The sequence below is a fragment of the Prosthecobacter dejongeii genome, from assembly GCF_014203045.1.
GTDB classification, from domain to species: Bacteria; Verrucomicrobiota; Verrucomicrobiia; order Verrucomicrobiales; family Verrucomicrobiaceae; genus Prosthecobacter; species Prosthecobacter dejongeii.
This window is the reverse complement of sequence record NZ_JACHIF010000001.1, coordinates 1,036,061-1,266,746: the sequence shown is the minus strand read 5'-3', so window position 1 is coordinate 1,266,746 and position 230,686 is coordinate 1,036,061. Positions and strand designations below refer to the sequence as shown.

The window sequence follows — 230,686 nt, the reverse complement described above, 5'->3', positions numbered from 1 at the left end:
ATCCGTAAAACCCGCACCCCTTACTCAATGGGGTTTCGTTTGGCGCATAATTTGCAAGTTCAGTGGGTAGACTTGTTGGGGCGTTGTGTATGCGCTTACTTTTTCATGGCGTACAAGATGGGTGAGTTGGATATATAATTTCGTTCCCTTATTTGATGATCCAGCTTTTTAGCGAACCTCACAGGCTTCTCAGTTTGCTCGTCGCCAAGAAACGCTTTGATCTTCTTCTCGAGGCTTTTGGCCTTTGTGCTACGCCTATGCGCGAGCTCTTCCAACACCAACTGCAAGCCCTCATAGTCTCTGTCTCGCTTCAAGCTTTCAGCAAATTGAGCGATGTTGTTTTGCCTGATCAAGGGACGATTATTCATAAAGTGGTTTCTGGGCAGACGTCGTTGTTCTTCTTCGTTGGTAATTCTCGCGGTCGGCGGCCTTCCGACAAGAATTGCAGCGATTCAGTTTCCGGTAGAATTGCGATTTCGACTTCACCTGAAGACACTTGATGCAATGGCGGTGTCCTTCGGGGACGATCATCGGGGGTTTGCCAATACCTACAGGCTGCGCCAAAAGAACCTGGTCAGCGCTGTCACTTCCTCCCATCACAGAAGGCCTGAACTTGAAACTGATGATCTCATGATGCCGCACATGGATTTCTGAAAACAGCTCATTAAGGATGGCCTTCTGCTGATAGCGGTTACCAATCGTGGAAAAGCGAAGGGCCGCCTTCACGACCAACCGGGCCTGTAGCAATAACGAGGCGTGGTCGGGGCTTGGTTTGGGTTTCAGCGTTTGCTCAAAAGCATCACGCTCCCTCCGGATGGCCTCACGTTTGCTGCGGAGCTCATCCACCGAGAGCACCCCTTGGGCAAAGGCGTCCACGAGGCGTGCATCCCGGCGCTTAAGCTCTTCAATTTGCGTTGATGGCGCGACCGCGCTTGAGAATGGCGTGATCAGCTCACGGGTTTTCCGGGCGCTCGCCTCCAGGATCTGGACCAACCGCTCAGGCGTCGCGAGGACTTCTCCGACGAGCTTGATAAGGGCTGCTTCCGTTTCATCCTCACGAAGGTTGGGCTGTCGGCAGCCTCCCAAGTCCTTCTTATGCAGGTAGTGGTTGGCCTTGCAGACAATGTAGGTCGCCCGTGTGCGGCTTCGGCTTGTCAGAAACATTGGCTGGCCGCAACAGCCACACGCGAGTACTCCGGTCGCCAGATGGACCATAGGAGACGAGCGATTCGCCTCAATGAAGTTGAACTTGGTGAGGGCGATTTCACGCTGCACCTCCTCAAAGGCTTCTTCGGAAATGATGCCGTCCAACACCTTGTTGCGAATCACATCTTCAGGAGCACGTGCAACTTTGACCCGGTAAAGTTTGCCTGTCACACTGGTGCGCTTTGGCCCACGTTTCTGATCAATGACGCGCCAGCCCGTGTAGAGGCGGTTCTTCAGGAGAAACTTGACCCCAGCGTTGCTCAGCCCTATGCGCCGCCCAAGTTCCGAATAGTTCCGGGTCCCCTGCTGGAACAGATCAAAGAGAAGCTTCACCTTCGCGATTTCAGGTGTGTAGGTCCAGGTGTCCGTGGATCTGTCATAGCCAATCCCGAGCGGTAAGGTGTATGCATTGGTCGGGCATTTACCCTGACGTCTTTTTGCCTCCTTGGCCCCCTGCAGACGCTCACGGATAAGAGACAATTCAAAACCTGCAATGGCCCCCCGGATCGAGGACTGAAGCAGACCGCTCGAGGTCCGCAGATCGTAATCGGAATCCCCCGTGTAGATCTTCGCATCCATGTCCTGGAAGACCTGCAAAATAGCAAATCCTTGCGGCTGATCGGGCCTAAAGAGCCGGTCGAGATCTGAGCATACGATGCCACGGATTGTGCCCTCTGAAATCATCGCCAGCACCCGGCGCATTTCCGGGTGATGCACGGCCACAGTTCCCGAAACACGCAGCTCGATTGTGAGGGCTCGGTAGAGTCCTTTGACCTCGATGGTCCTTTGGTTGACGGCCCTTTGACGGTCAAGACCTGCACGGGTGTCCGCAGCCTGCTCTTCGGTGCTGACCCGTAGAATTTCAGCGACCGGGATGCCGGTCGAAGAGCAGTCAGACGGAACTGGAAAAGCGAGCGCCATGCGTCAAAAAAAACCAAGCGTTCAGGCCGCACAATTACGCGGTGTATCGGCTGCTCTGAGAGCCATAAGTTCGTGTGCGGTATGCATCACGGTTTCGGCCGCACCTTGTTTGGCGGCGGAAAGAAGACGTTCCAAAATCGCTTCCTCACGCTCAACTGAGAGCAGGAGTTCGCGAACAAGAGCGGTGGAGATTGGAGGATTGTCCCTGGTCATGGGACAATCCTCCAGCTTTCTCAGAAGAACTGAATTCCGATGTCTAGTACATCGACTAGCCTTATATCGGACCGCCTCAATCAATCCGTATCATCCATTAAATTTACACCGCAGGACTTGGAACACACCGTTCCATACCAACAAGTTCCTTCCGAAGCAGCTTTGCAAAAGTGATCCCCGCATCGCACCACAGCTTGCTGGATTTGTTCTTACCGAAAAGTGATTCTGCTGCCTCGGGTTCAAAGAGTCTGTCAGCAATAACCACGCAGCCCTCCTCCTTCACACACCCCTCACCCCACACAAACCCTTCTTTAGGATTCAGAGGCCAGAGGAGGGCCGGAACGAATTTCTCCAAATAACGTCTGCATCTCGCTGTCTCGCCCCCAACCCCCATCTCGATAAATTGGGTGAGTGCATGGCGAATTTCCACATCGGAAGCGCGCCTGACTTTTTTGCAGATGATTGAGATCAGACGATCTTTGGAAGATCGTTCTGCACGCTCCAAAAGTCGGTCAAGCGCCACGATATATTTCTGCCCAGGCTTACCGCGTGATTCATAGGTTTCTTTTGCCTCCACAAAAATGCCTTTCTCCTGAGCTAACAGAACAAGCGCCAAGCCGGAGACCATTCCCATGGCTTTCAAAAGGCCAATTCCATAAGGCTTCGAGGTAATGTCCCTGATGGCCGGGGAAACTTCCCAGATTACTGAAGCCACCTTAGGTTTCTGATCGAAGGCTCCAAGCAGCTTTGTGATAAATTCGAGATTCTTGTCAATGAGTTGCGACTGTGCCGAAAAGCGCTCCTCCATGCGGTTGATGGCATTTGCAAAGACCGATTTTGGCACCGATGAATCTGAGTGATCATCTACCAGTTTATTGGGGTTCTTCACCAACGCTGCAGCTTTGTCTGAATTGAACGGAACAGAAAACGTATCGTCCGCCAGCAGATGTCGTTGGATCCGATATGTCGGGCTCAGACCTTCTGCGACTAACTTGTAAAGCGAAGTCACGGTCACAAATGGCAGACTTAATGGGGCAGGTTTCGTGTGTGGTGTTTGAGCCATGTCAATCTAATAATTGAAATATTTTGCTTGTCAAATCGCCACCCTTACGCACCCGTCTTAGATAATATTAATTGGGTTATATCTTTATTTTTCGAACCTTCACCAAGCGGCCATTTGGCTGCCCAATTTGGCGTTTGAGATACAACATCACGGATCATTTGGTGATTTCGAATGTATTGCATCTTGTTAGACTCAGCCCTTAAAGGCCTGCTGGAATGGTGACCATGATGCGTCCGATATTGAGGTGCTCCTCAAAATGAACATCGGACATGAGGCTTGTGAATGAAGCGACATCGATACTGACCTCGTGACAGAACCAACACGAGATAACAAACAGTATAACACATTGCATAACTACCTCGCATCATGACAACGAACGTAAACATTAATAACCATGAATCGGTGCCTGAAACCCAGGCTTCGTCAGAACCTGCAGCGCCAACTGCTCCGCCGTTCACTCCCAACGATACTGAAGGCATCATCGGGACACCCAGTCAGATCAAGCACCTACGGGCCCAAATAAGCACCAAAAGTGCATACATCTCATCGGTGGTTCAGACTCATGCGGGCCAGATTATCGAAGCTGCTGGTGGTGTGAAGTTGCTGGCAGCAGTGTCGGTGTTCGAACTCCTCAAGAAGCTCGGGCATCCGCTGCCGTCTAGCAATGCCATTGCTCTCGGAGACGTCCTTGGACATAAAGGCCTTAAACTTCCAAGGATTTTCTGTCTGGGGAAGCGTCGCTACGCGCTCCATCTTACGGACAGCTCTGATGCAGAGAAAATCAAGTTCCAGAATTGGCTGGATAACCTCAACAACGACGAGCTCAAAACGCTGCTTTTTGGCTGAAATCATTAACCAGGCAGGCGGTCGTCGCTGGCCGCCTGCCTCACTTCGAGATTACTTATGTCCGATTATAAACCCAAATCCCCACGAATTGAGCAATACCTGGCGAACGCCGAGAGGCTTCTCAATTCTTCCCAAAGGCTCCATGCGGAGACCCTAATTCAGCGGTCTCCGGTACCGATTCCTGAGGATCCCGCCGAGCAGTTTGCCCTGACGGTTGAGAATCTTTTCCATGCCGATGAGATTGTGGAATTAAAAGCTGCTCGTCCGAAGTTTGGAGCCTCTAAAACTGTTCCCAGTGGACCGGATCTTCGCCGTCGTGCCGAGGATTGGATTCAGATTGCCCAGTCTGGGTCTCTGGAAGCCATCCTTGGCGAGCACCAGGGTGCTTTCATGCGGATCAACCCCGTCAAAGGCACCGGGCCAGGCAGCGGCGCGCAAGGTGTGACCAAGGACAGCGACATTGCCAGGTTTGACCATCTTCTCATTGAGCATGATGCGTTTCCTCTGGCCGTCCAGGTCAGTTTGCTGGCTGCGCTTGCGCTTCCCATCTGTGTCATCGTGGCATCAGGCGGTAATAGCATCCACGGCTGGGTGAAACTCTCTGCCAGCAACGCTGAAGAGTACACGCACAAGGCCCAAGAGATCCATAAAACCCTGCGGCTGTATTTCGGATTCGACCCCTCAACGGGCAATCCGTCGAGATTGAGCCGCGTGCCTGGCATTTGGCGTCGCGAGGCAGGCCAGCCAGCGCAACGCCAACGGCTCCTTTACCTCAATCCCACCCCTGACTTCAACCCGATCGCTGAACACTGAACCATTCTATGGAACCTCCATCTCTTATCGTGAGTCTTCAAAAACAATTGGAAACTGCAGGTCTTGCTCCGCCCCAGGACCTCAAAGCCTACGCTGAAAAAAACACTGCCAACGTCCAGATCTTCTACTCCTCGGGTGATAACAAATTTCACTTTCCACAGAGCGAAGGAAATTTTGGCGCTGTTCCTTGGCAGGGATTTGAGGCCGCCCTGCGGGCAGTGGGCGTTGAGATCCCAAAGAAGGATGCACACGCCGCGATTGAGGCACTGCGAGCCTCTATCATTACCAAAAATGGTGTGGATCAGGTGATGCCTCTGGCAGGGCACCCCATCGGTCTAACCAAGTTCAAGGATGGCACTCGTTTCCTCGTTACAAAGGATTTCAAGATGGTCCTTCCAGAAAAAGGCGATCCCGCACCGCTTCTGTCCTATCTCTGGGATTTCTTGGGCAGGCGTCCCGAGCAGTACGATTATGTCTTATCGTGGCTGAAAATTGCTGTCTCAGACGGGCTGCGTTGTTTGAAAGTGGGCGTTGAAAAAGCCCGCTTACGGCCGTCTCAGTTGCTGGCAATTGTCGGACCTCCTGGGGCGGGCAAAACCCTCTTTGTGACGCTGTTTTCAGAGCTGTTTGGTGGGACCATCCAAAATCCCTTCCCTGCCATGTCCGGGGCTGCGGATTTTCAGGGCGAACTCGCTCATTCCGTCTTCCTGGTGATGGACGACAGCGCCGAATCGGTTCGTGCCGATGCTCGTCACAAACTTGCCAAGCACATCAAAGAATTCCTGGTGGTTCCCAATCGGCGTTTCCATCCGAAATACAGGCAAGCATTCTCGGCTCCGACCTTTCAGCGCGTTCTGATGCTCGGTAATCGAGACTCGCTGGCGGTTTTCCCAGCTCCTGAGCCTGATTTCCTGGACAAATACGCGCTGCTCTGTGCTTACAGTTCCCAGGAAGTATCAGCGATCCGCAACGACGAAGAGCGAGACGCCTGGATGAACCGATATAAGCTGGCCTTGCCAGCTTTCGTCTACTATCTGCTCCACGAATTCCAGATTCCCGAGGCGATCACCGACGGTCGGTATGGGGTGAAGGCTTTCCAGGATCCGGACCTCCTGGAAGAACTTTCAAATTCCGACACGAACCGAGAACTGCTGCGCTGCCTGCGTGAACATTATGTGGAGGAGGACCAGCCTCTCGTTGCGGGCAAAATGTCGGTGTTGGGAGGCGAAGAGGATCCTCAGAAGGAGAGGTGGTGCTGGGAAGGATATTCCAAGGACTTTGAGGTGCTTGTTCAGTCCCTGCCAGCCGACCAGGGTTGGCGGCGAGAATTCCGCAATCGCCACTCGGCTGGCCTTTTGATCAAAGCCCTCGCCGATAACTATCCAGACATTGTGGAGCGTGGTACCAAAGTTAACGGTAATCGTCGTTGGCGGATCTACTTTGAGCCAAAAACGAAGAAGGGAGGGCCTTCAAAAGCAGAGGCTCTGAAAAACTATGCCGCCAAAAAGCAAACGGCTTCACAGCACGTTTTTCAGGGGATATTCCAGGAGATCGAAGAGGATTAAACGACATCCGTGGCGGCCGTGTTCTTCTTGCGGGACACGGCCGCTTTTTCTGTTTTGCGCTATCCCCCCACACACACAACCCCTCCGGGGGGAGGTTCGAGAGAGAGAAAGGTGGGGGACATGGGGGAGGTAGAAAGGCACCTTTTTAAGGAGAGTGTTAGAACGAGAAAAAGTGACGAAAGAGAGTGTGGAAAAAGAGTGAGTGAAACTGCCCCAACTCCCCCCAAAGAAAGGGGGGCAGCAAACGGGCCAGCGCCAGGATGTCACCGTGAAAAGACAGCACGCTCACCATACCCTTTCGCGTGTAAAGCAGCCAGCCGCCGCGAAGACACTGCGAGGCCTACCAAACTATGACAGTGCTGAAACCCTTGGCCGGGTCGTCTGCTCCTGCGTGGACCCGCTCCACCTAAAGGTCCCACAGCCGGCGGCCCCCGACGGGCCGTTTCGTGGGCAAGGGTGTCTCACCACTCCACCCGCTGCTTGCGCACGACTTCAAAAAGCGTGAGAGAGCTGCGATGACAGCTCCACAACTTCTCAGACGGCTTGATGCCATCGAAGGTTTTCTGGAACTAGGGGACGCCAAGGAGGCTCTGAGGCTTCTGCTCGAAATCCCAGAATGGGTGAGATTAAAAGACTGCCAGCTGCTTCAAACTCACCTTAAGGTGCTCTTGACTCAGAAAGACTGGGCCGCCGCTTCTAAACTTGCCCGCTGTTTGGTGGGTGCCTTTCCCAGCAATGCTGAAGCATGGTACGGCCTGGCTGTGGCCTACCTAAACGCTGGGGCCGTCGAGACCGCCAAGGAGGCCCTACGCAAAGCTTGTGAGCTGAACAGCGACCTAAAACTGCGTGCGCTGAGCGATCACAACCTGACCGCCCTCTGGTAATTGGGGAGCGTCTGCCGTCACAGAACTGCCGCCCTTGTCAATAGACCTGACAAGAGCCCTTTTGCTGTGTGATGACTGCGCGCAGACCGAAAATGCAATGAGCGTGAAATCATCACCCATTTCCATTCCTGCCGGACCGGCGCTCTTCCATGTCGTCCCACGACTAGCGCCGGTCAAAGGCATGAAGCCTTCTACCTGAAGCTTGCATGAGAGGCTCCGTGACAGAACTTTACTGCCGAAACCTGTCATCTCACGTCATGTTAATCCGGCCTAACCATTCTCCGCAGGCTGCAAAAGCGGCCTTCAAAGTGCCAGCAGCCGACTGGGAGGACGTCGCCAGCCGACCTGCGCCCCTAGTGCTGACACCGAAAAGACGTTTATGTTTCCAAGATTACGATTTGGCCGCCTAATAAAGCACGAGAGGGTAGCGGCCTCTAAACTGCTCTACATGACCCTTCGTTTGCAAGCTGGTAGCCGTTCAAACAGAGCCCACAGGAGCCTGTAGCAAAATGCCAAATGAAAATGCCAATCACGCAGAGTATTAGCACGACGACCGCAGCCATAAAACTTAAAGGAAGTTTATCCCGGAAAAGTTTGAAGTGCAATTCACCATCGATCCAGTCGATTTGATGCTGCCAAAAGAATTTGTAATGTGCATACCAGTCGCTGAACAGCATCTGATTACTGAGGCAGGTAGAGTTGTATTCATTCTGGAGCTCTTCAAGTCTTGAGGAGAAAGAGGACACATCCGGCGAATCGGACGCCTTGACTTCATAATATAGCGCCTTCAGGGAATTGAAAAGTCCGGTTAATTTACTCCCTACTTTGGAATATTCATCCTTCCTGCTATCCCAAGTGCTGACCCTCCAGCCGATCACACCAAGAATAATACAAGTCGCCGAAAAATATTTCTTCGCTGTGAAGTCCAAAAGGAGGAAGTAAAGACCAACAGCAAAGGTTAAAAAGCTGATGAATCCTGGAACTTTGGCTGCAAGATCAAATGTAGCTAAATGTAGCTTCGCGCCATACCCGACATTGTAACCAGCTTGGGCTATTTGTTTCTGTAGGTCTGGTTTAGTCATTGGTGGTTTCGATTGGAACGTGGATTCTGTCCTTTGCTACTACCACATCGTCCTTGATGGCAAAGCACTCGACAATGTGGTCTCCTCTAAAATTCGTCGTCTCAGTCTTTCGCATGCGTCCGCCATCTGGCCAGATCTGGCCGCGAACGCAGTCCCGGCGCTTTGCTACATCTCCTCGGTTTAAAACTTTCCATTTGATGGTGTAAGGTTCTGGAACGGTGATCCTATCCACCCAAAATTCTAGGCTCTTATTGGCAAATAATGGGGTTTTATCCGCAAGCATATTACGCAGAAGGCTAGTGCGGAATCCTGACTGCTTGACTTCGCAATCGAGCTTGAGGGTGTAGCGAATATCCACTGGATATTTGTCTTCAATAAATTCTTCTGTATTTCGCCAATTGGAGGCAGATTTCGGAATGGCTTCCTCCACAGCTTCCGTCGGAAGCGGGAATGGCCGACCAAATACTTTGCGCCATTTCTCGTTCGCGTTCTTTTGCTTTTCCGCCTCGATGGCTTCAACAGAAAGTGCGTATGCTTTTCTGGCCTTGCGTTGAAATTTCTTCTTAACTCGAACCCATTGTCGGCTGCCCGGCGCAGCATAGCGGTCCTGTTCAGGAAGCTTCCACAGGTAGAGAAAGAAGTCACGGCTGAGACAGTCGTAATACATAAAGCTCTTCGTGTCGTACTCGGAAGTTTGTGACAAGAAATTGTAGGCGAGCGTGTCCACTAAAAGACCACCCATTTCAAGCCCATGCTTGTTCCGCCAAGCACGCGCCATCTTGCACAGTCTCTTCAGATTTGAGTTCTTGGCAGTATCCTTTGCGGAGATCTCCTCCATCTCCTCTCTTGGCTTCGTAATTTTCCAGCTCCCGTCATCCTTACTGTCTGGATATTTGTAGCTACCATCGGCCTGCTCGAACACTGGCTGAACTTCCACGTGGAAATTGGTGTAGGTAACCGTGACCACAAGCCGGTCCACTTTGACGGTTGTTGAAGGATAGCGAGCTTTTATAGCGTCTCTAGCGTGCTGGAGCAGTCTCAGCTGTCCTCCATCTTCGTAGGTTGCCCATTTTCCTTGCGGCATGATATAGAGCATGTCGAGGTCCGACAGTCCGTTGATGCCTGTCTTGCGACCGAAAGAACCGACCTGGAGGGTGTTCGCGGTTTTAGATTCAGTGTCTCGAAATCTTTTATTCAGTGCCGCAGTCAGTTCACCGTATCGCAGGCTGATTGTTCCTGCATTTTGAATTACCAGGTTGTCCAGGAACTCACTGAATGTGTCCGATACAAGCATCTTTGGCTGATTGGGTGGGGGTGCGCTGCATGACAAAGGTCTCCGGGTAGGAGCACAATTCACGCCCAGTGCCATCGTAGGTGAGTTCCCGATAATGGCAAGCGGTTGAAGTCAAAGGTATTCGTGCAAATGCGCCCCCTGTGGTTCGGCGATGCTTTCGAACCACCAATCCTGAAAGTTTCAAGTTTATAGCGGAAAGCTCGTAACTACTCAATTTGTTGAAGTGAGCTTGTGTTTGTGGAGATGGGTAGTCTTGCGCGAACCATCAAGCGCTAGGCTCTCCTGTATTCTGTTGGACAGAAGGGAGCCTAGTTGGCATTGTTAGATGATGAATCGCTGTGCTCTCCTAATACTTGTCTTCGGCAGCCTCTTTTGGCCAGTGGGCCAAGCTGCTGAAGTCATGAGCGAACTCCTGTTAAAGGACGGTTCACGCCTCAAGGGACGGGTCGTTTCCACAACCGACACCGAGGCCACTGTGATGAGCGACTTCGGCGTTCTGCGGATCGCCCTGGATAAACTGACGCCGGAGTCACGTGCAAGCCTCCTTGCGCAGTATAAACCCGACCCGGAAAGTATGCTGCGCCGCATCAAAGAACTCGAAGCCCAGGTGGCCCAGCTCCAGCAAGAAAACGCCAACCTGCGGCGGCAGGCCGTCGCTAATACGCCCTCTCCAGTCCCGTCTCGCACGCAATCGTTGACGCCGCAGCTTCCTGCCAGTGAATCCGGGATGGCTTACACGATCAGCTCAACCGGCAAACGTCACAACTCAGGTTGCCGTTACTTTAGAGGTGGACGCGCCTGTGGTCCCAACGAAGGCATCGGCTGCAAAATATGTGGCGGCTGATTCTGCTAACCTTCCTCTGTGCCTCCGCGCAATCCACAGAAGTGGTGCGGGTCGCGACGTGGAACCTTGAGTGGTTTCCGGGCCGCAAACCCGCTGCCACCCAGGCTGAGCGTGACGAGCATTTCAAAGAGGTGTCCATGGTGCTGCCACAGCTGCGGGCCGACGTCATCGTGTTGCAAGAGGTTCGCAATGAAGCTGCGGCTGAACAGCTGGCCAAGGAGCTGCCCGGCTTCAAAGTCCACGTTACCAGCCGCTTCCAGGATGGGTTCAGTGGGACACCCGGTGAACAGCAAATCACCATTCTCTCAAAGTTCCCTGCGGATGCAGCTTGGGCGGAGGCCTGGAAACGAGGTTGGGCCAACGCCCCCCGAGGGTATGTCTATGCACGGCTTCAGGTCTCTGGAAAGCCTCTCAACGTCTATGGGCTGCACCTGAAGAGCAACCTTGGCGACCCCGTCAAAAACACGGCCAAACGGGAGGACGCTGCCGAGCAGCTGTTAGCGCACGTTAAAACTCAAGTTAAGCCAGGAGAGGCGGCTTTAGTCTGCGGTGACTTCAACACTTCTTATGACCAGGTAAGCTTGGTGGGAGACAGCACGCTTCGGAAGTTTGAGCAAGCAGGGTTCTTTTGGACGTTTGAGGGGATGCCTCACAAGGATCGTATCACGATTGCAGGCGAGGGCCGGTATCCAGATGCCTGCTTTGATCACATCTTCACGCGAGACCTCGGGCGGCCCGTGGCCCAGGTCTTAAACATGGCGGGAAGTGATCACAGGCCAGTTGTCGTCGATATCATTGTGGAATAGTGCCCGCCCGCTCTATCGCACATGATGTTAGGCGGATTACGCCTAGCATAGCTTGCCGCCACGGTGCTGGAGGTGCCTGAGAACTGGCACCCAAACCAGTGCGCTATAACAGCCCTACCGGTGGTTTGTCAGGGGGAATTGACGAGAATTTTCCGGCATGTTTTTTTCATGAATGGCCTTTAAAGATGCTCTGCCCGAGCCCCCGCAACACGACTCCCCCGTCTCTCCTGAGATCCTACGAACCAACCAATCCGTGCGGATAATATCGGGTCTCACCGTGACCCTCGTCACGCTGCTCGCGTTGGCCTCCTTCACGTTGTCCTTTGAAGCGCTTTGGCACTTCGCCGCTGAATCAGGGGCCCTGGCCCGTGAGAGGGCTTGGCTGTTCCCGGTCGTCGTTGATGGCTCGATCATCGTTTTTTCGATCTCCACACTGCGCTGTTCCATCGTCGGTTATGATACCCGGTGGTCGATGTCTCTGGTGGTGATTTCCACCGCCGCGTCGGTAATCTTTAACATGGCCCATGCTCCAGGTGGTTTTATGCCAGCACTTGTCGGAGCGACACCGCCTGTGTTGCTCTTCCTGTCGTTTGAAAGCCTGCTAAGGCAGATCAGCGGCAGCTTGGGTGGAAAACATTTTTCGTTGAGCGAGCTCCTTCCCCTTCACAAAGGCAAGGCAGTCCCCAAGCCCGTCCGCCCCCAAGCCACTCCTAAAAAGCCGGAAGGTTCCCCTGAGGACACACGCCGGGAAAAGGCTCGTCAACTGCTCGCCCTTGGAACCCCAAAACGCCAGATCGCACGCGAAGTCGGGCTTGGTATCGCGACGATCCGCCGCCTGGCCGCCAACGCTCCTTCACTCGCATGAACGAACTCTCCGACAACGAAGCCCTCATGATGGAATCCCTTGCACGTGGAATTGCTGTCCGTGCGATGAAGGATCACGGCGCAGTTCCGCCAACGGTGCTTATCGGCAATGAAAACACCGTCATTGAGTATGCTTCCGAAGCGCTCGCTGATGCTGCTGCGAAAGATAGGCTCGCTCAAATCGCTCGGCTTCTGGCCACCGCCAATGATGCTACAGTTGTCACGACCATACTTGAGTCCTGGGCACGAATCGCAAAAGTACCCGGAGGGCCGATGACGGAACGAATCGAAGCCGTCATGATCATGACGGAACACCGTCTAGGCTCCCGCGCTTTGCTGCTGAAAATCGAGCGCACGGAGCACGGCAAGTTCAGACGACTCACACCTGTCAGCGTGCCTGGCCTGGACTCGGTCCAGGGGAGATTCACCGGCCTAATTCCTCCTCGTTCGCCCTCTCCTGAAGAGATCAAACAGGCTCGGACCGTGCTGGGGCTCCTCGGCCTTTCCCCTGACGGCAAAACCATCCGTCACGACCTCAACTAAGCTCAACTTCCCATGACCCAACCCAATGCCATCAAGTACGTCGCCTATTACCGAGTTTCGACCCAAAAGCAGGGCGAGAGCGGCCTCGGTTTAGAGGCACAACGTTTGGCTGTTTCCAGGTACCTGCAGGGTCACCCCGGCGAAGTGCTCGCTGAGTTTACGGAGACCGAGTCTGGCAAACAGGCCCGCAACCGCCCTGCCCTTCTTAAAGCGCTGGAGTTATGCCGGAAACACCGGGCGACGATGATGATCGCAAAACTCGACAGGCTCGCGAGGAGCGTCCATTTCATTTCAGGTCTGATGGAGTCAGGCGTCCACTTTGTTGCGTCGGACATGCCCACCAAGGACCGCTTTATGCTGCACGTTCAGGCAGCATTCGCTGAGGAGGAAGCACGGAGGATTTCACAACGGACACGGGAAGCTCTTGCGGCAGCGAAGACCAGAGGAGTAGTGATAGGGGAAACAGGCCGAGTGTTGGCGAAGCGTTACCGGCAGGAAGCCATTGAGAAAGCAGAGCGATACCGCCCAGTCATCTGCGTGGCCATCAACGAAGGGATTCGCACCACTAAACAACTGAGGGACTACCTCAACGAGAAGAAGGTCGTCGGGCCGGGTGAGGGAAGATGGCATCTGCCCAACACGCACCGAACACTGATGAGGCTGGGAGGGGTGAAAGGGATGTTAAAGGCCTCCGAAGTGCCCCGCGCGGACCGAAAGGCCAAGTCCGTTTCCTCTTTAAAAAAAGAAGTGAACTCAGTCCGCCTGATTTATTATATCCCCAAGACGAACGTCAAGCCCCCCGGCGAGCTTGAGAAGGACCCATAACGTTGGCCTCCCAGTGTCGGCTTCAAGGTGAGTGATCGTGGTCCGATCAATGCCCACATTTGCGGCCAGCTGGTTAGCCGACAGCCCCTGCCTGATGCGCTCCTCGCGCAGAAGTAGCACAACGCGGCGCTCTATGGGGTCTAACTGACTGGGGTGTGGCACCCAAGCAAATTACCGTTGCACAAAAACAATCACTGGGATTATAATCCCAGAGGCTTCACTGGTGGGGCATCTAGCAATATTGCGCAAGAATTAAACCTAATATAAAGTGTTCATCCTGAACGGATTACATCAAATATGAACCTCACTCTCCAATGTCCCTCCTGCCACAAAGATCTTGAAGTCGATTCAGGCTGGGCCGGTCAGCAGCTAGATTGTCCCCTCTGCACTAATGCCTTCATGGTGCCGTCCCTCCCACCTCCCGTAGCCAAGGTTTCTCAGCCGCCTCCGAACCTTGCTCCTCCCGCATCTGAGCCCATAAAAGTCCAGCTATGGAATCCAAATTCAGCAGCGGCTTGGTGCCTGCTGCTAGGTCCCGCTTTCGGTCCTCTGTTTCATTACCTCAACTGGAAAACTCTCGGGGATGAACAGCGATCAAGGGCTTCCCTGCGCTGGTTCATCGCAGCTCTCTTTTTGATGGTTGGGTCGATGGTTTGGGGAACTTTTGCCCCCGACTCCTCAGGGTGGGGCTTCTTTCTGGTGCTTCTCTTTCTGGTGCTCTGGATCCTCATTTCCGCCAGAGGACAGGTTGCCGTTGTGAAAGAACACTACGGTAACGACTACCAGCACAAAAGCTGGGTTCTTCCTGTGATTTTGGGGATTGCTGCCCAGTTGGTGCTGGCTGGGGTTACGGCTAACGCAGCGGAAGGTGTGCGCCAGGAGATGATTTCCATGGCTACCGTTCAAATCGCCAACGAGATCCTTTCAAGGTCTTCCGTCGATCCCAAGATTCAATGCATCAAAGTGAAGCTCGATACCATGCTTGGTGACGGCAAATATCAGGGGACCGCCTTCTACAACACAGGAGGCACCACGGGGATCCTTGCGCAATTCCAAGGCGATGTGTATTCCGCCCACATAGAACCAGCAGAGCTCATGGCACTGCAATTGAGGCAGGCCGCAAACGACGGCCTGATGGAGGCCGTCAATGAGAGCATGAAAAGATGACCTTCACACAACGCTTCGTGACGTCGTTCGTCAGGCTTGATTGACAGGGCGCGCCCGCGCTGTTTGCAGCCCTGAAACTTCGCCGAATTTCCAGTGGTTGGGCCCCCATAACACTCTTTACCAGCAAAGGCGTCGGGAGATCTCCCGACGCCTTCGTCATATAGTAGAGCGGTGTTCGTCGGCTCCCGAACACAGGAGTCAGAAGCCATTTTCGGTGCCATGTAAATCAGACCAGGCCGAACAAACTCTGGCCTTGTGAAGCACGGCTAGGTCCCAAATGGGCTTGGTGTGGGTGCAATTCATACCCGCGTCGGTGCTCCTGGCTTGAGGCACCTCGGGAAGAGGACCATCGGAACCCAGGCACTGTCCACTTCGAGCACCAAGATTCAGCCGTTACTGGGCGAACGTCCGTTCGTATAATAAAAAACGACGATCCTACAATGGGTTCCTGGTCACGGAACAACTACCCCAACTTCCTGCAATCTGTTCCGCGCTCGTTCGACTACTTCATCAGGCATAATATCACGCCAAGGTCCGGTAAGGATGATGTATTCGACAGTCAGTTTCGGCAGTTGAAGCCCTATGAGCTTATGGAAACCACTGGTGCCACCCGTGCACATTACCAAATTGCATGCAGCATCGTATCCGCCAAGATCACCCACTTGTTTGCGCATGTAGTTTGGTTTGTACGATCCATCTGACTCGGTAGAAACGTCAAAGAAAAGTTGTGTTAGACGCTTGTGCAAAGCAACGCACAACCTATCTGTTTCTTCTTGGGGCGAGGGTGTATCTGGCATGCTATTGAGGACGTCCTTTTGCGCTCATGATCAAGCACATCTAGCAGTATTTTGCGCCCCTCCCCCCCCCTAGCTTTCGAGCTTGTTGACGGCTCGTTTCCTGGCACAGAGAGCGGCCTCAATGAGGGCCTTCTTGTGCTTTGCGTCGTGGCCCGGAGGATAGCGCCCGCCTTTTGTTGTGTAGCCACAGTGGCAAAGGTTCTTTGCAGTGCCTTTGTTCGTTGTCATCCGACACTAAGAGCACGAGCAAACGCGGCGCACAATTCTTGGCATTCCCATCGGGGATCGTGTCTATTTGTTTGGAATGTGCTTATGCTGAAATAACGAAGACCGAGGCAGGCCGAACAAAGCCGATGCAAGGGCCACTTCCACTGGGCTTCAGGCCAAATTCGCCATCGTCTTTCCCGCCCCCTCGTGCGCGGGCTTTAACGTTTCCAAAAAGCATTTGGTCAAGCTTTGGGGGTCATGTGTGCGGGCAAATAATCAGAGCTGCTACAAGGCTGACATCATACAGCAGGACCATAACACTGAACGGAGGGCATGTATGACTGCCAGCCCATGGCTCTCGAATCGGATCCTCCGATTTTGGGGGGGGAGCCCAAACAATGAGTTTCCAGCAACTGCCTATTACATTTTTTACCACCGCTTTGTGATTTGATGAGCATTCTGCATCTGACTTACAACGAGGGAAGAACACCCTGCACGCCCTGGTTGCCGATAAGCTCAAGGAGGAGGTCAAAAGCGGAGCGCTCTCACCAACAAGCGGCACCTGCGGCTGCCACGGATCACATTAGTATCAGAGGGCATTCGGCTTGAACACCTGTGCCGATACGATGGAAAACTCCGCGATGGGTCGGATCCTCAAGACCTCGAAGTAGCCCTCGTGGGAGCCAGTGTCGGCATACCTGAAGTAATGCAGGTGAACGACCTTTAGGAACGCGTAGTGCAAACGGTGCCATTAGAGAGCGACGCTCTGACAGATCGGTCTTTTGTGCAGGTGTAGGCGGACTGGCAATAACCATATTGGCATGATGTCCATTGCAATTCTCTACCGCAGGCTCGTCGCAAATATCCCCCGTAACTAATCCGGTGATCACATATCCTTCATGAAGTGCGCAGGAAGTTCTCCGGTCATTTGTACCCTTAGCATTGCCTCCACGTATTGGGTCATTGCTCGTCGGCAGGTTATCTTGAGGATTCCCTGTGCGCCGGTGCCGTAGTCCAGCCGGAGCGCAGCTTGTTGGGCCTCACTGAGCCTGTCGTTGATACGATAGCGGAGTTCTTCCTCCGTATTCCAGTCTTCATCACCTGGCAGCAATTCGTTTGGATTCAAATCTTCTGGCCACTTTGAGTCACTTATCCGACCTAATACGAAGTCGCGGTAATCACCGCCTTCTAGGGACCACGCCCTGACATGCCAGCGGAGACCGTCATGCCCAAACGCGTGTGGAGCAAGCCAGCGCCAGTCGCTACGCCCACTGTTCACACTGTGATACTTCACACATAACTTTTTCCCCTGAGCAACTGCGAGGAACACCCTACGCTCAACTTGAGGACAAACCTCCCGCCTTGGGGCTCTAACAATCGAAACGTGTGGACCATCCAACGTGTTTCCCCCTGTAATCACACCCACTCCACCCTGCTGGAGAAAAGTGCCCATGCCGTCTGTTAAACGGGGAGTGTGCAGCACACAGGCCATTCCCTGAGTTGCTTCATAGCGTTTACGGCTGGTCTGATATACGATCGCCCCGGGGTTGAGCTCCACATATTTTTGCAGATCGCTCGAAGCTTGTGCGGCCGAAATTCCAAACAGGGCAACCAAGTCTGGACGCCCTATCCACCCTCGCCACCAGAGGGCACGTTCCACAGCTCGCAGCCGCTCTTGGGCCGCCCAATTCTCCAATCGAGTTTCATTTCCCATCGTTTTTTACGATTCGTTCGTTATTTTGTACTTGCCAACGGATGAAAAGCCCACAAATTCCTTTGTGTCGTCTTTTTTTACATACACTCAATCTACGATACGTTCTGTCAGCTTGCAACGCCTAAACCGAATGGTGTTCCTCCCGAGTGAATAAACCGCCCTCAACGAATACAAAATGGCTCCCTACTACGTAAACGTTAACGCTCAACCGAATGGTGATCACGAAGTTCATAAAGAAGATTGCCCATTTTTGCCGCTGCCCGGCAACCAAATTTATCTTGGGCTTTTCGCTTCCTGTGTCCCAGCAGTGTCCCAAGCACGCATGTATTATCACCAAGTCAATGGCTGCTACTTCTGCGCCAGGCTCTGTCACACCTCGTAACGAGACAGTCGTGTAAATACGGCGGCGATGTTGCTCATCTGAAAGCATTAGATCAGACCTGATCTAAGAAGTGCAGGGAGAAAGCCGCGACACCTTCAAACTGCAATGATTTCCTGGGCAAAACTCCAATTTTACAGATTTCGAATGGGCCGCAAGGATCCCAGACTCTGTCGAGTGATCCGACAACATTTTAGTCGGCACCGGTCTCTCATGAAAATTGCTTTACAACGAGAAGCAGAACGTGAACTCCGCTTGCGACTTCGGAAGAAACGTTCGAAAAAGAACGACCTTCCGCCATACCTCACGGATAATAACTGGGAACATGAATTGAACTACAAACTTTGGATCACCAAAGGAGCTCGTTTTGCGGCAGCGCGCCGGTGTGAAGAACTTGACTCCTGTGGCCTTTGGGCGACGACAATCCTTTCTTCATACCTTATAATCGTTGGGTTAATTCCCTACATTCCGCATCCGGTATTCAAGGAGATCTCACCGGAACTGCTTGGCTTTGGGACGACCGCGCTTTCCATCATTCTGATGGCAGTGACGCTCTTGATCTCGAGCCGCCAATACCCGCTGCAAGCCAAGGCATTCCACGAATGCTCTCTAAAGATAGCAATTCTTTACGACCGGCTGCGACAGGCCAAGGAGATTGAAAATAAGGAGCAAAAGCGGGCACGAATCGCCGAAGTGACACATGATTATGAGGAACTTCTGCCAAACTACTCAAATCACGAAGCGATAGATCAGGATATGTTTAAGATCCAAAAATCTGCCTACTTCAAACTCAAATGGTGGTGGATTGCATGGTGCCGAATCAGCTACTACGGTCGGACTAGGGCTATGTTAGATCTCATTATCGCAGCGGGTGTTATTGTTACAGGTTTTTTGCTTACAAGTAGAGACTGACAATCTTTTATCATCTGGAATATAACCCAATTTCTAATGAAAAAAATCGGAGCCGATATCATTTATTCACCGACTGACTTGATCCGTTATCTAGAGTCGCCATTCTCTTCATGGATGGATCGGTGTTATCTGGAGGATCGAGCATCTTTCATTCCGGACAAGGAAACAGAGGATCAGAAACTGATCTTTGAAACCGGATATAAGCATGAAAATAGGGTCCTCAGTAGGTTTAAGGATTCCACGCCAGGTCTTATCGAGATCCCAACGGACGAGTTTGAAAAAGCAAAAGCTCAAACTTCCTTGGCCCTAATTGCTAAACCTCCGATTATCTTTCAGGCTGCACTCGATTTAGATCAGTTTGCTGGCTACGCAGACTTTCTCATTCTCGATTCGACGGGGAAGTTCCAGGTCTGGGATACTAAGCTGGCGCACTCTCCCAAACCCTACTATATAGTTCAGCTTTGCTGCTATTCCGAGATGCTTGCCGCTGCGACGGGAGATGATGTTCCAAACAGCTTCGGCGTGATTTTGGGAAACGACAACCGCGTTGAGTTTCGCGTTAAAGATTTCATCGATTACTACCGCCGGATCAAAAGCAGCTTCCTGAAAATGCAGGAAAACTTTGTGGCCAATATATCCCAACGACCTGAACCGCTTCCTCGCGCAGATCATGGACGATGGACCTCTCACGCGGAAAGCTTCTTCACGGAGCGAGATCATCTCGTGAGAGTGGCTGGCATCAGTGTAGGCCAGATTAAAAAGTTGAGCATGGAGGGAATACGGACACTCACTGATCTAGCAGGGGCCGGTGGGCGAACGGTGCGGAAACTCGCGGACGAATCGCTGAAAAAGTTAGTAGCGCAGGCTCGTCTCCAGAAGCAGACACTCGACGACAGAAAAATAAATCCGGCAGCGAAACCAAGGTTTGAGATTCTAGCTAGCAGGGGTAAAAATGGTGAACCTGTAGGCTTGGCAAAATTGCCTCCCCCTCATTTCGCAGATGTATACTTCGACATGGAGGGTTTCCCTTTGGTGGCAGGTGGACTGGAATATCTCTTCGGAGCATCCACCAAGGTTTCGCAGGGAACCGATTTGGAGTTTCATGATTGGTGGGCTCATGATCGCGCCGAAGAAAAGCAGGCGTTCGAGCAGTTCGTAGACTGGGTTTATGCCAGGTGGCTTCAAAACCCAGAGATGCACATTTATCACTATGCAGCATATGAAGTCAGCGCGATTCGCCGCCTCAGCACCAGGCACGATTCTCGCCAGGATGAAGTGGACAATTTGCTCCGCAATAATGTCTTCGTTGATCTGTACCAGACCGTAAGCCAAGGCATCCGTATCGGAGAAGACAGCTATTCCATCAAAAAGGTGGAAAGCCTCTATCGAGAAAAACGATCAACGGGAGTTACGACCGCTGTGGATTCAATCGTCCAATATGCTCGTTGGATTGAGAGCGGCGAGGGACGCAAGTGGGAGCAAAGTGCTATCCTCGCTGGAATTCGGGATTACAACGAGGACGACTGCCGGTCCACAGCGGGACTGGCCCAGTGGCTACATCAGGCGATCAGCGATTACGGCATCTCAAACACAATGCCTTTCCCAACCGTTGAGGCCATCGCTCCTCAGCCGCTCACACCTGAAATCTTGGCAAAACTCGAAACGATACGACAATTGAGATCGCTAGGAGGCTTGGTTGCCCTAACACTCGCCGATCTTGTTGACTTTCACAGACGCGAGCAAAAGCCAATCTGGTGGCGAATGTTTGATCGTGCCGAAGCCGCACCGGAAGAATTGCGTGACGACCCAGGTTGTATTCAAGGAGTCAGCGCTTTCGGAGATGCAGTGCCAGACAAAAAGTCCCTCATTCAGGATTATCGTTTTGATGCGTCCCAAGAGTGCAAACTTGCCGCAGGTGACAATTCGACTGTGATGTTTTCGCACAACCTTGATGCGAAACCCAACTTGATGGAATTGAACCTAGTTAGCGGAGTGCTTCGCCTCAAACTTGGAACTGGCAGCATAAACTCGAAATTCGATGGGGCTTTTCCAAATTCAGGGTCGCTCCTTCAAAATGAGTTTGTTTCTCAGGAAGCCATAGCAAATGCGATTGAAGAGGTTGCCTGTAATCATCTCACTGGTGCGCTTCCCCTTTCCGCTGCATCTTTATTGGCGGGAAGGCCTGCGGGTCTCCCTCTCAAGCGGATTGACGAAGACCTCTTGGCATGCGCGATTAGAATCACAACGTCGATGCAAGGTGAATGCCTCGTAATCCAAGGGCCTCCGGGTACTGGGAAGACTTATACGGCATCTCGGGTCATAGCCGCTCTCGTATCAGCGGGGAAGAAGGTGGGCATCGCCTCAAATAGCCATAAGGCAGTGATCAATTTGCTAAAGGCATGCGGGGAAGCGCTGACAGCAACTGGCCAGGAATTGAGAGGCATTAAGGTTGGGGATAGTAACGAAGATGCTGTATTCAGAGCCAATCCTCGTCTGGTTCATGTTAAGATCTCAAAAGACGCGAGAGCATCGTATTCGGGTGGCATTGTCGCGGGAACCGCTTGGCTCTTCACCCGTCCAGAATGGGAAGAAGCTCTTGACGTACTTTTCATTGATGAAGCTGGGCAGGTATCATTAGCAAACGCAGTCGCGATGTCACGATGCGCGAAGAACTTGGTTCTTCTGGGTGATCAGATGCAACTTGAGCAACCGATTCAAGGCACTCATCCCGGAGACGCCGGTCTGTCATCGCTTCAATATGCTCTAAAGGACACATCATTGAGCCTGCCGGATGCACCAGTTTTTCACGCGGTGGTACCTGGCAACATTGGCTTGTTCCTGGGAGAATCGCGTCGCATGCATCCAGAAGTTTGCTCTTTCATATCAGAGACCATTTACGAGGGACGGCTGCAGTCCCATGTCGATTGTGCGACTCAAAACATATCCGTGTCCGGCAACGAGGAAGCCTTGGTCGGTCAGGGGGTTGGAATAGTCTTCAGCGGAGTGGAACATGATGGCAACATCCAGCAGAGCGACGAGGAGGTTCATCGATCCAAGGCAATCTTTGAAGAGCTAATCGGACGCCCACACACAACGAAAAATGGAGAAACAAGGCCTCTCGTCCTTTCGGATTTCCTCTTTATTGCGCCGTACAACGCGCAGGTTAGATCTCTCCAAGCTGCCTTGCCTCCATTGGCAAGGATCGGTAGCGTGGACAAGTTTCAGGGCCAAGAGGCTCCAGTTTGCATTTTGTGTCTATGCTCCAGCTTTGGCGAATACGGGTCTCGTGGGCTGGGTTTTATTCTGGACCGGAATCGCATTAACGTCGCGATCTCACGTGCGCAGTGTCTCGCAGTCGTGGTCGCCGATCCCCGAATCGCAATGACATCTGCAGGTTCAATTGAGGAAATGCGGCTGTTAAACCTATTCTGCAAATTAACATCAGGATCATGAAGATGCACTGGTGGGTAATCACCGCCCGAAAACGCTCGAAAAAGTAGAAGTATCCTTCTCCAAGTGAAACAAACGTCTCCTAAACTTTGAAGCGGTTTAGATATGGATTACATAACATTTTACAACGAATCAGGCTCGCCAGTAGCTTGGGTTTCCGACGACAACCAGTCCATTTACCTGTTTAACGGCAAGCCAGTTGCTTGGATCTGTGAAGACTCGGTCTATTCGTATTCGGGGCGCTATCTCGGCTGGCTTCAAAACGGATGGGTTTGGGATCGATCTGGACGCCCTGCATTCTTTACACAAGATGCATCAGGCGGCCCGTCTCGTCCCTCCCGCGCGTCCCGCCCCTCCCGAGCACCTCGGCAATCTCGACCCTCAAGAGCCAGCCGCGAATCACGCCCATCTCGCCCGTCTCGTTCTAGTTCGTGGTCTTCTTTGAGTGGTGAATCGTTCTTTGATCTTTAGGGAATTGGGATCCCCTAGCCGCCGATGGGCATGGAATCGGCGACGCTCACTATCAGTGTCATTCGAACCCGCACGGGCAGGGATTCAGATGACACTGACACCGGGAATCCACAGGAAGAACGCCTCTTTCCCGCCAGGACTCAAGGTAAGAGCCCAGTGCGGTAGTGTCGCCCGCCAGGATCGGTAAGGGGCACGGGGCGACCCGTGTCCCTACAGCGACCGCTAAAGTACGAACTGATTCATATCAAACTCGATGTCGTCAATCTGCAACACCACTCGCTCGTTAGCAGATACCTGCAATCCCACTCGGAGCTTTGGGTTTCGATCTCTGAGACCAACCAACACATCCTGGCCTGCTTCGCCTCCGATATCGGCGGCCAGCCAATCAGAATATTTCTGGACTACCTTCCGGGAGACTTCGCCAATGGACCCATATTGGTAATCTGTCGGAAAGATAATTAATGGATTGATCAGTTGACTCTCCTGTCCGAGAGCGGGACTAAGATCAAAGCAGTGCTTCGCATCAATCCGGACTGCCAATCCTTCAAAATCACTGGAACCCACCAGCTTTCCGAGCATAGCCGCCAACGCATCTTGGAGATCTCCTGATCCCGACACATGAATCGGAGTATCGTAGACGTTTGACACCTCGGCATCGATTGGCCAATCAACGGGACCACACTCATAAACTAGCTGGGTATTGGTTCTCAAGTTCGTCAAGCCGAGATCTTCGGGAATACTATGGTTTCGCTTCAAAAACAACCGAGGGCGAAGCCTCCTAACAGCTCCGTTTTTGCCAAGAAGTCTGGCCGGATAACCCTCCTTCTGATCAGGGAGCATCTCCACAGAGAACTGAGGTGGCATAGTGGTTTCCTTGTTGAAAATTACTTTCTTGATCACAGGGTTGGAGATGTTCTCGACCGGCTGACCGGCATTTCGCAGCCGTAGTTCGAAACGGTCTACCAGCTCTGCGGGTTGTCGATCAAGCAGCTCAATCCGATCACTGGCGAACCATGATCTGAGAAAGTCAGTGATCTTCGTTGCCGCTTTGCACCAGTGATCCTGTGAATCACGGTCGATTGCGATTTCGCTGTAACTCTTTGCCAATGCCTCCCCGACAATAAGAGCTTGGATGAGGTTTTCATACGGGTCGTCCGGCTGATGCAAAGCAGACTTGTCACTGATCCACTCGCGAGGTGAGTTTCTGTAGTGGACATCAAGGAATACCGTGTCATTACCAAAATTGTCAGCCGGATCAGCGGCAAAGGAATCGTCAGCCGGATCAGCGGCAAAGGATATCTTCCATCCCCACCGCTGGCATTTGTCAAACTCAGCAGGCTTGAGGGAAGGGAAAACTTCTTTCATCGTCGCCACTTCTTTTAGCACGGGTTCTTTAGGATACCTCCTCAAAATGGCTGGCACCGAAGAGGCAGGCGTCCATTCGAGCGTCCTGATGCCCGAACGTCCGTTCGCGGGTACAAGTTCGAGCCAACGCCCCTGCCGGAACTCTCCATCGTCCACGGATTGATTCTCTAGTAACTGCAGGTGGGAAATCACTCCTACCACTTTTGTGAGTTCCCAGTTGACCCATTTATCCTCTTGACCAACAGGCAGGTCATACGAAAACGTCATTCTGCTCGTTGTTCCCGAACTCCAATCGTCCTGAACACTGAAGACGAAATCCGAAAGACGAGGAGCCGTAGCCGCCGTGGAGCGCCCTCTATACTTGATTTCGGAATCCCGAGCCTGTCCGTAGAATCGCGCAATTCCAGACTCATTCTGCGCTTGATTGCCGCCCTTCTTCGAGATGGGAAGGCTCAAGAATGTATCGATGCGATAAAATCCGCGAAGATCATTTTTAAATGCGTCACTGGCCATCCTGTCCAACCCCGGTTTGTTCGGGATGGCGCTCTGCTCGAACATGGAAACAACCAAATTCTCAGCCAAAGCGTTTGCCAGGCCGTCTTTGGCAGCCAATAAATCCGACCACTCGCTCCTCTGTGCCGGATTCGTAATGTTCTGCGGGGTGAGCAGCGACTCGACGAAGCCAAAGAATGCTCGACCACAATGGTCAAAATCGATTCCAGAAAACTGCTTCTTCTCCGTTCTTTTCCACGGAAAACCCTGCCACCCCTCTCCCGTCGTTCCGGTAGCTCCCATACGGAAATCAGGCACAGCCACACCATCCGTTCCTAATCGATTGCTGAGTGGGCGTGCGGTAGCAAAATCCATACTGTTTGCAGCCCCATTACCGATCACCTCCGCACTTGGACAAATGGAATCGGGAACGAACCAGATTTCGTGCTCGTTAAACCGATTTCGAGCCATCGCGGTCTGATGTCCGGCGAGGACGAATTCGCTTGCGATTTTCTCAAACTCGTTCTGTTCTACTGCGAGCTTGCAATTTCCAGCTGCAGGAGCTTTCACAAATGGAATCGCAGCTGTTGACCTTCTTATCTGCGATAGTGTCTTCACTTTCAGATCCTGTTCTTCAAATGGCAGATGGTTGTCCGTGGGAAGATACTTTGTTCTCTCGACCCTCAGAACCGGCGCAAATCGGGAGACGCGCTCTTGACTGTGCGTCAACCTGAATCCAAGACACAGGTTCCCAGGATTATCGTTGCTCAATATTAAGGATAGCCACGAAATCAATTGATTGCGCAAATCTAAGCCGATTGGAGCAAGTTCAAATTCACCCGCCTCTTCGTTTTCAAATACAACATTAACATCATCCCGATTCTTCGAGCCCCGAAGTTGATCGAGGACAAGCTGAAGCTTTCTCGCGTGTGCCACTTCCCTCTCAACGTTCCGCGCCTTGAGGGAAGTGAGGATGCCACTTCCAGCTGCTGAAAATGCTTCGTCGAGCAGGAGCCTGTTTAACCTTGCCGTATCACGATCAGATCTCCGATCTGCCAAATTGACGAGTGCCTGAATCTCTCCCCGGCTTGGCAACTCGGTAAAACGATCTTCGTCATAGATGCACGGGCCATCAACGATCTCGTTGAGCATTGCAACGAATACAAACGAATATTCCTCTTCAGAATCCATTTCAGCCGCACGCAACTGTAAATCACGGGAAATCGACTGAAGTCTGCGGCTAATGTAATCTAGAGCCGGACCGCTAGACGACAATTGAGCAACAAACCTCTTCGGCTCGAGAAGGTCTTCAGGATAGTAACGCGGGGAGCTAGGGGGATGATACGAAACTTGAAGATTCACTACTCCCTGTCTGTCACAATACACTCCAAAATCGACTCCGGGCCATTCGGAAGCGGGGATCAGCGGGTCTACATAGAACAGCTCAAATTCAAGCGGTCGGTTTCTTCCATTTCGATCAGAATTTGACTTGGGTTCGATTCGATTACCATGGAGATCCCTCAAATGGGGGGCAACCTTCAGGATATTCTCATCTGGATCGCTAAATCGGCTAAAGACGTCCTGATGCGCGTATCGAACAACTGTGCGATAGAAGTGGGAGTGCCCAACCACGGCTGCGACCTCAGGGACATTTGATTCTGAGGTAGAGGCATCCAATGATGCCAATGCCACTCCTCCCTCTGGATTCTTGTATACCCCGTTTTCGGAAGTCTCGCTACGAATCGGTTTACCCATTGGGAACAAGGGGGCACTGGTATCTCCTTTGTGGAGGATCTCACGCCATGGCTCCTTGGGCGGCGATCCTTCGGCTGATCTTTGTGGATTCGGCAGGTAATGAGTGATCACCCCATTTTTGTCGAAAATCTCAAGATCGACGAGATGGACGCTTTCCGCGAATCCCTGCGCTTCTATTACAGGAGTTGCTTTTTCTGGATCAGGGTCTTGATCTGGCCAGAACATTTCGCGCTTTAGACCAATCGCGACGCAGCCCGGTGGCGCATATGGCTGAACTTCCGCGTGGTGTACGCCGTTGAACTTAATCTTGTCGACGCACACAGGCTTTTGCGAACCTGCAAATTGATCGTCATGAACAATGGAATTGCAGAATGGAAAGAGGTCTCCGAGCCCCTCTCCCTGACCGTAGTCAACTGTGATTGCGATGATCAGGTTCACCTGAGCGGCATCTCGCGGGGGCACGGGAAAGTCGTCGGAGGCAGCCCGAAAAAAGTAGCCACCTGAATTGGTGATACTGGCCATCTGAATCAGGCGAAGCGTATCGTCGGGTTCTGACGATACGTAAGGGTGCCACAAATCATCTCTCTCTTTCAACGTAAAGTTCCTGATCTGTGGCCTCGCCAATCCGGTGAGATTTCGGCGAGCAATCGTCCACTCCTCTATCGGTTGCGGATTGCCGAGGATTTGGCCATCCGCCTGTTGAACCTCAAGCAGCAAATGAAGCTCGTATGGAACCGGAGAACCGTGAAGCCTGCCCCTCTTGACTTTTTTCAGGAATTGATCGAGGAACCAGCGCTCAGCCTGGGGGATGCCTGATAGCTCAAATAAAGGAAGCTGCATGACATCATCCCAAGCCGCTTTGAGAGGACAACGGAGCAGGATGGCAGGGTTCCAAACTTCATTGTCGACGCCAACTAATTCGATTACTTGCGGATCGTCTGTATTTTGGTGAATTGTCTGGAGAGTAACTGACGTTTTGTCTTTGCCGAACCGTTCCGAAACTTCATTGAGTTCACGGAGGGCAGCAGGAACAAGGATCTTAAAAGTACGTCCGTTCAAAGCGAGGTAATCCTCAGGCAGTGCCGGTTTCGGGAAATTGAAGCTGCGCTGATGAGCGATCCACGTTGGAACTGCTGTATCTTTCTTTAGCTTGTAGTAACCCTCTTCATCAAAGGTTTTGGTAACCTCCTTGACTGTTTTCTCAATATCGTTTAGATGGGCACAGAACGCAACTGGATGAGGAACTCCCTTGTGAAAAATCTGAACCGGCTGGTTCAGCTGATCCTTCGTGGCTGCTGCCTGCTGCCCGGTCAACAAGGAGATTGGACGGGACTTTCCAAAAGAGTCCATCCGCCTCGCTCCTCCAGCGACGTGACGATTGAGATCCTTGGCTACTCTGCGGATGGGTGTGTCGTTTGAGGGATTAGTGGGCATGGCTTTTGCTCAGATTAAAGTTGTTATTTTGCGGAGTGATTAAGGTAATCCCATACCTCCCTCCACATCGGAGGAGCGAACGACGACTCAGTTGTCTTAAAGTGTACGCGAAGGGCTCTGTCGACTTCTTCGAGGAAGCTCTCCGTGACAAGACGAAGGAAATCGACAAATGCATTCTTTGCTGGATCACCTCCCTGCCGAATCGAGGCATCGGAAACCCCTCCCTCATGCATGCTCATCATCAATGGATCACGAACTGGCCCTTCCTCAAAATTCCACGAAACTCCCGGCCACACTGGCGTCACCACCATTCCCTGTCCCTTCTTTTCGTCGGGCCAAGTAATGGGATCCGGTTCTACATTGAACGTCGGCTGAAAGTAATCCGCTACCCTTTGATACACGAGATTCCCCGTAGTTGCCCAGAAAGATGCCTCGCGAAGATCGGCCCTACGCTTCCTCACCTTATCGTACCGAACCAAATCATCGTCACTTCGCAAATCAAGTGCCCAAGATATCATGTATCTGGCGAGCTTCGCGAATCCATCCCCCTCCTCGAGCATGAGCTGGCTGACCAAGCACGAATGGTAAGGTTCCTTCCCGGACAAATCCAAATCTTCGGCGCTTGCAACGCACGGGATCATCATGAGATAAATCAAAATCGACTCGGACGTAAATGACGGATTATTCACAAAACCACCCTGTTGGTTCCATGTCCACGCTTCACGACGAGTGGAATCCAGATTAAATGGGTCCGCCTCCAGAAGGTGTCCACGTCGGGCGGGTTCTGCTTCGAGCTTCCCAAAGGGCTCCTCGATCCGCCACGTCTTCTTAAACTCCAGATCATAGATCTTCACCCTAACGCACCCGATTGTCGCCCAGACCTCAATGCGAATGTAAATACCAACCTCCGCAATAAGGATGGTGGGCATGGAGAGGTAAAAGTGCTTTCCAATCTGAGGTCCATCTTTGACCAACCTGCCCAGCACCCTTCGAACCTTAAACCCTACCTCTACATATGCCTTGATTTCAGCCCTCGCCTGAAGAACGAAAAAGTCCAGTTCCGCCCAGATGTGCACCATCAATCCAACTGAACCTTCAACAGCATATAGTGAAAGGTCCTTGGTTCCAGGCTTGAATGCAGCTGCTCCCTGGAGCGATGCATACATGGTCAGCGAAGCCTCCCCTTTTAGAATTCCTAAGTCCAAACTTCGGCCGATTCCTACTCTAAGACCAAGTCCCGCCCTGAGCGCCCGAACTTTGAGGGCTGGATCGTTAGGGTCTGGTGGACCATAGTCCCCATCAATGCTATCCAGTTTTAGCACTTCCGCTGCTGCTGCCGTAGTATAACCAAAGTAAAATCCTCCCGATCCTAAAAAAATCCCAAACTCAAGCTGAAAGCTTCTCCGAAAGTCCCTGTTCCACGGATATCCAAGATCCAGCAACCACCCTCCATCCGTGTATACTTCTGTGCGAATACTGGACAACCGCACGGTAGCTACCCCCATCTGCAACGGCGGAATCAACTCAGCCAGCGATAGTTCGGCGGAAAATACACCGACCTCGTCATTGACGCGCCGGTAAGCAGCCCCAATCTTGAACTCCTTGATGATCTCGAGATCAAGCGCATAGAGACCAGTTTTGTCCGAGAGAGCAAACCATGCCTTAACTGCGTCAAAATCAAATTCTCCTACAACCAACCACCCGTCATCTTTTGCATCCTGATATTTGAAGAGATCGCACGGACTCTTCAGCTCACCGGTACTAGAATCTGATTCCAGTTTAAGTTTTCCCTTCACAGCTTCCACGATCCCTTTGGCTGTATTCTCTGATGGGGGAAGATTGTACCGGTGACCCGCCGCAATGTACTTGATCCAGCCATCTGGATCACTTGGATTCAAGCCCAGTAGCCATGCAACCTTCCTCTCACCACTGGTTGGAACGAAGATCGCTGCACCGATCTTCGCTTTTTTCGGGAATTCTTTTCCGAATGTAACCAACTGCGCATCTTGAAGTGCAATGGCAAAGCCCGCCGTCTTCCCTCCGGACCTGCACGGCTTCAAGGCTGCTTTCTTTGCCTTCAGAGCTACGAATTGCTGTAGGCCTATTTTGAAGTCCTCTCCCGTATAATTAGGAAACTGAATTCCGCAGCAAAAATCCCTGCCACCTTTTTTCCAACCAAGGATGACAGGTAGCTTCAGACCCTCGGGGCTTCCGGAAAGATTTCCAAGGAAACCAAGATCCAGTTCTAAGCGGAAGCCGAAGTGAAAATTGTTCTTCCCCATCCCTCCGATCTTCAGGAAGCCGAGATCGTCCAAGTCGAGTAGTTTATCGACCGCGAAATCAAAGCCTATAGGCTTCAGCGGAAACGCCGCCAAGAAGGAATTCCGAGCGCCTCTCGTGTCAATCTCCGCGCTAGCATTATCGGCCCTGAAACGACAGTCTGTTTTCTTGCTTGTCGGGCTGTCCGGATTATACTCGAACGCGATTCCTGCACGCTTGAGTTCAATGGTCCTCACGTCGATGTAATCAGCGAACTCTTGCTTACTGGTGTCAAATTCGAGTCTTGAGTCACATCCGATAAAAAACTTTATCGGCCCATTCTCCTCGCGAGGGGAAACGCTCAGCTCCCCATTGGTGATTACCAACGACTTGAACCACGAATCTTCGAATTTGATCTCCTTTTCCTGCCCTTTCTTCGTGACAAGCTTGAAGAGATCGGCTCCGTCGCGAGCTTCCCAACTTCCGATCAACTCGACGGCTTTTGTCGCGGCGTCACCGGTGGTTTTATCCCAAAGAAAACGGCTGAAACCGAGGGTCGCGCTTGCAGCAAACCTCTTGATTTCGCTGCCACCAATCAACACTTCGATGTCCTCCACTTTGAAAGTATAGTCGGGTTTGTCCCCAGGTGGATTCTCTGGATCCTCGGGTTCCTCATCGTTAGAGCCTATTTCTGGAGCCTGCTCTTTTGTTCCATCGTATTTGAGCAGGGCAAATGTTGAACCAGGCCGGTTCGGCCCATCCAGCGTTGCGCTCAAATCCTGGTTCTTTACGGCCAAAAAATCGAATCCAAGGTGATGGAATCGAAACTTCTCGATTTTTTTGATACCTGCACCCAGCGCCTTGAATAAATCCGGCATTTTCCCGACGCGGACATCCAACAATACCGCGCCCTGCCAGTCGCGATTATTCCAGACCCGCTCAATCCAGGCTTTGCGTGCCGGATCGCTCGCCCTTGGCGACTCACTGCAAATTCTGGAATTGTTTCCACCTGTCTCTGACTTCAATTCGGCGAGACACTTGATTTCCTTTTGGATCGTCTCGTAGCTGGAACCTCCAACCGGTGCCAAGTGCTCGCGGCATTGCCAACTGTCGATATCCTCAATCAGATCCGCCAATGACCGGCCTCGGGAATATTTGATCAGCAGAATCGGCTCGTGGTCGGAAGGCTCTTTCTCGAGTTGAAATGAAAACTCCCCGATCTTTGTTTCATCCGTTGACGGCCGGAAGACCTTCTTGGCCTTGTCACGCTTTCTAACGACAAAGAACAGGTCCTTCGCTCGAAGCGCGCGTTGTACGTCTTCGTAGATCACGCGATAGGGCTCCTTGTCCTGTTCGGGAACCTCACCGAGATCGAAGAGCCCAATTCGAATGTGGAATTCCTTCCCAAGGTTGGCGGGATCTTGATCCCCTTTTCCAAAGTAGAGAGCGGAAAAATCACCGCGCCCTTTCTGCTGCACTTCGGCGATTAACCCCTGGGGAGTGACGCCAAGCACCTTCTTTTCGCGGACCAACTGCTCCTCCAAGAAACTGCGGTGCCGGATGGGGTCACCGGATCTAACCAGCTCTTTTCGAATCGGCGACAAGTGAGAGTTTTCGTACCTGCTACTTCCTGAGAGCGCTTCCAGCGCCCCGCCTCTGATGCCTGCCCAAGGGAATATTGGAATGTAGGTAGCGTTCTTTGGATTGGCTTCGCCCTTCTGATGCAGCTTACCCAAGGGAACGTGCCCTCTCTGCAATAGATCGCCAAACGAGTCGAACCCATGAGCGGCATCTTTATTTGAGACGAAAAGTGGCGAAGTGGCTGCCTCAGCTGTGAATGCGCCGGGTTCTTCAGCTGGATCAGAAAGGACAGTCATCCAAGAGGTGGTGACCAAGGAATCAGCATCATGTATTCGCCCGTTTCGTTGGCCTGCGTTCAAAAGAGGGTCGACGTTTTGCTGCTCGGGGAGGGGATCCCCTTCGTCCCATAGAACTGCGGCATCGCCAGGCCGAAACATGAGACTATCGCCGATCTTGACCGGAATACTCTCGGTCGGACTACTGCCAACAAGCAACCTAATCGGTTCACCTCTACTCGACTCTCGAAACCCAGAGCTGTCGACGCCCCGAACCGCAAACCGCCCTTCAGGTACAAATCTACCATTGAAGACTGCGCCTGGAATCCAATTCGTGCCCTTCCTTAAAGCGACGGGAAGATCATCCCGAAACCGCAAGAAGGCACGATCGTCGGTGGCTGTCGGACTCACAACCAGATTAGATCCCCTATCCGTCAGCAGGTTCGTAACAATTAGACTGTCCGGCTTGACCTCGATCCTCGTATTCGGAGACGAATTCCAGAATCCTTCATCTCGAGGGTCGATAGCCAGCGTCATTCCTTCGGCGGGCACGGAAGGGGATCTCGCGACGAATGACCCTACAAGTGTTGGCTCGATCGCGAGCTTCTGAAGGGGTGCCTGCCTGACCTTACAGTAGGCAAATTCGACAGGCATTTGATGCACTTCGCTATCTCCGAGCCCGAACTCCAACCCGCCTACAGTAACCTCCTTATGCGGTCCGAAGGAGATCGTAGCCTCGGAAGCCTCGAGAATTTCATTGGAGCGGGCGAACAGAGCCCACTGTCCACCTTGGGAGGGTCCAATTACCAGCATTGGAATTCCCCCATCGTCCTTCCAACCAAGATTCATGTCATCAAGAGTCTGCGGAACCTTACCGCCCCCTTGTTGTCGCAATACCCACTGGCGTACGTTTACTACTTCATCTTTCCCCGAAGGAAAAAGGTAGTCATCATTGTTTTTGGGAGTCGTTGTACGCCAATATGAGAGGCGATCCCAGTATTTACCTTCTGTATTCTTGAGGATGTAGTCCGCAAAACCCTCTCCAGTTTTGATTGTATCGTTGATTGCCGTTGCAAAAAACGCCAGCGCTCGATGCCGGACACCGCCGACGACTGGAGCTTGCACCCATAAGTCGAAAACCTGCTCTGCATCAAGTTCCGCATCCGGTTGTCCACCACCTTGCGCAGTAGCGAAAACAAACACAAACTCTGGACGCTGGATACTAGTGTATCCAAAGTACCCGTTCCTGGTAAAACACCTGTGAAGTTTCATTCTATTCTTTCAATTGAAATTGAATTTGGTCATTCGGCATTGCTAAGACTCGCCTGAGGGCTGTTTTTTCGTAGAAACGATAAACACCGGACTCCGATGAAGTTCTCGTGAGCGCCGCAAATCCTTGGCCCCTGTCTCTTCCGATCTTTCTCCCAAACCAATCCGGATGTCCCTCAATTGCATCCGCCAGTGTCACTCCGAGCGGCATGAATCGCACAGGTTCTTTGTTCACATACAACGGCACCTCTACAGACACCGAGGATTGATTCGCAAATACCAAAGGTCGGTATGGCCAAGTTGGCCATTCGCCCTCGTCCGTTAAGGCCAAAACCGGGGCGTCTCTCGGACCTCGATAACGGTTCTTCGACCCCCAAATGATGAATCGGTGCGCCAAGGTGCTAACAACAGAAGCGCTCTGAAGATGCCTCGCATCGGACGTCTCGGAATTTGGCACACTACTCGATGTATCAGATTTTGTATATTGATATGGCACAAGCAATGTGAGGTGCTGAGCGACGGCGTTACGAGCGTCAGCCAAGGCACCTAGTTGTGCCAAATCGAACTCATTGAATACTGCGACAAAGTGTGCAAGATCATCTTTCTTTTCTCCAAACGGCGCTAACTTCGCCTCCACAGACGGATTCGCAACAGGAATGGGTTTGATTCCCCAACCTTGTGGCGAGCTGTCATCACGCAGCAAATACGCTGGCAGCCCGAGAGTCACTTTGCCCCCACGATTTAGAAGATCCACAACGGTATGACCGGTTACCGTCTGGCGAGTTACCATAGGAACATTATTAGCGTGGTATAGTGCAGTGCCACCCCACTTGATGGTCAAACGCATCCCCGGCTCAAGAGGAATTGCACCCATCGCTGGTCCGTGGTTAGTTTTTCCACCATTGCTAATTGCCCGTTTCTCGTCTGGTGCCCACCAAGTCTGTCCAGCCTGTTTAGGGAAGTGAGAAGCAACTTCGGCCCCGGTCAAGACAGTTATCCACAGTCTCCGAATCTCGTCCTGATATCTGGCTCTTCCGCCTTGAAAACGTTTGTAGGAATTTTGATGCATCCCAGTATGGGCTTGGTTCAGAAGCCAGTCGCTGAAGCGCTCCTGGAGGGTTTGGAACTCGCCCCAATCCAGACTCCCTATTCTCTCCATGGTCTGTTCGTCTAATAAGATTTTCAGATCTTCTTGACCATTTCCCAAACGCTGAAGAACTATCTTCTCTTTGGTTTCCGCCCCTTGAGATCTCTTGCGCCTCAGAGAGAACACCACCTCGTTTGGAATACGATTGTCTGCGGAGAGGAAATCAATTATCGAGAAAGAAACAGGCGCTGCACCGATGCCGCTCGGGGCTGGATAGGAAGGAAAAACATAGGCCATGGCACCGGCATCAGTGCTCTGCGATTGATCCGACCCGTTGTAAACAAGCCAGCCCTCAGGCACAACGTCGTGTCCCGTTCGCAGTGTGGTGCAAGACGGAAGAAGCGCAATCATCGGGATAACCCACAACAAGCCCCTCCTGGCAACGGCAAGGGCTAGCCGGTTAGAAATCCTGCCAAATAGACCACACCCCTCGGATGCTGCACAAAAGAATAGAAGGCCCTGTGACATAAAAACTCAAGTCTCAAAATTATCAGCCTCATTGTTCCAAAAGCCTGAAAAGACGCAAAAAACCATTTAGGTGCCTAAAAGAGTATCGAGTCATAAATTTTCCTTTTTTTGATTTCGGCGTGATCTAAGCCAAAAATAATCTCACACGGCAAGTACGAATTATATCACTGGTCTTTTTTTGCATGCCTTAAGAAAAATCTTCTTTTTTTGCAGGATTTCTAACCTATGACGAAATGACCAAATGGGATAAAGGCAACTGCCTTTTATTCAGCAGTGGTTCGCTATACTAATTTGATCACTCGACAGCCTTGCCGGTTTGAGTTGCGGAGTTGTTATGTTTATAGCGGGAGACTTAATACCAGTGCCCTGGGCTTACACATCCGTAGCACTGACAAGCTGTCGTCCTAATGATTGTCGAAGGGCTTCTGGCCTGCCCCCGAAGTTTGAGCCAGTTTTTATGAGAATCCTAGGTGCGCTGGCAGTTTAGTTTCTTGGTTTGGTTCTCTGTTTGATGTGTTGGCCTTGTCTTCGTTTCGGGGTTCAGCTATGCCTTCTGGCTGACGGAGCGGAGCGCAGGAAGCCTGACGGCATAGCTGCGCGAACTCCGCCGGGGTCTGGTAGCCTAACGAGGAGTGCAACCGCTGATGATTGTATGTCTCTCGCCAAGCTTTGCCCAGCACTTTTGCTTCCAGCAACGAGCCAAAGCTTTCCACGTTGAGCAGCTCATCTCTCATCCGGCTGTTGAAGCTTTCGCTATACGCGTTCTGCCACGGGCTTCCTGGTTTGATGTAGAGCGTCTCAAAGCCTTTCGCTTCGATCCACTCCCTCACCGCCTTAGCCACGAACTCGGGGCCGTTGTCACTGCGGATGTATTTCGGCGCACAACCTCTTGCGGCGACGGCAGCTTCCAGCACTCGCACCACGTCGGCGGCCTCCATTCGGCGCTCCACCTCCAGGGCCACGTTTTCACGCGTAAACTCATCGCAAATGGGTAGCCACTTGAGCCGACGTCCGTCCTCGGTCTGGTCAAAGACGAAGTCATAGCACCATACCTCGTTGATCCGCGTGGCACGCTGGCGCTGGCCGCCTGCCTCTGTGCTGCCCAAGCGGCGCTTCTTATGCTGCTTGCGCGGCACCCGCAGGCCTTCCTGCCTCCACAGCCTCTGCACGCGCTTGAGGTTGGCCTTGCCGCCCTCTCTCCGCAAATGCTTGTGCGCCATGCGGTAGCCTGCTCGCGGATGTTTCGTGGAAAATCGACGCAGTTCTCCTGCCAGGACTGTGTCTTTGCCGCTCTGGCGGCAGACGTAGCGCTGGGTGGATCGCGGCTGCGCAAGGCTCTTGCAGGCCCGGCGCTGGGACACCTGGAACTTGTCTTCCAGATGCACCACGGCCTCTCGTTTGCGCGCCGGACCTACCATTTTCCCTCCGCGATCTCCTTGAGCATGGCGTTATCAAGCGCTTGTTCAGTCACCAGCTTTTTGAGCCTCAGATTTTCCTTTTCCAGCTCCTTGAGCCGCTTGACCGTGCTCTTCTCCGCCCCTCCATGCTGCTCTTTCCAGCGATGGTAAGTCGGCACGCTGACGCCGATCTGGCTGGCGGCTTCCTCTGCGGTTTTGCCTCCGGCAATGAGGCCTGCGGCCTCACGGAGCTTCTTGATGATTTCTTCCGAGGTATGTCTTTTGCGTTTCATGATGTCTGTGGGTGTGCTTACGCACACTTCAGACTCTCATAACTCCTGGGTCAACTTTCGGGGTGCAGGCCATTTCAGGGACACCACCGAATTTCGCCCCAACTCACGATGAAATGGCTAAGACATCCAGTTTTGCGCCACACTGATGGAATCAATGTGGCCTTGTTTCCTGGATTGGCCACCACATGCCAAGTCGGCCGCTTTTCAAATCGCAGCAAATTCAGTTTGATGACATCGCCGCAGCCACAAGGGCATCGCAAAACGGCTTCCCACTCATGGCCTGGCTCTCCCACCACATAGACGAGCCGGTCTTCAATTGTCTTCGGTTCGTCATCCACACGCCGGACCCGAAACAGGTTTGAGTTTTCTGGCTCGGCTTTCGCTGGCCAGAGCCATCTGAAGAGTCGCTGGAGCAGACATTTCATCATTATTCTTCGGTTACGGAGTTGAGAAAAGGGGTCATATCCCCTCGACCGCAATTCTTGGCTAAAGCCGGGCACGGCCCAGTGTCATCCAGCTGGATCCAAAATGAATTCTTCAGATCAAACTGCTGTCGCCGAGCTTCAGCGTTAGGCGTGCTGCGAAAGGGATGAAGACGGGCCAGGAGCTCGTTGATCGCCATCGTGGCGCAGAAGCCGTTCACCGAAACCACAGCTGGACTCTCAACCTTTGCACCCTTGATGTAGCCTTCCTTGAGTTCGCTTTCATACTGTGCAGGCTTCGTGCGGCGCAAAGATTGAACTCTCAACGTCTCTGCCGAATAGCAGCCCCTCGATAAAAGGCTGGAACCACCGGGCAAGAGGTAATTGACGACCCCGCAAACATTCGAGATGCCGCCGTTCCCATCAGCGTCCAGTCTGACGCCAAGATCGAAATACGGGATCGAATAAAAGGTGGCGATGCGATTGAGCCGGTCCCGACCTTCCACCAGGTCCATGCATCCAAACAGTATGTCGCAGTACGCCAACTGCCGTGCTGCGTCCTCAGTGAAAGATGACGTATTCAGGGCAGTGACCATCGTGCCCGTGCCATGAAGCTTAATCACATCGGTCAATGCATCGACCTTGGACCGTTTCCCCAAGGCGTCTGCCTCACGGCTGTTGATGATCCGGTTGAGGTTCTTTCGCTCGATGATGTCCGGGTCCATGAGGACAAGCTCGCCAACCCCCAAACGTGCTAATTGTTCGATGACCCAACTCCCCGTGCCAGAACAGCCCACCACGCCGATTTTAAGCCGCCTGAGAAGCTGGGTTGTTCCCTCACCGAATGTCTGAAGGGTGCGCAGCTGAGCATCATCCACCATAAGATCCTCGCCGACCGTGAAAATTCGGATGTCATCTCCAGCGACGGCAATTTTGGTGATGGGCACGAAGCTACCATCCTGCTCCGCGAATCTGCCAAACATGGTTCCATCGGGCAGCATGACAGCGCTGGCGTGTGGCAGGCCATCCTCTGTCCAGTTGTGGAGCGAAGAGAAGAGCGCCGCGTCTGATCTGTCATCCTGTGCGGAGAACTCGTCATATCCTTCGGGGTGGCTATGAACCTTCAGGACCGCCATGTTCTTTTCGGCAGCCCGCTGGTAAAACGCACGCCCAACTTCAGTTGGCCATGTCACGCTTACAGGCGTTCGTTCCCGGCAAAGGTCATGGGCGACGAGAAGAATCTTGTTGGCGCAAAGAGTGTGGCCTCCAGCGTTTTGCAAGCGTCCACAAAGAACCAGCGCCACAGCTTCTTTGCCATCACCAGGGAACAGATGATTTTTTAACTGTTGGTGCTGTTCACCTGTGAGCCTGAGAGTGTTCCGAGGGATCACGCAATTTTCACCTTTCTAGCTTCCCGATCCAGCCAGGACAGGCTGAGCAGGTAGTGGGTAAAAACGTTGTAAACTCCCAGCTTCCATGGATAGGCGGATGTGTAGTGACGGGACCAACGTTGCCACGCGATGCCTTCGATTTGCATGCTTGCTTCAGTGCATGGGATCGCCCCGCCGTCCAGCCTGCGAACAGCTGGAGAAAAGTAGGCCATGTCCAAAGCTGCTGATGGGTAACCGGAGGGAACCTGGATCGCAACTGAGGTCGGCACCTGCAGTAAGCCCTCAGGAAGGGGAATGTCGCGAATCAAGACCCATTTCCCGTTGGCGTCATTGATGGTTTCCCAAGCCAATTCTGATCCTTCCAACAACTCGACATCCTCCTCCGGCAATGCGAACTGACGGCGGAAATTTGGCCGCCCTTCAGACTGCTCGTTAGGCAATGTGGTGAAGCGTTCGACACCACATGCGGTAAGATCCACGACCTTTTCCAAGCCGACTGGCTCAAACCGCTTTCCAATCTTTTGATTCAGCATCGTGAGATCTGGATTTAAACCGGCGAGCACGAGAATGTCGCGGCCCGTGACTTTGGGAGCATCGACAACAATGCGTTTTTCGTCGACGCGAATGATATAGCGTCTCGCGGGAGGAGGGCACTCCTGGCCGCAATGTTTTTCGATTTCGACGCAGCTCACGAAGACGGGGCCATCGGTGAACAGTACAGTCTCATTTGAACCAATGGCAATATCTGTCGGGGACTCCATATCACGAAGAAGCTCGACCTTTGGCAGCAGGGCAAACAGCCTTCTGAGAGAATCCTCAGTCTGTTTTGCCTGGGTGGTGATCTCAAAAGCATCATCGATAAAAAAGGCCAGTTTAGGCGGATCCTGCGGAGCTTCTGTGCAAGCTGGCGCATCGCAACGCGGCACAATGCGAAACACGTTGCCTTGAGCTAGGTCGACCTCGACGCCGTCCTCCAAGACAACATCAGAAGGAGACTGATAATCCCGCACAATGAGGAAGTCTGAAGCGACACCTGCTTGCTCCTTAATGGTGAGTGCGCTCACAATGCGACGGGGCAAAGGAACAACCCGGTCCTGAACAAGCGCGTTCCAACGCGCCAATGGTTTCTTGAGTGGTGATGTCATATGTATGAATGGGGTGGGGTTTTGATTTGAGTATTTATCCGCGAGGAGGGCATTCATCTGGCCCGTAAGTGTTCCGTTCGCGGATCTGACCATTCCGGCCATGGATCAGCATTTCGCTCCCTTGATTGATCGCGATTTGGCGAGCTGCCTGAATGGCTTGAGCCTGGGTTTCGTGGCGGGAAGTGAGGCGCTCGTTTCCGGCACCCCTGACCGCCCAGCCGTCCTTTGATGGCACTACGTGTTGGTTCTTTGGCATATGATTTTGGGTTACTGTCAGGGCCAGTGTAGGGGAGCAGAGAATTTTATTCAACAAAATTTTAACCCTTAGGGTTAAAATTATGGATGTTGCGAACGACTCATTATTTTTTACTTGTCAGGTTATGAATCTGAAACGTATTCTCAGTAGGCGTCATGCAAATTCAGGTTGGTGACGCTGACTTGGCCCGCTGCTTGGCTTCCAAAGACCTCCTTCTCCACGCCTACGGGGCAGAGAAGGGGGTGGTCTTGATGCGACGACTTTCCGAGCTGCGCGCACTTAAGTGCCTTGGGGATCTTCGATTCCTATCTCACGTCCGAACCCGCGAAAGTGGTAAGGCGGGGGCAAAACAGGTTGCCGTGAGCGTTCACGATGGACTCAGTTTGGTGATTCAAACAGTCCAAGATGAGATTGAAAATAATAAGCCCGACTGGGCTACCGTTACCGAAATTACAATTCTGAAGATAACTTCAAGCAAGTCCGCGCCACGACTCACTAAAACATGAGCTTCTCTTTTCAACCGGATTACGCCACCTCCCCTGGTGACACCTTGGCCGACACGCTGGCAGGGCTTGGAATGTCTCAGACAGATTTGGCACGCCGAATGGGCCGTCCAATCAAGACAATCAACGAGATCATACAGGGTAAAGCAGCAATCACTGCTGATACGGCGCTCGAACTCGAACGAGTTTTGGAAGTACCCGCATCGTTTTGGTGCAGTCTAGAAGCAAACTATCGAGAAAGATTGGCGCGAGCTCGTTCGATTGAAAAGCTGGCAGTGGATGAAGCATGGTTGCGCGAACTGCCTATCAAAGCAATGCAAGAGCGAGGCTGGCTTGTGCGGACGAAGGAGAAACCAGCCTTAATGGAGGCTCTCCTTCGATTCTTCGGTGTAGCAGGGAAAGACGAATGGAAAGCTATCTGGGAAGAACCTTTGGTGGCCTATCGCAAATCGTCAGCCTTTACTGCTAGTTCGGCCGCATTGGCTACATGGATTAGGAGAGGGGAGATCGAAGGGCGAAAGCAGGATTGCGCACCATATGATGCAGCAAAGTGGAAACAGGCTCTTCAGGATCTACGATTAGTCAGTCTGAAACGACCTAGTGAATGGATTCCGGCAATTCAATCTGCATGCAATGAATGCGGAGTGGCTTACGTGTTCATTGCCGAACTTTCTGGATGTCATGTAAGCGGTGCGACACGCTGGATTCGAGACGATTGCGCACTCATCCTCCAATCAGGTCGTCATAAAGATGATGGTCACTTCTGGTTTACTTTCTTTCATGAAGCAAGGCATGTGCTCCAGGGACGTCAAAAGAAGATATGGACTATCGACACAGGAGACTCGGAGCGAAGTACCGATCCTTTGGAAGTAGATGCTGATGGATTCGCTGCCGAACATTTAGTTCCTACACGTCGAGTCACGCAAGTGAGACGAGAGAATGGCGGAAAAATGCCAGTTGAAGCGGTAATCAAACTCGCTGCCGAACTCCGAATTGCCCCGGGTATTATTGCCGGTCACTTACACCACGAAAAAATTTGGTTGCCTATGGTTGGACATCAATTGAAGAAGCGATTCACGGTTAATCCAATTTTGAATACGATCGAGTGATGATCTTGCTCAATCTCCTGATAGACGTCAAAAGTATCATTTCATTTGAAATACCTTAGAAGGGGTTCCAATGAGTGTCAGAGAACCCTTCAATACTTCGTCCGCCAGGAAGGCTTGAAGGGCTGAGATAATACCTCTAACGCCTTGAAAATAAAGGCGTTAGCGTTGGTAAAACGAATCCAAATCCCACCCATCCCCCCGAGAACTCCCCCCTTTCAGGGGAAGATGCGTCATGTTGGGGCGCGGTGAAGCAGATGCAAGTTGGAGCACTTCGTGTGGAATGAAGCGCTCTGCCACGACGAGCCATAGCACGAATTATTGATTTAGAAGCCTTTGAGGTCAATCCGGTGACCCAAAGTTTGCCGTTATATATTGGTTTTGGATACTCCACGTTTAAAAGCATGAGCAAGCCAGATGGATCGAGAAGGTTGGAAAACGCCTCTGCCTATACACAACGATTGGCGTTGTTATGCGGCGGTCAGCAATGAAGGCACTTGATTCACCGCATTCTCCCTTAGGCGTCTCTGAAGATCGTCTTGCTCCCGGCAGTGGTAGTGGTGTCGTGGATGTGTCTTTCTCGCCTCTCAGAATGTCATTTGTGCCGGCGTGAACGAGACGGTATCAGCGGAGGCTACAAGAGTGCCAGAATCAGGTTTACAGCGACTTTCCGATGACGTTATGATGGTAATCTTCACTACTGCACATCGAAAGGCAGATTGAAATAGGCTTCAATCCCAGCTCGTGTTGTTCAATGAACAACGAATTCCTCGTAGCTCAATAGGCAAAGGAGGTGCTTGGCGCGGGAACATGCGACATAAAGATGCTTTGCCGAGAATTGGCTTTCATTAGGCGTTGGTTCGACTTTGGGAATGTCGTGAACAATAACAGCATCGGCTTCCATGCCCTTGAATCTGCGCAGAGTCGTATGCAGGACGGCCTTGCCTGCTCTCCATTCTTCGAGGTCGTCTGTGACACGCCAGCGACCGATTGAAGCGCTATGCCGCAGCGAGCTTCTTGAGAGTGGCTGGGCGCTTAGGATGGCGATCTGCTTGCACGAGAGGCCGCTACTTCCAGACAGCCATTCATCAAGACATGCCGCCACCTGTGCTTTCTGCGCTTGCTCGTTTGAAGCGATCCTGATGGTCGGCGGTCTGCCTTCGGGCTGTCCAGGTTTCACGGTTATCGCATGCCCTATAGCTTTTGCGCAGAAATCGGAGATTTGCTTGGTGTTTCGGCAGTTGGTTGGCAGATGATACGGCGTCCCGAGTTGGGGAAGGCGCTGGGGTGTTTGGTGCTGGAGCTGCTGTGCTGGGTCGTAAAATACATAAAGCGGGCCGTCGGAAAGGTCTCGATTGAGCCACTCCACACTGTCCCACCACGATTCATGGAAATCCTGACCTTCATCGACAACAACGGCATCGAACCTGTCGCTGTCCAAGCGCTCAATGGCATTCTCAAACAGCCTTGCTGCTGAAGTGCTCCAGAAAGCTTCGTCCTGACCGCCGGCCGGAAAAGCGACTTTTGCCCTCCCACACCATTCGAGAGCCATGCGATGATAGTTGATGGCGGTTATGCGGTCCTTCTGCTCGGCGACTTGCTCGGCCAACCAATCTGCAAGCATTCGATTGTAGCAGAGAAGTAGCACACGCTTCCCCTTGTCAGCAAACTGCCGGGCCTTTGCGAGTGCTAGCTGCGTCTTGCCGGAACCCGCAACTCCTTGGACGGCTGCCCGGCGGTGCTGATTGAGGAAATTGAGCAGCAACAACTGATCCTCCGTGAAACGAAACAGGATGCGCTCCTGCTGCTCGATCTCCCTCCACAATGCGGGTGTGAGCTTGAACTCGCAGGTCAGCGTCTTCATCAAGCCATCGAGCACGGAGGTGAGCAGTGGCGTGTGGTCTTTTCGGCGATCAAAAGCGCGGTAGAGAGCTTCTATTCGTGTGCCGAGTTTGCTCAGGTCACTGGCGGCGAAGAGATTGGCATTCACGGCTCCAGGTGGCGCAGTGCCGGTCCATTCACAGTCAGGAAACACAGCGCAGTAGCCCCGCACGAATGGCAGTTCGTTTTTGAAGTAGCGCTCTTTGGCGGTGGCTTCGAGGGCGTGCATGTTCTTGGCTGCCTGCACGAAGGGGTCTTTCATTTCATGGCGCGCTCCATGTCGCTCCCAGCGCATCGTTCGCTGGTCGTAATAGACGTGTCCGCCCTTCACCTCCACGACCATGATGCCGAAGCGTGGATGCAGGATGACAAAGTCTGCCTCACCTTCGTGGAGATTCACTTTGCCACTGCGCTCGTTCCTTTCGGGCCGTAGCCAGGGGTAGCTGTGAAAGACGACGACTTCAGGCGGTAGTTGCGCACAAAGGGCCTCGGCTACACTGCGCTCGGAGTCATGCTCGATTGTGGAGGTGTCGTGATGAGGGACGAGGCGTGCCATGTGGGTCAGGCGTTTGGGTGGATGATGGCAAGTGGGATGAGCGAGTCGTATTCTGCCTGCCTCAAATGCAACACAGGAGAATCACCTTCCGTCTTGCCGAGGCGCACTCTCCAGGTTCCATCATTAAGCACACTGGCAAGCCAGCGTCCGGCGGCGATTCCACCGTTTAGCCCTTCATTTCGAAGAATGACTCGTGCTCCAGGCGATGGCTTGGCAGTGCAGACTTCACACTGCGCCATGTCGGTGACACCAGCGATGTCATTGAGTCGATAGGTGAGTTCAAACTGATGTGGTGGGTCTTCTGTGAGGAGGCGATCCAGTGTCCACGCATCTTCTGGAATGGGATCATCCACCACCGCGACTGGTTCTACATCGCCAGCAGCATTTCGGGCTTGGAGGAGAAAGGCTAGCGCTTCCACGGGTACCATGTCATCCGTGGCATCGGAGGTGAGGACGCGGCGCATGGCTTCGCGTTGGCGCACGCTGTCTGGAAAAGTCGGTTCCACGGTGAGCAGGGCGATGGTTTGGTCGATCCATTCGCGGGCACGCTCGGGGTAGCTCGGGTGGGAGAGTTGTGCCAAATGACCAGCGCCGCCCGCCAGTGTGTCGTAGAGCACGACGGAGGCGTAGCCTCCTGCCTGCGGATCGAGAGATGGCTCGATGGCTCGGATTTCTCGGGCGTCCTGCTCCAGAACAATCGCTGCGGCGAGACGCAAGGCTTGCCCGAGGGTGCGGATCAGCTCTTCACTCAATGGTTGACCACAGCGGGAGAAATCCAGCTTCAACAGATGCGTCGTCTGCCGTGCGGCGAGATGCTGACGACGCCACACGGGCGCTTCGTCATCTTCCCAGCAGCGCCTTTCCTCCCAGCGGGCTGTGGATTGCAGTGCGTGGTGTCTTTCAAAGTGACTTGGCAGATTCACCCGGCCTTGGCCTGTGGAGTGCAGTTCACTGTCCGCATAACCGCACTTCTGACAGATGGCGAAACCTTTGCCAAACTCACCTCCATTCAGCAGCAACAACTCTCCACCGTGGCAGTAGGTGACGGTGCAGCCCGGAATGCCGCCAAAGCCCGGCTGCGGTGTATCACAGCGCGCTGCATCCTCAAAGGCGATTGTATACACCTCGACGGAACCGACTTTCTCAAAGTCGCTGCCATGACGCGGCTGCTCAGAAGTGGAGGTGCAGAAGCCGGTTTTTGGGAAGATCATCTCGCCAGAACTGGGAGGCGATTGTGGATTCACGTTGGTCGGCTGGCGCGGTGCCTCATTGCTGCAACTGTAGTGAAAGTAGCCGTTCTGAGTGCGAATGAAGCGCCCACGGAGTCCCCAGGATTCATTAGCCAACATCGCGCCCGTCCAATGCTTCAGCAGGCCGCGAGATGTGACGATCTTTCCACCTGCGAGCAGTTGCGAGCCTGGCACATACTCCCGCATCGCCATCATGCTGTCTCGTTGCAGGCGGAACTGGTCTTCTTCGCGGAGCTGATAGCGGCCCGTGTGTGGATCACGCTCCGAGACTTGGACATGAAGTTTGCACTGGCCGATGGGGAAGCCGTAGCGTGGCAGCACGCGGGCGTCTGCCAGTGATTCGATCACCGTCATCTGGTGAAGCGTCCTTAGCTGGTAGTAGATCGCATTCGCCTGGGCACGATTCGCCGCAGCAGAGCTGTAAACGGGGGGGATGGCTGGCACCTCATCCCATGCAGCCAGCAGCGAGCGGACATCTTCGCGCCATTTTTCATAGGCGGCGGCAAATTCACTGCGGAACTCCTGGATGACCACAGGCCATGAAGTCATGGTGTCTTGAATCAAAGCCTCTAGCTCAGGGCAGCCGCGCCACAGATGTGCCAGAGCCTGCTGCATTTGGACGGGCGCAGAAGTGGCGATTTGGTCGAGGTAGCTCAAAAAAGCATCAGCAAGGTTGGTGGCATCCCTTGGCGGCAAAACAGGCTTATCATCGCTGTTCCACTTATCCGGCAACGGTTCGCCTGTGAAACGCCCCATCTTGCCATACGCATCCATGGCTCCAGTATGTTCTCCATGCAGGTATTGGCTGCGGAAGAACTCACCCAGCAGCCAGGAGTGGGCATGACGGCGGACGATGGCCGCGCGATCTAGAAAGACCGTGGGCCGGCGCAGATCACGATTCAGATACCGCCGGAAGTCGAGAAACACCTCCCGCTCATAGGGTGATGGACGTGCAAAGCCCAGCACAGCACTGGAGCCATCTGCGCGGCGTCCTGCGCGGCCTGCACGCTGGAGATAGTTTGCCTTTCCAGGCGGCAGATTCCCCAGCAAGACGGCGCTGAGGCCGCCGATGTCGATCCCCAGCTCCAGCGTGGTCGTGCTGCTGAGGATGTTGCGCATCCCATCACGGAAGAGGTCTTGGAGCCTCGCGTTTTCCTGCGGGGAGAGCTGGGCGCTGTGCTCCTCTGCCCACAGGCCAAGACGGAAGCCCTCCCACTCCCGTAACTCACGCCTGCGCCGGCCGAGGCGCGCATCTTGATCCAAATCATCCGCGCTGATCCCACTAAGCGAGGTGCGGGCAGCTCCAGGGTAAAGCCCTGCGATGCTGCGAGGCCATACCTGACCGGTCATCTGGCAGCGGTAGAGCCGCGAAGGCACCCTCAAGCCCAGCAGCGGGAACCGCATGCGCATGGATGGCACCACATGATCGCCTCCATTGGTCTCAGAACTCGGTTTGACCTCCAGCCAGTTGAATGAGCCATTACGTGCATGATCTAGCAGTTGATCAAAGACGTGCTCCATGACTTCACCCGCACGTTGAACCGCTACTTCCCGTGACATCCCACAGGCTACGAGGTAATCCCTTGTGAAGGCATTTCTGCGCGAAGTCTGCTGACCCTCGAAATGCACGCCGATGAACGAAAGCATCTCTCTTTTGAAGCTATCCCGAGCAGAGAAGTATTTCCCAAGCAGCGCACTTCCATATTTGTAATCATCATCGTCCCTGTCTCGGCCAAGGGTGACGCACCCCTGATTACGCAGCGCATCCAGAACAGAGGCCAGATAGCCTGCCCAGGTCTGGCGCAGTGCCTCCGCCACCCCCATCGACACCATGCCGCAAATCTGTGGCGGTGGCGTAAGTGCCTCGATGCCTGGATAGACCACCTCAACCAGCCCCAGCGTCTCCAGACCCGGCTGCGGCCAAGTGGGGCGTCGCGCCAACTCTCTGCCCAACAGGCTTACCAGCGAGGCTTGCACCTGCTCAGCGTTCCGCTGCCATCGCTGCTGGCGATTGTCATCCTTAGATTCGTGCCCCTCTGCTGAGTCCAAGTCCATGATCTCAGCGATAAGCGGCGACTCACCCAACCGATCCGCCCATTGCCGCACGCTGCCACCAGATTCAGCCTCTCGAAGCTTTTCCTGCGCCTTAGCGCGGTCCGCCAATAGGTCTTGCCGTATTACTGCGCTTTTAGCCATGGCAAGGTCTGCTTCGATACTCGCGATCTTTTGCTGATAATAAGAAACATCTCCATCGCTAGCGGCTTGGGTGAGATTACCCAGCACATGAATCACGGCTGCACGAAAAAGCTGCAGCTCATGCTGGCGGGTGAGCCTCGGCCCGAGGCGAGCGGCCTCCGCTCGGCTATCTGAGAAGACCAGCAAGCGCCGCCCACGAGCAGGTTTCCATGCCTTGTTCGCATGAGGGAACTCAGGCATCGCGGCGAGAGCAGTTTCAGCGATCAGACTCAGCTGGAGTCTCGCACGGGCGGCGAACCAGCCTATGCTGTTTTTGTCGAGAGGAACACCGCTCACCGGGCAAAGGGGAAGACCTCTCACTGGGCAGTTGGGCAGCTCCCACAGTGGCACTCCAGCCCCATTCCCGGAATAGCGGCCTGTCTGCGGATTAAAATGACGGGGTTGAACGCCCTCGATTTCGGTCAGTGAAAAAAGTTTCACACGCAGAGCTTGCTGCTGATTGGGGTTCTCCGGGTCGAAGAGTTCTTCCCCATCTTCATTCCGCCCGTGCAGCACGATGGAGGAGGGCACCGGAAGCATCATGCCATTCACCTGACGTGCTGCCACCCCCCACCAGCCAGAAATCTGGCAGCGAATCAGTGTCAGCGGATGATCTTCAAAGGCTCCGCAGGCTGCTGGATCAGCCCCCGCACTGAAGACCTGACCAATGCCGTTCAGCGGATGATACGCAGCCGCATTCACATCACGGCGAAATGACAGCATCATACCTTCCGGGCCGCGCATGAGGTAATGCAGCCGATTCGGCACTAGCGGCCACTCTCCAGGCTCGCTGCGAGCACAGGCGCTCATTTGCAGCAGGATTCGAGTGGCTTGTTGGCTCGCCGCACTGTTCTGGCCGAACATTTGAGCCGCCAACTCCGGCAAAAGAAGACGTGGCATCGTTTCGTCCGCCCACAGTAGGGTTTGCAGCCTCGCTACCGCAGGCGAGAAGCGCAGAACATCCGCCAGCATTGGTGCCGCGAGCCTATCGGCGCGGTTCATGGCTTTACTAACTCGCGGTTCTGGTGCCAGCAGAGAAAGCACATCCCTCCACCGCAGCCATTCCTCATCATCGGTCGCAATAAACTCGCTATCGCCATTAGGCGTAACTCGCACGGTGCCGCTTTCCGGCGGCGGATTTGCAGCAAGCTGCTCAGCGAGGCTCAGCGGCAGAGGAACTCCAATATCAGCCACCTCCAACGCAGACCGGACACGGCGGCCTTCGATCAATCGCACCAAGGATTCATCTTTGCTGAACAAGTGCGCTGCAAATGGCCTCAGCGCTGCCGCACCACCGCCGATGGTAGCACTGGTTGCGATGTGTAGCACCTCCTCCGGGGTGCGCCCGCAGCGCATCTGCACTCGCCGCAGCAGCAGCGTGATCTCCGCCGCCAGATTACCCGTGTAAATGTGCGCCTCGTCCAGCACTAGAACCCGCAAATTTCGCCCGAAGAACACGGCATCCTGTGGCCGACACAGCATGTATTCCAGCATCGAGTAGTTTGTGACGAGGATTTGCGGCTGCGGCCCGGAGCCGTCTTCGATCTTCTTTCCTTCTCTATCTTCAAAGCCACGCGCTTGCTGCCGGGTGCGGAAGCGTGCTCGCGTAGCTTCAGGTGTGCCTCTTTCATCCGCACGGCGCTTGTTCTCCGGCGTCTCGCTGGTGAAGTGGAAAAAGCTCACGCGATCCTGACCCTCCAGCCATTTATCCAGTCGTCCTACTTGGTCATTCACCAGCGCATTCATCGGGTAGAGTATTATGGCGCTCACCCCCTGGCAGTAAGTCGGAGCTTGAGTCCAAAGCCGCTCCAGCATCGGCAAAAGAAAACTCTCCGTCTTGCCCGCACCCGTGCCAGCCGTTACCACGAGGGCTGGCTGCCCATCTGGCACATCCCGGCTCTCTAGTGCAGCCTCCAGACTCCGCAACTGATGGGTATAAGGTGCCCGGTTCAACGGAAACTCACTCACGCGGTCCAGTTGTCTCGCAAGAGTCTTCGCTAGCAGACCTCCATCTGCCACTTGTCCCAGCGTCTCATCTGCTTGCTCAGATGGGAACGCCCCTTCCACCCAAAGATCGCTTCCCAGTCCACCACGCTCCGGCGGGCCGGACCAGACGGTCTCCAAAACGCCTCGAAGCACCGAATCAGAGACGAAATGATCGTCCAGCGCAAAAGCATTGACACGGGAGATGAGACGGTCACGGAGGTCGAGAGTATTGAGCTGGCTCATAAATGAAATCGTTGCCTGATCTGCTCCAGCCACACGCCAAAAGCAAACTTTCGGAACTCTTCAGAACCGGACAAACGGCAGTAGGACAGGGGTAGAGTTTTGTTCTCGTATTCCAGTGATTGCAGACTGGGAATGCTCCTGCGCAGCCACTCGCTGTCTCGGTTCCCATGCCGCAGAGCAAGCTCTATCGCTGTCTCTTCACGACAGGGAAACCATGCTCGCATCTTTGCAAAAACATCTTTACCCGCTGCTTTCAGGTTGGAGACGAACGGACTCTGGAGAGCGGCAGAGAGTGTCTTGGCAGCCAGAAGTGGTGAAATATCGGCTAGCGCCAAAAGGCAAAAGCCAAGCCGGTCGTCTGGTTTCTGGTTTGACGAAGACGCAGCCAAATCATCGACAAAACACTGAACCTGCTCAGGACGAATGCTTGGCTGCAAATCCGTCATCAAGGCGTGAACCACCCGTTTCCATTCATCATCAAGCTTTGGCACTGGAGTCTGCCCCATGCCCGGTGCGGTGAGAAAACCTTCCGAAGCCAGCCAAACAGGCAAAACCTTCATCCAATGCTTGTGCAGCCAAGCGACCACATTTGATCTATGATTTTCATTTCCCACACTTTGTAGGAGAGGAGCCTTCCATACTCTCAAAAGCGCCGCCATCTCCACCGGTTCGGCGGGCGGAGAGAGAAGCAAGGCATCAGACCACCTCGTCGAGCTGAACCAGTTCCCTAGCCGAGTGCCTTCATAGAGCAACGCCACCCCGAGAAGTGATCCACCCGGAGGAAATGGAAACTCCCAGCCAGAAGCCGAAACTGTTAGCTGCTCACGATTCACCCGCACGATGCCACCCCGTTTGTCTGGTAGAGCGATCCAGACTAGCAACACATGCCGTTCAGTCAGATCAAACTCGCTAAGTTGAGTAACCGTCACTTTATTCGTTTCGCCATCCACACGAACCTGCCTGATCACGCCGCCATCAATCACACGCGATCCCACATCCATCGTGTGCTCAACTCCATTGTAGGGATCTTCACTGATCCACGCAGGTGCCCCATAGCCTCCGAGCCTCGGCAAAATCATCGCCCGAGAGCGCACACTGCCACGAACAACATCCCCTTCCATGAACGAACAACGCCGCTCTTCCATCGAAAGAACATTGCCGAGATCATCACGCCTTTCAGGCAGCAGGAAGCTCCACATCGAGCGGCTGGCATCGCTAATGAGCAGAGTTTTGTCGCCTCGCTGAATGACTGGCTTACCTTCTGTGCTCCACCGCACGCAGCCCTGCATCGGCGGCGGCAACTTGACTGGGATGGTAGCTGTTCGGCACGTCGAATGTCGCACATTCACCCGCAAAGTCAGAGTCCGAGCGATGTCCCCTTCCACAAGTGAAAGTTCCGTCGGCGGTGATAGATAATTCATCATTTTTCCATCAGCGCGAGTCCAACGCAGTCCTGCAAAACTCCAACTCCTGTCCACGACATCAATCCTGAGCGGAACCTTCCAAGGCCAGGCATGACTCGTTGATCCTGCAAAGTCCAATATCTGCATCCAGCGTGCTCTCACTGTATCTAAATTTAGCTGCTCGGGCTGCTTCCCAAATCCCGCACTCGTCCACAGCGCTACGTCATCCATCGTCGCCTCGATCAGTCCCGCCCAACCCTTTTCATAGCGGTGCAGCCGATAGCCGGCTCCGATGACTGTACTCGACGAAGGCGCTGGCGTCAGCTTCAAGTCACGAGCGGCGATGAGGTCAAACGCCTGCCCCGTCCGCAACTGGGATTCGGTGACCATCCATCCATCACTCGGTCTGAACAAAGAAACCTCAGCATCAGCATCCCAAAGTACGATGGACGCTTGTCGAACCAAGCTTTCATCCACGGAAACAAGACGCAAATCCAAACGTGAACGCAATGCCGCGCCCTCACCTAGAATGAGCGCCCCCTGCGTGTCGGGAGCAAAGCCTCCCGCATCCTGTTTCAGCAACCTCGCCTGCACTTTACCCTGCACTCGCACTTCCAAGTCACTATTTGTCTCAATCTCGTTCAAGTGGCACAACTCCACACTGAACGAAGGCAAACCCGAACCATCCCATTTCAACGTCGGCGATGTGTAAAACTGGCTAATACTCTCCTCCTCGTCATTCGCCAACGGGATAAGATCCGCCGCCAGCGCTGCTTTCAGCAAATCCTCCGTCCACTCCGGCAGCACCCAGCAGCATGACTTCAGGTGCTCCTTCATCCCTGCCTTCGATACATTCCCCAACCGATACTGCCGCAGCCGATGCCACATCCGCTGAAACTCCAGTGCCCCAGGATCACGCTCCTCCAGCAAAGTCTGCACGGCAACGGGCGGCCATTGCCCACTAAGCCAGTCCTTGAGTCTCGACTTCGCATCCTCGTGAGTGAACCCAATCTGAAGGTGAATGAGGCGATACCACTTGTGGGCGTCCTCAACATCGAATGCATGACGAAGCTCAAGCCATAACGCTGTTCTTTCCAGCAATTGCCTGTGGCCAAACTGCAAGTTACCACCCGGATTGTACAATCGCCCCCAAGTCTGAGGCTGCCAGCAGACGATTTTACGGTTTGACAGAACCGCCCAAAGTTGCCCCTCATGACCATATCTGCGAGTTACCTCTGCATGGAGGCCCAACAACAGAGTCCCCGTCCGCAACGGTTGCTGATGGACCAAGGTATCAAAGGTATAAACATCGAGCGATTCAGCCCACTGTTTGAGTTCGACGAAAAAGCATGAGGTACATGCTTCTGCCAGCGACCACGGTCGATGAATAGGACGACGCTCGAGTATCTGGTCGTAAAGCATTTCGTGGGGCATCTGAATAAAGGGCGCTTTGCCTCTTAATACGGATGCTTCTTTAATATTTCCATACAGTGGTGACATTTTTTGGAATACTGCTCTGTTTCGGTCGATTGCTTATCATAATTGAGAATTTCTCGCCTAAGTGATTGCATAGATCCTTGGGTCGTTATCATGGCGTTCGATCATAGGGGAATTACAAAATTGCATTTTTCCGCCGTCCTAAAGGCCTTTTTGTCAACTTCTAGGGGAGCCACATGCCTCCCGTCTCCCATTCTTCGTCCACTGCCGTGCCAGATTATGTCAAAGTCCACGGTATTCCTGGGCTTTATCGTCACAGCCGTTCGGGCATGTATTTGGGCCTCAAGAAGGTCGAGGGCAAACGCAAGGAGCATTCTCTAAAAACCACGGATCGCAAGATAGCTGAGCGCCGTCTGAAGGCCTGGATCGACGAGCTTGGCAAGGTGGACACTTACCTGGAGAAGACCACGCTGGAAGAGCTGTTTGCCAAGCTGCTTGCCGTGAGCGCTGACAAGTCAGCCAGCTCCATCGACTTCATTGAAGGCGTCAGGGATGAATTCCTTGGCTGGTGCTCTCACGGCAGCAAATTCCAGGTCCGCAACGTTCGTCCATTCCCTTCTGAATGAATGGCTGGCCATCTTGGGCAAACGTGTAAGCAGCACCAGCTATGCCGGGATGTTCAAGGCCTCAGACTTAAACGAAAGGTTCCGCATTCCGACCGGGCAATTCTAGGACGCTTTCTGCTCATTATCACCGCCGCTTGAACCCACACTGGCAGGGGTTCATGGCGGCGACGAGCATGAAGGCAGCCGGAAAGGTCACCGTTCCCGCAGCGCGGGAGATGGTCACCCTGCCATCTTCCAAAGGCTGCCGCATGACCTCCAAAGTGCTGCGGCGAAACTCAGGCAACTCATCCAGAAACAGCACCCCATTGTGCGAAAGGCTGACTTCGCCCGGCCCAGGATTCGTTCCCCCGCCGAGCAGTCCCGCATCGCTGATGGTGTGGTGAGGAGAGCGAAAAGGCCGGGTGGCGACGAAGGCCTGCTGCTCACTCAAAAGGCCGCCCACACTGTGGATCTTTGTGGTCTCGATGGCCTCCTCCTCCGTCATGCTGGGCATGATGGTGCCCACGCGCTTGGCGATCATGGACTTACCCGTGCCCGGAGGTCCCACCATGAGGATATTATGCCCACCCGCGACGGCTACCTCAATGGCACGCTTCGCGTCGCCCTGGCCCTTCACGTCGGCAAAATCAATGTCGTAGTGCGCGGCGGCGGCGAAGAATTCCGTGGCGCGGCAGGGCTCGGGCGTGAGTTCGATGTCCCCCTTCAGATACTCCACGACCTCGCGCAGGTGGCTGACTCCGATGATGTCAATCCCGGCCACCACGCTGGCCTCGATGGCGGCGCGCTTGGGCACCAGCAATCGTTTGCGGCCCTTGGCCCGGGCCTCCAGAGCCACCGCCAGCAGACCGCGTACGGGGCGCAATTCACCATTCAGCGCCAGTTCACCGATCATGGCCGTTTCCGCGAGCACGGCGATGGGGATTTTAACCCGATGGGCGATGAGCGAAATGGCGATGGGCAGGTCAAACCCAGGCCCTTCTTTTTTCAAATCTGCCGGCGCTAGGTTCACCGTGGTCACGCCATCATTCATGGCAAAACCGCAAGAGGAAATGGCCGCCGTCACCCGCTCCCGACTCTCTTTCACCGAGGCATCCGGCAAACCCACGATGAACATCTTCTGTGTGCCGCCTGTATCGTAAGATTCGATCTCGATCTCGATCGCATTGACGCCAAGAAGCGTGGCTGAGTAGGTGCGGGCAACCATGAAAGGCCACTATTCAAATGCTCACCCAAGCTGCAAGGAAGGATTTGAAAACCCGTGCGTGATTTGCGCAGCCACTCGTTTAGCCCGGCTGCGCATCATCGGCGGGTTATCGGCATCATGGCTGAGATCACACAAAAGAAGGCCTATCCGCAGCGATGGGTCGTGGTTTAAATAAGAACGACGTTGTTCGTATTCCTTTAGAGTCCCACTCCTCTCACCCCTCATGAGACTCCTTTCCCTCCTCCTGCTGGCGGCCCTGCCGCTGCTCTCTCAAGAGCCCACATCGCCCCCAGCGAAAAGCCCCCCACCCCAGCCACGCAAAGCGTGGGAGCCCATCGTTTTGAAGGCGGATGACAAGCCAGCCTTTCCAGCACCTCCCATCGGTTGGGACGTGAAGCGTGCAGACATTCCCCACGGCAAGCTGGAGATGATTGAATACGATTCTAAAACCGTCGGCACACGCCGGAAGATGCAGGTTTACACCCCTCCCAACTACTCAGCGGCGAAAAAATACCCCACGCTCTATCTGCTGCATGGTATTGGCGGAGATGAAACAGAGTGGGCCCGATTCGTCTCACCTGAGGTCCTTCTGGACAATCTCATTGCCGATCAAAAAGCCGTGCCCATGATCATCTTCATGCCGAATGGACGTGCGCAAAAGAACGACCGGCCCACGGGCGATGTCTTCCAGCACGCACCCGCCTTTGCCGTCTTTGAGCGCGATCTTTTGGATGATGTGATCCCGGCCATCGAATCTCGCTACAGCACCTTTCAAGACCGAGAGCACCGGGCCATCGCAGGTCTTTCGATGGGCGGCGGGCAAGCACTGAATTTCGGTCTCGGGAATTTGGAGACCTTTGCATGGGTCGGAGGCTTCTCATCTGCTCCCAACACAAAAAAGTCTGAAGACCTTCTCAGCCCCGCAGCCGCCCAACAACTCAAACTCCTCTGGCTATCCTGCGGCAATCAAGACGGTCTCCTCCACATCAGCCAAGACTTTCATGCATATCTCAAGATCCAAAACATTCCCCACCTCTGGCACGTAACCGACCACGGACACACCCCGCCCGAATGGAAGCAGGCCTTTTACTGGTTCGTCCAACAACTGACTTTTGCTCAGGGCACCGGGCCTAACTAGAGGAGTGAAGCAGAATCTCAATCTGAAGGAATCGTTGCAGGACGGCGGCGGCGTGGAGGTGCAAAGGCTGGCATGGGTAAACTGGCGCCTTTTTTGATCCAGATTTCTTGAATGACTTGGACAAATGGGACCGCTTTTTCCGTTATCCTTGATTCCATTTCATGAAGACTTTTGCCACTTTTCTCCTCGCGGCTGCGAGCTTGACGACCTCTATCCCCCAGACGTCTGCGGCGGAGGCGGTGCCTCCTTTCATTGTGCAGAGTCATCGAGGTGCGGGGGTGTTGGCAGCGGAGAATACCATCGCCGCGTTTGAGCTGGGCTGGGGCTTGGGGACGATCCCGGAGGCGGACATTCGCACGACGAGTGATGGCGTGATCGTGGCGTTTCACGATGCCGACTTTGCCCGCGTGGTGCATGGGGCCGATGAAGCGCTGAAAAAAAAGGGAGTGCAGGATGTGACCTTTGACGAGCTTTCGAAACTGGAAGTGGGGGCGGAGAGTCCGCAGGGTTTCCAAAAGCGCCACGTTTCCAGCATGGCGGATATTTTTGCGATCATGAAGGGGCGGCCTGAAAGACGGCTGTATCTGGACATCAAGCAGGTGAGTCTGCCTGCCCTGGCGACGCTGGCCAAGCAGCATGAAGTGGCCCCGCAGGTGATCCTGGCATCGACCAAACTGGAGGTGATCCACGAATGGAAAACGCTGCTACCAGACTCCCACACGCTGCACTGGATGGGCGGCACAGAGGAGAGTCTGAGAGAGCGAATTGAAAGCCTGAAAAAGACCGGCTTTCCGGACATCACGCAGGTGCAGATCCACGTGCGGGAAAGGAAGGGGACGACGGGCTGGACCGAGATCGAGCCTTCGGAAGCGTTTTTGAAAAGTGTGGGCCCGGAGCTGAAAAAGCGCGGCATCCTTTTCCAGTCCCTGCCCTGGGGGGCCAACTCACCCGGCATCTATGAACGCCTGCTGGAGCTAGGCGTGGAGTCCTTTGCCACAGATCATCCCGACGTGGTGATGCCGCTGATGCGGAAGCATTACGGCCAGTAGGCTGGTACATTTCCCGACAATGGGGGCTCCTCCGTTGCGGTAGTCCAACAGCGCAGCCGGAGAATAAATCGTAGCTTAACAGTAGGCAGAACAACGTGGCCCCAAATACTTTCAGTTGATGCGCCAAGGCTTCATTGGCAACACTGAGATGGAACAACAATCGATTCGAGTATCGCTGTAAAAGCTATATTGTAGCGACACGACTATCAATGTTAATAGCTTACTTCGAAGAAAAAGATTCATTTGCTTTCGAATTCTCCAAGCCAAGCAGGGCGTATATTTAAGCTATCATGCATATCCGGATATGGACCCTCCCAAGGAATTTGACCTGAGTCATCTAAATGCACGGGCTTACCGACGAGGGTGATATTTAACTCATCTTTGAAAAATTGAATAAAATTCCTACTATATATTAATTGGTTTTCAACGGTGCCTCGGTTACCAAATCTTTCATGGGTGAGTGCCACATCAAAGCTTTCGACTTTGGCTAAAGCTGCTCTTCTATAATGGAGTTCCCCAGGCTTAAGGAAACCCTCGTAAACCGCATTACTTTGATAAGGCAATTGTGAATTAAAGCGGCTTAGTTGGAAACTATCGAAAATGCATAAATTATTAAATTTAGGCATAATGGTGTCACTCCAGACAATCCAAGCCTCTTCGTTTGGAAGTAAAGATTTACTGCTTATCGTCGTTGCTTTAACAAGCAACAATCCTTTTAATCCTGATCGCTCAAGTGCTCGTTTTACGCCTCCTCGCACTAACAAAAATCGACCTCCAATAGTGTGAGATATCGTTCCACATTCTCGTCCTATAGGAGTGACAGGAGCCTCTAAATATGGTGCACCAACTTCGTCATGCTCCCTATTGGCAGAGGTTTTCCCAAGAAAATCTGGATGAAAAACTTGGCAATACTCAAATTTAAAGAGTTCATGCGGAGAATATTCTCTACTTTTATAAATAGATACCGGATTACCTGAAACAATTGCCTTATTGCGCAAGTCGACACCTAGTTGTTGTAGTGAATCAATAATCCTTAATACTAAAGGGTTATCTCCAGCTAGTGGTAAAGGCGCAAAGAGATCGCCTCCGATATCGATAATGTCTCCTAATAGGGACTTAAATTTATTATATGCCGCTGGGTCTAGACCTTCCGACTCATCATCAGATCTCTTGCGACGAATGTAAATATGATATTTCTCAGTCATTACTGAATTACTCTGGAAGTTAAAAAGTCTTTACATTGTAATTATAGGCTACCAAGACCCGCTCAAGATCCGATGCTTCTAGCTGGTCTAATCAACTCCTGCTCGTCCCAACCAGCTAAATTAACCATGGTCGTCATCCGTGCATTCTTTAAGCTTTTCAAAAAGGGGATCCGCTTTTGAAGGATCAAAACCAAATATATCTTTGGGAGTTACAAATATAAAGCAACTTTCCCACAAACACACCATCCATTCCTCAGCCATTCCGCTCAAGGATTTTTGTAAATCTAGAATCAAAGATGCGTTAAGGTATCCCTCTGTAAGAAAAGCAATATCTATAAAACGGGAGGTATTGTTGTATGATTGATGAAGTTTAAATGATTCCGCCCCTACGTATTTTTCGAGGATTATTCCAACCAGATCAGTTGCTAATTCGAATTCTTTTTCAAATCCCTCAGTTTTTTCAGCATGATTGAACGACCTGTTATCAAATAGTTCTTCAAATCTTCTTTCTGTGCATACTTGTAATAATCTCATAATTTTTGATTAAAATTAATTACTCCATCAACTCTCCAAGAAGCATTGTTAATTTAAATATTAAGAATCAATTTCTTCAGTTCCTCACGAATCAACCGTATTCTTATTAAAGATGACGGAAAAGTTTGGTTCTCCAGTTTCCATTTGATTTTGAGCCTTGGTCCTGTGGAGCTAATTTAGTGATCTCACTTTGTGTCTGCACTCTTGAATCAATGATGTTCTTATTTTCAGATCATATATTCTATATTACCTAGTTCGATTGGCTTATTTCCCTCCAATAGAAATTGGAGGGACTCTTTCCAAGACCCAGGCTTTAAAGAACCCCAATACAATAGCTTGTAATCAGCGAAGCCTATCAGCCGCCCGCCCTCTGTCAGTAGCAACTCAATATGCATATTGTTGCAATCTCCGACTGGGGCAATTTCTTCCCCTATGTATGCGTAAGTAAGCTGGTGTTGACCGTAATTTCTTCCAACCTTAATGAGCGAAGGGAGGCAAAAGCGTGCCGTCATTAAGTCTGACGTTTGATGATGGAAATACTTCACGGATTTGCCACCATACTCGGCTACAAATTCCTGAAGAAAGTCATTCCAAAAAAATCCATTTTCTAAATATAAAAAATTTTATCGGATTATCCATTAAGTTAAATAACTTGTTTGATTTTGAGATTGCCCAATCAATTTGCTACAGTTTCTGCGATCATTTGTCACTACCGGAAGACCTTTTTAACTTTTCTGACTAAAGATCATGGCCCTGGGCAATGGCATCCCGTCTCTGGTGTGCCGCTTTGCTAGCAGATCACCGAGGGCTTCATGTGGCAGGACATCGGGCTGGCCGACTGGCTCGCTGACCTGGATAACTGCAACGGCCCTGGCGATCGCCAAAGATCCCCCGCACCAAAGGCCAAAGCGGCCCAGGCTCACGCATTCGTGCCCAAGCGACAGCGCGAAACCAAGGCCATCCTGCGCAAAGCCGCGACCAAATCGGCCTAACGTCTTCCGTGATTAAAATCCACTGGGGCCGTCTTGGGATCGGCCCCTTGGTTCGCACCCATGTTCACGTTTTTGCAGGAAGGGTCCACGACGATGGTGACTGGGCGATTCTGAAATACGTTGCCGGTCATCTGGATGTCATGGCCATTCGGTGCAAAGGTGACGGCTTCCTGAGGCGCTGAGTCTCCCAGGGAGAAGACATTGTCCCGCACGATGACTGGGCCGTAAGAGGCACCTTCTTCGTAAAGAGTGAAGTAGAGCTCCGGGAAGCTCACGGGCTTGCCCGTCTGGTAGGCGATGCGGCCCCGGCGCAGGTCGGGCTCGTTTTTCGTGGTGTTGTTCACGAACACATTGCCCTGGAGGATGAAGTTTTTCGGCTGGTTGATCCAGTTCCCACGCCCGCCATTGCGGAAGGTATTGGCCACGATGGTGACATCCGTGCAGGACTTCTCCACGCTCATCACTCGAGAGCCGTTGGTGCCATCAATCAGGTTCCCTGTGATGGTGGCATTCTGGCAAAATTCGGCCAGGAAGAAGGCCCCCATGCGCGAACCGAGAATGTGATTGTTGGTAAAGACAATGTTTCTGCACGCCTGGATGTGCATGGTATCCCCGAGGGCACTGAGCTGGCAGCCAGTGACCCGCACGTCCTGGGTTCCGGTGATGTCAAAAGCCCCCTTCCCTGGCCCGCTACCGGTGGGTGCGTAGGCGGCCAAATACGTCGCAGAGATATTGTGAGCCATGATCAGCTCCCCATCTGCGCCACCCTCAAAACGAATGGGAGGGCCGCCTGGAGTCTCGGCGATTTTGATGAACTCCGGGGTGGACTCGACGATGAAGTATTGCCGCCCCCTAACCAAGTTTGCTGTAAAATGTGCACCCATGAAGGTGAGGGCTTCCTTGGGCTCGGCACTGGCACTGACGGGCCAGGGATCCGCCTGATTGGCCAAATAAACTCGGTCGTCTCCAGGCTGGATAGAAATAACAGGCCGCAGTCTGTCCATGCGAAAATACTTTCGGGCTCGCTCCACTTCCCACGGTTCATAGGCCTCGGGCCAGGTGAGGATCTGCCACAGGTAGCCATAGTCCCACATGAATTTGCCACTGCGCAGCAGCGTGCAGCTTTCCACCGCCACTCGCTGAGCCGGAGTGATGACCGCCCCTTCCTCGCCCTTTTTACTGAGGCCATGCACACCGATCACCGCGCCGGCGAGGCCGTTTGATTTTACGTCGCGGAACAGGATGTCATGCGTGGCACCGCTTTCCGAGGTCGTGATCTCGATGCCTTTGGTATTCACACTGGGTTCCCAGGTGTTGTCCTTTTGCGCAGGGTCAAACACCTGCCCGATGAATTCCCCGCCTAACCAAGTGAGGTGCTGAATGTCCTTCCCGGCAAACATGACCACGCGTGCTTTGTCGCCCAAAACTTTTGGCAGGTGAAAGCGCGCCCCATAAGCGGTGATGGTGAGGTGTGATCTGAGGGCTAACGGCTGCTCACCTGCTAGATGATAGTCTCCTGGCGGGATGGTCACCGCACCGCCCTGCTGCAACAATGCGGCAAGGCGTGCCGTGTCATCCCCCTGCAAAGGAGCTGCCACCGATAAAAGAAAGAGAGCCAGGAAACCGTGAGCGAAGCCTTTCATACCCGGAGTCTAACGAAGCGAAGACCGGTTTGACCACGACAAAGAGTGTGTGAAAGACGACAAATCACGACTCATCTCCAAGGCACGGAAATCGAGCCTCTACACAAAGGCTCAACCCCAATGCTGGGCGATCTTCCGTTTCAGGAAGTCCACGCTGCGGGCTAGCTGATCCATGCCGTCCACGCCATCTTCGATGCTGATCCATCCATCGAAGCCTTGGCTTTTGAGCTCGGTGAAGATGGCATCGTAGTCATTGAGACCCTTGCCGATTTCCCCATGGCGGAGACGCTTGGCGTAGCCCATGGCACCACCTTCTTCCTTGCGCAGATCTTCGATGGTTCCCTCGGCGAGGTAGCGGTCGCTGGCATGCATGGTGACCACACGGTGGGAAACACGCTTCAAAAGCTCGATGGGATCTTCACCCGCCAGATAGGTATTGCTAGGGTCATAGTTCACCCCGAAAAAGGGATGCTCCACGGCGGCCACAAGCTGGCAGAAAACATCCATCTTTTGCGCAAATTCTGGGTATTCCCAGAAGTCGTCCTTGTAATGATTTTCGATGATCAGGGTGATGCCACGTTCCTGAGCATAAGGCAGGCAGGCATGGATGGAATCGGCCGCGAGTTTCACGCCCTCATCCACGCTCAGTTCTGGGCGGCGCTGGCCGCTGAGCACGCGGCAGTAGCTCCCACCGAGGACTTGGGTCATGTCAATCCAGCGCTTCTGTTTGGCGATTTCCTTTTCCCGAAAAGCGGCATCGGGATGCGTGAAGTCGGGGGAGCAACACATCATGGGAATGACCTTGCCCGTATCCTCCACCTCGCGTCGAAAGCGAGGCCAGTTCTTCTCGTCGGACATTTCCAGGAAGCCTGCGTACCACTCCAGACCTTGAATATCGAGCGTGGAGGCCAGGGTGATCCATTCGGAAACGGACATGGTACCTTCTTTGCAGAGCTGCTGCATGAAGGCTTTGGGAAAGGCGGCGAGCTTGGGCATGAGAATAACTGGAGAAGGGATGCCTAACGAATTATTTGCTGGGAATGGTGGAGCTGTCTTTGGGCGGATTTCGGCCGATGAAGGGATGCTGCTCCAGGTCCATGACTTGACCACTGATGGGGCCACTTTCCTCCGCCAACCAGAAGATCGCGGCAGCGGCGATTTCTTCCGGCCAAAGGATGCGCCCAGCAGGGGCATAGACCTTGGGAAGATCCGTGTACCAGTCTTCGCGCAGGCCGTGTTCACGTTTGCGTTTCGCCTCGTTTTCCGTGAGCACCCAGCCGGGATTGATCTGGTTTACCCGCACGCCATTTTCACGCATGAGCGTATCGCCCAGATTGCGAGTGAGGGTCATCAATGCGCCTTTGGAGATGCTGTATGGTAGCAGGTTAGGCTCACCGCTGTAGGCATTGACACTGCCAATGTTGAGGACACTGCCACGCGTCTTCGTCAGCTCAGGCAGAGCGGCCTGCGTGAGGAGAAAGGGAGCGAGGGCATTCACCGACATCATCTTCATGAAGAAGGCGGCATCCGTGGTGTGGATGTTTCCCTGGGAAACCATGGCCGCATTGTTCACCACAGCATCCAACTGGCCAAAGGTGGCCAAGGCGAGATCGACCAAGCGTTGCGGGCAGCCCTCATTCGTGAGGTCCTCCACATGCGCCACAGCTTTGTCCACTCCCAGTTCCGCCACGGTTTCCGCACAGAGATCTGCCTCGAGTCCGTGGATGATCACGCGGGCTCCTTCACTGACACAACGTTTCGCGATGGCTTTGCCAATGCCCGTAGCACTGCCGGTGATGAGGATGACTTTGTTTTCGAGACGCATGATGTGGGTGAAAAGATCTGTATGACTAAATGCTACTCGAATCTGCCTTCTTTCCGCCACGACAAAGACTGTGTGAAATCCGACATGCTCACGGGCACTACGGCGAAGGCGCTGCCAACACCTGCCCATCTGCGAGCAACCGTTCACGCAGCGTTTTGTAATCCACCGCCTGCACGGGTAGGCCACCCTCCAGCGCCAACACCGCCGCCGTGGCAGCCGATTGAGCAGCGGCCATGAAGGTGAACTCGATGCGATACGCGCCATAGGCGACATAGCTAGATGACGGGCAGGTGGGTGAGAGGAGATTGCTGCATTCAGCCACTTTGGGCACCAGGCAGCGATAGGGAATACCGCAGGGAATCCAGTCGGGCTCTTTCGACACATTGAAAACCGCACCTTCATTCCACACGCGCCCCTCCTTCACCATGCAGCGGGCGCTGTGGAAGTCGGGTGGCCACCAGATCATACCCACACTGTCATTCACCGGTGCAGGGTCTGCCTTGCGTAACTGGGCCTCGGTCAAAACAAAATCACTGACCATGCGGCGCCCATTGCGCACGTAAAAGGCCCGCGGCCAGCCGCCATTGTCCGTGAACTCATCCTTGCACAGACCCCACACAGCCCAGGCCTCACGCTGCTTCACAGGCACGGACTCGTCATGTGCCATGAACCAATACAGACCTTGGATGTGATCTCGACTCGTGCGCAACATGGCCTCCCGTTCCACGTAACTGGCGATGGGGTAACGATGATTCCACCCCGTGAAATTCCCCGCCAATGAATGCCAAGTGCCAGGGTCCGTCTTGCCATTAGGCAGGGCGGCATGCGGCGCATCGATCACCCCGCCAGCGGCTAGATAGCGGCGCTGCATTTCATAATGCGTGGGATTATAACCCGACGGCTTTTCGATCTCCCTCCGATTGGCCGGATCTTTGGTTAGGCACAGCCGGAAGCAGTAACCCTGGATGCTTTCATCCGCCGCGCCATGCTCGCCCAGCGGCACATCCTGCACACCGTCAATCACGCCACTCTTCGGATCGCCCGGGATTTTGTAGGGATCAATAGGCTTGTCATGTTGCTTATGCGTGGTGTCCGTGCGGATGCCGTTGTGGGTCTCCCCATACTTGGCATTGCCCTCACGCCCCACGGCGAAGCTGATGCCTGCCAAGGCGAGCAGATCCCCCTCATAAGTCGCATCTAGGAAGACCTTCGCGCGTACTTCAGCACCATTCTCGAAGTGCAGGGCCGTTATCCGAGCCCCGTCTTTGATCACGCCTTTCGTTTCCTTTAAACGATGCCCACGCAGAACGGTAACTCCCGCTTCCTTCACCCAGGCCTCCCACACTGCCTCGGCCACATGCGGCTCGAATCTCCAGAGCTTCGTGTCCTTCCCCTTCGCCGTGAGCATGGCTTCGAACTTGTCCAGCCGTCCATACTGCGCACTGACTCGGCGGTAAAACTCCAAGGCCAATCCACCCACCGCCGGGCTATTCTGAAAGGGCTGGTTGTCAATGTCTGTCCCCCCTAGCCCCTCCACACTCATGCCACCGAGGTGCTGCCCAGCCTCCACCAGCACCACCTGTTTCCCCATCTTCACCGCCTGCACCGCTGCGATCACCCCCGCACTGGTTCCACCGTAAATGCAGAGATCCGTTTCCGTCACCGCTGGAGCGGAGATTGCGATGGATGCCGTAAGGGCAAGAAGCAGAGATTTCATGGATGTACTGCAACAGACACTTGCTCGCTACTTTTGGACAGCTTCACTGCTAATTTCGTAGATTTTACAAAGGTGACCGCATCCGTCGCCTACTCCAAAGCCGCCACGGCCTTCCTGCCCAGATCCCCCACGACATCCGTCAGATAGCTCCAATAGATTTCTTTCTCGATAGTGTCGCGTACAGTCGCGGCAGGGAGGAAGCGACGCATTTCTTTCATGAAGTTCTCGCGCAGCTCTGGCTGCCCTTTCAAGGCTGCAATACGACCCTGGAGCAGGGCCGCGAACTCGGCTTCGTCACGCTGATGATCGCGGATTTTGATCGGGATGAGCTGAGTGGGGACTTCGATGCCTTGCTGGGTGAGCCAGGTGATGTCCCAGAGATCGCGGTTCTTGATGCGGTTCTCGCGGAAAGCGAGCGCGATGATCTTGTCAGCCAAGATTTCCTCACGGCTCTGCGCTTGAAGAATGAGCCCCGAGGTGCCGAGGTCGATGCCGTAGAGATTACGCAGCATCATCGGGCGCGGGTCATGACTGGAGATGGCGCAGATGTCGAGGTGGATGCGCTGCGCTGGCAGATGCTTCTGGCCGGGACGTGTCTCGATGGTGAGCTTCCATGTGGACACCTTGCCGCCGGTTTTGACCGGTTCGCTAACGCTCACAGGCAGTCCGTAGCGGGTTTGCAGCCGCTCGGTCAGCACGCGGGCCAATTCAGCAAGATCGCTCTTCTTGAAACGGCTGCCGCCCGTGAAATCGAGGTCTTCACTCAGCCTGGCGGAGCCGTAACAAGCTCTCAAGCAGGTGCCGCCAATAAACGTGAGACCAGCGAGCAAACCCGCCCCGCTCATCTCGCGAAGGATGTCGTGATGCAGAAGTTCCTTCTCCACCACGGGCCGCAGAGACGTCAGCTCCGCACGTGAGCGGAGGGCTTCGTTCACGAGTTGGTCAAACAAGCTCACGCGCCACCTCCTCGTCCACGAGTTCCATGCAGCGACGTGTGGCCTTCATGTCCCGCAGCGCCTGCCGCACCGAGGCACGCCAGAGATGCCTCTCCGGGTCATAGGTCAGCTCGCTGCTCACATCGTCAGGACGCTGAGCCGTATGCACGAATTCAATGTGCCCATAGTCCCCGCAGTCCACCACATGGCTGCGCCCAGAGGTCATGAGGCTGATCCAGTTCATTGGCACCTGTGAGATCACACCCGCCTCACTCAGTACCGTCTCCAGACTGATGTAATTGAACTCTCCCGCCCTTAGCCGGGCCGCCGCATGAAAAAGCAAATGCCCCGCCGGATAGTCCGGCACTGGATAAAGATAGACGCCCCGGCAGACCCGCTTCAGCAGACCCGCCTTCGTCGCCCGCGACAACAGCACCGCCAACTGCCCACACCCCGGCACCGCCGCCGCCAGATCCGACGGCGCAAACACACAATGCTCCCGATCCGCCAACGTGCGGAGAGCTTGATCAAGTTGACGGAGAGGCTGCACGGCCTTAACTATACAAAAGATTGCATTAAGTGCAATGTTTTGTGGTGTTTCAATAATCAGGCGCTAAAGCTAATTCTGGCGTCGATTACTCACTCCCGCCTTTGCCAACTTCCCCAATTCCTCTTCACTCAGCGCGCGGTCAAAGACAGCCACGCCGCCGATCCAGCCGGTGAAGCCGACGCTGCGGCTGCTGTGGATGACGCGGCCGATGGTGAAGGGGCCGCCGCTTTCGGCGTCCTTGGGCGTGTAGAGATCGTGCGGATACCACCAGGGGTTCAGGCGCAGGGAGACAAGGTCGCGGGCGACTTCTTTTCCACCGCGCAATGTCACCTCGATTTTGGTGAAGCGATGCTCGCGCAATTCGATGCGTTCTTCAGGAGATTCGCGCTGTACTTTCACGCTCAGCGGTTCACCCTCCGGGGGGTTGTAGTATTGGTCTTTGGGGAAGGCTTCGTCCTCCCCCTCCTGCTTGCCGGGTAGCTTGGCGTAATGACTCTGCATGTAGGCATTGTGGGCAAAGGAGATGAGCTTGTCCTTTTTTGGGTTATCGAGCCAGCGGTCTCCAGAGATGCCATTGAGCCAGCCGGTGAGTTCGTCCTTTTCATGGTCGAAGGTCATGGCAAAGCACTGCCACGAGGCATCGAGCACTTCACGAGGTGAATCGGCGGGAACTTCGGGTGAAAGGCCGCCGGAGTTGCTCTTGTGCAGAGCGTATTTGTTCAGGAAGGAACTCGCACCGTTTTCCGAAACGTGGCCACAGGCACTGCCTTGTTTATTCAGGCCTGCAAAGAGGGCGTATTGGCGCTGCCCTCGTTCTACCTTGGCGATGGTGGCCGTGCTTTTTTCCTTCAAGTCGGTGCCTTCATGCCAGATGCCTGCGAGGGCGTGATTGCCACTTTCGCGGATGGCCCAGACGACGACCGTGACGGACTTGCCTGCGCCTTTGATGTCCAGCGGAGTATCGTGCAGCCGCGAACGCGGCACGAAGAGGAAGGGCCGGAAATCCGGATCGGTCTCCTTCACCATCTGAATCGCCTGCCCGAAGGGGCCGCGGCCCAGCAGCGGGAAATCTGCATAGGTGGCCTCACGGCCTGCGCCCCAGTAGTCTTTGATGTAGTTCGCAGCATCCAGCGGGTAGTCCGTGGTGGCCCCGGCGGGGACATGGGCGGTGAAGCGATGAGCTCCGGTAGGCTCTCGCTTCACAAAGTCCCAGAAGGCGACGAGGCCCGGCACTCCCGTGACTTCAGCCACTCGGGAGCTAGCGGCGGGTTCGGCGGCGTGGGTGATGGCAGCCGCGCTCAGAGTGAGGAAAAGGAGGCGAATCATAGGCTGGGGTGATCTTGGCAAAACCCAAGCGGAGCGCCAGCCGATGTTTAGGCCTTTTGCATGCAGGGCTGTTTCAGAACCCTGCATGCCGATCTGCTTACTTGGCGACGCCCTTGATGGCGAAGTCGTCATACTCCACATCCACCGGATTGGTGGTGAGGCTGATGAGGGACTTGGTTTCGTGGCTGATGCCTGCGGACTTAAAGCTGCCGACTTCTTTGCCATCAATCGTCACTTTGAGTTCATCGCCCTGGGTCTGCACCACCAGCGTGTGCCATTCTTCCAGACTCAGTTTCACGGGCAGGCGCTTGGCCTTGGTGACGAGCATCTTCTTTTCATCTTCGGTGAGCTGATTGGCCTTTTTACGGTCATACAGGCCGCCTTCGAGAGTGAAGCCGCCGGTTTTAGCATCGGAGAGATTCACACCTGTGGGGCTGATGGTGGCCTGGCAGATGTGGCCAGCGTGGGAGCCTTTGTAGTTCTTGTCATCGAACCAGACGTTGAAGCTCTTGGCCTTGTCACTGACGAAGCGGAACTTCACGGAAACTTCCAGGTCCTTTTCCCCTTCGATGCGGATGTGATCCACAGCGGAGTGATCTGAGGTGGGTGCGGTGATGCCGACCAACACACCGTCTTTGACGATGCTGGCGCTTTTGTAGTGGCCCCAGGCCTTGCCAAAACCCTCGGCGGCAAAGTCATCGGAGAAGATCACGCGCGGGTAATCGGCCGCTAAAGTGGTGGAGGCAAGGAGGAGGAGAGGCAGGAGTCGCTTCATGGGATGGAGTAGAACGAAGGCTCCTTCTACAAATTGCGCCGAGAACAAGCAACGTGGGTTTTCAGCGATCCAGGAGTCATTGCGTTCAGCCAGCCGAAATCAGGACGTGGGCCACTACCACCTTTAATAGAATCATGCAAAATGCTGATTTTATTTTACTTACAAAACTAATTCCTAAGGTTTGCTTCTCACGGTATCTTCACCACGGTTTCTTTTATCCCCCCATGCACCCTTTGTATGATGCCATAAGGATGATCCACTCTCACGGGCAAGCCCCGTTCCATGAGCGTGTCTTCACGGCCTTAGACACGATCTTTGAGGGGTCACGTTACGCGTTGGAGTTGTTTGGCCGGGAAGGTGAATATGCCCTGGAATCCAATCTGCCTTTTCACGAGTGCCCTCAGAGTGACATTCTGGTGAGGACGGAGGAATTGGTGAAGCAACAAAGTCCCATGTTTGAACGCTTGGCGGCTGGGGAAACGCAGCCCATGCGATTGAGTGACTTCATTACCATGCGCCAACTTCGCCGGCTGGATCTCTACCATGAGATTTTCCAACAGCTCTACATCCGCCACCAGATCGGCATTCCCATTCAGTCTCCCCTTGTTTTAGGCGGTCTCACGATCAATCGAGATCGCCGCGACTATCGTCCCGAAGACCTCGCTTTAGCAGCCGTCTTGGCGCCTCAAATTGCGACGGCTTTTGAGGTGGATCTGCTGTTTCGTAAGCTGGCCAAATCCAGCCAAGAGAAAACTCCCCCAGATCACACACATCTGCGCCGCCTAGGACTGAGCCGCCGGGAGGCGGAAATCATGATCTGGATCATCGAAGCTAAACGCGACCGTGAAATCGCTATCATTTTAGGCATCAGCGTGAGGACCGTGCAGCAGCATGTGCGGGCTATTTTGGAGAAACTGCAGGTGGAAAATCGGCTCGCTGCGGTTCGGCGGGTTTTAAAGATCCCCGGTGCACCAGAGCCGACTGGACCTTTATTGGCAGAGTAAAAATACGTATTTCTACGGATAGTGATCCCTGAGCGCGGTGGCAGTAGATAGGCATGAAATCTGCCAGCCCCGTTTTCGACAACTCCTACCCAGGCGAGTGGTCAGGAAAAACGAATTTAGCGGAAAGCGCGCCACGGCAAAGGGATAGCCACGGCTTGCTACCCCTCGAAGGGACGGTGAATGACCCAGCGTATCGAGAAATCTTGGCCGATTATGAAAAAGAGCTGAAGTCCTGGCCCTGTGGAAGTGTGGACCGTCTGGCCGATTTAGGCGCAGGGGTGAGGCACTTTTCACGATTCGCAGCGAGACAGTTTCCCGGCGCGCAAATCCTGCATGTGGAGCCCCATGCGACCGCGATCCCTCACGATCCGAGTCAAGTCGAGGAACCGGCACCGAACTTGCGCTTTTTACAGGCGGATCTGGAGAGGCTGACGGTGAAGCCAGAGAGCCTTTCCGCGGTTGTGAGTGTGCATGCTCTTTTCCGCCTGAAGATGCCGCAGGTGCTGCTGCGTAAGATGCATTCTTGGTTACAGCCTGGAGGGCGGATTTACCTCTGCGATGTGGGGCGCCCTATCCATGCCGGTGAATGGCGGAACTTCATCTTAAAGTCCAGCCTGCGATCTGAAGGGTGGCGCAAGACGCTGGAACTCATGACTCGAAACCGAGCGATCTATGATGAGCACAAACACATCGCCAAGCTCCAGAAACATGGCCGCTGCTGGATGCACAGCCATGAAACGTTTGTGGAGGCGGTGCGCAGTGCAGGCTTTGAAGTGCTGCGTCACCGGACGATCTACCGAGGTTGCAGTGATCTGGTGGTGGCGATGAAACCGCTGACCACCCCGCTTTCACCCCTGCCCTAAAATGCGGGCCTGCCGTCACACGGGACGCAGGACGCTCTTCACCACTTCACCTTTGTGCATTTTCTCAAAGGCTTCATGCCAGTCCGTCACGGGCCAGACGCCGCCGATGATAGGCTTCACATCAAACTGACCGCTGGCGAGGAGGGCAATGACGCGCTCCCAGATAGGCCAGTTGTGGCTGAAGCTTCCCTGAAGAGTGATGTTTTTCTGCACCAGAGGATCCATGTTGAAACCAAGAGGCTGCGGGCCCCAGCCGACTTTGCTGATCCAGCCTGCGGGGCGAACAATATCAAGGGCGATCTTGAGAGTGACACTGGCCCCGGCGGCATCAATGACGCCATCACAGCCGAGGCCATCGCGCTCCAGCGCCCAGGGTTTGGCATCGCCGATGATCACCTGGCAGCCATAGTGCTTGCGGGCGAGTTCTAGGCGATGGGCATCCTGAGGCAGACCGACGATGGCCACCTCCGCACCGCAAAGACGGGCCATGGCGGCACAGAGAATGCCGATGGTGCCTGGGCCGAGGACGACCACGCGGTCACCCGGCTCGATGCGGGCATTCTTCACCACTGCATTGTAAGCGACGCAGCAGGGCTCCGTGAGACAGGCCTGCTCAAAAGGCAGGTGATCCGGCACATGATGAAGGATGCGGCTGGGCACGCGCACGTATTTGGTCATGGCCCCGTTCACCCCGTAACCAAAACCTTTGCGGGTATTGTCCAGGTTATACAAACCCCGACGGGTCATGGGATTGTCCTTGGAAATGATGGCGGCGGTTTCAGACACCACGCGGTCACCTTCCTTCCAGCCTTCGACATCTTTGCCTACCTGAATGATGTGGCCACCGAACTCGTGGCCGAGCACCACTGGGTAGTTCACCGGCCAGGAGTGGTCTGCCGTCCACTGGTGCAGGTCACTGCCGCAGACGCCCACATTGGCTACCTCCAGCAGCACATCCTCTGCGCCGATCTCGGGCTGCTCGATTTCACGGATTTCGACGGAGCCTTTTTCAGGTGCGTAATTGACGACGGCGGCGGATTTCATGAGTTGGTATCGGCATGATACGACAATGCCGTGGTTCATCACCACGACAAAGTGTGTGTGATTTGCGACAGACCGGACTCAGACGATGCGGCCACGACGGCGGGTGCCGAACAGGGCCATGAGGCCCAGCAGCAGCAGCGTGGCGCGACCAGGCTCTGGCACCACCACGATGACCCCCAGGGTGGCGAAGTGACTGGTATCCCAGAAGAGGCCTGAGCTGGAGATGTCTGGCAGGTCCAGATCCAAGCCCGCATCCAAGTCACCGAAGCGGGTGTTCGGGCCTAGATTGGTCGAACCGTTAAAGGCAGTGGTCCAGTCCAGCAGGTTAAAGATCTGCCCGTTTTGGGGGATGAAGTTTAACGACTGAACTTGGATCTTAGCTCCTGCCGCCTGATCCAGCGTGCCAGTGACGTTCACCTGATCGTGGTTCCCCAGCCCGCCTGCGTTCGCGATGATGTAGTTGTTGTAGCCCGCCGTGCCGTAGGCATTGCCGCCAAAGTTATTGGTGCTGGTGAAGCTAGCGGTGGTGATCTGAAGCTGAAGGGTGGAGCCGCTGGCGAGATTGAGCCCCGTGCCAAAGTTGAGCCTTTCCGCCGCATCATTCACACTCGTCCCTGGGGCAATGATGGACCCGCTGAGGGCGGAAACGGCCCCCGTCACGGTACCACCGCCTTCCAGAATCTGGCCCGCCTTTAACTGGAAGCCACCGCTCACGGCACTGACGTTGAACGTGGCGCTCGCGAGGACGCTGATCCGGGCGGAATTGTCCAGCGCGCCTGTCGCCCCGAGAGTGAGGGTGCCGCCGCCGATGGTGGTGTTACCCGTGTAAGTGTTGACCCCGGTGAGCAACAGGGTTCCAGTGCCGGTTTTCAGCAGGTTATCTGCCCCCGTGCCGTTGTTGGCGATGACCCCGGCGTAACTGAGGGTTTCTGCCGTATTCACCACCTCCAGAATCCCGGTTCCAGAGCCGCCCGCCACGCCCAAGGCAATGCCGCGATTGGCATTGAGCGTGACATTGGCACCCACGGAAAGAGAGCCGCCATTGAGCACGATGTTCCCCGGAGTGGCTGCCGCTGGGGTTGCGCCCAGGGAGTTGTCATTGTTGATGCGCAGGCTGCCATTTTCCACCGTCACAGCCCCCGCTGCGCGCCAGTCCAGCGAGGCGGTGTTATTGCCTGTGAGGGCCAGCGTGCCGATGCCGGTTTTCACCAAGCCACCGCTGCCCGTCACGGTGCCAGAAAGGGTCTGCAAGGTGCTAGGTGCGCTATTCACTGTCACGGTACGCACACTGCTGCCCCAGGAGATCCCGCCAGAGAGCGTCAGGGCTGCGGGCACCGTAGGCCCACGCACCCCCAGGGTAAAATCACCGCTGACTGCCACGGCATTCGCAACCGTGCGCGCCGTGCCATCTGCCGTCAGCGTGGTGCCTTGGCCCAGGGTCAAAGTGCCGGTGCCTAGAGGGCCGCTGGTGACTGTCCCCGTCGTGCTACCCCCGATGACCAAACCGCCAGTCTGGAGATCCACCCCGCCAGAAAAGGTGCTGGCTCCGCTGAGCTGCAAGAAGCCGTTGCCTGTCTTGATCAAGCCCACTCCTGTGCCGGTGATGACACTGGTCATGTTCAGCGCTGCCTGTTCAGGAGAAAGCGTGGCCTCGGCATAAAGAATGGGCGCAACGTCCACAGTGCGGGTGCTGCCGCCGAGACTCAACGTGCCGCCAGAGATGGTCGCCGTGCTGCTTACATTGGAGGAGGTGACCTCAATGTTGCCCCCCAGCGTCAAAGTGCCGCTGCCGACGTTGATAGCAGGGTTGGTATTGCCACCCGTGTTGTTAAAGGTCAGGTTATTCAGCGTGTTGCTGCCTGTGAGCGTCAGAACGGAAGGACCATTCAAGGTCACATCTTGGGCGGCAATGGTACCGTTGATTTGGGTGACAGTGCCTCCATTCACAGTCAGCCCGCCCGCAGGCAGATTCCCCGCCGCACCCGCCGTGCCGATCTGAAGGATCTGGCTGTTCACCACGGTGCCACCCGTGTAGCTATTCAGATTGCTATTGAGCACCACAGGGAATTGGCCAAACACACCGCCCCACACTACCAGCCGAACGGCTTGGTTATTAGTCGGGTTATCAATGATGGCCGAGTTGAGGGTGAAGAGGTTCGCGGCAGCTTTGTTCTGATAAAAAATGAAGAGATCGGTGGTGTCGCCAGGATTGATCCCACCCGCTGTGAGCCTTCCCTGGTTAGGCGTGGCACCGATCTGCGGCAGGAAGGTGACGTCATTTTCCATGCTGGCAGAAAGGCCCCCACTGGTGAGATTCAGCACGTCCGTGGCATTCGCAAAGCTGATCACCGGAGCCGGAGTGGCCGTGGTACCGATGAAGTTGAGTGAGTTGATGTTGAGGCCGTTTGCTGCCACAGCTCCCGAGGCGGCAAGGCGAATGTTTTGCGTCGGTTGGTTGGCGGCAGGCAGAGCGCTGCCATCGTAACCGACGAAGCCCACCGTGTTTAGGGCTCCGACTCCACCCGCCGTGTCATAACCGGCAAACTCCGCCGCATTGGTGTTGAAATAGTTCGTCACGATGGCCCATGGGCCCACGATGTTGTTGGTCGTAGCAAGCCCACCCGTCACCACAATGTTCTCTGCAGAACCTGCGGTGCTGGCCACAAGGCCAAGACGTTCCGAGCTGGTGCCAGAGTAGCTCTGGCCAAAGTTCACCGTCGCAGCGGCATCGGCATCCCGAGTGAAGCCAGAAAGCGTCAGCGTCGCAGATTGTGGCATCAGGTTACCACTGTTGCTACCTGCCGCCGCAGTGATGATGTTGCTGCCCTGGGCAAGGCTCACGAGGCCCACCGTTTCCGATGTCATGGAACCACCACGGCCGTATAGGCTGAGAGTGCCACCGCGCAGAGTGATGTCGATGTCATCGGCCAGTCGGTTGGTATCATCAGTCAGAAAATTGTTTTCAAAACGCAGTGCGCCGTAGCTGAGATCCAGGTTGGAAGACTGCGTGATCTTGCCCCCATCCCGCAGACTGGTGACCCCACCATTCAAGACCGTGGGCCCCGTATGACTGTTTTCATTGGTGAGGTTCAGCGTGTTTCCATTCGAACGGATCAGGGTCACTTCACCCGTGATCTGTCCGGCAAAGGTGGTGCTTGCCGTCTCATTGATCACGAGGGTGGAGGAGGTGTTGGTGGAGGTGATGACGCCGCCCATCATCGGGGTTTCACCTGCCGTGCTTCCTAGGCTACGCAGGGCACCGACCATCTGGGTGGTGCCATTGAGATCCAACGTCCCACCTGTATTCACATTGAGAGGCTGGCCAGCTAGAAGGGTATGATGACCGCCAGCAAGTTTCAGAGTTCCTTGATTCACGGTGGTAGCACCCGTGTAGAGATTGGAAGCCGTGAGACTGAGGGTCCCTGCCCCCGTCTTGGTCAGGCCACCGGTAGTGCCAGTGATGACGGAACCGATCTCCAAATCTCCGAGCCCGTGAACGATCAATTCACGGTTAGAGCTGGTGGAAAGCAGGCCGCCCTGGATGCCCGCATTTCCAGCGAAGGCTAAAAGGCCACCACTTTCAATGTTCAGCGTCTGCATGGGATTCAGTTCCACGCCGCCCGAGCTACGTAGATTCAGCGAGTTGATGGAGTAGGCCCCTAGCCCGAATCGACTCGCTTCCAGTGCCGCGTTGGTCCCGGCCTGCAGATGCCCTAGTTCCTCACCAGCCACGGCATTCAGCGCTAAGATCCCGCGCACGGAATCGTAGGTGGCAAAGGCAGTACCAGAACCGGTGATGGATTGATCCACTAACGCCCAAGGCAAGATGCCGCGATTCGCCGTGCCTGAGGCACCGGTTTGACCCACAAAGGTAGGAACGGTGGAGGCCTTCATCGTTGCTACACCCGCCCCTGGCGTGTTGCCCAAATTGTCACCGCGAAAAAGCACCGTGCCCTGAGTGTTGCGAATGAAGCTGCCGCCACTCACCTGGAAGGTGAGTGACTGGCTAGGATCTGCATCCAAGGTCAACACAGCCGCCGTGTTACCTGCCGATAAGTTGCTGCTGGTGATGGTTTCCAAAGTCGGCGCACTGGCATCGCCAAGGATGGTAAGATTACCCCCGAAGTGGACGCCTCGAGTGCCCATGCGGTTATCCAGATGGCCAGATCGGTTATCCAGCACCAGGGTCGCGCCAGGGCTAATCTGCATGGTTCCACCTGCGGCTACTTTTCCCGCTGTGCCGCTCAGCACCAGAGTGCCGTTGTTGACGAGCGTGGAACCGGTGTAGGTGCTGGTGCCTGTGAGCGTCCAAGTGCCAGTCCCCATCTTGGTGAGTGTGCTGGCTCCCGTAGAGATAGGGCTGGCGAGAGTGCCACTGCCAGCGCCGGTGAGGGTGAGTGAAAAGGTGTTTGAGGTGGTGGTGCCCGAGGCGGTGAGATCCGCATTGGCCGTGATGGCATTGACACTGGTGAGATTCAGCATGCTGTCTGCTTCTACCCCGATCGCAGCCGTGCCATTCAGCACGATGTCGCCCGAGACCGTATTCGCCCCACTGCCTGCGAGACTTAGCAAAGCTCCCGTGCTGTTAAGACCGGAAGAGAACAGATACAATTTTTCCGCTACGGTGATGCCACTCGCCCCGCCATTGAGATGCAGAGCAGACTCCTGGTTATTCACCCAAGTATTGCCCACCGTGCTACCGAGTGCCGCTGAATTGGAGATTTTGAGAACGCCGTCTTGGACGATCACGGTGCCGTCCCAGCCCGTGTTTGCGGCATTGATTTCAAAGGTGCCATTGTCTGACTTCACGAATCCGTTGTTGCCTAGAAACGCGCTGTTCAGAGTGAAGGTCTTACCGGCCACCACCTGGAAGACGTTGTTCGTCGCCGCGTTGTTGCCTAACGTGAAGCTGCGATTGGTCGCGAAGGTTTCTAGCGCACGGAAAGTCGTGGCACCATTAGAGTCTGTCATCAACACTTGGTTGGCGGCGTTGCCCAAAGCCGCATCACTGGAAACGGCCAGGCCGCCACCTGTGATGAGAATGTTCCCCACAAAATCATTGCTGCTGTTGGTGAGCTGAACCATGCCGCTGCCGCGAATGGTGAGCTGCGAGCTTCCTGTCACTTTACCGCTGAGGGTCAGTGCTTGGACAAGATTCGAAGGTTTAGCTGTACCCAAGTTAAGGATGGTGTTCCCCGTAGCCCCTGGGCTTAGCGTCGTGGTGCCAGAGAACTCCAGACCGTAGCCATTGTTGTTGGTCACCGTCAGCACATTGCCGCCGATGCTCAAGTTCCCCATGCGAATGGTTTTGTTGGCCTGGGTGCTGGTTCCCGCCAGCGTATTGACCGCGATAGTGGCATCTGCCCCCACCACGACATTTTGTCCAAAGGTGAAGGTCTCTGGGGTACCGCCATTGTCGGGTAAGGTGCTGTTCGCACGCAGGTCTAAGGTGCCGCCGTTGAGCGCCACATCACCACTGCCCAGCGCCTGGGCACCGAGGATGCGCAGCGTGCCTGCATTCACCGTGGTCTGTCCAGTGTAGGCATTCGTGCCTGCCAGGGCCACTACCCCCGCACCCGATTTGGTAAGTGCGCCCGTGGTGGAAAGGATATTGGACAGGAGGTTCAACTGATCTCCTCCGACATCCGTGCGGATGACCAGCTCCCCACCCCCACCAACTGTGATGCCCACACCGCCATCAATCGTGGCTGCGGACGCCCCGGATTTTAAAATGCCTCCCGCAGAGACCGTCAGCGTGGCCCCAGCCGCCAGGCTAACATTGGAGGCATTGCCGATGCGCAAAGTCTGGATGCTATCCGTCGTCTGGGCGGAAAGGCTTCCCGTCAGGTTCACATGCTTGCCGCTACCCGTTGCCAGGGTGGCCCCTGCGCCCACAGCAGCGGTGTTGCTATCCGTTGCATAATCCAGCGCACGGACAAACCCGCCCACGTCGTAGGCGGCGTAGTTTGCCCCACTGACAAACAGGCCCGCATCCATGAAAGCTCCTGCGGTGGGTGCCGAGGCAAAGGCTACCTTTTGCAGGGTGGTTGTCGCGCCTGTGCCACCGACGGTGAAGTTCACAGTGGCTCCGCTAGAACGGTTAAAGCTGGCGAAGGTGAGCGTACTATCGAAGGCGACGGTGCGCTGAGAAAGGACCGTCGAGTCCCCCACCTCAAGTCGCAGCCCGCCAAGTGTTTCACTGATGGCAGCCGTCGCGCCGATGTTGTCATAACGAAAGGTGCCGTTGCCTGCCATGACCAAATCTGAAGTGTCCGCGATGCGGCCCGTGTTACCATTAAGCTGAAGGACCGAAGGACCGCGCACGGTGGTGTTACCGCTGTAGGTGTTATTCCCGCTGAGGGTCACATTGCCCACACTACTGCCCTGAATGCCGACTTCCAAAGAATTGCCTGCTCCGGTCAGAGCACTGGAGACGGTCAGCGTGGAGCTGCCGCCACCCAGGCGAAAGGTTGTACCATGAGGGGTAAGCGTGCCGGAGTAAGTGGCATTGTTTCCAGAGCCCAAACGCATGTTCGGGAAAGCGGAGAGGTTAAGCGCAGCACTGCTGTTGGTCCAAAGCGCCAAAGTGCCGACGGAAGCTGTGTTCACACGGTCCACAAAGGCTTGATCCATGGCGTAGTTCGCCGCGAGGGTGGCCCCGTAGTTCACCGCAACATTGCGGCCTGTGCCGCCCAGCGCAGCGTTCTTGTTCACGATCAGGAAGCCCGCATTCACCGTGGTGCCACCCGTGTAGGTATTGGTCCCCGTGAGGTAAACACGCCCCTGGCCGGTCTTGGTAAGGCTGTAGCTGTTGCCGCCATCGCTGATGTTACCCCCCAGGGTGAGTTGGTTGCTGTTGGCACTGATGTTGATGTTGTCACTGAAGGTCACCGCGCCATTGCCCAGGCTTAAGCTCTGAGACCCGAAGAAGGAAAAACTACCGTTGATCTCCACGGCGTTGTTGGCGGTTAAGGTCAAGTTTGCAACGCTGGAGTTCAAGTAACCACTGTTAATCACGAACTTGCCGGCGGTCGCCCCGAGAGCGGTGGCATTGCCTAGAGTAAGGGTGCCTTCATTCAGCGTCACGCCACCCGTGAAAGTGTTAGCACCATTCAGAGCCAACGTGCTGTTGCCAGGGCTGTTTTGCACAATGGCCACTTGCCCCAGACCGTCGCTGATGATGCCACTCATCGTTACAGGCCCCGTGCCCACGTTGGTGGCAAAGGGGTTGGTCGTTAGAGCGGGCGAGCTGACCCCTTTATTGGTGATCACTTTCAGCCCCGTCGTCCCTGCCGAGATCGCCCCCGAAATCGTCAGGGTGCGATCCGTTGCGGTATTCATCACATCCAGAGAGCTATTCAGCACCACCGGTGCAGAGATCGTATCCCCAGCGCTGGTACTCACTTGTACCAGGCTGGCATTGGCACCGTTCGGCGTGTTGTCGAATGTCAGTGTGGTCCCGCCCGACGAGCTGATCGTCAACGCACGGCGGTCCGTACTGTTGTTGTCACCCAGACGGATGGCTCCCAGAATGCGGGAGGTATCCAATACGATGATCTGATCTGCTGTGACCAAGTTGGCATTGGCCATGAAAGCTGTGGAGCCCGCACCGTCCGCGATAGAGCCGCTCCATTTGGCGGCTTCGCTCCAGTTCGAAGTCCCACCGGTCGTAAAGATCCACGTCCCATCGGCTGCCCGCAGGCTCCATTGAGGAATTAGAGAAAGTGTGGCTGCCAATAAACAAAGGGCGCGGGAAGAGAAACGAAATCGAGCACTGACCATGGTTGGGAAAAAGCGGGTGATTGGAGATGAAGAACCCTTACGACGAGGCTCAAGGAACGCCTTTGCGATTCAGCAAGGGAGGGCGGACGTGACATCCGCAGCCTGCCTAACCTGAGATCGGCAGCAGAGTTGTGAATGGCGTCCGGAAAGACGAAAATGCCTGGGGGAGGGCAGCGACATTGGGTTGGACCGGGAAAACGTTATTCCAGCCTAAAATCCTTCTGACAGCGATTAAAATCCGCCCGAGGAGGATGCTAAATTGAAGCTTTCCTCATGAAGCTAAAGATTATGCCTCAAATCACTAAACCAATCGCTCATGGATGGCTTTGGCGATGGCACTGCCACGACTGCGTACTTGCAGCTTCTCATAGACACTGCGGATGTATTCATCCGCTGTGTAATAGCCGATGCCGAGCTGCGCGGCGGCTTCCTTGATGGTGTGACCTTGGACGAGCAATTGCAAAATGTCATGCTCACGCGGCGTGAGGCCATAGTCACGCGGGGGCTCGTTGGCCTTGGAAAGCATTTCCAAAACCCGGCGCGCGATGCGTGGATTGATGGGTGAACCGCCGGCCGCAGCGGAACGAATGGCCGTGGCGATGTCTTCAGTGCCCGACGTCTTGAGCAAGTAACCCGCAGCCCCAGCGCAGATGGCGCGGAAGATTTTCTCATCGTCCTCAAAGACGGTGAGGATGACGATGGCTGCCTTTGGCGCAAGCTGACGCAGCCGCGCGATGCCCTCAATACCACTCACGCCAGGTAGCTCCACATCCAACAGCAGGACATCAGGGGCCGGATGCTCGACCAAAGCGGCGAAGGCATCTTCACAGGCCGTGAAACGCTGCGTACAGCTCAGGTCATCCAGACGATTGAGCGCACGCATCAATCGCTCGCCATAGACTTTGTGATCTTCGACAAGCCAGACTTGAAGGATGGGGGGTGTTTCAGCCATGGCGAGGAAAAGTGATGCTAACGGTGGTGCCCTGTCCAGGGCTAGAGGTGATGATGGCAGAGCCACCGTGCTTAGCAGCACGGCGTTGGAGATTGGTCAGGCCCATGCCGCCACGGCTGACATTTTCGGTTTGGAAACCGCAGCCATTGTCACGCACTCTCAACACCAAAGCACCTGGCCCACGCCGCAGGGTGATCTCTGCCTGCGTGGCCTGGGCGTGACGTTGAAGATTGTGCAGGGTCTCTTTAAACATGAGCACCAGATCACGCCGCAGGTCCATGGGCGGAGGGCTCACTTCATCCGCTGAAAAGGTGTGGGAAAGACCACGCAGCATGCGGTCAGCAATCTCACGCAAATGAGCCACCAGATCATCCCCGCCATAACTCCCTGTCTGCGCGAGGCGCACAATGTCCCGCATGGAGTCCATGGTCTGCCGGGCTGTCTCGCGGATCTCTTGAAGATCCTCTTTCATCTCCCCTTCCCTCACAGCCGTCAGGGCATCCTCCGTGATGAGCATGATGCTGCCGAGACTGCTGCCGATCTCGTCATGCAGATCCTGCGAGATGCGTTGACGCAGGTCTTCCAACTCTTTTTTCCTGGCCTGTCGCTGGCGCAAATAAACGCCTAACAAAATGAGTAACATGACTCCGACTAACAAAGCCAAAAGCCCCCATCCTACCGCTTGCAACTCTCGCTTCACAGCGGCTTGCCGAGCCTCCAAAACCTGGAGGCCCTGCATCGCCTCTCGCCGTGCTGAAAGGCCCGCGAGCCAGCCTGGAGTATCCACAATATCCGCCCCACTGGCAAAGCCATCCACCAAGGCGGCCTTGGACCAGCCGCCGGACTCGGTTTGATCCGAGGCCTCCACGCTCTTTCCTAACGCCTGGTTTTGGCCACCGGACCATACCTGCATTTCCGCCAGAGCTAGCACGACGCCACCATTGCTGACATGAGGCTCCAAAACCTTCAGCCGCACCCAGCGGGCTCGTGCTTTCGCCGTAGGAATGACCACCGGATTGTCCCCTGGTGACGCCACATAACCACCTGACTGCGGTGAAGGGAAAACGTGAGCTGCCGACTCCGGCGTTTCGCGAAGCTCGATCTCATAATGCACGGGAAAACCATACCCGTGACTGTGGGCAAACTGGGGCGGTTGCGCAGGAAAAAGCCGCACTTCCTCGATCGGCATGACCTCTCCGAGATCCACTGCGACCCAGGGATTGGAAGTGGCCTTGCGCTCGCTCACGGGCTTGCTGCGAAAGCCCAGCGAGGGGCTAGGGCGAAGGCCCAAAGGTGGTCCCACCACGGAGTGTCCATCCACCACATTGATACGCCCCCAGTCGGGTCGGGTGCCCTGACTGCTGCTGGCAAAAGCGTGTGAAGGGCCCACGGCTTCAATTCTCGCCGCCAGATTTTGCGGACCTTGAAAGAGCATCACCTCACCGAGAGCGAAAAGGTAACGCTGATCTTCGCGAAACAGCCGAGTGGCGGTGATGCGCACCTTTTGTGCCCGATGTCCATGCGCGGGAATGACCACTGGCAGAAGACCTGGATTGGGGAAATCATTCTGGGTATGATCGGCCAGTACACGGCGCTGCGTCTCCTCTCCCACGCCTAAAAGCTCCACCCGAAAACGCAGCGGAAATCCGTAGCCTGAAACCGCCGCCCCAGCAGCCGGGGGCGGGGCCACCAGGACCACCGCATCCAGACTTTCAGGCTGCCCGAGGTTGAGCTCCATCCACTCCACCGTATCCGGTGAGGTCGAGTAATCGCTATGCCAGCCGAGACGCTGCGTGACCTGGGTAGGTGGCGCGGGGGGCAGCGTCAGCAGCTTGGCCTCCAAACTCTGCCGCTCCATTTCGATGCGCCGCCACTCAGGACTCAACCATGACCAGGAGGAACCTGCCTGCACAGAACTGGCCCCCAGCATGAACAGCCAGGCAAGGCCCAGGGTCTGACGGGTGGGGCAAAGCATCCTAAGCACAGAATAGCCAGCGCTGGCAGGCTGCGCCACCTCCTTCTCAACCCCGTTGCCCCCCGAACATTCGGGGGACTTGCAGGAAGCGTGTTCGACCTCCGTTCTTGATTGCCCATGATGCGTCGGCCTAACTCTCTCCTTGTCCTCAGTTCGGCGTTTTTAGCTGCCTTTGCCCCACTGACAAGGGCAGCGGATCTGGAACTGACAGAGACGCTGCAACTCCCCGAATGTCACAGCCTCGGCTGGGTGCGGGCAAATGCGGGCGTGAAGAACCAACAGGCCTGGGATGGCATCCTGGATGAAGTGAAGTGGGGTACACCTTCCGCAGGTCAAGCCATTGAACGGCACTGGGACTGGAAGCTGGATGACGAGCAATGGAGCAAGGTGGTAAAAGAAAAAGGCGAAGGCAAAAAAGAGGACGTGAAGTTTGACCTCTGGCTCCCCGAAGAAGCCGATGTGGTGAAGGGCCTCGTGGTCATTTCCGGTCATGGCAGCGGGGAGACGCTGTTCAAACATGCGGACATGCGCCGGATCGCGCGCGTGCTCAAACTCGGGCTTTTCAAATTCATCGGCAATCCGATGCAGCGCGGCTTCTGGCCACGCCGTCTGCTGGATGAACGACTGCAAGCATTCGCTACCAAGTCCCAACATGAGGAATTGGCGCAGGTTCCTTTGTTTCTCTACGGTCATTCGAATGGCACTGGCTTTTCAGCCATCTATCCCGCCACCGAAGGCACCCGTGTCTGGGCTTGGGTTTCCATGCGGCCCGGCACCACTTATCAGGTCTATCAACCACTGGCGGCTCAGGTCCCGGGCCTCATCATCTTTGGTGAAGACGATCCCTTTCTCGCCCGCCCTTCCAAAGCTGAAAACCTGGCAATCGTGGAAGCCATGCGGCAAAAGCACCACGCTCTCTGGAACTATGCCGTAGAGCCCAAGACGGGCCACGGACCAGGCGAAAAAACCTGGCCGCTGGTCTTTTCTTTTCTCCGTCACAGCTTCGCCACCCGCGTGCCTACTGAGGCTGCGCAGCCACCCGTATCCCTCTCCGCGCTGAAAGCCCAAGATGGCTATCTCGGGCAAAATTGGGATCCTGCCAAAGGCGGTTATCAAACACTGCCCATCGCTCCCACCGCCGATTTCACAGGCGACAAATCCACTGCCTCCTGGCTCCTCAATGCAGACTACGCTGCCGACTGGCAGACCTTCCAACGCGACGGTCAACTGGCTGAGTGAGCCCACCTTTCCCTCCTCTTCATGAAACGATCTCTCAGCTTTTTTTCACTGCTCGCCTTTGCCACATGCGCATTCACAGCAGGCCCAGACCTTTCGCGGCTCTCATCTCAAACCGAGATGGATGAAGTCATCGCTACGACCTCCGATGCAGCTCTAAAACAGGCTTTGCAGGAGCACTCAAAAGCCATTTTAATCGCAGCGGCAGAACATCCTCACGCAGAGGCCATCGCCCGGACCGTGGAGGGAGCGAAGGGCAAGATTGAAAGAATCAATACCACCCCTGAAAGCCTTCAGAAAGCCATGGGAGCACCCTCTCCCATTTTTACGACCTTGAAGCTGGTGGATCTAGCCATCCCCAATGCCGGACCTCATGACCATCGAAAAGAAGATCCTTATGATGCTGCCTTCTTTGCTCATCTAGGCCACCTCAGTGCATTGGAATCTCTCAATATCATCGCCACCAAGTTGGGCGATGACTGGATCACACCCATTGGCCAGCTGACCACTCTCAAGAGCCTGCGCTTCACCAACAACGGCTCGCTGACCGATGCTGGCATGGAACAACTAGCCGGACTGAAAAACCTGGAATCCTTCTCCTTCGTCGGCACCAAGATCACTGGCCGCGCTTATGCCAAGTTTGAAGGTTTTACCAAACTGATCAAAGTCAGCCACCGCGGCAGCAGCATCAACGATGAAGGCCTGAAACAACTCTGCGATCACCTCCCCAACTTGGAAAGCCTGAGCCTCGCCCATGCCAAGTTCACCGATGCCGGCGCGGTGCATCTGAAAAAACTCACCAAGCTCAAAGGCCTGGAGATGGGCACCCCGAATGCCACCCCTGCCAGCCTCAAAAACCTGGAGACATTACCCTTGGAATACTTGCAGTTAGGCGATGGACTCGACCGCCCCGAGGGCATCACGGCCGTGCGCAACATCCCCAGCTTGAGAAGGCTGACGCTAACCCGCTGTGATAAGCTGGATGATGCGGGACTGAAACTGGCCACTCAACTCACGCAGCTTCACCAGTTGGAAATCGGCGGCCTGGATCTACCGGATGATCGCCTGCCGCAGTTGCAGGCCTTCGCCTTTCTCCAAGAACTGAAACTCATCCGCCGTCCGCAAGGTTACCCCGCCGAAACACAGGCAAAAATCAAAGCTCTGTTGCCAAACGTGGACGTGAAATTTCAATGAGGATCCGCGCCTTCCCGAGAAATGGATGGGGGCAAAAGCGGAAGAAATTTAACTCTGGAGGTCTGGTCGTAGCCAGTTAGCGTGCCTGCATGCCCGCCAAGAAAAAACCCTCCGACAAACCCCTGACGGGCGCGGCCTTGATCAAGGAGGTGTGTCGGCGCATCCGCGTGGCGCGCAGCTACTGGGAGGCACATAACAACCGCGCCTGTCGCGGGGAACGAGAGAAGGCCATGGCTCTCTACGAAACCCTCGCCGAGCCTGAAAAAGACAAGATCCCCCAGGAGCTCCGCGTGTGGCTGCGCTACCGAAGTGAGAAATACTTCGGTGAAGGCCGCACGCCTCCTGGTGGCCATTAACGGCCCTTTACCAATTCTTCACAAATCTCCCGGCAATTCGATACAAAGGCTTAACACAAGCCAACGATCATAGGGCATGTGCTCCCGTCATCTTTTGCTGTTAGGCAGTCTCCTCGCGTTTCATCCTGCGCAGGCTCATTCTTGGAAAGCGGATGCGGCTCCCATCTTTGATGAGGCCCTTCGTGCGCATCTCTTGACCGAGTGGGAGCAGAAACAGAAACCATCTCAAGGTGAGATCCAGATCCCGCAAATCGCCAGCACCGCATCCACGCTGCATCTCGCCGCAGCCGCCGCGGCCCAAGCCCAAAATGCCCCCGTTCAGTCACGCCCCTTTCAAGCCTTCTCCAAACTCCAGCTTCGCTGGGATGCAGACTTCTTGCATGTCGGTTCGAATGGCCTGCCAGACCACGGCATGATGGTGGGCATCACTGCCTGGCAGCAGCAGGTGCCCCTGCCACAAGCTTATATGGGCAGCAACGCCTGGAGCATCCCATTGCACCCGGTACCCGCCCAAGAACCTGCCCTGATCAAGGGGCGTTTCTTGCGTGGTGCCATCGCCCTAGCCGCGAATGGCATCCCCATTTTCAATCCTCAAAACAATCGTGGGGAAATATCTCAGGAAATCGGCGAACTGGATCAATGGGGCGGCCACTGCGGCCGTGCCGATGACTATCATTACCACGCCGCCCCATTGCATTTACAGGCCATCGTGGGCAAAGAGCTCCCCATCGCCTATGCACTGGATGGCTACCCGATTTACGGCCTCACGGAGCCCGATGGCTCTCCTGTGGGCAAGCTGGATGTCTGCCAGGGACATGAAACAACCAGCCTAGGGTACCACTACCACGCTTCCACCAAGTATCCGTATGTGATGGGCGGCTTTCATGGCGAGGTGACCGAGGCAGAAGGCCAGGTGGACCCGCAGCCACGCGCCTCTCCCGTACGCCCAGATACACCACCGCTGCGAGGTGCGGAGATCACGGATTTTGAAAGCACTGGGCCCAACAGCTATCGGCTCAGCTACACCGTCGCTGGAGAAAAACGCTCCGTCTCTTACAGCCTCAATGCCGATGGCACCTACCCATTCGAGTATGACAACGGCAGCGATGGCCTGGTGAAGGAAGTGTACACCGCACGTGCAGGCAGTGGCGGCCAAAGAGGAGGAGAACATAGAAACAAAAAGGGCGGCTTGCGAAAAGGCAGCCCCAAGGAAGAGGCCGCACCAAGGCGCGAAGAGCCCTCGACCACGGCTCTGCCAACCCCCTCTTCCCCCATGGACGCCAACGGGGATGGATGGGTATCAGCCCAGGAATATGCCCAGCAGGCTAAGTTGAACTTCTCCCTCGATAAGACTCAAGGCAGTCTTTCTCAGGCCATGGCAGATGCTCGAATAGCGTTCCTGGCCACAGATCTTAATAAGGACGGTCAACTGGATGCCTCTGAGCTACAAACTTCTCAAGAAGTGACACAAGGCGTCAAACCATCGTCATCCTCTTCAGGGGGGTTTGTCCTCACCAGCTCCGCTGTGGAAGAGGGCGGCAGCCTGCCCATGGATTTCACCGGAGATGGCAGCGGTGCCACTTTGCCGCTGAGCTGGAAAGGTGCACCCGTCGGCACCAGTAGTTACGCGCTCATCATGGATCATGAAGCCCCAGGCAATGAAATGAAGGGCTACTGGACGATGTGGGACATCCCCGCCACGGTGACGAGCCTACCCAAAAATGTACAGGGTGTGGGTAAACTAGGAATCGGCTTTCGAGGCAAGGTGGGTTACGAACCTCCCCACTCGAAGGGCCCCGGAGAGAAGACTTATGTGCTGCATGTCTATGCCCTGTCTGCCTCACCACAAATTCGCGAACCTGACTCCCAGGTGAACCGTGAGGTTCTGCTGGCTGCCATTCAGGGTAAAATCCTCGCCACGGCTGATTTGAGGGTGGTTTATGCCCGCCGAGGCAGTGCCATGGAGAGCCCCGCCGTGGAAGATCGCACAGGAGCCCCACCGCCTCCACCCCCTGACCGCCGTGAACGACCTAACCGAAAGGGTGGAAGTAAAAATGCTGATTCAGGGGGACTCATCAAACCCAACCTCACAGATACAATGAAGTTGAATGTTTATGCTGATAATTGGTTCATGCTTTATGTTAATGGACGGCTTGTAGCCGTGGATTCCATTCAATTCACTCCTCACAATGTGGTGAGTGTCAATTTTCTGCCTGAATACCCCATGACTCTGGCTGTGCTTGCCAAAGACAATGCCGATCCCAAAACTGGATTGGAGTATGGCACAAACATAGGTGACGGGGGATTCATTCTCAAGTTCGCCGATGGCACCGTGACGAATGCTAGCTGGAAAGCGCAGAACTTCTTCACGGGCCCTCTCAATCAAGAAACCAAGAACCCCAGAGTGCAACAAGTGGCACTTCCAGACAATTGGTGGGCGGTGGACTTCGATGACAGTCAGTGGGCTAACGCCAAAGAATACAGCGTCGAACAAGTGGACCCAAAGCAGCCCTATTTCGATCATGACTTTGACGGAGCCAAGTTTATCTGGACTCAAAACCTCGCACTAGACAACACCGTCATCTTTCGCACTTGCATAGATAAACCGGGATGGCAACCACGCTGGAATACCCAACCAGATCTCGATGTCACCGGCGCTCCTCAGCGTTAGACGAATCTCCGGCTATGAAATTATTACTCTGTCTTTTTGCAGGTCTCACGCTTGTTAACACAGCCGCCTCACAGACTGCTGTTAAACAGCCTAACATACTATTGATGCTATCGGATGACCAAGACTGGACGGGACTCTCCGTTCAAATGCACCCAAACGTTCCCAACTCTAAAAGTGACTTTTATCGAACACCCAATCTCGAAAATTTCGCTCATCAAGGGATGCGCTTCAGTGCTGCTTACGCACCCGCACCCGTATGCTCCCCGACGCGAATAAGTTTGCAGACAGGTAAGAGTCCTGCACAGCTACGCTGGACTAAAGCAGCACCGCCAGAAAACGGTCATCGTTTGATCGAAGCAGAATCCCGCAAGAATATTCAACTTGGCGAAAAGACGGTGGCAGAGTTATTGCGCTCAGCAGGCTACGCCACGGCCCATTATGGCAAGTGGCATCTGGGTGGGGGTGGACCCGAAGAACATGGATATGATGAAAGCGATGGCGATACCGGGAATGAGGACGCGAATCGTTTTGTGGACCCAAATCCTGTGGACATTTTTGGCATGGGTGACCGCGCAGCCCAGTTTATGAAAAAGCAGGTTGAAGCAGGAAGGCCGTTTTTTATTCAGATGTCTTATCATGCCCTTCATCGGCCTGAGAATGCGCTGCGAGCAACGCGTGAGTTTTACGATCAACAAACACCCGGGCGTATGCACCGAGATGCGGGACGTGCTGCGATCACGACGGATTTGGATACAGGCGTGGGTCGTGTTTTGGAGACGCTGCAAAAGCTCCACCTCACCGAAAAAACCTATGTGATCTACATGTCGGATAACGGCGGGGGCGGAGGCGGGCCACGCCCACTCATGGCGGGTAAAGGGGGCGTTTGGGAGGGGGGTATCCGTGTGCCTCTTATCATCTGCGGTCCCGGTATCAAACCGAATTCTTGGTGCCACCAACGGGTGGTTGGATATGATTTATTACCCACCTTCTGCCGCTGGGCTGGTGTAACCAGCAAACTGCCAGAAAACATCGAAGGCGGAGACATTTCCGCCCTTCTGCATGGATCCAACGAACCGGTCAAACGGCTTCGAGAAGACCTCGTTTTCCATTTCCCCCATTATCAGGGTGACACTCCTCACTCCGCGATCTTAGCGGGCAGTTTCAAACTTCTGCACTTTTATGAAACGGGTGAAAATCGCCTTTTTAATCTTGATGCGGATTTAGGCGAACGTAACGACCTCGCCCAAACGATGCCAGAATTGGCCAACGAGATGGCTACTAAACTCCAGCGTTACCTTTCCGAAGTAAAAGCGGCCTTGCCTACACCGAATACACACTTCGACCCCACCTCCGAACCTCAGTCTAACCAAAAAGTGGGAAAAGGCGGGCGCAAAAAGGGACCGCGAAAACCAACCCTCTAGGAAGGTTTTATCACTCATTCATTTAAAAATCCGTCGATGAAAAAAGCTTTGATCCTCTCGATTTCTTCACTGGTTCTTTTGGGATTAACAGCGGCTGATTTTGGCCCCTCCTCGAAAGAGGACAAGCCCAAAAAAGGCGGTCCTGGCGCTGGGGTGGAACCCGCCACCGTGCCCTCTTATTTATTCAATCTTTGGTTATGCAGACCCAGTGCAGATTCCGTCACTGTTAGTATCCTCTCATGGGAAGCCATGGAAGCCTTCATTACTTATGGCGAGAAGCAGGATTCATTGCTTCAAAAAACGACTCTTTTGAAACTGCCCGCAGGCACGCCAGTCAATGTTCTGTTAAGCGGACTCAAGGCTGATACGCCTTACTTCTATCAGCTTGTTTATCGTCGAGGTGATCAAGATTGGATCAAGGATGTTCCTCGCAGTTTTCACACGCAGCGAGCACCAGCATCGCCATTCACTTTTGCCATTCAGGCGGACTCGCATTTAGACACGAGCACGGATGTCCGTGTGTATCAACAAACCCTTAAAAACATCCTGGCAGACCGCCCGGATTTCATGATTGATCTGGGTGATACCACGATGGTGGACAAGTTCGGCAGCTTCTACACCCGAGCGGAATCGCAATACCGAGCCCAGCGATTTTACATCGGCCAAATGGCTCACAGCATTCCCATTTTGCTAACGCTGGGAAATCACGATGGTGAGCAAGGAACACGGCTTACAGGAAAGCCAAACTCCATGCCTTTGTGGTCTCTAGGCATGAGAAAAAAGTTTTTTCCCAATCCGGAACCCGGCGGGTTTTATAGCGGCAATGCAATGGAGTTTGAAGATGCAGGCCTGCTGCAAAATTATTATGCCTGGGAATGGGGTAGCGCTCTTTTGGTTGTCCTGGATCCATTTTGGTCAACGACGCAGAAGAAAGGTGGGGACAACTGGAGCATGACGTTGGGTGAAGACCAATACCATTGGCTCACCCAAACACTGGAGAGAAGCCAAGCACCTTTTAAGTTTGTGTTCATTCATCATCTCGTCGGTGGTTTGGGTCGAGATGTTCGAGGGGGAGCATCCACGGCCCCATTCATGGAATGGGGTGGCCTGAATGCTGACAGGAGCGAAGGCTTCACCAAAAATCGTCCCGGTTGGCCCTTGCCCATCCATCAGCTTCTGGTGAAAAACAAAGTCCGTATTGTCTTTCATGGTCACGACCATCTCTTCGCTAAAGAAGAATTGGATGGCATCATCTACCAGGAAGTTCCCCAGCCTGGACACCCGAGTGGTGGCACACGCAGTGCGGTGGAATATGGTTATCAGGGAACCATTCTAGGCAGCTCGGGGCATCTTCGCGTCACGGTAGCTCCTGAGTTGGCCAAAGTGGAATACCTGCGCGTCCATGTCCCCGGGGTCAGCAGAGAAAACATCGTGAATGGAAGCCTCGGCTTTGGGTATTCCATTCGACGCTGAGCTATTGACGACGCCACAGAACCTCCCCATAGCTGGGGTCCACATGCCCAAACCCATCATCGCTGTCACCATGGGCGACCCTGCCGGGGTCGGCCCTGAGATCTGCCTGCAACTGCTGGCGAATGAAGCCGTGCGCGAAGTCGCCACCCCGGTCATCTTTGGGGATGCCCGGCTGCTGGCCCGCTGCGCCCGCCAGACGGGATTGCCCGCGCCGAAACGCATCCTGTCCGAGATCGAGTGGGCGGAAAAAGCGACCTCGCTGGAGGAACCTGCGGTGCTGGATCTCTTCGGGTTTGATGCTGCCGATTTCACCCCCGGTACCGTCAGTGCCCGCACGGGAGCCGCCAGTTACCTTTACATTGAGAAGAGCATCCAGGCGGCGCTGGCGGGCCAAGTCGCCGCGGTGGCCACGGCCCCGATCAATAAAGAAGCTCTCCGAGCAGCGGGCATCATGTATCCGGGACACACCGAGATGTTTGCCGAGAAAATGGACGCCGTCCGCTCCTGCATGGCCTTCTTTTCTGAGGTCATGATTTGCAGCCTCGTCACCGTCCACATCGGTTATCAGAACGTGGTTCCCGCGCTGACATCCGCTCGAATTTTGGAGGTGATCGAACTCACCTGCGACGCCGTGCAGCGCCACCTGGGCCGGAAACCGAAGTTGGCCGTCTGTGGGCTGAATCCACACGCCGGGGAGCATGGTCTCTTTGGCCAGCGCGAGGAGGAAAACCTCATCGAGCCCGCCATCGCCGCTGCCCGTGCCAAGGGGATGACCATCGAAGGGCCACTGCCGCCCGACACCGCCTTCATTCCTGCCAAGCGCAAAACGGTGGATGCCTACATCTGCATGTATCATGACCAGGCACTCATCCCCCTGAAAGCGCTGGCGTTTGATTCGGCCGTCAATACCACTCTGGGCCTGCCCGTGCCGCGCACCAGTGTGGATCACGGAACGGCCTGCGACATCGCCTGGCAGAGCAAAGCCAACGGCCAGAGCCTTGTCGAAGCGGTGCGGCTGGCGGCGAAGCTGGCGAGCTGAAGCGTTTTTTACCGCACCACCGTCTGCGCATGCACGGCCTCGCAGATTAGGCGCAGGGAGCTTTCTAAGTTGCCATCCGCCGTTTTAAAAGAGTCCGCATCAATAGTAAGGGGTGCCCCCAGGACCACCAGCGGAGCCCCATACTGCGGACATTGGATGGCCTGCTCCAGGCTCAACCCGCCGACGGCTTGCACGGGAATTTTGACGGCATTCACCACCTCCCGCAGTTGGTCCATGGGGCTAGGCATGCGATGGCCCGCAGCGGCGATGCCGCGACGCTCATCGTAACCGATGTGATGGATGACGTAGTCGCAGCCCAGGTCTTCGAGGAACTTGGCCCCTTCCACCATGTCCGGGCACACCATGTTATCCCCCATGACTTTGCAGCCGAAATCCGCGCCGGCTTTCACCACGCATTTGATCGTCTCCGCATGCGCCCGGGCCATGACCACCACGTGGGTGGCACCCGCCTTGGCCATCATTTCGGCCTCCAGGTAGCCGCCATCCATGGTCTTTAAATCCGCCACGATGGGAGTGTGGGGGAAGGCTTTTCTCAGGGCCCGCACCCCGTGCAGTCCCTCGGCCAAAATCAGGGGTGTGCCGGCCTCCAGCCAGTCCACCCCAGCTCGCATGGCCAAGGCCGCCGTTTCGAGGGCTTCGTCAATGTTGGTCAGGTCGAGGGAAATCTGGACGATGGGTTTCATGCGGTTGGAGGATTGCAGCTTTACACAAACCCTGGCATCATCGTCACGACAAAGATGATGCGAAATGCGACTCTCCTCAAACCGCGCACGCTGCACCAGCGGCCGCAGGGCGTGGTCCGTCGCTGGCAGCAGGAGCGCGACCGCTGGGTGGCTACGCTAGCCCCCACCTCGCTCTTCCATCGCTTGTTTGACCACATCCCCGGCGTCTATTTCTTTGCCAAGAATCGAGAAGGCCACCTCATGTTTGCCAGCGAGGGCCTCCGGCTTCGTTACTCCATGCACGAGGAAGGCGAGATCCTGGGCATGACGGACTTTGACCTCAACCCTGGCAGCATGGCACAGGCTTATGTGGATGACGACGACCAACTCCTCACTGGGAAGGCCACCAGCATCGAGCGCATCGAACTGTGGTGGGACCGCCAGGGCATGCCGGACTGGTTCCTGGTGACCAAACTGCCGGTGCTGGATACTCAGGGCGAGATTCAAGGAGTCATGGGATTGCTACGCCGTCCCGATGAGGCCGAACGGCGGCTGCCCGTTTTCCAAACCGTGGCCCAGGCCGTGGAAATGATCCGCCAGGACTTCAGCAAGCCGCTGCTCATTGAAGACGTGGCCCGTGCCTGCGGCCAGTCCTTGCGGCAACTGCAGCGCCGATTTCAGACCACTTTTGGCCTTTCGCCTCAGGAGTTCCTCCTGAAGACCCGTGTACTCGCCGCTGCACGCCTGCTGGAAACCACGGCCCTTTCCGTTTCCGAAATCGCCTGCCGCTGCGGCTTCACGGATCAAAGTGCCTTCACTCAGCACTTTCGTAAACGCACAGGCCAGACGCCCTCCAGCTATCGCAATCAGAACTAAAAAGAGGCAGCGGTTACCCGCTGCCTCTCTTCAGAAGCCAAAGCTGAAATCGAAATTACTGCACGTTTTCTGGATCTGGATCCACGGTAACATCAGGGAAAACGCCCACGTTTTTCACCACGCCTGCACCCAGCGAAACAGAGCCTTCGACCCTTGAAACAAAACCATCACGTTCGATTGGATCATAATACTGGTAAAAGCCGACCACGGGCCCAAGCTTGCCGGCTGCCGGGACCAAAACCTGACGTTTTTCCGGCCCATAGAAACCCAGCTTTTCGCCTCCCATGGATGCTCCAGTTACTTGAAGCTCGTCTAGAAAGCGGCCTTCCTCTTCACCCACCGTCACCGTTTGGCTGAAGGAAATTCTCACGAAACCCATGCTTTTCAGGCTCACATTGTGAGTCGTGACGTCAGACGTGGGCACTTCCTGTGCATTGTATTTGGCCAGTCGCTTACTATTCAAAGCCAGCGCTATCGCGGTTTCGGCTTCTAACCCCTGAATACTGATGTATTCATCAATTGGAATCGAAGGAAGCGTCTTGTGAGTGAGATAGAATCGAACGGGGCCATTCTCCACGTTAACAATTCGACCCACTGCCGTGACTTCAGGCCCTTCGATCGTCGCCTGAACTTTCGTGACGCTCCAGCCCTTGATGTCGGTGATCACGTTTGCGTCCTTCAAATCCAAGAGGAATTCTTTATTGGAATACTTGGAAGTTAACATCTTGGTCACAACCTCTTCGGCTTGTTCAACCCTTTTTCCATTCTTCACGACTGTCCAATAATTGTAGTCCGTCGGACCAGCTTCAGTCCCCGTGAGCGGTCTGCCGGTATCCTCGTCCTTTTTCACCGTGCCATCCACCGTTGTGGTAAACGTCAGGCTTATCGTGACGGACGAGACCGTACCGGGAATTTCAGGTAGTGGGCCTTGGCCGTTGGCAGAAACTGTGATCGCCAACAAAGCGATCCAAGAGGAGGTGGAGATTAACTTTTTCATAATGACGTGTATGCCAACCAGTGACTCATAAAGGTAGCACAAGTGAGATCAAACAGCATTTTAAACTAGCCGCATTCCATGCCGTATGGATTTAAACATGAGCATACCTATTAAATTCGTATTTTAAATACTGCGCCTGACTGAATCATCTAAATCCGCTTAGTGGAGCAGCTAAATCAGCGTGGCTGTCCCCCTTTGCGGGGACCGGCCTGGGGTTTGGCGGCACCGCTCTTGAGCAGTCCGGTCGCCGAAGGAAGCTCCAAGTATTCGGCGGCCTGCATCATCTCGATGGCTTCTTTGTTGGAGGTGACTTGCCGGGCCGCATCCCGCAACAGAGGCGATGCCGCCGCATCGCCTAACACCACCATGCCGTCCAAAGCGGCTTTACGCACTTCGGCATCTGGGTGGAGCAGGTAGGGTTTGATCTTGGGCAGTTCCACCGGGTCATAGGTGGTGGCCACGTCGTTGATGGCCTCCAGAAGCACTTCACGAGGGGCATCGTCTGGCACGAGCTTCGAAACGGGTGCGGTCACGGGTTCCGGCTTATTCGCCGCTTGATCGGCTGCGGGCAATGCGTTCGCAGGAGGCTTCGCTGGCCCGGTTATTCCTGGCTTCTCAGGACTGCCGCCTGCCTGGAAGGCGACCATCATCAAAACGCCCACTGCAAGCACAGCGGCCAGAAGCCAAACGAGAGAAGATTTCATGTTTGTTGCAATCACTGGAGACACTTTCGACAAAAAACGCCTTCGGTGAACTTCACCGAAGGCGTGCGTTGTTCAAGACTGGATGCCAAGAACTATTCCAGTGGGTCAACTGGATCTGGCGTCGGAGCCGTTTGGATATTTGGATAGACCGTGACATCCGCCTCCACTTTGCCAGCGGAGAAACTGATGCTGCCCTCAACGACAGCGCGTTCACCGTCCTCTTCGATGCGCGGGCCTGCACCCGAAATGCCTGAGGTCTTGCCGGCCGTGTCCACATACACAGCCATCTTATCCAATCCCACCCCGATGGAGGTCTGTTTAACGCCAATGGAAGAGACGCCAGCGAACTCAAATCCATCCAACAAAGCAGTGACTGTTGCGCCGCTATCAAAACCCAAGAAATCGATCTCGTAGTAGATGGTTTCCTTCCAATTGAAGGCATTCGTCAAGGATTGCGTCACGGTCTGCTGTGGAGTGTTGTAATTGGTAAACTTCTCCACGCTCTTGTAGGTGCCGTTCTCAGCATAGTCCCTACCGAAGCTATAATCAATGTGGTTGCTCAGATCCACAATGTCTCCTTCCGCTTTGTGCACGGCGTAGAATTTACTTGGAAACTGCTGAAACCCTTCGCCAAACTCATTTTCGTAACCGGACGCATTGGCGGTGACGATGGACCAGCCGGCGATGTAAGGAGCTCTGTCGCCATATTCGGGTAGAATTCCTCGTTCCACGAGCTCCGTTAAAAGCTCTTTGTTACCGAATTTCGTAACTTTCATCTTAGAGACGTACTCGTAGTTAGCCACCACTGTCTTTGCGGCATCATTCGCAATAGCCCACTGATTTGAATAAGCAGGTGTCGTTCCAGGTGATTTGACTGGGACGCCCTTGCTATCTTTGACCACCGTGCCTGGGATCGTATTGGTCAGGGTGAGGGCGAACGTCACATTCGCTACGGAGCCGGGAACGGCCGCGCGAGTGGATGAAACGGACAGTGCCAGTAAGGCAAAAGGAAGGAGCGCAATTTTCATAGCTAGATGAACGATTTAAGAGCAAGGCAAGAGCGGGTAGAGTTTGTCTAAATGGATGTCAAACCGTAAGCAACGCCTCGGATAAAGATTTCCCTGAAAATCACAGGAGGTTTCTTTATTTGAAGTCAGCGGGGGCAAAAAAGCTCCCGAAGGACCAACCAAGCATTTCAAGCGCAGCCGCAAGCGTGCGTGTCTTTTTCCCTTGCCCCGAGGCATCCGCTGCGAATCGTTCAAGTTCCCTACCATGAGCAAAGCCCCCATCACAGTCGCAGTCACCGGTGCCGCCGGTCAGATCGGTTATTCCCTCCTCTTCCGCATCGCTTCCGGTGCCCTCTTTGGAGCTGACCAGCCGGTGAATCTCCGCCTGATCGAGCGCAATGACGAGAAAGCCCTGAGCGCGCTCAACGGCGTCTGCATGGAACTGGATGACTGCGCTTTCCCCCTGCTCAACAGCATCACCCCCACCTGCGAGCTGGACGTCGGCTTCCAGGGCGTCAACTGGGCCATCCTCGTCGGCTCCGTGCCACGCGGCCCAGGGATGGAGCGCAAGGACCTGCTGAAAATCAATGGTGGCATCTTCACCGGCCAGGGCAAAGCCATCGAGAAAAACGCTGCTGGTGATGTGCGTGTCCTGGTGGTGGGCAACCCGTGCAACACGAACTGCCTCATCGCCATGAACAACGCCAAGGGCGTGCCCGCAGACCGCTGGTTTGCCATGACCCGCCTGGACGAAAACCGTGCCAAGAGCCAGCTCGCCGCTAAGGCCGGTGTGCATCACAGCACTGTTTCTAACCTGGCCATCTGGGGCAACCACAGCGCCACCCAGTATCCTGATTTCTTCAATGCTAAGATCGGGGGCAAAGCAGCCACGGACGTCATCAGCGACCACGACTGGCTGAAGGGTGAATTCATCAGCACGGTGCAGCAGCGCGGGGCCGCCATCATCAAGGCACGTGGCCTTTCCTCCGCCGCTTCCGCTGCCAATGCCGCCTGCGACACCGTTCACAGCCTCACCCGCCCCACACCTGAAGGTGACTGGACCAGCGTGGCCGTCTGCTCCGATGGCAGCTACGGCATCGAAAAAGGCCTCATGTTCTCCTTCCCCATCCGCACGGATGGCAACAAGTGGGAAGTCGTCCAGGGCGTGCCCGTCAATGAATTCAGCCAGGCCAAGATCAAAGCCACGGAAACCGAACTGCGTGAAGAGCGCGATGCGGTGACCGAGCTGGGCCTGATCTAATTCTTCACGATTCTTTTCCAAGATCGGGCATCCCCTGGAGGATGGGTACGTCCATTCCCGGCCCCGGCCCGATCTTGGATGGCAGGTCTCCTCCCCCTTTTATGTCTCGCTTCCTCGCCTTCTTCCTTGCGGCCGTCACCAGTGCCAGTGCACTGGACCTAAAACTGCCGACCGACAATGGAGCCCTCCTAGTCGGGGATGGGGCGGGGTACTTCCAGTTTGTGGATCGGGACTTTGAGGGGGTGAAATCCACCCCCTGGGAAGGCGGTCAATTCGGCTTTGTGCGGGATGCGCGCCGCATCGGCCAGCGGGTGGCCTTTGCCCGTTTTCATGAAGGCATGGACATCAAGCCCACTCAGCGAGATGCCAAGGGCAATCCTCTGGATGACATCCACTCCATCCTCCCAGGCACCGTCAGTTACGTCACCGCCAGTGCAGGCCTCAGCAATTACGGTCGTTACATCGTGGTGCAGCATGATCTGCCAGAAGGCACTTTTTACTCCCTCTACGCCCATCTCGCCTCCGCCAGCGTGGCCGTGGGGGAAAAGGTGACTCACAGCACCGTCCTGGGCCGCATGGGCTACACCGGCAGCGGCATTGATCAGCGCCGAGCTCACCTGCATGTGGAGTTAAACATCCTGCTGAATCCCGCCTTTGAAACCTGGCACGCCACCCACTTTCGCACCCCGAATCATCACGGGCCCTACAATGGCATGAACCTCCTGGGTCTGGATCTCCAGGCTCTTTACCTGGCCCATGCCAAAAATCCTGACCTATCTCTCTCCAGCTTCATCCGCCAGAGTGAGGCCTGGTTTGAGCTCACCGTTCCCGCCACCGCCACGATGGACATCCTCCAGCGTTACCCATGGCTGAAGGACATCCCCACTGGCCCCGTCAGCGCCTGGAAGATCCGCTGCACCCGCTGGGGTCTCCCTGTCAGCGTGCGGGCCGCTGACCAGCCTGTCCAGAAACCCATCGTTTCCTGGGTCAAAGAAGACCCCATCCCTCACTACTACAACACTCGCGGTCTCGTGAGTAACAGCGGCCAGATCACCGCCAGCGGCCTGCAATTTGCGCAGTTGTTGATCGGGCTGTAAAGATTCGGTTTATTGATAAAATGAGGGTTCTTTTGGAATGGCCCCCACCCAAGCAGGCCGCCATCCTAAACGCTCCATGAACCGCTTTGGTGACTTCCCGTATGGTCCGTTCCTTAATGCCTTCAACACGTTGATCGGCCGCATGTTTTTGGTGGTTTTGGCGACCCTCCTCGGTTCCATGCTCGGCACCATGACGGCCTTACGAGCCTGGCAGGGACTTTGGGAAGGGCTTTTCCAAGTGGGAATGCTGAGCGTTGGCTCGCTGTTCTACGGCATCGGTTTCTTCGCCTTTCCGGCGATTCTTCTTTTTGCTCTTGGATTTGTTTTGTGGGAGTGGCGTCTCCTCTATGTCCTGATCCCGACCGTTTTGATGTGGGCAAACATCCACCGCACAGTTCGGTGGACAGAATTTGACAGCCCGCTAGCGCAAAAAATGAAGGCGCTTCAATCGGAGATTTCAAAATCCGTGCAAGACTCAGAACAGCCTGCTGCATCTCCGTAGAAGTGATTGCTGTGACATCATCACCCTCCCCACTTGCACCACCCGCCGCCCCCGGCATGATGTGCAGATGATCAGTATTCTTGAGGCCTCTGAAGGTGCTCTCGGTGGGCCCACGCTCGCGGAGAGGATGTACCTGGCCTTTTCCACGGAGGGAAAGCTGGCCCTCTCCCCCCAGTTTGAATACCGGCCCCAGCAGCAGCGCATGGCCCAACTGGTGGCGGGCGCGCTGGAGAAGAACAAGCCTCTCGTCGTAGAGGCGGCCACAGGCGTCGGAAAATCCCTGGCCTACCTCATTCCCGCCGTCCAATACGCCCTGGAGCAAGGGCGCAAGGCCATCATTTGCACGCACACGATCAACCTTCAGGAGCAGCTCATCCACAAGGACATCCCGATCGTCAAAAAGATCCTCGGCCCCTTCCATGCCGAGCTGCTGAAAGGCCGCAGCAACTACCTCTGCCCCACCCGCCTGAAGAACGCCTACTCCCACAGTGGCGATCTCTTCAGCAGCAGCGAGACGGCGGAGCTGCAGCTCATCGAAGACTTCTTTCGCGACAATCCCTCCGCCACGCTGAGTGAGATGGACTTCACCCCTGGGGCCCGCGTTTGGTCCCTGGTGTGCAGTGAGCCCCATGCCTGCACCCCCCGCCGCTGCCCACCCGGCAGCGGCTGCGTGTACCAGGACGTGCGCCGGCGCATGGCCGAGGCCGATGTGCTGGTGCTGAACCACACGCTCTTTTTCACCCTGCTGGCCTCCGCCGAAGAAGGCCCGCTGGCGGATGATACCAACTTCATCTTCCCGCGTGACTTCGTCATTCTGGACGAAGCCCACACGATCGAAAACATCGCCGCGAAGGCCTTCGGCATCCACGTCAGCGAATCCAACATTCGTTTTGAGCTGGGCCGTCTCTTCAATCCGAAGACCCGCAAAGGCTTCTTCCAATCTCTGGGCGAGCAAGACGGCACTCGCGAGGTATCCCAGTGCCTAGGCATGGTGGAAAGTTTCTTCCGCACGGCGGAAAACGCCTGCAAGTTCAGCGGCCCCTACGCCAAGGAATTTCGCGTGCGCGAGCCGGAGCTGGTGGAGGACACCCTTTCCCTGCCCCTGCAACGCGTGGCGCGCATCGCCCAAAAGGCGGGAGACGCTGCCAAAAGCGAAGGCCAAAAGCTAGAGCTGCTGGACATCGCCAAACGACTCGGAGCCCTGCGCCTAGCCATCAGTTCCTTTCTGGATCAGAGTGAGGAAGGCCATGTCTATTGGGCCGAACGCAGCGGTGGGGACAACAAGATCGTCTCCTTTCACAGCGCCCCGATTGACGTCGCGCCCAAGCTGGAAAGCATCTTCTTCACCGGCACCAAGGCCTGTGTTTTCACCAGCGCCACTCTGGGCGTGGGCGATGATGTGAAGCTGAACTACTTCCGCAAACGCGTGGGGGCCTACAAAGCGCAAGCTGCCACCATCGAGAGCCCGTTCGACTTCAAAAAGCAGATGAAGCTTTACCTGGTGAAGCGCATGCCCGAGCCCGGGCGGCCTGAATACCAGGATGCGATGATCGAACAGATCGAGTACTTCCTGGGCCTGTCTAAAGGCCGCGCCTTTGTGCTCTTCACCAGCTACAGCCAGATGACCGCCCTGGCGGATCGCATCGAGGACTTCTGCCTGGATCATGGCTGGCGTCTGCTCGTTCAAGGGCGCGGCATGCCCCGGCACCAGATGCTGCATGAGTTCAAGAAAGACACGCACAGCATTCTCTTCGGCACAGACAGCTTCTGGACCGGGGTGGATGTCCCGGGCGAGGCCCTGAGCAACGTCATCATCACCCGCCTGCCCTTTGCCGTGCCAGATCACCCCGTCACCGCCTCCCGCCTGGAGTATTTGGAAGAGCAGGGCCTGAACAGCTTCAGCGAGTACAGCGTGCCGGAGGCCATCCTGAAGCTTCGCCAAGGCGTGGGTCGCCTTATTCGCACGCAGCAGGACAAGGGGATGGTCGTCATCCTCGACAACCGTATTCTCACTAAGCCCTACGGCCGCGCCTTCATGGCCAGCCTGCCGGATTGCCCGACAGAGATCGTGGGGTGAGTGCGCATTTTTTGTGCCTCGCAGAAATGTGCTGGAAATCTGGATAAAAGGTCGCTGCCCAACGTTAGCAGGGAATCGACGCCTCCCATGTTCCGCGCCCTTCTTTCCCTCACGCTCCTTTTCACATCATTGGTTAGCGCCACTGAACGGCCTAACCTCATCCTCATCATTGCAGATGATGTGAGCTGGGATGACCTAGGCTGTTATGGCAACAGCGCGGCCCGCACGCCAAACCTCGACAAGCTGGCGGCGCAAGGACGCCGTTTTGATGAAGCGTATCTCACGGCCAGCAGTTGCAGCCCCAGCCGCTCCAGTGTCATCACGGGCCGTTACCCGCACAACAACGGGCGTGCTTCGGAGCTGCATCAGCCCATTGCCGCGCACCTACCGTGGTTCCCACGTTTGCTGAAAGACGCTGGTTATTACACCGCGCTGGTGGGCAAACATCACATGACCTCCGACAAGCCTGCCGAGGGTGAAAAACCGCAGCCACCGCCTTTCGATCTCGTCGAGGCTGGAAATGAGCCCGGCAACAAAGGCGGACATGCCACCTGGGTGAAAACCCTGCAAGAGCGCCCCAAGGACAAACCTATCTTTGGCTGGTTCGCCTCCCTGGATGCCCACCGGGACTGGGATGCGGATAAGGACTGGAAGGAAGATCTTTACGGTCCCAAACATGACCCTGCCAAGGTCGTCGTACCGCCTTTCCTGAATGACGATGCGGAGACGCGGCAAGACTTGGCCTCCTACTACAATGAGATCACCCGGCTGGATTATTTCGTGGGTCAGGTAGTGGCGGAGCTGGAGAAACAAGGTGCGCTGGACAACACCCTGCTGCTCATGATGGCGGACAATGGCCGCGCCTTCCCCCGTGCCAAAACCCGCCTGCATGACTCCGGCATGAAGACGCCCTTCATTGCCCAATGGCCCGCTGGCATCGGCCAACCTGGCACCCCCAGCCAGAGCCTCGTCAGCGCCATAGACGTAGCCCCCACCATGCTCGGCCTAGCCCAGGTCCCCGTCCCACCCAGCATGCAGGGCGTGAGCTTCGCTCCCGTTCTGACCAAGCCTGAAGCCATCGTTCGTCAGCATGCTTTTTCAGAACACAACTGGCATGACTACGCCGCCCATGGCCGCGCGGTGAGATCCGAAGGTTTTCTTCTGATCCGCAACAACCGCCCCCAGGAGCCCTGGCAAGGCCCGGCAGACTCCGTGCGGTCTCCATCCTACCTGCAACTGCGCCAAGCCCGCGACGCTGGCCAGCTCACCCCCGCCCAGGTCGATGTGTTCCTGGCCCCACGTCCCAAGGAAGAACTCTATCGGACCGCAGCCGATCCTAACCAACTTTCCAACCTCGCTGACGACCCCGACTATGCCTCAGTGAAAGCCCGTTTAGCCAATCTTCTGGACCAATGGACCGAACAGACCGGCGACAGCGCCCCTGCCGATGTTTCCAAAGACATGTTCGACCGTGAAACCGGCGAGTCCCTCTACAAACGCCGCGATACCTCCTATCGCGGCACCCCCGCCGGCTGGGACCGCGAAGCCGCCAAAATCAATGTACCTGGACCACGCTGAGCGTTCAGCCAGTCCTCCGACTAAAAACAACACGCTCGATGCAGCCAAAGTAGCAAGAGCTTTAGCTCGCCAAAGCTCCGTATTAAATTCGATTCGTTACTGCACCCGATCCAATCACGAGTGGCACGGATTCAATCGTAGGACGGATGTGTCCGGCGCTGAAGATGCCAAAGCTCTCCCACCCCACCGCCGGATTATCCGTCTTTCTGGGAGGCCCCGCAACACCAGCGAGCATCATCCTCCATTCCAAGACACGGCACTTGGCAAGTGCCGCTCCTTGGGGGATCCCTCTCCAACTCGCCTAACAAACGATGCCGAACCCACTACTTCGACTTCGGATTCCGCAAGTAGTAGAGGTGACCGTCTTCCGCACCACCGACGAAGTCAGGGATGCCGTCGTCATTAAAATCCACCGTCGTAGGGCTCACGTCGTGACCTTCAATGTTGGCATCGGAGAGCAGGCCCATGTCAGCGAAGAACCACTTCCCGTCGGCACCGGAAGTCTGGCGGATGAAGTTGGCATTCGCGGAGTTCAGCAGGATGTCCAGCTTGCCATCGCTGTCCCAGTCCATGATGCAGATCTTACGGCGACCGCTTTTGCCAGCGATGCCTGCATTCAGGCGCAGAGCTTCACCAGCCTTCATCTCCACAGGATTGCGCACTTTCAGATGTGCCAGCGCCTTGTCCACCACACCGGGAGCCTGGGCCGCTTTGTCCGCGCAGAAGACGCGCTTCGGATGCTGGAGGATGAGCTTGCCGTCTTTTTTGGCTCGTTCAAAAAAGGCCAAGTAACCTTCCTGGTCCAGCATGACGAGGTCCATCAGGCCGTCCTTGTTCCAATCCACCGCCACCGGAGTGGTGCGCCACTGCGTCAGCAGGGCTTTGCCTTTGGGCTTGAGCCAGCCGTAGGCGAGATGGGGCTGAGGGCCGTTCCACTCCACATCCACAGGCTGCGCTGCACCCAGCTTCGGTTTGGCACGGGTGCCGATGTTTTTGTACCACACGACTTTGCCCAAAATGGAGTTCAGCACGAGATCCGGCAGGCCATCACCATCCCAGTCCGCCACAGTCTGCGTGGTGTAACCCCACTTTGCCTCGCAAGGGCCTTGAATGGAACCATTCGGGCCAGCCATCGGACGAATCGCTTTGCCTTCAGCCTCTAGGCGCACTGGTGCTGCCCATTTCGGCTTCTCCACACTTTTGCCACTGAGGTTTTCAATGAAGGCGACATAACCAGCGGTGTTACCACAAATGAGATCCATGTCACCATCGCCATCCCAGTCAAAACCGACAGGCGTCACCAGGGCACCAAATTTGATCTGATCCGCCTCCTGCTGGAAATAAACGGGCTCTTTGAAGACCGGGGCTTTTTCCGCCAGTTTGCCTGTGTTTTCTACCAGGGCCACACGACCGTCTTCATCACCCACGATGAGGTCCATGTCGCCATCCTTGTCCCAGTCAAAGGCCGTGGGGGTGATCATCTCCAGGTCCATGGTCAGGTAGTTGCCTGTCTCAGCTTTCAGGCGCTTGCTCAGCGCATACTTCGGCTGGGTGCGGCTGCCGGTGTTTTCAAAATAGGTGAAGCCGTCCAGGAACTCACCACACAGCAGGTCCAAGTCACCATCGCCATCGAAATCGGCAAAGTTCGGCGATGGCCACCCGAAGGTCTCCACAGGACGATCTGTGGCCATGACCTTCTTCGCTTTGTCGTAGGTCGGCTTGTCGTTGCTGCCTGTGTTGCGCAGGAGGTAAACATACCCGCGAATGGGCCCATTCATCCAGCGGCCATTGGCATCGTAGGCATTGTCCCAGCCATACTCCGTCCAGTCCCCCACACCGACGATGAGATCCTGCTGACCATCGCCATCGTAGTCCACGCTGCGCCACATGTTGGCGCGCACTTTGTTCATGTGGATGTTCTTTGCGGGTCCGAGTTTGACCTCCTGCTCAATGCCCGTTTTCAGGAAATCTGGATGCACCATGCCTGGCGTCATGACCACGGGCTTGCCATCCACATAACTGACCTGGACATTCTGCGCGCCTTTGCTGAAACGGACACCAGGCTTAAACACGGGCATCTTGTTTTTGGCCGTGTCACCCGTGGCATTTTCAAAGAAGTAGATGCCGTTGTAAGGCTTGTCCGGGCAGTTCACCACCAAGTCCAGGTCGCCATCGCGATCGAAGTCCATCGGCATCGGCCAGGCCCACAGACCCACGCCCAGATCCACCACGAGGCCGGGGTTGTTATACTTCAGCGGGGTCAGCGTATCATTCGCGGCAGCATGGCCGGAAAATAGCGCCGTGAGCGCAACGAGGCAGAAATGGGAAGGCTTCATGGTCGGTCGGTTGGGGAGACAGGGAGTCCACCCGCAGCATGAGAGAGTTTACCCAAAAGCACAAACTTTTGCCGCTGCGGATTCTTGCTGGGTGATTGACGATGTTTGACTTGGAGAGTTCTGGCGAGCCTCACTTGTGACCAGACGCATGCAGTTCCCGCACACCCGTTTTCAGGCTGCCCAGTTGTCTGACCTCGGCCTCCGTCAGGGCCCGGTTAAAGACCGCCAGGTCATCCATGTGGCCCACGTAGGCGGCCCCCAGCACCAGCCAGACTTGGGCAGGGTCCCAAGCAAAGGTGAGGTCCCAGTTTTCAATGCTGCCCTTCAGCTCGCCATTCATGTAAAGGCGTCCAGCGGGCTTGCGAGTCTTGTCATTGATGTTTTCCACTGTGAAGACCACATGGGTCCAGGCCTCGCGGGAAAACGGTGCGCGTGCCCGCTCCACCTGCACCATGGGGCGTTTATCGAAAGGGATGTCTGCCCACTGAATGTTCGTGGGGTTCCAGATCTCAAACAAGGGTCGGATGGCGTAGCGGAAATAGCGCGGGGTTTCATCCTTCGACCACTCCAGAAAAATGAAGCCCTTTTTACCATCGTCTCCCACAATCTGCACGGGATCGCAATAACCGGGCTCCAGGTCTTTATCCGGATCCAGCCGTAACCACACGGAGACCGTGCTGCTCCAGCTTTGGCCATTGTAACCCAGCACGCCTGCGTCTTTGTATTGAGGCCTTGTCAGTCCCTTTTTAGGGAACCACAGCGAGTTACCAAACTTGCCCTCTCCGGGCGCGATCTTCGCCTCCTCATTCGGCACCGCCGCTACCATTTCCTTACCCTTTTTCACGTAGCTGAGTTTGTCTCCCTTGGAGAAGTCGGCCTGGAGATCCTGATCAAACGACGCATGAAAAGTCAGGGCCGAGCGCAAGGCACTGAGGTCCTGAGCAAAGGTGCTCAATGGCAGCCAAGCACTGGCCAGGCAGAGGAAGAAGGAAGGTCTCATAGTGGTAGCGACGAAAAACTTCCCTCAATACAGCCTCAATAGACCGTTTCTTTAACGGCAGGCCACACAGGTCACTTTGAGATGCTTTTTGGTGACAGCTGAAAGAACTTTCTACATGAGGGACTCAAGAAAGTACTCCCGAGCTTTAGCTCGCCACCACGTTGATTGACCAGAACATACGCGATCTAAGGAGAAGGACTCACATCGAAAAGAAGTGAATCTCTTCCCCAAAAAAACTAGCACGAAGCTGGTCTCAATCCAAAGGCCGCAGCACCTCACCGCCCTCACCCCAGTTTCACATCGCCACACAGAGACACGTGGATGCCCAGTTCACTCATGGCAGCGGCCTTGATGCGGGCAGCACGATGCGCCTGCTTTTCATTGGGGGTGTACACGACCTGGATGTGGTTGGACTTGTGGCGGGCCATCATCTGATCTCGCGAAACGCCTTTCAGCACGGCGTGCATGATGGGCCACTGGGGGGTGGTTTCCTGCCAACGACGTTCGGTTTCCTCGGCAGGAAGTTTGACCACCTCGGCCACACCGATGTCGCAATGCAGCGCGCCATCCATGACGAAGACGCGGCTCCAGACGATGTGGCCCGGTTTGCTGATGCCCTTCATCGTGCCGCCGCCGAGACGGAAGTACATGGCCGGCTGGCGCTCCGTGCTCGCCCCTTTCCAACCGCCGATGAAGTGGGCCGGAGGGGCCGCGCCGCTGATGAGGAGCACCCAGACATAATCTTTGTTATACTTCTGGCCCCAGCGGAGATCGTGCAGGGTGTTTTCAGGGGCAAAGCCGAGCTCGCGCCACAGCCGATAGGTCACCAGACCATCCAGTCCTGCGCATTCGTCCACTTCATTGAAGTGCGGCAAGGCCTCTCCTTCAAAAAGCACACGTTTGCCATCGGCACTGCGCACGGGTGGGCGGTCTGTGTTGTTAAGCATGCCCTCCACGAGGTCGCTGGCTGGCGTGAGATCCTTCAGCCCCTGCTGGTATTGGATGCCGATGGCGTCGCAGCCAAATTCATCCGCCATGCGGACGGCGGCGATGTACATTTTACACTGGAGGAGGATCTGCGCCTCGGTGAGCTCCGTGGCTTCATCTTGGCCTAACTGCATTTGCAATCCCTTCTTCTTCAGCCAGGCATAGGCTTCCACCGCATCCTCATCGCTCACGGTCTGCATGGCTGCATAGAGACTGGACTGGCTGAGTCTTTCTTTAAAGCAGCCGGTGGCGTGAAAAAGATTGTCCGGGATAATGGCATTGTACATGCCCATGCAGCCTTCATCGAAGACGCCGAGAATCGCCTTGTGATTGCGGAAACGACGCCCGAAATCCCGGCCCAGACTTTCATCCTCCTGCGGCAGCTTCAGCAGGGAAAGATCGCGCACATGGGACTGGTCATGCGTCACGGCACCCGTATCGAGCCATTCACGCAGGCCATTTTTAAAATAGGCATCGGTGAAGGTCTCGCTCCAGAGCGTGGAGTAGGTCACGCCGGCCTTGGTCAGCGACGCATTCAGATTCAGCAGGCCCACGAGGCCGGGCCACTGGCCGCTCCAGTTCGCCACGGTCAAGATGGGGCCGCGATGCGTGCTAAGCCCCGCGAGCACGTGATGCGAATATTGCCACACCGCCTCTGCCACGATGATGGGCGCATCTGGGTCCACCGTGCGAAAGACCTCGATCCCCTCACGCTGACTGGCGATGAAGCCGTGCTTTTTCTTGGCATCGTATGGATGAGCACGTTTGACCTCATAACCTTCGGCTTTAAGAGCTTTGGCCAAAGCGTCTTCCATGGCCTTCTGGGCAGGCCAGCAGGTTTGGTTGGCGGAAAGTCGGAGGTCGCCGCTGGCGACGAGCTGGATGGCGCGATGGTTGGGCATGATCTCTTAAGCATCTTCCAAAACAAGCTCCTCAAGCAATGCCTCGGTGCTGCTCATTCTTGCTGGGTGTTTGACGATTCTTGACCCTGGCCACCTCCGATTGTCCTGCACAGCCAAAAGTTGACCAAAAGACGTTCTCGCTGCATTAGTACCCTATGAAACCTACCCAGCGCGACATCGTGGTTTTGATCCACGGGCTCGGGCGTTCGCCTCGCAGTCTGCTGGCGTTGCGTTTCTGGTTATGGCGGGCGGGTTACAGGGTCATCAGCGTGAGCTACCCCTCCCGTCGTGTCACAGTGCAGAAAGCCGTGGATCAATGGTTAAAACCTGTTTTAGCTAAACTGCGACTGACCAAGGGCACGCGCGTTCATTTTGTCACGCACTCTCTGGGCGGTATCCTGTTCCGGGCCTGGGCAGAGAACCGAGACCCGTCCTTCCCTCTCGGCCGCACCGTGATGTTAGGCCCGCCGAATCAAGGCAGCGAGGTGCTTGCGCAACTGGGGGAGTCGCCCTGGTTGCGTCGTTTGTTAGGCCCCGTCATTCATGAGCTGGGGGTGGATGAAACAAGCACTCCGCGCAGGCTTGGGGCCGTGCCGCCCGGCACCGGCATCATCATGGGAAATAAGCCTGTGATTACCCTTTTCCGTGATCTCTTGGGCCCCGAGTCCGATGGCATCGTCACCGTCGCGGGGGGTTGGGTTGCAGGGCAGGCAGATTTCATGGTCACGCAGGCAGACCACACATTCATGATGTGGCGGCCCCGGGTGCTGCGGGCGGTGGAGCGTTTTTTGAAGGAGGGTGCCTTCATCTCCCACACGGAGTGGGCCATGGCTGACAACTTATCGCCCGCATCCTCCTAGACCCCATTGTCGAAGCTTTCTTAATTTCTAAGAGTGACGAAGCGCACTTCTTTGTGTAAAAACCATGCCTGCATGTTTTGTCGCTGGTTTCTCTGTCTCTCCATGCTGGCCCTGGTCAGTTGCGCCTCACGTCCACCTGCCCACAGGGAGCAGGGCTGGGCCTCCTATGTCGCAGACCAATACACCGGACGACCTACCTCTTCAGGTGAGATCTATTATCCACAAGCTTACACCGCTGCCCACACCACCTTGCCCTTTGGCACCGTGGTGACGGTGAAAAACATGCTCAATGGCCGCACGGTGAATGTCACCGTCAATGATCGCTTTCCCTATTATCAGGGACGTGTGATCAATCTCTCCAGCGCCGCTGCCCAGCAGATCGGCATCCCCTACATGCAGATGGGTCAGGTGGAGGTCACGGCTCAAACGGTGGCTCGAGGAAACTACGGCGCCCCAGCCCAGCCACAGTATGGGGGCTATGCCCAGCAGCCCGCTTACTCCCCACGGCCTGCGGCACCTCCATCTTACTCGCCACAGCCTGCCTACGGGGGCTACACCCCGCAGCCCACCACCCCCTCTTACTCAGCTCCCGCTGCCACTTACCAAGTGCAGCAACCCGCAGGCGGTGCCCCTAACGCACCTGGATTTAACGGAACCAGCAGCACCCCTCCTGGTCTGAAGACCTTCTAAATGATACTTCACGGGCTGCCCGAGCTTGTGAAAACTTTCACAAACGGGTTGCCGGGGGGGGAGCCGGGGCGTATTTCTTCCATCGTTAACCTCTTTTTCCAACGCCATGGTCGCCCCTGCTGAAACCGAAGCCTCCTACGATTCCAAAATCGAGGGCAATGTCGTCGTCACCAAGCTGGACTCTGCGGTCAACTGGATGCGCAAGAACTCCCTCTGGCCGATGCCCATGGGCCTCGCCTGCTGTGCCATCGAGATGATGGCCTCCGCTTGCAGCCGTTATGACCTCAGCCGCTTTGGCATGGAGGTCATGCGCTTTTCCCCCCGTCAGGCGGATGTGATGATCGTCGCAGGCACAGTGACTTACAAAATGGCCCTGGCCGTGAAACGCGTGTGGGACCAGATGCCGGAGCCCAAGTGGTGCATCGCCATGGGTGCCTGTGCCTCCAGCGGTGGCATGTATCGCAGTTACGCTGTGCTTCAGGGCATTGATCACCTGATCCCAGTGGACGTGTACATCTCGGGCTGCCCTCCACGCCCGGAAGCTCTCATGGAAGGTCTGATGCGCTTGCAGCGTAAAATCGAAGGCGAGCACTCCATCTCCGAGCAGAAGCAGGAATTGATCAACGAGCTGTCCTAATTTTAGGCCCGTCAAAAATCGTCAAAAGGACAACAAGCCGCACCGAATCGCATCATGAACGCCGCGCAAATGGTCACCGCCCTGAAGGAAAAATTCGGCGATGCCGTCCTCAGCACCACCGAATTTCGGGGCGAGCACACCCTGCAAGTTTCCTTGACCAGTGTGAAATCGCTGCTCAAATACTGCCGTGACGAGCTGAACTTCGATTACCTCGTGGACATCTCCAGCCTGGATCACATGGGCCAGGAACCGCGTTTTGAAATGGTCTATGAAGTGTATGGCTACGGCCATCACCAGCACCTGCGCATCAAGGCCCAGATCCCCGATGAAGAAGAACCCGCCACCGTCAGTGACATCTGGCCCACGGCCGACTGGCATGAGCGTGAAGTCTGGGACATGATGGGCATCAAATTCGCCGGTCATCCCGATCTGCGCCGCATCCTCATGTGGGAAGGTTACCCCTACTTCCCCCTGCGCAAAGACTTCCCCCTCGCCGGCAAACCCAGCGACATGCCCGAAGTCGGCTTCACTGGCATCGCCCCCATGGCAGACGGTCCCTTCGTCACCAGCGCAGGTGCCCCAGACACCGTGGCCCGCGAGCCGCGCGCAAAGCGGGTGGAGTAGTGTTTGGCAGCCCTGGTTATTCTTCGAGAGGATTCCAGACGCGCTTAAAGCCCATCCCTTCAAAGTCCTTCAAGTTCACGGTAGCAAACTCCGTGACTCCTTGAAGAGTGAGCGACAGCGCGATTCTCAAATCAAAAGCTTTTCGTCGCGCAAAATTTTTCATTCTTAGGTGCGGCCAATAAAGGTCATGAAACACCTTACTGTCCGGAGGAAAACCCAAGATTTGCCATCGCGGGTGACAGCGAAAAGCCTCACAAACAGCCACTGCTTCGGGAGCATCTAAAGGCTTGAGAAGCACCACTGGATTTCGTAACAATCCGTAGAGTTCGACTAAAACGAACTCCGAGATAGCCACCTCATCACGATCTTGTAAACCCATCACAAACAAAAACGCCTTCGCATGATCTGGGTGGTCTGGATTGACAGCTGGTAGCAAAATATTCGTGTCGAGAGCAATCATGACTGATCGAGACCTCGCATGGATTCTTCCTCACTGGAAATGTCTCTAAGTTTGTCCAGAGGAACCAGGGCGCGACCCGCAGATACCTTGGGCAGAACCCATTTTTGAGGCTCGGCTATCGGCTGTGGGAACCGAGCTAAAAACAGCTCAATTCCACGTCTAGCAATCTCGGCTAAAGAAAGCTCTTTCTGCTCTGCCAAAGCTTTGGCCCGGCGATAAAGCTCATCGGGAAGCTGGATTTGCGTACGCGTCATGATGTCAATTATACATCCTTTTTGAAAGCCGTCAATTTTACATCAGCAACCTATTTCATAGGGCTATGCATTATTTTCGGATCGACGAAGGGTTCATCTTGGAGATGACGTACTACACGCTCTCTTATCCCATCCATGCGCACACTCGCACTCACCTCACTCCTCGCTGCCTTGGCCTTTTCGGCTCGGGCGGAAATCAAACTACCCGCCATCATTGGCGATAACATGGTCCTGCAGCAAAAGCAGGCCAACCCCATCTGGGGCTGGGATACGCCCGGCACGGATGTGACCGTGACCTTTGCAGGCCAGACCAAGACCGCCAAAGCAGGCGCGGATGGCAAATGGACCGTGAAGCTGGATGCGGTACCTGCCAATGCGCAGCCTGCCACCCTCGGCATCAAAGGCACCAATACCCGCGAGCTGAAAAACGTCCTCGTGGGTGAGGTGTGGATCTGCTCCGGCCAGTCCAACATGCAGTGGAGCGTGAACGCCTCCTGGGATGCAGACCTAGAAATCGCCACGGCGAAATACCCGAACATCCGCCTCATCTCCGTGCCACAAGTGGGCACTCAAGAGCCCCAGCAGGACTTCAAAGGCCAGTGGGTAGAGTGCTCCCCACAGACCGTGGGCCCGTTCAGCGCGGTCGGTTATTTCTATGGTCGCGTCCTGCATCGCATGCTGGATGTGCCCGTGGGCCTGATCAACAACGCCTGGGGTGGCAGCGCTGCCGAAGCCTGGGTACGGCGTGATGAATTGGAGAAAGACGCACGCTTCAAAGGCCTCATGGAAAACACCGTGAAGACGGAAGCCGCCATGAACTCTGAGAAGGCCAAAAAGGATTACGAAGTGGCTCTGGCTAAATGGAAGACCCAGGCCGACGAAGCCAAAAAAGCTGGCCAACCTATTCCTCGCCAGCCCAGTTCCCCTCAAAGCTGGCTCACGGGCAATGCCCGCCCTGGAAACATCTACAACGGCGTGCTGCTGCCCACCATCGGCTATGGCATCAAAGGGGCTATCTGGTACCAGGGCGAGTCCAATGCCGGACGCGCCTATGAATACGGCTCTCTCTTCCCGTTCATGATTGAGCATTGGCGCAAAGAGTGGAAACAGGGTGATTTCCCCTTCTACTGGGTGCAGTTGGCTGACTTCATGCCTGAAGTACCCACCCCTGGCGACAGTGCCTGGGCTGAACTGCGCGAAAGCCAGACCAAGACCCAGAACGCCATCAAAAACGGTGGCCAGGCCGTCATCATTGATCTCGGCGAAGCCAACGACATTCACCCGAAAAACAAACGTGACGTGGCCGAGCGTCTCGCCCGCCACGCTCTGGTGAAGGACTACGGCTTCAAGCTGCCCTACCGCAGCCCCGAATACAAATCCGTGGCCATTGCAGGCAACAAAGCCATCGTCACTCTGGACACCTTCGGCTCCACCTTGCGCACCGTGGACGTGAGCGAGGTCAAAGGTTTTGCCATCTGTGGCGAAGACAAGAAGTGGGTGTGGGCCACCGCCAAAATCGTGGGCGGTGACAAAGTGGAAGTGACCGCCGCGGAAGTAGCCAAGCCAGTGGCCGTCCGTTATGCCTGGGCCAACAACCCCGTGTGCAACCTCCTCAGTGTCGAAGGTCTCCCTGTGACCCCCTTCCGCACGGATGACTTCCCGATGACCACGAAACCGAAGGAATAATAGCAGGCTCTACGAGCTTACTTCTCAAACACCACTTTCCCGCCTAACCAAGTTTTCAAAACGACCGTCTGCGGGAGGTCTTCAAGGGGGCAGGTGAGCGGATCTCGATCCACCAGGATCAGATCTGCCAGCCTGCCCTTTTTGATGGAGCCAGTCTCTGTCTCCAGCTTCAGCAGATAGGCATTGTTGGTCGTGTAAAGGCGCAGTGCCTCTTCCCGTGTGAGGGCATTTTCGAGGTGCACGGGACGGTCCAGTTTGCGAGCTTGGCGCGTGACCGCCGTCCACATGCCCAGCCAAGGATTGTAGGGGTTCACACTGCGAAAGGAGCCGATCTTTTGCATGTGGTCACTGCCACCACCGACGATGACCTTTTGATCAAAACAGGCACGCAAGGGCTGGAAATGTTTCATCCTTTCCTCACCAAAATGGCCCGTCAAAGTGCGGCCATCCATGTGCAACCAGATGGGTTGCAAATCCACACACACGCCCAGCTTCGCCGCTAGAGCGATGGATTCAGGCTGCATGAAATTACAATGCGTGACGCTGCTGCGGCTGCCACGGATGGATCCATCACGGTCCGCGTCTTCATACACGCCCAGCAGCATCGCCACGGCAGCATCCCCGACGGAATGCGCGGTGAATTGCAGGCCCACCCCGGTGATCTTCGCCACCATTTGGCGCAGGCGATCCGTCGGGATCTTTTGCTCTCCGCGGTAAGTCGGATCGCTGATGCCATAGGCCTCACTCACGCCCCAGGGCTGGCTCATCAATGAGCTGCCCGTCAGCATACCGCCATCCAGAAACACCTTCGTGCCAATGATTTGCAGCTCCACATTCGGCTTCGTCAGTGGATGCTGGATGATCTCCTCCATGGACTTCACCATCGCCGGCCAGAGACTCATCGCATTCAGACCCATGGAGACACGCACCCGCACAGGCAGCTCTTTTTGATCCCGCATCTTTTGGTAGAGCGAAAGCAGGCTGGAGCTGGAGTTTCGGTCCGCAATCGTGGTTAGGCCCACCGAGGCATAATCACGGAACAGTTCGAGCGTGCGCCGATGAGTATCCTCAGCGGAGGGAGACTTCTCTTTGCGCGGGGCTTTGATCGTCGGCGCAAAGCCACGCAGCAGGCCCGTGGGTTCGCCTGCGGCATCCTTCTCGACCTTACCGGGGTGGCCCTCCGGCAGCTTGAAGTCACGATCAATCTTACCCAGCTTCAGCGCCAGACTGTTGCACATGGCATCTGGCCCGGTGGAAAAGACCACGGGATTTTCTGGAGCTACTTTGTCCAGTTCAGCCCGCGTCGGGTAACGGCGCTCTTCCAAACGCGTGATGAAAATCTGCCGGAGGCCGATGAGGTCGCCCGGCTGGGAGGCCGCCACACGCGTGCGGATGTAGGTCAGCACCTCGGCGATGGTTTCCATGGTCGGAATCTCGTGGTCAAACTCCGTCATCGCCGCAGCCGGATGCACATGCGAATCCATGAGACCCGGCAGCAAGCTCTTGCCACCCAGATCCAGGAGCTGCGTCGTTTCACCCTTCAGCGCCAGCACCTCGTCATTGCCACCCACCGCGACGATGCGCCCGGCCTCCACAGCCACCGCTTCGGCATAGCGAAAGGCTTCATCCACCGTGATGACACGGCCATGATGCAGAATCAGGTCAGGAGCAGCGTGAAGAGAAACCGTGAGGCACAGGCAGCAGGCAAGGAATCGCATGGGCTACCAACGATGGGCCGTGGAAGATTCGTGCGAACAACTGAACGCTTGCCCAGACAGGACGCCGCACGCTAGGCTTTCGCCTTCTATGAAAAAATGCCTCCTGCTTCCCTTTTTGAGCCTCACGGCTGCCTTCGCTGCTGAACCCGTGCCTGAGTTCAAAGGCAGCATCGAGAGGCTAGACCCTGCCCTGGATAAACTCATCGCCCCAGACGCAAAGATCGAAGTATTGGCCACAGGTTTCAACTGGTCCGAAGGCCCCGTGTGGAAAGACGGCCAGCTCCTCTTTTCCGATGTACCCGAAAACACCGTCTTCGGCTGGAAAGAAGGCGATGCCAGCGCTACCACCGTCCTCAAACCCAGCGGCAGCCTCAGTGGCGATGGCCAGGGCTCCAACGGCCTCGCGGTGGATGCCAAGGGCAGCCTCATCCTCTGTCAGCATGGCGAGCGCAGAATCGCAAGACTGGAGAAAGACGGCAGTTTCACCTCTCTGGCAGACAAGTTTGAGGGCAAACGTTTCAACAGCCCCAATGACCTCGTCATCGCCAAAAGCGGCAGCCTTTTCTTCACCGATCCTCCTTATGGCATGAAGAAAGGCACCCCCCAGGATGCCCCCTATCACGGCATCTACCGCCTGGATACCGATGGCAAAGTCAGCCTCATCATCCAGGACATCCTCTGGCCGAATGGCATCGCCCTCAGCCCCGATGAAAAGACCCTCTACATCGCCGTTTCCGACAAGGATGACACCCGCCTCATGGCCTATGATCTCCAGGCCGATGGCAGTGTGAAAAATGGGCGCCTCTTCTTCCACGCTCATCCCCTGAAGTCCGCTGAGCGGAAAGGCGGTTGCGATGGCATGAAGGTGGATACCCTGGGCAACGTCTGGACCACCGGCCCCGGCGGCGTGCTGATCATCAGCCCTGAAGGCAAACACCTGGGCACCATCCTTACTGGCCAAAACACCGGCAACTGCGCCTGGGGCGGTCCCGAAAAAGACGTCATGTACGTCACCGCAGACATGTTCCTGGTGCGCGTGAAGACGCAGGTCAAAGGCTTGTAGTCGTCTTTCCTCTTGAACCAAACCGGAGCTGGCATCGGGAACTCGATGTGACCAAGCCAACAAGGCCGATTAGTCATTAACGAACGGAGTCCAAAAAACATCCTCCCTCGCCTCGTTTACAGGGAGTGCGCCAGAGGTGAGGGGCCATCGAGTGGTCTAGGATGCGCTAAACACAAAGGTGATCTACCTCGCCCCAGCCCCTTTATTCAGGCTCAAGATGCGAAACGAACGCCCCATGAAGGCCGGGTGCGTCAGGGAATGATACTGCCGCAAAAGTGCCTTGGTGGCAGCATCCATGCGGCCCTCCAGCGCGGCCAGCACGGGCAGGCCCAGCTTGCCCAGGAAGCGACCTTGCAGCTCATAATCTCGAACTGTCATCCCACGCGATTCAGCCACCTCACTCAAGCGGTTGAAATTGACATGCGTGGTCAGATCACACTCGCCCAAGTCTTCCAGCACCCGATCATCCGTCTGATGTTTTTGGTAGCGACGCAGCGTGCCCGTCGTGCGCTCGGGAGCATACAGCTCCTGGTCGTCAAAACCATAATCGGCGATGTAAACCACTCCGTGAAACGGAGCCTCCGCCACTTCCTGCATCCAGGCCAGCGCCGCCAGATTCACCTCGGTGGTGTAGCCTACAGGCAGGTCACATGGCAGCCGAGCACTTTCCACCGCCAGTGTCTCCGATGAAAGTGGCCCCGGCACAAAGGTCAGAGCCGCCCCTTCCGCCTGCACCCAGAGTTCCTGCCATACCTCGCCATCCCACTGGACGAGGTGGACGGGCATGGCATCCGGCAGTTCATTGCTGAGGAATAGGGCCGGGATAGCAGGCAAATCCGCGAGAGATGAGACCCAACGGACCCTTTCGCCAAATGGCACGAGCCGCTGCCGCTGCACCGCTTCATAGCGCGGATTCGGCTCGACAATCCAGTAGGAAAACTCGGTGGTGGACAACACATCCTCGGCCAGTTGCCCATCGTGCGCGGCCTGTTCGATCACGGCAAAATCCGCCGGGTTTCCCAGTTCTGCCTGCACCTGCTGCGCCAAATTCCCCAAAAGGCGACCGTACAGAGGCCCCACGGAGACAGCCGTGTAAAAATCTCCACTGCGGCCAATGCGCCTCGGGCCAGGACCATAGTACCCGTGCTCCGGGTGGTAGAGCGCTGCCTGCATCACTTCGGCAAAGGTCAGCCGCGCCTCGGACGAGGCGGCCAGAGTGTCTTGCAAAATGCTTGTCAGCGGGGTCATTGGGAAACAAGTGGCGGGGTGGCGTCACTGCCATTAGATTACCACCCCTTGCAATCAAGGGCATCTCCTCATGTTCGGCAAAGATTTGGAACCTAAACCCCAGACGAACTGGCGCGGCGAGTCCGGCCTGAAACTCCCTTTCTACCGGCGTGTCTGGTTCAGTGCCCTCATGGCGCTCATCATTCTCGCCAGTGTCGCAGTGCTGGGCATCTATGCCGTCGTCGTGGCCCCTCTCCGTGAAAAGGCAGAGCAGTATGACCTGGAAGAGATCCGCAAGCTGGAAGCTGCCAGCATCATCTATGACCGCAATGGCGAGGAACTCTCCCGCATCTACGTGCTAAACCGCACTCCCGTACCGATCAAGGAAGTGCCCCAAGATTTCATCAATGCACTGACGGCCCAGGAAGACAGCCGCTTCTTCCAGCATGATGGGGTGGACTACATCGGTCTTGTGCGTGCCGTTTACCTCAACTTCAAAGCCGGGGAAGTCACCCAAGGTGCCAGCACCATCACCCAGCAGCTCGCCCGCCAGACCTTTGGCCTGATGGAAAAGAGCTACAAACGCAAGATCATGGAAGCCTTTGTGGCTCAGCGCATTGAGCGCAAGTTCACCAAGAGCGAGATCCTGGAACTGTATCTGAACCGCATCTTCTTCGGCAAAAACTTCTATGGCATCCAGGCTGCTGCCCAGGGCTACTTTGGCAAAGACGCCAAGGACCTCGCCATCGAAGAATGCGCCACCATCGCCGGCCTGATCAAAAGCCCCAATAACATCGAGCCCATCCGCCATCCTGAACGTGCCATCAAAGAGCGCAATTACGTCCTAGAGCGCATGGTCATCGAAGGCAGCCTGCAACGCGACGAGGCCGAACGCCTGAAGCTGAAGCCCATGGTCACCACACCCCAGAGCAGTGATCCCAGGCTAAGCTACGTGTTTGACGAAGTACGGCAGGAAGTCGTCTCTCTGGTCGGTGAAGAGCGCGCCTCCATCGGCGGATTCCAGATCTACACCAGCATTGACAAAGACCTGCAAAAGGCGGCGGAAACCGCCATGAAAAAACGCCTCGCTGAAGTGGAAGCGCGCAACGGTTATGCTCACCAGACTTACACCCAGTTCCGCGGCATCCTGGGCGAGTGGTTCAAGAAAAAAAATCAGGGCACCCTGAGCCAAGACGAGAAACGTCCCATGCCCGAATACCTCCAGGGCGCCGCCATCGTCATGGATAACAGCGATGGTTCCATCCTGGCCATGGTGGGGGGCCGTGACTTCATTGACAGCCAATACAACCGCGCTACCGACGGCGTCCGCCCCGTGGGCACAGCCTTCACCCCTTTTGTTTACGCCGCCGCTTTTTCAAAGCCAGGTTACTTTCCCATGACCCCACTGGCGGATGAGCCCCTGGACAATCGCCGCGTGATGATCGGCGGCCTGACAGGGATTCTGGGTGAGTGGGGCATGGAAGTGGATGATCCCAAATGGTCCCGCAACCCCATCAGCGCTCGCGAGGCCCTGGTCGGTTCCCACAACTCTGCCACCGTCCGCCTGGGCGAACGAGTGGCCCTCGAGGGTGGCCGCATCCGCCAGGACTTCCGCGACTTCACCAAACGCGCCGGCATCAGTACCGAGCTGCGCGAGTTCCCCTCCACCTTCCTCGGGGCCACTGAATCCAAGCTGGATGAAATGTGCCTGGCCTACTCCTGCTTCCCCACCCTGGGCAAGCGCCCGGCCAAGCAGCACCTGATCCAGCGCATCACGGACTTCCGGGGCAAAACGGTCTTCCAGCTCGACGAAAAAACCCTGCAACCCGTTCGTGCCATGGACGAGATCGCCGCTTACCAGACGCATACCTGCCTCTCCGAGGCCCTGCACCGGGGTACGGGTTCGCCCTCCATCGAATATGGACTGGGAGACTTCCCGGCAGGTGGTAAAACAGGAACGCATTATGAGTCGAAGGATCTCTGGTTCCTCGGTTACACCTCCGCCGTCACCTGCGGTGTCTGGGTGGGTTTTGACAAGCAGAAGACTATCTACCCAGGAGCCTTCTCCAACAAGATCGTGCTGCCCATTTGGACAGACATCATCAATGCCTCCACGAAAGGCCGCGCCCCCCAGGACATCAATCCACCCGAGTCTGCTGAGCGCATCGAGATCTGCCGCGTCAGTGGCCTACGGGCGACCGACTTCTGCTATGACAAGGTCAAGGGTCCAGATGGGGTGGAGCGCTCCGTCCGCAGCACTTACTCCGAGTATCTGCGCCCCGGCACCAGCTTTAACACCACCTGCCCCGTCCACACAGGGGAGGGCTTGCCAGCCGACTTGCAGGCCTTTCACCAGGCCATCACCCAGACGGCTGACTCTGCCCTGCTCGCGCAGGCGGGTAAGTTTGCCAACATCGAGGCCGTCCACCTCCAAGACCCCATCATCCTCGGGGCCGATCCTTACAACGCGGAGAAGCCCATCCTGCGGGCCCGTCCAGTCAATGACGATGGCACCCCCATCCTGCGCGCCGTCCCCGTGGGCGTGGATGAGGGAGATGCCGATGAACAGCCCGTCATCAAACTGAAGCCGCCACCGGCCATGAAAATCGAGCTGTGAGGCTGCTGGCAGCAGGGCTGGAGATGAATCTCCAGCCCGGTGCATTTTTGGAGAGAAAAGTGCGTCCTTCTGGCTACCCTAGGCAGGCCAATGGCAGATTCCTTTGTCCACCTTCATCTCCACTCTGAATACTCTCTCCTCGATGGCGCGGTCCGCATAGATGACCTCGTCTCCCGCACGAAAGAGCTGGAGATGCCTGCGGTGGCCGTGACGGACCATGGCAACCTCTACGGGGCCATTGATTTCTACATGGCGGCCAAAAAGGCCAAGGTGAAACCCATCCTGGGCTGCGAGGTCTATCTAGCCCCCGGCTCCATGCATGAGAAGAAGGAGGTGCAGGGCCGAAAAAGTGCCTCCCACCTCACCTTACTCGCCTCAAGCAACGAAGGTTATGAAAACCTCTCCCGCATCGTCACCGAGGCGCATCTCTTCGGTAAATTCGGCGATACGCCGCGCATGGATAAAGCCCTGCTGCGACAATACAGCAAAGGCATCATCGCCCTCAGCGGCTGCCTCAATGGCGAGATCAACCAACTCCTGCTGACGGACCGCAAAGACGAGGCCGAAAAAAGCCTGATCGAATTCCGCGACATCTTCGGCCCAGAGAATTTCTACTTGGAACTCACGGATCATGGAATGGAGCAGCAGCGCACTGCCGCCCGCCAACTCATCCAGTGGGGCAAGCAGTACGACCTGAAGACGGTGGCCACCAACGACGTGCATTTCATGAATCGCGAAGATCATGAAAGCCACGACATCCTCATCTGTGTCGGGTCTGGGGCTAACGTGCACGACGTCAACCGCGTCACCTATTCTCCCGAGGTGTACTTCAAAACCGCCCAGGAAATGCGCGCGCTTTTCCGCGAGAATCCGGAGGCCTGCGATGCCACCTTGGAGATCGCCGAACGCTGCCATCTGGACATCCGCCTGGACTCCACCAGCATTGACCGTTACCCCCAATATCCCATGCAAGGGGTGGAGGGAAACTGGCCCGACCGCGTCGCCTACCTGCGTCACCTTTGCGAAGAAGGCCTCATTCGTCGTTACGGGCGTGACCGCGCGCTCAATGATGAAGCCCTGCGCAAACGTCTCGATTACGAACTTGCCCTGCTCGCAGAAAAGAACTTCACCAGTTACTTCCTCATCGTGTGGGACTTCATCAACTGGGCCCGTGAACACGGCATTCCCGTGGGTCCAGGGCGTGGTTCGGCTGCAGGTTCCGTCGTCGCTTTCGTGCTCGGCATCACGGACATTGATCCGCTGCGCTTTGAACTGGTGTTTGAGCGATTCCTCAACCCGGAACGCGTCAGCCCGCCCGATATCGACATCGACTTTTGCCAGACCCGTCGTGGTGAGGTCATTCAGTATGTGCGTGAAAAGTATGGCGACCTCAGCGTCAGCCACATCATCACCTTTGGTACCATGGGTGCGAAGTCCGTGGTGCGCGATGTCGGCCGTGTGCTCGGCTGGAGCTATGGCGATGCAGACCGCCTTTCCAAGATGATCCCCACGGAGCTGAACATCACGCTCGCGGGTGAGGACAAGAAGGATAAAGCCACGGGGAAAATGATCCACATTGATGGAGCCATTGACAAAAATCCGGAGCTCAAGGCCTACATCGAAAACGATAGCAACGCCCAAGAGCTGTGGAAGCACGCCACCTTCCTGGAAGGCATCACCCGTGGCACGGGCATCCACGCGGCAGGCGTCGTTATCGGAGATCGGCCCCTTTACGATTTCATCGCCCTGACTCGCGGCAACGAAGAGGAAATCGTCTCCCAGTTTGCCATGAAGCCGCTCACAGAACTGGGCATGCTCAAGATGGACTTCCTGGGCCTGAAAACGCTGACGGTCATCCAGGAGGCGGAGCAGTGGGTGCAAAAACGCGTGCCCGGCTTCAACACCTCCGACGCACCGTTGGATGATGTGAAGACCTTCGAGATGCTGCAACGGGGCGAAACAGTCGCCGTGTTCCAGATGGAATCTGGCGGGATGATCAATACCTGCAAACAGCTCGGTCCGGACAAGATCGAGGAGATCATCGCTATCTTGGCCCTCTACCGTCCGGGGCCCATGCAGTTCATTCCCGACTACATTCAGCGTAAAAAGGGACTGGAAGAAGTGGAGTACCCACACCCGCTGCTGGAGAAGATCGCCAAGGAAACTTACGGGATTTTGGTTTACCAGGAGCAGGTGCAGCAGGCCGCCAACTTGCTGGCTGGCTTCACCCTCGGTCAGGCCGACTTGCTGCGCCGAGCCATGGGTAAGAAGGACCTGGCCGAGATGGCTCGGCAACGTATCGCCTTCGTCGAAGGCTGTAAAAAGACCAACGACATCGGCGACAAACAGGCCAACGCGGTCTTCGACTTGCTCGAAAAATTCGCCCAGTATGGTTTCAACAAATCGCACTCCGCCGCCTACGGGATCGTGACCTATCGCACGGCCTACTTGAAGGCCAATTACCCCGTCGAGTTCATGACGGGCGTGCTCAGCCTGGAAGTCAGCAACACGGACAAGATCGCCAACTTCGTCAGCGAATCCCTGCGCATGGGCATGGCCATTTTGCCGCCCGATATCAATCGCTCACTCCTCAAGTTTTCGCCTGAGCGCACCAAGGACGCCGACCCCAACATTGAGGGGCCCAATGCCATTCGCTTCGGCCTCAGCGCGGTGAAAAACGTCGGTGAAGGGGCCATGGCTGCCGCCATCGAAGAGCGCGAGAAAAACGGTCCCTTCAAAAGCCTCGAAGACTTTGCTGCGCGCATGGACACCCGTGCCGTGAACAAGAAGTTGCTCGAAGCCTTGGTGAAGTCGGGCGCCTTTGATTTCACCAAAGAACACCGGGCCTCCCTCTTTGCGAAGTTGGAGCAGGTGCTCGCCTCCGCCGCCTCCGCGCAAAGGGACAAAAAAGCCGGCCAAGGTGGCCTCTTTGATGACTTTGCCATGGCCCCGCCTAAAAAGGCCGCCGCCCAGGTGCCGATCACACCCTGGACGATGGATGAGACCCTGGCCTTTGAAAAAGAGCTGCTCGGATTCTACGTCAGCGGCCACCCTCTGGACAGCTACCGTGGCAACTTCGAATCCAGCAAACTCACGAAGATCATCGCCCTGGAAGAAGTGGACACCAGCGCCAAACCGCAGACGGTTTTCATCGCCGGGATCGTCAACAGCCTGGACGTCAAATACTCGAAAAAGGACAACCGCCCCTTCGCCACCTTCACCTTCGAAGACTTCACGGGTCAGATCGAGATGATGGTCTGGAGTGACGAGTATGAGAAGTTCAAAGAATTCCTCAAAGTCGGTGCCGTACTGGGCCTGCGCTGCCGCTGCATGAAGGACCAGCGTACGGAGGGCAACCGCCTCACCCTCGGCGATGCCAAGCCCCTCTCCCCTAAAAAAGCCCGCGTGGCCAATGCCGGTGAAGCTGGGGTGGAAGCCCCCGTCAAGCCCCCACCGCCCCCGGCCCCGCCCAAACCCCTGCTGCTGCGCCTGGACTGCCGCCGCCACAGCCAGATTGACCTCGACCGGATCCACGAAGTCCTCACCCAGTTCCCTGGCGAGCTACCCGTCCTCTTTGAGTTCAACAACAGCAGCACCGGCAACAAAGTCCGCCTCCAAGCCGGCGACGAATACCGCGTCACCCAGACCAAGGACCTCGTGCAGCAGCTCATGATCTGGCTGTAGTCGGACAGGCAGGGATGATCGCCGGAGGGACCCCATTCTTGGGCAATCTGAGGTCTTGCTGACTGCATCGTAACCATGGCCTGTCTCATGCTTCATGGCAGGATTGCCGCTTGAATCTCCCGGCCCCCCCTTCAACCATGCCGCACATGCGTAAAACCAAGATCCTTTGCACCCTCGGGCCTGCCACCGAGTCCGCTGAAGTCATCCTTAACCTCATGGAAAAGGGCGCGGATATCTTCCGCCTCAACATGAGCCATGCCTCGCACGACTGGGTGCGCATGGTTTATGGCCGCATCCGCGAAGCTGCGGCCAAAGGGGCCAAAGAAATCTCCGTCCTCATGGACCTCACTGGCCCCAGCATCCGCACCGGGGATGTGGAGCAGCCCTGGCAGCTCCAGGTGGGTGACTGGGTGGAATTCCGCTGCAAGCCCGATTTGGCCGCTACGGTGCCCCTCTCCGTCACTGTCAACTATCCCGAGCTGGGCAAGGACCTCAAGGTGGGAGACATCATCATGGTGGACGGCGGCATGATCCAGATCAAGGCCACCGAAATCAGTGACAAGCGGGTCATCGGCACCGTCCTCACGAAGGGCGAGATGAAATCCCGCCGCCATATCAATCTCCCCGGTGTGCCTGTGCGCCTGCCACCTTTGACTCAAAAGGACTACGCGGATCTGGACCTGGGATGTGAACTCGGGGTGGACTACTTTGCCCTCAGCTTTGCCCGCGAACCCGCCCACATTCAGCACCTGCAACTGCTGCTGGAGCAAAAAGGCAGCAAGGCACGCGTGATCGCCAAGATCGAAAACCAGCAGGCCCTGCAAAACATAGATACCCTGGTGGAGGCCAGCGGCGGCATCATGGTGGCCCGTGGCGATCTCGGCAGCGAATGCCCCATCGAAGACCTGCCGCTGATCCAGCGCCACATCGTGGAGCGCTGCTCCTACCATGGCCGCAAGGTCATCGTGGCTACGCAGATGCTGGAAAGCATGATCGAAAACCCCGTGCCGACCCGTGCGGAGGTAACAGACATCTTCAATGCCGTTATCGAGCAAGTGGACTGCGTGATGCTGAGCGGGGAGACCAGTGTCGGTCGCTACCCCGAAAAATGCGTGGAGGTGCTGGACACCGTCATCCGCCGCATTGAGCAAAAGTACCCCTCTGGCCGTTTCGCCAGCGATGCACCGCTGAAGACCAATAAGCACAAGACCGTCAAAGCCGCCATCCTGCTGGCCAATAGCATCCCAAATTCCAAACTCCTGGTCTTCACCCTGCGTGGTGTCATGGCCCACCTGCTGGCGCATCAACGCCCGGAGTTCGCCTCCATCTTTGCTTTCACGCCGCACCTCCACGTCAGCCGCACCCTGGTCACCGCACGCGGCGTGCAGCCCTTTGTGCTGGCTTTTGAAGAAGGCAATCCCGAGAAAGCCATCCGCGACGCCATCGAGATGCTGCGGAAGCATGGTTACGTCAAAGTGGGCGACCCGTTAGTCATCCTCAGCGATGCGCTCTATGACGGCATCAATGTGGATGCCATCCTGCTGCGCGATGCGTAGCATCCGTTGGGAGAAACGGGTGCCCAGAAGCGTATTTTGGCACCCGCATGAATTCCTTCACCCGCCGCCGTCTCCTTCAAGCCTCACTGGCCGTCACGACCCCTTGGCTGGCTGCGGCGGAGAAAGCGTCGGGGCTGCGCATCGCCCCATTCCGCTTCGATGTCACGCCGCCGGCAGGCCATCCACTGTGTGGCGGCTGGATCACGCCCGTCGTGGACTGCGAAGATTCTCTGGAGGCCATCGGCTACGTCCTGCTCGGTGCCGGGGAGCCGATTGTCGTCTGTGCTGTGGACTGGACGGGGCTGTTGAATGAAGCCCATCTAGCTTGGCGGACTGCTCTGGCTCAGGCCGCAGGCACCACCCCTGAGAGGGTAGCTGTGCAATGCGTGCATCAACATGATGCGCCCTTTGTGTGCCTGCGTGGGGAAGAACTTGCCGCCCAACAAAATGCAGGGCTCTCACTGGTACAGTTGCCCTTTTTTAAAGATTGCCTTAAACGCGCTGGTGAAGCTGTGAAGGCCGCCCTGCCGCACTCACGGGCCCTCACCCACATCGCCCAAGGTGAGGGAAAGGTGGACAAGGTGGCCTCCAACCGGCGGGTAGCGATCGGTCCTGACGGCAAAGTTTCCAAAATGCGTGGCAGCGCCTGCAAAGATGCTGAATTGATCGCGCTTACCGAGGGCCTCATTGACCCGATGCTCAAGACCGTCGCTTTTTACGATGGCGATAAAAAAGTGCTGGCCTGCCACTACTACGCCACTCATCCCATGAGCCATTATGGCAAAGGGCACGTGAGCAGTGACTTCGTGGGCCTCGCCCGCAAACAACGGCAGAAAGAGGAACCTGACTGCACGCACATCTATTTCACCGGGGCTTCGGGAAACATTGCCGCTGGCAAATACAACGATGGCACACCGGAGGCCCGGGTCCAGCTCACGCAGCGGATCTATGAAGGCATCGTCGCTTCGGAACAAAACCTGAAACCCCAACCCATCACTCAGGTGAAATGGCAGACCCATGACTTGCTCCCCGCCGTCAATCCGGTCTTCACCCTAGAAGGTGAGCGCGCCTCTCTGGCCGATGCCAAAAACTCATCTGCCAACCGCATCCGTTCCGCCATGCGCCTTGGCTGGATGGAGCGCATCACCCAGGGCACCCCCATCATCCTGAGCGCCCTGCATGTGAATGACATCTCCATGCTGCACCTGCCCGCAGAGTCCTTCTTGGAATACCAACTCCGCGCCCAGCAGATGCAGCCGGGGCGCTTTGTCGCCACGGCAGCATACGGAGACGGTGGGGCATGGTACATCCCCACGAAGGAAGCCTTCCCCCAGGGCGGTTACGAAGTTTCCGTGGCCAATGGCTCTCCCGCCACCTATGATCTCATGAGCGCAGGCATCCGCCAGCTTCTTTCCCCTGCATGACTCTTCTCCGCGCCCTTGCCTCCCTCAGCCTTTTCACCTCCGGCCTGCAGGCCGGGTCCATCGAGCGCATCTGGCTCAGTCATCCGTCAAATCAGCCTAACCAAATGGTCATCAACTGGGAAACGCAGGCCCCAGGAGACTCCGTGGTCGAGTTTGGTCCCACCTCCGCTCTCGGCCAAAAGGTGATCCTTGAGGACAAGGTGACCTTGCATCACGTCAAGATTCCCCTCGATTTCAAAGAGGGCCTCTGCCATTACCGCGTTCGCAGCGGAGATGACGTCTCCAGAGTCGCCACTTTCAAAAACTACTCGAAGGACACCCTCCGTGTCATCATCGTGGCAGACTGGGGTTATTCCAAAGTCACAGACTTCAGTGCCGTGCTCAGAGATGACCCGCATTTGCTTTTAAGTGCTGGCGACAACGTGGCCAGCCTGCATGAAAAAGGCCGCGAAGGCACCCGCGCCTTCAGCGCTTTGATAGATCAACAGCCCGCCCTCTTTCGCTCCCTACCTTTCCTCCCTATCCTCGGCAATCACGACCGCGAGATCACCCCTCGTGGCCCCAAGCCACCCGCCCATGCCGTCTATGACATCGAGGCCAGCGCTTACCGCGAGTTCTTCGCGCTGCCCGGTGATGAGTGGAAGTGGCACTTTGACCTGCCCGATTTTGACCTCCGTTTCATCGCCCTAGACCTCAACCACATCCAGGACTTCGGCACGACCTGGCAGACCTGCCACCCGTATGATGCCAGCTCCGCCCAGTTCCTTGAGTACCGGGATCTCATGGCGCAAACCAAGGCGGGTTTTGTTTTCACCCTCATGAATGAAAAACAGACTGCCGTGCAGGGACTGACGAAGGGCCTGTGGCATGAGGAATTCGTTAAAGGCAGTGCCCTTGTCACAGGTTTTGGTTACTTCGCAGATCGCGCTGAACTCAAGGGTGGCCTGCCCTACTTCAACACCTGCCTGAAAGGCGATGGCAGCCCGTACAAAGACCCTCAATCCAAGTTCTTTGCCCAGCAGGACAATTACCTCCTGCTCACCTTTCAGCGTGGAGAACCGACCATGCAGGTGCAGTTCAAAAACATGCAAGGAGAGGTGCTGGACACGACCGTGATTCCGAAGCGCAAACTTTGAGAAGCAGATCCGGAGTGTTTCGAGTGATTCACACTCATGACACACTTCGATACTTTCACTCCGATGTTGGCTTTCGGAACAATAGTGCGTGGAGTCAGACCGTAGTTTGAGGGTCATGCTTTCGTGCCCTGCCCTGCCCCGTCTTCTCTTCACCCTATGCCTGCTCACCTCCTCCCTTTTAGCTGAGGAGCCCGTAGTGAAAACGAATGTCCAGGTGGCCATGCGCGATGGCGTCAAACTGGCCACCGATCTCTACCTGCCTGCCGAGGGCGGTGTGGAAAAGCCAGGCCGTTATCCGGTCATCCTCACACGCCTGCCCTACAACAAGGATGGGGCGAAAAAGCTGGGTCTATACTATGCCCAGCACGGCTACGTTTTTGTCGCTCAGGACTGCCGTGGCCGCTACGGCAGCGAGGGCACCTGGCACTGGATGACGGACGATGGGCGCGATGGCGTGGACTGCGCGAAATGGATCGGCCAGCAGCCCTGGAGCAATGGCAAAATCGGCATGATCGGCACCTCCTACGTCGGCGGCACCCAGCACGCGATGGCCATGGAGGGCGCGCCTGAGCTGGCCACCGTCATTCCCGTGGATGCCGTGTCCAACTGCGGAGTGCAGTCCATGCGCAACGCGGGTGCCTTTGAGATGCGTTTCTGGAACTGGATCATCCTCAATGCCGCCAAAGGCAGCGTCGCCTCACAAGATCCCGCCACAGCGGCGGTGCTGAAGGAGATGGTGGACCACCGCCATGACTACCTCAAACTGCTGCCCCTGCGCCCCGGCATGACGCCGCTGAAGCTAGCCCCCGAATATGAAAGCTGGCTGGTGGACGCCATGCGCCATGGGGCCAATGACGAGTTCTGGGCCCAGAACAACATCCTGGAAAACGCCGCCAAGTACAAAGACATCCCCGTGTATCTCGTCGGTGGTTGGTATGACTCCTGGGCTGGCAACACCACTGCGAATTTCGCCGCTCTCACCCGCACGCTCAAGAGCCCCGTGTATATGATCATGGGCCCGTGGATCCATGGGGCCCAGGCCAAGTCCAGCCATGGTCAGGTGGACTTTGGGCCCGAAGCCGCCATCGCCGATGAACTGGCTTGGCGAAAGGAATGGTATGACCACGTCCTCAAGGGCATGGATAACACCGTGGGCAAAGCCGCCCCCTTCACCACCCAGGTGCGCCTCTTTGTCATGGGCACTGGCGATGGCCATAAAACCCCCGAAGGCCTGCTTTACCACGGTGGGCAGTGGCGGGATGAAACCGCATGGCCACCTGCCCGCGCACGCCTAACCAACTATCACCTCACCACCGGTGGGCACCTGCAGACCGAGAGACCCACCCAGGCCCGAGCCAGCACCAGCTACGTCTTCGATCCGCAAAACCCCGTGCCCACGATCGGCGGGAATATCTCCAGCGGCGACGGCATCATGCTCCAGGGGGCCTGGGATCAAAAAGGCGGTTCGCATGTATGGAACTGGCTGAAGCCCCTGCCCCTCTCCGCCCGCAATGACGTGCTGGTTTTTCAAACCGAACCCCTCACGCAGGATGTGGAAGTCACCGGGGAAATCGAACTGAAGCTCTGGGTCTCCTCCTCGGCTGTGGATACCGACTTCACCGCCAAACTGGTGGACGTTTACCCTGCCAGTGCCGACTGGCCCGGTGGATTTGACCTCAATATCACAGACGGCATTCTGCGCGCTCGCTTCCGCGACAGCCTGAAACAGGAGAAACTCATGACCCCCGGTCAGATCTACCCCATCACTCTCCGTCTCTACCCCACCAGCAACGTTTTCAAAAAGGGCCATCGCATCCGCGTGGACATCAGCAGCAGCAATTTCCCCCGCTTCGATATCAACCCCAACACGGGTGAACCCCTGAACGAAAATCGGCGCACTCAATCCGCCGTGAATTCCATTCACCACGATGCGGAACATCCTTCGTATCTAGCTCTGCCCTTGATCCCACGCTGACCCGGCGGAGTATGGGGCCGTTGTTTGCTTGCGCTCAGGCCTCCTGCGTGCTTGAGGCTGACTTGCTCCCTGTCGTGACTCCACCGTCTCCATCCCCCTTTGAGAACCCCGAGCGCGCCAGCGACGTGCCCGAGGATGTGACGTTGATCACCCAAGGCCAGCGCAGCAGCCTCACCCAGGCCCCCCTCACCCGCACTCGTGGCAGCGGCGTCCGCTCTGCCGATCTCCTGAAGGACAACGACGGGTGGCTAGAAGGAAAGTTCCGCCTGCTAGAAAAACTAGGAGAGGGAGGCTTCGGCCTCGTCTTCAAGGCCGAGCAAGTGCAGCCCATCCAGCGCCTCGTCGCGGTCAAGATCCTCAAAGCTGGCATGGATACCCAGCAGGTGATCGCCCGCTTTGACACCGAGCGGCAATCCCTGGCCCTGATGGAGCACCCCAATATTGCCCGCGTGCTGGATGCGGGCGAGACCGAGCGCGGCCAGCCCTACTTTGTCATGGAGTTGGTTCGCGGACGCTCCATCACCAGTTATGCCAGCAAGAAAAACCTCACCCTCCACCAGAGGCTCGAGCTTTTCATCCCCGTCTGTCAGGCCGTGAATCACGCCCACCAAAAGGGCATCATCCACCGCGATCTAAAACCCTCCAATGTCATGGTCATGGAGGAGAATGGAGCCCCCATTCCCAAGGTCATTGACTTCGGCATCGCCAAAGTTCTAGAACAAAAAGACGTCAGCCAGACCCTCGCTACCGGCATGGATCAGCTCGTCGGCACCCCCGGTTACATCAGCCCGGAGCAGATCGAACACGGCAGCTCCCATGTGGATACGCGATCCGACGTTTACGCCCTTGGCTCCATCCTCATGGAGTTGCTCACTGGCAAGGCCCTGGTCACCCCCATGGACATCGCGCAGAAGCCCCTGCACCAGATCCTACGCGATCAGGTGGAGCGCGACCCTCCTAAACCCAGCTCTCGCGAATCCTCGCTCAAAGGCGACCTGGACTGGATCATCCTCAAAGCTCTGGAACGCGACCCCGCCCGCCGCTACGGCAATGCCGACGATCTGGCCGATGACCTGCGCCGTTACTTGCGCCATGAACCCGTGCACGCCTGCCCCCCCAGCCGCGCGTACGTGATCGGAAAGTTTGTACGGCGGCATCAGGTCGGCGTCGCCGCCACCTTGGCCATCTCCCTGGCCATCCTCGCCGGCGGTATCACCAGCACGGCTCTTTACTTTGAAGCTGAAAAAAACCGCGCAGCGGCCGAAGAAGCAGGCAGCAACCTGAAAAAGGAATACTCCCGCTCCGATGAAGTCATGGCGCGCCAACTCACCGAGCGGCGCGACTACACCGAATCCGTCGCCTGGCTCACCCGTGCCCTGCGCACAGATCCAGGTAACAGCCTCGCGGCAACGAACCTCCTCAGCCTCCTCCAGCACAAGCACCTGCTGCACCCCACCACCCCAGAGCTGCCCCTTCCCGAAGGCGCAGAGGAGGCCCGTCTGGTCACCCTCAGCCGTCAGACGGGCCGCGCCGTGGCCGTCTCCACCCTGCCGCCCAAAAACGGCCAGGGCACCCCCAAGTCCATCCTCAGCATCTGGGACACCACGACGCATGAGCGACGGGACCATCCCCTGCCGAAGAACACCATCGCCACCTGCCTCACCATCTCGGCCGATGGGCAGCAGGCCCTCCTAGCCCTGGACAATGGCCAGGTGGAGCGCTGGTCTCTGAGCGATGGCAGTCACACAGCACTTCAGCCCGCCCTGCCTGAGCCTGTCCTCAGCATGGCCCTCTCTGGAGATGGGCAGGTGCTAGCCGTAGGCGGTGAAGATGGCACCCTGCAGGTCTGGGACATGCGCCAGCTAGATCGCCCCGGCCGGGTTCTGAAATCTGCCGCTTACCCCGTCCATCTGGTCACCTTAGACTATCTAGGTACCCTCGTAGCCGCCGCCCATGCCGTGGAAAGTCCCGACGTCAAAGGCCAGGCCGTTGTGTGGGATCTCAGTACTGGCAAGACCATTGGCGACCCTTTTGAAACCGGGGATGGCATCTCCTCTCTCGCCATCCACCGCGAGCGAGAAATGATCGCCGTCGGCCTGCACTCCGGCACCGTCCATGTGGGAAATTTCCGCACGGAGACAGAACTGCTCCCTCCCCTTGGCCACCCCTCCTCTGTGATGTGCCTGAGCATGAATGCCGATGCCACCACGCTCACGGTGGGCGACAGTCGCGGTTACCTCCATGCCTGGGATTTGACCAAAGGCCAGCCCCGCACCCCCGCTCAGGCCCACGATGGGGAAATCCTCACCGCTTCCCAGGCACTCGCTCAGGGCCTCGTCACCAGTGTCTCCCGCCATGGTGAGATGCAGGTCTGGAACACCGTCACGGGCGAGCGCGTGCAGCATCGCCTGCGCCACAGCATCGCCCAGATCAGCGTCACGCCCGATGGCTCCATGCTCATCGTCGCCCCCAGGCATGAGCCCAGCGTGCAGGTGTGGAGCATCCACCAGCGCATGACCACCCGCCGCTATCTGGCAGGCGCGCATGAATCCTACCTGGAAACCCCACCCCTAGCCAAAGATGCCCCCGTGAATGTCCGCGAAGCCAGCACCCGGGGCTGGAATCGTGCTGGAACCTTCCTCGCCACGGCCGACGGCACAGGCCACGTTTCCGTCTGGGATGTCAAGGCTGCCTTCCGTCCGCTCGGCCCCGCTTTTACCCACCCACCCGCCGTCGGTGCCGTCGCCATTTCTGAAGACGGTCAACTAGCCGCCACCTCAGGCCGCGATCAAGAAGTGCGCTTGTGGGACGTCCGCAGCGGCAAGGCCACGGGCATCGCCATCCGCCATGAATCCTTCGTCAATGCCCTGGCCCTCAGCCAAGATGGGCGCTTCCTCGTCACCGTCACCGATGAGGGAGAAATCCGCGTCTGGGATGCCCGCACAGGCGATGGCTTGACCCCTGGCCTGCGCCAAGGTCATGGCCTCAGCGAGGTGCATGTCAGTGCCGATGCCAAAAAAATAGTCTTCCTGATGGCGGATCAAGGTTGGTTCTCGCTCCCCATGCCTGAGCTGGCCGAGCCCCTGCCGCATTGGTTTCTCGACCTCGCCGAAGCCCTCGCCCGCCGCCGTCTCTCCGACGATGGCAAGGCCCAAACCCTGGGGCTGGCCCAGGTACACAACGCCTTGGCCCAAATACCCAAAAAATCATCTCCCTCCTCCACCGCCCAACGCTGGGCACGCTGGCTGCTAAGCGACCCTGAAAGCCGTTCCCTTTCCCCCCAGGAGGAGGAATCCTTCGACGACTACGTCCATACGCTGACCCAAAAGAAAGACCCTGGTGCTCACGCAGAAGCCCAGCGCTACCGCAGCAAGATAACAGGAGAGTGAAGACTGGGCGCTGTCCTCGCTTGCTCTCAATCAACGCTCGTTCGAGCGCGTATCCAGAGCTTCCAAAACGCATTCCCTCTCTCCGCTCAAAAAAAATCTTCCTACCCTCCATCTTTCTACCCAAGGTCCCTCCACGACAAACCGCCGAGAGAAACCCACCCCTCCCATCGTTTCAGCGCCACATCCCATGTTCGCGCGCCTGCTCCTCCCCACCCTTCTCTTCGGGCTATTCTGCTCAGCCCCCGCACCTGCTGCGGAAAAGACCCGGCCCAATGTTCTCTTCATCATCGCCGATGATCTGAACACCAGCCTCGGCAGCTATGGTCACCCCTTGGCCAAAACGCCCAATTTGGACAAACTGGCCGCGCGCGGCGTACGCTTTGAAAAAGCTGCCTGTCAGTTCCCCCTTTGCGGCCCGAGCCGAAACTCGATGCTCACCGGTCTCTACCCCAACAGCAACGGCATCCTCGCCAATGCCCAGGTTTTCCGCCAGACCATCCCAAATCACCAGAGTCTCTCCCAGGCCTTCCGCCTCAGTGGCTACTTCGCCGCCCGCATCGGCAAACTGTATCACTACAACGTCCCACTCTCCATCGGCACCAATGGCCACGATGATCCCGGATCTTGGGAAATGGAGATCAACCCGGCGGGCGCGGACCGCATGGAGGACATGGACCACACTTTCAGCCTCATTCCCGGCAACTACGGCGGCACCCTCAGTTGGTATGCCTCCCCGAATCCCGATGAAAAGCACACCGATGGCCTCATGGCCCGCGAAGCGGCCTGGGTGCTGGAACGCTGCGCCAAGGACAAGTCCCGGCCCTTTTTCCTCGCCCTCGGTTTCTTCCGCCCCCACACCCCTTACATTGCCCCCAAGGCTTGGTTTGAAGGTTACCCCGTGGATCAAATGCCCGTGGTCCAAGGGGTGAAGGAAGACCAGGCCGACCTCCCCAAACACGCGCTGGGCAGCTACAAAAAAGAGCAGGACAAACTCACCGATGACCTCCGCCGCCAGGCCGTGCAGGCCTACCTCGCCAGCATCAGCTTCATGGATGCCCAGGCCGGTGTTGTGTTGGATACTCTAGACCGCCTGGGCCTGAGTGAAAACACCATCGTCGTCTTCACCAGTGACCACGGTTATCACCTGGGTGAGCACGGCCTCTGGCAGAAGCAGAGCCTCTTTGAAGAAAGCGCCCGCGTGCCCCTCATCATGGCGGGCCCCGGCGTCACACCAGGCGCAGTCGCCCAGGCTCCCGTAGGCCTAATTGACCTCTACCCCACCCTCACCGAACTCTGCGGCGTGAAGGCCCCCGCCAATCTCCAGGGACAAAGCCTCGTGCCCATGCTCAAGGACCCCAAGGCTGAAGGCCGCGGCTGGGTGATCAGTCAAGTGGTGCGCGGTGGCGGCTTCAAGCGCATGGGAGCCAGCGCCGCGGCTGGGGACAATGGCAAACGCATCTTTGGTTATTCCCTACGCACCCCACGCTGGCGCTACACCGAGTGGGCCGAGGGCAAAGAAGGCCGCGAACTCTATGATCATGACACCGATCCCAAAGAGCTCACCAACCTCGCCGAAAAGCCCGACCATGCAGCGACTGTCACCGAGCTGTCCACCCAGCTCGCGGGCATCGTCAAAAGCACCTTTCCAGCCGATGGCGTGACCCCCACCGTCAAAGAAACAGGCATGTGGGCACCCAACCTCACCGATCCGTAATCATCCCACTCAGGAATGTGATTGCCAGAGCGGCGGCGCCAACGAAGGTGCCGCCGCATTTGCATCATGAGTGAAGAGAAGAAAGACAACGGTTCCCAGGCACGCAGCACGAGCGTCGTTTCCATCGCCATCCTATGCAGCCGTGTGCTCGGACTGGTGAGAGACCAGCTCCTCAATGGCCTCTTCGGCTCTGCCTTCACCGGCATCTTCACCGCCGCCTTTCGCACGCCCAACATGCTGCGAGATCTCTTTGCCGAAGGCGCGCTTTCCACCGCCTTTGTCACCACGTTCTCCAAAAAGATCAAGAATGAGGGGGATGAAGCCGCATGGGTGCTCGGACGTAAGATGCTCTCCCTCGCGGCTTGTTTTATGACGCTGGTAGCGCTCGCCGGCGTGGTCCTGGCCCCTTTTCTGTTTCGTATCCTCACCCCCGGTCTTTCGGAAGAGGCCAAAGTCCTGGGCACCTGGCTGGCCCAGATCATGTACCCCTTCATCGCCATCGTCTCCATCACGGCGCTGGTGATGGGCATGCTGAACTCCAAAAAAGTCTTCTTCATCCCTGCCGTCGCCTCGGCCTTCTTCAATCTCGGCTGCATCGTCGGTGGGGTGGTCCTGGCCTGGCTCATTGACCCCGGTTTTCGCAATGGTGAAATCACTGAAAAAGGCCTCACTGGTTTTGCTTTCGGCACCTTGATCGGTGGGTTTCTCCAGTTGCTTGTTCAGCTCCCTTCCCTGCACCGCGTAGGCTTCCGTTTCGGCCTGGACTTTGGCTGGAAGGACAGTGGCGTGCGGGATGTGCTGCGTCTCATGTGGCCCTCCATGCTGGCTGCCAGTGGCACCCAGATTTCGGTGCTGCTGAACTCCATCTTTGCCTCCTACACCCCTGGCAAAGAATCTTCCCTAGCTTGGCTGGCCAATGCCCAGCGTTTGCAACAATTGCCGTTAGGCCTCTTTGGGGTAGCCGTAGCCACCGTCACCCTCCCCATGCTCTCACGCCTCGCCACAGAAGGCATGACCCCAGCTTTTCGCGGGGCTTTGGCCAAAGGTCTGCGCCTCGTCCTTTTCCTCACCCTGCCCTGCGCCGTCGGCCTTTCCTTGCTGGCTCAGCCGATCATCTCCGTCCTTTTTGAGCATGGCAAATTCACCGCCAATGATGTCCTCAATACCGCCGGCCCCCTCCAGGCCTATGCCTTCGGTCTGGTCTTTTATTCAGCCATCAAGGTCCTGCAGCCCGCCTTTTACACCATTGATAAACGTTTCATTCCCATGCTCATCAGCATCGGCATCATCGTGCTGAACCTGGTGCTGAACTACACCAGCGTCTTCATTCTGGGCTGGGACCACACCTCCCTCGCCTGGGCCACAGCCATTGGTCTGGCGGTGAACTTCGGCACGCTCTACTTCTGCATGCGTCGCTTTGCCAGTGGCCTGGAAAGCCGCTCCCTCGGCCAGACGTTACTGAAACTCATGGTAGGCATCGCTGGCATGGCTGCCGTGTGCATCGGCGGGCAAAAAACCCTCCTCGCCAGTTGGGCGACTCAAAATTTCATCATGCAGATCGCCAGCCTCGGCGCCACCATCGCTCTGGCCGGCGGGGTGTATTTCCTCATCACGCAAAAACTGCGCGTGGAAGAAGCCGGCGAATTCCTCGGCATCCTTTCCAAGAGATTCCGCCGCAAATCATGAAAAGCTCGCGCATCTGGCTCATCGCTGCCGCCGCTCTGGCCTTCATCTGGAGCGCGGTCGCCTGGGTCATGCACCAGACGGATCATCTCGTCTCCTGGCCAGAAAAAGTCACCGCCCTCATGGAGGAGACCCCCTGGCTCAATGGCCAGGCGGAGGGCACTCACGAATCACGCCAGCATCACCTGGACCGTGTCATCACCCATTTCAATCGGCTGGATGCTGCCTACAAACGACGCCTGCGTGAGGATAGCCAACCGGTGGTGGATAAGTTTTTTGCCAGCCTCAACGAAGAGGAACAAAAGGAATACGTCAACCGCACCGTGGACCCCTACCTTGACCGACTGGAACGCGGCCTCAAAGCCCTGCCCGAAGAAGAGCGTAAACGCCTCACCACCCGCATGCGCGGCGACATGAAAAACCAGCGCAGTGCCGCCCAGGATGGCGACAAACTCTCCCCCGAAGAACGTGAGTTCATGGACAGCATGGTTCAGGAAGACCCCATCTTCTTCCTCCGCAATGCCCCCATCAAGGTCAAAATGGAGCTGGCCCCTGTGCTGGAGGACATGCTCTCCCGCATCCAAGGCCTGCGCCGTTAGAGCAGTTTAAGAATAGGATGTGGCTCATCTATGGCGTGTGAATTTCCGGGCCGTTCGCACACCTCGTTTGCTCTCTCATCCAGAGCTTCCAAAAGCGCTTCCCTCGCCCCCAAGAATTGGGGGATGAGGCCCAGGTGAGGGGGTGGTCACAACACGAAAAAAACCTCGTTCGCAAAAGGGTGACCTCTTCTCTCAAACGACCTTGCTACCTCTGACCCCAAGAGTTCTTGATCGCCCATCCATCCTTCGCCATTTGGGAATTCAATTTCGAAGGAGGGCTACACCACGATTTAAAACACTCTAACCCTCCACCTCGAACTCATCAGCCGGGTCAAAAGGCGGCATCGGCACATTGATGATGCGCAGGTTTCCCACGGCCCGATGCACACAACCCGGGCGGATCATCACGGAGGTCATCGGCTTCAGCGGGATGCGCTCACCATCCAGTTCCAGATACCCCTCGCCTTCCAGGACGATGTAGATCTCCGTCATCTTCTTGTGGTAGTGCAGCTTCGCATCCGCATGGATGTCCGTCAGGTGCACCGTGGCCAGTGTATTCCAAGGTTCTTTAAAAGCCCGCCGGGCCTGCCCGCAAGGGCATGGAGTAGGCGGAATTTCATCCAACTGAGCAACAGCATAGCGGGGAGAAGACATCCCGGAACAAAGACCTATTCAGTCCCTAGGCAAGCAAAGCTTCGTCTGCATGACGTTCCTCCAACGTGGATTGGCTGCCCTACACACCCGCAAGGCAAGCCCCTATGATCCGACCGAATAGAGGTCAAAAAACGTTCCCTATTTTCCAATTCTGGACCCTAAATGACGGGTGATATGCAACGAATCGTTCCGGCAAGCTGGAGGTCATTTTGTATTTCACGATCTTAATAAAGAAAACTCGTATTTCGATCACTCTACGCTACCTCTCATCCAGGGCAGTCACTGCTTGCGACTTATTTTGAAAGCTAAAGATTTCCTTTTTCGAGAATCTTTATGATTTGCACATTGCCATATTTTCCGTTAACCTACAAAGTTAGAGTTATTTTCCCAGTAAAACAGGCTAATACTATTAATTAAGTAATCGTGATCGCTAAGTATTTTAAGCTTAACAACTGGGTTGAGCTATTAAGATCCAAACGGTGGCTCGGCTACTCTAAAAGCACGCCTTCCGTGGAGGTCTTTGCAGATGCGATCACCGTGATCCATGAAGATCTTTCTGCCTCTGCTGGGAGGCACAAGGTTGCAATGGCTAAAATCATCTGGATTCTGCGCCTTATACCCCTCCTAGTCTGGTGGGGAGAGCATGAAAAAGCCAGGGAATACGCCCGCCAACTGCAGGCGGCCCTCACACCCGAAGGTCTTCAAATAGATCTCATTCCCGATTGGGATCTGTTGAGTTTGGCTTTCACCCCCGACTTGATCCGGCAAGTCCCGAGCCTGTCACCCATTTTGGCACAAATCTCCGTCCCTGGACAACCTGCCGATGCAGACTTGGCAGCCTCTCTCCAGTCTGGCTGGGTGGCTGGAAACATTCGGTCCCTGTCCTTGGCGCGCGGAATTAAAAGACTGCTCGCCCGTGGCGAAAAGGCAGCCGCCGAGCAACTTCTGCATCTCGCGGCCACACATCAGCGTCCCGATGGCTCTTTCCCTGAAACTTTTCAGGCCAGCACCCCTTGCCTCACAGGGCTGCTGGAAATGGCGTCGGCCTGGTTCCAGGCAGGTCACCTCCAGCACGGAGAGCAAGCCTACCGCGCCTTCCTCAAATCGCGTGATCGGAAGACCTTTCTCAAACTTTCCGGAAAACCAAGGGGTCTCAGCTTACAAGTTTCCGCCCTTACGTTTTTAGAAGCTTTGCGAGATCGCGTGGTCTGCACCTTTGAGGCCACTGCTCCTCGCTTTCCCACAGAAATCCTGGCGGAGGATGGCCGCTTCCGCATTGTGGATGATTTAGTCGCCAAATATCAACCCCAAGTCGTGGCAGACATCGGCTGTGGCAAAGGCCGTTTCATCAAGCTCCTTCAGCAAAGGCATCCTCACATCCAAGCATATGCCGTGGATCTTTCGACCACCATGCTCGGTGAACTGCCCGACTCTATCCACGCTCAAGCAGGCACGCTGCTCAATACGGGTCTGCCAGACGAAGTCGCCGACTTGGTCTTCTGTGTCGAGGCCCTTGAACACGCGGTGAACATCCAGGCTGGTGTGAAGGAGCTCGCTCGCATCACCCGGCCCGGCGGTCGGCTCCTGATCCTTGATAAAGACGTCCAAAAACTGGGCGCTATGGAAATTTGCGATTGGGAACAGTGGTTCGACCGAGAGAAAATGGCCTCCTGGATCCAGAATCACGGCTTCCGCGTCCACGTGCTTGACCGGATAGACCACGGCGGGATCTCAGGAAATGACGCTCTCTTCTTAGCCTGGATAGGCGAGAAAAACCCCACCGCATCCCTCCCTAGCGACTCCCTTTCAACCGAGGCCTCTCCCTGTGCTTAAAAAGTCCGTTCGATTCATCTATAGAAGAAGCGCCCGCTGGTTGGTTCCAGGGCCAGCTCTGCGCGAAGCTCTGCGCGATAGCATTCAGGGACTATTCTCGGACCCAGGAAACCAGCGCGCCATTGACGCCTGTCTAGACTGGATTCTCGAAGCTCAACGCAACTCCGCCTCCCAGGACGGTGGCGTCGCCCGCCACTACAGCTTCATCAAAGGTTGGAGTGCCTCTTACCCCGAAACGACCGGCTACATCATTCCCACCGTGATGGAACATGCCCGGCGGAAAAACTGCCCTCACCTCTATGAGGCGGCCAAAAAAATGATGGATTGGCTGCTTTCCATTCAGATGCCCAACGGGGCCTTCCGCGGCAGCCACATGCATGCTGAAGTCATCGCGCCTGTCGTTTTTGACACCGGGCAAATCCTCCAAGGCCTTGCCGCCGCCGCCACCACCTTCGGCGAGCCTTATTTGAGCGCCATGAAACGCACTTCCCAGTGGCTCATGGAGGTGCAGGACCCCGACGGCGCCTGGCGCCACCCCAACCCCTTTGCCGCCCCTGGCGACCACGTCTGGGAAACCCACGTCGCTTGGGGACTTCTGGAGGCCTCTCGCGTTTCTGGAGATGCCTCCTTTGGAGAGGCAGGCCTCCGCAACATTCGCTGGGCCGTTTCGCGCCAACTCGAAAACGGCTGGTACCAGGATTGTGGTCTGGGCAATGACCATACCTCTCCCCTCACTCACACGCTGGCCTACACCCTTCGCGGCATCGTCGAGGGCTACCGCTTTTCTTCTGATCCCGCCCTGTTAAAAGCGGCGATTCAAACAGCCGACGGCCTGCTTTCCGCCCTCAGCCCTGAAGGCAGCCTCCCCGGCATGCTCAATGCCCAGTGGAAACCCACAGTTTCCTGGGTCTGTCTCACCGGTCTGTCTCAGACCGCCATCTGCTGGTTCATGCTATACCAGTTTACGAAACAAGAGAAATACCTAGTGGCCGCACGTCGCGCGAATCAGTTTGTTAGAAGGACTCTTCACCTTGAAGGTCCTAGCATGCTGCGCGGTGGTGTGAAAGGTTCCTTCCCCGTCAATGGAGACTACTGCCGCTTTCAGTTAATTAACTGGGCCTGCAAATTTCTCATTGATGCCTGCACGATGGAAGAGGATATGAAGGGGCTTACCCCCTCACCCTCAAAGACATAGCGTGCCCACTGAACCAAGCGCTAGCCCCCCAAAAAGACGGTTTTCAGAAAGCCGTATGTTCCGTGGTTCAGGGATTAATATTTTAGATTTAATCCTTAAGGTAGCCGTCACCCTGGTCCTCACCCCGGCGATGGTCCAGGCTTTAAACGTCGAAGGTTATGGTCTGTGGGTCCTGGTCACCTCCATCTCAGGTTATGGAGCCTTGCTGGAAATGGGCATCACGTTTTCAGCCTCTCGCTTCCTCGGCATGGCCGTGGGCGTGGGGAATGTGGACCAGCAGGGACTCATTTTTACCACCGTCAGCCAGTTCTTCCGCCTCATCGCAGCAGTCTTGCTCGTCCTCACCCCGGTCATCGTCCTGGTCGCAGGTTTGACCGTTTCCGGCTCGCATCATCACGAGTTCGAGCTAGCCCTTTTGATCGTCTGCCTGATGCTGGTCCTGCGCTTTCGTTTCCGGCTCCCAGTCGTGTTTTTGCGTGCCAATAGCCGCTACGATCTCATCGCCCAGGCTTCCATCCTTCGTTCCATCCTTCAGGCCGGTTTGCTCATCTGGCTCCTGGCCAAAAGGCCCTCCATCATCGGCGTCGCCTGCGTCCAGATCGTTATGGAGGGGGTAGAACTTTACTGCCTCGCCCGCTTCGCCGCCCCCTTGATCCCCGCCACCGTGCCGCCCCCAGACACCGCCGTAGTGCGCGACCTCCGGCGTGATCTCCTACGCTACGCACGCTCCATCAGCATCCTCATGGTGGGCGAGTCCCTCCGGGGGAATTTGAACCCCATGGTCGTAGATCGCGTCAGCGGCCTCGCTTCCGTGCCGCTGTATTCCATCGGCATGCGGTTGATCACCATCATCCAAGACACTGTGGGTGCCATCTTCGGTGGGCCAGTCATCTCCATTTTCAGCCAGCTTCACGGGGCCGGAGATGAGGCAGGACTGCGCAGCATCTTCATTCGTTCCTCTCGCTGGGCCGCCTCCTTCAGCACCTTTGCCGTCCTCGGGGCCTGCTGGCTCGCCTCGCCTTTCTTTCACCGCTGGGTCGGGCCGAATCTCTGGGGCGCGACCGATGTCATGCACATCGTCGCGGGTCCTTACCTCCTCTACTTCGCCCAGTATCCCGCTCACAATTTGCTCTATACCCTGGATAAGAATCACTGGCTCTCCTGGATGGCCATCGCCGGCGGCTGCTTCAGTGCGGTCCTCAGCATCGCCTTCGGCATGGTCTGGGGCCTTCACGGCGTGGTGAGCGCTATCGCGCTGGAGATGCTTATCTCCCGTTTGTTCGTCCTCCCCATCATGGTGGCAAAGGTCATCCACGTTCCCGCTACGGAATACATCTTCAAGCATCTCCTCCTGTCCTCCCTACGCAGCAGTATCCCGCCTTTGCTGGGCATTTGGCTCTTTCATCGCTGGGTCCAGCCAGACTATGGCAGCCTCTTCCTCGCAGGCAGTGGCTACACCCTCGTCTGTCTCCTCCTCATGCCCTGGTTTATCCTCCAGACTAGCGAGCGCCACGAGGCCTGGACCCTCCTCAAAAAGAAGCTCCGGCTCGCCTAAAAAAGCCCTCTCTAGAGAGCACTGCCTGCCTCCCCTTTAAGCAGGCCGCTTCGCCCGCACCAAAATGGCATCCATTTCGATCGCCGCCTGTCGGTCATCGTAGCTGATGGGATTGAGCATCGCTGGCACATACCCGGCCGCCGCAAAGGTATCCAGAGACTCCTGAAAGGTCTGTGCCTCTTTGTACAGCCGGATGAATGAAATCTCCGACATCACCAAAGGAATATCGTCAAAACAACGGTCGGCCCCGGCGAAGACCTCCGAGTCGAAACCCTGTGTGTCCATCTTCAGCAGCATCGTCTTCACACCCAGCCGCTTCTGGATCTGTGGCCACAGGTGATTGATCGTGTTCACCTTCACCGCCATGCTCCGAAGCACCTTATTGGACTCCGCGTACTTGGAGGGCTGCGAAGGATCCGGCAGATAAAAGGAGCTAAAAACATCCCCCGCCATCTGGTGAAATTCCTTTTCCCCAATGTCGCGGCCTAGCGCATCCGTCATCACTTCCCACTTGGGGTCAGCCGCCGCTTTCTTCGCCAGCTCTTCGGCGATCTCCACCAGCGGCTCAAATGAAATGATCCACCCCTGGTAGCCCACCTCCGTCCGCATCATCTGCGCAAAACCTCCGTCATTCGCTCCCACATCGAAGACACAATCCACCGGGTAAGTATCCAGCAGTTTCACCAAATGCTTCGCGGCCGGACCGCCGATCTTATCGCGCACATACACCTTCTTGTACTCCTCCCACTTCTTCGTGGGTACGAGGCTGTATCCCTGCGTCGCAAGGAGCTTCTTGAGGCATTGACCGACAATAGATTTCATGGGCGAGATGGCAGGCTGTCCTCCACTGCTTTAGCGCATTTCTGCAACCGTGCGCTTGTTATTCCGTGCAAATGACAGTCGCCTCCTCACAGCGCACTCAGCGCGGCCGCAGCCACCTCCGCTGTGCGTTCCATGTCTGCCTTTGCATGTGCCATGCTGATGAATCCCGTCTCAAACTGGCTCGGGGCAAAGTACACTCCGTGGTCCAGACAGTGGTGGAAGAACTTCCGGAAAGACACCAGGTCAGCGGTCTTCGCATCCTGTAGATGATGCACCTCCGTCTCCGTGAAAAAGAGACAGAACATGCTGCCCTTGCGATACCAGCGGTAGCCCAGGCCCTTACGCTTCAGCACGTCCAGCACGGCCTCTTCCATCACCTGACCGATTTCTTCCAGATAAGCAAAACCCTGCTGACGATCCAGCTCCCGCAACTGCGCCAAGCCCGCCGCCATGGCCAAAGGATTGCCACTCAGCGTCCCAGCCTGGTACACTGGCCCCAGCGGTGCCAAGTAATCCATGATGTCCGCCCGCCCACCGAAGGCACCCACTGGCAAGCCGCCGCCGATCACCTTGCCAAAGCATGTCAGATCTGGGGTGATGCCCTCCAGCTCCTGCACCCCGCCCTTTGCCAGGCGAAAGCCCGTCATCACTTCGTCAAAGATCAGCACCGCGCCGTACTTCGTCGTGATGTCGCGCAGCTTTTGCAAGAAACCCGGCTTGGGCAAAATCAGCCCCGCATTTGCCGGATAAGGTTCCACGATCAGCGCCGCGATCTCGTGCCCCTTCGCCTCAAAAAGCTCTTCCAGCGCCGCTTCATCATTGAAAGGCAGCACGCTGGTCAGCTCCGCAAAGGCCGCCGGCACACCCGCACTGTCCGGGTGCCCATGCGTCAGCGCTCCGCTGCCCGCTGCCACCAGCAGACTGTCTGAATGGCCATGATAACAGCCGTCGAACTTCACCAGCCGCGACCGCCCCGTGAAACCACGCGCCAGGCGGATGGCCGACATCGTCGCTTCCGTCCCGCTGCTCACCAAACGCACCTTTTTCACGGAAGGCACCCACTCACAGATCGTCCGCGCCATGTCCACCTCGTAGGGATTCGGAATGCCAAAGCTCACCCCATCTTTCGCCGCCGTGTGGATCGCCTCAATCACCGAAACCGGCGCATGACCCAAAATCGCCGGGCCCCATGTGCCGACAAAATCAATCATCTCCCGCCCATCCACATCCCAGATCCGGCAGCCCTTGGCCCGTCGCACAAAAAACGGATCTCCCCCCACATTCCGAAAAGCACGCACCGGCGAGTTCACCCCCCCCGGAATGTATTGTTTAGCGAGTTCGAAGAGCTTGGTCGAAAGAGGTCCGTTAGGCATTGTGCAAACGGATACGCCAAAGCTCCCTCACGTCGAACAAAAGCTTTCCTGAACCCGTCAGACTTTGGTAGTCTCGCTCCCGTCATGAAAAAGGCCCCTCTTTTCGTCGTGCTCGTTGGATTCCTCGCCCTCGGCAGCGTGGCCTCCGCTCAGCTCTCCAGCTCGCGCAAATCCTCCCTCCTCGCGCCTGAGCCCGGCACCATGGACGTGGAAGACATGCTCAAAAAACCCGTGACGCTCAAGGTCCTCCAGGAGTCCCCCATCTACACTCGGTCGAAGATGGATCAACCCCTCGGCTCCATGGCCCCTGGCACCCTGGTCAAGCTCGTCGGGCTCTCAGACACCGCTTACCGCATTCGCGGACGCGCCCGCCACGGAGACGTCTCCGGCTGGATGCGCATGGCCGACCTCCTTTCCCCCGATCCGAACCTGGTCCCCAACCTCAAAAAACTCCACCAACGCCAGACCGAAGTGGAGGCCCTCATCGCTGCCAAACAAATCGCCCTCGGCATGACTGCCGAAGAAGTCCACGCCAGCCTGGGCAAGCCCAATCGCAAATCCAGCAAACTCAGCGCCAGCGGCCGGGAAGAAAAGCTGGAGTATGTCGTCTATGACCGCATCCCCCAATACAGTACTGGCCTAGACGCCCTGGGCAGGCCCATCCAGACCGTCGTTTACATTAAGGTCGAGACTGGCAGCATGAGCGTGAACCTCAAAGAAAACGTCGTCGAAAGCATCGAGGAAACCAAGGGTAATCCCCTCGGTAGTGGCGGCGTCAAGATCGTTCCCGGCCCCATCATCTTCGGCTGGTAACGCCCCTTACTGCATCGCCCGCAGCGCCTCACGGATCAGCTTATCCGCGCGCACAGGCTCCGTGCTCGCTTTGACCAGATCATTCACCGTCTTCTGCGCCTCGCTCTGCTTGTAACCCAGCGCGATCAGGCCCAGCACCGCATCACTGATCGCCGCCTGTTTCGGATCATGCGTACCACGCGCCACCTCAGCCGCCTGCCACGCATCCACCACGCCCACCTTGTCCTTCAGCTCTAGCACGATCCGCTCCGCCGTCTTTTTACCCACCCCTTTGATCCGCGCCAGTGCGGCTGTGTCATTGCGGATCACCGCATCCTTAAATGCAGCCACTGGCATCCCGCTCAGAACCGACAGCGCCATCTTCGGCCCGATCCCGGACACCCGATCAATCAGCAAACGGAAGAGATCCCGTTCATCCTCCGTGTAAAAACCAAACAAGGTGTGCTCACGCTCCGTCACGTGGTGATGCGTCAGCAGCCGCACTTCTCCACCCTGCTGCGGCAGTTTATCAAAGGTGGTTAGGGGAATGTTCGTCGCATAGCCCACCCCGCCCACATCCACAATGGCTTGGTGCGGGTAGGCTTCAGCGAGTTTGCCACGGAGAAAGGCGATCATGCTCCTCATGAAGCCGGGACTCGCCCCACGCGCAAGGTCTTTGATTGCTAGCGCCACCCCTCCACCCATGCTCAAGTAATCCTCATGAAACTCCGCTTCCTCGCCGCTTTCTGCCTCCTGGCTAGCCTCCTCATGGCCCAGACGCCCGAACGCCGCCTGGAAGAGCTGCTCCTGCTGCCTGAGCCCATCGTCATGCGCAGCCCCCTTTCCATCGTCCCTCAAGACGCCGAACTCACCGTCCTCACCCCTGCCAAAGAATTGGCCGATGTCCCCGGCATCCTCGCCTACTCCGCCCAGGACTTTAAAAAGCTTGGCATCAGCGTCGAAACCTTTGCCGAACGCGCCAAAAAAGTTGCCGACAAACGACTGGCGAGCCTTAAACCCGACCTGATCAAAGACCCCGAAGGCAAAGTCCTTTACGCCGTCTATCGCAGCGAGCAGCCCCTCATCGCCTCCCTCCTCATCGCCCCTTCTCTGCCCGCCGTTTTTGAAAAACTCTTCGGACCCGAAATCTGGGTTGCCCTGCCAGATCGTCACTCCCTTTTCGTCTTCCCCGCCAAACCGGAAGCCCTCGAAGAATTCGCCCCTGACCTCGCCGAACGTTTCCGCACGGATCCCCGCGCCGCCAGCCCCGAGATCTTTGCCATCCGAAAAGACACCCCTCCCAAAGTCGTCGGCAGCTTCGTCCAGTAACCCCCAGCTTCCGCTTCGCCCGGCCTTCCATAGGTAGGACGGGTGTGTCCGGCGAAAAAACATCCCGGTAGCTCACCCACCCCCTTCGCCGGATGACCCGTCTTTCCCGGGATACACAAAGCCCCATGCCTGCACAACTCTCCCCCCCCGATGCCGGAGGCATCGCAGCGGGTAGCCAGGGGTCCGTGAGCCCTAGCGAACGCACCCCTGGTTAGGCCAAAAAACACCTTCACTCAGGGTCGCATCCTGGAAGGATGCCAGCCATCCCCGTCGTCCCACTTGCCCGCGCCATACAAGCCTGGCAAGCTCCCCTTGGTCTCAGACAAACGACCACGAACGGTTCAAGGTGTGACGGCGTCTCGCCGTCAGCCCGGGAAAGATGCGAGGACCTCACACCCACACGCCTAACAAAAAACGCGGAACCCGTTTCCAGGTTCCGCGTTCTCAAGAATGTCTCCGTAAAACTTAGCTGATCACAGGCAACTCAAAGCCTGCGGCATAATCGCCGTTGGTCATTTTGTTCGCCTCTTCAGCGAACTCACCGGTGAATTTCTCAGCCACAGGATCGAAGTCCAGCCATGGGCCCACCTGCGCCATCTCAGCCTTCATATCAATCTTGTTGGCCACCAGGTTTTCCACGAAGTGATCGAAGGTTTCCTGAGCTGCCTTGCTGTTGCTGAGGCGCTCTTTGACCTCGTCGTTGGAGATCTGCTTGCCGAGGCGGTAGGAGATGTTGGCCATCTGCGCCAGGGCCGCCGCATGGTAGCCGTGGGAGACGTGCAGCACATCCTTCGTCAGCTTGCCCGCACGGACGGAGTTGATGAAGTTCAGCATGTGGTCCGGGCCGTCCTGGAAGTTTTCAAACTTATGGATCGCCTTGCCATCATTGTCGTAAGCCTTGGATTCAGCGATAAAACCGCCTTCGCAATGGATGACGTTGCCGATACGCGGAGCCGAGGTTTTGCCATTGATGCGATAGACCGGTTCTGCGCCCTTGGCCCAGTTCATGTCCTTCATTGGCAGACCACGGTTGTCGAACAGCAGAGGCGCGCCTTCAGCATAGTCATAGAAGGCCATCTGGTTGTTCGCCGTTTCGCCATCGTCATCGTAACCCCAGCGACCGCCAAAGCTCATCACACGCTTCGGCAGCACGGCCGGATTGCCTAGAGCCCAGCGAGCTACGTCGAGCTGGTGTGGCCCTTGGTTGCCAATGTCACCATTGCCATAAGCCCACTGCCAGTGCCAGTCATAGTGGAACTGGGAACGATTCACCGGCAGCATCGGCCGTGGTGCAGACCAAAGTTTGTAATCCAGCTCACCCTGCGTGGCTTTGCCATCCACACCCTTGAAGGTGCCTGCTGCAAAAACGTCCTTCGCTGGCACCGGTGCATCCAGCTTGCCGATGCTCTTGCGCGCCTTGTAGTTGATGCCGCGGCTCAGCGTCGTTTTACCGATCTGCCCGCTCTTGACGTACTCCATGGCGGAAGCCCAACCCAGGTCGGAACGGCGCTGCATGCCGTGCTGAACCACCAGGCCTTTTTTCTCGGCGATGGCAGCGGCATCCACCAGCTTGCGTCCTTCCCACATGTTATGGGAAACAGGCTTCTCCACGTACACATGCTTGCCATTGGCAATGGCTGTGAGGGCAATCAAGGTATGGCTATGGTTCGGTGTCGCGATGGTCACGGCATCAATGTCCGGATCTGCACAGCACTCACGGAAGTCTTTGTACTGCTTCACCTTGATCGGCGTTTCACGCTTGCCCAGGGCAGCCACCTGCTTGGCCATCACTTCACTGTCCACATCACAAAGAGCCACCAGACGCACGCCTGGGATCTTCAACAAGCTACCGATGTGGCCTGAACCACGGGACTTAAAGCCGATGACGGCCACACGGACTTCACCGTTGGAACCGATGGGTTTCGCCCAAGTGGGCAAAGTGGCAAGGCCGGCGGCTCCGGCGACGGTGCCGCGCAGGAACGTGCGGCGGCTGGTGTTTGCTGAGTTCATGACAAAGATAAGGTTAGGTTTGGGCACGCGGATTCGCTCCGCACGTCGCGGTAAATCACAGCTTACTCAATACGACAGGGAAGGTGCAACCTTTCTTCTGACGTGATGTCCGAATCGGATACTTTTATGTCAAAGGCCAAAGTAAGCGCATCCTTTAGCACCCCATCGGCCTAACTATAAACATATCAATCGTTGAAGAAGTGGCGGCCCGTGGCTCCAGCCTCCGTCTTGTTATCCACTTCCCAATAGACATCTTCAAAGATGGACTCGGGTTCTGGATAAGGACTGGTTTTGGCAAAGTCCGCCGAAGCTTCTGCTTCCGCCTGTGCTTCACGATCGATTTTCTTCAGTTCGTCTTCCGTGGCCACACCTTCTTCCAGAAGGTTGCGCTTCCAGACCTGAATCGGGTCGTGCTCTTTCTGGTACTTCTCCACTTCTTCCTTGGTGCGGTACTTCAGCTTGTTCGCATCCGCCACGGAGTGGCCTTCCCAACGGTAAGTCGCGATTTCCAGCATCGTCGGCTTGCTCTCGTTGTGAGCGCGATCAATCGCCACCTGCACGTGAGCACGCACATCGTAGAGATCTTCACCCACAAACGAATCCCAGACCATGCCGTAACCTTCCGCACGCTTCGCGAGATTCTCGCTGTAAGCCGAAGAACGCTCCTGGCTGGTGCCCATGGAGTAACCGTTGTTTTCGATGACGTAAATGACAGGTAGATCCCAAAGGGCCGCCAAGTTCAGCGATTCATGGAAAGCACCCTGGTTCACCGCACCATCGCCCAAGAAGCACATGGCGGCACCTTTGAGGCCGCGATATTTCAGACCATAGGCGAGACCTAGGCCCAGAGGTGTCTGCCCAGCAACAATGCCGTGGCCGCCCCAGTAATTTTTATCCGGCGCAAAATAATGCATCGAACCACCCTTGCCCTTCGAGCAACCCGTAGCCTTACCGAAAAGTTCTGCCATGCACTCATTCATGGACATCCCAACTCCCAGGGCGTGGGCGTGATCGCGATACGCCGTGATGACGTGATCGTTTTCACCCATCAAAGAAGTGCAGCCAATCGCCACCGATTCCTGGCCGATGTAAAGGTGAAGGAATCCACCCATGCGACCCGCCTGGTAATGCTGCAGGGAAACTTGCTCAAAGCGACGCACCCGCACCATCTTGCGATACAGTTCAATCTTGTCTGCCGCAGTCAGTTTGGCATTGATCGGAGCATCAGCAGATTTGGCGGAAGGAGCAGTCTTAGTGGCCATAGTTGAGGGAGCCGAATACTAGCCGGGTGAAAGGGGGAAGCAAGTCAGGAGTCCGATGAAGCCAACAGAACCTGGACAGCTAACTCCATCGAAGTAGCATGGATGATGCCTGCTTTCTGGAAGCCTGAAGATTGCCACATTCATATCGGTGCAGAGGAAAATATGTCCCCGACCCTGCCAGATTGGGTGGCGACCAAAGTCTTTCGTCAGGATCTTACCCAACCCGGATTTGCCTGCCTCAGCCTGTCTGGACAGGTGGATTCCTTTCAGCTCCGGCGGACGATGGTGTGGCTAAAGGAACAACTCTCCAACATCTTTCAAACCGACCATGGCCAAACCCTGGCCTACTATTCCCGGGTCGTTTTGATCAAAAGAAAAACACTCGTCTCCATCTCGACGGTGGCCCAACCTGCTCCTTTTTGATGCTCGGTTATGAACCCAGTGTCGTCACTAGCCGCTTTCTGATTTCAGATTACTCACGATGCGCCGCCGATCTGGGCCTATCACCCCACGAATTTTTGGAGCATCAAAACCCCATGTTCACCCAAAAAGGAAGAGAGGCACTACAACCCTACACCCAGGCACTGCCCGAATGGGACGATGGACAGAATAGAATCGTCATCGTCAACAACAGCTCCCTTCCAGCATCCTCTCCCCTGCCCGGTCTTGGCATCCTTCATGGAGCTGAAGTGCTAAACATCCCGAGCCCTGGCACTCCCCGAATCATCAATTCCACCCTGTTTGTCCCCCAGCCGGAGGCCCCTACTGAGACGAACGAAGCCCTGAAAACCTTCCTGGCAACAGACGCCATTTCAGGCCAGATTCTCTGAGATCAAAGTCCCTGATGAATGCCACCCTTCTAACCTTCCCGCAGAACGGGCGATGATGACCACGCTGCGAGTTTGGTTTACTTAGCCACTGAGTGGAGTTGCCTTACTGCTACTCGCTTCGCTTTTCAAAACCAAACTGGGAATTGCCGGTGGTATCAGCCAGTCATGTTTCCTCGTCTCATACGTGGCTATCGCTTTCACTCACGTCGCTTATCTACTGCTTGCTGCTCGGGACAGCATCATCGCATTGAGCCAAAAAGAGAGGCGTTACCAAGGTTTCATCGCCTTAGCCATGGTCCTTTTGGCCCTTTTGATCGCAGTTCCGATGAGCCTTATCTTCCTCTCAGCCATGGCCCAGAGTTCCTAACCCAAGCTCTTTTTGTTCCACATGGAACAATTTTGGAGTTGTGCTAGGGTCGGGTAAAGCGACTTCAACCAGCGCCATCCCCCCTCTCTGATCATGTCCACTAGCCTCTACACCTACCCGAAACACTACGATGTCATCGTCTGCGGAGCAGGCCATGCCGGGGTAGAGGCCGCCATGGCGGCTGCCCGATTGGGCTGCCAAACGGCCATTCTCACCCAGAACCTGGATACCATTTCCCAGATGTCCTGCAACCCCGCCATCGGCGGTTTGGCCAAGGGTCATGTGGTTCGTGAGATTGATGCCCTTGGGGGTGTGATGGGTCTGAACACAGACGCTACGGGCATTCAGTTTCGCATGCTCAATGCCCGAAAAGGCCCCTCGGTGCAGAGCCCCCGCGCCCAGTGCGACAAGAAAGCTTACCAGTTTCGCATGAAATGGCTGATCGAAAACCAGCCTAACTTAGACATGCACCAGGGCAACGCGGCCGAGATTTTAGTCGAAAATGACGTGGTTGTCGGCATCCGCACCAGCCTCGGCATGGTCTATCGTGCCTCCGCCGTCGTCATTTCTTCAGGCACTTTTATGCGTGGACTGCTGCATGTGGGGCTGCAAAACCAGGTCGGCGGACGCATGGGCGACAGCACCTCCACCCTCTCTGACAGCCTCCTCCATCTCGGCTTTGAGGTGAAGCGTTTTAAGACTGGCACCCCCTGCCGAATCAACAGCCGAAGCATTGATTTCACCAAGTGTGAGGTCCAGCCAGGCGACTCTCCAGCGCCCCATTTCAGCTACCTTTCCGGGGTCAAAGATGAGGAACAGGACCTGTTTACGCTCAACCATTGGGGCCCAAAAATGTTCCACGTGGAACAAACTCCGTGCTGGATCACCTACACCAATACCCAAACGCACGACGTGATCCGGGCCAATTTGGACAAGTCCCCGATGTATTGCGGGCGCATCGAAGGGGTCGGTCCACGCTATTGTCCTTCCATTGAGGACAAGGTGGTGCGCTTTGCCGAGAAGGATCGGCACCAAGTTTTCCTCGAACCGGAGGGTCGTCATACCCGCGAATTCTACATCAATGGGGTCTCCACTTCCCTGCCCTACGAGGTCCAACTTGAGTTTATCCGCTCCATCGTCGGTCTGGAAAAGGCCGAAATCATCCGTCCGGGTTATGCCGTGGAATACGACTACTGCCCGCCAACTCAGCTTTCTTCAACACTGGAAACCAAGCGTGTCGGCGGTCTCTACTTCGCCGGTCAGATCAATGGCACCTCCGGTTATGAAGAAGCTGCCGGTCAGGGACTTCTTGCCGGAGCCAATGCGGCCCTGAAAATCCATGGCAAACCTCCCCTCATTTTAGGCCGCAGCGAAGCTTATTTGGGAGTCCTGGTGGATGACCTTGTCACCAAAGGCACCACCGAGCCCTACCGCCTTTTCACTTCTCGCGCTGAATATCGCCTGCTTCTCCGGCAGGATAATTGTGACCTTCGCCTCACTCCACGTGCTGCTGCTCTCGGTCTGGTGGATGATTTCCGCCGTGATCACACCGCCGAAAAAGCCGCTCGTTTGGCCGAAGCTCACCGTTTAGCCCAGACCACCAGTCATGAATCCATGCGCCTGCACGCATGGATCCGTCGCACAGAAAACGATCACACTTCCCTGCCCCAGGACATTCGCAGTCAGTTCAGCGATGAAATCTGGCAGCTCTTGGAAAATGACCTCAAGTACGAAGGCTACATCCAGCGCCAAGAAGTGATGCTGGAAAAGACCGCACGCATGGATGAAAAAGAGATCCCCGCCAACTTCGACTACTCCAAGATCCAAGGCATGAAAAAAGAGGCGAATATGCGCCTCTCCCAGATCCGCCCCACCACACTCGGCCAGGCCACCCGCATCCAGGGCGTCACCCCAGCGGATATTGCCCTGCTGGCCGTGATGTTGAGAAAGGGGTGATCATCGAATCTTCCCCTTCTCCTCAAAGTATCAGCTAAAGCGGATCTCCCGACGGCGTCTCACCTGACTGCCAAAGATCAGGGTCTTCAATGACATTAAAAGTCCGATGCCTCCTCCGCCCATCATCAGCCACGGCATCGTACCAACTTCATTAAAAAGACAAGCTTCATGGGGATTGGTTGGATTGTAATGAACAGGCACCACCTTTCCGACGGGTAGCTGATTCACTACATTGGCTGCATCGGAGCGATTGCTGGAACTGCCATCCATAAACGTCACTTGATCCCCTTTGATCTTCTGGCCGTCCACTTCGTATTCGTAGCGCACACGGGCCTCATACATGCGTGAGCTGGAGCCTGAACGCGTTTTGCGGCTTTCAGCCACTTCAGATTCCAGAACGGTCCCTTGAGCTGTCGGCCATTTCTCACTCGCTTTCCCTTTCGAGTAGTGGCTCCACCCGAGCCAAATGAAGAAGCCAGACACAAAAATAGCGATCAAGGAAAACAGCGAGTTACGCATAGAAATAGAAGGTTGAGTGTTGAGGCTACATTGATTTGGCCAAGCTTTGCTCTTTGTGACAGGGTTTTCTAAGCGATCCTATTTAGCCTCATGCGGATATTCACTCACCTTCTGTTTTGGTTCGGTCTCTAGGGTCCACCTTGGGTCTCAGCAACCGAGACACTGGAATACGAAGGCGGGCTCTATCATGTGCAGCGGGTCAGGCAAGCCCAGCAAGCCAAGCTGGATTTGCGCTGGCTGGGTGATTCTGGCAAGCCACTCTCCAACTTTGGGGCTCTGCAAAAGCAACTCACGCAAGAAGGCAAAAAGATCGTCTTCGCCACCAATGCCGGGATCTATGAACGTGGCCCGAAACCTTGCGGCCTGACGATCACGGACTCGAAAACTCTTGTCCCACTGAACCTGGCAAATGCGGAAGGAAACTTCTTTCTGAAACCCAATGGCGTCTTCTATCTGGACGACACCGCTGGCCCAGGCATCGTCGAATCGTCCGAATACGCAGCGCTCAAAATCCAACCTCGAATCGCTAATCAGTCCGGACCCCTCTTGCTAAGCAAAGGAGTCATCCACCCTGCCTTCAATACGAACTCTCCGAATCGCCGCCAACGCAGTGCCGTTGGCGTGGTCACAGCGACCCAGGAAATCATCTTCGTCATGAGCGACCGTGAAGACCGGCAGAAAGGCCGCGTGACCTTCCACCAACTCTCCCGATTCTTCCTTCATCTCGGCTGCCAAGATGCCCTGTTTCTGGATGGCGATATTTCACAAATGATCACCTCCCCTGCCCCGGGCACAAAGTTCTCGCCGAATACTTTCGCAGCCATGTTTGTGCTGATCGAGTGAATGCGCGCTACTTTACGTAGTCCTCACCATTGAGGCTCTTGGCCACGCTTTGCAGCCAGTCTTGCAAAGCTTCCTGCATCTGCGGCACACGCTCAGGTTGTTCGGCAAAGAGAACCCGACTTTCATCAGAGTCCGCACTCAGATCATAGAGTTCCCAGTCCACTTCGCCTTTGTCGTCCTCGATGCGGTGCAATTTCCAGTTTCCATCCAGCCATGCGGAATGACCTGGAAACTTGTTCAAAGGAACAGTTCCACTAATCACCCCGGCATCTGCTGCCAATCGTTCAGGATCGTTTGGCTCTTCCCCTTTGGCTTGAGAGTCTAACAAATCCTTCATCCATTTCTCTGACGGCGTTGCCTTGCCTTTGATTTTGGAATCCCAGAAACCGATGGCCTGGCTGCGCTTTTTCTCCGTGCCTTCCAGTAGAGGTAGCAAATTCACACCATCCAGCGGATACAACTTCTCCGGCTCCACCTTAGCCATGGCAAGAACGGTCGGGAAGATGTCGCTGGTCGTGCAAGGGGCCGTGATGACCTTGGGCTCCTTAAACAGGGCTGGCCACTCTAGCAGCGCCGGCACCAGCAGGCCCCCTTCATAAACTTGCCCTTTGTTGCCACGGCGACCACCGCTGGAGCCGATCTTGGGCAGCGCCCCATTGTCACTGCAATACCAGAGCACGGTATTCTCATCCAGGTCCAGCGTCTTCAGTTCCTGGCGAATGCGACCAAAGGCGCGATCCATCGCGGTGATCTCGCCATAAAAGTCCTGCACCTTTTTCGGCTGATCCGCATACAGGGCGCGATCTGCCTCCAAGGCCTGATGAGGATTGTGCGGCGAACCAAACCACACCACGGCCAAGAAACGCTGCTTTTGGTTAGACTGTTCCCGGATGAACTGAATGGCAAGCTCAGCAGTGACATCCGAGCTGTCACCCTTGAATTGCTTCGCCGTCCCTTCATCGCTTAGCACCGGATCCAGATCGAAGAAGTTGGGAGCCGAGATCCAGTGATCAAACCCACTCGCACCAGGGCTCACAGGACTCGCCTTCTGCACCCCACCCAGATGCCACTTGCCATAGTGTCCCGTCACATAGCCCGCTGACTTCAATACCTCCGGCAGGGTGATCTCCTGCGGCCTCAGGGTGTGACCCCAGGAAAAACAGCCAAAACGATTTGGGGTGCGCCCCGTCATCACACTGCCACGGGTGGGCGAACACACCGGCGCCGCTGCATGGAAGTTGTCAAAACGGATGCCCTCTTTCGCCATGGCATCAAAGTTTGGTGTCTTCAGTTGGGGATGGCCGTTGTAAGCCATGTCACCCCACCCCTGATCATCTGCCATCACCAGAACGATGTTGGGAGGTTCCGTGGTGATAGCATGGGCAGAAACGGTGGCCAGCAGGGCAAAAAGAAATGCTTTCATATCGCAGAAGGGTTTTCCACCAAGCGTATGAACTCATAGGACGGATGTCGAGGCTTGCCTTACTCTGGAATAAAGCTCCCCTTCCCCCCTCCCAACTGACGAAAGCACACACATCTGAAAGTTTGACGACCATCGTAACGCAATGAGTAGTCGCCAGACTTTCCTTTCTTAGCGACCATGAAAACCTTCCTCTCTCTACTTGCCGCCATGTCCACTGCGCTCACTCCTGCCATCGCCGCAGATCCTGCTCCTGCCACCCCAGCAGGAAAAACCGAACTCGCCGTTCTTGGGGGTGGTTGCTTTTGGTGCACCGAGGCCCAATACGAAATGCTGAAGGGCGTGAAGACCGTGGTCAGCGGTTACTGCAACGGCATCACAGAAAACCCCACTTACAAAGAAGTGTGCGCCGGTGATACCCAGCACAACGAAGTCATCCAGATCGAGTTCGACCCCACCGTCATCAGCTACAAGGAAATCGTGGACTACTTCTGGATCGCCCATGACCCGACCACGCTGAACCGCCAGGGCAACGACGTGGGTGACCAGTATCGCTCAGGTATCTACTACCTGAATGAGGAGCAGAAAAAGATCGCCCAAGAATCCATGAAGGCCGCCCAGAAAGATTGGGACCAGCCCATCGTGACCGAGATCGTGCCATTGAAGAAATTTTACGTCGCGGAGGACTACCACCAGGATTATTTCGCTAACAATCCGAGCCAGGGGTATTGCCGCGCCGTCGTCAGTCCCAAAGTCTCCAAATTCCGCGCCAAACTAGCGAAGGAAGGCAAGTTCAAGGAATAGACCTCAAGAGATCCATTTAGATCTCTTCATTCTCAGCGGCTCATGGGATTTCCCGTGAGCCGCTTTCTTTTAGCCATTCTGGGCGCGCTGACGCAGCCAATGGTCTGCGATGATCAAATGCACCATGGCCTCCACCATCGGCACCGCCCGAGGCAAGACACAGGCATCATGACGACCCCGGGCCGAGAGGGTGGTTTCCTCGCCAGTATTCGTTACCGTCTTCTGCTCACGCAGCACGGTGGCCGTGGGTTTGAAGGCCACACGGAAGACGATCTCCTCACCATTGCTGATGCCACCCTGGATGCCACCGCTGCGATTGCTGCGGGTGCGCACCTGGCTGCCATCCATATAGAATTCGTCATTGTGCTCTAGCCCCGTCATCAGCGTGCCCGCAAAACCACTGCCTATTTCAAAACCCTTGGTCGCTGGCAGGCTCATCATGGCCTTGGCCAGGTCTGCTTCCAGCTTATCAAAAACAGGTTCTCCCAGGCCTGGCGGCACACCGCGCACCACGCACTCCACCACACCGCCCACGCTGTTGCCCTGACTGCGCACGTTTTCGATGAGCTCGATCATTCTCTCCGCCGCTTCTGGGTCACAAGTGCGGACGATGTTGGACTCAATGAGCTCAGAAGTCAGGTTCTCTGGCACTTTCGCCTCCAGATGCTGGATGCTCTTCACGTAAGCTAGGCATTCGTAGCCGTTTAAAGACTGCTGGAGGACCTTGCGGGCGATGGCCCCTGCTGCCACACGGCCGATGGTCTCGCGAGCGCTGGAGCGGCCTCCACCCGAAACGGCACGGATGCCATACTTTGCATCATACGTGTAGTCCGCATGGCTGGGGCGATAGGCCTGGGCCATTTCCGTGTAGGCTGAGGGGCGCTGATCGGTATTCCGAACGAAGATCCCAATAGGCGTGCCCAGAGTCACTCCATCCAGCACACCCGAAAGGATCTCAGCCTTATCGTCTTCCTTGCGGGGCGTGACGATCTTGCTCTGGCCAGGGCGGCGGCGATCCAACTCCAACTGAATGTCTTCCACCGACAACGGGATGCGGGGTGGGCAACCATCAATGACGACCCCAACGCCGGGGCCATGGGATTCACCCCAGGTGCTGATGCGAAAGAGAGTGCCGAGGCTGCTGGACATAGGAAGCTTAAGATGGGCAGCGTCAATCCTAGTGCAAGCAAAGGTCGTGCTGGAGAGAGTTATGCCTCTTATGCCCAGTCTCTGTGATTGAATAAGGTAAGCTTCGTTAAATCTCCTTATCCGTATAGGCTGGGGATAAGTGCAATAAGCCTGTTCCTCCACATTCAGAGGGGCGTTCCACAGGCCAAAGTGTTGGGCACAAAATTGGGCACAGCTTGTGCATCCTCATCAACAAGTCTCACTTATGAGTGTTGCTCTCACGGTTGGGGGCAGTTGTGCCCAGTTTGCTCACAATCTGTGATGGGAATTCTAGTGGCTTTATAATTAAGATCTCCTAAAGACTTCAGCTGCTCTTTTAAACTGGCAGTCGCCAAGGCCGCGCGGGCAGCAGCCACCTCGGCTTCTTTTTTGCTGCGTCCGGTGCCGGTGCCGAGAACACCCCCCATCCAGAGCACACTGGCCTGAAAGAATTTGTCATGATCCGGTCCACTTTCTTGAAGGATGCGGTAGTGAGGTGGTGTGGGGCCCACGGCCTGGATGAGCTCTTGGAGCTGACCTTTGGGATTCTGATCGCAGGGGTTGAGCAGGAGAGCTTCCAGCTCAGACTGAAACAGCCGCTTGATGAATGACTGCACGGCTAGCAGCCCACCGTCTAAATAGAGAGCCCCAGTCACGGCTTCCATGGCATCTGCCAGGCTGCTTTCACGTTGGCGTCCACCGTTCGACTCTTCACCTCGGCCCATGATGAGGAAGCGCCCTAGATGGAGCCGCTTGGCCATGGCAGCGAGGGCTTTGGCAGAAACGACTTGGGCGCGCAATTTCGTCAGGGCACCCTCATCGGCTTGAGGCAGTCTTTGATAGAGGAGCTCTGAGAGTGTCAGTTGCAGTACAGCATCGCCGAGAAATTCCAGGCGTTGATTGTCTGCCTGCGTGCGCTGGGCCTCGTAGCCCACGCTGCCGTGGGTGAGGGCCATGGTTAGGAGCTGAGGATCACGAAAGGTGTAACCGAGGGCAGATTCGAGAGCTTCCATGATCAATCGCAGTGAGTGAAGCGGCTAGTTTCAGCAAAAAATGAGGCTGTCAACGTGAACAGCAAGATGGGGTGATCGACGGGGCTCGAACCCGCAACAACCAGAATCACAATCTGGGGCTCTACCATTGAGCTACGACCACCATCTGAGAACTAGCGAAGCGGAACATAATGCAGTGTTGCGAGTGCGCCAGCACTTTTTCACAGCAAGACGAGGAGTTAAGACGAGAACGAGACAAATTAGAGGTTGTCAATCACCTCCACGCGCAGCACTTTAACGGCTTCTGGGTTTCTGAAGGACCCACGTTGCGTTATCTATGCCTCCTCCTCGCCGTTCAAACAATCGTGGTGGGCCTCGTCGTCCATCCGGTCCACCGCGTGGTGGATCTGGTCGCCGTCCGCCACCCCCGCCGCCACCTGAAGATGAACTTAAGCAGAAGGAAGAGGCGATCGAACTCGATGGCGTCATTTCCGCTGTGCTTGCCGGGACCATGTTCCGCGTGAAGTTGAAGAATGGTCACGAAGTTCTCGCCCACATTTCCGGGAAGATGCGCAAGCGCTTCATCCGTCTGGTCATCGGTGACAATGTTAAAATCGAAATGTCGCCTTACGATATGGACAAGGCGCGTATCGTTTATCGTCTCTGAGTACGATGGCTCGGGACATCGTCTATTTCGACTTAGAAACCCGCCGCACCGCGAATGATGTGGGCGGCTGGGGGAACAAGCACAAGATGGGCATTTCCATCGCGGTCACTTACAGCACCAAGCTGGGGGAGTACCGCATCTTCCAGGAAGATGAAACCTCAGATCTGATCCACCAGCTCACGCGGGCGGATCTCGTCGTGGGTTTTAACCACGTGAGCTTCGACTACGAAGTACTCATGGGGCACACCATTTTTGATTTTCGCGAGCAAGTCCGGGACCTGGATTTGCTGGTGGATTTGGAAAAAAAGCTCGGGCATCGCCTGAAGCTGGAAGCCGTGGCCGCAGCAAGTTTGGGCACGGGCAAAACGGCCGATGGTCTCGAAGCCATCCGCTGGTGGCAGCAGGGTAAGTTGGCCGAAATCGCCGAATACTGCGCCTTTGATGTGAAGGTGACCAAATGCGTCCACGAATACGGGGCTAAAAATGGCTTTGTAAAATACCACGACCGCAATGGCCGCGAGCAGCAAGTGGCGGTGGAGTGGTCGGTGGACTGACGTGAGGCGGGCACTCCTACCTGCCCTCTGATTTCGGCAGTTCTTCGTCCAGGGCAACTATCCCGGCTTCACTTAGCCTTACGCCGTAGCGTGACGCACAGAGCGGCGTGATCACTGCTGGTGATGCGCCAGACTTTGCGGGCTTCCACCACTTCCCAATCAGGGCCTAACCAAAAGTGATCCAAGCTTAATAAAGGTAATCCCAGCGGCCAAGTTTCCTTGAAGCCTTCCCCCGCTACCTCCAGCGCATGGGTGAAATGCTTCCGGTAATCTTCCAGCAGACCTGACTCGAGCGGGGTGTTGAAGTCTCCGACTAAAATGGCATCTCCCCTGCCCTGAGCCTGGGTGAGCGCCTCATCCAACTGGCCTTTGCGCCAATGGAAAGGATGGGGGTGAACATCCGCTACCACGATGGGGAACGTCGGGCCCAGACCATTGACATCAAAGCGGGCATAGGCACCTGCGCCTTCCAGCTTTCCACGGTCGCGATAACGTGAGGGCACGCGTGATAACCATAGAATGCCCCGCGGCATCCAGGCAGCCTGGTAGCCAGGAAGCAATGCCTCATAGCGGCGGCAGTTTTCTTCCATCTGGCTGCGACCAGGCTCCACAAAGGCAGCTACATGGGGTTGAAACTCTTTCACCAGATCCACCATGCCCTGGTGCAATTCTTTGGGGCGGCAGAGGTTCCAGTAAAGGACGCGAACCTCAGTGGATTCATCTCGCTGGGAGAGAGGGGGGGCTGTGCCGCGCCAGGAGGCCATCATCCAGGTGCTGCCAAGAAACACAGCTAGAAGCGCGGCGGTGCCGCGCGATTTGAACCCGGTTTTTGGCCAAACCAAAAGTGTGACAGCGAGCGCTAGCAGGCAGGGCTTGGGCATTGCATAAAACAGCAGCCGAAAGCCGAACAGATGATCCTTCAGTCCGAACTGCAAGGCGATGCCCAGCACCAGAACGGCCCAGCCTGCCCGATGAGAAAATCTGAGCAGGCGGGTCGTCATGAGGGTTGATCACACCGCCACATTTCTAGTTAGACGGCACGCTCCAGCTTCTCGTCAATGCGGGCTACCAAAGTGTCCAGCACTTCACTGTTGCCAAAACGCTTCAACACATCCGCCAAAAAACCTTCGATGATCAACTTGCGGGATTCACTGTCGCTGATACCGCGTGCCTTCAGGTAAAAGAGCTCTTCATCGCTGATGGGGCCGCTGGTGGCACCGTGGCTGCACTTCACCTGGTCGGCATTGATCTCTAATCCGGGGAGCGAGGTGGCTTCCGCTTCGTTACTGTTCAGCAGGTTGCGGCAGGTCTGGTAGGCGTCTGTATAGTGCGCGGTTTCATCCACCGTGATCAGGCCGCTGAAGATGCTGCGGGACTTGCCATACAGGGCGTTCTTGTAGAGCAGGTCACTCGTTGCATGAGGAGCTTTGTGGTTCTGCAGCGTGCGTTGATCAACGATCTGTTCACCGATGGGCAAAGACACGCTGAGCATATCGCTATGCGCACCCTGGCCGATGAGATCGCTCACGCTTTCGCTACGGCTAAACTCGGCACCCAGTTGGACCTGGAAGCTTTTCACCGTGGAGTCACGGCCAGCGACGATGCTGGAAAGATGCAGGGCTTGCGCATCATCGGCCAGTTCCTGGCAGGCAGCATAGGTGATACGGCTGCCCGTGCCGCTGACGATATCAGCAATGGCGACGCTCAGGCCACCTTCGCCATCCAGGCTGCGGTAATGGTCCACCACACTGACTTCAGCGTTGTCGCCCGTAACGATGAGCGTGTGGGGGAAGATGGCAGCGTGATCACCCACCACCCAGTGGAAAACTTCGATGGGTTTTTCGAGGACCACATTCTTCGGCACCAGGATCACCGTCCCAGCCTTCACATGGGCCAGATGCAGAGCGGCAAATTTGGCCGAGCCCAGGGTCATCTCGCGCTTCATGAAGTGCTCCTTCAGCACATCGCCGTGGGATTTCAGAGCTTCGGCAAAGTTTACGCACACCACGCCGGCGGGCAGGGCATCGGTTTGAGATTCGATGAGCTCATCGTTCACGAAGACAAAACGGGCGGTGCATTCCTTAAGCCCTTCAGAGGCGGCCAAGGCCTGCTGTTTCTGGGCCTCGGTCGCCACTGAGGCTGGGCTGTGCACGCTCAGCTCGATGTTCTTGGCGTTCGAGTAGCGCCAGCTCTCATCCTTCACGCTGGGCACTGGCAGCTTCTGGAACTCAGCCCAGGCCGCTTCGGCACGGGCAAGGAACCAGCCTGGAGCCGAGGTTTCATCACGCACAGGCGCGATGATTTCGAGGCCGGAGGGAGCAGGAGAATCAGGAGCTTCGGACACAGGAGCGGGAGAGTTTTTGGGGGTGGGAGCGAGAGTAGCAGACATGGCGTGAAATCGGGGGAGGAGGGAGTGGGACAAGATGGCCCACCATCGAAATATCAGCCCACGCTGCCTTCCATTTCGAGGTCAATCAGGCGTTTCAATTCCACGCTGTATTCCATCGGGAATTCCTTCACGAGGTCATTGATGAAACCATTCACGCTGAGGCTCATGGCTTCAGCCTCGCTGAGGCCGCGCTGCATGAGGTAAAAGATCTGGTCGGCACTCACCTGGCTGACGCTGGCTTCGTGCTGGGTGGAGTGTTGATCACCACGCACACTGATGGCTGGGTACGTATCGGTGCGGCTGTTGCTGTTGATCAGCAGGGCATCGCACTCGGTGTTGTTTTTGCAGCCCTTCAGGTGCTTGGGGATGTGGACCAGGCCGCGATAGGTGCTGCGGCCTTCGCCGATGGAGATGGACTTCGAGATGACGTTGCTGGTCGTGTCATCCGCAGCGTGCACCATCTTGGCACCGGTGTCTTGGTGCTGGCCGCTGTTGGCCAGGGCGATGCTGATGACCTCACCACGGGCGCGTTTGCCCTTCATGATGACGCCTGGGTACTTCATGGTCAGGCGGCTGCCGATGTTGCAGTCAATCCAGCGCACTTCGGCATCTTCATGGGCGATGCCGCGTTTGGTGACGAGGTTGAAGACGTTGCTGCTCCAGTTTTGCACGGTCACGTATTGGATCTTCGCGCCCTTCATGGCCACGAGCTCCACCACAGCGCTGTGCAGCGTGGCGGTTTCAAATTTGGGGGCGGTACAGCCTTCCATGTACATCAGCTCCGCGCCTTCATCGGCAATGATGAGCGTGCGCTCGAACTGGCCAAACTGCTCCGAGTTGATGCGGAAGTAAGCCTGCAGGGGATGCTTCACCTTCACGCCTGGGGGCACGTAGATGAAGGAACCGCCGGAGAACACGGCGCTGTTCAGGGCGCTGAATTTGTTGTCACCCGTTGGAATGACCTTTCCGAACCACTTCTTGAAGATCTCAGGGTGCTTGTGCAGGCCCTCGGTGCTGTTGACGAAGATGACGCCCTGTTCTTCCACGGCAGCTTTGATGTTGGAGTAAGCGGCTTCAGAGTCATACTGCGCCTCCACGCCAGCGAGGAACTTGCGCTCCTGCTCCGGGATGCCCAGGCGGTCAAAGGTACGCTTCACATCCTCAGGCACGTCGTCCCAGGAACGCTTCGGCTTCTGGCCATCGGAAAGGTAGTAGCGGAACTCGTCGAACTTGATGTTCTCCAGGTCCTTCGTGGCCCAGTGTGTGGGCATGGGCTTGCTCTGGAAAATTTTGAGCGCCTTGTGACGGAACTCACGGATCCAGTCCGGGTCGTTTTTGACATCGGCAATGAAGTCCACCGTCTTTTCGGTGATGCCAAAGCCGGAGTCGTATTTGTTGCGCTCAGGGAACATGAAGTCCCCCACGCTATCGACCTTGATGTCGGAAATGTCGTTGTCTGGGGCGGTGACCATAATAGGAAAGTGTTCGGTGTTCAGTTATCAGGGTTCAGTTCAAGCCGACCTTGGAGTGCTGGGTCTTGGAGGTGATGAGCTGGAGGAAGCGGGCGTAATCGGCTTCGGAAGTGAAGGCTGTTTTGGGGAGCCAATTGAAGAGGTTCTGTTGAGGGTAAACCAAGACTCCGTCTGGAGTCGCTATGCTCTTGATCACCAGATTCCAGGGAAGAAAAGACTCGGCGCCACCTGCGGTGCTTCGAAGGCCGTCTTCTGTCATGACATAACGGAGAGTCATTCCATAGGCTGGAATTCGTTTGATCTGCTGTTTCAGCATGAAGCGAAACGTCCCGATCATGAGTGCATACCAAATGATGCAGCCGAGGGTTACCAACACAAACATGACCACCGCCATTCCGATGGCCTTGTTACCTTGAAGATCTGACGAAGCAACGGTGCCCATGGAGATACAGAAAACGAGCACAATCAGAGCAAGCCATTTCCACCGAGTCAGTCGGTGAAGATGCCATTTGAAGGCCGCTTTGAAAGAAGCGGTATCAATCACATAAGACCCTGTAATCTCTTCGTTCATCAATCTCGGTTAGACCGTTTCGGCTCAAGCATTTGCCAGCAGCTCTTCTTTGACCCAGTCGTAGCCTTTTTCTTCCAGCTTCAGGGCCAGTTCCTTGCCGCCGGTGTGGACGATCTGGCCGTCCATCATCACGTGGACGATGTCTGGCTGGATGTAGTTCAGCAGGCGCTGGTAGTGGGTGATGACGAGGAAACCACGGTCCTCGCTGCGCATGGCGTTGACGCCACGGGAGACGACCTTGAGGGCATCAATGTCGAGGCCGGAATCGGTCTCGTCGAGGATGGCGTACTTGGGCTCCAGCATCATGAGCTGGAGGATCTCGTTGCGCTTTTTCTCACCCCCAGAGAAGCCTTCATTGACGCTGCGGCTGGTGAAGCTGCGGTCCATCTCGAGCTGGTCCATGCGAGTGTAGAGCTGCTTGTAGAACTTGATGGCGTCAATGTCCTCACCCTTCGGCAGGCGGGCCTTGAGGGCAGCGCGGAGGAAGTTGGCGTTGCTCACGCCGGGGATTTCATGCGGGTACTGGAAGGCCAGGAACAGGCCGGCGCGGCTGCGGGCATCCACTTCCATGTCCAGAATGTTTTCGCCATCCAGCAGCACTTCACCGCTGGTGACTTCGTAGTCTTCGTGACCGCAGAGAACCTTGCTGAGGGTGCTTTTGCCCGAGCCGTTCGGGCCCATGATGGCGTGTACTTCACCAGGATTGATGGTGAGGTTCAGGCCTTTGAGGATTTCGCGGCCGGGGATCTGAGCGTGGAGGTCTTTGATTTCGAGGGACATGAGGGAGTGTTGAAAAAGGGATTAGACTTTGCAGGAGCAGGCTTCGCAGGTGCCGTGGATGGCGATGTCCATGCGGCTGACTTTCGTGCCCGCAGGTAGGTTCCAGAATTTGGCGGGGTCAAAATCGGCCGCTGGGTGCGCATCAATGACTTTGCCGCAGCTTTCGCAGTGAAAGTGCACGTGCTCATGCAGGTTCGCACAGTAGCGGGACTGGCCACGCTCCAGCTGAACCTGGCGGATGAGGCCGTGGCTGGTGAGGTGCTCCAGGCAATTGTAAACCGTGGCCAGCGAGATGCTGGGCGAACGCTCCTTCACTTTGGCAAATAGGTCGTAAGCCGTCGGGTGGTCATTGGATTCCGCCAAGGCCTGGAAAACTTCACGCCGATGCGGTGTCAGCCGGGCATCGGTGCCCAGCACGGCCAGACGGCAGTCAAGGCCCGAAGGCTTCGACGAAGAGCGTGGGGAGGGAGTCGCCATAGTTTAGAATTAGAATTGGAATGATTCTAATGTATGGGATACGGCGACAGTTCAAGGGCGGATTCCACCCAATTTCTCTGAGGAGTCCCGAGATGTCGCTGTTAGGTGCCGTGTTGCCTTTCCTTCCATAAGGCGATGGCCTTGATATGAATGCATTCTTCGACTAGTTAAAAACTATGCTGACCCGGTATCTTTTTTACTTTCTCTCTTTCGTTTCAGGAGTGGTATCGGCCGATTCTTTGGAGCGAACCGGAAGCTTAGAGGCGCAAATTTCACGAGATCACGCCCCACTACTTGGGGGCGGGCAAGTTGTTCTCAGCTACGCGGATGTTGTTGAAAAAGTGAGAGATAGTGTAGTGACCGTTTTTGTCACTCAGCAGAAAATTGCTGAGCCTGAGAATTCATCGAGTGAAGGCAATCCGTTTGATCTTTCCCAGAAGAAACGAATGGAGGCAGAGCCGGAAGATGAGGCCTTCAAAGGAAGTGGTAGTGGCGTGATTATTTCGTCTGAAGGATGGATCATCACCAATGCTCACGTGGTGAATCAGGCAGACAAAATCAGTGTTCGGTTGCGCGGGCAGGAGACGGATATCGAGGCACTGGTGGCTGGGATGGATCCAGCTACTGATATTGCGTTGCTTAAGATCCAGCAGCCCACATTGAAAGCAGCGACTTTAGCTGACAGCCTGCGTGTGCGGCCAGGTGATGTGGTTTTAGCGATAGGTAGTCCCTTTGGATTGGAACAGACCATTACGTTGGGCATCATCAGTGCTACGGGTCGTGGTGCTTTGGGTCTGATTGAAGGTGGAATGGAGGATTTTATTCAGACAGATGCGGCGATCAATCCTGGCAACTCAGGTGGGCCCCTCTTGGATGGTCTAGGAAGGGTCGTTGGCATCAACACAGCACGCTACTGGGGCGACAACATAGGCTTTGCGGTACCCGTGAATTTGGTCCTAAAAGTAGCCAGTGATTTGCATCGTTATGGCTGGGTCGTACGTGGATTTTTAGGGGTGCATACTTTGGAGGTCACACCCAAGTTGATTGAAGATCTAAAGCTTCCCAAAAAGGCCAAAGGTGTTCTGGTCAAGAGCGTGGAAACAGGTGAGGCTGCTGACTTAGCGGGATTTAAGGAGGCGGATCTGATTGTCGAAGTCAATGGCCGTAAGGTGGAAAACGGCATGAGATTTCGCTTGGGGCTGGCGAGCTTGCAACCGGGAGACAAAGCGACTTTTGAGGTTCTACGTCAGGGGCAGAAGATTTCACTCCAAGCGATTATGGGAGAGCCGCCAGAGTTAAAAAGACTCCAGGCGGAGAAGGCACAAACGCCCGATGTCGTCGAATGGGCTCCAGGCCTTTGGGTGGCCGAAGCGTCACGCGATTGGAAAATGCGCTTCAAACTGTCACCTCAAGTCGCTGGTTTGATTGTTACCCAAGATCTAAAATCAAAAGATGGCACCACCCAACTAAGAGCAGGTGACCAAATTCTCCTTATCAATGGACAGCCCGCGCAAAACCACGCGCAGGCGAGGAGCCGACTGGCGACCTTAAAGGCGCCAACGTTATTGTTAAAAATCCGCAGTGGCCAGGAAGAACGTTTTATCGCGATTCCGCGCTAACGCTGGCGAATTTGCATCAAAAACCCCTTTCTATTCATGCAGTCCTTTTACCACGCTTTTTTGTTAACTGCCCTCTTGTGGCCCTTGTCTTCGCTAGCTCAAAGTCCGGAGGTACCGCCTGCGGATTGGAAGCTCGAATTTCTGCCGAGAACAGCACCTACGTTGCTAGGGCATCTGGGCGAGCCGGAGATCGGCTCCTTACTGCCTGAGCGCGAGCCGCGAATGGTCTGGCATCCGAGTGGTCGTCTTTTTGTCTCCAACAGTGAAATGTACATTCCTGAGGAAGAGGTAGTGATCCAGGTCTGGAGCACGCCGACACCTACCTTGCCAGCGAAATGCAAAGGGGCCCTCAACGCAGGCGGGGGCTGGGCACTTTCTACGGCAGGGAATCGGCTTTGTGCGCAAGCATATAAACCAACCGAAAAGAGCCCTTACCTAGATTCGGACGAGTATTTGGCGGTGAGTTGTTTTCGCTTCCCAGAAGGCGTCCGAATCTGGAAGCATGCGCTGAAGAAGGAGGAAGAGCTGGTGGCCACTTGTTTCAGCACGGACGACAAGAAAGTTCTCGCTGCTACGCAGCAAGGCACCCTCTGCACGCTTCGTGTGCTGGATGCGGAAACGGGTGTTGAAGAGAGCCGATTGGTGGTGCCCGGTAGCCAGAACCGCTTTCCCTCGCCGGAGTGCTTGGCAGCGATCGGCGATGAATTTGTCATGCTTCTGAAGCCTCAGACTGAAGATGCTCAGATGTTTCAAGTGAAGTTGAATCCACTAAGGTTAGACCCTGGTCCCTTCAAAGGCGTTCTTTTGGACAACATGCGCCGTTTAGTGGTAAGTAAAGACGAGCGTTATTTGGCGATCTTCGGCGGAGAAAACTATGAGGTTTTACAGGCCACCAAAGGAGGTTGGGAGTCTTGCTTGGATGGTCGTGTGCGGGATCTTTGGGCCGATCATGGCAGTTTTCTCACGACGAGTATCTTTTCGCCCGATAGCCGTTGGCTGTTCGTTTCTACTTCGGAAGAAGCCAAGGTGATTGACCTTGCGGCCCAAAAGGTGGTCAAGGAACTGCCGGGAGGAGAGGGAGCTGCTTGGTCACCCGATGGCACAAAAATCCTTGTGATGGAGCATAGCGGCATCGGCGTCTTTGATACGAGCGATTGGAGCTACCGGCCATCCGTTGAAAGTCAGCATGATTGCCCTGTTTTGCAGGTGAAGTTTATACCAGACGGCAAGACTTTGGTTTCGCGTGATCATAATGGCCTCATTGTGTGGGATGTGGAGACACGCAAACCACGGGCTTTACTTCAAGGATCGCGAAAGACCTGTCATTTTGACTCCTTTGTTCTGGCCAATGGTGGGCAAGATATCATTGCGGGAGATGGTTGGGATTACCTGCGGTGGACCTTGCCCTCCGCGGATATCCCACCACCGGGAAGACCTGAGAAAAAGATGGGCACCCTGGCTTTCGGAGGGGTGTTAAACCCAGAGGAGCAACACTCTCACCAGGGACTTTTTGCTGATGTGACGGGCCAGCGCATCATCACGGCGACGACCGAGGGGATCTTGCTCAGGGACCTCTCGAGATTGGGAACGGTGAAGACTTTGTCCTCTTTGCGGGCCAAGAGATTTTCAGCCGATGATCACCTCGTTTTTTTGGATTCAGAGAATGTTTGCGCCCATCATTCCAATGGGGAGGTCTCTCATTTAGACCTCAAATCGGACGAGTTGACAAAACTGGCTGAACACAAGGGTGCAAACTATTCTGGTCTGTGGCTACCAGGAAGGGAGTGCTACGTTTCCATGAGCGGTTCAGCCATCTTGTTTATCCACGCGAAGACGGGGGCTATCACGCAGACTCTCAGGCCAAGACGAGGGGGAGCGTTCTTTAGTCCCACCTTTGATCGGGGGGGACTGGGATTCGCTGTCACCCCAGATGAAAAAATGGCAGCTGTGTATTTGGTGGATCTTAGCAGGTCTCAAAAGTTTGTGAGCCTTTGGGACATTGATAGTGCCCAAATGTTAGCCCTACAGGAACTGCCCGGAATGGATGTGAATTGTTTAGACTTTTCTGCAAACGGGAAAGTTTTAGCGATTGGGCATCAGAACACGGCGATTTCACTCTGGGATGTCAGCAAACTTCTAAGTCTTGCGCCGCCGCCTGAGCTGCCAGCCCGCACTTCTACAGGTTCTAGGCAGAATTTGCAGCTAAGTGTCGTGACCGAGGGGCCGATGGAGCCTCTACCCGATGCAGACGGTCATCAATGGTCCTTTCATGCAGATGGCTCCTGCTCTGTGGCCGAAAGATTGCCTTCATTTGGCAGCCTCAAGGTCAATGGGAAGCCCTTTGTGAGTCGAGCCGTTGCATACCTGAAAAAGGTAGGCAATGAAAAGGTCGCCACTCCCTTTTCGCTGGATCGCCAAGGTGAAATAGAAGGTGAAGGAGTGTGGGTGAATCGGCACCTAGGTTTGCACTCCCTATTCATGACCACTGGGACCGTCGTGCATGCGGTGGATGGCTTTACCAACACGACTGATAGGACAGCGAAGGTCGACATCAGTTTTGAGATCCAATACCCTGGAGATAGTCAGGGTATCATGACCGCGGCAGAGACGCCTCTGAAGATTCCGCAAGATGGTCAGTTTTCTTTGGGAGCGAATGATCGTTGGCTGGCCCCTACAGATTCAGGCAAAGTGGGAGAGACACTGGTGGCCACTCGTATTCAGGCTTTGGTCAAAAAGGAATCACCCCGTATGCACTGGCACATGGTGGATAAAAAACTTCAGGTCATCTATTCGGCCGAGATTCCACCGGGTGAGACACGTTGGTTGATCCATGGGGTGACCTTGGTGAAGCGTTACGCCGAAGGGACGATCAACGCCATCACGGGATTTCCTGATCATGCCGACGTTGGCCATTACGTACCAGCAGGTAATGAATCGCAGGGCCTGAATTTTGGCCGACCCGATTTGTGGAATCCAGAGCATCAAAAAGGCCCATTACCCTCGACTATGGTGTGGTCCTCGGCTGATCCTAAACCTAAGCCGGAAAGTGATGGTCTAGGACTGACCTGGGAAATGCAATATGATCATGGTCGGTACGGGGAACTGGGGGCAACATCCGTGAATCAAATTTGGTTCGATGGACACCCTGCTCGAATGACTGTAGGCCAAAGTTTGTTGCATGCTCATTCCAAGGGTCAATTGGTAATACCCCCGTCAATTGGGCTCTATGACCCGTTGTCCAAAATTAGCGTGTATCGCAAAGATCAAAATCTAGAAGGTGGTATTGCAACCGTGTGGCAAGACCGATTCTACCATGCAGGGCAGGAAGCACAGACCGTGCGTGTCAGCTACGTTACCACCTTTCGGTCCCCCGTGATTGAAGTGTGGGATGCGAAAGGCCAAAAACATTCGGTGGCTGATTTTAAAGGCAGCGCCTTAGGGCTCGGTGGAGCCAGTGCTTTTGTTTTGGAAGGCGAGCAGCAGCCTGCGACTCTTTTGGCCTTTCATCGCGAGGGCGCGGCCATTTGTCCCACAGTCCGCTGGCTTGGACCCCGAGCGATTGCGCTAGATTATGAATTTCGCCTGGAACCCAAAGTGCCTGTAACACTCCTCCATGGGGCCTGCCAGCGACCTCTAAAAGCCTTTGGTGGTGCTCTTCCCGCGTTCGCGGATTGGTTGCCCTTAAAGCTGCTACCTTCCCCTTCAGCGCCTAGTTCAAAGACAGGTCAAATTGCTGTACAGCCCGTCTCGATTTTGAATTATGTAGTGGATCCATCCCCATGACTCGCATTCAATCTGACGATCTTCCCTGGACCTCGCAAAATTCACCCCAGGGGAAGTATGGCGTGCGCCGTCGTTCCCTTTCTCAGGCGACGGGTGGGGCAAAGGATACGGGTACCTGGGGCGGTGGGCATCCGTTTGAGGTGGAAATCCACCGGGTGCCTCCGGGTAAGGTGAATTTCCCTTTTCATGAGCACTCAGCTCAGTGGGAGGCATACTACATTTTGTCTGGCTTTGGCGTTGTGCGGAGCCCAAAGGGCAAAGAGGTCATCCAGGCGGGAGATTACCTGGTGTTTCCTCCTGGAGAGGCGCACCAGATCCACAATCACGGTGAGGAAGACCTCACCTTCATGGTCATCGCGGATCAGCCGCAAGCAGACATCATACACTATCCTGAATCGGGCAAGTGGCTGATGAAGCCGCAGAAGAAGTGCTTCCAGATGAATGAGGTGGAGTACTTTGCTGGGGAGGAATAGGCGCGGGCGGCTCAGAGGCCTTGGCCTTTTTGAATGGCGTTGGGGCTGGGTTTGGCACTCGTCCAATTCGAAAGCCCCGCGTTTTCTCGGGTGGACTGCTTGGCTTCCTTCTTCTCCGGTTCAGAGGCCAGATCAGACGAGGAAGAACTGCCGCCTAACTGAGGCTGCGGGCGGGCAGCGCCAAGAACGATGCCAGAGCGTGCGGGTCTTTGCTGCTGCCCCCTATCGAGATCGCTGGGATCCGCAGCTAGCAGATCCGCCTGCAACTCGGCATTGGCGGCATCAGCCCGGAGGGCCGTTTGAAGCTGGGGCTGATCCATCTTCTGCTGGAGTGTTTCCAGCCGCGCGCCTGAAACGCGTAGGGTCACTTCGTGATCGGCTTTTTCTTCTTTAAGGTCCTTGGCTTCCTGCTGTAAGCCTTCCAAATCCAGCAAAAGGTCTGCTTCTTTCAAGGGACTAAGATGGGGGTCCGAGAGCGCTTCGTGACAAGCAAGTGCTGCGGAGCTATTGACTTCCAATTTGGCATCGAGTTCCGCAATCGCTTGTTTAGCGGGAGCGATCTCGAGTTTCTCGATAAGAGCGGCTTCAAAAACGGCACGTTCTGTATCCACCGAGTTGCCACCGACAGCTTCGTCAGCCAGGTTTTTGGCCAAATTTTTCAGATTGTCTGTGTAGTCCTTCCCTTTGTAAGTGGTGTCATTTTGGGCTGCTATCAGCGCATCGAAAGTATCTTGGCTGAACCTGGCTTGATTCGGAGTGACCAGACCCTTCATGACTTCTTCGGCAAAGGCAGTCTGTCGCAGTTCTTGGTGGTGGTTCGCCTGAATCATGGCCGCAGAGTTGTGTCCCATGGCTTGAGCCCTTTCATACTTCGCGTGGTTGAGTTGAGCTCCAAGCTCGCTCACTTCCGATTTACGCTGCCAGCCAGCCGTGTTCTTTTCGTTCTGAAGTGCCTCTCTCAGGCTCGTAGCCTGTTGCTTGTGTTGCTCGCCTTCCTGCCCTTTGGCCCGACCATAGGCATTCCATTCATTCGCTTTTTCCACGTGCACATTTGAGGCGTCTGCGGCCTTCATCATTCTCTCGGACGCCTCTCGGATTTGTTCTGCTGTGGGGGTGATTTGCAGATCTTGAGCTGTCTTCATCAGCACATTCTGCATTTGGGCGGGGGTGATTTTTTGATTCTCGATGTTACCCTTCAAATAATGGGTCACGTTGTCAGTGCTCGCTTGAAGCCAGTTTTTAAATTCTTGTTCGGTAGCCATGGGAGAAGATCAGATGAGCTACCAATACCCGTTTTTGCAGAAGATGTGACAGCTCCGATATAAACAAAAAACGCAGTCCCTTTCGAGACTGCGTCGTTTTGAAATGCTGGAGCAGGCCCTTACTGTTGCGGGGCAGGAACAGCAGGTTTCACCTCTTCGGTGGGAGTTGCTGGAACCGGGGTCGGGGTTGCGGCGGGAGCAGGGAGGGTCGTGATGACGGAGCTGCCGGGAGCGGGTGTGCCTGCGGCAGGTGGGGTATCGGGGCCAGGGCCATTGGGATCATCAGGGGCCAGGGTGGTGGCGGCTTTGACGGCGGCCTCATTGGCCTTGGCTTTGGCTGCGGCTAGTTTGGCGGCGTTGGCTTTGGCCTTAGCGTTAGACTGCTTGATGTAGGTGGCATAGTCTGGACCGCTGCCGACGATGGTCACGGGCGTGCCGACGGAGACGTTTTTGAAGATGGTGCCAGCAAATTTGGACGGTAGGCGGATGCAACCGTGGGAAGCACGGCGGCCAGGGCGCGGGATCGGGCCGATGTGCATGCCCACACCATCGCCAGTGAGGCGCATGAAGTAGGTCATTTTCGCGGCTTCAAAACGGCCTCCAGGGGGCAGCAGATCGCGGCCTTGTTTAAAGTCAGAGTTCACCAGCTTGCCATTGGCATCGTAGCCCTTGCCATAAAGATTGGAGACTTTGTCGGCGACCTTCTCCATGATTTTGAATTCGCCCGTGGGGGTGGGGAAGCTGGTGATGCCGGTGGCCACGTAGGTCCAGCCTATTTGGTCTTCGCCGTTGTAGAGATAGGCTTTCTGCTCATCCACATTGATCTTGATGGAGGAGATGCTTTTGCCTTCGCCCTGCCATTCGAAGAGGCCCGTGGGCTTTTTGGCAGGCTCGACCACCGGCGGTGGAGGGGCCGTGGGAGTCTTGCAAGAAGATAGCCAAAAAGAGGCTGCCAGGACGGAGGTCTGGGCAGCGATTCGCAGGATGCGGGTGGAAACCATAATCAAGATTCTACGCGCAGCTCCCGCCGCACTCAAGGATCAGCATGATTTGTCGTAGATTTCGAGCAATTCGCCCGGTGTTGAAATCACGTAGGTGGCTCCATGTTCGGTCAGCTCCGCGACGGAGCGAAAGCCCCAGTCCACGCCGATGCCGACCATGCCGGAGCTTTTGGCAAAGGCCATGTCAATGCCGGAGTCTCCCACGTAGGCGCACTCCTCCGGGCGCAGTCCCAAGATAGTAGCGGCCTCGTGGGCCCCTGCGGGGTCGGGTTTGCGGGGCACCTCAGCCCTCTGGCCCAGGATCAGTTCAAAGCAGTCGCTGCCAAAAAAGTGCTCCGTCATGGGAACGGTGAAGCGATGGGCTTTGTTGGAGATGACGCCGAGCTTGAGGCCTTTCGCCTTCAAGGCCGCGAGGACCTCGACGATATGCGGATAAGGCTGTGTCTGTTCCTGCCAGTGGATGTCATAAAAGGCGCGATATTCCTCGGTGCAGAGGCGGATCATTTCCTCACTGCGGGCGGTTTCTGGAAGAGCACGTTCGACCAGTTTCTCCATGCCATCTCCCACCATTTGTTTGAAGATGCCCGCATCTTTGCAAAGAGGGTAGCCGCGAGCTTCGAGCATGCGATTGATAGACGCCGCGATGTCTGCCAGGGAGTCAATGAGGGTGCCGTCGAGGTCGAAGATAAAGGCTTTCAGCATGTCTCTGTGAGATGGCGCGGGATGCGGGGTACTTCAAGGATTGTCACAGGCCAGATTTTGTCTCTGCCGCGCCGCTGACGGGCATGGGTGTGGCAATTTTCCAGACAGCAGGTTTCCCCTTTTGCTGCTGCGCCAACCAGTTGAGCGAAGGCGTGTAGAGGATCTCATGCCCCCCTTCAAAAAGGGTCACACGTGCGTTGGCGGAAGTCTTGCGAAACAGGACGACCTTGCTGCCATACAGCGGGTCGGCCTCGGGTGCGGGCCAAGTGGTGGGCCTTTGCTGGGTGTCATAGTACGCACGAATTTCCGTCTCCGGCAGGGGGGAGTCCACCACCCGATTGAAGGCTAACAAACTATGCCGAAAAGGAACGCTGCCGGTTCGGCCATCATGAATGCCGTGATTCAGGTCCAGCGGCACGTCTTTGGCTCTCGCGAGATGCGTGAGGGGAGAGCGCTGGGCAGCCTGCGTGAGCAAAGCTCCAACAGGTGCTCCGCCGAGCGCCAGCTCAATGTGACGCGCATAGTTGTCAGGCACGCCATTTTTTGAATGCTCAGTGTGCCAAGCGGTGATGTCACTGATGCCGCACCAGGCGGAGACACCGGCCCAGATTTCGGGATGCCTGCCTGCCATCTGCATGGCCATGTGGCCGCCGCCGCTGACGCCGATGAGGTAGATGCGGCTGGCATCCACATGCTGAGTTTTTTGCAGATGGGCTACGGCATCTACCACATCCTGCACGGCCAGGTCACTGCCCATAGCTGCGGGGGTTTGATTGGGTCCGCGAAAATTGGGATACACAAAGTGCCAGCCTTGATCCATGCACCACTGCGCATACACACGTCCATTGGCAGCCTGCTGATAATCCCCGCTCCAGGTATGCAGACCGACTAAAAGCGGGCGTGCTTCTTGAGTGGTGGGAGACCAGGTCAAAGCTGGCTGGGGCGACTGATCCGCAGTGCTGGAAATCTGGATCACAGCCACTTCAGCCTGCCAGCCGGGTAATGCCGAATGAGCCTGGTAAAGGGAGCCTCCGATGAGGACGGAACAAAGAGCGATGAAGCGCGTCATGGAGAGTAAGGTGACGAGGGAGATAAGGTCTTCAAGGCTGGAACATCTTCCCTGTCAGTAAGTTTGCGAGTGAGTATCAAATTCAGCCTAACATTATCTTTTGATCATGTTGCAACATCTCATTGCCACATTGCGTTAATTGTTGTTAGATAACTAAGTAGTTATATTCATGAAACTGCCACACCGCATTCTTGCCAGCCTCTTGCTGATGGCCTATGCCATCACAGGCACGGCGATCATGCCTGCGGTGATGGTGATGATGGCGAATCTGGATGGGAGCCATGGTGTGCAAGTTCAGGAGTCTGAAACAGGCACCCAACTCGTCTTGCGGCACTCTGCCGGGCACTACACGCCTCGAGTGGAAGACCACTCGGAGAATTTGGCTCGTGTGCTTGTGAGCATGAGCGCGTCTGATTCACATGGCGATCATAGTTTGGTCTCCGCTCATGTAAAAGGCAGCATCACTTCCGCTCGTGATCTATTGGAGTTGATAGTCAAAAGCACACCCGCGCTGAACTACACAGCGACAGCGTGTTTGATTATTTCAGTCCCTTCTCCGGTGCGGCATGATCCGCTACCGTTTTACCTCTCGGCTGAGAGGGGTCTGCCAAAGAGCAGGCCTGTGCTGGCAACGGTCCAGCTATTGATTTGAGCCAAGTCATAAGTGCGTTCAATCAGGTCTTATAGCCTGATCTATTCCGCATAGTTCGTTAGGCTCCTTACTCGCCGGTATCCCTGTGGCCAAATTTCTCCGGGGCCACAGCATGGGAAGTCCATGCCTGCAGCCCGTCCGGCCGCTGCCCGCCTTCATCATTTGCTTTCTGTTCTCATGAAAATTTTGTTTTTTCACATGGCTGTTTGGTTACTCGCCATAGCACCTCATCTCTCGGCTTTAACGCCTGTCTTAACCTCCAACGATCTCGCTGCGGAGGCGCTGGAAAAGAACCCGGAAGTCCGCTTCTATGAAGCCGAAATAGCCGCAGCGCGTGGTGGACGCCAGTCGGCTGCACAGCGGGCAAATCCAGAGCTTTCCATGGAGCTCGGGGGCATGAGCCTCGCCAGTCAAAAGGAGGGGCTGGTCTGGCGGGCTCAGATCGCCCAAGTGTTTGATTTTCCAGGGCGCATGGCTTTGCGTAAAGCCATTGCTGAGCGGGATATCACCTTGGCGGAATTGGGGCTGCAGCAGTTCAAATCTCAGTTGGTCAATCAAGTGCGGGCCTTGAGTGGAGATGTGGTGTTGCTTCAGCGTAAAGAGCAGGCAGCCCGGGCGGTAAGAGAGAGGCTGGAGGCTTTGATCGAAGTCCTCGTGCAGAGAGATGCGGGATCTGTGAGTGCCTTGCTAGAGAGGCGCATTCTTGAGGCGGCCTTGTTGACGAGTGATCGTACATTGACGGATGCAGCCAAGCAGGCACAGGAGTCCAGTGCAGCGCTCAATGTCCTGTGTGGTCGCCCACCTGAGGCGGCTCTGGCGCTGGTAGATCCATCTGCTCTTTTTCCCCAGGTGCCAGGTCTTGAAAAGCTGAAGGAGCAAGCGGCACGGAGCAATTTCGATCTTCAACAGAAGCGCCTTCAGGTGGCGAAGCAGGGGCTGAAGGTGGACCTGACGAAGTCGGAACGCTGGGGGAACATCAGCTTTGGTCCTTACATGGCGGGCCAGCATGCGGGGGGCACACAGATCGAAGGGGGATTTGCTTTTTCCATTCCCCTGCCCCTCTGGAATAAGAACAAAGGAAACGTCGCCACGGAACAGGCGCGCACGCTTCAGGCGGAGGCTCTTTTGCTGGCCACGCTCAGGGACCTGGAGAGAGATCTCGCCATAGCTCGCTCCGCGTATCTGGCGGAGTTGGCAGCGCTGGATCATTGGCGGCCTGAAAGCGAAAAACAATTCCAAGAAGCTGCCATTGAGGCGGACCGGCACTTTCGCCTCGGCGCTGTACCTGCTGCGACTTATGTCGAGATGCAGCGTGGTTACCTGGATGCCATGGACGCCCTGATCGAAGGACGACGCAATGCCTGGAAGCACCGCATGGAGGTGGAGCGGCTGACCGGAGCGCCTCTAGCACAGAAAAGCGAGTCTCCCCGTGTGGCCAAAGAAGGATGATTTTGACCTAACCAAAGATCATGAAAAATTTTGACGATTTCACAGGTGATCCTCAGCAGAGCTGCCTTTTGCTACTCTCGCGGGCCGTGGCGGGGGATATGGAGGCAGCGACCTTGCTGTACCCACGCAGTGTTCCCTCACTTTGTGCATGGTTAGCCCAGCGCCTGCCCCATCCGTTAGCGGAAGAGGTCGCGCATGATACCTTGCTAAAAATCTTGCGCACTGGCGTGCAGCCTCCGCAGGGAGAGTCCTTTCTGAGTTGGCTTCATTCCGTGGCGTGGCAACTGGCTGTGCAGCGGCTTCGGGAAGAGAGAGAACGGATGCAAAAGGAGCAGGAGTTCGGGCAGCATCTCCAGTTGATGAATGTCCCTGCGGCGGAGCCTGTGGAGCAGATGAAAGTGCTGGCAGCTTCCCTAGCGGCCTTGCCTCAGCGTCACCGCAAATTACTGCGGCTCTATTACTTCCAGAAACAGACCAGTAAAGCCATCGCCAAGGCGCAAGGCCGCACGCGCAGTGCGGTGGCGGTGCAGATTCACCGCATCTGTGAGCAGTTGCGTCATGAGACGAAATCCGCACTGCACCGCACCTTTCAAAGTCCCTTGCCTGGTTCCTCTCAGTTCAACTGAGCCGTGAGAACCTCCTCTCCATCCCTGGAATTATGATCACTTCCATTCTCGAATTCTCACTTAAAAATCGCTTTCTCGTCATCATGGGGGCCTTGCTGCTCTTGGCTGCCGGGATCTTTTCCGCGCTGCATCTGCCCGTGGATGCCGTGCCAGACATCACCAACACTCAAGTCCAGGTGAATACGGCGGTGCCTGGACTGGCTCCCGAGGAGACGGAAAAACTCGTGACGTATCCTTTGGAGCTGGCACTCGCCGGTATCCAAGGGGTGGAAGAGTTTCGCTCGCTCACAAAGTCAGGACTTTCGCAGGTCACGCTGGTTTTTCGCGATGGCACAGATATCTTCCGGGCACGGCAGCTCGTCAGTGAGCGTCTCGTGCAGGTGGAATTACCGCCGGGTCTCAGTCCGCAGATGTCGCCCATCAGCACTGGCTTAGGTGAGATCCTTTACTACACCCTGGATTTTCAAAAGGAGGCCCCGGCTCGTAAGCAACCCAGAGAGCGCCAGCTCATGGAGTTAAGGGAAGCTCATGACTACATCGTGAAGCCTTTCCTCCGTACGGTACCGGGCGTGGCGGAGATCAACAGCAGTGGCGGTTATGAAAGACAGTTGGTGGTGCTGCCAAAGCCTGAATCGCTGGCACAGGCAGGTCTAACCTTCAGTGAGTTGGCAGTCATCATCGGTCAGAATGTGGACAATGCCGGCGGCGGTGTGATCGAGCGTGGCACAGACCGCATGCTCATCCGCGGCGTGACGAAGGTGGCCAGCGCCGATGACATTGCCAACCTGCCTGTGAAGTTTGCAGCGGGGGTGGAACCCATCCGCGTAAAAGACCTCGCAGAGGTGAGCATCGGTAGCAATGTGCGCACTGGCTGTGCAGTCGAGAACGGGGAAGAAGCTGTGCTGGGGACGGTGATGATGCTGGTGGGGGAAAACAGCCGCATCATCAGCAAGCGGGTGGAAGAAAAACTAGCCGAATTGCAAAAGAAACTGCCTTCAGGGCTAGAGTTGCGAATTCAGTATGCGCGCAGCGAGGTGGTGGACCGCACGATTGATACGGTGAAGCACAACTTGTTTGAAGGGGCTATTCTCGTCATTGGTGTATTGCTCTTTTTGTTAGGCAACTGGCGTGCGGCCCTTATCGTGGCGCTTGCCATTCCACTGTCGTTCTTGTTCGCACTCATCGGCATGACCTTTGGGGGAGTCTCCGGGAATCTGATGTCACTCGGAGCGGTGGATTTCGGTCTCATCATTGATGGGGCGGTCGTGATGGTGGAAAACATCGTGCGTGTGTTGGGAGAAAAGCAGCATTCCCTGGGCCGGCGATTGACGGCGAAGGAGCGCTTGGCCGCTGTGAGGGAGGCAGGGCAGCAGGTGGGGAGCCCCATGTTCTTTGGGGTGCTCATCATCACTCTGGTTTACTTGCCCATCCTGGCATTGACCGGAATCGAGGGGAAAATGTTTCATCCCATGGCCATCACGGTGATGCTGGCTCTGGGCGGCGCCTTGGTCTTGTCTTTAACGCTGATGCCTGCGCTTTGTTCCCTGCTGCTCAGCGGTCATATCTCTGAGAAGGATAACTTCTTCATGCGCGGAGCCAAGGCCGCCTACGCACCGCTGCTGGGGTTGGCTTGGAAAACGCGCTGGGGAGTGGTGGCTGCTGTTCTGGTGCTGCTGGGGGGCACAGGTCTCATATTCATGAGCTTAAAGCAGGAGTTCGTCCCTACCCTCAATGAAGGTTCTTGGACAGCCATGGTTTACCAGCCGGCTAATACCAGCCTTAAAACTTCCCTGGAGCGCTGCATCAAAACGCAGCAATACCTCATCAACAAAGTGCCTGAAGTCACCCGCACTTTTGCCCGTGTGGGCACCAGTGAAGTGGCCACAGACCCGATGTCTCCGGGAGAATATGACCTCTACGTCTTTTACAAACCGCAGTCTGAATGGCGTCAAGAAAAGGGACAACCCGTGAGCCGAGACCGCCTGGCGGAACTCCTTCGTGAGGAACTGGCCAGGGAGGTGCCAGAACAAGACTATGATTTTGCCCAGCCTATCCAAATGCGTTTCAACGAGATGCTGGAAGGTTCCCGAGCGGATTTGGCCGTGCGCATTTTTGGTGAGGATTACGACAGGATGGAAAAGATCGGCGGGCAGGTGAAGGCGCTGCTGGAGGGGCTGCCCGGCACAAACAATGCGGAGTTTGAGACCCAGGGGCGGGTGCCTGTGCTGGAGATCCAGGTGGATCGTGCAGCGATGCTGAAGTTCAATGTCGAAGCGGCGGAAGTGAATGCGGCCATCACCACTGCCATGGCTGGGCATACGGCAGGCACGCTCATGGAGAATAATCGTCGTCGCAGCATCGTGGTGCGACTGCCAGAATCTCTGCGCAATAATCCGGAGGTGATGAAGGCCCTCCCTGTGCGCACGCAGGATGGCGGCTTGATCGCGCTGGGGCGCTTGGCCAGCTTCGTGGAGGTGCCTCAAGTGGATGCCATCGGTCGTGAAGAGGGCCACCGCCGAGTGGGTCTGAATGTGGATTTGGCAGGGGGGACCGACTCGGAGGCCTATGTGACTTTGGCGCGTCAAAAGATCGCAGAAACGATGCAGATACCTGAGGGTTACCGAATTGATTTTGGAGGGCAGTTTGAGCACTTGCAGGAGGCCCGCGCACGGCTGGCCATTGTGGTGCCACTGGCTCTGGTGCTGATCTTCGTGCTTATCCACGCCACGTTTAAAAGCGTGATGCAGACGCTCATCATCTATACCGGCATTCCTCTCGCGATCACGGGTGGTGTTTTGGCTTTATGGTTGCGGGGTTTGCCGTTCAGCATCAGTGCGGCTATTGGTTTCATCGCACTGTGTGGGGTGGCAGTATTGAATGGCGTGGTGTTGATCAGTTGCTTCAACCAACTGCGCCATGAGGGCCGCAGCGCAGAAGCTGCTGTGGCGGAAGGCAGCCTGCAAAGACTGCGTCCCGTGCTCATGACGGCTCTGGTGGCCAGCTTGGGTTTTATACCGATGGCCTTAAGTGAGGGAGCGGGTGCCGAGGTGCAGCGGCCGCTCGCGACGGTGGTTATCGGCGGCATCGTCAGTAGCACTTTCCTCACCTTATTCCTGCTGCCTCTCCTTTATCGGTGGGGAATGAAGGACCAGCCCGCTGCACGTCATTCCACACAGCCCGCAGAGGTGCTCGCATTATCTCTAGTGCATGCGCCGTGAGTCAGACACACCTTAATTTTTTCCCATCATGTGCACTCCTCCTTCTGCATCGCCAGACTCCTCTTGGAAGTCCTTTCTTCGAAAGCCTGGCATGAGAAAACCTCTCGCTTTGGCACCCTTGCTTTTGCCTTCCTTGGCAGTGGAGGCCGCAGAGCGTTTGAAGTTCGATACCAGTTACCAGATCTATGATGAATCCAATGGCCGGATCAATGTGGAGTCGTGGTATTTCCGGGGGGAGATGTACCTCACGGATCAGACCGTCTTTCGGTACCAGTTTTTGTCAGATGCCATCAGTGGGGCTTCACCCACTGGGGCATTGCCGGGGGGGTGCAGCCTTTCCTGGCGGACCTGGAAGATGTGCGCAATGGCATCCTCGGTGCGTTATCCCAGCAGATCGGTGATCACCGCGTGGAACTGGAGTTATCTCGCAGCAAAGAGAGTGACTACCTCTCGAATGGAATATCCTTGAGCGACCGCTGGGAACTGAATCAGAAAAATACCACCTTGGCGTTTGGGTTCAATTATTTGGACGATTCGGTGAAGGTCTTCGGCCTCGAAGACCAAACGAAACGAAGTTATGACCTTTTCATGGGCCTCACCCAGTTGCTGGATAAAAACACCATCTTGGCGGCCAATCTCACTGTCGGTTATAGCGAAGGTTACCTGAACGATCCGTATAAAGCCATTCAAAGAACGGACATCGTTTCATTGCCAGATGGTGCGGGCGGAATGATAGACATTCCCACAGTCAATTTATACCGGGAGAACCGACCCGACAGCCGGCTGCGGGGTGTTTTGCAAATGCAGGGCACGCATTACTTTGACAAAGTGCAGGCTGCCCTGGATGCCACGTTGCGACTGTCTCAGGATGACTACGGCGTCTTCTCACAGAGTCTTCAGGTGGAGTGGCGGCAAGGTCTGTGGGACCGGCTGGAGGTCACACCTTTCTGCCGATACTATCGCCAAAACGCGGCAGATTTTTTTTATCGGACCTTGGATGAGGTGCCGAACGCCACGCCTGAAGAATACCCTGCGGGAAAGGGGCCTCACTACTCGGCAGACTATCGTCTTTCCTCGATGAACACACTGAGTCTAGGCATCAAGACACGTTATCGGCTGACGGAAAACATCGCCCTTTCCGCAGCCTATGAGCATTACGACATGAGTGGCTGGGGCGCTCACCAAGCCCCCGCAGCGGCCTACCCCACGGCCAATATCTGGACCTTTGGTGTGAACATCCAATTTTAAACACGATCATGTCTAAAGCCGCATCATCCACACCTGCCGTCATCCCTCCAGATAGCCGAGGCGTGCGCAGCCTAGCCTTCAAGGCGATGGGCACCGCCTGTGTCATCCAGTTTCGCTGCGAGGACCAGAAAGCGGCCCTGAAGTTCCTAGCAGAAGCGCTGGGCTGGTTAGGCGAATTTGAAGCCAAGTTTTCGCGTTTTCGACCGGACTCGCTGCTATCACAAATCAATCAGGCGGCCGGGCAGCGCTGGGTCGAAATTGATGCGGAGATGGAGCAGATGCTCGACATGGGTGAGGCCATGCACCGCCTAACAGAAGGTTTGCTCGATCCCGCCATGCTGCCGCTGATCCAGCTCTGGGATTGGAAGAAAGTGCATGAGCGGCTGCCGCTGGAGGCTGAAGTGCAGAAGGCCCTCACCTTGTCCAACTGGAAAGAAGTGGAGCGCAAGCCTGGGAAGATCTACCTCCCCAGAACGGGCATGGGCCTCGACTTCGGAGGTTTTGGCAAAGAGCATGCGGTGGATCAAGTCATCGCCATCGCTCGTCGCCACGGCATCGTGGATATCCTGGTGGATCTGGGGCGTGACATTCTGGCCTTGGGCGGGAATGGGCAGCATCCGTTCTGGCATGTAGGCATTCAGGATGGCGTGCAGACGGACCGCTGCATCGGAGGTCTTGCCGTCTCAGGTTATGCCGTGTGCGCATCAGGCGACTATGCCCGGCGCTTTGAGCACGGAGGCGTGCGCTATGGCCATATCCTAGACCGCCGTACGGGATGGCCTGTGCGCCATGGGCTGCGTGCGGTGACGGTGGTGGCACCCACTTCCCTCATCGCCGGCATTTACTCCACCTGTGTCTTTGTGCTGGGGCGAAAGGAGGGTCTCCAGTTCGCAGAAAGCGCCCCAGGTGTGGAGGCCTGTCTGCAGGGGGAGCAGGGAGTCACAGCCACCCGTCATTTTCGTCAGTATCAAGTCCAGTCAGCTTAACTCAAACACCCAACCTTAGTCATCCTATGAAATACATCGTCACTCTTATCAGCACCCTGTGTCTCGGCCTAACCATGAGCTTTGCAGGCGAACCCGCCACGGGCTCAACCCTGCCGGACCTCAAAAGTCTATTGCCCAGCGCAACGCTGCCTAAAACAGCGGGAAAAGTCGTCCTGGTCGATTTCTGGGCCTCCTGGTGCGCGCCATGCAAAGCATCCTTTTCTACGATGGCTCGCCTGCACGATACCTATGCTAAGAAAGGTCTCGTCATCATCGGCATCGGGGTAGATGAAGAAGCGGAAAAGTACCAGGCCTTTGCCGCGAAGAACCCCGTAGGTTTCGCCCTGGTTCACGACACTCAGCAGAAGGCGGCCGCCTTTTTTAATCCGCCCACCATGCCGACTAGCTACCTCGTCGGGCGAGATGGCAAAATCCGCCACATCCATAAGGGCTTCAAAGGCGCAAAGACGGAAGCCGAATACGTGAAAGAGATCGAGGAACTGCTCGCCCAATAAACCCTCACTTCCCTGATCCAGATGAAACCTCGTTTACTTTTCTTAGCGGTCACTGTGGCCGCCACCTTGAGCAGTTGCTCCAGCCACCTGGTGCGCGTGAGGCCTTTTGAGAGGGGAAACCTTGCCAATCCTCTGATGAGCCCAGAGCGCGATACGCTGTTTCTGGCGATGACCAATCATGCCTACTTTTCTCGCGAGGCCAGTTACGGCGGCGGTGGGGTAGGTGGCGGCGGCTGCGGATGCAATTAACCCTGACAGATCTTTTTCCCTTCAAAATCCAAGTCTTATGAATCTCTTTTCCGTGATCGATAAGTTCAAGAAACCCTTTTCCAGATACAGCTCATTGCTGCTCCTGTTTCAGCGTTCGCCGATTGTGCAGATGCTTTTCCCAGAGGCCAAGTTACTGACTTCAGCAGCCTTTGTGGATACGACGAAGTTCGTCATTACCAGTGTGGTCGGGCTGGGGGCTTTTGACAGTGTGGCAGGGGCCACCTCCGTCAGCCAAGTGGCCCCTTCCGCAGGCTCTGCCACCGTGCCAGTGACGGCAGGAACCAATCTCGCAGGGGTCTTTCAGATCGTGGGTGGTGGTGGGCACACCCCTCAGTCGTGGTCTGTTTCCAGCGGCACTTTGCCGAGTGGCCTAACGCTCGCGAATGCTAAAAGTAAAACGACCACGCTGACAGGGACGACGACCCAGACAGGCAACCATGTGGTCACCATTCGAGGGTGGGAAAATGCCAACTTCAGCGGGCGATCTGCGCAGGCCAGCTTTACTCTGCAAGTCTCTGCCGGTGCAGGCGCTGCCATTGGCACGCACCCGGCCTCGACTACCATCAGCAGCGGCAGCACAGCCACTTTAACCGTTTCGGCAACCGGTGGCGCACCGTTGACTTATCAATGGTATGAAGGGGCCAGTGGTGTCACCACCCAACCCGTAGGGACGAATGCGGCAAGCTTCACCACCCCGAATCTCACGGCGACGAAGAGTTACTGGGTCAAAGTAAGCAACGCGGCAAACCCTGGTGGGGCACAGTCAAATACGGCCACAGTCACTGTGCTGCAGCCAGCAGCCATCGCGGAGCAACCTGTTTCAACTCAGGTCAACAGCGGGCAAAGCACGACCCTCTCTGTGGTAGCCACTGGGGATGGCCCTCTAACTTACCAGTGGTATCAGGGTGTGAGTGGGCTCATCACCACCCCAGTCGGTACCAATGCCGCCTCCTTCACCACCCCGAGCTTGCTTACCAGCACCAGCTATTGGGTGAGAGTGAGTAACGCCGCCTTGCCTGGCGGAGTAGATTCCAGCACGGTCACGGTATCCGTTACGGCTCCGGCGGAGCCGACGATTTTGACAGCCTCCACTTTGGCCACCGGTTTCGTGGGCAACATCTACAGCACGTCTTTGAGCGTCATCGGCGGGACGGGTCCCTACACTTGGCGCGTCAGTGAGGGCGTCTTGCCAGCAGGTCTAACGTTGAGTGATCAAGGCCTGTTATCTGGCACGCCGCAATCTTCCAGCCGCAACAGCTTCACCGTGGAGGTGGCTGATGTGCAGGCACGGGTCGCGACCAAAGTTTTCACGCTTCCGTTGACGGATCTCGTCATCCGCACGGCTGTGCTACCCACGGCTGTTCAAGGGGTGGCGTTTTCTCACAGCTTGCAGCACACCGGCGGGACGGGTCCCTACACCTGGGAGATCGCCTCGGGCGCACCGCCAGCAGGCATCACGCTCAGCCCAGCCGGCGTGTTGTCGGGAATACCCACAGCGTCAGGCAGTGCCACCTTCACCGTGCGTTTGACGGATGGCAGTCCGGTGGTTCTTGTGAAATCGCTGACGTTGCCCGTTTCTGCCACTTATCTGGCTCCGATCGTGGATCCGGTGGCGTTTTCTCCCACCACCTTGGGTGCCTTGGTCAATCAGATCGTGACGGCTTCAAACTACCCCAAAACTTTTGCCATTACCGGGCTGCCGAAGGGCCTCACTTTTGTGCCTAGCACGGGTGTCATCAAAGGCCGTGCCACGGTGCCGGGGCGCTATGAGGTGCAAGTGCGTGCTAGCAATGCGGGTGGGGTGAGTGCGGTAGTCGTAGCACCGTGGGTGGTGAATGCTTTGGACGTACATCAGGTCGGGAACTTTACGGGTTTGATCAAGCGTGAAGCGGGAGCTAATAAAGGTCTAGGCGGTACCTTCTCCCTCACCACCACCTCCCTGGGGGCTTATACCTTGAAGGTCACCGGGGCCCTTCCCACCAGTGGTGCAGCAGCAGCAGGCATGGCCTATTCAGCGAAGGGTTTCTTGAATGCCTCCGCGCCTCATATCTCGGTGGTTCTAGGTGGGCAGACGCTTACCCTCAATCTGGAAGCTGGCACAGGTGAAGTGACGGGCCAGCTTGGTGCTGCGGCGGTGAATGGCTGGCGCAATGCCTGGCATGTGCGAGACCAGCCCGCGACCGCTTATGTGGGTTACTACAGTCTGGCCTTGGACCTTCAAGAAGCGAGGGATCGGAGTTCGCTCACCATCCCTCACGGCACAGGGTTTGCCACTTTCAGTGTCACCCCTGCAGGCACCTTAATCCTGCTGGGTAAAACGGCCGATGGGGAGACCATTACGAGCAGCAGCTTTCTCAGCTCGCAGGGGCAATTGGCAGTTTACACTCCGCTTTATAAAAAGTTAGGCAGCGTGCAGGGCGAGCTGCTGCTGGACCTTCAGGGGGCGGGTTTTGAGGACAATGTCATCCTCGGTGGCTTGAGTTGGGTGAAACCGGTCACGGTATCACGTCTCTATCCTGCCTCTTTTGGAGATGTGCCACTCACGGCAGCAGGGGCTTACTTGGCTGAATCCAGCAAGACCAAAGCCATCCTTGGCTTGCCCACCGTGGGCAATGTAACTTTGGATTTAACCGAGGGTGGATTATCCTTCTCGGCGACAGATCCGAGGCTTCAATTCACCTTCACCGCGGCGAACAAAGTCGTGTTGCCGATCATCACGGAAAATCCGGGTAAAGTAGCGCTCACCATTACCCCAGGCACTGGCAAAGTCAGTGGCAGCTTCACGTTGGTCGAAACCAGTCCACCGCTTACCCGGGCTAAAGTCCCCTTGGTGGGACAGGTAGTGCGCCTGGCGGATGGTTCTGTGAAGGCGGTGGGCTACTTCCTGCTGCCTCAGATTCCGCAACTCAATGAAAAGGCCACCGCTACACCCATCCTCTCGGGCGGATTTAGCCTGCTTCAACCGCTGCCTTAAAGGGCTTTTAGTTAGAGCTGTCGAGACTCAATCCTAACAAATGATGACGAATCAAATATCCTTCGTTGGGATTGAGCATTCCCAGCCACTCAGTGTCACACAGAAAGCGGGCACCACACCGTTCCTGTGGGGCTGCTTTTTTGACATGGCTCTCTCTCGAAAATGGTTCTGGCTCTTCCTGGCGTTCTTTGCCTTGATGGTGGAGGCGTCTGCGCTGGCAGAGCAGGCGCAGCAGACCGTTTTGCCGGAACTTGTGACTGAGGTCTTAGACACTCTTAGCGCTGAGCAAGAGACAGGGCTGGAGTGGGCGGCAGTGGATTTCACAACCTTGGATCTGCTATCGTTCAGGCAGGGCATGTGCCTTGGATACACCTTCCGGGTCTGGCAGAATGAAAGACGCGGGTGGTTTCAGGGAACGCGTTTACATCGGTGGCTCTGTATAGATTTGAGATAAGGCATGGGCTGTGCTGGGAAGCACCCTAACCATGTTTTCTTCATCTTTGTTTTAGTCACCTTTTCTTCATTCCTTCTGTTATGCTTTTACGTTGTTGTTTGTTTTTAACGCTTTGTTTTGCGCATCCTGTTTTTGCACAAAGTCGTGCGAATTGGGCAGGCACTGCCGCCATCACCTTTGCGGGCACTTCCACGCTCCATGATTGGGCAGGACAGGTAGCCGCCCAGCCTTTCACCACCGTTGTGGTCTCCGATGCCGCAGGTGCTCCCACGCAGATTTCTGCCAAGGTCACCGTCTCTGCTAAGGCCATGGACACGGCTGAACCGAAGCGCGATGAAAACATGCGCAAGGCCATGAAAGTGACGGAGTATCCGTTGATCGAAGCCGCGATAGATGCCGCTGTGGGTGAAGTCTCTCAGGATGGCAAGACCCCTTCGACTTTACCCATGAAGTTGAAGCTTCTAGGCAAAGAGCAGAGCGTCCAGGGCCGCATCAGCCAATGGAAGCTTGTGGGTAAGAAAGCCACCTTCGACCTGGACTTCGACGTATCTCTCAAGGCCAGTGGCATTGAGGTGCCGTCGGTTCTGTTACTCATCCGCGTGGGCGATGCCGTGAAGGTACATGCCAGCGTCACCCTCACCCAGCCCTGATTTCCATGCCTGCTTACATTCATCACATCGCCACCGGTAATCCTGCCTACACTTACAGTCAGGCTTATACGCGAGATCGTCTCAAGGACTGGGCCGTGGATCCGAAAACCAAGCGCCTCATCCACGCCATTTACAATCGCAGCGGCATCGAGACGCGGCATAGTGTGACGGGAGATTTTGTCATGGGGTCGGAGGCTAGCCTATACCGCAGTGATGCGGAGGGGCGCCTCATTCCACCCGGCACGGCGGAGCGTAATCGCGTTTACACGCACTGTGCGCGGGAGCTCTCGGTGGATGTGGCCCGCCGGGCTTTGGCGGATACACCAGGGTTTGAGAAGCAAGACGTCACCCACATCATCTACACCTCTTGCACCGGCTTTGCCAATCCAGGGCCAGATTACCACGTTATCCGGGAGCTAGGCCTGCGGGAGAATGTACAACGCTACACGCTGGGGTTCATGGGCTGCTACGCGGCCTTTCCTGCGCTACGCATGGCCGCGCAGTTTTGCGAGGCCGATCCGCAGGCTGTGGTGCTGGTCATTTGCCTGGAACTCTGCACGCTGCACATGCAGATCAATGATCATCACGACAGCATTTTGGCGAACTCTTTGTTCGCGGATGGTGCGGCAGCGGCGGTCGTTAGTGCACGATCACCGATGAATAAAAAGCCTGCTTACTTGCTGCGGGGTTTTGAGTCAGCCCTCGTTCCCTCCAGTGAATCCGAAATGGCCTGGGAAATCGGCAATGAGGGATTTAACATTGTCCTCTCCAGTTACGTTCCGGACATCATCGGGGGAAACATCCGCCAGTTGCTCAATGGCATTTTGGGCCGCCAGGGCTGCAAGGTGGACTCCATGCAGGAATGGGCTGTGCATCCCGGGGGCCGTTCCATCTTGGATAAAGTCCAGGAGAGCCTAGCCCTCCGGCCTGAAGCTCTGGAGGCCTCACGCACCATCCTGCGAGACTATGGGAACATGAGCAGCGCCACCATCCTGTTTGTGCTGAAAGAGATGCTCGACTCAGCGGAAACAGATCATGCCACTCTCTGTGCCATGGCTTTTGGGCCTGGTCTCACCGTGGAGACGGCCCTGCTGGAACGGATTGGCTGCCGGGCTGCCGTTCATCTGCCCACGGCGGAAAGCCTGCAAACCTAGTTCCCATGGGCACAGCACCTGTTTCTTACACCCCAGCACAGCGCCAGGTGGCGCTGTTGTATGGGCTCGTCAGTCATTCCTTATTCCTGGCGTCTGTCGGCGTCATGTTTGTCAGCCTGTACCAGGGGTTGCAGTTTAGTTTGCTGCATCTGCATGGCTGGGCAGCCGCGATGAATGATGGGCTCCTGGTGCTCCAGTTTGGTCTGGGGCACTCTCTGCTGCTTTCGGACAAAGGTCGCCGCTGGATGGCGCGCTTGGCTCCCTTGGGTCTCGGGCGTGAGCTTTCCACCACCATCTTTGCAGGGCTGGCCTCTTTGCAGTTGCTGGTGACTTTCCTGTTCTGGTCTTCTTCAGAGGTCCTCTGGGCGGCACCGGAAGGCTGGCTCAAAGGTACTTTGAGCGTCATCTACGGCTTATCCTGGGTATTGCTGGCCAAGTCCATGCGGGATGCGGGGCTGGATGTGCAGATTGGTAGCATCGGCTGGCGCTCCGTCTGGCGCGGGCATGCGCCAGTGTATCGTCCCTTCAGTCGCACAGGCCTGTTTCGTTACAGCCGCCAGCCCATTTATTCTGCCTTCACCCTCATCTTGTGGACGGCTCCGGTCTGGACGCCAGATCACCTCTTCATTGCGCTGGTATGGACCGGATACTGCGTTGGAGCACCCGTGTGGAAGGAGAAACGTTACCTGCGTTTTTATGGGCAGGCGTATGCTCGCTATCAGGCCCGGGTGCCGTATTGGTTCCCTGGTCGCCAGCGTCACCGTATGAGTTCTCCCTCCCTTTCTCAGGCTCACGATGCCGAGGTCATCCTCATCGGCGGGGGGCCCATCGGCATGGCTTTGGGTTGCTTGCTAGGCGCGCGCGGTATGCGGGTGAGGGTGCTGGAGCGCCGCACCGGTCTGCCCACTCATTCGCAGGCCATCGGAATCACCCCGCCCACGCTGGCCATTTTGGCGGAGCTGGGGCTGGATCAGGCCTTTATCCAGCATGGTCTGCCCATTCGTGACTGCCACGTCCATGGCCAGAGTGGTCCTACGGGCATCGCTTCTTTTCGCGAGATCCCCGGCCCCTACCCTTTCGTGCTGTCTTTGCCGCAGCAGATCAGCATGGCTCTTTTGGCAGAGAAACTGGCCACTTATCCCTCGGTCACCCTCCAGCGTGGGGTGGAGGTGGTGGAGCTGGACCAAACGGACCACGAAGTCTCCGTGACCGTGAAGGATGAAGCCGGCACCCTCACGACGCTCCGGGCTGCTTATGCGGTCGGCTGTGATGGGCACCGCAGCCGCGTGCGGGATCTCCTGCGCCTGCGCACCACACGGCATGACTATGGGCATGATTTTATCATGGGGGATTTCGTTGATCGTACAACTCTGGGTGCGGAGGCGCATCTCTACTTCACAGCCCAGGGCGCGGTGGAAAGCTTCCCCCTGCCCGGAGGGCTGCGACGCTGGATCGTGCAGACGCGCCAACCTGAGACTGACCCGCCGCAGGGCTTCATCAGTGAAGTTGTGCGCCTGCGCTCTGGTCAGGTCATTGCGCCGGAAGATCAGCTCAATCAAAGCAGCTTTTCACCCTGGCGGCTGGACTGTGAGCAGCTCTACGATGGCCGTATCATCCTCTGTGGAGATGCGGCCCATGTCATGAGCCCCATCGGTGGTCAAGGCATGAACACAGGCTTTGCCGATGCCGAGTTTGCCGCGTTGATGCTGCATGCCATTCTGCGCCATGGCCAGCCAGTCTGCTCTTGGTTGGCGGAGTATGACCGCTGCCGCCGTCAGGCCTCCAATACGGCCGCGACCCGCGCTGCCTTGGGGATGGGGCTGGGCACCTGGCGTGGGAAGGGACTTTCTTGGGTGAGAGATGCACTTCTGCGCCACATCATCCTCCAGGGGCCTCTGGCGCGCATCGTGGGCCCTTGGTTTGCCATGATGACGATTCCCTTTAACCGGGCGGCCAAATCCGCCTTTGTCACCCGCCAATTGGCGGGTGACAAAGACATCAAAAAGCCAGCCTGAAACCAGGCTGGCTTTCCAAAAGGAACCCGTTTGCTGACGCCTCTTACTTCGGCTGATGCATGGCGATGCAGTGCAGAGCACCGCCTTCCATGACGAGATCCTTAGCCGTCACGGAGATGATCTCGCGACCTGGGAAACACTCGGCGATCTTGTCTTCCGCGATGGCGTCCTTTTTCTTCTGACCGAAGATGGGGACCATGACGGCGTTGTTCAGCAGCATGAAGTTCGCGTAGCTCGCAGGGAGGCGGCTCAGGCGCCAATCCTTGGCTTCGATGGCGTTCGGCATTTCGATCTCGATGATCTCCAGCTTACCACCATCAGCGGTGCGTACGTCATCCAGTTGCTCACGGATCTGCTTCAGCACCTTGAAGTTCGGGTCGTTCTCCTTGGTTTCCACCATGCAGATCACCGCGTCTTCACGGACGAAACGAACGATGTCATCCACATGACCGTCGGTGTCATCACCTTCGATGCCGGCCTTGAACCAAACGATGTCGTTCACGCCCAGCATGCCCTTCAGCTCTTTTTCCATCTCCGCCTTCGTGCGGGCCTTGCCGCCATTGCGGTTCGGGTTGAGCAGCACGGCTTCGGTAGTGAGGAGCAGGCCTTTGCCATTGGTCTCAATGGCGCCACCTTCCAGGGTGAAGTCAGAGGTGAAGCGCTGCATCTTCAGCACTTCAGCCGCCTTTTCAGGGATGGTGTTGTCGAGGTCGTAAGGGAACTTGCCGCCCCAGGCGTTGAAATTCCAGTCGGTGATGGCCACTTCGCCGGTTTCATTGTGCTTGATGAAGATGGGTCCATGATCACGGCACCACACATCGTTGGTGTTGTGATTGTAGAGGTCCACCATGTTCAGCGCGCCTTCGTTATCCGCGATGCTGAGGCGGATGCTCATGTGCATCATCTCAGGCGCATTGATGCGCACACGCTGGTAGCGGGTCAGGTTGGCGGCGATCTCTCCAAACTTATCCTGAAGTTTGAGATAGGTCTTGGGACAACTCTCCTTGTTGGAGGGCCATGATAGCCAGATGGCTTCCTGCGTTTCGAATTCGGCGGGAAGGTGGTAGTTCTGCGGGTATCCTTTACTCATCAAGGTAGCGTTTGGTCAGAGGGGCGTAAGTGTCAATGCGGCGATCACGGAAAAACGGCCATATCCGCCGGAAATCCTCCACCGCCTGGAGATTGCACGTCACAATCACCACTTCTTCTTGTTCGACGGACCCTTTGGCGACGATCTCGCCATAAGGATTCGCCACAAAACTTTGGCCCCAGAATTCCGTGTCATCTTGGAATCCGGTGCGGTTTACCGCTGCGACATAGCAGCCATTGGCAACGGCATGCCCGCGCTGTACGGTTTCCCAGGCGCAATGCTGGGCGCTGCCCAGTTCGGCCTTTTCACTGCTCAGCCAACCGATCGCGGTGGGGTAAAAAAGAATTTGTGCTCCAGCCAGGGCGGTGAGGCGCGCTGCCTCGGGGTACCACTGATCCCAGCAGATCAGCACGCCGATGCGGCCAAACTGGGTGTCCCAGACTTTGTAACCGAGATCCCCAGGCGTGAAATAAAACTTCTCTTCAAAGCCCGGATCCTGCGGGATGTGCATCTTCCGGTAGTTGCCCAGGTAGCTGCCGTCGGCATCCAGCACAGCCACCGTGTTGTGATACAGGCCCGGCCCACGTTTCTCAAACAGCGGCACAATGATCACCACGCCGAGTTCCTTGGCCAACACCGCTAGGCGGTCCGTCGTTGGCCCGGGCATCGGCTCGGCCAGATCAAAGAGAGCAGTGTCCTGCCGTGTGCAGAAATACGGGATGTTAAACAGCTCCTGCAGGCAGATGATCTGCGCTCCCTTGCCTGCGGCATCACGGATCAAGGCCTCGTGGCGGGCGAGGCTTTCAGCCTGGCTAGCGAACGTGGTGCCTTGGATGAGGCCGAGGGTGACAGTGGACATGGGGGGCGGAGGATTGAGAGATGTGCGGGACGTGCAAGTGAAGATGTGAAAGCTTTGGAAATCGTCAGTCTTTGAATCTCGGCATGACGATCCAAGCCTCAGTCTCTCATCACATCGGTTCCTGTCAAAAGACATCCGGGTGCCGCTTTCGTGAACCAACGAGTTTTCACTGGTCAATCCAAAGCCGATCACCTAGCGTGAGCTCGGTTTTATTCCCCATCTGCTTATGAAATACCTGTTTGCTGTGCTCGTGCTGGTTGGAATGTCATTCTCCGTTCAGGCTGCTGAAGCACCTGCTAAAAAGAAAGCCCCTGCGAAGGCTGAAGCCAAAGTGGAGGCCCCCTCGGCCAAAGCCCAGGCCGTGGCGAAAACACTGACGCCCCTGCAAAAGACGAAGCTGCTGGACCTCTTGAATAAGGGCGATGACAAAGCACTGCAATCCCTGCCCGGCATCGGTGAAACTCGTGCTAAAAACATCGTCAAAGCCCGGCCCATTGCCGATCCTGTGGATCTTGTGAAGGTGGACGGCATCGGTGATGCCACCCTGGCAGAAATCGTCGCTCACGCGAAAGCAGGTTTCCCAGTCGAGGGTAAAAAAGACACGGTCGAACATAAAGTCGTGACCAAAAAAAAGGGCGCTCAGGCTGATAAAAAAGCCGCCAAAGAGTAATCGCCCCTTCAAAACGGCGCTTCACTTTCCAGTTCCGTACTTACTGCTAGTTCATCACTTCGTGGTCGTGCGGATTCATCGCCTACCCCGTTCCATTCCCTATGAACCCTTGGTTTTACGTCGATTCAGAAGGTCAGCGCCATCAGGTCACTGAAGAGCAATTGCAATCCCTCGCCTCCTCTGGAGCTGTCCGCCCAGACACCCTGGTCTGGACAGAGGGTCAGGCCCAGTGGAGCCGTGCGGAGCAGGTCCTCCCTGGCCTGTTCCGTGGCGCTTCTGGCGGCCCTCCTCCCATCCCTGGTCCACCGCGCATGTCTGGCAGCAGCGGCATGCGTGCGCATGACGTGGACTATGAGATCCATGGCAATGAGATGCAGATCGTGGAGGTGGAGCTGGACCCGGGTGAGACTGTCATCGCCGAAGCTGGTGGCATGAACTACATGGACGATGGCATCGTCTTTGAAACCAAGATGGGGGATGGTTCCGCCGCCACCAGCGGTGGCCTCATGGGCATTCTCAAAACCGTGGGTAAACGCATGCTCACGGGGGAGTCCATCTTCATGACGCACTTCACCAACCGCGCTCACGCTGGCAAAAAGCGCGTGGCCTTTGCCGCCCCTTATCCAGGCAAAATCATCCCGCTGAAGCTCACCGACTACGGTGGCGAGATCCTCTGCGAAAAGGATGCCTTTCTCTGCGCCGCCTTTGGCACCTCTGTGGGCATCGCGTTCCAGAAACGCTTCGGTGCCGGTCTCTTCGGCGGCGAAGGTTTCATCCTTCAGCGTCTCAAAGGGGATGGCATGGCCTTCATCCATGCGGGCGGCACCATCATCAAAAAAGAGATGCGTGGGGAAACTTTGCGCGTGGATACCGGCTGCCTCGTCGCTTTTACTCAAGGCATCAGCTATGACATCGAGCGTGCAGGCAATCTGAAGAGCATGTTCTTTGGTGGTGAAGGACTTTTCCTCACCACGCTCACGGGACATGGTACCGTTTGGCTGCAAAGCCTGCCCTTCTCCCGTCTGGCAGATCGCATCCTGGCGAATGCCCCTTCTGCCGGCGGCAAGGCTACGGGTGAAGGCTCCGTCCTCGGCGGCATCGGCCGCATGTTTGACGGCGATTGATTTCTCAAGCAAGACCGCCTGCCACGTCTTTACAGACAGAGGTAGGCGGTCTTTTTGGAAATCGGTCTTTGCTGGAGTCAGCGCAGAAGCATTTCTGGAATGGCCTCGGTTTAACGCCTGCGGCGGCTCACCAACGCCAGTCCGGCGATCATGAGTAAAAGACTGCGTGAGGGCTCAGGCACCACCACGGTGATAATGCCGCTGCTGGCGAACTGGCTGATGTCCCAGAAGAAACCGCTGCCTGCGATATTCGGCAGGTTCAGGTCCGTCGCGTCGTCATCGCTGCCATCCCGGTAGTTGCTGCCTAAATTGGAGGAAAGAGAGCCGAGAGTTCCCCAGTCAAAGAGGTTAAAACTTTGTCCAGCTGTCGGAACAAAGTCACCTGGTTCCACGATGATCTGGCCGCCTGTCTGCTGGGTGAACGTGCCTGTCACCGCGATCTGGTCATAGTCACCACTGCTGTTGGAAAGTTGCAGTCGAGTCTGTGAACCCGTGGCCAAAATCAGTGAGCTGGAGAAGCTGAGCTTCTGCAGAAAATCCCCGCCAACGGTGCCGGGCGCTAGGGTGCCACCGCTGGCGATGGTAGTCGCCCCGGCCACACTGCCGCCGCCTTGGAGCAGTTGGCTGCTTTTGACGGAGTAGCCGCCGGTCACAGCCACCACATCAAACGTCGCTCCGCTCGCTACGGAGATGATGGGTGAATTGTCCACACTGGCAGAGGCTCCCAGGCGCACCGAACCCTCGTTGATCGTCGTGTTGCCGGTGTAGGTGTTGGCCGCATTCAGGGCCAGGATGCCATTGCCAGTCTTGACGATGCCGCCGCCACTGCTCACCACGCTGGAGTTGCTGGAGGTGGTGCCACTGGTGATGTTCCACGTGCGGTCTGCCGCGCCCAGGTTCACCTGCGAGACGCCGATGGTGTTGGCACCTGCATTGATGGAATTGGTACCACTGGCGGTCACATTCCCATTGATGGCCAACTCGCTGCCAAAGGCCCCTACTGCTGTGCCCTTGGCGAGGTTAATGGATTGCCCTGTCAAGATCAGCCCACCACTGCCGATGATGAATTGATTGAGTCCCGTCGTGCTATTGCCATTGAGCGAGACCACAGTGCCTGAGAAGCCCGTGAAATCCGCCCCGCCCACACTCCAGATGGCCCCACTGTTGAGGTTGATCGAGGTGCCTCCAGAGACACGCAGCAGGCCGGTGATGTTGACGATGCCCGAGTTCGTGTTGCCGCCGATGTTCACCGTGCCAGCGGTCTGGGTCAAGTTGGCAAAGGTCTCCGTCAGGTTGTCAAATTTCAGCGAGCCACCGATGAGGAAAATGTGGGTGGTATCGGCCAATTGATTGGCTGTATTCCAGTCCAGGATGCCGCCCGTGGCCACGGTGATGTCACCCGCGATGGCATTTACTCCGGCGGTTTTTCCCAGAAGCAGACTGCCGCCTGAGACCGTGGTCATGCCGCTGTGGGTATTGGCTTCAGCTCCAGCTAGGGCGAGGTTTCCTGCGCCCGTTTTGATCAGTCCCCCCACGCCAATGGTGGCCACATTGATGTTGGTCGTGCCTGCGGTGATGTCCCAGGTGCTGATGATAGGCAGGCTGATCCGGGACGAACCAAACGTTCCCCCCGTATTAAAGTTGTTGGTTCCGCTGGCTGTGACGCCGCCATTAAAAACGATCTCACTTCCCAGCGCGGCAGCCGTCGATCCTTTGTTGATGGCCAGATTCTGCCCGGAGAGGATCAGTCCACCGCTGCCGATGTTCAGTTGGGTGATGCGGGTATTGTTATTTCCTGTCATGCCGAAGGCCGAGGCTGCTGCGCCTGTGAAGTCCGCCTTGTTCACAGTCCATTGCCCGGCGCTGTTTAACCCCAGGCTGCCCGTGCCATTGATAGCTAGGGTATTGGTGATGGTGAAAAGGCCGCCGTTGGAGGAAGTGTTTGCGTTGCTGTTGCCGCCCTGGATCGTTAGGTTAGCGATCGTTTCCGTGTTGCCGGTGATTTGCAATCCACCGCTGATCAGCGTGACGCTCGCCGTATCGGGTACCTGGTTGGCTCCGCCCCAGATGAGCGTTCCTCCATTGATGATCACATCTCCACCCACAGCATTGACGCCGGCGGTCTTGGACATTGTGAGATTCCCTGCCAGCACGGAGGTGCCACCGCCATAGGTATTGGCAGCGGCACCCGAGAGCGTCAGTGTGCCTGTGCCATTTTTGGTTAGGCCCACGCTGCCCGCCAGCGCGGAGGTGATGGTGGCATTCACATTCGCCGTGATGGTGGGGGTTGTTCCATCCAGCGTGATGGTTCCTCCGCTAAGCGTGTAGCTACCCGCAAAGGGTGCATTGAATAGGATGCCGTTGGCGATCACGCTGCCCACCGCGACCGAGCCCGCCGTGCCAGAAATCCCACCCCCGAAAATGGCGATGTCCGCATTTGTATTCGGCCACGCCAGATAGGTCATGCTGGTGCTGTCGTACCAGGGTTTGTTCGTCGCTGTGGTGTTCCAGCCACTGGCATTGCCATCTGTGATATTGCCCGTGCCGTCGCTGTCATATTGCAGCGTTGCAGCACTCAGGCCAGTCGCCAGAAAACAAGATAACCACCCGACAAGGCCACGCGATTTTTTCGCGCGAAGCTGAGGATGGGAAGAAAGGGACGGGGAGGTTGGAGACGATTGCATGCTGCCAATGGGGGGTGGCACACGGCTAGAACTCACGCAGAGCGCGCAAGCCCTGAGCTATGTTGGGGGGACAATGCTTAGGGGGTTGGGGGGAGCGAAAGAATACACCCCTTCGTCGCGCAATCCAGCGCTGGGCCTAAAAATAGGAGCGATGTAAAGAAATCGCTGATTACTAACGCTCTAACAGCGCTTCTTGGTCCACAGCGCACTTAGCCTGAAAGGTCCGTCATTTCTCCGTGTGCAGCCACCACATCGTCTTCATTGAAACGGCAGGAGCCTGCCCGGCTTTATAGGACGTTTGGATGGAGGCTGGCGGTGTTTCGCTAAAGCCCGTGATGTAGTCTTTGGCATCCCTTTTCTGGATGGGGAAGATGCCCCTGCCCTGGCCACGCAGCAGGAACTCAGGCTTTCTCGGCGGGGTGTCATCTCCCAGCGTGCTAAACATCCGTGGAGATGAGGAGTAGATCACTTCTTCACAGGCAATCTTGACCGTGCTGGAGCAGTTCACCGCGTAGATTCCTTTGGTGAGAGGGAGGCTGCCGACGAGGTCTGCACCCTGACGCACTTCGAGAACATTCGGTGCATTCTTTTTCAGGCGAACGCCTGTGGCTTTTTCGGCTTCGCCTTGCTGCACGGGTTGGCCATCCAGACTGAGCGCGACTTCGCCCCGCTTTTCCGAATAAATGTAAAGAGTCGCTGAATTGGCGGCCTCCTCCTGGGCTGTTTTGGAGCGCACCACTTCACCCGCTGTCAGCAGCAGTCCCACGATCAGCAGCGTGCGCCTCACCTTCACCGAAATCCAGGCTTTAAGCTCCACCACCGTGTAACATAATAGTGCCACCACCAGAGTGCCCAAGGCGACGAGGGGATAGGTATCCGTCCAGAAATTTGAGGTTTCAGCGAGCATGAGAACGCAAAAGGGTGATGTGTGAGGACCTTGGGCCTATTGCTTTCCGTGTGTCCGTAACTTTTGCAAGTTCCTCGTAAGTTAAAAGGGAAAATGCGTCATGACAGTGGGCTGGCATGTCCTCACTTCTAATCCTTTCCCTAACCAACGTTACAGCAGGTGGCAGAACTATAAAACTTACTCATCTCGACATCACATCCTCCACCGCTTTATTGCCCGCTCTCATGAAGACCTCTTTTTCGTTGGCGTTGGTGGTCGCTTGCGGCCTTGTCTCCGGTCTGGCTCACGGCCAGGTCAGTCCTGAATTCACCCGGGATAAAGAGGGGGCCAAGGATCACCCCCTGCTCAAGCGCATTGAAGGTTCCATCATCCTTCATTACGCCACGAAGAAGTTCGATTCCCATCAGGTGGCCCTCGGCCCCGTGATCTTTGACTACGGCGAGCAAAAGACCAAGGAGTGGAAGAAGATTGATGCGGAAGGCGCGCGCACCACACTGTTTTACCGTGAACCTGCCGATGCCAGCACCCTGGAGTGCCTGCGCTCTTACCAGACCGATTTGAAAGAAAAAGGCTTCGAAGTCCTCTTCGAAGGTAGCAGCAATGGCAAACCCCAGGAGCAGGCCAATACTTTGGACAATGGCTACGGCCGTTTTGTCGCCGCCGTTTACCAGACGGAAAAAGACTACGGCCTCCAAGAATACACACTCCCCGGGGCCGAGGACTTCCGCTACACCGCGCTCAAAAAGACCGGTGAAGGTGGGGCAGGAGACGTTTATGTCACCATCTTTGCCGCAGCCGTGACGGATTCCTGGAAGGACCCTGAAAAAGGTATCCTCGCAGGAACAGTGGTCGCCCGAGTGGACGTCATCGAGACCAAGGCGCTGCAAAACCGCATGGTCATGGTGAAGGCCGACGAGATGGAAAAACAGATCACCACCACGGGTCGTGTCGCCCTTTACGGCATCTATTTTGATACCAACAAAGCCACCCTCAAACCTGAGTCAGATAGCACCCTGGCGGAGGTTCAAAAACTCATGACCCAGGACAGCTCCATAAAGCTCCTCATCGTCGGCCACACGGACAACGTCGGCGAATTTGAATTCAACCGCGACCTGTCCAATCGCCGCGCCGCTGCCGTGGTGGAGGCCCTGACCAGCCGCTATGGCATCTCCTCCCAGCGCCTCTTCCCCTTTGGCTGCAGCTTTGCCAGCCCCGCCGCACCCAATGCCAGCGAAGATGGCCGCAGCAAAAATCGCCGCGTCGAATTGGTGAAGTGGAACTGAGGCCTCAAGCTTCCCCCTTAACCTTCCCAAGGAGCGGGACTTGCCAAGTCCCGTCTCTTTGAAACTCTGCCCACCCCTCAGTTTGCCCCGGTCACACCACCACCAGGACGATCGCGCTCATCATCATCAGCGCCCCTGCCAGCCGCCAGCGCAGGATGCCTGAGCCGAGATCGCGCTCCGTATTGGCAAACCAGTGCCCGATCATCCACACCAGGGCCACGCTCAGCAGTCCGCGGGAGGCGTACATAATGTTGGCGGAGGTAGCCTTGCCATAGACCGCTAGGGTGCTCACGAAGATGATGCTCTGCGTGCCGAGTAGCACGGAACCCCCCGTTAGCCAGCCCCAGGCCTGCTTCGGAATGGCGCTCAGTGGCGCGGAAAAGCGGAAGACTAACCCGCAGGAAAACAGCGCATTGATCCAGAAAATGCAGGGCAAAAGCCGCCCCACGCCCCATTGCGGTCCCCACTTTTGCACCAGTACGTCAAACACGGCAAAGCTGATCGCGCCCACGCCCCCTGCCGCTAGCGTGATGCCCAGTCCCCGGGGCCGTTTGCCCTGGTCTTTTTTATTCAAAAAGGAAATGCCGATAACGCTCAGCAGCGCTGCGCCCCACAGTTTTAGTCCCACCGCTTCGCCGATGATGAACGGCGTCAAAAAGGCCACCAGGATCACCTTCAGGCCAAAGACCGGCACCGCCACGGATACATCCCCTTTTTCCAGGGCGATGAACTGTGAAATTTGCCCCACAAATAGGCACATCGCGATCACGCCCGGCTGCCACAGCAGCTCTTTTTCCACGGGCGGCCCGCCCAGCAGCCACAGCAGAGAAAACAGGCCTGCCACGATGAAATTGGCCACAAACGTGGTCCGCCATAGCCCCACCCCCAGCTCGCTGGACCGTTTCAGCACCAAGGCCCCGAAGGCATAGACAAGGGCGGCAATGAGGGGGAAAATGATCGTGGCTAAGGTTGGAGGCACCCGCAGCGATAACACGGCCCTCGCGCGCACTCAAGGAGCGAGGGTCACCGATGCTCATACGATTGAGACGTCCCCGCTCTGTCCTTGCGCCTAGCTTGACCCACGGCTCCTTTCCTCATGCGCCTCCTCCTCGCCCTCTGCTTTCTGGCCACCCTCGCCCCCGCGCAGGAAAAATGGGTGTATCTGGACAATGGCCACGTGCGCCTGGGCATCAATCTCACCGCTGGGGCCTGCATCGGCTGGTTTTCACACTCGCACTCGTCTGACAACCTGCTGAATGCCTACGATGTGGGTCGCTACGTCCAACAGTCCTACTACGGTGACCCGGATGGCAGCGACTGGAATGGCAAACCCTGGCGCTACAATCCCGTCCAGGGCGGCAGTTGGCGTAACGAGCCTGCCCAGCTTCTCGAAAGTCGAGAGTCCAAGGACGAACTGTACGCTAAAACTACCCCTCGCCACTGGGCCACGGGCAAGTTGCTCCCCGAAGTCACGCTGGAACAATGGCTGCGGCTGGAAGGCGGCCTCGCCCGGCTGAAATTTAAAATGGCCTACACCGGGGAAAAAACCCACAAGCCCTACCACCAGGAGCTGCCCGCTCTTTTTGTGAAACCCAGACTAGAGACCTTGGTCTCTGTGGGAAAAGACGGCAGCCTCCAGCGCCAGCAGCCGGGATTTCCAAATGAAATCATCGCTATCGGTGCTGAGCCCTGGATCGCCTGGGTGAATGCCCGGGACTCCGGCCTCGGCCTCTACCTGCCTCACGTCAAAGAGGCCACCACCTACCGCGTGCGCAATGGCAATGCCGGCGACTGCTCCTACCTCGCCCCGCTCCAGACATTCGCTTTGAAACCCGGCCTCATCTTCGAGTACGAAGTCACTCTGGCCATCGGTACTGTCGAGCAGCTCCGCAGTGTCTTCGGAAAGTTGGGGGCGTCGAAATAGCTTCGCCCGCGTGCCAACGAATTCCTCAAGTAGAACCCCAACAGAGCAAACACCAAAGCACCTGGATGAACCGTGGCCGCATTTGCCGATGAGCCGTTTCCCCCAGCCCCAGCGGGGCGAGACAACATAGCCCAGGGCAGCGCCCTTGGGTAAGCCACAATCTCCGCCTCCTCCCCTGCGAGCCCTGAAAGGGCGAGACACCCCACCTCACGCCACCGTTTTGGGCATCTCGGGGCACAGTTTGGAAGTCTTCGCCGCCACCTCAGCGGCTTCTTTCAGGAAAAAGATCATCTTCCCCTTCTTGTCGCAGATCCACACCTCCTTCGCGCCAGCCTCGAAATAAAGGCGGCGTTTCTCCTCGATCTCTCCCCGCGTGTTGGCTGGCGAAATCACCTCCACACAGATCTCCGGTGCCCCCGACAAAGCCGTGCGACCTCCAATCTTCAGCAGCCGTTTTTTGGAAACCCAGGCCACATCCGCCACCTTCACACCGTCCGTGGTGGAGATAGGGCAGGCAAACGATGCGCTTCCTTTAGATAACAAGCGCTTTATTTCCCATGAAACGGCAGCCATTCGAAAGCCGTGTCCATAATTTTCATATCGGGACGCTACCATTCGGCCAAACCGATCCGTTTCGATTCTCCCCGGCCAGTTTCGCACAAAGTCGTCACTGGCCAGTTCATCCCAACGGTCCAGATTGAAGGCCGTTCGGTTTTGTGTCTTTGGCAACATCCTCAGCGCACTCATGGCTTTCGGTGCAAAAAATTCCACAAACAGAGCCTTCCGGCAACACATCTTCATCCTCCGCCCTTTACAGCGCGCTGGCTCTGTGCAAGATGCCGCGCTTTCCCGGCTGCCGCCGCAAAGATGAGCGGTTCCCGGAACCGCCGCCTCCCCCTGTGGCAGCCTTGAAAGCCCCAACCTAAGCTTTCTCTTCTCTCTCCGCCCTCCGCCTCCATGCCCAAAGATCCCTCCATCAAACGCATCCTCGTCATCGGTTCCGGCCCCATCGTCATCGGCCAGGGCTGTGAGTTCGACTATTCAGGTGTCCAGGCCTGCAAAGCTCTGCGCGAGGAAGGCTACGAGGTCGTTTTGATCAACTCGAACCCGGCCACCATCATGACCGATCCGGAATTCGCCTTCCGGACCTACATCGAGCCGATCACCCCAGAGATCGTTGAGAAGATCATCATCAAGGAAAAGCCCGACGTCCTCCTGCCCACCCTGGGTGGCCAGACCGCGCTGAACACCGCCATGTCCCTGCACCACTCCGGCGTGCTGGAAAAACACGGCGTGCGCATGATCGGCGCCAAGCCCGACGCCATCGAAAAAGGCGAAGACCGCCTCAAGTTCAAGAACGCCATGCTCGCCATCGGGCTGGACCTGCCGCAGTCCGGCGTCGCCCACACCATTGAGGAAGCCCGCAAAATCGCTGAAGAGATCGGCACCCTGCCCCTCATCATCCGCCCCGCTTACACCCTCGGCGGCACTGGCGGCGGCATCGCGTATAACAAGGAAGAATTTGAAACCATCACCGCTCGCGGCCTGGACCTTTCCCCCGTCAGTGAAGTGCTCATCGAAGAGTCCTTGCTCGGCTGGAAAGAGTTCGAAATGGAAGTGATGCGGGACAAGGCAGACAACTGCGTCATCATCTGCTCCATCGAAAACCTGGACCCCATGGGCGTCCACACGGGCGACTCCATCACCGTCGCCCCTATCCAGACCCTGACGGATCGCGAGTACCAGATCATGCGCGATGCCTCCTTCGCTTGCATCCGCGAGATCGGCGTGGAGACGGGCGGGTCCAACATCCAGTTCGCCATCCATCCGGACACGGGCCGCATGATCGTCATCGAGATGAACCCGCGCGTATCGCGCTCCTCTGCGCTCGCCTCCAAGGCCACCGGTTACCCCATCGCCAAGATCGCCGCCAAACTCGCCGTCGGTTACACCCTCGACGAGCTGAAGAACGACATCACCCGCGAGACCCCCGCCTCCTTCGAGCCGACCATTGACTACGTCGTCACCAAGATCCCGCGTTTCACCTTCGAAAAATTCCCCGGTGCCGATACCTCCCTCACCACGCAGATGAAGTCGGTGGGCGAAGCCATGGCCATTGGCCGCACGTTCAAAGAGTCCCTCCAGAAAGCCCTGCGCAGCCTGGAAATCAAACGCTTCGGTTTGATCGGCGACGGAGCCGATGTCGTGGTGGACGAAGAAACCCTCACCACCAAGCTCACGGTGCCGAATGCCGAGCGCATCTTCTTCCTCGGCCAGGCCTTCGCCATCGGCTGGGACGTCGAGAAGGTCTTCAGCCTCACCAAGATTGACCGGTGGTTCTTGAGGCAGATTGAGGAGATTGTGAAGGAAACATTGGTTATTTCCGACAAAGCGCTCGCGATAGCAGAATGCCGAAACGATCCCGAATTCATTCGTTCCCGCTTCGATCTCGATCCAGATAACGATACCGATCTCGAGCTTGCTCAAGACAAGCTGGAGAAGTTGGACTGGAGAAGCCTCAGTGCTAGTGAGTTCCGCCGCTACAAAAAGCTTGGATTCTCGGATGCACAATTGGCGCATATGTGCCGCACACGGCAAAAAGAGATTCGCGCTGCCCGCAAGAAGCTCGGCATCATCCCCACCTACCGCCTTGTGGACACCTGCGCCGCCGAGTTCGAAGCGCAGACTCCTTACTACTACTCCACTTACGGCACCGAGGACGAAGTCCGCGACAATGACCGCAAGAAGGTCATGATCTTGGGTGGTGGTCCAAACCGCATCGGCCAGGGCATCGAGTTCGATTACTGCTGCGTCCATGCCTCCTTCGCGCTGCGCGAACTGGGTTATGAGACCATCATGGTCAACTCCAACCCGGAGACCGTTTCCACCGACTACGACACCAGCGACAAGCTCTACTTTGAGCCCCTGACCCTGGAAGACGTGCTGAACATCTACGAGCGCGAAAACCGCAACGACCAGGTGCTCGGCGTCATCGTCCAGTTCGGCGGCCAGACCCCGCTGAACCTCGCCAAAGGCCTGGAAGAAAACGGCGTACGCATCATCGGCACCAGCCCGAAAAACATCGAGCTCGCCGAAGACCGCAAGCTCTTCGCCGCCCTCTTGGATGAACTCGGCCTGCACCAGGCCGCCAGCGGCACCGCCACCTCCCTGGAAGAGGCCCTGGCCATCACTGCCCGCATCGGTTACCCCAGCCTCGTGCGCCCCAGCTTCGTGCTCGGTGGCCGCGCCATGCAGATCGTCTATAGCGATGCCGAACTGACCCACTACATGAAGAATGCCGTCGAGGCCACGCCCGACCGCCCCGTGCTGGTGGACCGCTTCCTGGAAGACGCCACTGAGGTGGACGTGGACTGCATCAGCGATGGCGAAACGACCGTCATCGGTGCCATCATGGAGCACATCGAAGAGGCCGGCATTCACTCCGGCGACAGCGCCTGCGTCATCCCTCCCTTCAGCCTCGGCGCTGAAATGCAGGACCGCATCCGCGATGCCGCCAAAAAGCTGGCCAAAGCCCTCGGCGTGCGCGGCCTCATGAACATGCAGCTCGCCGTCAAAGGCGACGACCTCTACGTCATCGAGGTCAACCCACGTGCCTCCCGCACCGCTCCTTTCGTCAGCAAGGCCATCGGCGTCCCGCTGCCAAAGCTCGCCGCCAAGATCATGGCTGGCAAGACCCTCAAGGAACTCGGCTTCACCGAAGAAGTTCATCCGAAGCATTTCAGCGTCAAAGAAGCCGTCTTCCCCTTCAGCAAGTTCCAGGGCGTGGACATCGCCCTTGGGCCTGAGATGAAATCCACGGGCGAAGTCATGGGCATCGACATGGACATGGGCCTCGCCTTTGCCAAAAGCCAGATGGCCGCCGGCGGCACCTTGCCGACCAAAGGCAACGTCTTCATCAGCGTCAAGGAAACCGACCGCGCCAACGTCGCCCGCATCGCCCAAGGTTACGCCGATCTCGGCTTCACCCTCTACGCCACCGCCGGCACCGGCCAGGTCATCAAGGATGCTGGCACCGATGTCAACATCCTGCCGAAGCTCGCCAGCGGCCAGCGCCCGAACGTCATTGATCTCATGAAGAACAAGGACATGGCCCTCGTGATCAACACCCCCTCTGGGAAAAACCCCCGCGAGGACGAGATCAAGATCCGCACCGCCGCCATGCAAAACCGCATCCCCATCATGACCACCCTCCGTGGAGCGGATGCGGCGATGCGAGCGATCAAGTCATTGCAGGCTGCGGATGTCGAAGTGCGGGCGTTGCAGGAGTATCATCAGTAGTATCATCAGTAAGATCCATCTTTGTCCCATTAACGACTTCCCGATCCTGTCATGAAATCTGCTCTTCTCGTGCTGTCAGCGTTAGCTGCGATGGTCTCCATCACCTCGTGCACGTTAACTGCCAAAGCCTATCCGGTGGCAGGTCCCGCTGTGCAGGGAGGAAAAGTTTTGGATGCCAAATTTACCTGGGCTGGCAACGGCTCAGGTACCGTCGCCTTGACTCTGCCTGATGGCGAAGTCTGCACAGGCCGCTATGCTACGGTGGTAGGGGGCATCATGAGTCCAGAAATCGTTGCGGCTCAAGGGAGCGCCGTGGCGATCTCATCGGCGTCTGTGTCTACTGGTGATGTTCGTGGCCTGCAAACAAGCCGCGCCATGTTGATGGGAACCCGAGGCACTATTGTGGACTTTGAAGGATACACTTCAGGGGCGAATCCAACGCATGGTTTTGGCCGGGCTAAAGACAACAATGGCAATGTTTGGAAAGTGATTTGGTAGAGCTTTCGAGGTCGCTGATCCGAAAAAAATCCGATAGGACGAGATCAAGATCCGCACCGCCGCCATGCAAAACCGCTCCCCCCTTAAGACCACTCTTCATGGTGCCGACGCAGCCCTGAAGGCGATAAAGTCTCTGTAGGCGGCTGATGCACAGGGGCTTAAAATGCCGAAAATTGACTAGCAATGAGTGATCACCAAAAGCCTCCTTTAACTACGGTACTTGCTGGTCTTAGGCCAGTGCAAGGTATGGCCTTGAGTGAACTCCTTGAAGGCGAGCCCCTTCACTCTCGCCAATTGGTGCAAGGGCTATTTGATTTAAATAGCTTTTCGAGCGTGAAGTTTCCAGGTGATATTAGAATCTATTGTGACCACGATCATTGTAATGGAGTGAGACGTCATCTGATAAAAGGTAAAAATACCTACGAAGTTGATAGTGTGTCTTACTGTTTCATTCGATACATCTGCACCAATTGCAGCGAATCCGAAAAAATTTATACAATAAAGGCGGAACTTTTGAGGGCTGATACATCTTCCGGCTATTGCACGAAGATTTATCAGGACCCGCCATTCGGCTTGCCTATTCCGAAACGGCTTTTTAAAGTGATTGGGGAAGACAATCGACAGCACTTTCTACAGGCAAGACGCGCAATAGCTCGTGGTCTCGGAGTTGGTGCGTATGCTTACTACCGTCGAATAGTTGAGAACAATAAGTTCGCTCTAATCGCAGCAGTGCTCGAAGTAGCTCGGGCCATTAATGCACTGCCTGATCAGATTGAGCTCTTGGAAAAAGCTCAACGAGAAACCCAATTCTCTAAAGCTTTGGATATGCTCCAGGATGTGACTGCAATTCCTCCAGTCTTATTAATCGAGGGGCACAATCCATTGGCCCTGCTGCACGATCTTTTGAGTGAAGGCATTCACCAACTGACCGACACAGAGTGTCTTGACCGAGCAAAGGACTCAGAGATTGTTCTCTTTGAGATTGCTGAGCGGATGCAGATCGCTTTGACCGAACGAAAAGCCGTTAAATCGGCGATCAGCAGTATCATGAATCGAAAGAACTCAAAGAAGGCTTCGCCAGGATCTACCGACCCAAATGTGAATGCGAGTTGAAAAAGAGTGTGGTCAGTCTTGCCCGCATCGTTAATGTCGCGGCTTCGCCGCCTATGTTTTTCGATGGCGAAGAAGTGAGCAGCCACGAAGCTAATCTCCGCGCTCCTCTCGTAACCTCTTTGCACGACTCAGGCAGAGGCACGAGTCCCGTCATTCGTTGTTGAGGGAGAACACAAATCCGATGCGTTTTCGATCCATGGAGCATACGAAGTACTCCCAAGTGTAGCCTCGTTCCGCATCGGTGACGTTGCCGTGGCTGCTGCCCCAGTAGTAGGGCGCGGAACCCCGGCTCTGATTGCTAAAGATGAGGGGAGAGTCGAACTCTGCCACGAAGGCTTCTGCCAGAAGTTTGGCCTGGTCTGGCATCAGACGTTCATTGCTGCCGTAATGGACCGCTTCTTTAATGGTGATTTCCAAAATCTCGAGGCCGTGCTCCAAAGGGAGTTCTCGAATGGTCCGCTCTGTCACGTTTCTCAGAGGAATCGTTTCTTGATGAAGATCGCCGGGAAAGCCTTCGAAGGAGGGATGCTGCTGAAACCATTCAATGACTCGGGACAGCGACGGTGGAGAGTCGCTTTCAAGATCTGCAAAGACAAACTGAAGGTAGATGTTCCAAAGACTGTCTTCGGGATTGTACAATTGATGAAAAGTGGCCATGCAGGATCAGGTTCAAAGCATGGATCAAGCCCCATCCTTTGCCAAGTTTGATGACAAAGAGTCGGAGCGTGGATCTTCTCAACTGGCTTGACCACAACAGCACGCCTTCCCATCATAGATGGCTTCAAGATGACCGCTATGAACGACCATCCTCTGCCAACCCTTCGCAACCAATTGCTGAGCTTGCACAAGCTGCTCATGAATACGGAGCGCGCGGCGTATGAGAAGGAAGAGAAGGTGACCTTGTCTCCTCTGAAGCTTTTGCAATTGCTGACGGAGAATGAGCGCTTCTCCTGGCTGAGGCAGCTTTCGCAACTGGTCGTGATGATGGATGAGGCGATGGAGGAAAAGCCGCCGATCACGAACGAGCGTAAGGATGCCCTGGTGGCCGAGGCTCGGCATCTGCTCACGGGTTCAACAGAGGCGGGGAGTTTTGCGATGCGCTATGCGGCGATCCAGGAACGAGAAGCGGCCGTGGCGGCTGCTCACGCAGAGATCCGCAAGAGCTTCGAGTAGTTCCCCTTCGTCTCTTGAGGATGCGGTGCAGGACCGTAGGGCGGTGTGTGTCCGGCGGGAACGATGTTCGCTGACTCGTGCGAGCAAAGCGCCGGATTACCCGCCTGGTTTGGGGGGGAGAGGTTTAACGCGTGGCCTAGCACCAGAGTGAGTGCTATCTCTGGGGCCTGTCTTTCATGGGTTCGAGGCTTCCTAGAAGACGGGTAATCCGGCAAGAAGATCTGTTTCGAAAAGGACCTCCATAGCCGGACACACCCGTCCTACTTACGGCTTGCAGGCCGGAGTTATTTCTTTTTGTTAGGCCTGCGCACAACCCGTACCTTTCCGCTGCCGCCTCCGCCGCAGAAGAAGCGGTCTTGGCCGTCGGATTCGAGGCCGGAGACGCCGATGTCGGGGGGCAGGGTGAGGGTTTCGAGGACTTCGCCGGAGTGAGGGTCGATGCGGCGGAGTTCGCTGTCGTCGTCCCAGGTGCCGTGCCAGAGATCGCCATCCGCCCAAGTCACGCCGGTGACCATGCGATTGGAGGCGATGGTGCGGAGGATGGCGCCGGTTTGGGGATCTAGCTGATGAATCTTGCGGCCTTCATACTGCCCGATCCACAGGCTGCCTTCGGCCCAGGCCAGGCCGCTGTTGTCGTCGGCGCTGGGGGCCGGGATGGTGCTGAGGATGTCGCCGGTCTCTGGGTTGATCTTATGAATGTGGCCTTCGGAGACCTGGTAGAGGTGCTTGCCATCATAGGCCGTGCCTGCATGGGCGGGGACTTCCAGGAAACGGACGATCTCGCCACTGGCGGGATCCATGGCATTGAGCCTCTTGTCGGAAGCCCACCAGACAACGTCACCGTCATAGGTGACTCCGTTCACTTGGGCGTTGCCTGGGTAAGGGCCAAATTCGCCAACGATGTCTGCAGGGTAGGTGGTGGGGTTCATGGGAATGAGTCTAACCGCCGGGCAGCAAGGTGGGGAGTAACATTATCGTCGTGAATCCAGGCACGGAGGAAGAGGTCCATCGTCGCGCCCGGGCACGGCCAAACCACTGCACTTTTCCCTCCTCTGCGAGGACATCGAGAGAACGTTGCACGGTGCGCTGGCTGATGCCGAGAGCCAGGGCGAGAGCCGAGCTAGACCAGGCCTCACCATCGGCGAGAAAGGCCAGCACCGCACCGTGCTCCTCCTCGACTGGCCAGGCCAGAACGTTCACGGCCACATCGTTGCGAGGCCGGAGCGCAAAGCCCTGCGGGGTCGCCTGCACATCCGCCAGCGGATGCAGCAACTGGCGGAGGCGACCGATCTCCACCCGCAGCCGGGCGCGATGGGATTCATCCACCCGCTTGGCCTGAAAGGCAGCGCGCAGCAGGTCCGTTCGGCAAACATCGTTAGGCCAAGCTTCGGCCAGAGCGCGGGCGAGTGCAAACAGCACGGGGCGTGAAGCCAGGGGTATCACCATCTTGCCTCGCCTAACCACCCGGCGGCAGGCATCCACCACCAAGGTTCCTGAGGCCAGCAAGGCCTCCAGATCGGCCAGCAGGATGAGGCGTTCATGGTCGCCTGTGATGTGCCGTGCCACGGGTGTTTCTAGCCGTTGGGCAGCGGCGGCCACTTCGGCTTTCAAAGCGGGAATGCGGGTCAAATGCGCAGCCTCTTGGGCGCGGGTCAAAGCTGCCCGTGCAGGCCCCGTGCGCAAACGTTGCATGGCAATGCCGGCGAGAATCATCTCATGCGCGGCCCGTCGGATCGGCGGCAAAGGCGCGGGATCAACGGTGCCGAGCAGACGTTCTGCCTCGTCGAGCTGACCGAGCAAAAGCGAACGCCTAGCTTGGAGATGGCAAGCGTGCACGGCATTGAGGGCATCGCCGTTTTGTTTCAGCGTGGCCTGGACTGTGGCGAGCTCTTTCACAGGCCAACTCAGCTCGCGGGAAACAAAGGCGATCTCCGCCTGGGCGACCACACAGCGGGCGTGGGCGAGGGGTTGTTTGGGACCAAAGGCTCGCGCGGCCCGCTTTAAAAGATGCTGGGCCTGGGGTAGATCGCCCAGTTGTGCCATGGCGATGCCTCTCAGCGCCAGGGCAGGTGCGTCCTCGCGCAGCGCCACGCAATTCAGCGCACGCAGGGGATCTCCCGCAGCGAGGGCAGAGGCAGCTGCAGTGATGAGCGAGTCCATGAATAATCGCGCCATCGTTGTCACTCACACACGCTGCTGCCAAGCGATAACTTGATCCCGACGACCCAACTCTGGGCCGTCACTCAAACGAAACTCACATCATCCTCCAAGGAGGAATCCCCATGACTACACACCGAATCGGAACCCAAGAAGAATGGCTCAAAGAACGTCTGGAACTGCTGAAAGCCGAAAAGGAACTGACGCGGCAAAGTGACGAGCTGGCGCGGCAACGCCAGCAATTGCCCTGGGTGCCTGTGACCCAAGATTACCGCTTCATGACCGAGGCGGGTGAAGCCAAATTGGCAGACCTGTTCCAGGGCCGTTCGCAACTTTTGGTTTACCATTTCATGTTTGGTCCGGACTACACGGCGGGCTGTCCTTCCTGCTCATCGATTGCCGATGGGTTCAATGGCATTGCCGTCCATCTGGCGAATCATGATGTGCTGCTGACGGCGGTTTCCCTGGCCCCGCTGGAGAAACTGGTGGCCTTCAAAAAGCGAATGGGCTGGAGCTTTCCGTGGGCGTCCTCGTTGGGGTGCGATTTCAATTTCGACTTCTGCGCCTCATACACCGAGGAGCAGCAACGGAACGGCCTGGAGTACAACTTCACCCGTGAGCCGCAGCAGGAATGGCGCGATGGCAAGCCGGGCGGAGGTGAGGTGGCGGAGTTTGAATTTGCCACCATGTGCGGTGTCAATACCCCCACCTATCTTCGGCAGAGACCGGGGATGAGCGCCTTCATTCAGGAGGGCGGGACGGTCTATCACACTTATTCCACATACTCGCGCGGTGTGGATAGCCTGTGGGGCATGTATCCTTGGCTGGACCGGGCTCCGCTGGGGCGCAATGAGGAAGGAGGGGTCTGGTGGCGTCACCACGATCAATACGAGACGGCAAGCAACCAAACAGCGCCCTGCTGCCAACCCGCCGAACGCGCATGAAAAAGCTCTCCTGCTGTGTGGAGCACTCCCGGCGCGCAGAGGTTGGCAAACGAGGTATCGCACAGGCTGCGAGTGTGGTTTTCTCCAGTCTCATGCTCATCGCGATGCCAAAATGTCCGGTTTGCATGGCCGCCTATGTGGCCCTCATGACTGGCATCAGCATCTCCGCTGCCGCGGCCTCGCACCTGCGACTAGGTTTGTTCGTGGTGTGCCTCAGCGTGCTGGGTGGTCTAGTGCTGCACGGCCTGTGCAAGCGCTACCGAGGGAGGTGTAAAAGACTGCGCCGTTAGACCGAGGCGCGGATCATGAGGAAACCACAGATCCGTGGTGAAGTGGTCATCTCGACTCTTTCACCTCGGCATTGATCCGTCGCCTTCTCGCGCTAACGGAATGGCATGACACTTGATCTTCCTCGCTGGTTCGACCTCCACACGCACTTTCGCCAAGGCCCTGCTATGGCGGCTTATGTGAAGGCGCACCTAGACATGGGCTGTGCGGGGGCCCTAGCGATGCCAAACACGCAGCCTCCGGTTTCCCGGGTGTCTGGTGAGGCGCAGGCCGATGGCTGGTCCCTGGAGAGTTATTCAGCAGACTTGCGCGCTGCAGGGGCAGAGGTTTTTGAGCAACTCATCGTCCCGCTTTATCTCACGCGCCAGACCACGGCGGCGATGATTCGCGAAGGGGCTGCCTCTGGCCTGTTGCGGGCCTGCAAATACTACCCACCGCATGGCACCACGAATGCCGAGCATGGCCTGCCTATGGATGACCTCATCGGCGGTGAGGTCCTTCAGGCCATGGAGGAGCAGGGCATCATCCTGTGCATCCACGGGGAGCAGCATGGACTGAGCGGGCCAGACTACATTGATGCGCAGCAGAATGCCGAGACGCGATTTTACACCGAGCGGATGCCGCGCCTTTTGGCCGCGCACCCGAAACTGCGCATCGTGTGTGAGCACATCACTACGCGCACGGCGGCTGAGTTTGTGGCGAAGGCCCCGGACCACGTGGGGGCTACGATCACGCCGCAGCACTTGCTTTACACGATGGGGCACCTGATCCAGGGCCTGAAATACCACCTGTATTGCCTGCCCATCGTCAAGTTCCAGGATGATCGTGCAGCGCTGCGGCAGCAGGTGACGGTGGCAGGCCAAAGCAAGTTTTTTGCCGGCACCGACAGCGCCCCTCACACAACCAAAGCGACGGCCTGTGGCTGTGCGGCTGGCTGCTTCACGGGCGGCTGTGCACCGCAGCTTTATGCCATGGCATTTGAAGAGGCGGGTGTGGATCTCAGCTCGGCGGATGGTCTGGCTTTGTTCGAGCGTTTCCTCAGCCTGAATGGTCCTGGTTTCTACGGTTTCCCTGCTTCCATGCAGCGTTTCCAGATGGAAAAAGGCCCGTCACAAACACCGTTGTTGGAAACCCCAGTAGGTCCCATCACCCCCTTACCTCTGGGTTTGGGCATTGAGCTCACCTGGCGGATTTTGGGCTGATCGCGACCGTGCTTCGGTGTCAAAGAAACATCGTTGCCAAGCGTCAATCCGCTGACAGGCTAGACCATGACCTCACGCTTTCTCCTCTCTCCTTTTCTCTTTTTGGTACTCTTGCTCGCTCAGGTGCAGGCGGACGAGTTTGATTCGCAGGCCTTCATGGGCATGAACTCGGGTAACAGTGTGGGGGCTGCGATCAAACGCGGCGAAAAGGATAATAAACGGGTGCTGGTGTTTGCCTATGATGAGAAGAAGAATGGGCAAGCCTTCCACATCAAAGGCATGCTGGAACTGGAAGAAACGAAGAAGCTGGTTCGTGAACATTTCATCCTAGTGATCACGGATTTCAAAGACCGGAACATCCGCGATGTGATCGGCAGTGAGGGCATGGACCGTCCTGTGTACTTCCTCTTCAATACCGATGGATCTCTGGTGCAAAAAGGCACCGCTGCCATGGGTGCGGGTGCGGGGGCCAAGCTGGTCAAGGAGTGGACGTCCAAGTAGTCTCTGCGCGCTTTCACCGCATGCCTGAAATTACACCCATCGCCACCCTGCGGACTTGCTATACGGACAAGTTTGGGGTGCCGAGACAGCCGGGGCTGGTGCCTGCGGCTTGGGGCATTGTCGAATTTGAGCCCGCTTTCCGTCGTGTGGAGGCGGTGCGAGGCATGGAGGAGTTTAGCCACCTGTGGCTGATCACCCAGTTTCATCTGGTGAAGGAAGAGCCGACCTCCCTCACCGTTCGCCCACCGAGGCTAGGGGGCAATGAGCGCAAAGGCGTGTTTGCCACACGTTCACCTTTTCGGCCCAATCGCCTAACTTTGAGTGTGGTGAAACTGGACCGTGTAGGGCTGGAGGGGGACAAAGCCCCGCGCCTTTTTGTCTCGGGTGTGGATCTAGTGGATGGCACACCCATTTTTGACATCAAACCATATATCCGCTACGCAGACTCCGTTCCAGAGGCGAACAGCAGCTTTGCCGATACTCCACCCGTGCGGGTGCCCGTGCTGTGGGAGTGCCCGCAGCCACCGGAAGAGGTGCGCGTCATCATGGATCAGTCTTTAGCTTTGCAGCCCCAGCCCGCGTATCATGCGGATAACATCCGTGAGTACGTGACGGAGATCGCAGGGTGGCGCGTGCGCTGGGCCGCCCTGCCGGACTGTGCCAAGGTCGTCGCCTGTAGCCCCTTCTCTGCGCCATGAGCCACCTCGACCTTCCCATTCGTGCGGCCACAGAAACCGCTCTCGCCCACGGCGTCACTCTAGATCGCTGTGAAGTCTTGCAGGATGGAAACACGCTGGTGCTGCGGCTGAGCGAGACACTGGTGGCGCGGGTGGTGCAGGATGTGGACGGGCCGCGCCAGGGCACAGAATGGTTTGCCCGTGAGACAGCACTGGCACGCCACCTGACGCAGCAGGGAGCGCCCGTGGTGCCCATGCATCCGGATCTGCCGCAGGAACCGCATGAGCATCTGGGTTACACATTGAACTTTTGGTTATACGTTTCAACCATCGAGGCGGCCCCTGAACCGAAAGAAATTGGCGCTACCTTGCAGCATTGCCATGAAGTCTTGCGCCATTTCCCGGAACCTTTGCCAAAGTTGGCGATCTTGACTGAAAGCCTCGCTCTTCTGGCCACCCTGAAAGAACGCGCACTCTTTCCTGATGCCACCCTGTCTTTACTCCGTGACTGCCTAACTATCTCTACGGAAAAACTGGCTGCCTTTCCTCATCAGCCCTTACATGGAGATGCGCACTTGGGGAATCTCATGAACACAACCACGGGTTTGTTGTGGGCAGACTGGGAAGACACCTTTTCTGGGCCGGTGGAGTGGGACCTCGCCTCCATCCTTTGGAATGCGAAGATCCTTGAGGAAGATCATGACACGGTGGACCAGATCCTCACCGCGTATCGGGATGCTGGTGGAGCGGTCCGTGAAGAAGCACTGCACCACAGCTTTATTGCCCGAGCTGCTGTCATGAGCGCTTGGTACCCCATCCTGTACCCGAATCCAAATGCGGAGCGGCAAGCAAAATTGCAGCGTCGGCTGGATTGGCTTGCAGCGTTGTCTGGATAGACTTCTCCGCAAATGATACGAACGGTTTGAATACGCCTCTTGAGTACTGCGTCAGAGTCGTTGTGAAAACTCGACTCCATTATCTTCTCGTGGCTTTGCTTTTAGGCACCACCTTGACCAATTGCACCACCGCTTACGATGCCTATGGCAGGCCGCAGCAGGTGGTCACCCCTGAGGGGGCCGTGCTCGGCGCGGCTGCCGCTGGTTTGCTGGCCTATAGCCTGGCGAACAACCACAATGACCGTCACTATGACCGGCGTTATCACGGCCATTACCGTCGTTCTCCTTATCGTTCATCGGGCTACCATCGTGGTCATTGGCATTGAGAAATCTCGGCCTAACCAGATTTAATGATCCGGTAGGTGAAGAAGTGAAGTGCCCTGTTACAGAGCCTTCACTTCTTCACGGCTGTTTCTGAGAGTTCAGGCAAAAGCTTCGCATCATACGTGGCTCCCTTCGAAACCTGGATGAGCGTCATGCGCACCCGAGTGGGAAAGAACTTTTCTGAGTCTGCGCGCTTGTGGGCGTGGGTGTTGGTATGATCCTTCAGAACCAAGTGCATTTCTTTGATGCCCTGGTCCCAAAGGATATCGTTGTTTTGCCAAAAACTGGTCATGGCGATGTCCTTTTCATACACACCCTTTTCCTGATAAACACCTGTGCCGATGCAGCCATAACCGTGGTTTTGACCTTTGTAGGGGATGTAACAAACACTCCAGGTCGTCGGTGCGCTGCCCGCAGGTTTATCCAGCACCTCCAGCCGCACATGCACCGTGCCGTTGCGATAGTCCACCGGGGTGGTCCAGTCTTTGGGTCGCTGAGGATTCAGACGATCACTTTTCACGTAGTAGTGGGACTTGCTGGGCGTGCTGTTGTCAGCATCGGCCTTGGTAAATGGGAATGTCACGTCGAATAAAACGAACTGCTCCGCCTGGCTGAAAGAGCGACTCAGGACGAGCAAGGTGAGGATCAGAAAAAGAGGTATTTTCATGCGCATGGAATGGGTGCGATGGCTGCGGCTCTTTAGCAAGTGCGCTGGAATGATTTCCCAGTGTTTTTACTGTTCAGGTTAGTACTTTCGGGCAGGATCAAGGTGTGATCTTTAAACCCTTTCTCATCATGATGTGTTGCCATTCCCGGTGGGTTCTATTTCTTGGCGCTTTATATCTATCCACTTCATTGCTCGGCACTCTACAAGCCCAGGATGAGGACTGGCAGATAGAGCTTACTCTGGGCAAAGATGGGTGGCGGACTTATCAAAATCCGCGCTTTGGGGCGGTGATTCCCGTTCCACCAGGACTCGTAGCATTGGAGCCGCCGACCAACGGGGATGGTCAGGCTTTTGCGACGCCCGATGGCAAGGTGCGGCTAGCGGTTTATGGATGCTTCAATGTGGAGGGCACCGCCGATCTGGATGTGCGGTGGAAGGATGATCTCGTTGCTTCAGGTCGCACGATCACTTACCAACGAAAGACCGACAGTTGGTATGTGATTTCTGGCGTGATGGAAGATGGCACGGGCTTTTATGAAAAGTACACCGCCAATGCCAAGTATGGATCGGGCTGGCGGATGACTTATCCGCAGAAGGAGGAAAAGAAGTATTCCGCCTGGATAGAGCGGATCGCCAAAGGGTATCAACCTCGGTTAGGTCAGGGTTTTGACACCCTTGAATAGGGGATGACTTGTATGGGATCTGCTTGCTTTGGAAAAACTTCCTTGCTAGTGGAAGCCACTAATGAAAAAGCTGCTTAAAATCCTGGGTGCCCTGCTGTTACTGGCGCTTCTCTTCGTCGCTGGGGGCGTCTTTTATGTGGTCAATTACTTGCCTAACATTCCGGTGCAGGCGGACCTCAAGGTGGAAGCCACGCCCGAGCGGCTGGCCCGTGGGGCTTACCTAGCCAATAGCGTGGCTGTGTGCATGGACTGCCACAGTACACGAGATTGGGCGCTGTTTTCAGGTCCACTGAAGCCAGGGACTTTGGGCGTTGGGGGTGAGAAATTTGACCAGACGATGAATTTCCCCGGGTCTTTTATTGCGCCGAACATCACGCCTCACGGGCTCAAAAGCTGGACGGATGGCGAGCTGTATCGAGCCATCACTAGCGGAGTGAGCAAGGACGGGCACCCACTTTTCCCGATCATGCCTTATCCTTCTTATGGCAAAATGGCGGCCGAGGATGTGTACAGCATCATCGCTTATCTGCGCAGCCTTCCGGCGCAGGAAAGTAGCCCTGGCCCCTCGAAAGCGGACCCGCCAGTGAACGTGATCATGCATCTCATGCCGCAGCCTGCCCAGCCCGTGTCACTGCCTGCGAAGACGGACGTGGTCGCTTATGGTGGCTATCTGGCGAATGCAGCGGGCTGCACGGAGTGCCACACGAAGATGGAAAAGGGCAAACGAGTGGGCGCGCCTTATGCAGGCGGCTTTGAATTTGCCATGCCCAGCGGCACAGTGCGCTCGCCTAACATCACGCCCCACGCCGTTACCGGCATCGGTGCGTGGACCAAACAGATGTTTGTGGACCGCTTCAAAGCCTACGCGCCGGGGACTTTCAAACCTATGCCAGTGGATGCCGCCAAAGGTGAAATGCAGACTGTCATGCCCTGGACCATGTATGCGAACATGACAGAGGAAGACCTGGGTGCCATTTACGATTATTTGAAGACGCTGCCAGCGGTGGAAAACAACGTCGAGCGTTGGTCTGTGGCAAAGAAATGAGGCGTACTCTGCAGGGTCCACTACGCGATCAATTCCGTGAGCAAACGCCCGCCATTGACGATGTCAATCGGGCGCACACCCTCTAAGACGAGGCGCTTGGAGGCATTGATGCCGAGCAAGCGGTACATCGTGCGGGCGAGATCTTCGGGCCCCACCGGGTTCTCCTCAGGTTCGGCACCCAGGGCGTCTGACTTGCCATAGACAAAGCCTCTTTTCACGCCGCCACCCGCCATCGCCACGGAGAAAACACGCGGATAATGGTCGCGGCCATTGGTGGAATTGATCTTGGGGGCACGACCGAATTCGGAACTGACCAGCACGAGCGTGGTATCCAGCATGCCACGTTCGTCCAGATCCTTGATCAGCCTTGCAAAAGCCACATCGAACTGCGGGGCCTGACTTTCAAAGGAGCCTTTGATGTTCGAGTGATGATCCCAGCTACCGTAGTTCACGGAGACCATGCGGGTGCCTGCCTCGACAAGGCGGCGGGCTAACAAAAAGCGTTGTCCAGCCGCATTGCGTCCATATTCATCGCGAAGTTTGTTAGGCTCGGCATTGAGGTTAAAGGCTTCTCTTGCTTGAGTGGAACTGATGAGGTTGTAGGCCGCATCATAAAAGCTATCCATGGCAGTGAGGCCATCGGATTTCTCTTGGCTGCGGAAATGTTCATCCACGGCAGCGAGCAGGGAGCGGCGGCGCTCGAAACGGCGGTCATCAATGTCCTTGGGAGCGGCGAGGTCGCGCACCGTGAAGTTTTTATCCGCTGGATCACTCCCCAGAGCAAAGGGGCCAAAGGCACTGCTGAGATAGCCGCTGCCTTGATCCGGCGCGATGATGTTTGGAATGGCAATGTAGGGAGGTAGATTGTTTCGCGGTCCCTGCTCATGAGAGATAATGGTGCCGAAGCTGGGAAACTTGATCGCCGGGCTGGGGCGGTAGCCGGTGAACATGTTGTGCGTGCCACGTTCGTGCGCAGCCTCACCATGGGTCACGGACCGGATGATGCTGATCTTGTCCAGGATCTTAGCGATGTTCGTAAACTGCCCGCCCACGTATTCGCCAGTGACACCTTTGACAGGGCTGAAAGGGCCCCGGTAATCAGGAGCGGCCAAGGGTTTCGGATCCCAGGATTCATGTTGGGCCATGCCGCCGGGGAGGTAGATGTGAATGATGGAGGTAGCGACGGGCTTGTAGGACTCCACGGGGGGCAGGTTCATTTGGGCTGCTTGAAGCTTCAGCAAATGCGGCAGCGTGAGCCCCAGGCCAGCCATGGCACCCACCTGGAGAAAATCACGCCGGCCCTGGGCGGTGGTGAAAAGGTTGGAGTGGTGGCCGGAGCACAAGCGATGCATTTTCATGGTCGGATTCGGTGGAGATTCATCACCGACTACGGGCTGTGAAGGCATCTATTACGTTCACGTGTGATTGTGCCAAGAGAGGGGAGAGAGTTCGCAACAGAGGCTCAGTACCGCTTTCCGAAGAACACACTTTTTAGTTAGACCTTTTTCTGTTTTTTGCGGGCACTGTTTGGTAAGGTCCTGAGACAATGAGCGTTCATGGGGGCAGATCCATCATGAAATATTTCTCACGCCGTTCCTTGGCCATCCTTCTCCTCAGCCTGCCGGGCAGTGTTCTGGCAGAGCTTTCACTGCCACATTTCTTTAGTGATCACATGATCCTCCAGCGGGAGCGTGCGGCGGCCCTTTGGGGTCACGCAGATCCACTGGCCGAGGTAACCGTGGCTTTCAAAGGCAAGACGGCTGTGGGCAAAGCAGACGCTCAGGGGCAATGGCGGGTGGCGATTGAAACGGGTCCTGCAGATGCTGAAGGAAAAGAGCTCAAGATCACCTCAGGGGCGGAGACGGTGTTGGTCAAAGATGTGCTGGTGGGGGAGGTGTGGCTGGCCTCTGGGCAGTCAAACATGTACTTCACCATGAACCGCGCGCCAGCCTATGCGGAGCTGATGGCTAAGGCGAATTACCCCGGGCTCCGCATGTTCAATGCTCCCCTGGTGACGGCGGAAACGCCGCAGCGGGACATTGAGGGTGAGTGGTCACTGTGCAGTCCAGAGACCGTCCCCGGCTATTCTGCCGTGGCGTTTTTCTTTGCGCTGAAACTTCACCAAGAGCTGGGCATTCCCGTGGGGGTGCTAAAGACCTGCTGGGGCGGTAAACCGGTGGAAACTTTCACCAGTCGCGAGGCTCTCAATACCCACCCGGCTAGCAAGGCCCTCGTGGACAAGCTGGTGGCCGAAGCTGCGAGTTATGAACCTGCGGCCGCTCAGGCTGACTACGAAGCTAGATTGGAAAAATGGAAAGCGACTATGGCTGCGGCCAAGGGCAAATCGGCCGAGGTGCGCAAGCGCCTGCCCAAGAAGCCCGTGGTCCCCAAGCCGCCCTTGTTGACTGAGGGCAAACCGGGTGTGCTTTTTGATGCGATGATTCACCCCTTCGTCGGCTACACGCTGCGCGGGGCCATTTGGTATCAGGGAGAGGGCAATGCCAAAGTGGGGGCAGTGCCCTATGATGAATCCCTGCCGCTGATGATCCGTGACTGGCGGCAGCGCTGGGGAGATGAGTTTTCCTTCTACTTCGTGCAGTTGGCGAATTATCGCGCGCCTTCGACGGCTCCCGGCACGCCAGATCCCTGGGCCCTGCTTCAGGACCGGATGCGGCATATTTTGGAGACCACGCCCAAGACTGGCATGGCCGTCATCAACGACGTGGGGGAGGTGAGTGACATCCACCCGAAGGATAAAATGACGCCTGGTTACCGCCTCGCCCGTTGGGCTTTGGCGAAGGATTATGGACGTGATCTCCTCTACAGCAGCCCTCTTTACAAAAGCAGCGAGGTGAAAGACGGGGCGATCCAGGTGACCTTTGATCACGCAGGCAACGGTTTAAAAAGCCGCGATGGCGGGGCGCTGAAACGATTTGAAATCGCTGGTGCAGACAAAGTCTGGCACTGGGCGGAGGCCAAGGTGGACGGGACGGATAGCGTCGTGGTCAGCAGTGCGGAAGTGAAACAGCCAGTAGCCGTCCGTTATGCCTGGGCCTCCAATCCAGAGGGGGCGAATCTGGTAAATAGTGAAGGCCTGCCTGCCTCCGTCTTCCGCACGGATGACTGGGATGATGTGGAGGCCAAAGAGGGGGCCACCTCTGGCCGCGGTATCCAAGCGCGGCGCGCTCAAGCGGCGGAAATCAGAAAGCTGAATGCCCAACTCGCCAGCTTGGACAAAGGCAGCGCTGAGTTCAAAGCTCTCCGCCAAAAGATCCAGGCACTGCTTGCGGAATTGAAGGCGGCGGCTCCGAAAAAGTAAGGTTCCCGCTGGGTCTTTTTGCAGAAACTCCCCCCGCGAAGGCTTTAGGCCTCGTTAAGGTTGATCATCAGGCGAGACGCGGCATCATGGCCACCCCCCCATGAGCTTTCGCGCATTTGTTTTTCCATGCCTTGCCCTTTTGGCCTGCCTTTCTCCTGCTACCGCCATCACGGTGGACTGGGATGGTGGAGGGGCGGACAATAAATGGAGCACAGCGGATAACTGGAATACGAATGCCATTCCGGCCATCACTTCCCCGCTGGATGATGTGCGTTTTTTAGGTTCGGTCAAACCTGCGGTGGATGTAGATACCAATGTCAGCGTGCAGACGCTCAAGTTCATCACAGGTGCTTCTGCATTTACCCTCAGCGGCACGGGCGTGATTAATCTTGCAGGCACGGGTATAGGTCATGATTCCGGGCTGCATTTGCGCAATGAATCCTCCGCGCTGCAGACGATCAATAACAACATCGTTTTCACAGGCACCAGCATCGGGTTCAATGCGGTCAGCGGGAACATGACCTTCAATGGCAGCATTGACATGAGCGCGGCGACGAACATCCGCTTCCTCGGCGGCGGTAGTCGTGTCACCACCTTCAATGGCGTGATTTCCGGCACCGGGGCTGGCCAACTGGCCTTCAACAGCGGTGGTACTTTCGTTTTGAATGCCCTCAACAGCTACACCAAGACCACCAGCATTTGGAGTGCCACCGTCAAGCTTCTGGTGGATGCCCCCAGCGGGGCCAATGGGGCCTTTGGCAATAGCACCGGTGCGATCAATATGGGAACCACTTATGATGGCGGGGCGCTCACTGGCATCCTGCTGGCCAGCAATGCCGTGACCATCGGCCGTACCATCACTCTGGCTTCTTCCTCCACCAGCTTTCCTGCGGTCACGCACAACTACACCATCGGTGGTGATACCGCGCACATCTCTAATTATACGGGTACCATCACGACGACCAATGGCAATGGCACCAAGGCCGCCAGCAAGCTGACCGTTACCGCAGCCGCAGGAGGCCGGGTAAACATCGCCAACATCGTCCGTGGTGCAGGCACCACCGGCACGGCAGATGACGTGGTGAAGATCGGCAACGGCATCGTGGCCATCACGGGCAGCAGTAATAACTGGCAGGGCAATACCCTCGTGCAGGCAGGCACCTTCTTGGTCAATGGCAGTGTGCTCACCAGCCCCAGTGGTAAGAATGTGCAGGTCAGTTCAGGAGCCATCTTGGGCGGCAACGGCACGCTGACGCGCGAAGTTTCTTTGTCTGCGGGTGCGATCCTGTCACCTGGGGATGTGAGTGCCGCAGGCGTCAGCCTGGGCAGTAAGCTCACTGTGGGTGATGTCACCGGCCTCACGCTTACCCCCACTTCGGTGCTCAGATTTGACCTCAGCACCTTTGATAGCATCACAGATGACGAAGTCAGTGTGCAGGGAAATCTCGCTTTGGCGGGTCAGCTTAATGTCACTGACCTTGGAGGCTTTGGAAATGGCGCTTACAAGCTATTCGACTGGACAGGACTGCTCACCTATAACCCTGCCGATTTCACTTTTGGCAACATGCCCAGTGGCTTCACCTACACGCTCGATACCACCACCTGGGCAAATGCCGTTTACCTCGTGGTAACGCCTGAGCCCGGGCGTGCGCTGCTGCTCTGCGTGGGGCTTTCCATGCTGCTTTTCAATCGCCGCCGTAAGCCCATCGTTTGATGGAAAAGGCTGGGCGAAAGGTGGTGGATGCTCTTCAATGTGAGCAAAGCCTCTTTGCCCCTCATGAAATACCTGAGCTACGAGAAGTACACCTGCTTACTGTTAGGCCTATTCGTCGCCTGGTGGTCAGCCTTGGCCATCAGTCCACACTATCGTCACGATTGGTTGCTGGAAAATGTGCTACTGGTGCCTGCCTCAGCCTTGCTGCTCTGGGGCTGGAAAAGGCGGCTGTTCTCACGGGTGTCGCACACCCTTATTTTTGTTTTCCTGTGCCTGCATGAGGTCGGCGCCCACTACACCTATGAAAAGGTGCCGTATGACCAGTGGTGGCTGGCACTGACGGGCGGCACCTTCAATGACCTCATGGGGTGGGAACGGAATCATTTCGACCGCCTGCTGCATTTTCTTTATGGGCTACTGTGTGCGTATCCCTTCCGCGAGATCTTCCTGCGTGTGGCAGGCGTGCGTGGTTTTTGGTCCTACTTCCTGCCGCTGGACATCATGCTTTCCACCTCAGCCATTTTTGAGCTCATCGAGTGGGCGGCGGCCACGGCCTTTGGGGGCGACTTGGGCAACGCCTACCTGGGCACCCAGGGAGATGTCTGGGATGCACACAAAGACATGGCGCTGGCTGGCCTGGGGGCTCTCATCGCCATGACTTTGAATGCTGCCGTCAACAAGCGTTGCCAGCGGGACTTTGCCCGGGAGTGGAGTGAGAGCCTGAAGGTGACCTCGAAAGCGGCTTAACGCTTACAGGTAGGGCTCGATGTCCAGCTTGCCATTGGTGGCGCAGATGAACATGGTGCCTGGGCGCACGGTGCTGTCGCGGGTGACGATCTTGCCTCCGGCAGCTTCCACCAGCATGACGCCGGCGGCGATGTCCCAAAGGCTGATCTGCTCCTCCACATACGCATCCAGTCGCCCGCAGGCGATGTAGGCCAGCGCAAGGGCAGCACTGCCCAGCATGCGTGTCTTGAAGACCTCGTAGCTGATGCGGCGGTAGCGCTCAAAGCCCGCATCCAGGGCGGATTTGCTCTTGGAGAAACCGACCGTCACCACCGCCTCGCTCATCTGGGCGCGTGTGCTGGCAGTGATAGGTTTGCCATTGAGGGTGGCGACGCCGCCTTTGACGACGGACCAGGTTTCATTCTGCATCGGGTCATGGATCACGCCCAGCAAAGGCTCCTTGGTGGAGCGAACACGTGCAGCGATGGACACGCAAAAATGCGGGATGCCGTAGAAGTAGTTCACCGTGCCATCGATCGGGTCCACGATCCATTCCACATCGCCATCGCCGCCCACATCACCTTCTTCTTCACCCAGGATGCGGTGGTCCGCGTGGTAACCCAGGATGATGTCGGTGATGAGCTTTTGGCTGCGTACATCCAGTTCCAGTTTCACATCGCGGCGATGCATCTCATTGACGGTCTTTTCAGAGCCGAAGTTGTCCCGGATGAGGTTGCCGGCCTGAGTGGCGGCTTCGATGGCGATGGCGATGAGTTCTGGCATGGAATGAAGGGATGGAGGCGAATGTCCCGGAGGAGATCAAAGGGTTTTTTTCAAGGCGGCCTGCTGGGTGATGAACGCGATCAACTCGCGAGCCAGCGCAGCCTTGCTCTGACGTGGCAGGGGGAAGGGCGAGGCGTCAGGCAGGCACAGAGTGACTTCGTTCTCCGTGCTGTCAAACCCGATGCCCACCTGCGAGACATCATTGGCGATGACGAGGTCGCAGCCTTTGCGTGCTAGCTTGTCGTGCGCATGTTCCAGCAGTCGTTCCGTCTCAGCCGCGAAACCCACTAGGTAACCGGTGAAACCGAACACGCCGCGGGCCGAGCCGAGAATATCCTCGGTTTTCTCCAGCGTCAGGGTCAGGGTCTCGCCTGTTTTTTTGATCTTTTGTTCGGCCCTGGCGACCGGTCGGTAATCCGCCACGGCCGCGGAAAAAATGGCGGTATCCTGCCCGCTCAGGTGGCTGCTCACGGCCTCGTACATTTGGCGGGCGGTTTCCACCTTCACCATGGTCAGGCCTTCGGGCATAGGTAGGGAGACGGGGCCGGAGATCAGCGTCACCTCATGCCCTCGGTCTCGGGCGGCTTCGGCCAGGGCGTAGCCCATTTTGCCAGAGGAACGGTTGGTTAGATAACGCACCGGGTCCAGAGGTTCGCGTGTTGGGCCAGCGGTGATGAGGATCTTCATGCGGCTCCCTTGTTTAAGAGGACCTGCACGGCTGCCAGGATTTCTTCCACAGGAGCCAGACGGCCCACGCCTTCGTAACCGCAGGCCAGCAGCCCTTCCGCAGGTTCGATGAATTGCGCGCCCCAGCCCTTGAGTGTTTCCACATTTTTCAGAGTCGCCGGGTGCAGCCACATTTTGCCGTTCATCGCTGGCGCGATCAAGAGGGGAGCCCGTGTGGCCAGGGCGATGGCCGTCAGCGCGTCGTTGGCAAACCCATGCGCCATGGAGGCTAGAACGTTGGCGGTAGCAGGCGCGATGAGCAGCAGATCCGCATCATCAGCGAGTTGGATGTGACCGGGCTGCCAGCCTTCTTTTTCAGCAAACAAATCCGTCACTACTGGGCGGCGTGAGAGGGTGGCCAGCGTCAGCGGGGTGACAAATTCCAGCGCACCCTTCGTCAGCACACAGGTCACCTCGTGCCCAGCTTTGGTGAGCTGGCTGGCCAGATCTGCCGCCTTGTAAGCGGCAATGGAGCCGGTGATGCCGAGGACGATGCGTGACATAGGGCGTGTGGGAAATTCGAAGCGCTTACAAAGGGCACTACGCTTGCCGTTTGGAAATGAAAACTTTTGCCCGGTGACGGCTCTGCTCAGGGCTGGGGCGCGGAGGTTTTTTGGAGGCTGGCGCGCCCAGTCGGCTTCTGATGATGGAGTGTCACCGTGCTGTTGGCCACTCCACCTTCAAGATAGGTCGTCACCAGATAGTCACCGGGAAACCCCCGCCATTTGACCCGGCCTTCGGCATCGGTTTTTAAAGTCACATCTGTGCGCCAGCGTCGGCCGATCCACTCTTCCAGTACCTCACCGCGAAGACGGATGGACCAGTCCTTGTTCCAGGAGGCGGCTTCAGGTTTCCAGTGCGTGCCTTCCCAAAAACCCCAAAGAAGGATGCTGCTGTAGGCGGGATGGCTAAAACAGGCGATCAGCACGTCGCGGGTGTAATCTGCGGCCAGCTCTTCATCGGCCTGCGTCACCACATCAAATTCCGTGATGGACTGCGAGGGAACGATTTTCGCGTAGCGATCGGTCACGGCTAGAAGGTCCTCAGGGGATGGCAGAAAGCTTTCGTCAAAGTGGGCCTGGTTGCCCAGGCCTGCTACGGAGAGACCGGCTTCATTCAGCGCCTGGATGTAGGTGAAGGTGCGCTCTTGCTGCGGGCCGGGGCGGAAGATCTGATCTTCGTTGACCCAAAAAGGCAGGTCCGTCAGGGACCGTGCCAGCCGGTAGGTTTCCCGGTCAATCTCTGCCAATCCGGGTTTTGCATTCAACATGTCAGCGCCATGCCAGGCGATGGGGTGATTGATCACATCCCATTCACGCACACGGTCTTTCACGAAGCCGAGCCGCTCACGGGTGCCTTCGAAGATCCGCTGCCGGATGACCTCGGCGTCGTTGATGCCGTGGAGATTGTAGGGGGTCGCCACCTGCATGAGGTAGTGGCCGCGCACCGGGATGTGACGCGCCTGAAGCCAAGCGAAAGCTTGGTCGAGCTGGGCATTGCGGTGGTGGCGTTTTTCGGCGCTCGCCTCGGGCGGCCACTCCCCTTCTTTGAGATCGTTTTCAAACACCACGATGCTAAACAGGCGATCCACAATATTCCGGAAGTTCCGCCCATCCTGGCTGTCTTCCAGTAGCCATTTTACGGGCACAGCGGAACCAAAACCAAATTCATGGCGCTGCAAAACAGCGCGGACTTCGGTGTTCTTCAGGGGTTGACCCGCCGGGTCCGTCAGGGTCAGAGCCAGATCGGCTTGGCGATGTTTTTCGATCCGCTCCAGCGCGGCTTTTCGCCAGGGAGCCTGGGCCTCACGCCCGGCATAACTGCGGCGGATGCGCGGTAAGGTGGCGATGTCTGTTTTCGCTGGGTAGCTGAACAGTCGGACGCTTTCGACCTCCAAGGCCTGTTCTTTTTGCCCGCACAGCAAGACTAGCGCCGCCATGCCTGCGTCTGCGTTTTTGTTGGGCACCAAAGTCACCGGCAATTCAGTCCATTCAGGATGAACCTCCAGGGTGGTTTCCGCGCTGAGGGCTAGGTAGGGGGCTTGTTGCAATTGCAGTTTGGCTATCATTACCCCTTTAGAGGACGGGCCCAGGACACGGGCCTTGATCACCGCTAGCACAGGCTCCCCGGCTTTGATCTCAGGCGTGCAGGGGACGGTAAACTGGGCAAGATAGGCTTTGGATGCGTCAGCCTTTTCTACCGTGATGCGTGCCCCCTTTTCCAGAGTCACGGCTTTTCCCGCTTCCGCGTTGGCGCTGGCTTTCAGAGAGCTGCCGATCTCGGTCCCTCCGGCAGGGATTTCCAGGGCTTGTGCGGAGTGGAGACACACACTGAGCAGGGCGGAGAGCAGGATAAACTTCACGCCGCAGTCTGACGTAGGGGAGCCCTGCCGCAAGATTTTATGCAACGAGGGCTTTAGCACTGCCTGGGGTTGCGCTCACATCTCTCATTGCAAAACCGTCGTGTCTGCATCACGCCATGGCCATGTCTTTCCTGAAACGATTCGAAGTCTGGCTGCTCATTCTCCTCAGCCTCGGGGTCACCCTCTGGGTTTTTACGACGGAGGAGGCCTCAGAAGGCAATCCAGAGCCCCTGGCTGCCGAGGTGACGACTACCGAGCCAGGTTTGAAAATCCACCGCTGCACTCTGGAGCGTGATTATGGCAATGCCCGGCTGGACATTGAGCTGCGTTACCGCAATACCAGCCCCCGCCCTTTCTCCTTTCAGCCCCCCGATGTGCGCCTAGTGACAGCGGAGGGGAAAGAGGTGCCGCTTTTCACCCTCGCCACGGAAAAGCCGCCGCAGGTCCCTGCGCAGACAGCTCAGGACGTGCGCATCCGTTACTGGTTGGAGAAAGCCCATTTGCAGGGAGCCCTCACCTTAGAGGTTCGTGGTGAAAAAGCGGAAGTGAAAAAGCCAGCTCCCCTGGACTTGGAAAAGCTTGAGAACGGCAAGTCGAAGACCTGGATCGGCGCCGTGGAGTAAGGGCTGGCTCCATGACTGTCGCGGCTTCCTCAGCTTAGCCAGAGGAGCCCTTGTGTGAGGCGATGTGCAAGGTCGTGAAAAAAGCGGCTGCATTCTCGCTGGGTTGCGTCTATCTGCGCACTGTGATCGCCATTGCAACGGCCAGTCAAAAAGGCGGTGTGGGTAAAACCACGCTGTGCATCAACCTCGCGTACTCGCTCGCACGGCGCGGATGGAATACCCTGCTCGTGGATACCGATCCACAGGGCGGAGTCGGTCTATCCCTGGCCCGTTCGACCAAGGCGAAGCAGGGCTTTTATGATTTTCTGACCGGGGAAAAAAACTTCAACAAGCTGGTGCTTTCCACCCGCTTACCCGAACTGCAAATCCTGCCTGCCGGCCAGTATGATGCCTGCGCTCGCCAGGGCTGGTCCCCGGCGGAGGTGCCGGCGCGTTTGGCAGACCTGCTGCGCGCTGCCGAACTGCGCGGTGTGGACTGCCTCATCATTGACACCGCTGCGGGTCTCAATGGCATGTCAGAGTCCGTGGTAAAGGCTTGCGATTACGTCATCCTGCCTCAGCAGGCTGAGCCCCTGGCCGTGCGCAGCGTGCCGCACATGCTGGAGACTCTATCCCGCTTCCGCGCGGAGGGGGCTGGAGTCAAAGTGGCGGGCATCCTGCTGACGATGGTCATGGGTGAAAATCAGATCAGCCAAAAAGTGGTGGCTGAACTCCGTGCCCTGCTGCCTGCAGACTTGATGTTTGAACAGTCCATCCCTCGCATGGGTTCCTTTCTCGAAGCTAGCGCCATGGGAGTCCCGGTGGCTTTGATCAAACGCAACCCTCCCCCCGAAGCATTGATCTTTGACCAGATCGCCGCAGAAATTGAACAACGCACCGGCCTGCTCCAGGAACGCGAAGCCTCCGATAATCATGCAAGTCTCCTGGATTGATCCCGAAGAGGTCGCCGTACTGGCGGAGTCTCTGCGCCCATCTCTCACCCCCAAAATTCCGGCACCTGTCCCGGTCGCTCCGCCAAAACCGGAGCCCGTCGAGCCTTTGGTCACCGATCCTGTCGTGGTCAAAGTCGAAGAAGCTGCCCTAGCACCTAATCTGGCAGCCTTTCGCCAGCGGCTTCAGTCCATCCGCGAAAAAGCCATCCACGCTGGTTTATTGACCCCGCAGCCCGTCGCTCCCCCGGCGGAAACTGCCTCCGTGGTCACAGCCCAGCCGCCTGTGGTTGAGGCTCCGGCTGCTGTCGAGCCTGCCCCTGTGGCCGTGGAGGAGGAGGTTTCCGCGCCTGCCAGTCCGGCTCCTGAACCTGCCTTTACCCCTTCACCACCGCCCACGCATTTCAGCGCGGCCCCGGTCGAGCTGCCGCAGGTGCCTATCTCTCAAGGCGCGTCGGTCAAAGATCGACTCGAAGCTTACTCCCTCTGGGCTGGCAGCCGTTGGAATGCAGGGGAACTCCTCATCGTGGATGAATATGGGGATCTTCTCTGGGGACCGCCGAAAAAATCGGGTCTGGTCCTCTCCACCATGATGGCGTGGAATGCCGCCATTCGTGCCAGTGCGCAGGCCGCTAGCGGTGCCTCCCAGGTATCGCGGCAGATTTTGGCCACGGGAGAAACACTCACCATTCTCCCCTGCCCCACCCGCCTAGGGCTCTTGCAGATCGCTTTGGTAAAAGCCCAAGCGCCCTCAGAAGAAGAAACGATCTCCCTTTGTAGCGTGCTGGCGGAAGTGATGGACTTTCCTGGCTGATCTCTCCAAGCCGGCAATCAGCCCGCACGCGCCCACTGGGTTTTTTGACACCCCTGGGCCAACCTCATCTTCCAGATGAAACTGGACCGCTTCCTTGCCAAACAGTCCTCCCTGGGTCGCAGTGCAGCCCATCGGCTGATTGCGGCCCGGCGCGTTCGGGTGGATGGCAGTGTCTGCACCAGCAATCAGCAGGAGGTGGATCGCTTCACCCGAATTGAGCTGGATGACACCCTTCTTCAAGAACCTGAGAGAGCGCTCTACCTCATGCTGCATAAGCCTGTGGGCATCCTCAGTGCCACCGTGGATCCCGTGCACCGCACGGTCATTGATCTGTTGGATGATCCCGACAAACACACCCTGCACATCGCGGGGAGGCTGGACCGTGGCACCTCTGGGTTGATCCTCTTAACGAACGATGGCCGCTGGTCCAAGCGCCTGATGGAGCCTGTGGAGCACGTGGCAAAGGTGTATCTTGTGGAAACGGCGGAAGACATTCTTCCAGATGCAGTGGCTGCCTTTGCGGCTGGATTTTACTTCCATACCGAAGACATCACCACCCTGCCTGCGGAGCTGGAGATCCTCGCCCCGCGCCGAGCACGGCTGACGCTCTATGAAGGGCGCTACCACCAGGTGAAGCGCATGTTTCACCGCGTGCAAAACCGCGTCACTGCGCTGCATCGGGAAAGCATCGGCAGTCTTCGCCTGCCCACAGATTTGCAGGCAGGTCAATGGCGGCCGCTGACCGCTGAGGAAGTCGCCGCTTTTTAAAGCTTAACGGTAGAAGTCGAGCGTGCGTGCCACGCCATCCTTCCAGTCCACCAGCACCTCGTAACCCATGGCTTCACGGGCAGCGGAGATGTCTGCCAGGGAGTTCCGCACATCGCCCACGCGTGGGGGTTGGAATTCGGGTTCCAGTTTCTGGTTGGTCAGTTGATTCAGTTCTTCGATGAGTTGCAGGAGGGAAATGGAGTCGCCCGCTGCG

At 56.3% G+C, this 230,686-nt stretch carries 182 protein-coding genes, 1 tRNA gene and 2 pseudogenes (2 of these 185 cut by a window edge); 103 read left to right on the top strand and 82 right to left on the bottom strand.

What is annotated here, in order from left to right; genetic code table 11:
• Nucleotides 1–8, top strand: the final stretch of a protein-coding gene (gene cysC / locus HNQ64_RS04975; RefSeq protein ID WP_184205961.1) for an adenylyl-sulfate kinase. 529 nt of this gene lie to the left of the window's left edge; 8 of the gene's 537 nt are visible here — the last part of the coding sequence; its start codon lies beyond the left edge, outside the window; the stop codon is at nt 6–8.
• 87 nt (nt 9–95) lie between these two features.
• On the opposite strand, the gene HNQ64_RS04970 is transcribed toward cysC, so the two are convergent.
• The 3 genes from HNQ64_RS04970 to HNQ64_RS04960 all read right to left on the bottom strand — a co-directional run bounded on the left by HNQ64_RS04970 (nt 96) and on the right by HNQ64_RS04960 (nt 3,349).
• The gene (locus HNQ64_RS04970) at nt 96–368 is read right to left on the bottom strand and encodes a hypothetical protein (protein ID WP_184205960.1); all 273 of its coding nucleotides are present in this window, start codon (nt 366–368) and stop codon (nt 96–98) included.
• Nucleotides 361–2,127, bottom strand: a complete 1,767-nt coding sequence (locus HNQ64_RS04965; RefSeq protein ID WP_184205959.1) for a recombinase family protein — start codon at nt 2,125–2,127, stop codon at nt 361–363. Before HNQ64_RS04965 ends, HNQ64_RS04970 begins: the two co-directional genes overlap by 8 nt.
• 316 nt (nt 2,128–2,443) lie before the next feature.
• Nucleotides 2,444–3,349: a hypothetical protein gene (locus HNQ64_RS04960; protein ID WP_184205958.1), complete on the bottom strand. Its 906-nt coding sequence runs from the start codon at nt 3,347–3,349 to the stop codon at nt 2,444–2,446.
• A 420-nt stretch (nt 3,350–3,769) separates the two neighbouring features.
• Here HNQ64_RS04960 and HNQ64_RS04955 point away from each other — a divergent pair, with 420 nt between their 5' ends.
• From HNQ64_RS04955 to HNQ64_RS04940, 4 genes are all read left to right on the top strand, one after another.
• Entirely contained in the window at nt 3,770–4,249 is a 480-nt protein-coding gene (locus tag HNQ64_RS04955) for a hypothetical protein (RefSeq protein ID WP_184205957.1), read from the top strand.
• Between the two features lie 57 nt (nt 4,250–4,306).
• Nucleotides 4,307–5,062 carry a hypothetical protein gene (locus HNQ64_RS04950; RefSeq protein ID WP_184205956.1) on the top strand — a complete coding sequence of 252 codons (756 nt, stop codon included), beginning with the start codon at nt 4,307–4,309 and terminating at the stop codon, nt 5,060–5,062.
• 386 nt (nt 5,063–5,448) lie between these two features.
• Entirely contained in the window at nt 5,449–6,627 is a 1,179-nt protein-coding gene (locus HNQ64_RS04945) for a primase-helicase family protein (RefSeq protein ID WP_184205955.1), read from the top strand.
• 668 nt (nt 6,628–7,295) lie between these two features.
• Nucleotides 7,296–7,511, top strand: a complete 216-nt coding sequence (locus HNQ64_RS04940; protein ID WP_184205954.1) for a tetratricopeptide repeat protein — start codon at nt 7,296–7,298, stop codon at nt 7,509–7,511.
• A 434-nt stretch (nt 7,512–7,945) separates the two neighbouring features.
• Here HNQ64_RS04940 and HNQ64_RS04930 read toward each other — a convergent pair whose 3' ends face one another.
• Together HNQ64_RS04930 and HNQ64_RS04925 are read right to left on the bottom strand one after the other, a co-directional pair.
• A complete protein-coding gene (locus HNQ64_RS04930) occupies nt 7,946–8,593 on the bottom strand; it encodes an SLATT domain-containing protein (RefSeq protein WP_184205950.1) in 648 nt (215 codons plus the stop codon).
• Nucleotides 8,586–9,887: a nucleotide-binding domain-containing protein gene (locus tag HNQ64_RS04925; protein WP_184205948.1), complete on the bottom strand. Its 1,302-nt coding sequence runs from the start codon at nt 9,885–9,887 to the stop codon at nt 8,586–8,588. The genes HNQ64_RS04930 and HNQ64_RS04925 overlap by 8 nt, the downstream gene beginning before the upstream one ends.
• Before the next feature lie 400 nt (nt 9,888–10,287).
• Here HNQ64_RS04925 and HNQ64_RS04920 point away from each other — a divergent pair, with 400 nt between their 5' ends.
• The 5 genes from HNQ64_RS04920 (at nt 10,288) to HNQ64_RS04900 (ending at nt 13,769) form a co-directional block, all read left to right on the top strand.
• Nucleotides 10,288–10,731, top strand: a complete 444-nt coding sequence (locus HNQ64_RS04920; protein WP_221305333.1) for a hypothetical protein — start codon at nt 10,288–10,290, stop codon at nt 10,729–10,731.
• Nucleotides 10,719–11,537 (top strand): endonuclease/exonuclease/phosphatase family protein, encoded by an 819-nt coding sequence (locus HNQ64_RS04915; RefSeq protein WP_184205944.1) that lies wholly within the window; start codon nt 10,719–10,721, stop codon nt 11,535–11,537. The genes HNQ64_RS04920 and HNQ64_RS04915 overlap by 13 nt, the downstream gene beginning before the upstream one ends.
• A gap of 172 nt (nt 11,538–11,709) precedes the next feature.
• Nucleotides 11,710–12,402: a DUF2637 domain-containing protein gene (locus tag HNQ64_RS04910; protein ID WP_184205942.1), complete on the top strand. Its 693-nt coding sequence runs from the start codon at nt 11,710–11,712 to the stop codon at nt 12,400–12,402.
• Complete coding sequence (locus HNQ64_RS04905) at nt 12,399–12,944, top strand: hypothetical protein (RefSeq protein ID WP_184205940.1); 546 nt, start codon at nt 12,399–12,401, stop codon at nt 12,942–12,944. Before HNQ64_RS04910 ends, HNQ64_RS04905 begins: the two co-directional genes overlap by 4 nt.
• A 12-nt stretch (nt 12,945–12,956) precedes the next feature.
• Nucleotides 12,957–13,769 carry a recombinase family protein gene (locus HNQ64_RS04900; RefSeq protein WP_184205938.1) on the top strand — a complete coding sequence of 271 codons (813 nt, stop codon included), beginning with the start codon at nt 12,957–12,959 and terminating at the stop codon, nt 13,767–13,769.
• Here HNQ64_RS04900 and HNQ64_RS24445 read toward each other — a convergent pair.
• Nucleotides 13,698–13,889, bottom strand: coding sequence for a helix-turn-helix domain-containing protein (locus HNQ64_RS24445; protein WP_184205936.1), 192 nt, complete (start codon nt 13,887–13,889; stop codon nt 13,698–13,700). The genes HNQ64_RS04900 and HNQ64_RS24445 overlap by 72 nt on opposite strands.
• Nucleotides 13,890–14,066: 177 nt before the next feature.
• On the opposite strand from HNQ64_RS24445, the gene HNQ64_RS04890 reads away from it, so the two are divergent.
• Nucleotides 14,067–14,936, top strand: coding sequence for a hypothetical protein (locus tag HNQ64_RS04890; RefSeq protein ID WP_184205934.1), 870 nt, complete (start codon nt 14,067–14,069; stop codon nt 14,934–14,936).
• A gap of 452 nt (nt 14,937–15,388) precedes the next feature.
• Here the strand turns inward: HNQ64_RS04890 and HNQ64_RS04885 are convergent, their stop codons facing one another.
• On the bottom strand, nt 15,389–15,733 hold the full coding sequence (locus tag HNQ64_RS04885; protein ID WP_184205933.1) for a hypothetical protein: 345 nt from the start codon (nt 15,731–15,733) through the stop codon (nt 15,389–15,391).
• A 1,093-nt stretch (nt 15,734–16,826) separates the two neighbouring features.
• Entirely contained in the window at nt 16,827–17,555 is a 729-nt protein-coding gene (locus HNQ64_RS04880; protein WP_184205931.1) for a WYL domain-containing protein, read from the bottom strand.
• A 691-nt stretch (nt 17,556–18,246) separates the two neighbouring features.
• Between HNQ64_RS04880 and HNQ64_RS04875 the strand changes: the two genes are divergently transcribed.
• The 3 genes from HNQ64_RS04875 to HNQ64_RS24440 all read left to right on the top strand — a co-directional run bounded on the left by HNQ64_RS04875 (nt 18,247) and on the right by HNQ64_RS24440 (nt 22,866).
• Complete coding sequence (locus HNQ64_RS04875) at nt 18,247–18,945, top strand: SLATT domain-containing protein (RefSeq protein WP_184205929.1); 699 nt, start codon at nt 18,247–18,249, stop codon at nt 18,943–18,945.
• Between the two features lie 36 nt (nt 18,946–18,981).
• The gene (locus tag HNQ64_RS04870; RefSeq protein ID WP_184205927.1) at nt 18,982–22,398 is read left to right on the top strand and encodes a TM0106 family RecB-like putative nuclease; all 3,417 of its coding nucleotides are present in this window, start codon (nt 18,982–18,984) and stop codon (nt 22,396–22,398) included.
• A gap of 102 nt (nt 22,399–22,500) precedes the next feature.
• Nucleotides 22,501–22,866, top strand: coding sequence for a 4-fold beta flower protein (locus HNQ64_RS24440; RefSeq protein ID WP_408004351.1), 366 nt, complete (start codon nt 22,501–22,503; stop codon nt 22,864–22,866).
• Between the two features lie 222 nt (nt 22,867–23,088).
• Here HNQ64_RS24440 and HNQ64_RS04865 read toward each other — a convergent pair whose 3' ends face one another.
• The 8 genes and pseudogenes from HNQ64_RS04865 to HNQ64_RS24250 form a co-directional block, all read right to left on the bottom strand.
• Nucleotides 23,089–27,912, bottom strand: a complete 4,824-nt coding sequence (locus HNQ64_RS04865; RefSeq protein WP_184205925.1) for a hypothetical protein — start codon at nt 27,910–27,912, stop codon at nt 23,089–23,091.
• A 23-nt stretch (nt 27,913–27,935) separates the two neighbouring features.
• Complete coding sequence (locus tag HNQ64_RS04860; protein WP_184205923.1) at nt 27,936–33,230, bottom strand: hypothetical protein; 5,295 nt, start codon at nt 33,228–33,230, stop codon at nt 27,936–27,938.
• A 70-nt stretch (nt 33,231–33,300) separates the two neighbouring features.
• On the bottom strand, nt 33,301–34,794 hold the full coding sequence (locus HNQ64_RS04855) for a hypothetical protein (protein ID WP_184205921.1): 1,494 nt from the start codon (nt 34,792–34,794) through the stop codon (nt 33,301–33,303).
• 722 nt (nt 34,795–35,516) lie between these two features.
• A pseudogene (locus HNQ64_RS04850) lies at nt 35,517–36,601 on the bottom strand (IS3 family transposase); the annotation flags it as partial.
• Nucleotides 36,602–36,675: 74 nt separating this feature from the next.
• Complete coding sequence (locus tag HNQ64_RS24435; RefSeq protein ID WP_221305332.1) at nt 36,676–37,026, bottom strand: DUF6527 family protein; 351 nt, start codon at nt 37,024–37,026, stop codon at nt 36,676–36,678.
• A 2-nt stretch (nt 37,027–37,028) separates the two neighbouring features.
• Nucleotides 37,029–38,414: a ThiF family adenylyltransferase gene (locus tag HNQ64_RS24255; RefSeq protein ID WP_221305331.1), complete on the bottom strand. Its 1,386-nt coding sequence runs from the start codon at nt 38,412–38,414 to the stop codon at nt 37,029–37,031.
• Nucleotides 38,411–39,616, bottom strand: a complete 1,206-nt coding sequence (locus tag HNQ64_RS04840; protein ID WP_184205919.1) for a multiubiquitin domain-containing protein — start codon at nt 39,614–39,616, stop codon at nt 38,411–38,413. Before HNQ64_RS04840 ends, HNQ64_RS24255 begins: the two co-directional genes overlap by 4 nt.
• Nucleotides 39,594–39,815 (bottom strand): DUF2188 domain-containing protein, encoded by a 222-nt coding sequence (locus HNQ64_RS24250; RefSeq protein ID WP_184205917.1) that lies wholly within the window; start codon nt 39,813–39,815, stop codon nt 39,594–39,596. The genes HNQ64_RS04840 and HNQ64_RS24250 overlap by 23 nt, the downstream gene beginning before the upstream one ends.
• 502 nt (nt 39,816–40,317) lie before the next feature.
• Between HNQ64_RS24250 and HNQ64_RS04830 the strand changes: the two genes are divergently transcribed.
• Nucleotides 40,318–41,427 carry a HigA family addiction module antitoxin gene (locus HNQ64_RS04830; RefSeq protein WP_184205915.1) on the top strand — a complete coding sequence of 370 codons (1,110 nt, stop codon included), beginning with the start codon at nt 40,318–40,320 and terminating at the stop codon, nt 41,425–41,427.
• Nucleotides 41,428–42,175: 748 nt separating this feature from the next.
• Here the strand turns inward: HNQ64_RS04830 and HNQ64_RS04825 are convergent.
• From HNQ64_RS04825 to HNQ64_RS04815, 3 genes are read right to left on the bottom strand one after another with little or no spacing between them, the layout of a single operon-like run.
• A complete protein-coding gene (locus HNQ64_RS04825; RefSeq protein WP_184205913.1) occupies nt 42,176–43,861 on the bottom strand; it encodes a nuclease-related domain-containing DEAD/DEAH box helicase in 1,686 nt (561 codons plus the stop codon).
• A 5-nt stretch (nt 43,862–43,866) separates the two neighbouring features.
• Complete coding sequence (locus HNQ64_RS04820) at nt 43,867–49,575, bottom strand: DEAD/DEAH box helicase (RefSeq protein ID WP_184205911.1); 5,709 nt, start codon at nt 49,573–49,575, stop codon at nt 43,867–43,869.
• Nucleotides 49,572–52,412, bottom strand: a complete 2,841-nt coding sequence (locus tag HNQ64_RS04815) for a hypothetical protein (RefSeq protein ID WP_184205909.1) — start codon at nt 52,410–52,412, stop codon at nt 49,572–49,574. Before HNQ64_RS04815 ends, HNQ64_RS04820 begins: the two co-directional genes overlap by 4 nt.
• 239 nt (nt 52,413–52,651) lie before the next feature.
• Between HNQ64_RS04815 and HNQ64_RS04810 the strand changes: the two genes are divergently transcribed.
• Entirely contained in the window at nt 52,652–53,041 is a 390-nt protein-coding gene (locus tag HNQ64_RS04810; protein ID WP_184205907.1) for a hypothetical protein, read from the top strand.
• A gap of 124 nt (nt 53,042–53,165) precedes the next feature.
• Here HNQ64_RS04810 and HNQ64_RS04805 read toward each other — a convergent pair whose 3' ends face one another.
• On the bottom strand, nt 53,166–54,245 hold the full coding sequence (locus tag HNQ64_RS04805) for a YifB family Mg chelatase-like AAA ATPase (protein WP_184205905.1): 1,080 nt from the start codon (nt 54,243–54,245) through the stop codon (nt 53,166–53,168).
• 223 nt (nt 54,246–54,468) lie between these two features.
• Between HNQ64_RS04805 and HNQ64_RS04800 the strand changes: the two genes are divergently transcribed.
• Together HNQ64_RS04800 and HNQ64_RS04795 are read left to right on the top strand one after the other, a co-directional pair.
• Nucleotides 54,469–55,383, top strand: a complete 915-nt coding sequence (locus tag HNQ64_RS04800; RefSeq protein ID WP_184205903.1) for an alpha/beta hydrolase — start codon at nt 54,469–54,471, stop codon at nt 55,381–55,383.
• A 161-nt stretch (nt 55,384–55,544) separates the two neighbouring features.
• Nucleotides 55,545–56,432: a glycerophosphodiester phosphodiesterase gene (locus HNQ64_RS04795; RefSeq protein ID WP_184205901.1), complete on the top strand. Its 888-nt coding sequence runs from the start codon at nt 55,545–55,547 to the stop codon at nt 56,430–56,432.
• Between the two features lie 239 nt (nt 56,433–56,671).
• On the opposite strand, the gene HNQ64_RS04790 is transcribed toward HNQ64_RS04795, so the two are convergent.
• Nucleotides 56,672–57,637: a hypothetical protein gene (locus tag HNQ64_RS04790; RefSeq protein WP_184205899.1), complete on the bottom strand. Its 966-nt coding sequence runs from the start codon at nt 57,635–57,637 to the stop codon at nt 56,672–56,674.
• Between the two features lie 120 nt (nt 57,638–57,757).
• Nucleotides 57,758–58,171, bottom strand: coding sequence for a hypothetical protein (locus HNQ64_RS04785; RefSeq protein ID WP_184205897.1), 414 nt, complete (start codon nt 58,169–58,171; stop codon nt 57,758–57,760).
• Nucleotides 58,172–58,983: 812 nt separating this feature from the next.
• Here HNQ64_RS04785 and HNQ64_RS04780 point away from each other — a divergent pair.
• The gene (locus HNQ64_RS04780; protein WP_184205895.1) at nt 58,984–59,163 is read left to right on the top strand and encodes a hypothetical protein; all 180 of its coding nucleotides are present in this window, start codon (nt 58,984–58,986) and stop codon (nt 59,161–59,163) included.
• Here the strand turns inward: HNQ64_RS04780 and HNQ64_RS04775 are convergent.
• The 8 genes from HNQ64_RS04775 to HNQ64_RS04740 form a co-directional block, all read right to left on the bottom strand.
• Complete coding sequence (locus tag HNQ64_RS04775; protein ID WP_184205892.1) at nt 59,160–60,806, bottom strand: right-handed parallel beta-helix repeat-containing protein; 1,647 nt, start codon at nt 60,804–60,806, stop codon at nt 59,160–59,162. The two genes, HNQ64_RS04780 and HNQ64_RS04775, sit on opposite strands and share 4 nt — an antisense overlap.
• A 111-nt stretch (nt 60,807–60,917) precedes the next feature.
• Entirely contained in the window at nt 60,918–61,802 is an 885-nt protein-coding gene (locus HNQ64_RS04770) for a sugar phosphate isomerase/epimerase family protein (protein WP_184205891.1), read from the bottom strand.
• Nucleotides 61,803–61,833: 31 nt separating this feature from the next.
• A complete protein-coding gene (locus HNQ64_RS04765) occupies nt 61,834–62,631 on the bottom strand; it encodes an SDR family NAD(P)-dependent oxidoreductase (protein WP_184205889.1) in 798 nt (265 codons plus the stop codon).
• 97 nt (nt 62,632–62,728) lie between these two features.
• On the bottom strand, nt 62,729–64,348 hold the full coding sequence (locus tag HNQ64_RS04760; protein ID WP_184205887.1) for an FAD-dependent oxidoreductase: 1,620 nt from the start codon (nt 64,346–64,348) through the stop codon (nt 62,729–62,731).
• A gap of 89 nt (nt 64,349–64,437) precedes the next feature.
• Nucleotides 64,438–65,283, bottom strand: a complete 846-nt coding sequence (locus tag HNQ64_RS04755; protein ID WP_221305330.1) for a nucleotidyl transferase AbiEii/AbiGii toxin family protein — start codon at nt 65,281–65,283, stop codon at nt 64,438–64,440.
• A 7-nt stretch (nt 65,284–65,290) separates the two neighbouring features.
• Nucleotides 65,291–65,833, bottom strand: a complete 543-nt coding sequence (gene abiEi / locus HNQ64_RS04750) for a type IV toxin-antitoxin system AbiEi family antitoxin (protein ID WP_184205882.1) — start codon at nt 65,831–65,833, stop codon at nt 65,291–65,293.
• A gap of 69 nt (nt 65,834–65,902) precedes the next feature.
• Nucleotides 65,903–67,159: a LamG domain-containing protein gene (locus HNQ64_RS04745; RefSeq protein WP_184205880.1), complete on the bottom strand. Its 1,257-nt coding sequence runs from the start codon at nt 67,157–67,159 to the stop codon at nt 65,903–65,905.
• Nucleotides 67,160–67,256: 97 nt separating this feature from the next.
• Nucleotides 67,257–67,934: a family 16 glycoside hydrolase gene (locus HNQ64_RS04740; RefSeq protein WP_184205878.1), complete on the bottom strand. Its 678-nt coding sequence runs from the start codon at nt 67,932–67,934 to the stop codon at nt 67,257–67,259.
• A gap of 251 nt (nt 67,935–68,185) precedes the next feature.
• Here HNQ64_RS04740 and HNQ64_RS04735 point away from each other — a divergent pair, with 251 nt between their 5' ends.
• Nucleotides 68,186–68,938 carry a helix-turn-helix transcriptional regulator gene (locus tag HNQ64_RS04735; RefSeq protein ID WP_184205876.1) on the top strand — a complete coding sequence of 251 codons (753 nt, stop codon included), beginning with the start codon at nt 68,186–68,188 and terminating at the stop codon, nt 68,936–68,938.
• Nucleotides 68,939–68,991: 53 nt separating this feature from the next.
• On the top strand, nt 68,992–69,801 hold the full coding sequence (locus tag HNQ64_RS04730) for a class I SAM-dependent methyltransferase (RefSeq protein ID WP_184205874.1): 810 nt from the start codon (nt 68,992–68,994) through the stop codon (nt 69,799–69,801).
• A 15-nt stretch (nt 69,802–69,816) separates the two neighbouring features.
• Here the strand turns inward: HNQ64_RS04730 and HNQ64_RS04725 are convergent, their stop codons facing one another.
• The 4 genes from HNQ64_RS04725 to HNQ64_RS04710 form a co-directional block, all read right to left on the bottom strand.
• On the bottom strand, nt 69,817–70,845 hold the full coding sequence (locus HNQ64_RS04725; RefSeq protein WP_184205872.1) for a zinc-binding dehydrogenase: 1,029 nt from the start codon (nt 70,843–70,845) through the stop codon (nt 69,817–69,819).
• Nucleotides 70,846–70,923: 78 nt separating this feature from the next.
• On the bottom strand, nt 70,924–78,627 hold the full coding sequence (locus tag HNQ64_RS04720) for a beta strand repeat-containing protein (protein WP_184205870.1): 7,704 nt from the start codon (nt 78,625–78,627) through the stop codon (nt 70,924–70,926).
• 301 nt (nt 78,628–78,928) lie between these two features.
• On the bottom strand, nt 78,929–79,579 hold the full coding sequence (locus tag HNQ64_RS04715; RefSeq protein ID WP_184205868.1) for a response regulator transcription factor: 651 nt from the start codon (nt 79,577–79,579) through the stop codon (nt 78,929–78,931).
• On the bottom strand, nt 79,572–81,554 hold the full coding sequence (locus HNQ64_RS04710; RefSeq protein WP_184205866.1) for an ATP-binding protein: 1,983 nt from the start codon (nt 81,552–81,554) through the stop codon (nt 79,572–79,574). Before HNQ64_RS04710 ends, HNQ64_RS04715 begins: the two co-directional genes overlap by 8 nt.
• Nucleotides 81,555–81,671: 117 nt before the next feature.
• Here HNQ64_RS04710 and HNQ64_RS04705 point away from each other — a divergent pair, with 117 nt between their 5' ends.
• The 7 genes from HNQ64_RS04705 to pdxA all read left to right on the top strand — a co-directional run bounded on the left by HNQ64_RS04705 (nt 81,672) and on the right by pdxA (nt 90,944).
• Nucleotides 81,672–82,793, top strand: a complete 1,122-nt coding sequence (locus HNQ64_RS04705; RefSeq protein WP_184205865.1) for a dienelactone hydrolase family protein — start codon at nt 81,672–81,674, stop codon at nt 82,791–82,793.
• A gap of 21 nt (nt 82,794–82,814) precedes the next feature.
• Nucleotides 82,815–83,984 (top strand): leucine-rich repeat domain-containing protein, encoded by a 1,170-nt coding sequence (locus tag HNQ64_RS04700; RefSeq protein ID WP_184205863.1) that lies wholly within the window; start codon nt 82,815–82,817, stop codon nt 83,982–83,984.
• Between the two features lie 89 nt (nt 83,985–84,073).
• The gene (locus tag HNQ64_RS04695; RefSeq protein ID WP_184205862.1) at nt 84,074–84,340 is read left to right on the top strand and encodes a Precorrin-3B methylase; all 267 of its coding nucleotides are present in this window, start codon (nt 84,074–84,076) and stop codon (nt 84,338–84,340) included.
• Nucleotides 84,341–84,416: 76 nt separating this feature from the next.
• Entirely contained in the window at nt 84,417–87,011 is a 2,595-nt protein-coding gene (locus HNQ64_RS04690) for a YHYH protein (RefSeq protein WP_184205860.1), read from the top strand.
• A gap of 14 nt (nt 87,012–87,025) precedes the next feature.
• On the top strand, nt 87,026–88,432 hold the full coding sequence (locus HNQ64_RS04685) for a sulfatase (RefSeq protein ID WP_184205858.1): 1,407 nt from the start codon (nt 87,026–87,028) through the stop codon (nt 88,430–88,432).
• A 36-nt stretch (nt 88,433–88,468) separates the two neighbouring features.
• Nucleotides 88,469–89,905, top strand: coding sequence for a metallophosphoesterase family protein (locus tag HNQ64_RS04680; RefSeq protein WP_184205856.1), 1,437 nt, complete (start codon nt 88,469–88,471; stop codon nt 89,903–89,905).
• Nucleotides 89,906–89,948: 43 nt separating this feature from the next.
• On the top strand, nt 89,949–90,944 hold the full coding sequence (gene pdxA / locus HNQ64_RS04675) for a 4-hydroxythreonine-4-phosphate dehydrogenase PdxA (RefSeq protein WP_221305329.1): 996 nt from the start codon (nt 89,949–89,951) through the stop codon (nt 90,942–90,944).
• Between the two features lie 8 nt (nt 90,945–90,952).
• On the opposite strand, the gene HNQ64_RS04670 is transcribed toward pdxA, so the two are convergent.
• Complete coding sequence (locus tag HNQ64_RS04670; RefSeq protein WP_184205854.1) at nt 90,953–91,648, bottom strand: orotidine 5'-phosphate decarboxylase / HUMPS family protein; 696 nt, start codon at nt 91,646–91,648, stop codon at nt 90,953–90,955.
• Between the two features lie 12 nt (nt 91,649–91,660).
• Between HNQ64_RS04670 and HNQ64_RS04665 the strand changes: the two genes are divergently transcribed.
• Complete coding sequence (locus HNQ64_RS04665) at nt 91,661–92,503, top strand: AraC family transcriptional regulator (protein ID WP_221305328.1); 843 nt, start codon at nt 91,661–91,663, stop codon at nt 92,501–92,503.
• Nucleotides 92,504–92,558: 55 nt separating this feature from the next.
• Here the strand turns inward: HNQ64_RS04665 and HNQ64_RS04660 are convergent, their stop codons facing one another.
• The 3 genes from HNQ64_RS04660 to HNQ64_RS04650 form a co-directional block, all read right to left on the bottom strand.
• Nucleotides 92,559–93,500 (bottom strand): hypothetical protein, encoded by a 942-nt coding sequence (locus HNQ64_RS04660; RefSeq protein WP_184205852.1) that lies wholly within the window; start codon nt 93,498–93,500, stop codon nt 92,559–92,561.
• 176 nt (nt 93,501–93,676) lie between these two features.
• Entirely contained in the window at nt 93,677–94,204 is a 528-nt protein-coding gene (locus tag HNQ64_RS04655; protein ID WP_184205850.1) for a HEAT repeat domain-containing protein, read from the bottom strand.
• Between the two features lie 92 nt (nt 94,205–94,296).
• A complete protein-coding gene (locus tag HNQ64_RS04650; protein WP_184205848.1) occupies nt 94,297–95,232 on the bottom strand; it encodes a hypothetical protein in 936 nt (311 codons plus the stop codon).
• Nucleotides 95,233–95,476: 244 nt separating this feature from the next.
• On the opposite strand from HNQ64_RS04650, the gene HNQ64_RS04645 reads away from it, so the two are divergent.
• From HNQ64_RS04645 to HNQ64_RS04625, 5 genes are all read left to right on the top strand, one after another.
• On the top strand, nt 95,477–96,472 hold the full coding sequence (locus tag HNQ64_RS04645) for a malate dehydrogenase (protein ID WP_184205846.1): 996 nt from the start codon (nt 95,477–95,479) through the stop codon (nt 96,470–96,472).
• Between the two features lie 101 nt (nt 96,473–96,573).
• Entirely contained in the window at nt 96,574–97,569 is a 996-nt protein-coding gene (locus HNQ64_RS04640) for a murein hydrolase activator EnvC family protein (RefSeq protein ID WP_184205844.1), read from the top strand.
• Nucleotides 97,570–97,606: 37 nt separating this feature from the next.
• Nucleotides 97,607–98,071: a hypothetical protein gene (locus tag HNQ64_RS04635; protein WP_184205842.1), complete on the top strand. Its 465-nt coding sequence runs from the start codon at nt 97,607–97,609 to the stop codon at nt 98,069–98,071.
• A 67-nt stretch (nt 98,072–98,138) separates the two neighbouring features.
• The gene (locus tag HNQ64_RS04630) at nt 98,139–100,148 is read left to right on the top strand and encodes an ATP-dependent DNA helicase (RefSeq protein ID WP_184205840.1); all 2,010 of its coding nucleotides are present in this window, start codon (nt 98,139–98,141) and stop codon (nt 100,146–100,148) included.
• A gap of 87 nt (nt 100,149–100,235) precedes the next feature.
• Complete coding sequence (locus HNQ64_RS04625; protein ID WP_184205838.1) at nt 100,236–101,726, top strand: sulfatase family protein; 1,491 nt, start codon at nt 100,236–100,238, stop codon at nt 101,724–101,726.
• Between the two features lie 323 nt (nt 101,727–102,049).
• Here HNQ64_RS04625 and HNQ64_RS04620 read toward each other — a convergent pair whose 3' ends face one another.
• The 3 genes from HNQ64_RS04620 to HNQ64_RS04610 form a co-directional block, all read right to left on the bottom strand.
• Complete coding sequence (locus HNQ64_RS04620) at nt 102,050–104,062, bottom strand: FG-GAP repeat domain-containing protein (RefSeq protein ID WP_184205836.1); 2,013 nt, start codon at nt 104,060–104,062, stop codon at nt 102,050–102,052.
• Nucleotides 104,063–104,192: 130 nt separating this feature from the next.
• Nucleotides 104,193–105,062, bottom strand: a complete 870-nt coding sequence (locus HNQ64_RS04615) for a LamG domain-containing protein (protein ID WP_184205834.1) — start codon at nt 105,060–105,062, stop codon at nt 104,193–104,195.
• A gap of 284 nt (nt 105,063–105,346) precedes the next feature.
• Nucleotides 105,347–106,951 (bottom strand): L-fucose/L-arabinose isomerase family protein, encoded by a 1,605-nt coding sequence (locus HNQ64_RS04610; protein ID WP_184205832.1) that lies wholly within the window; start codon nt 106,949–106,951, stop codon nt 105,347–105,349.
• A 155-nt stretch (nt 106,952–107,106) separates the two neighbouring features.
• On the opposite strand from HNQ64_RS04610, the gene HNQ64_RS04605 reads away from it, so the two are divergent.
• From HNQ64_RS04605 to HNQ64_RS04590, 4 genes are all read left to right on the top strand, one after another.
• Nucleotides 107,107–107,811, top strand: coding sequence for an alpha/beta fold hydrolase (locus HNQ64_RS04605; protein ID WP_184205830.1), 705 nt, complete (start codon nt 107,107–107,109; stop codon nt 107,809–107,811).
• A 72-nt stretch (nt 107,812–107,883) separates the two neighbouring features.
• Nucleotides 107,884–108,501 (top strand): septal ring lytic transglycosylase RlpA family protein, encoded by a 618-nt coding sequence (locus tag HNQ64_RS04600; protein WP_184205829.1) that lies wholly within the window; start codon nt 107,884–107,886, stop codon nt 108,499–108,501.
• A 106-nt stretch (nt 108,502–108,607) separates the two neighbouring features.
• Nucleotides 108,608–109,138 carry an NADH-quinone oxidoreductase subunit NuoB gene (gene nuoB / locus HNQ64_RS04595; RefSeq protein ID WP_184205827.1) on the top strand — a complete coding sequence of 177 codons (531 nt, stop codon included), beginning with the start codon at nt 108,608–108,610 and terminating at the stop codon, nt 109,136–109,138.
• 54 nt (nt 109,139–109,192) lie between these two features.
• Complete coding sequence (locus HNQ64_RS04590; protein ID WP_184205825.1) at nt 109,193–109,762, top strand: NADH-quinone oxidoreductase subunit C; 570 nt, start codon at nt 109,193–109,195, stop codon at nt 109,760–109,762.
• 16 nt (nt 109,763–109,778) lie between these two features.
• Here HNQ64_RS04590 and HNQ64_RS04585 read toward each other — a convergent pair whose 3' ends face one another.
• Both HNQ64_RS04585 and HNQ64_RS04580 read right to left on the bottom strand, forming a co-directional pair.
• Nucleotides 109,779–110,222 (bottom strand): PIN domain-containing protein, encoded by a 444-nt coding sequence (locus HNQ64_RS04585; RefSeq protein ID WP_184205823.1) that lies wholly within the window; start codon nt 110,220–110,222, stop codon nt 109,779–109,781.
• A complete protein-coding gene (locus tag HNQ64_RS04580; protein WP_184205821.1) occupies nt 110,219–110,476 on the bottom strand; it encodes an antitoxin in 258 nt (85 codons plus the stop codon). Before HNQ64_RS04580 ends, HNQ64_RS04585 begins: the two co-directional genes overlap by 4 nt.
• A gap of 135 nt (nt 110,477–110,611) precedes the next feature.
• Here HNQ64_RS04580 and HNQ64_RS04575 point away from each other — a divergent pair, with 135 nt between their 5' ends.
• Nucleotides 110,612–112,162, top strand: coding sequence for a sialate O-acetylesterase (locus HNQ64_RS04575; RefSeq protein ID WP_184205819.1), 1,551 nt, complete (start codon nt 110,612–110,614; stop codon nt 112,160–112,162).
• Between the two features lie 17 nt (nt 112,163–112,179).
• On the opposite strand, the gene HNQ64_RS04570 is transcribed toward HNQ64_RS04575, so the two are convergent.
• Nucleotides 112,180–113,880 carry an amidohydrolase gene (locus HNQ64_RS04570; protein ID WP_184205817.1) on the bottom strand — a complete coding sequence of 567 codons (1,701 nt, stop codon included), beginning with the start codon at nt 113,878–113,880 and terminating at the stop codon, nt 112,180–112,182.
• 88 nt (nt 113,881–113,968) lie between these two features.
• Between HNQ64_RS04570 and HNQ64_RS04565 the strand changes: the two genes are divergently transcribed.
• A complete protein-coding gene (locus tag HNQ64_RS04565) occupies nt 113,969–114,943 on the top strand; it encodes an SMP-30/gluconolactonase/LRE family protein (RefSeq protein ID WP_184205815.1) in 975 nt (324 codons plus the stop codon).
• 183 nt (nt 114,944–115,126) lie between these two features.
• Here HNQ64_RS04565 and HNQ64_RS04560 read toward each other — a convergent pair whose 3' ends face one another.
• Complete coding sequence (locus tag HNQ64_RS04560; protein ID WP_184205813.1) at nt 115,127–116,191, bottom strand: class I SAM-dependent methyltransferase; 1,065 nt, start codon at nt 116,189–116,191, stop codon at nt 115,127–115,129.
• 70 nt (nt 116,192–116,261) lie between these two features.
• On the opposite strand from HNQ64_RS04560, the gene HNQ64_RS04555 reads away from it, so the two are divergent.
• The 10 genes from HNQ64_RS04555 to HNQ64_RS04510 all read left to right on the top strand — a co-directional run bounded on the left by HNQ64_RS04555 (nt 116,262) and on the right by HNQ64_RS04510 (nt 135,947).
• Nucleotides 116,262–118,787: a transglycosylase domain-containing protein gene (locus tag HNQ64_RS04555; protein ID WP_184205811.1), complete on the top strand. Its 2,526-nt coding sequence runs from the start codon at nt 116,262–116,264 to the stop codon at nt 118,785–118,787.
• 90 nt (nt 118,788–118,877) lie between these two features.
• The gene (gene dnaE / locus HNQ64_RS04550) at nt 118,878–122,471 is read left to right on the top strand and encodes a DNA polymerase III subunit alpha (protein ID WP_184205802.1); all 3,594 of its coding nucleotides are present in this window, start codon (nt 118,878–118,880) and stop codon (nt 122,469–122,471) included.
• Between the two features lie 137 nt (nt 122,472–122,608).
• Nucleotides 122,609–124,027, top strand: a complete 1,419-nt coding sequence (gene pyk, locus HNQ64_RS04545; RefSeq protein WP_184205800.1) for a pyruvate kinase — start codon at nt 122,609–122,611, stop codon at nt 124,025–124,027.
• Nucleotides 124,028–124,074: 47 nt separating this feature from the next.
• The gene (locus HNQ64_RS04540; RefSeq protein ID WP_184205798.1) at nt 124,075–125,451 is read left to right on the top strand and encodes a hypothetical protein; all 1,377 of its coding nucleotides are present in this window, start codon (nt 124,075–124,077) and stop codon (nt 125,449–125,451) included.
• Nucleotides 125,448–126,587, top strand: coding sequence for a metallophosphoesterase family protein (locus HNQ64_RS04535; RefSeq protein WP_184205796.1), 1,140 nt, complete (start codon nt 125,448–125,450; stop codon nt 126,585–126,587). Before HNQ64_RS04540 ends, HNQ64_RS04535 begins: the two co-directional genes overlap by 4 nt.
• A gap of 115 nt (nt 126,588–126,702) precedes the next feature.
• A complete protein-coding gene (locus HNQ64_RS04530) occupies nt 126,703–128,562 on the top strand; it encodes a CocE/NonD family hydrolase (protein ID WP_184205794.1) in 1,860 nt (619 codons plus the stop codon).
• 74 nt (nt 128,563–128,636) lie between these two features.
• Nucleotides 128,637–131,951, top strand: a complete 3,315-nt coding sequence (locus tag HNQ64_RS04525; RefSeq protein WP_184205792.1) for a protein kinase domain-containing protein — start codon at nt 128,637–128,639, stop codon at nt 131,949–131,951.
• Nucleotides 131,952–132,138: 187 nt separating this feature from the next.
• Nucleotides 132,139–133,665, top strand: a complete 1,527-nt coding sequence (locus HNQ64_RS04520; RefSeq protein ID WP_184205790.1) for a sulfatase — start codon at nt 132,139–132,141, stop codon at nt 133,663–133,665.
• 66 nt (nt 133,666–133,731) lie between these two features.
• Complete coding sequence (murJ, locus tag HNQ64_RS04515) at nt 133,732–135,351, top strand: murein biosynthesis integral membrane protein MurJ (protein ID WP_184205788.1); 1,620 nt, start codon at nt 133,732–133,734, stop codon at nt 135,349–135,351.
• Nucleotides 135,348–135,947, top strand: coding sequence for a phage portal family protein (locus tag HNQ64_RS04510; protein WP_184205786.1), 600 nt, complete (start codon nt 135,348–135,350; stop codon nt 135,945–135,947). The genes murJ and HNQ64_RS04510 overlap by 4 nt, the downstream gene beginning before the upstream one ends.
• A gap of 300 nt (nt 135,948–136,247) precedes the next feature.
• On the opposite strand, the gene HNQ64_RS04505 is transcribed toward HNQ64_RS04510, so the two are convergent.
• Nucleotides 136,248–136,601 carry a cupin domain-containing protein gene (locus HNQ64_RS04505; protein WP_184205784.1) on the bottom strand — a complete coding sequence of 118 codons (354 nt, stop codon included), beginning with the start codon at nt 136,599–136,601 and terminating at the stop codon, nt 136,248–136,250.
• Nucleotides 136,602–137,186: 585 nt separating this feature from the next.
• Here HNQ64_RS04505 and HNQ64_RS04500 point away from each other — a divergent pair.
• The 3 genes from HNQ64_RS04500 to HNQ64_RS04490 are packed head-to-tail and all read left to right on the top strand — an operon-like array spanning nt 137,187 to nt 141,184.
• Nucleotides 137,187–138,434, top strand: coding sequence for a class I SAM-dependent methyltransferase (locus HNQ64_RS04500; RefSeq protein WP_184205782.1), 1,248 nt, complete (start codon nt 137,187–137,189; stop codon nt 138,432–138,434).
• The gene (locus HNQ64_RS04495; protein ID WP_184205780.1) at nt 138,427–139,629 is read left to right on the top strand and encodes a prenyltransferase/squalene oxidase repeat-containing protein; all 1,203 of its coding nucleotides are present in this window, start codon (nt 138,427–138,429) and stop codon (nt 139,627–139,629) included. The genes HNQ64_RS04500 and HNQ64_RS04495 overlap by 8 nt, the downstream gene beginning before the upstream one ends.
• Before the next feature lie 55 nt (nt 139,630–139,684).
• The gene (locus tag HNQ64_RS04490; protein WP_184205778.1) at nt 139,685–141,184 is read left to right on the top strand and encodes a lipopolysaccharide biosynthesis protein; all 1,500 of its coding nucleotides are present in this window, start codon (nt 139,685–139,687) and stop codon (nt 141,182–141,184) included.
• A gap of 36 nt (nt 141,185–141,220) precedes the next feature.
• Here HNQ64_RS04490 and HNQ64_RS04485 read toward each other — a convergent pair whose 3' ends face one another.
• Both HNQ64_RS04485 and hemL read right to left on the bottom strand, forming a co-directional pair.
• Nucleotides 141,221–142,006 carry an FkbM family methyltransferase gene (locus HNQ64_RS04485; protein WP_184205776.1) on the bottom strand — a complete coding sequence of 262 codons (786 nt, stop codon included), beginning with the start codon at nt 142,004–142,006 and terminating at the stop codon, nt 141,221–141,223.
• Between the two features lie 86 nt (nt 142,007–142,092).
• Nucleotides 142,093–143,379: a glutamate-1-semialdehyde 2,1-aminomutase gene (hemL, locus tag HNQ64_RS04480; protein WP_184205774.1), complete on the bottom strand. Its 1,287-nt coding sequence runs from the start codon at nt 143,377–143,379 to the stop codon at nt 142,093–142,095.
• A gap of 84 nt (nt 143,380–143,463) precedes the next feature.
• Here hemL and HNQ64_RS04475 point away from each other — a divergent pair, with 84 nt between their 5' ends.
• Nucleotides 143,464–144,192, top strand: coding sequence for a hypothetical protein (locus tag HNQ64_RS04475; protein ID WP_184205772.1), 729 nt, complete (start codon nt 143,464–143,466; stop codon nt 144,190–144,192).
• 6 nt (nt 144,193–144,198) lie between these two features.
• Here HNQ64_RS04475 and ruvA read toward each other — a convergent pair whose 3' ends face one another.
• Nucleotides 144,199–144,807, bottom strand: a complete 609-nt coding sequence (gene ruvA / locus HNQ64_RS04470) for a Holliday junction branch migration protein RuvA (RefSeq protein ID WP_184205770.1) — start codon at nt 144,805–144,807, stop codon at nt 144,199–144,201.
• A gap of 84 nt (nt 144,808–144,891) precedes the next feature.
• On the opposite strand from ruvA, the gene HNQ64_RS04465 reads away from it, so the two are divergent.
• On the top strand, nt 144,892–145,500 hold the full coding sequence (locus tag HNQ64_RS04465) for a hypothetical protein (RefSeq protein ID WP_184205769.1): 609 nt from the start codon (nt 144,892–144,894) through the stop codon (nt 145,498–145,500).
• Between the two features lie 465 nt (nt 145,501–145,965).
• Here HNQ64_RS04465 and HNQ64_RS04460 read toward each other — a convergent pair whose 3' ends face one another.
• Together HNQ64_RS04460 and pdhA are read right to left on the bottom strand one after the other, a co-directional pair.
• Nucleotides 145,966–147,510 carry a Gfo/Idh/MocA family protein gene (locus HNQ64_RS04460; RefSeq protein ID WP_184205767.1) on the bottom strand — a complete coding sequence of 515 codons (1,545 nt, stop codon included), beginning with the start codon at nt 147,508–147,510 and terminating at the stop codon, nt 145,966–145,968.
• A gap of 185 nt (nt 147,511–147,695) precedes the next feature.
• Nucleotides 147,696–148,772: a pyruvate dehydrogenase (acetyl-transferring) E1 component subunit alpha gene (gene pdhA / locus HNQ64_RS04455; protein ID WP_184205765.1), complete on the bottom strand. Its 1,077-nt coding sequence runs from the start codon at nt 148,770–148,772 to the stop codon at nt 147,696–147,698.
• A gap of 102 nt (nt 148,773–148,874) precedes the next feature.
• Here pdhA and HNQ64_RS04450 point away from each other — a divergent pair, with 102 nt between their 5' ends.
• From HNQ64_RS04450 to mnmG, 4 genes are all read left to right on the top strand, one after another.
• Entirely contained in the window at nt 148,875–149,195 is a 321-nt protein-coding gene (locus HNQ64_RS04450) for a hypothetical protein (RefSeq protein ID WP_184205763.1), read from the top strand.
• A 113-nt stretch (nt 149,196–149,308) separates the two neighbouring features.
• Nucleotides 149,309–149,602 carry a hypothetical protein gene (locus HNQ64_RS04445; protein WP_184205761.1) on the top strand — a complete coding sequence of 98 codons (294 nt, stop codon included), beginning with the start codon at nt 149,309–149,311 and terminating at the stop codon, nt 149,600–149,602.
• A 184-nt stretch (nt 149,603–149,786) separates the two neighbouring features.
• Complete coding sequence (locus HNQ64_RS04440) at nt 149,787–149,969, top strand: hypothetical protein (protein ID WP_184205759.1); 183 nt, start codon at nt 149,787–149,789, stop codon at nt 149,967–149,969.
• A 93-nt stretch (nt 149,970–150,062) separates the two neighbouring features.
• Nucleotides 150,063–151,925, top strand: a complete 1,863-nt coding sequence (gene mnmG, locus HNQ64_RS04435) for a tRNA uridine-5-carboxymethylaminomethyl(34) synthesis enzyme MnmG (protein ID WP_184205757.1) — start codon at nt 150,063–150,065, stop codon at nt 151,923–151,925.
• A 30-nt stretch (nt 151,926–151,955) separates the two neighbouring features.
• On the opposite strand, the gene HNQ64_RS04430 is transcribed toward mnmG, so the two are convergent.
• Nucleotides 151,956–152,444 carry a DUF3592 domain-containing protein gene (locus tag HNQ64_RS04430; RefSeq protein WP_184205755.1) on the bottom strand — a complete coding sequence of 163 codons (489 nt, stop codon included), beginning with the start codon at nt 152,442–152,444 and terminating at the stop codon, nt 151,956–151,958.
• A 189-nt stretch (nt 152,445–152,633) separates the two neighbouring features.
• On the opposite strand from HNQ64_RS04430, the gene HNQ64_RS04425 reads away from it, so the two are divergent.
• Entirely contained in the window at nt 152,634–153,287 is a 654-nt protein-coding gene (locus HNQ64_RS04425) for a phosphodiester glycosidase family protein (protein WP_184205753.1), read from the top strand.
• Between the two features lie 7 nt (nt 153,288–153,294).
• Here HNQ64_RS04425 and HNQ64_RS04420 read toward each other — a convergent pair whose 3' ends face one another.
• Nucleotides 153,295–154,710, bottom strand: a complete 1,416-nt coding sequence (locus HNQ64_RS04420; protein WP_184205751.1) for a sulfatase family protein — start codon at nt 154,708–154,710, stop codon at nt 153,295–153,297.
• Nucleotides 154,711–154,887: 177 nt separating this feature from the next.
• Between HNQ64_RS04420 and msrA the strand changes: the two genes are divergently transcribed.
• Nucleotides 154,888–155,511 carry a peptide-methionine (S)-S-oxide reductase MsrA gene (msrA, locus tag HNQ64_RS04415; RefSeq protein WP_184205749.1) on the top strand — a complete coding sequence of 208 codons (624 nt, stop codon included), beginning with the start codon at nt 154,888–154,890 and terminating at the stop codon, nt 155,509–155,511.
• 69 nt (nt 155,512–155,580) lie between these two features.
• Here msrA and aroC read toward each other — a convergent pair whose 3' ends face one another.
• From aroC to HNQ64_RS04400, 3 genes are all read right to left on the bottom strand, one after another.
• Nucleotides 155,581–156,660: a chorismate synthase gene (gene aroC / locus HNQ64_RS04410; RefSeq protein ID WP_184205747.1), complete on the bottom strand. Its 1,080-nt coding sequence runs from the start codon at nt 156,658–156,660 to the stop codon at nt 155,581–155,583.
• Nucleotides 156,661–156,917: 257 nt separating this feature from the next.
• Nucleotides 156,918–157,691: a ribonuclease III gene (gene rnc, locus HNQ64_RS04405; protein ID WP_184205738.1), complete on the bottom strand. Its 774-nt coding sequence runs from the start codon at nt 157,689–157,691 to the stop codon at nt 156,918–156,920.
• Nucleotides 157,692–157,758: 67 nt separating this feature from the next.
• Nucleotides 157,759–157,833 (bottom strand) — tRNA-His (locus HNQ64_RS04400).
• A gap of 306 nt (nt 157,834–158,139) precedes the next feature.
• Between HNQ64_RS04400 and infA the strand changes: the two genes are divergently transcribed.
• On the top strand, nt 158,140–158,337 hold the full coding sequence (gene infA / locus HNQ64_RS23870; RefSeq protein ID WP_343075876.1) for a translation initiation factor IF-1: 198 nt from the start codon (nt 158,140–158,142) through the stop codon (nt 158,335–158,337).
• Between the two features lie 5 nt (nt 158,338–158,342).
• Nucleotides 158,343–158,891: a ribonuclease H-like domain-containing protein gene (locus HNQ64_RS04390; protein ID WP_184205735.1), complete on the top strand. Its 549-nt coding sequence runs from the start codon at nt 158,343–158,345 to the stop codon at nt 158,889–158,891.
• A 68-nt stretch (nt 158,892–158,959) separates the two neighbouring features.
• On the opposite strand, the gene HNQ64_RS04385 is transcribed toward HNQ64_RS04390, so the two are convergent.
• From HNQ64_RS04385 to HNQ64_RS04360, 6 genes are read right to left on the bottom strand one after another with little or no spacing between them, the layout of a single operon-like run.
• A complete protein-coding gene (locus tag HNQ64_RS04385; protein ID WP_184205733.1) occupies nt 158,960–159,892 on the bottom strand; it encodes an endonuclease/exonuclease/phosphatase family protein in 933 nt (310 codons plus the stop codon).
• A 29-nt stretch (nt 159,893–159,921) separates the two neighbouring features.
• A complete protein-coding gene (gene sufD, locus HNQ64_RS04380; RefSeq protein WP_184205731.1) occupies nt 159,922–161,280 on the bottom strand; it encodes a Fe-S cluster assembly protein SufD in 1,359 nt (452 codons plus the stop codon).
• Nucleotides 161,281–161,333: 53 nt separating this feature from the next.
• Nucleotides 161,334–162,752: a Fe-S cluster assembly protein SufB gene (gene sufB, locus HNQ64_RS04375; RefSeq protein WP_184205729.1), complete on the bottom strand. Its 1,419-nt coding sequence runs from the start codon at nt 162,750–162,752 to the stop codon at nt 161,334–161,336.
• Nucleotides 162,753–162,786: 34 nt separating this feature from the next.
• On the bottom strand, nt 162,787–163,323 hold the full coding sequence (locus HNQ64_RS04370) for a YcxB family protein (RefSeq protein WP_184205727.1): 537 nt from the start codon (nt 163,321–163,323) through the stop codon (nt 162,787–162,789).
• A gap of 24 nt (nt 163,324–163,347) precedes the next feature.
• On the bottom strand, nt 163,348–164,103 hold the full coding sequence (gene sufC, locus HNQ64_RS04365; protein WP_184205726.1) for a Fe-S cluster assembly ATPase SufC: 756 nt from the start codon (nt 164,101–164,103) through the stop codon (nt 163,348–163,350).
• Between the two features lie 21 nt (nt 164,104–164,124).
• A complete protein-coding gene (locus HNQ64_RS04360) occupies nt 164,125–164,580 on the bottom strand; it encodes a Fur family transcriptional regulator (RefSeq protein ID WP_184205724.1) in 456 nt (151 codons plus the stop codon).
• 176 nt (nt 164,581–164,756) lie between these two features.
• On the opposite strand from HNQ64_RS04360, the gene HNQ64_RS04355 reads away from it, so the two are divergent.
• The 3 genes from HNQ64_RS04355 to HNQ64_RS04345 are packed head-to-tail and all read left to right on the top strand — an operon-like array spanning nt 164,757 to nt 170,455.
• Complete coding sequence (locus tag HNQ64_RS04355; RefSeq protein WP_184205722.1) at nt 164,757–166,199, top strand: trypsin-like peptidase domain-containing protein; 1,443 nt, start codon at nt 164,757–164,759, stop codon at nt 166,197–166,199.
• A 36-nt stretch (nt 166,200–166,235) separates the two neighbouring features.
• Nucleotides 166,236–169,982 (top strand): WD40 repeat domain-containing protein, encoded by a 3,747-nt coding sequence (locus tag HNQ64_RS04350; protein WP_184205720.1) that lies wholly within the window; start codon nt 166,236–166,238, stop codon nt 169,980–169,982.
• Nucleotides 169,979–170,455 (top strand): cupin domain-containing protein, encoded by a 477-nt coding sequence (locus HNQ64_RS04345; protein ID WP_184205718.1) that lies wholly within the window; start codon nt 169,979–169,981, stop codon nt 170,453–170,455. Before HNQ64_RS04350 ends, HNQ64_RS04345 begins: the two co-directional genes overlap by 4 nt.
• Nucleotides 170,456–170,466: 11 nt before the next feature.
• On the opposite strand, the gene HNQ64_RS04340 is transcribed toward HNQ64_RS04345, so the two are convergent.
• The 4 genes from HNQ64_RS04340 to HNQ64_RS04325 form a co-directional block, all read right to left on the bottom strand.
• Entirely contained in the window at nt 170,467–171,717 is a 1,251-nt protein-coding gene (locus tag HNQ64_RS04340) for a hypothetical protein (protein ID WP_184205716.1), read from the bottom strand.
• Nucleotides 171,718–171,836: 119 nt separating this feature from the next.
• Nucleotides 171,837–172,718: a L,D-transpeptidase gene (locus tag HNQ64_RS04335; RefSeq protein ID WP_184205714.1), complete on the bottom strand. Its 882-nt coding sequence runs from the start codon at nt 172,716–172,718 to the stop codon at nt 171,837–171,839.
• Between the two features lie 39 nt (nt 172,719–172,757).
• Entirely contained in the window at nt 172,758–173,420 is a 663-nt protein-coding gene (locus HNQ64_RS04330) for an HAD family hydrolase (protein ID WP_184205712.1), read from the bottom strand.
• 43 nt (nt 173,421–173,463) lie between these two features.
• A complete protein-coding gene (locus tag HNQ64_RS04325; RefSeq protein ID WP_184205710.1) occupies nt 173,464–174,489 on the bottom strand; it encodes an alpha/beta hydrolase family protein in 1,026 nt (341 codons plus the stop codon).
• A 169-nt stretch (nt 174,490–174,658) separates the two neighbouring features.
• Here HNQ64_RS04325 and HNQ64_RS04320 point away from each other — a divergent pair, with 169 nt between their 5' ends.
• From HNQ64_RS04320 to HNQ64_RS04260, 13 genes and pseudogenes are all read left to right on the top strand, one after another.
• A complete protein-coding gene (locus HNQ64_RS04320) occupies nt 174,659–175,141 on the top strand; it encodes a hypothetical protein (RefSeq protein ID WP_184205708.1) in 483 nt (160 codons plus the stop codon).
• 177 nt (nt 175,142–175,318) lie between these two features.
• The gene (locus HNQ64_RS04315) at nt 175,319–176,590 is read left to right on the top strand and encodes a TolC family protein (protein ID WP_221305327.1); all 1,272 of its coding nucleotides are present in this window, start codon (nt 175,319–175,321) and stop codon (nt 176,588–176,590) included.
• 20 nt (nt 176,591–176,610) lie between these two features.
• On the top strand, nt 176,611–177,216 hold the full coding sequence (locus HNQ64_RS04310; protein ID WP_184205704.1) for an RNA polymerase sigma factor: 606 nt from the start codon (nt 176,611–176,613) through the stop codon (nt 177,214–177,216).
• Between the two features lie 32 nt (nt 177,217–177,248).
• A complete protein-coding gene (locus HNQ64_RS04305) occupies nt 177,249–180,434 on the top strand; it encodes an efflux RND transporter permease subunit (protein WP_184205702.1) in 3,186 nt (1,061 codons plus the stop codon).
• Between the two features lie 28 nt (nt 180,435–180,462).
• A pseudogene (locus tag HNQ64_RS04300) lies at nt 180,463–181,682 on the top strand (DUF3570 domain-containing protein).
• An 8-nt stretch (nt 181,683–181,690) separates the two neighbouring features.
• Complete coding sequence (locus tag HNQ64_RS04295) at nt 181,691–182,668, top strand: FAD:protein FMN transferase (RefSeq protein WP_184205698.1); 978 nt, start codon at nt 181,691–181,693, stop codon at nt 182,666–182,668.
• 26 nt (nt 182,669–182,694) lie between these two features.
• The gene (locus HNQ64_RS04290) at nt 182,695–183,183 is read left to right on the top strand and encodes a TlpA family protein disulfide reductase (protein ID WP_184205696.1); all 489 of its coding nucleotides are present in this window, start codon (nt 182,695–182,697) and stop codon (nt 183,181–183,183) included.
• Nucleotides 183,184–183,204: 21 nt separating this feature from the next.
• On the top strand, nt 183,205–183,432 hold the full coding sequence (locus HNQ64_RS04285) for a DUF4266 domain-containing protein (RefSeq protein WP_184205694.1): 228 nt from the start codon (nt 183,205–183,207) through the stop codon (nt 183,430–183,432).
• Between the two features lie 37 nt (nt 183,433–183,469).
• A complete protein-coding gene (locus HNQ64_RS04280; RefSeq protein ID WP_184205692.1) occupies nt 183,470–186,427 on the top strand; it encodes a putative Ig domain-containing protein in 2,958 nt (985 codons plus the stop codon).
• Between the two features lie 145 nt (nt 186,428–186,572).
• Nucleotides 186,573–186,881 (top strand): hypothetical protein, encoded by a 309-nt coding sequence (locus HNQ64_RS04275; protein ID WP_184205690.1) that lies wholly within the window; start codon nt 186,573–186,575, stop codon nt 186,879–186,881.
• Nucleotides 186,882–186,961: 80 nt separating this feature from the next.
• The gene (locus HNQ64_RS04270) at nt 186,962–187,531 is read left to right on the top strand and encodes a YceI family protein (RefSeq protein WP_221305326.1); all 570 of its coding nucleotides are present in this window, start codon (nt 186,962–186,964) and stop codon (nt 187,529–187,531) included.
• Between the two features lie 5 nt (nt 187,532–187,536).
• Complete coding sequence (locus HNQ64_RS04265; protein WP_184205686.1) at nt 187,537–188,685, top strand: type III polyketide synthase; 1,149 nt, start codon at nt 187,537–187,539, stop codon at nt 188,683–188,685.
• A gap of 5 nt (nt 188,686–188,690) precedes the next feature.
• Nucleotides 188,691–190,700, top strand: coding sequence for an FAD-dependent monooxygenase (locus HNQ64_RS04260; protein WP_184205684.1), 2,010 nt, complete (start codon nt 188,691–188,693; stop codon nt 190,698–190,700).
• 43 nt (nt 190,701–190,743) lie between these two features.
• Here HNQ64_RS04260 and HNQ64_RS04255 read toward each other — a convergent pair whose 3' ends face one another.
• Nucleotides 190,744–191,790, bottom strand: coding sequence for an agmatine deiminase family protein (locus HNQ64_RS04255; protein ID WP_184205682.1), 1,047 nt, complete (start codon nt 191,788–191,790; stop codon nt 190,744–190,746).
• Nucleotides 191,783–192,649, bottom strand: coding sequence for a carbon-nitrogen hydrolase (locus HNQ64_RS04250; RefSeq protein WP_184205680.1), 867 nt, complete (start codon nt 192,647–192,649; stop codon nt 191,783–191,785). The genes HNQ64_RS04255 and HNQ64_RS04250 overlap by 8 nt, the downstream gene beginning before the upstream one ends.
• A 226-nt stretch (nt 192,650–192,875) precedes the next feature.
• On the opposite strand from HNQ64_RS04250, the gene HNQ64_RS04245 reads away from it, so the two are divergent.
• Entirely contained in the window at nt 192,876–193,319 is a 444-nt protein-coding gene (locus tag HNQ64_RS04245; RefSeq protein ID WP_221305325.1) for a ComEA family DNA-binding protein, read from the top strand.
• Nucleotides 193,320–193,420: 101 nt separating this feature from the next.
• A complete protein-coding gene (locus HNQ64_RS04240) occupies nt 193,421–194,443 on the top strand; it encodes a TIGR00266 family protein (RefSeq protein ID WP_184205677.1) in 1,023 nt (340 codons plus the stop codon).
• Nucleotides 194,444–194,553: 110 nt separating this feature from the next.
• Here HNQ64_RS04240 and HNQ64_RS04235 read toward each other — a convergent pair whose 3' ends face one another.
• Nucleotides 194,554–197,127: an autotransporter-associated beta strand repeat-containing protein gene (locus HNQ64_RS04235; protein WP_184205675.1), complete on the bottom strand. Its 2,574-nt coding sequence runs from the start codon at nt 197,125–197,127 to the stop codon at nt 194,554–194,556.
• A 226-nt stretch (nt 197,128–197,353) separates the two neighbouring features.
• Nucleotides 197,354–198,034: a hypothetical protein gene (locus HNQ64_RS04230; protein ID WP_184205673.1), complete on the bottom strand. Its 681-nt coding sequence runs from the start codon at nt 198,032–198,034 to the stop codon at nt 197,354–197,356.
• A 116-nt stretch (nt 198,035–198,150) separates the two neighbouring features.
• Here HNQ64_RS04230 and HNQ64_RS04225 point away from each other — a divergent pair, with 116 nt between their 5' ends.
• Nucleotides 198,151–199,317: an OmpA family protein gene (locus HNQ64_RS04225; protein WP_221305324.1), complete on the top strand. Its 1,167-nt coding sequence runs from the start codon at nt 198,151–198,153 to the stop codon at nt 199,315–199,317.
• Between the two features lie 91 nt (nt 199,318–199,408).
• Here the strand turns inward: HNQ64_RS04225 and HNQ64_RS04220 are convergent, their stop codons facing one another.
• A complete protein-coding gene (locus HNQ64_RS04220; protein WP_221305323.1) occupies nt 199,409–200,311 on the bottom strand; it encodes an EamA family transporter in 903 nt (300 codons plus the stop codon).
• Between the two features lie 102 nt (nt 200,312–200,413).
• Between HNQ64_RS04220 and HNQ64_RS04215 the strand changes: the two genes are divergently transcribed.
• A complete protein-coding gene (locus HNQ64_RS04215; RefSeq protein WP_184205667.1) occupies nt 200,414–201,241 on the top strand; it encodes a hypothetical protein in 828 nt (275 codons plus the stop codon).
• Nucleotides 201,242–201,448: 207 nt separating this feature from the next.
• Here HNQ64_RS04215 and HNQ64_RS04210 read toward each other — a convergent pair whose 3' ends face one another.
• Nucleotides 201,449–201,988 carry a Uma2 family endonuclease gene (locus HNQ64_RS04210; protein WP_184205665.1) on the bottom strand — a complete coding sequence of 180 codons (540 nt, stop codon included), beginning with the start codon at nt 201,986–201,988 and terminating at the stop codon, nt 201,449–201,451.
• A gap of 210 nt (nt 201,989–202,198) precedes the next feature.
• Here HNQ64_RS04210 and carB point away from each other — a divergent pair, with 210 nt between their 5' ends.
• The 3 genes from carB (at nt 202,199) to HNQ64_RS04195 (ending at nt 207,151) form a co-directional block, all read left to right on the top strand.
• A complete protein-coding gene (carB, locus tag HNQ64_RS04205) occupies nt 202,199–205,540 on the top strand; it encodes a carbamoyl-phosphate synthase large subunit (protein WP_184205663.1) in 3,342 nt (1,113 codons plus the stop codon).
• A 51-nt stretch (nt 205,541–205,591) separates the two neighbouring features.
• Nucleotides 205,592–206,038, top strand: coding sequence for a hypothetical protein (locus HNQ64_RS04200; protein ID WP_184205655.1), 447 nt, complete (start codon nt 205,592–205,594; stop codon nt 206,036–206,038).
• Between the two features lie 252 nt (nt 206,039–206,290).
• Nucleotides 206,291–207,151, top strand: a complete 861-nt coding sequence (locus tag HNQ64_RS04195) for a hypothetical protein (RefSeq protein WP_184205653.1) — start codon at nt 206,291–206,293, stop codon at nt 207,149–207,151.
• A 150-nt stretch (nt 207,152–207,301) separates the two neighbouring features.
• On the opposite strand, the gene HNQ64_RS04190 is transcribed toward HNQ64_RS04195, so the two are convergent.
• Nucleotides 207,302–207,808: a hypothetical protein gene (locus tag HNQ64_RS04190; protein WP_184205651.1), complete on the bottom strand. Its 507-nt coding sequence runs from the start codon at nt 207,806–207,808 to the stop codon at nt 207,302–207,304.
• A 138-nt stretch (nt 207,809–207,946) separates the two neighbouring features.
• Here HNQ64_RS04190 and HNQ64_RS04185 point away from each other — a divergent pair, with 138 nt between their 5' ends.
• Nucleotides 207,947–208,324 (top strand): hypothetical protein, encoded by a 378-nt coding sequence (locus tag HNQ64_RS04185; protein WP_184205649.1) that lies wholly within the window; start codon nt 207,947–207,949, stop codon nt 208,322–208,324.
• Between the two features lie 284 nt (nt 208,325–208,608).
• Here the strand turns inward: HNQ64_RS04185 and HNQ64_RS04180 are convergent, their stop codons facing one another.
• Both HNQ64_RS04180 and HNQ64_RS04175 read right to left on the bottom strand, forming a co-directional pair.
• Nucleotides 208,609–209,253, bottom strand: a complete 645-nt coding sequence (locus tag HNQ64_RS04180; protein WP_184205647.1) for a Vgb family protein — start codon at nt 209,251–209,253, stop codon at nt 208,609–208,611.
• Between the two features lie 10 nt (nt 209,254–209,263).
• Entirely contained in the window at nt 209,264–210,484 is a 1,221-nt protein-coding gene (locus HNQ64_RS04175) for a helix-turn-helix domain-containing protein (RefSeq protein WP_184205644.1), read from the bottom strand.
• A 122-nt stretch (nt 210,485–210,606) separates the two neighbouring features.
• Here HNQ64_RS04175 and HNQ64_RS04170 point away from each other — a divergent pair, with 122 nt between their 5' ends.
• From HNQ64_RS04170 to HNQ64_RS04140, 7 genes are all read left to right on the top strand, one after another.
• Nucleotides 210,607–211,425: a DUF899 domain-containing protein gene (locus HNQ64_RS04170; protein WP_184205642.1), complete on the top strand. Its 819-nt coding sequence runs from the start codon at nt 210,607–210,609 to the stop codon at nt 211,423–211,425.
• Complete coding sequence (locus HNQ64_RS04165) at nt 211,422–211,715, top strand: hypothetical protein (protein WP_184205640.1); 294 nt, start codon at nt 211,422–211,424, stop codon at nt 211,713–211,715. Before HNQ64_RS04170 ends, HNQ64_RS04165 begins: the two co-directional genes overlap by 4 nt.
• A 105-nt stretch (nt 211,716–211,820) precedes the next feature.
• The gene (locus HNQ64_RS04160) at nt 211,821–212,915 is read left to right on the top strand and encodes an amidohydrolase family protein (protein ID WP_184205638.1); all 1,095 of its coding nucleotides are present in this window, start codon (nt 211,821–211,823) and stop codon (nt 212,913–212,915) included.
• Nucleotides 212,916–212,981: 66 nt separating this feature from the next.
• On the top strand, nt 212,982–213,416 hold the full coding sequence (locus tag HNQ64_RS04155; protein ID WP_184205636.1) for a hypothetical protein: 435 nt from the start codon (nt 212,982–212,984) through the stop codon (nt 213,414–213,416).
• 20 nt (nt 213,417–213,436) lie between these two features.
• On the top strand, nt 213,437–214,114 hold the full coding sequence (gene tsaA / locus HNQ64_RS04150) for a tRNA (N6-threonylcarbamoyladenosine(37)-N6)-methyltransferase TrmO (RefSeq protein ID WP_184205634.1): 678 nt from the start codon (nt 213,437–213,439) through the stop codon (nt 214,112–214,114).
• On the top strand, nt 214,111–214,989 hold the full coding sequence (locus HNQ64_RS04145) for a phosphotransferase (RefSeq protein WP_184205632.1): 879 nt from the start codon (nt 214,111–214,113) through the stop codon (nt 214,987–214,989). Before tsaA ends, HNQ64_RS04145 begins: the two co-directional genes overlap by 4 nt.
• 62 nt (nt 214,990–215,051) lie before the next feature.
• Complete coding sequence (locus HNQ64_RS04140) at nt 215,052–215,315, top strand: hypothetical protein (RefSeq protein ID WP_184205630.1); 264 nt, start codon at nt 215,052–215,054, stop codon at nt 215,313–215,315.
• A 68-nt stretch (nt 215,316–215,383) separates the two neighbouring features.
• Here HNQ64_RS04140 and HNQ64_RS04135 read toward each other — a convergent pair whose 3' ends face one another.
• Complete coding sequence (locus HNQ64_RS04135) at nt 215,384–215,980, bottom strand: hypothetical protein (RefSeq protein ID WP_246430928.1); 597 nt, start codon at nt 215,978–215,980, stop codon at nt 215,384–215,386.
• Nucleotides 215,981–216,108: 128 nt separating this feature from the next.
• On the opposite strand from HNQ64_RS04135, the gene HNQ64_RS04130 reads away from it, so the two are divergent.
• Together HNQ64_RS04130 and HNQ64_RS04125 are read left to right on the top strand one after the other, a co-directional pair.
• Nucleotides 216,109–216,663 (top strand): hypothetical protein, encoded by a 555-nt coding sequence (locus HNQ64_RS04130; RefSeq protein ID WP_184205626.1) that lies wholly within the window; start codon nt 216,109–216,111, stop codon nt 216,661–216,663.
• A gap of 61 nt (nt 216,664–216,724) precedes the next feature.
• Nucleotides 216,725–217,708, top strand: a complete 984-nt coding sequence (locus HNQ64_RS04125; RefSeq protein ID WP_184205624.1) for a c-type cytochrome — start codon at nt 216,725–216,727, stop codon at nt 217,706–217,708.
• A gap of 20 nt (nt 217,709–217,728) precedes the next feature.
• Here HNQ64_RS04125 and HNQ64_RS04120 read toward each other — a convergent pair whose 3' ends face one another.
• Nucleotides 217,729–219,066 (bottom strand): DUF1501 domain-containing protein, encoded by a 1,338-nt coding sequence (locus HNQ64_RS04120; protein ID WP_184206152.1) that lies wholly within the window; start codon nt 219,064–219,066, stop codon nt 217,729–217,731.
• Nucleotides 219,067–219,281: 215 nt separating this feature from the next.
• On the opposite strand from HNQ64_RS04120, the gene HNQ64_RS04115 reads away from it, so the two are divergent.
• From HNQ64_RS04115 to HNQ64_RS04105, 3 genes are all read left to right on the top strand, one after another.
• Nucleotides 219,282–221,027 (top strand): sialate O-acetylesterase, encoded by a 1,746-nt coding sequence (locus tag HNQ64_RS04115; protein ID WP_184205622.1) that lies wholly within the window; start codon nt 219,282–219,284, stop codon nt 221,025–221,027.
• 100 nt (nt 221,028–221,127) lie between these two features.
• Nucleotides 221,128–222,741 carry a PEP-CTERM sorting domain-containing protein gene (locus tag HNQ64_RS04110; RefSeq protein WP_184205620.1) on the top strand — a complete coding sequence of 538 codons (1,614 nt, stop codon included), beginning with the start codon at nt 221,128–221,130 and terminating at the stop codon, nt 222,739–222,741.
• A gap of 63 nt (nt 222,742–222,804) precedes the next feature.
• Entirely contained in the window at nt 222,805–223,488 is a 684-nt protein-coding gene (locus tag HNQ64_RS04105; RefSeq protein WP_184205618.1) for a DUF2238 domain-containing protein, read from the top strand.
• A gap of 3 nt (nt 223,489–223,491) precedes the next feature.
• Here HNQ64_RS04105 and HNQ64_RS04100 read toward each other — a convergent pair whose 3' ends face one another.
• From HNQ64_RS04100 to HNQ64_RS04085, 4 genes are all read right to left on the bottom strand, one after another.
• On the bottom strand, nt 223,492–224,250 hold the full coding sequence (locus HNQ64_RS04100; protein WP_184205616.1) for an inositol monophosphatase family protein: 759 nt from the start codon (nt 224,248–224,250) through the stop codon (nt 223,492–223,494).
• 36 nt (nt 224,251–224,286) lie between these two features.
• Entirely contained in the window at nt 224,287–224,937 is a 651-nt protein-coding gene (locus HNQ64_RS04095) for a phosphopantothenoylcysteine decarboxylase domain-containing protein (protein ID WP_184205614.1), read from the bottom strand.
• Nucleotides 224,934–225,479 (bottom strand): flavoprotein, encoded by a 546-nt coding sequence (locus HNQ64_RS04090; RefSeq protein WP_184205612.1) that lies wholly within the window; start codon nt 225,477–225,479, stop codon nt 224,934–224,936. The genes HNQ64_RS04095 and HNQ64_RS04090 overlap by 4 nt, the downstream gene beginning before the upstream one ends.
• A gap of 86 nt (nt 225,480–225,565) precedes the next feature.
• Complete coding sequence (locus HNQ64_RS04085) at nt 225,566–227,338, bottom strand: endo-1,4-beta-xylanase (RefSeq protein ID WP_184205610.1); 1,773 nt, start codon at nt 227,336–227,338, stop codon at nt 225,566–225,568.
• Between the two features lie 122 nt (nt 227,339–227,460).
• Between HNQ64_RS04085 and HNQ64_RS04080 the strand changes: the two genes are divergently transcribed.
• The 4 genes from HNQ64_RS04080 to HNQ64_RS04065 all read left to right on the top strand — a co-directional run bounded on the left by HNQ64_RS04080 (nt 227,461) and on the right by HNQ64_RS04065 (nt 230,472).
• Nucleotides 227,461–227,961 carry a hypothetical protein gene (locus HNQ64_RS04080; RefSeq protein WP_184205608.1) on the top strand — a complete coding sequence of 167 codons (501 nt, stop codon included), beginning with the start codon at nt 227,461–227,463 and terminating at the stop codon, nt 227,959–227,961.
• 74 nt (nt 227,962–228,035) lie between these two features.
• Nucleotides 228,036–228,893: an AAA family ATPase gene (locus HNQ64_RS04075; protein ID WP_184205606.1), complete on the top strand. Its 858-nt coding sequence runs from the start codon at nt 228,036–228,038 to the stop codon at nt 228,891–228,893.
• A complete protein-coding gene (locus HNQ64_RS04070; RefSeq protein WP_184205604.1) occupies nt 228,874–229,704 on the top strand; it encodes a hypothetical protein in 831 nt (276 codons plus the stop codon). Before HNQ64_RS04075 ends, HNQ64_RS04070 begins: the two co-directional genes overlap by 20 nt.
• Nucleotides 229,705–229,779: 75 nt before the next feature.
• Nucleotides 229,780–230,472, top strand: coding sequence for a pseudouridine synthase (locus HNQ64_RS04065; RefSeq protein WP_184205602.1), 693 nt, complete (start codon nt 229,780–229,782; stop codon nt 230,470–230,472).
• Nucleotides 230,473–230,475: 3 nt separating this feature from the next.
• Here the strand turns inward: HNQ64_RS04065 and HNQ64_RS04060 are convergent, their stop codons facing one another.
• Nucleotides 230,476–230,686, bottom strand: the end of a protein-coding gene (locus HNQ64_RS04060) for an NAD-dependent epimerase/dehydratase family protein (protein WP_184205601.1). Its footprint extends 725 nt past the window's final position; 211 of the gene's 936 nt are visible here — the last part of the coding sequence; its start codon lies off the right edge, out of view; the stop codon is at nt 230,476–230,478.

Bases quoted from the DNA above. Each gene is read 5' to 3' on its own strand.
- HNQ64_RS04970 (WP_184205960.1), bottom strand. From the start codon at position 368: ATGAATAATCGTCCCTTGATCAGGCAAAACAACATCGCTCAATTTGCT.
- HNQ64_RS04965 (WP_184205959.1), bottom strand. From the start codon at position 2,127: ATGGCGCTCGCTTTTCCAGTTCCGTCTGACTGCTCTTCGACCGGCATC.
- HNQ64_RS04955 (WP_184205957.1), top strand. From the start codon at position 3,770: ATGACAACGAACGTAAACATTAATAACCATGAATCGGTGCCTGAAACC.
- HNQ64_RS04950 (WP_184205956.1), top strand. From the start codon at position 4,307: ATGTCCGATTATAAACCCAAATCCCCACGAATTGAGCAATACCTGGCG.
- HNQ64_RS04945 (WP_184205955.1), top strand. From the start codon at position 5,449: ATGGTCCTTCCAGAAAAAGGCGATCCCGCACCGCTTCTGTCCTATCTC.
- HNQ64_RS04930 (WP_184205950.1), bottom strand. From the start codon at position 8,593: ATGACTAAACCAGACCTACAGAAACAAATAGCCCAAGCTGGTTACAAT.
- HNQ64_RS04925 (WP_184205948.1), bottom strand. From the start codon at position 9,887: ATGCTTGTATCGGACACATTCAGTGAGTTCCTGGACAACCTGGTAATT.
- HNQ64_RS04920 (WP_221305333.1), top strand. From the start codon at position 10,288: ATGAGCGAACTCCTGTTAAAGGACGGTTCACGCCTCAAGGGACGGGTC.
- HNQ64_RS04915 (WP_184205944.1), top strand. From the start codon at position 10,719: ATGTGGCGGCTGATTCTGCTAACCTTCCTCTGTGCCTCCGCGCAATCC.
- HNQ64_RS04910 (WP_184205942.1), top strand. From the start codon at position 11,710: ATGGCCTTTAAAGATGCTCTGCCCGAGCCCCCGCAACACGACTCCCCC.
- HNQ64_RS04905 (WP_184205940.1), top strand. From the start codon at position 12,399: ATGAACGAACTCTCCGACAACGAAGCCCTCATGATGGAATCCCTTGCA.
- HNQ64_RS04900 (WP_184205938.1), top strand. From the start codon at position 12,957: ATGACCCAACCCAATGCCATCAAGTACGTCGCCTATTACCGAGTTTCG.
- HNQ64_RS04890 (WP_184205934.1), top strand. From the start codon at position 14,067: ATGAACCTCACTCTCCAATGTCCCTCCTGCCACAAAGATCTTGAAGTC.
- HNQ64_RS04885 (WP_184205933.1), bottom strand. From the start codon at position 15,733: ATGCCAGATACACCCTCGCCCCAAGAAGAAACAGATAGGTTGTGCGTT.
- HNQ64_RS04875 (WP_184205929.1), top strand. From the start codon at position 18,247: ATGAAAATTGCTTTACAACGAGAAGCAGAACGTGAACTCCGCTTGCGA.
- HNQ64_RS04870 (WP_184205927.1), top strand. From the start codon at position 18,982: ATGAAAAAAATCGGAGCCGATATCATTTATTCACCGACTGACTTGATC.
- HNQ64_RS24440 (WP_408004351.1), top strand. From the start codon at position 22,501: ATGGATTACATAACATTTTACAACGAATCAGGCTCGCCAGTAGCTTGG.
- HNQ64_RS04865 (WP_184205925.1), bottom strand. From the start codon at position 27,912: ATGCCCACTAATCCCTCAAACGACACACCCATCCGCAGAGTAGCCAAG.
- HNQ64_RS04855 (WP_184205921.1), bottom strand. From the start codon at position 34,794: ATGATTGCGCTTCTTCCGTCTTGCACCACACTGCGAACGGGACACGAC.
- HNQ64_RS24435 (WP_221305332.1), bottom strand. From the start codon at position 37,026: ATGAAATGTCTGCTCCAGCGACTCTTCAGATGGCTCTGGCCAGCGAAA.
- HNQ64_RS04840 (WP_184205919.1), bottom strand. From the start codon at position 39,616: ATGAATGCCCTCCTCGCGGATAAATACTCAAATCAAAACCCCACCCCA.
- HNQ64_RS24250 (WP_184205917.1), bottom strand. From the start codon at position 39,815: ATGCCAAAGAACCAACACGTAGTGCCATCAAAGGACGGCTGGGCGGTC.
- HNQ64_RS04830 (WP_184205915.1), top strand. From the start codon at position 40,318: ATGAGCTTCTCTTTTCAACCGGATTACGCCACCTCCCCTGGTGACACC.
- HNQ64_RS04825 (WP_184205913.1), bottom strand. From the start codon at position 43,861: ATGGCACGCCTCGTCCCTCATCACGACACCTCCACAATCGAGCATGAC.
- HNQ64_RS04820 (WP_184205911.1), bottom strand. From the start codon at position 49,575: ATGAGCCAGCTCAATACTCTCGACCTCCGTGACCGTCTCATCTCCCGT.
- HNQ64_RS04815 (WP_184205909.1), bottom strand. From the start codon at position 52,412: ATGCCCCACGAAATGCTTTACGACCAGATACTCGAGCGTCGTCCTATT.
- HNQ64_RS04810 (WP_184205907.1), top strand. From the start codon at position 52,652: ATGCCTCCCGTCTCCCATTCTTCGTCCACTGCCGTGCCAGATTATGTC.
- HNQ64_RS04805 (WP_184205905.1), bottom strand. From the start codon at position 54,245: ATGGTTGCCCGCACCTACTCAGCCACGCTTCTTGGCGTCAATGCGATC.
- HNQ64_RS04800 (WP_184205903.1), top strand. From the start codon at position 54,469: ATGAGACTCCTTTCCCTCCTCCTGCTGGCGGCCCTGCCGCTGCTCTCT.
- HNQ64_RS04795 (WP_184205901.1), top strand. From the start codon at position 55,545: ATGAAGACTTTTGCCACTTTTCTCCTCGCGGCTGCGAGCTTGACGACC.
- HNQ64_RS04790 (WP_184205899.1), bottom strand. From the start codon at position 57,637: ATGACTGAGAAATATCATATTTACATTCGTCGCAAGAGATCTGATGAT.
- HNQ64_RS04785 (WP_184205897.1), bottom strand. From the start codon at position 58,171: ATGAGATTATTACAAGTATGCACAGAAAGAAGATTTGAAGAACTATTT.
- HNQ64_RS04780 (WP_184205895.1), top strand. From the start codon at position 58,984: ATGTGGCAGGACATCGGGCTGGCCGACTGGCTCGCTGACCTGGATAAC.
- HNQ64_RS04775 (WP_184205892.1), bottom strand. From the start codon at position 60,806: ATGAAAGGCTTCGCTCACGGTTTCCTGGCTCTCTTTCTTTTATCGGTG.
- HNQ64_RS04770 (WP_184205891.1), bottom strand. From the start codon at position 61,802: ATGCCCAAGCTCGCCGCCTTTCCCAAAGCCTTCATGCAGCAGCTCTGC.
- HNQ64_RS04765 (WP_184205889.1), bottom strand. From the start codon at position 62,631: ATGCGTCTCGAAAACAAAGTCATCCTCATCACCGGCAGTGCTACGGGC.
- HNQ64_RS04760 (WP_184205887.1), bottom strand. From the start codon at position 64,348: ATGAAATCTCTGCTTCTTGCCCTTACGGCATCCATCGCAATCTCCGCT.
- HNQ64_RS04745 (WP_184205880.1), bottom strand. From the start codon at position 67,159: ATGATTCGCCTCCTTTTCCTCACTCTGAGCGCGGCTGCCATCACCCAC.
- HNQ64_RS04740 (WP_184205878.1), bottom strand. From the start codon at position 67,934: ATGAAGCGACTCCTGCCTCTCCTCCTCCTTGCCTCCACCACTTTAGCG.
- HNQ64_RS04735 (WP_184205876.1), top strand. From the start codon at position 68,186: ATGATCCACTCTCACGGGCAAGCCCCGTTCCATGAGCGTGTCTTCACG.
- HNQ64_RS04730 (WP_184205874.1), top strand. From the start codon at position 68,992: ATGAAATCTGCCAGCCCCGTTTTCGACAACTCCTACCCAGGCGAGTGG.
- HNQ64_RS04725 (WP_184205872.1), bottom strand. From the start codon at position 70,845: ATGAAATCCGCCGCCGTCGTCAATTACGCACCTGAAAAAGGCTCCGTC.
- HNQ64_RS04720 (WP_184205870.1), bottom strand. From the start codon at position 78,627: ATGGTCAGTGCTCGATTTCGTTTCTCTTCCCGCGCCCTTTGTTTATTG.
- HNQ64_RS04715 (WP_184205868.1), bottom strand. From the start codon at position 79,579: ATGGCTGAAACACCCCCCATCCTTCAAGTCTGGCTTGTCGAAGATCAC.
- HNQ64_RS04710 (WP_184205866.1), bottom strand. From the start codon at position 81,554: ATGCTTTGCCCCACCCGTCAGACCCTGGGCCTTGCCTGGCTGTTCATG.
- HNQ64_RS04705 (WP_184205865.1), top strand. From the start codon at position 81,672: ATGATGCGTCGGCCTAACTCTCTCCTTGTCCTCAGTTCGGCGTTTTTA.
- HNQ64_RS04700 (WP_184205863.1), top strand. From the start codon at position 82,815: ATGAAACGATCTCTCAGCTTTTTTTCACTGCTCGCCTTTGCCACATGC.
- HNQ64_RS04695 (WP_184205862.1), top strand. From the start codon at position 84,074: ATGCCCGCCAAGAAAAAACCCTCCGACAAACCCCTGACGGGCGCGGCC.
- HNQ64_RS04690 (WP_184205860.1), top strand. From the start codon at position 84,417: ATGTGCTCCCGTCATCTTTTGCTGTTAGGCAGTCTCCTCGCGTTTCAT.
- HNQ64_RS04685 (WP_184205858.1), top strand. From the start codon at position 87,026: ATGAAATTATTACTCTGTCTTTTTGCAGGTCTCACGCTTGTTAACACA.
- HNQ64_RS04680 (WP_184205856.1), top strand. From the start codon at position 88,469: ATGAAAAAAGCTTTGATCCTCTCGATTTCTTCACTGGTTCTTTTGGGA.
- pdxA (WP_221305329.1), top strand. From the start codon at position 89,949: ATGCCCAAACCCATCATCGCTGTCACCATGGGCGACCCTGCCGGGGTC.
- HNQ64_RS04670 (WP_184205854.1), bottom strand. From the start codon at position 91,648: ATGAAACCCATCGTCCAGATTTCCCTCGACCTGACCAACATTGACGAA.
- HNQ64_RS04660 (WP_184205852.1), bottom strand. From the start codon at position 93,500: ATGAAAAAGTTAATCTCCACCTCCTCTTGGATCGCTTTGTTGGCGATC.
- HNQ64_RS04655 (WP_184205850.1), bottom strand. From the start codon at position 94,204: ATGAAATCTTCTCTCGTTTGGCTTCTGGCCGCTGTGCTTGCAGTGGGC.
- HNQ64_RS04650 (WP_184205848.1), bottom strand. From the start codon at position 95,232: ATGAAAATTGCGCTCCTTCCTTTTGCCTTACTGGCACTGTCCGTTTCA.
- HNQ64_RS04645 (WP_184205846.1), top strand. From the start codon at position 95,477: ATGAGCAAAGCCCCCATCACAGTCGCAGTCACCGGTGCCGCCGGTCAG.
- HNQ64_RS04640 (WP_184205844.1), top strand. From the start codon at position 96,574: ATGTCTCGCTTCCTCGCCTTCTTCCTTGCGGCCGTCACCAGTGCCAGT.
- HNQ64_RS04635 (WP_184205842.1), top strand. From the start codon at position 97,607: ATGGCCCCCACCCAAGCAGGCCGCCATCCTAAACGCTCCATGAACCGC.
- HNQ64_RS04630 (WP_184205840.1), top strand. From the start codon at position 98,139: ATGATCAGTATTCTTGAGGCCTCTGAAGGTGCTCTCGGTGGGCCCACG.
- HNQ64_RS04625 (WP_184205838.1), top strand. From the start codon at position 100,236: ATGTTCCGCGCCCTTCTTTCCCTCACGCTCCTTTTCACATCATTGGTT.
- HNQ64_RS04620 (WP_184205836.1), bottom strand. From the start codon at position 104,062: ATGAAGCCTTCCCATTTCTGCCTCGTTGCGCTCACGGCGCTATTTTCC.
- HNQ64_RS04615 (WP_184205834.1), bottom strand. From the start codon at position 105,062: ATGAGACCTTCCTTCTTCCTCTGCCTGGCCAGTGCTTGGCTGCCATTG.
- HNQ64_RS04610 (WP_184205832.1), bottom strand. From the start codon at position 106,951: ATGCCCAACCATCGCGCCATCCAGCTCGTCGCCAGCGGCGACCTCCGA.
- HNQ64_RS04605 (WP_184205830.1), top strand. From the start codon at position 107,107: ATGAAACCTACCCAGCGCGACATCGTGGTTTTGATCCACGGGCTCGGG.
- HNQ64_RS04600 (WP_184205829.1), top strand. From the start codon at position 107,884: ATGTTTTGTCGCTGGTTTCTCTGTCTCTCCATGCTGGCCCTGGTCAGT.
- nuoB (WP_184205827.1), top strand. From the start codon at position 108,608: ATGGTCGCCCCTGCTGAAACCGAAGCCTCCTACGATTCCAAAATCGAG.
- HNQ64_RS04590 (WP_184205825.1), top strand. From the start codon at position 109,193: ATGAACGCCGCGCAAATGGTCACCGCCCTGAAGGAAAAATTCGGCGAT.
- HNQ64_RS04585 (WP_184205823.1), bottom strand. From the start codon at position 110,222: ATGATTGCTCTCGACACGAATATTTTGCTACCAGCTGTCAATCCAGAC.
- HNQ64_RS04580 (WP_184205821.1), bottom strand. From the start codon at position 110,476: ATGACGCGTACGCAAATCCAGCTTCCCGATGAGCTTTATCGCCGGGCC.
- HNQ64_RS04575 (WP_184205819.1), top strand. From the start codon at position 110,612: ATGCGCACACTCGCACTCACCTCACTCCTCGCTGCCTTGGCCTTTTCG.
- HNQ64_RS04570 (WP_184205817.1), bottom strand. From the start codon at position 113,880: ATGCGATTCCTTGCCTGCTGCCTGTGCCTCACGGTTTCTCTTCACGCT.
- HNQ64_RS04565 (WP_184205815.1), top strand. From the start codon at position 113,969: ATGAAAAAATGCCTCCTGCTTCCCTTTTTGAGCCTCACGGCTGCCTTC.
- HNQ64_RS04560 (WP_184205813.1), bottom strand. From the start codon at position 116,191: ATGACCCCGCTGACAAGCATTTTGCAAGACACTCTGGCCGCCTCGTCC.
- HNQ64_RS04555 (WP_184205811.1), top strand. From the start codon at position 116,262: ATGTTCGGCAAAGATTTGGAACCTAAACCCCAGACGAACTGGCGCGGC.
- dnaE (WP_184205802.1), top strand. From the start codon at position 118,878: ATGGCAGATTCCTTTGTCCACCTTCATCTCCACTCTGAATACTCTCTC.
- pyk (WP_184205800.1), top strand. From the start codon at position 122,609: ATGCCGCACATGCGTAAAACCAAGATCCTTTGCACCCTCGGGCCTGCC.
- HNQ64_RS04540 (WP_184205798.1), top strand. From the start codon at position 124,075: ATGAATTCCTTCACCCGCCGCCGTCTCCTTCAAGCCTCACTGGCCGTC.
- HNQ64_RS04535 (WP_184205796.1), top strand. From the start codon at position 125,448: ATGACTCTTCTCCGCGCCCTTGCCTCCCTCAGCCTTTTCACCTCCGGC.
- HNQ64_RS04530 (WP_184205794.1), top strand. From the start codon at position 126,703: ATGCTTTCGTGCCCTGCCCTGCCCCGTCTTCTCTTCACCCTATGCCTG.
- HNQ64_RS04520 (WP_184205790.1), top strand. From the start codon at position 132,139: ATGTTCGCGCGCCTGCTCCTCCCCACCCTTCTCTTCGGGCTATTCTGC.
- murJ (WP_184205788.1), top strand. From the start codon at position 133,732: ATGAGTGAAGAGAAGAAAGACAACGGTTCCCAGGCACGCAGCACGAGC.
- HNQ64_RS04510 (WP_184205786.1), top strand. From the start codon at position 135,348: ATGAAAAGCTCGCGCATCTGGCTCATCGCTGCCGCCGCTCTGGCCTTC.
- HNQ64_RS04505 (WP_184205784.1), bottom strand. From the start codon at position 136,601: ATGTCTTCTCCCCGCTATGCTGTTGCTCAGTTGGATGAAATTCCGCCT.
- HNQ64_RS04500 (WP_184205782.1), top strand. From the start codon at position 137,187: ATGGCTAAAATCATCTGGATTCTGCGCCTTATACCCCTCCTAGTCTGG.
- HNQ64_RS04490 (WP_184205778.1), top strand. From the start codon at position 139,685: ATGTTCCGTGGTTCAGGGATTAATATTTTAGATTTAATCCTTAAGGTA.
- HNQ64_RS04485 (WP_184205776.1), bottom strand. From the start codon at position 142,006: ATGAAATCTATTGTCGGTCAATGCCTCAAGAAGCTCCTTGCGACGCAG.
- hemL (WP_184205774.1), bottom strand. From the start codon at position 143,379: ATGCCTAACGGACCTCTTTCGACCAAGCTCTTCGAACTCGCTAAACAA.
- HNQ64_RS04475 (WP_184205772.1), top strand. From the start codon at position 143,464: ATGAAAAAGGCCCCTCTTTTCGTCGTGCTCGTTGGATTCCTCGCCCTC.
- ruvA (WP_184205770.1), bottom strand. From the start codon at position 144,807: ATGATCGCCTTTCTCCGTGGCAAACTCGCTGAAGCCTACCCGCACCAA.
- HNQ64_RS04465 (WP_184205769.1), top strand. From the start codon at position 144,892: ATGAAACTCCGCTTCCTCGCCGCTTTCTGCCTCCTGGCTAGCCTCCTC.
- HNQ64_RS04460 (WP_184205767.1), bottom strand. From the start codon at position 147,510: ATGAACTCAGCAAACACCAGCCGCCGCACGTTCCTGCGCGGCACCGTC.
- pdhA (WP_184205765.1), bottom strand. From the start codon at position 148,772: ATGGCCACTAAGACTGCTCCTTCCGCCAAATCTGCTGATGCTCCGATC.
- HNQ64_RS04450 (WP_184205763.1), top strand. From the start codon at position 148,875: ATGATGCCTGCTTTCTGGAAGCCTGAAGATTGCCACATTCATATCGGT.
- HNQ64_RS04445 (WP_184205761.1), top strand. From the start codon at position 149,309: ATGTTCACCCAAAAAGGAAGAGAGGCACTACAACCCTACACCCAGGCA.
- mnmG (WP_184205757.1), top strand. From the start codon at position 150,063: ATGTCCACTAGCCTCTACACCTACCCGAAACACTACGATGTCATCGTC.
- HNQ64_RS04430 (WP_184205755.1), bottom strand. From the start codon at position 152,444: ATGCGTAACTCGCTGTTTTCCTTGATCGCTATTTTTGTGTCTGGCTTC.
- HNQ64_RS04420 (WP_184205751.1), bottom strand. From the start codon at position 154,710: ATGAAAGCATTTCTTTTTGCCCTGCTGGCCACCGTTTCTGCCCATGCT.
- msrA (WP_184205749.1), top strand. From the start codon at position 154,888: ATGAAAACCTTCCTCTCTCTACTTGCCGCCATGTCCACTGCGCTCACT.
- aroC (WP_184205747.1), bottom strand. From the start codon at position 156,660: ATGTCCAGCAGCCTCGGCACTCTCTTTCGCATCAGCACCTGGGGTGAA.
- rnc (WP_184205738.1), bottom strand. From the start codon at position 157,691: ATGGAAGCTCTCGAATCTGCCCTCGGTTACACCTTTCGTGATCCTCAG.
- HNQ64_RS04390 (WP_184205735.1), top strand. From the start codon at position 158,343: ATGGCTCGGGACATCGTCTATTTCGACTTAGAAACCCGCCGCACCGCG.
- HNQ64_RS04385 (WP_184205733.1), bottom strand. From the start codon at position 159,892: ATGACGACCCGCCTGCTCAGATTTTCTCATCGGGCAGGCTGGGCCGTT.
- sufD (WP_184205731.1), bottom strand. From the start codon at position 161,280: ATGTCTGCTACTCTCGCTCCCACCCCCAAAAACTCTCCCGCTCCTGTG.
- sufB (WP_184205729.1), bottom strand. From the start codon at position 162,752: ATGGTCACCGCCCCAGACAACGACATTTCCGACATCAAGGTCGATAGC.
- HNQ64_RS04370 (WP_184205727.1), bottom strand. From the start codon at position 163,323: ATGAACGAAGAGATTACAGGGTCTTATGTGATTGATACCGCTTCTTTC.
- sufC (WP_184205726.1), bottom strand. From the start codon at position 164,103: ATGTCCCTCGAAATCAAAGACCTCCACGCTCAGATCCCCGGCCGCGAA.
- HNQ64_RS04360 (WP_184205724.1), bottom strand. From the start codon at position 164,580: ATGGCGACTCCCTCCCCACGCTCTTCGTCGAAGCCTTCGGGCCTTGAC.
- HNQ64_RS04355 (WP_184205722.1), top strand. From the start codon at position 164,757: ATGCTGACCCGGTATCTTTTTTACTTTCTCTCTTTCGTTTCAGGAGTG.
- HNQ64_RS04350 (WP_184205720.1), top strand. From the start codon at position 166,236: ATGCAGTCCTTTTACCACGCTTTTTTGTTAACTGCCCTCTTGTGGCCC.
- HNQ64_RS04345 (WP_184205718.1), top strand. From the start codon at position 169,979: ATGACTCGCATTCAATCTGACGATCTTCCCTGGACCTCGCAAAATTCA.
- HNQ64_RS04340 (WP_184205716.1), bottom strand. From the start codon at position 171,717: ATGGCTACCGAACAAGAATTTAAAAACTGGCTTCAAGCGAGCACTGAC.
- HNQ64_RS04335 (WP_184205714.1), bottom strand. From the start codon at position 172,718: ATGGTTTCCACCCGCATCCTGCGAATCGCTGCCCAGACCTCCGTCCTG.
- HNQ64_RS04330 (WP_184205712.1), bottom strand. From the start codon at position 173,420: ATGCTGAAAGCCTTTATCTTCGACCTCGACGGCACCCTCATTGACTCC.
- HNQ64_RS04325 (WP_184205710.1), bottom strand. From the start codon at position 174,489: ATGACGCGCTTCATCGCTCTTTGTTCCGTCCTCATCGGAGGCTCCCTT.
- HNQ64_RS04320 (WP_184205708.1), top strand. From the start codon at position 174,659: ATGAAACTGCCACACCGCATTCTTGCCAGCCTCTTGCTGATGGCCTAT.
- HNQ64_RS04315 (WP_221305327.1), top strand. From the start codon at position 175,319: ATGAAAATTTTGTTTTTTCACATGGCTGTTTGGTTACTCGCCATAGCA.
- HNQ64_RS04310 (WP_184205704.1), top strand. From the start codon at position 176,611: ATGAAAAATTTTGACGATTTCACAGGTGATCCTCAGCAGAGCTGCCTT.
- HNQ64_RS04305 (WP_184205702.1), top strand. From the start codon at position 177,249: ATGATCACTTCCATTCTCGAATTCTCACTTAAAAATCGCTTTCTCGTC.
- HNQ64_RS04295 (WP_184205698.1), top strand. From the start codon at position 181,691: ATGTCTAAAGCCGCATCATCCACACCTGCCGTCATCCCTCCAGATAGC.
- HNQ64_RS04290 (WP_184205696.1), top strand. From the start codon at position 182,695: ATGAAATACATCGTCACTCTTATCAGCACCCTGTGTCTCGGCCTAACC.
- HNQ64_RS04285 (WP_184205694.1), top strand. From the start codon at position 183,205: ATGAAACCTCGTTTACTTTTCTTAGCGGTCACTGTGGCCGCCACCTTG.
- HNQ64_RS04280 (WP_184205692.1), top strand. From the start codon at position 183,470: ATGAATCTCTTTTCCGTGATCGATAAGTTCAAGAAACCCTTTTCCAGA.
- HNQ64_RS04275 (WP_184205690.1), top strand. From the start codon at position 186,573: ATGGCTCTCTCTCGAAAATGGTTCTGGCTCTTCCTGGCGTTCTTTGCC.
- HNQ64_RS04270 (WP_221305326.1), top strand. From the start codon at position 186,962: ATGCTTTTACGTTGTTGTTTGTTTTTAACGCTTTGTTTTGCGCATCCT.
- HNQ64_RS04265 (WP_184205686.1), top strand. From the start codon at position 187,537: ATGCCTGCTTACATTCATCACATCGCCACCGGTAATCCTGCCTACACT.
- HNQ64_RS04260 (WP_184205684.1), top strand. From the start codon at position 188,691: ATGGGCACAGCACCTGTTTCTTACACCCCAGCACAGCGCCAGGTGGCG.
- HNQ64_RS04255 (WP_184205682.1), bottom strand. From the start codon at position 191,790: ATGAGTAAAGGATACCCGCAGAACTACCACCTTCCCGCCGAATTCGAA.
- HNQ64_RS04250 (WP_184205680.1), bottom strand. From the start codon at position 192,649: ATGTCCACTGTCACCCTCGGCCTCATCCAAGGCACCACGTTCGCTAGC.
- HNQ64_RS04245 (WP_221305325.1), top strand. From the start codon at position 192,876: ATGAAATACCTGTTTGCTGTGCTCGTGCTGGTTGGAATGTCATTCTCC.
- HNQ64_RS04240 (WP_184205677.1), top strand. From the start codon at position 193,421: ATGAACCCTTGGTTTTACGTCGATTCAGAAGGTCAGCGCCATCAGGTC.
- HNQ64_RS04235 (WP_184205675.1), bottom strand. From the start codon at position 197,127: ATGCAATCGTCTCCAACCTCCCCGTCCCTTTCTTCCCATCCTCAGCTT.
- HNQ64_RS04230 (WP_184205673.1), bottom strand. From the start codon at position 198,034: ATGCTCGCTGAAACCTCAAATTTCTGGACGGATACCTATCCCCTCGTC.
- HNQ64_RS04225 (WP_221305324.1), top strand. From the start codon at position 198,151: ATGTCCTCACTTCTAATCCTTTCCCTAACCAACGTTACAGCAGGTGGC.
- HNQ64_RS04215 (WP_184205667.1), top strand. From the start codon at position 200,414: ATGCGCCTCCTCCTCGCCCTCTGCTTTCTGGCCACCCTCGCCCCCGCG.
- HNQ64_RS04210 (WP_184205665.1), bottom strand. From the start codon at position 201,988: ATGAGTGCGCTGAGGATGTTGCCAAAGACACAAAACCGAACGGCCTTC.
- carB (WP_184205663.1), top strand. From the start codon at position 202,199: ATGCCCAAAGATCCCTCCATCAAACGCATCCTCGTCATCGGTTCCGGC.
- HNQ64_RS04200 (WP_184205655.1), top strand. From the start codon at position 205,592: ATGAAATCTGCTCTTCTCGTGCTGTCAGCGTTAGCTGCGATGGTCTCC.
- HNQ64_RS04190 (WP_184205651.1), bottom strand. From the start codon at position 207,808: ATGGCCACTTTTCATCAATTGTACAATCCCGAAGACAGTCTTTGGAAC.
- HNQ64_RS04185 (WP_184205649.1), top strand. From the start codon at position 207,947: ATGAACGACCATCCTCTGCCAACCCTTCGCAACCAATTGCTGAGCTTG.
- HNQ64_RS04180 (WP_184205647.1), bottom strand. From the start codon at position 209,253: ATGAACCCCACCACCTACCCTGCAGACATCGTTGGCGAATTTGGCCCT.
- HNQ64_RS04175 (WP_184205644.1), bottom strand. From the start codon at position 210,484: ATGGACTCGCTCATCACTGCAGCTGCCTCTGCCCTCGCTGCGGGAGAT.
- HNQ64_RS04170 (WP_184205642.1), top strand. From the start codon at position 210,607: ATGACTACACACCGAATCGGAACCCAAGAAGAATGGCTCAAAGAACGT.
- HNQ64_RS04165 (WP_184205640.1), top strand. From the start codon at position 211,422: ATGAAAAAGCTCTCCTGCTGTGTGGAGCACTCCCGGCGCGCAGAGGTT.
- HNQ64_RS04160 (WP_184205638.1), top strand. From the start codon at position 211,821: ATGACACTTGATCTTCCTCGCTGGTTCGACCTCCACACGCACTTTCGC.
- HNQ64_RS04155 (WP_184205636.1), top strand. From the start codon at position 212,982: ATGACCTCACGCTTTCTCCTCTCTCCTTTTCTCTTTTTGGTACTCTTG.
- tsaA (WP_184205634.1), top strand. From the start codon at position 213,437: ATGCCTGAAATTACACCCATCGCCACCCTGCGGACTTGCTATACGGAC.
- HNQ64_RS04145 (WP_184205632.1), top strand. From the start codon at position 214,111: ATGAGCCACCTCGACCTTCCCATTCGTGCGGCCACAGAAACCGCTCTC.
- HNQ64_RS04135 (WP_246430928.1), bottom strand. From the start codon at position 215,980: ATGAAAATACCTCTTTTTCTGATCCTCACCTTGCTCGTCCTGAGTCGC.
- HNQ64_RS04130 (WP_184205626.1), top strand. From the start codon at position 216,109: ATGATGTGTTGCCATTCCCGGTGGGTTCTATTTCTTGGCGCTTTATAT.
- HNQ64_RS04125 (WP_184205624.1), top strand. From the start codon at position 216,725: ATGAAAAAGCTGCTTAAAATCCTGGGTGCCCTGCTGTTACTGGCGCTT.
- HNQ64_RS04120 (WP_184206152.1), bottom strand. From the start codon at position 219,066: ATGAAAATGCATCGCTTGTGCTCCGGCCACCACTCCAACCTTTTCACC.
- HNQ64_RS04115 (WP_184205622.1), top strand. From the start codon at position 219,282: ATGAAATATTTCTCACGCCGTTCCTTGGCCATCCTTCTCCTCAGCCTG.
- HNQ64_RS04110 (WP_184205620.1), top strand. From the start codon at position 221,128: ATGAGCTTTCGCGCATTTGTTTTTCCATGCCTTGCCCTTTTGGCCTGC.
- HNQ64_RS04105 (WP_184205618.1), top strand. From the start codon at position 222,805: ATGAAATACCTGAGCTACGAGAAGTACACCTGCTTACTGTTAGGCCTA.
- HNQ64_RS04100 (WP_184205616.1), bottom strand. From the start codon at position 224,250: ATGCCAGAACTCATCGCCATCGCCATCGAAGCCGCCACTCAGGCCGGC.
- HNQ64_RS04095 (WP_184205614.1), bottom strand. From the start codon at position 224,937: ATGAAGATCCTCATCACCGCTGGCCCAACACGCGAACCTCTGGACCCG.
- HNQ64_RS04090 (WP_184205612.1), bottom strand. From the start codon at position 225,479: ATGTCACGCATCGTCCTCGGCATCACCGGCTCCATTGCCGCTTACAAG.
- HNQ64_RS04080 (WP_184205608.1), top strand. From the start codon at position 227,461: ATGTCTTTCCTGAAACGATTCGAAGTCTGGCTGCTCATTCTCCTCAGC.
- HNQ64_RS04070 (WP_184205604.1), top strand. From the start codon at position 228,874: ATGCAAGTCTCCTGGATTGATCCCGAAGAGGTCGCCGTACTGGCGGAG.
- HNQ64_RS04065 (WP_184205602.1), top strand. From the start codon at position 229,780: ATGAAACTGGACCGCTTCCTTGCCAAACAGTCCTCCCTGGGTCGCAGT.